Here is a 222,062-nt window from a genome sequence, read left to right on the forward strand (position 1 = left end):
CCGTCGCGTGCAGCCAGAGTGCAGCCAGATCGCGCGATTCGTCCCCGAAATGGACGGAGGCGTGAGCCCCTTCCTCGGGGCCCTCAGTTGTTCGGCGGTGCATCATCATGTCGACGGACGCCTGCCCCTTTTTTTCTATCAGCCGGTGCTGAGTCTGCACGCACACGCAAAGAGTTGTAAAGCGAAACAAGATGGCCGCGCTGCATGCAGCGCGGTGGGTGTTGCCGATCTGCTGTGCCCTCCGGCGTCAGGCAGCGTCGAGCCTGAATATCGCTGTTGAGCGGACATGCAGACCTGCTGGTGAGGAAAGCTCTGCCCCCATGAAGATCAGCGTGCGCGTCTGACGATCGGCCCGGCTTTCAACCGCCGCGCTGCCACCGTCGAACGAAGTGCCCGTTACATCATGGCTGATTGATACAAGCTTCGCGCTGGCAGCGCCCGCAAGGGTCGTGGCTGCAGCCTGCATTGCCCGGATCGACAGGGCACACAGCGCTGCCGCATCGAGCGCGTCTGCGGTGAAACTCGCCCGGCTGTCGGTCTCTACAGTCAATGGCGGGATGGTCTGGGTCTGGATACGGGTCGTCATGAAACGGGTGCTAAGCTGCATGCCTGCGATTGGGAAGCCCTCTCGCAGCGCCAGTGCCGCTCCCAGTCATGAGTTCATCAGTGTGCGGTCAGGCAACCGCGCTGCTGCGGCCATGGTCGTCTGCGGGGATCGCGGGCGTGCTGCCCTCAAAGAGGGCCGCAATAAGCGCCGTCTCTCCAAGCGAGAAGCGCGCCCCAAGGACGCGACTGATCGTGCTCATGAGAGACGCAATCTCTGAATGGCCAAGTCCTGCGCGCTGCAGGCGAAGGAACATGTCGAATGTGACGTGCTGACGTCCACCCGGGGTTTGCTCGATCAGCTGCGCAATCGCCCCAATTGGGGTGCCTTCAAGCTTTGCCGTGGAAGCCGAAAGCGTCCGCGCACCCGGCACCTGGGCGAAGATCCGCTCGATGAGGTCGCCGCCCTGTCGCTGCGCCGCGTTAAAGACAATACCGACCGCATGGCGCGCATTTGGCTCTTCGAGCCCAGATTCGATCGCTGCTACCGAGATTAGATCTTTAAGCATAAGGCTCTCCTTCAGGCGCCGCTTTCCACAGCCAGAATAGGAAAGAGGCCTTGCGCGAAGGTTACCGAGGCCGCGCCTACGACGGCTCGATCAGGCGATTTGCAGAAAAATCAGATCGGGACCGTTAATGAAGCGTTCGCTTTCATTAACCCGCGCTACATGCGCTCGGGCGCTTCGATGCCGAGAATGGAAAGCCCGGCCTCAAGCTGCTTGAGCACGGCTTCGCATAGCCCAAGGCGTGAGGCCCTGAGGTCCGCATCGTTTTCGTTCGCAATCGGATGCGCAGCGTAAAGGGCACTAAACGCCTGCGCGAGCGAATAGACATGCTCACACAGAATGTGCGGCTGGCGTTTAGCATGAGATTGCTCAAGCGCATTCGCAAACCCGTCGAGCGCAAGTACCAGTGCGCGTTCGGTATCGCTCTCAATGCGGATTTCACCTGGCGCGTGGCCGGCATCTTTCGCCCGGCGAAGCAGCGATTTGATGCGCACGGTCGCATAGAGAAGGTATGGGCCTGTCTTGCCTTCGAAGCTGGTAAACCGCTCAAGGTCGAAGACATAATTGGTCGTGCGCACATTCTGCAGGTCGGCAAAGCGCAGCGCAGCGCGGGCAACGAGCGCCGCGATCCTTGCGCGTTCGTCTTCCCCTATGTCACCCGAAAGGCCTGCCTCACCAATCCGCTTTTCAGCCTCTTCCAGCGCCATGCGGTTGAGATCTGCGAGGCGAAGCACGCCGCCCTCGCGTGTCTTGAATGGCTTGCCGTCCGTGCCGTTCACCGTGCCGAAGCCGATATGCTCCATCCGGTCTTCATCCATGAGCCCTGCCAGGTCGGCGGCGCGGAAGACCTGTTCGAAGTGGAGTGCCTGGCGCTGGTCGACGACATAGAGCATCCGGTCCGGATGCAGGGTCTCAACCCGGTCAACGACTGTCGCAAGGTCGGTCGCGTGATAGCCAGTGCCGCCGCGCGAATTGATGACCATGAAGGGCGGCATCTCTTTCTTGTCGCTCTCGCGAGCGACGTCGATGATCCATGCCCCGTCATCCATCTTGGCGAGTCCCTTCTCCTTAAGGTCCTCAACCATACCCGGAATGAGCTGGTCGACATCGCTCTCGCCTTTCCAGAGATCGAACTCGACCCCAAGGAATGCGTAATCGATCTTCAGCGCCTCGACAGAGACATTGATGAAGTGGCGCAGCAGGGCACGGTAGCCGGGGTGGCCTGCCTGCATCTCTGCCACGGCGAGCTGGCTCGCCTCATTGCGGAGAGGATCAGCCTTCGCCTTGGCCGAGGCCTGCGGATAGAGGCGGCCAAGATCCTCAATCGTGACCGGCGGCTCTTCGGGATAGGGTCCGGAAAAGTCAGGGCGGAAATAGATGAGATCGGGCTGTTCGGCGAGCAGCTCTGTAATGAGGTGGCCCATCTGGAGGCCCCAGTCGCCAAGATGCGCATCACCTGTCACATCGTCGCCCAGGAAACGGAAAAGGCGGCAGAGTGTGTCACCGATGACCGCAGAGCGTAGATGGCCGACATGCATCGGCTTTGCCACGTTAGGGCCGCCAAAATCGAAGATGACCTTCTCAGGAGACGCAACGGCGCCGCCGCCCGCCTTGTCGTCGGCGCGGACCGCTTCGGCCTGCCTGGACAGGGCAGCGGAGGTTACCTTGATGTTCAGGAAGCCGGGACCTGCAACATCGACGCGCTCAATCGCATCGTCAACTTGCACTTTCCCGGCAATGGTCGCGGCCAGATCGCGCGGCACGAGTCCCCTCGATTTTGCAGCGCCCATGCAGCCATTGCACTGGAAGTCGGCAAGCTCTGGCCGGTCCGAACGGCGCACAGCGCCCCAGCGGCTTTCAAAGCCCTCAGCTTCAAATGCCTGTTCGAAAACCTTCGACAGGTGCGTAACGAGATCCATCATGGCCGTTTCCGGAAAAATTTAGTGTCAGCTGCCGGCGTCGAGGCGGAAGCGGCGGCCTTCACGGTTGAAGGCGAGCTGCTCATCAGTGAGGTCGAAGCCAACGATGACCTCAAAGTTCGAGCCCGAGATGGTTTCATCAGCGCGCGGCACCAGAATGTCCTGAACGACTTCGCGGCGGCCGTCGATCGTGTTTCCGGCGAAGTTTGCGTCGACCGTGAAGTATTGCTTGGCCAGAACCTTGGAGCTGCGGCGCGTCACCGCGACCCAGTAACGATAGGTATGGCGGTTCGAGTCCGCCTGCGGGCCCTTGCCGAAAGCAAAGTCGATCTCGACCTCTGCGCGCATCGGCTGGTCGTCCAGATAGCGGCAGACGAGATCGACGCCGGTGATTTCACCCGTATAGGTGATTTCGTGGAAGGAGTTGGTGTCCCCGGAAAACTCAACAATGCGCGAGGCATCATAAAGCGCGGCGACAGGCGGGCACGGGCCCGCATTCTGACGCGAATCCAGCGCCCGCGTGAGAGGGTTGCTTCCGCAAGCCGCGAGCATAAGTCCGGCAGCAAGTACAGCTAGAACGCGCATAATCATGCCTTGTGGTCTTGGCCTCGCGGGCGAGGCTGTCCATGTAAGTGATGCAGTGTTACCGGGCACCAGCAAATGGCGCAACGCCCCATCTGCGTCGTGTGCAGGAGGATTTATATGGACCGCCAAAAACTGCAGATCAGACTCGCCGCCCCGCGCGGCTTCTGTGCAGGCGTCGACAGGGCCATCCAGATTGTCGAGGAAGCTCTCGGCAAATGGGGCGCGCCTGTCTATGTGCGCCATGAAATCGTGCACAATCAGCATGTCGTCTCGCGGCTCGAATCGCTCGGCGCTGTCTTTGTCGAAGAACTGGATGAATGCCCGCCCGACCGTCCGGTCGTATTTTCAGCGCATGGCGTGCCCAAGGCCGTGCCGGCCGAGGCAGAGCGGCGCAACATGGTGTATGTCGATGCAACATGCCCGCTGGTCTCCAAGGTTCACGTCGAGGCCGAACGTCACCACAGGGCTGGCAAGGAAATCGTGCTGATCGGCCATGCGGGACACCCCGAAGTCATCGGCACGATGGGACAGCTTCCAGACGGCGCCATCAGCCTGATCGAAACAGAAGAAGACGCGCAGACGTTTGAGCCCAAAGACCCTGCCAACACCGCCTTTGTCACCCAGACGACCCTGTCGGTCGATGACACGGCCAGCATTGTCGCCATTCTGCAGGACCGCTTCCCGGGCATCGCGACCCCCCACAAGGAAGACATCTGCTATGCCACGACCAACCGTCAGGAAGCAGTGAAGGCAATGGCAAAAGGATGTGACCTCTTCCTCGTTATCGGCGCTGAGACCTCCTCAAACTCCAAGCGGCTCGTTGAGGTTGCCCTGCGGGCCGGGGCGAAGGATTCGCGCCTTGTGGCCAGCGCAGCCGATGTTGACTGGGACTGGTTTGGAGGCGTCGGAACACTTGGCCTGACGGCGGGCGCGTCGGCGCCAGAGGACCTCGTCCAGGGCCTCATCGCCGCCTGCCGCGCCCGCTTCGATATCGAGGTCGAGCACGTCACGACAGCGAAAGAGACAGTGACCTTCAAACTCCCGCGCGTGCTGGCCGCCGAAGTCTAGGGCTTGCGACTCTCGCCCGCGCGCGTAGAACCCGCGCCATAAGCGCGAGAGAGGCCCCAAATGATTGAACGCTATGCCCGCCCCGAGATGACCGCGATCTGGTCGCCTGAAAGCAAGTACGGCATCTGGCTGGAGATCGAGACACTCGCCGCCGAAGCCATGGAAGAGCTGGGCCAGATCCCGGCAGGCACCTCAAAAGCTGTTCGCGACAAGGCAAACTTCGAAGTCGCCCGCATCGACGAGATCGAAGCAGAGGTAAAGCACGACGTCATCGCTTTCCTGACCAATGTCGCCGAACATGTCGGCGAACCGGCGCGTTTCCTTCACAAGGGCATGACATCATCCGACGTGCTCGACACCTGTCTCAATGTGCAGCTGGTACGCGCATCTGACCTGCTACTGACCGGCATGGACCGGGTTCTGGCGGCGCTGAAAAAGCGCGCCGAAGAGCACAAGTACACACCGAAGATTGGCCGCAGCCACGGCATCCACGCGGAGCCAACAACGTTCGGCGTCACGCTCGCCACCTTCTATGCAGAGTTCGCGCGTGGCCGGGAGCGCCTCGTCGCCGCGCGCAAGGAAGTCGCGACCTGCGCCATTTCCGGCGCTGTCGGCACGTTCGCCAATATCGACCCGCGCGTCGAGGAACATGTCGCAGAGAAGCTCGGCCTCGCCGCAGAGCCTGTCTCGACGCAGGTCATTCCGCGCGACCGCCATGCCGTGTTCTTCGCCACGCTTGGCGTGATCGCCTCATCGGTAGAGCGTCTTGCGACCGAGATCCGCCACCTGCAGCGCACTGAAGTCCTGGAAGCCGAGGAGTTCTTCTCCAAGGGCCAGAAAGGTTCGAGCGCCATGCCGCACAAGCGCAACCCGGTGCTAACAGAAAACCTGACGGGCCTCGCCCGCCTGATCCGCTCTGCGGTGACGCCTGCTCTCGAAAACGTCGCCCTCTGGCATGAGCGTGATATTTCCCACTCGTCGGTCGAGCGCGGCATTGGCCCGGATGCGACGATCCATATGGATTTCGCGCTGCACCGCCTTGCCGGCGTTGTCGAGAACCTGTTGATCTACCCAGACCGCATGATGTCCAACATGATGCGTCTCGGCGGCCTTCACAATTCACAACGCGTGCTGCTCGCCTTGGTCGAGGCCGGTGTCAGCCGTGAGGATTCCTACCGTCTCGTCCAGCGCAATGCGATGCGCACCTGGGCCGGTGAAGGGGCGTTCCTCGACTTTCTGAAAGCCGACGAAGAGGTCTCTTCGAAGCTGAGCGATGCTGAGCTCGAAGCGCTGTTCGATCTCGACTACCACTTCAAGCGCGTCGACCTGATCTTCGACCGGGTGTTCAACTAGGCCGCTAGCTTCACGCAACAGACAAAAAGCCCTCATCGGATGATGAGGGCTTTTTTTGGCTTACGTTTGTTCTGTATCCGCGGGCCCGCCGGGGCGCTCGGTCAGCTGCCAGGCCGACTTGTCGATATTGAGATCGCTAAACTTGTCCGGATCGAAGATCGGCACTTTCACACCGGCTTTCCGCTGAGCGTCAAAGTCTCTCATGATCCGCAAGCCGATCGGGAAGAGCAGAGCGACCGCGAACAGGTTCACCATCGCCAGAAGGCCCATGGTAACGTCGCTGAAGCTCAGAACGTCGGCAAGCTGGATCGTCGAACCAAGCAGCACAAAGCCGATTACCATGAAGCGGTAGACATAGACCGCGATCATGTTGTCCGGGATGTAATAGTCGACCGCGTTCTCACCGAGATAGTAGGAGTACATGATCGACGAGAAGGCGAAGAGAAACAGCGCGAAGGCGATGAAATACTCTGCCCAACCGCCAACGTGATCAGCGAGCGCGAGCTGGGTCAGCACGCCCTGAACATCGTCATCCACACCGATATAAGACTGGGCGGAAAGGATGATGATCAGCGCCGTCACCGTGCACATGATGATCGTGTCGATGAAGACGGAGAGCGACTGGACCATGCCTTGCTGGGCGGGGTGTTCGACATAAGCCGCCGCGGCCACATTTGGTGCAGAACCGAGGCCGGCTTCATTAGAGAAAAGCCCACGATTGACACCCATCATGATTGCCCCGCCAATGCCGCCCGCAACCGCTTCATTGAAGCCAAAGGCGCTCACCACGATGGTTGAGAGCGCGCCCGGGATCTGCGGAATGTGCGTCAGCAACACATAAAGGCCGATCAGCGCATAGAAGACAGCCATGACCGGCACAATGATTTCGGCAACGCTGGCGATCCGGCGCACGCCGCCAAAGATCACAAGACTGACCACGACGCCAAGACCGATACCCGACCAGAGACGCGGCGCGCCGAAAGCTGAATCAATCGAGCTTGTGGTTGCGAAACTCTGGAAGCAGATGAACGCAAAGCCGAAAGTGACGAGCAGAAGCAGCGAATAGACAAAGCCGAGAACAGGGCCCGCCTTGCCAAGCTTTTTGCTGAGACCGTGTTTGATGTAATAGGCCGGCCCACCCCGGAAATCGCCATTCGGTTCTTTCTGCTTGTAGACCTGCGCGAGCGTACATTCGAAATAGCTGGTCGCCATGCCAACAAGGCCGACAATCCACATCCAGAAGATGGCGCCCGGTCCGCCTAGCGCAAGCGCAGCGGCCACACCGGCGATATTACCGCCGCCGACACGGCCTGCGACTGACAATGCCAGAGCCTGAAAGGATGACGGTTGGTCCGTTTCGTGCTGGAAGCCTTGTCCAAGGACGGAAAACATGGACCCGAAAAGCCTGAACTGTACCCCTCTGGACCAGATGGTAAAAATGAGACCCAGTGGAATGAGAACGGCAATGAGAATCTTGCCATTGATGAGGTCGTTCAGAAAATCCAGCATGCTCGCCCTGTTATCGTTATTACAGTCTCGTCATAGACAGCTGCGTCGCTTGTTACAAATGGCCAGCCCAGCGAAATTTATCGCTGCGTTTTTGTTCATCCCGGTCTGCACAAGTGCCGGGCAGGCCCCTGTCAAAGTGGTCAATCTGACAGCCGACTGGTGCGTGTCCTGCCGTGTCTTTGAACCAAAGCTCAGCCGTGCCCTGGAAAGTGTCACCGGCGAGCAAGTGGAACTGGTCACGATTGACCTGACGCATCTCCGGTCCGGGGCCGACAGCCGCCAGGCCACGATTGATGCGTCGAAGGCCCTGCTTCGATTTCATAAAGCCGATTATATCTGGGACTGGTATGGTGGCTACACAGGTATGGCGATCATGATCGCGTCTGACACGGGCGAACCAATTAGCTGTGTCGACAAGCGTCACAGCGTCGAGATGATCGAGAACCGGCTCGCGCTTGCGGAGGTGCTGGCCACGCGCGCCGCCCCCGGCCGCCGGCGGCCTGATGGCGCAGACTGCCCCGCGCCGCTGCGCTGATTTTGCAACGTATTGCGGGTGTCCGCATTTCTGACATTCATTCCGCCTTCACCCTGCCTAATTTAAAGCCATGATGCGCTGGCAATCTCGCCCGCTACTTCGAGGGAAGGACCTACTTGGCCGGCAAATCGAACTTCGGATCGCCAGGGGATCGCCCGCCGACCTATGACGGTCGCGAGCGCAGTTCCGGACGCGGCTTTCTTGCAGGCCGCCCGATCCTGACATGGGGTCTGGTGATCGCCTTCGCCCTTATGGTCATCACCCTGCTGGCGGGCTGGATCTATGTACAGAGCCTCTATCGCGGGATACCAAGCCTACCCACAACAGAACAGCTCTGGGCAAAGGGACGCGAACAGGCCATCGAGTTTGTTGACCGCGACGGCGACACGATCGCCATTCGCGGCCCCCGCTATGGCCGTGCCGTACGCGTCGAGGAGTTGCCGCCGCACGTTGCACAAGCCTTCATCGCGGCCGAAGACAAACGTTTTTACGAACATAATGGCGCCGATACGCAGGCCATCATCCGGGCGGCCTGGGCAAACTTCACCTCTGGCGAAACCGTGTCCGGCGCGTCCACGATTACCCAACAGCTGATCAAGAACCTCGTCCTGACCCCGGAACAGACGCTTCGCAGGAAGGCGCAGGAAGTACGCCTCGCCCGCGAACTCGAAGAGCGTCTGTCCAAGGATGAGATCCTCGAGCTTTATCTCAACCGTATCTATTTCGGTGCTGGCTTCTACGGCCTTGGTGCCGCCTCCAGGTTCTATTTCGGCAAGGCACCTGAAGACCTGACCGTCGGCGAAGCATCGCTGCTCGCCACGCTGCCACAGGCCCCGTCGCGTCTCGCCCTGACAAACAACATGCCGGACGCAAAACAGCGTCAGGGCTATGTCCTGCGTGAAATGGTGGCCGGTGGCTTCCTGACAGAATCGCAAGCGGCCCGTGCTGGTAGCGAAGAGGTGGAACTAGCAGAGCCGCCCGCCCGCGACCCGCAGTTTGGCTATGCCCTCGACACCGCTACGGAACGGGTCAATGAGATCCTGCCCAGCCTTCCGGGCGACCTTGTCGTAACGCTTACCATTGATGCCAGCCTTCAGGCCCGGATCAATGACGCCTTCGACAAGCGCATGGAGGAAGAAGGCGCCAGCCAGAATGCTGGCCAGGCCGCTGGTATTCTCATGGACGAAAAAGGCCGCATCCTCGCCATGTATGGCGGGGTCGATTACACCGAGAACCAGTTCAACCGGGCCACGCAGGCACGCCGACAGCCGGGGTCTTCCTTCAAACCATTCGTGTTCGCCGCCGCCATCCGGCAAGGGCTGACGCCTTACGATGTGCGCCGCGACCAGCCGACCACGATCGATGGCTGGTCGCCGCAGAACTATTCGCGCAACTATGCCGGGCCGATGACGCTGACCGAAGCGCTTCAGGATTCAGTCAACACAATCGCCGCGCAGCTTGGCCAGGAAATCGGTGAGGAGAATATCATCTCTCTCATCAAATCGTTGGGCGTAAGCGGTGAATTCCAGCCCTTTCCATCGATCGCACTCGGCAGCCAGGGGATGAGCCTTCGCGACCTGGTGCGCGCCTATGGCGCCTTCATGACTGGTGGCACGCGCGTGGATCCCCACATTATCGAGCGCATTTCAAACTCGCGGGGCGATGTTCTTTATGAGCGTCCTGCCTATGATCCACAGCGGGTAATGAACCAACGTGATGCTGAAACCATGGTGGCCATGATGGAACGCGTCATCACCGATGGGACCGGCAAACGCGCCCAGCTCGACGGTTGGCAGACGGCGGGCAAGACCGGGACCAGTCAGGATTGGCGCGATGCGTGGTTTGTCGGTTTTTCGGCAGCAAGGCTCGGCGGTGTCTGGGTCGGTAATGACGACGACACACCGATGAGCCGTGTCACAGGCGGGGGCCTTCCGGCAACGCTCTGGCACGACATGATGGTGATCGCTCACGATGAGCTCGAACCCAAGCCGTTGGCAGGTGCGGGCTCGCTGGTGACGCTGTCGCCCCAGACGCGCCGGCGGATCGCTTTCTACCGCGATGTCGGCGCGGCCTTCTCGGCAACGCAGTAGCGTCTAGTCGATCTGCAGCGGCGCAAAACTGTCAGCCTGCGCCATGGCCCATTCACGCGCGAGATGTGTGTCCTCCGCGCCGGAGATCAGCACGCCGGGCTCCAGCAGATTGTAGGCGCGGTGGGCGGGCTGCGCGACGTCCTGGGTCACCCTGTGCATGATGTGGCGCGGCGTCAGTTCTCCTGGATGTTCGCAGCCGGCAGCGCCCACCACTTCCATCAGGGCCCTGATCGTATTGCGGTGAAAATTGTGGACGCGCTCGGCCTTGTCAGGAATGACGAGCCCGCGCTGGCGCCCGGCATCGGTTGTGGCGATGCCTGTCGGGCAGCTATTGTTGTGGCAGTTGAGCGACTGGATACACCCCAGCGAGAACATGAAGCCGCGCGCGGTATTGATCCAGTCGGCTCCGAGCGCCATCGAAGCCGCCATCGAAAACGCCGAAATCTGCTTGCCGCTCGCCGCGATGCAGACGTGCTGTTTGAGGTCACAACCCACCAGTGCATTGCGAACAAGCACGAGGCCTTGTCGCAGTGGCGCACCGATATGGTCCATGAATTCTGCTGGCGCAGCGCCGGTGCCACCTTCTGCGCCGTCGACCACGACGAAATCAGGCATGATGCCCGTCTGCCTCATCGCCTTGCACAGGGCGAGCACTTCCCAGCGATTGCCGACGCAGAGTTTGATCCCGACAGGCTTGCCGCCCGACAGCTCACGTAGCTGCGCGATGAAGTCCATCATCTGCTTCGGCGTCGAGAAAGCGGTATGCGCGGCAGGCGAATAACAGGTCTCGCCAATTGGGATACCGCGCGCCTCGGCGATTTCTGCGGTGACCTTGTTGCCCGGAAGCACGCCGCCATGCCCCGGTTTTGCACCCTGGCTGAGCTTGATCTCGATCATCTTGACCTGATCGCTCGCGGCGACGTCGGCGAATTTGGCAGGGTCGAAGCTTCCATCGCTTGCGCGGCAACCGAAATAGCCTGAACCAAGCTCCCAGACGAGGTCGCCGCCGCCAGCGCGGTGGTATTTCGAGACGCCGCCTTCGCCGGTATCGTGATAGAAACCGCCCTTCGCTGCGCCGCGATTAAGCGCTTCGATCGCATGCGAGCCGAGCGAACCAAAACTCATCGCAGAGATATTAAGAACGCTCGCCTCATAGGGTTTGGCGGTGCCCGGCGCGCCAACCTTTACACGTGGGTCACCGCCTTTGGGATGACGTGCTGCAATGGAATGGGAGAGCCATTCATAGGGAGGAGAGTCGATATCGAGCTGGCTACCAAATGGCTCGACCGAAGAGACATCCTTCGCGCGGCGATAGACCATGGCGCGTTCTTCATGATTGAACGGACGGCCTTCGGTGTCGCTCTCCACAATGTAGGAACGGAAGAAGGGGCGCAGCTCTTCAGCAATCCAGCGGATGCGCGCCACAATCGGAAAATTGCGCCACAGCGTGTGCCGGGTCTGGAAAAAATCGTAAAGGCCGAGCGCTGAAAGCCCGCCCATCAGGATAACGCCAACCCAGAAGAGCACATTGACCGGGATCATGGCGCTGAAAAGCGCCAGCATCGCAAGCGAAGCGATCAAGGGAAGAAAACGATACACGCTGGCGCTCCTGCATCTGCGACGCGCATGGAGCTAGCACGTCATGATTTGAGATCAATCTCCCGCGATCCTGCCCCTGCAAGCTGCGAAGACCGGCCAGAATACAGCTGTATGGGGAACCTCACCACGCCGATCTTGTTTCCTGAACTATAGATCGAACGTAATTCCATGCACGCGTATCCGGACCATTCACATGTGCATGGATGATGGGCCGGAGCCTTATGGCTCCGGTCCATTTCTTATCTGGTTAGCACGATGCCCCTAATAACCGTTGAGCTTTGCGTAGCGGTCGCGGTGAAAGCTTGCTGAACCGAGCAGGGCTTCCTGAACGCGGGCCCGTTTCATGTAGAAGCCGGAATCATGGTCGTCAGTCATGCCGATGCCGCCATGCAGCTGTACGGTTTCATTCGACACCAGATGCACGGTCTCGCTTGCGCGAGCCTTCGCCAGGCTTGCAAGCTCAGCAATGTCGTTGCGCTGGCTATCTACAGCAGAAAGAGCCGCCGTAATGCAGGACGTGGTCAGTTCCAGCTCGGTGAACATCTTCGCGGCGCGGTGCTGCAGCGCCTGGAATGAGCCAATCAGCTGACCAAACTGTTTGCGGGTCTGCATGTACTCATGCGTCATCTCAAAGGCGGCGAGCGATGAACCCAGCATTTCGGCCGCAAGCGCGATCCGACCGCGATCGAGAACCGGCTCGAGCACGTCCATGCCCTTGTCAGCTGCGCCGAGCACATGGCTATCATCAACATGAACGCCGTCCAGTGTCAGATGCGCGGCGCCGTGACTGTCGACCGTGTTGAGCGCCTGAACCGTCAGGCCCTTTGCATCACGCGGCACGAGGAAAAGCGTCAGACCATGGCTGTCGCCGGCCTCACCAAAGGTGCGCGCCACGACAATAAACACGTCAGCATGGTGACCATCCTGAACGTACTTTTTCGCGCCGTTCAGCGTGTAACCTTGCCCGTCGCGTTCTGCCTCGGTGGCAACGCCTGCCGGGTTGTGGTGGCTGGTTTCATCGAGGGCGAGCGCGGTAGTGACCTCACCGGCCGCGATCTTAGGCAGCCACTCTTTCTTCTGGGCTTCTGTCCCGCCCAGCAGGATGGCGCTGGCGCCAATGCAAGCGGTCTGCAGAAGCGGCGTCGAGGCAAGCGTGCGGCCCTGGGCCTCCATGACCTGACCGAAAGCGGTCATGCTCATCTCCACGCCGTCATACTCCTCCGGGATCAGGACCCCGAAAAAGCCAAGCTCTGCCAGCTTCTGACGGGCCTCTGGATCAACACCATTCTTGCCAGCATCGCGAAGCGCGCGCAGGTGTTTCACGGGCAGCTCGTCACGGGTGAAGTTTACTGCGGTGTCGCGCAGCATTTCCTGGTCTTCAGTTAGTACGAAAGTCATCGGTCTCTTATCCTATACAGTCGTGCTCGGTGCTTGGCGCAGCGGAGCCGCTTTCGCCTTCCGAGTCATACATTTCCAAGTGGCCATCGGCGCGGAAGACGACACCGTCGCCATCCCTGCCGCCTACGAGCGTGTACTCGTTCACGCCGACAGCGCTCAGATTGAAAGTGTTCTGGTTCTCCTCGGCGTCCGTGAAGATCAGTTTCACGGCGCCCGAATTCTCGCTGACGGTTGACGCAAAAATATTTGCGCGCACGTCTTCGCTGGGGTGCTCGAAGCACCAGCCCTGACTGGACTGTTCAGCGATAGCAACTGGCGCGGCGGCCAGCATCAAGCCTGCGATGAAGAAGTCACGCATTACTGGTGGTCCCGGAGGCCAAGCACGCGTTTTGACACCACGTTGAGGTTGATCTCACTCGTGCCGCCCTCAATCGAGTTGCCTTTCGAACGCAGCCAGCCACGGGTCACCATCTTGGCGCCGCGATCAAAGCCTTCGCCTTCCCAGCCAAGCCCCTCCGTGCCGAGCGCTTCGATCATGAGCTCGTGCTTGTCCTGGTTCATCTTCGCCGCCGCGTATTTGATGATCGATGCGGTATGACCGACTTCCTGTCCCGCCTTGGCCTGCTGCTGGCTGCGCTGGACAGTCAGGTTGAAGGCCTTGGTGTACATCTGGTGATCGGCGATGCGGCCGCGCAGGTCGCCGTCGAGCAGCTTGCCGTTACCGTCTGTGCCGACATGGATCTTCGCATACTCCTCAAGCTCCAACATGCCAGTGCCGCGGGCAGACCCGAAGCCGCTTGCTGAAATCGAAGAGCGCTCGTGCTGAAGCAGGCGTTTGGCTATTTTCCAGCCGCCATTCACTTCACCGACGAGCTGGTCTTTCGGGACTTTGACATCAGAGAAGAAGGTCTCGCAGAATGGCGAAGAGCCGGAGATCAACTTGATCGGACGCGTTTCGACGCCTTCGCTTTCCATGTCGAAAAGGATGAAGCTGATGCCTTCATGCTTGACCGTATTGTCGGTGCGCACGAGGCAGAAAATCCAATCGGCCTCATTCGCATAGGAGGTCCAGACCTTCTGGCCGTTGATGAGATAATGGTCGCCCTTGTCCTCACACTTGGTCTGCAGACCTGCAAGGTCAGAGCCGGCACCCGGCTCAGAATAACCCTGACACCAACGCGTCTTGCCGTGAACGATGTCTGGCAGGAAGCGTTTCTTTTGCTCTTCATTGCCAAACTCGATCAGCGCTGGGCCGAACATCCATAGACCGAATGAAAAGAGCGGCGTGCGAGCGCCAATACGTGCCATTTCCTGCTCAAGGACCTTGGCTTGCTCACGGGAAAGACCGCCGCCGCCATATTCCTTTGGCCAGGTCGGGGCCGTCCAGCCTTCATTGGCCATACGCTCAAGCCAGACCTTGGAGTCCGGGTTCTTGAACTTCTCACGGCGACCGCCCCAGACGACTTCGTCTTCAGGCATTGGCGTGCGCATGGATTCCGGGCAGTTCTCTTCGAGCCAGCCGCGGACTTTCTCGCGGAAGGCATCTGGATCGGATGGCGCATCAAATGGCATGGTTTCGGCTCCCTCAAGCTATCCTGTCGTATCTGATAGTGACATAGCCGTTGCCGCGCTCTGCGTCACGACCCGACGCTGCGACAAGGCCGATCTGACGCACGATCGGAAAGTCAGGTCATGTCCTGCCTAGTAGAAGAATTCCTCACGCACGATCTTTCCATTCTTCACGGTGTAGAGGGCAATTTCCTGCATCTTCACCCGCTCGCCAGAGGCCTTGTTGGTCACATCGATGCTGAAAACGACGCCGAAACGGTCTTCACCATGCAGATACGGACCGGCTGCGGCGGTATCGTGGACGTCGTGGTTGTCCTCCCACCAGGCCCACTTCCCCTTGATGGCCTCGACGCCGTGCGCCTCAGCGCTGCCGCCCGGCGGCGGTGCTGACTCAACCGACACACAGTCCGCGTCGTAAATCGTATCGATCAGTTTCTTGTAGCTGCCATCATTATTGGCGGCGACGAGCGTCTCGCCTACAGCTTTCAAAGTTTCTCGGCTCATTCTCACCTCCATTGTTCCGCATTTGTTCTAGGCCCGGGAAGAGATTTCGGCAAGGATGACCTGATCGCAAGCTAGAAGCGTCCGAGAAGGCTGTGTTCAGGCCCGGTCTCGAAACCGGCAAGATTGAACAGGTGCACCACCATCAGGAAGATGCCGAGCACGCAGAACACCATGATGAATCCCCATGGCAACTTGTTCGGGCGGCCATCGCGGCGCGGTTTTCCCAGTCTCAGGTTTGAATACACCATAACAATGGAGAACAGAGCGATGAGCCCGATAGGTATGATCCAGTCCAGCATGACTTTCCCTGGGTTTATGCCGAAGGGATATGGGGCGTCTTCGCCCAGTAGAAAGGTCGAAGAACAAGCCCGATCACGGCTTTGATGGCGGCGGCTGTCAGAAGAGGCCAGTAGAACGGCCGTGTAATGATCGCAATCACGCGCGACACCGTCCACTTTCCGGGCGCCAGACAGTCAGCGACTACACATCCCGTCATCCCCGCCATGAACAGTCCGAAGTCGACTGGCGTGTAGTTAAAGACCGACGGAAACAGCGTGCCAAGAAATATCATCAACACCATTGGCCCATAGAGAAACGCACTGACAATCGCGCCGCCAAGGGTCAACTGAAGACTGATCCAGCGGAGCGGTCCAAGCTCCAGCAGCAAGGTCACAGGCGTTCGCATGCAGACGAGCCAAGTCTGGACGAAGCCCTTGATCCAGCGGCTACGCTGACTGGTCCAGATGGGCAAGGATTCCGGCGCGGTTTCTCGCGTTTCCGCTCGAATGGTTGCGGTCCGCCCGCCCAGACGTGCGATCCGGATACCGAGGTCTGCATCTTCTGTCACATTCCATGCATCCCAGCCGCCAAAGGCGATGAGGTCATGGCGGCGGAAGTGATTGCTCGTCCCACCGAGCATGACAGGCAAGCTGAGGCTCGCCAGTGCAGGCACGTGCAGGCCGAACTGCACCGCATACTCGAGCGTCCACTGCGCCTGCAGCCATCCATCTGCGCCATTACTGGCAACCAGCGGCGCCTGAACGCAGCGCACGTCTTCGCCCTCCCGGCAAAAGGTCCCGTATGCTTCGCGCAGCTGGTCAGGGTGCGGGCGGTCCTCTGCATCAAGCACGGTCACATAATCGCCCAGGGCCGCTGCCAGCCCGTAGTTCAGCGCACGCGGCTTGGTCATCGGCTCACCCGGCGGGATGGTGATGCAGACCGTCCCTGGCGGGAAGTCCGCATTCATCGCCGCCTCATATGTCGCAACGTCGTCCTCTTCGATCAGAAGCAAAATATCGAGACGCTCGATCGGCCAGTTGATCGCACTCAGACTGGCCGCGAGCTGATCCATCATGTTCTGCTCATGACGAAGGGCAATCAGGACCGAATAGACCGGCAGTTCATGGCCCGGAATGGAAAGGGGCGGAGACTTGCGAGAGCCGGCCACCCGCTCCAGCGCGCCGACGATGGTCAGGGCAAGGCGCCAGACGACGGTCAATGAGAAAAGCAGCCAGAACACCACCTTCGCCGCCACGCCCAATAGAACCGGCGACAACAGAAGCGCGATGATGACGATACTCAGGAAAGCGCCGAAGACTTCCCATTGCCACTTGGTCAGGCGTTGCTCTGCGCTAAGGATCGGCGGCAAGGCTCTGGAAAAGGCAAGGGCTTCCAGAAGCCGCGGCGCGCCCGCCGCTGGCTTCGCATCGCCCGGCTCCAGCCAGACGACATTATCTTCCTGTCCCCCCACATGCATGGGGAGATAGAAACAGGAAGTTCCCTTAATTCAAGGTTGCGGCTGCTCAATCAATTAAAATGGCCGCAAGCGCGTGTCCACTTTGCCACGCTGCCTCTATGCGAGGCGCGATGCGCCAGTCACCGACGATGCCAATACGCTGCGCGTGATCCCAGCCATAGGGACTGTTGGCAGGGGTCTCCGTCTTCGCGTATAGCCAACGATGCGCCGCAGCGAGCGATGGAGCGCCTGCGCCCGTCATCTGACAGAAGACACCGCTCAGCTCTTCGGCGACCTTCTCTTTGTCCTTGTCGACATTCGCCCGCGTCCATTCTGGTGTCGCGTGTAGAACGAAGGTCTCGTCATTCCCTCTTCCGGGCTTGGAGCTGTTGCGCACCACAAGGCTCAACGGCGAGTTGGAAACCTCGGCCACATCCCATCCGGTCTTGATCGGCGCATCGAAGGCCAGCATCACCGCCCAGCACGGCGCTGTCACGGATGCGGCGGCCTCACTGGCGAGTACAGGACTGGTATCGGCAAGAAGTTCGCGCGTCTGTTCGGCAGGGATGGCAAGAATGACAGCATCAAACGGCCCCTGCCAGCCAGACGTGTCCAGCTGCACATAGCGGCCCTCGTCGCGAATGGAGAGCGCAATCGCACGCTCTCCCCAGCGCACATCGTGGCCTTCCGCCATCCCCTTTACGAGTGAGTTCATGGACGGCGCCCCGACAAACCAGTCGTCATCAGACCGAAGCGGCTCTGCTGACCATGTCCCGCCCGTATGGGCGAGAGAGACACGTGATGGCGTCCACTTTGCCACGTGACTGCGGGTTTCCAGGTCAGATACAAGAGCGCGAAAAACAGTGTCGCGCGCTGTGAAGAATTGCGCGCCGTGATCGAAACGCAAATCTCCTGCGGGCGTGGAAGCGCGCCGGGTCGACAACCTACCACCAGCGCCTCGCCCCTTATCAAAGAGCACAACCTCGTGGCCGGCTCCCTTCAGATCTGAGGCCGCGCTAAGACCCGCAACGCCTGCGCCAATGATTGCAATTGTCATCCGACTTCTCCTGCTCCCGACTGAGACCTAGTTTATCGGTGAAGAAGGCAAGGTTGATGGCAGACAGAAAACGCACCTCCAACAAAATGGTCCGCAAAAGCGATCTTCCGCAGAAGACATGCCCGGTCTGCCAGCGGCCGTTTTCATGGCGCAAGAAGTGGGAATCGGTCTGGGACGAGGTGATCTACTGCTCGAAAAGATGCCGCGGCGAAGCCAAAAAGAGCTGACGCAAGCCTATTTATCGAAAAACAGTAATTTTTATCTCTCTGAATCATATACAGATTTTAAGAAATAGTATTGTTTTTCGATAATCGCATATTGAAAAACAATAATTTCGTTGCTAGATCAATCTCGTCGGCGGCACAGAGACAAACCCGCCCCGGCAGACAACCAACCAACCGGCACAGAAGACCGGAAACTTGCAACGAAGGAGCAATATCAGATGCAACCGCTCGCCTCCCAGACCCGCCAACCCCGTCTGGAACAGACTGCGACCAAGACCGGCATGACGCCGGTGCTCGCGGGCACCGCCGGACGCGTGTCCGGAAAGGCCGCTAACGACAATACGGGGACCTGGAAGCCTACCCTTCTGGTCCAGCGTCGCCGCCGCCAGAACAGGCTTGCCGGACGCGTCTGATCAAGCTTCAGGCAACCCCGGCAGGGACTCTCACTCTCATCGCGCCCCAACCTGCCGGGGCCCTGAAAAAGGCCGCCCTGCCCCGCCCGGCAGGGCGGTTCTACATTTGGGTACGAAGCTTCTTTGGCCTGATCCAGCCCATCATCCTGAAATGCACGGGCGTGAAGGCTTCATCTTCCTCGGATTCAAACAGGACCGCTGTGCCCGTGGGCAGCTTCTCAACAAGTTTCCGCGCTGCCATCTCGTCCGTCGTACCTGCCTCGCGCAGGATGGACAGGGACGCTTCGTGCATGCCCGGATTGTGCCCGACGACAATAAGCGTCGAGGTACCAGGCGCCGCCAGTGTCACGTGGTCGAGAATGGTCGGCACGCTGGCAAGGTATAGCGTGTCCAATAGCGTTGGCTCGCAGCCCGGAAAGAAGTCCTGCAGGTGGCGCCACGTCTCTCGCGTGCGGCGCGCACTTGAAACAAGCGCCGCGTCCGGCACCCATCCCCGCGCTTTCAACTCATCGCCAATCGCTTCGGCATCCTTGTGCCCGCGGGCCACGAGCTTGCGGTCGCGGTCCGACACGCCCTCATTCCAGAGCTCGGTCTTGGCATGGCGAAGCAGGATCAGACGTTTCATGAGCGCTCGACGGCCAGCGTGGCCTTAGTAAAATTAAAGACCGAAATCAGCACCCTGAACTTGTCCTCTTGCCCGCCGACGCCAATCTGTGTGGCGAAGATATAGCAATCAACGGAGAATGCCATGAGCCTTCTGCTAGGTGATACAGCACCCGATTTCGACGCCGAAACGACCGAAGGCAATATCAGCTTCCACGACTGGATCGGGGATGACTGGGTTGTCTTCTTCTCCCACCCGGCGGACTTTACGCCTGTCTGCACGACGGAGATCGGCTACACCGCCAAACTGAAAGACAAACTCGCCGCGCGCGGCGCAAAGGCCATCGTGATTTCTGCAGACAGCCTTGAGGACCACAAGGAGTGGGTCAAGGACGTTGAAGAAACGCAAGGCGCGAAGGTGGAATTTCCACTCATCGCCGATCCGGACAAGAAGATCGCGACGCTTTACAACATGATCCATCCGAATGCGGATGCAAAAGTGACTGTTCGCGCCGTATATGTGATTGACCCGAAAAAGAAAATTCGCGCGTCGATCATCTATCCGCCGAGCGCCGGTCGTAATTTCGATGAGATCCTGCGTCTGATCGACTCGCTACAGCTGACGGACGGTTACAAGGTCGCCACACCGGTGAACTGGCAGGACGGCGAAGACGTCATCATCGTACCGAGCGTTTCCAATGAGGACGCCGACAAGATGTTTCCGAAAGGATACAAGACGATCAAGCCTTACCTGCGCACCACGGCGCAGCCGAACAAGTAGGCAGTTCATGAACTGACGGCGCGGCAGTCAGCCGAATGACCGACTTACCATTCGCAGCAATTTCTGACTCGGGCTGAGGCGGCGACGCTTCAGCCCGAATTTACGTCGTACGCGGTCAGGGGCATCATAGACGGCCCTGATCGTCTGCAGGCGCTTCAAGGCGCTCTTCGCACGCGGCTTTGACTTTGCTTTCTGTCCGATAGCAAACTCCATCTTTGCAACCGTATGGTAACACAGGCTGACGGCCCAACCAAAAAGTCGGCGTGCAGGCCGTGACAGAAAACCTTCACGTCACAGACGTAAATGTGTCTAAGAATCGCGCCATACGCGAATTATGCCGCCCCTCGATCTGATCCAGTCCCTGTCCCGTTCCAGCGGGACTTCACCAAATGATGATCGCGCCAATGGGGATGTCGGAACGTCGGCGGGGCACGCCTGGGTCATCGATGGCGCGACCGGTGTTACCGACAAAGCCTATGTTAGCAGGGAAGGCAGGGAAGGCAGGGAAGGCAGCGACGCCGCCTGGCTGGCCGAACAGCTCAATACCCGCTTTGCTGAACTTCCCCAGACATCGGAACCGATCCGCGTTGCTTTGCGGCGCATCATTGGCCGGGTGCGGGATGACTTTCTCCTGCAGACCTCAGCCTCAATAGTACCTGATTTTGCCATCCCTTCAGCCGCTGCGCTCTATTGCGGCTGGGAACAGAGCGGTCACCTGGTGCATATCCGCTTTTCGGGTCTCGGCGACTGTAGCGCCATTGTGCGTGAAGAGAGCGGCGCTGTTCACCTTATTGGCGAACTGTCGAGCAGCGGCGATGCGGAGCTGCTTGATCGGTTTGCCGCCTTTCATGGCGATGAAAGTGAAACCGCCCAGAATGAGCTTCGCGCCTTCCTGCAGGAGCAACGCAGCCGCATGAACACGCCCGACGGTTACTGGGTCTTCTCCATTGTGCCGGAGGCGGCCAGCCACATCGCCGAACGCACACTCTGCCTGCGCAGTCCTGCAAACCTTTTGATGATGACAGACGGATTTGCGCGGCTGATCGACCACTTCCATGCCTACACGCCAGAGACACTGCTCGATGCAGCGCTCCAGCAGGGGCTGAAGCCGCTCTATGAAGAACTGCGCAGCCTGGAGGCGAGCGACCCTGATGGCACGGCCGCACCGCGCCTCAAAAAGGAAGATGATGCGAGCGCCGTGCTGGTGCGTCTCGAAACCTCAGACGCACCGGCAGGCAAAACTGCCTAGGCAGGCATCTTGATCTTGCCGTTCACAAGATCTGAATAGTCGTTGACCAGACCTTCGGTCACGCTGCCGGGTTTGTAGTTTACGTCCCCGATCTGGCGAACCGGTGTGATTTCCGCTGCTGTGCCCGTGATAAAGCATTCCGAGAAGTTCTTCAGCTCGTCCGGCATGATCGTGCGCTCGACGATCTCGATCTGGCGCGCCTTGGCCAGCTTGATGGCTGTCTGACGCGTGATGCCGTTGAGAAAGCAGTCCGGGGTTGGCGTGTGGAGCGCACCGTCCTGCAGGAAGAAGATGTTTGCGCCTGTCGCCTCTGCCACATGGCCGCGATAATCGAGCATGAGCGCATCGGCAAAGCCGTCTTTCTCTGCGGCGTGCTTGGACAGGGTACAGATCATGTAGAGACCAGCCGCCTTCGCCTCGCACGGGGCGGTCATTGGGTCAGGACGACGCCACTGGGCATGCGTCATGGCAATGCCCTTCATCTTGTCAGCGAAATAATCACCCCAGTGCCAGACGGCGATCGCGACGTGGATCTTGTTGTTCTGCGCCGAGACGCCCATCATTTCCGAGCCCCGCCAGGCAAAGGCGCGCACATAAGCGTTTTCAAGACCGGATTTCGCCAGCGTCTCATGCTTGGCTTTCTCGATCTCATCGACCGTATAGGGCAGCTCGAAGCCAAGGATGTTCGCGGACCGGTGAAGACGTTCGGTGTGACGACGCGATTCGAAAATATGGCCGCCATAGGCACGCTCACCTTCAAACACGGACGACGCATAGTGCAAGCCATGGGTGAGGACGTGAATCGTCGTCTCGCGCCACGGTACGAATTCGCCGTCCATCCAGATGTATCCATCGCGGTCGTGATACGGTGTGGAGGCGTCGGCCATTATTTCTTGTCCTTGCTTGAACTTGTACTCGAAAGAGGCTCCATTCTCAGACTGTGGCATCTGAAGTCAACCAGAAGACAGGCGAAAGCGCTCGTGTCGATCCGCGGCTTTTTCTCAGGGAGGAAGAGCTCGATAATGGTATCGCGCTGCTGCTCGCCAGTGAACGCATTATTAGCGACATCACCCGCAAGGCTCAGCGTCAGACTGGCCTTAATGCGTCAGGGCTTCGGCTACTGATGACGATCCGCTTTGAACCTGGCCTGACGGTCAGTGAATTGCGTGACAAGATGGGAGCAACGACGCCAACTATTGCCCGGCTTCTCGGAGAGCTCGACAAGAAGAACCTGGTGGTAAAGACGCAAGGCGGGCGCGATGCCCGTCGGCGGCGCCTGACCCTGTCGGATGAAGGAGAACAGATGCTGCGCCCACTTGTGGACAAGTTACGCTCTGCCCTGCGCGATGCATATCGCGACGCTGGCGCACATGCCGTGTCTGGCACCCGCGCGGTCCTGGAGGCCCTTACCCAATGAGTGACGCACAACACATTCTGGTGGTCGATGACGACAATCGCATCCGCGACCTGCTCAAGAAATATCTCGTCCGCAACGGATTGAGGGTCACGGCTGCTGCTGACGCCGCCAGCGCGCGAAAGCTGATGACGACTTTCGATTTCGATCTCGCCATCCTCGACATCATGATGCCCGGTGAGACAGGGCTTGAACTGCTTGCGAGCCTCCGCAGCGCAGGAAAGCACGTTCCGGTTCTGCTTCTCACCGCAAAGGGAGAGACTGGCGACCGGATCGAAGGGCTGAAGGCAGGTGCCGACGACTATCTTTCCAAACCGTTCGAGCCGGAAGAACTGTTGCTTCGCATCAATGCCATTCTGCGGCGCACGCATGTCGAACCGCCGCCCGAAGAAATCGAGATGTCGGGCCTCGTTTTCAACGCCAAGCATCAGGAACTGACCTCTGGAGCACGTCGTGTCCGGCTGACTGAGGCAGAGCTTCATCTCCTATCAATGCTTGCCGCCAAGGCCGGAGAGGCCGTCAGCCGTGAGGAACTGGCCTCCAAGTCACCGAACAGCACAGAGCGCTCTATCGATGTCCAGGTGACGCGGCTGCGCCGCAAGATCGAACCAGATCCCCGCCAGCCGATTCATATCCAGACGGTGCGCGGTATTGGCTACCGTCTCATGCCCGACTGAAGCGCCGAAAACTGCCGCTTTGCTAAACCACCGCTTGCCACTAAGGCTTGCTGCTGATGTCCCGCCTCGTTCGCCTCCGTCTTAGAGATTTCACCCCGCGCGGGCTCTATCCGCGATCGGTGCTGATGGTGATACTTCCGGTGATCCTTCTGCTGAGCGCAGTGACCTACATCTTCTATGACAGTCACTGGCGCCACACTTCCCGCAAACTGAGCCAGACCATGGCCAGCGAGATCGAATTCATGGTCGGACTTCGGGGCCGGTATCCCGGCCAGTTCGACATGCTGCGCGATGACGCCCGCGAAGCCATGCAACTCGACGTCGTGGTGCTTGAAAATGAAGACCTCCCCACCGAACAGAAAGAGCTCTTCTTCTCGGCGCTGGACGATATTCTCTCGCGGGAGCTCGAAGTCTCTCTCGATCAGCCTTTCTGGTTCGACATATCCGGCTATGGCGAAACCGTCGAAATCCGTGTCCAGGACGGCGATGATGTGCTGCGCTTTCTGGCAGAACGTGACCGGACCTTTTCGACAACGGGGCACATATTTATTGTCTGGGTCATTGGTGCGACCGGTATCCTCATCGCGCTCGCCCTTGGTTTCCTGCGCAATCAGGTCCGCTCGATCCTGAAGCTGACCGAAGCGGCGAAAGCGTACGGGCGCGGCAGGGATGCGGGCAATTACCGCCCCTCCGGCGCGACCGAGATCCGCGACGCCGCCCGCGCCGTGATGGACATGCGCACAAGACTTACGACCTTTGCAGAGGAGCGTACGACAATGCTGGCCGGCATCAGCCATGACCTGCGCACGCCGCTGACAAGGCTGAAGCTCCAACTCGCCATGATGGACGACACGCCAGAGATACAAGACGCCCGCCAGGACCTTCAGGAAATGTCGGTCATGCTGGACGAATACCTCGCTTTCGCCAGCGGCAAGGAAGGCGAGCAGTCGACCACATTCCAGTTCGATGAACTGGTCGACGAAATCGTTTCGGCTCTTGGCGGACAAGCGCATATTCGCGCCAAAGCACCTGTCACTATTATTGCCCGCCAGGGCCTGATCCGCCGTGCCGTCTCCAACCTCATCTCAAACGCGCAGGGCTTCGCCGACAAAGTTGAAGTGGAAGTCATCGAAGGCCCACACATGGTCGAACTGATCGTCGATGATGACGGCCCCGGCATCGCCGAAGACAAGCGCGAGGAAGCCTTCAAGCCTTTCCATCGTCTCGATGACTCGCGAAACCAGAATGTGCCCGGCACGGGCCTCGGCCTCTCCATCGCACGGGACACGGCCCGCCAGCATGGCGGCGATATCCGACTGGAGGATAGCCCGCTTGGCGGGCTCCGGGTGCGCTTCCGGCTGCCTGCCTAGAAGCCTGCCGGTGGCGGCAGACCCGGCGCACTGAGACAGATCACCTTGAACCGGCCGCCAAGTTCGGCCGGATCGACGAGCCGCTTCACGCCTTCATAGATCTGTTCGGCACGGTCAGGATTGGCCTTGATAAGCGTCTGCATCCGAGCCTCTGCGCCCAGCGCCATCAGGAATGGCCCCTGCTCGACCGGACCAGACACTCCAAGGCCGCGTTTCTTCGCCAGCCGTGCAAGACGCGCAAAGTCCACATCGACGGTAAGGTCGCTTTCGCCTGGCATCGCTAGCGGGCTGACTTGCGCCCCATCCTTGAACGCGCGCAGCGTATCTCCCGGCGCATACCCGGCCGGCCCGTAATCGATCAGAAGGGCACGTCCGGGCGCGCGAGAGAACGCGGTCGCCAGTGTCTCGCAGAGCGTGTCGAGCGCAGGCTGTACCTCAATAGACGTCTGGCCATCTGCTGCCTCGCCGGACAGCGCCTCCACCTTGTCCGTCGCAAGCCCGAAAGTAAGCTCACCTTCCTCTGACAGGCCAACGACCCGCTCCAGCCAGCCTTCGTCGCCGCCCTTCACGAACTGGCGCGCTGGCAGGCAGTCCAGCCACTCATTAGCCACCAGCAGGAATGGCCGCTCACCCAGCGTCTCGAACGCGCCAAGAAAATCGGGATGAAACTCTGAGAGACGTGCTTTCTGGGCAGCTGCATAGACCGGGCTTGCCTCGCTGATGGAGAGACGAAAACGCTCACCTCCACCGACGCTAGAAATCGCCCGCATCATGTCGTTCATCATCGTGCCGCGGCCAGCGCCAACCTCGACAAGATCGAACGGATTTGGCGCACCAAGCGCCTGCCATTCATGCAAGATCCATAGGCCAAGCAGCTCACCGAAAACCTGGCTGATTTCCGGCCCCGTGATGAAGTCCCGGCCGATTCCAGGACGCGTGGCGTAATAGCCAAATTCGGGGTCATGCAGACAGGTGTTCATATAGGCAGACACGGGCAGCGGCCCGCCTGCCTCGATGAGCGTCTTCAGCTTGGCCTTCAGTCCCGTCATGCCCTCGCGGCGCCAGCCGGCGGTTTGCTGAGGCCATGCCAGACCAGATACGCCCCGCCGATCCACATCGGGAGCGACAGCAACTGACCCATCGTAATGAAGTCGGGCAGTACACCCATTGTGAAGCTATCGGGCTCCCGGAACTGTTCGGAGACCGTACGCCCAGCCGCGTAAAAGAGCAGGAAAATGCCCGCCGCAAGGCCGCGGCGCTTCAGCAGACCGAATTTCCAGATAAGGAACGAGATGACCGCGAAGGGCAGCAAGCCTTCAAGGAAAGCCTCATAAAGTTGGCTTGGATGGCGCGGCATTTCCGGCTCGCACAGGCGGAAAGCCGGGTTCTGGTCGCGGCAATAGATCCACTCATTGGACTGCCAATCATAGGCTGACGGCGTCCCGCCGGTATTGGCTTCAGGGAAAACCATGCCGACCGACGCATCGGTGTGGCGGCCATAAAGCTCTGCATTGATGAAATTGGCGCACCGCCCGAAGAAGATACCGATAGGCGCAACAGCACCCGCAATATCGGCCAGCGGCAGCAGCTTCACGCCGCGCATCCTTGCCGAAACCAGAATGGCAATCGCGACGCCAAGCAGGCCGCCGTGGAAGGACATACCGCCTTCCCATATGCGCAGGAGGCTCCACGGGTCGCGCTGGACCGTCTCGAACTGGAAAGGAAGCTGGTAAAAAAGGATATAGCCGATGCGTCCGCCCAGGATGACGCCCAGCGTCACATAGAACAGGATGTCATCGACATCGTCTGGCGTTGCCGGGCTCGTGCCGCCCCACAGGCGCTCACGCTTCACCAGCATCACGGCATAGCGCCAGCCGATGATGAGGCCGGCGATGTAGGCGAGGGCGTACCAGCGGATCGGGAAGCTGCCGATCTCGACAAGCGCCGGATTGAACTCCGGAAAACTTAGCGCTGCTGTATAGAGTGCGTGCATTGGCTGCCTTTTCCCATCGCGCGGCGTCGCCTATCTGTAGACCGATACCGGCTAGTCTCTCCCCTTAGTCGCGGCAAGGAGTAACCGCATGGCCAATACAAATCCACTGCTCGATGATCTTGCAGGCCTGATGACAGGCGCCATGGGCGCTGCCCGCTCAGCAGGTGAAGAAGCGCGTACTGCCATGCAGTCGCGCGTTCGCGAGTTCGTCGCTGACATGGACCTCGTCGAACGTGACGAAGTCGAAGCCCTTCGGGTGATCGCGATCAGCGCACTTGAAAAGGTCGAGGCGCTGGAAGCGCGCGTCGAAGCGCTCGAGAAAAAATAGGTCTCAGCGAAAATCACCGGCCAGTCGGACGCTCTTCATAAGAGCGAACACCTGCTGGCCGGTCTCAAGCTGCAGCTCTGAAAGGGCCTGACGTGTTATCTGCGCGCTGATCATCTCTCCGCCAAAAAAGAGGTCAACGAGCGCATCAGCGGCCGTATCGCTCGAAACGATCCGGCCGACCTGTGCAGGCAAGATGTTCCGGATCGACATCGGGCCCGGACGCTCTACAGCAATCGCCACATCGCGTGCGTCGATGAATAGCCGCAGCCGATCTCCCTCCTGCGTCCCGGGCGCAGCTGGCAGGCGCAGGACTTCACCGCCCGCATCCAGCGCCATCAGGCCGCCATCAGTGTCGATCCGGGTGACCTGCACCTCGATCAGGGAAGCAGGTCCAGCGCCCTCGGAAAGTGGGCCGAGATCCAGGCTTCTACCAACCTCGCCAATCGGACCGTTCGCCAGTACCTGCCCCTCTCTCATGACGACGATACGGGACGCCAATGCGGCGACCTCTTCCAGATCATGACTGACATAAAGGATCGGGCAGGCAGACTGTTCGGGCAGCCTTTTCAGGAAGGGCAGGATTTCCCGTCGGGCCGCCCGGTCGAGCCCCGTCAGTGGCTCATCAAGCAGCATCAGATCAGGACATGATAGAACCGCTCGCGCGAGCGCCACCCGCCGGCTTTCGCCCCCTGACAGAGAGTCTGCCCGCCGGTCCTGTAATCCTTGTATCCCGAAAGCCTCGACAGCCCCATCGACATTCGGCGCCCGTCCCGCTTTTCGCGCCCGCTTCGCCGCGAAGTCCAGATTTCCTCTCACATCGAGATGGCTGAACAGGCGGGCGTCCTGAAAGACGTAGGCGACAGCGCGCTGATGCGCCGGAACGAAATTTCCTTCGGCGCTGTCCCGCCAGACCGTCTCGGCGAAGCAAATGCTGCCTTCCGCGCCACTCTCCAGCCCGGCAATCGCTCTCAGCAACGTAGTCTTGCCGCTGCCACTCGGTCCAAACACCGCCGTAACACCATCCAGCACCAACGTCTCGCGCACGTTCAGGCTGAACGTCTTGCGGGCGAGCGCGATGTCGAGAGAAAGGCGATCAGCTGACACGGAGGCGATAGCTCCTGTTCAGGGCGTAGACGCCAATCAGGGTCACGAATGAAAAGATGAGCAGCCCTGCAGAGAGGATATGGGCCTCGGCGTATTCGACAGATTCCACATGCTCATAGATCGCGATTGAGATTACACGCGTGCGGTCAGGAATGTTGCCACCGACCATCAGCACCACACCAAACTCACCAATCGTATGCGCAAATGTGAGCACGCAGGCCGTCAGGATGCCCCGTGCAGACTGCGGCAGCAGCACGTTCCAGATGGCATCCAGCTTCGATGCGCCGAGTGTCGCCGCTACCTCCATAGGTCCGCGCCCAACTGCCTCGAATGCCGATTGTAGCGGCTGAACCATGAAGGGCAGCGAATAGATAACTGACGCAAAAACCAGCCCAGCAAAGGAAAAGCTGAGGCTCCCACCTGTCATGCTGACCCAGGCGCCGCCCATAGGCGCAGACGGGTTCATCAGGATGAGAAGGTAGAACCCGATCACGGTCGGCGGCAAGACCAGCGGCAGCGCGGTCACCGCCTCGACCACTGGCTTCAGACCGGTCTTCGTCGTTGCCAGCCAGTAGGCCAGCGGCACGCCAATCATGAGCAGGATGACTGTCGTCACGGCTGCCAGATGCAGACTAAGCAGGACCGGCCCCAAATCAGGCATCACGGGTCAACCTGCTTCATAGCCATACTCGCGCATGATGGAGAGCGCCTTATCGCTGCGAAGGAAGGTGATGAATTTTAGCGCCGCGTCATTTCCCGCTGCACGTTGCATAAGGACGAGGTCCTGACGGATCGGCGCATGAAGGTCGTCCGGCACAGCCCAGACCCCGCCCCTATCCGGTGCGACACGGCTGGCCAGTTGCGATGCCGCGACAAAGCCAAGTTCCGCATTGCCACTCGCCACGAGCGCGTAGGCCTGACCGATATTCTGGCCATAGACGACCCGGTCTGACACAAGATCCGCGAGTTCGAGAGAAGCCAGCGTTTCCTCTGCCGCCGCGCCATATGGCGCCAGCGCCGGGTTTGCCAGAGCAACCGCGCGGTAGGCGCCATCACGAAGTTCTTTCTCTCCATCGAACTGCGGTGTCTGTGAGGCTGGCATCCATAGGACCAAGCGGCCGGCCGCATAGGTGAACTGCGTGCCTTCCATGCCTCGCCCCGCCTCGATTAGCCTTCGCGGACGGTCCCTGTCCGCTGCGAGGAAAACATCAAACGGCGCACCATTCTCTATCTGCGAATAAAGCTGTCCCGTCGATCCTGACGACAGCGTAACTTCGAAGCCTGTCTCTGCTTCGAACTCCGCTTCGAGCACCTTCGCGGTATCCAGGAAATTCGTGGCGACCGCGACCATCACGTCGCCCTGATGCGCCTGTCCGCACCCCGCAATCAGGGCCAGAGGCAGTGTGACCGCTATCCCGGCACGTCTGATCCAGAGCAATCTCGACATTTCAACCGTCTACCACTCTGCATATTGGTCAGCAACGCATAGAGATCGAGCAGCCCACCGGCCATTCCGTATAGCTGTGCTCATCAATTGAAACGGCTCCTCAGGCGTGCGATTGATGGCGAAGGCTTCCACAAATGAAATTTGAAGTCAGGTTGCAGGGGCCCTGCCCCGTGTTACCGTTCGACCAGTGGCGGCCTGCCACGCTGATTCGGAGGAAATCGCCGATGAGCCTCAATCTCGAACAAAACTACAATATGGATGGCGACCCGCTCGACATGGTCGAAGCCTGCCTCGAACACGCAGGCTGGGAACACCAGCGCGAAGACGACGCCGCCATTCAGTGCATCGCCCAGACCCGCTGGGGCGAGATGGGCGCGCTCATCGCGTCGCGCCGCGAGCCGCCAGCGCTTCATTTCACCATCACGCTGGACCTGAAGCCGACCGCCGCCCGCACCAATGCCATCGCCAAGCTGGTGCTGATGGCGAATGAACGCCTCTGGCTCGGCCACTTCGACTATTGGGTCGAAGACAGCGTCCTCCTCTTCCGCCACACGCTGCCGCTGCTCGACCGCGTCGAACCGGAAGCTGGCGAGATCCGCGCCGTGATGGCAGCTGCCACCGATGCGGTGAACATGTTCGTTCCTGCTTTCAACTTTGTCATCTGGGCCGGCAAGACCCCAGAAGAGGCCATCGACGCAGCGATGTTCGAAACCGATGGCGAGGCCTGAGCCGGGCCTGACGCTTGTCGGCGGTGGTCGCATGGGCTCCGCTCTGGCGGGCGGCTGGATCAAATCCGGCTATGCAGGCCCGATCGCGATCCATGATCCTGCGCCATCCGACCTTCTGAAATCTTGGGAAGACGCAGGCAAGATCAGCCTCAACTCCGATCCGGCACCTGCCAGCACCCTCATCGTTGCGGTGAAACCGCAGGTCTTTCCCAAGATTCTCGATGATCTGCGCGCCTTTGTCGGCCCGGACACGCTGGTCCTGTCGATCATGGCGGGCATCACGCTTTCTTCGCTGGCTGAAAGCCTCGGCACGTCCCGCGTCGCGCGCGCCATGCCGAACACGCCCGGCCTCGTCGGCGAAGGCATGACGCTCCTTTGCATGCCAGACGGGGCGGCAGGCGATGACACCGCCTATCTTCAGGAATTGCTGACACCCCTCGGCGCCGTCGAAGGGCCGCTTGGCGAAGACCAGATTTCGGCCGCAACGGCCCTCTCTGGGTGCGGCCCGGCCTATGCGTTCCTGCTTGCCGAAATCATGGCCGCCGCTGGTATAGCCCACGGCCTCGATGAGGACCTCGCCCTCCGCCTTGCGCAGAAAACCGTGCAGGGTGCAGGCGCGCTGATGATGGACAGCGATGAGCCGCCATCCACCCTTCGCGAGAACGTTACTTCGCCCGGCGGTGTCACCAAGGCAGCGCTCGACGTCTTGATGCGCGACGGCGCCATGCCATCTCTGATGAAGGAGGCGGTCGCAGAAGCCATCCGGCGCGACCGCGAGCTTTCAGGAGACTGACACATGAGCGACGCGCGCAAGGACCTACTCAACAAGGGCGTTGAGGCCGCGCTCGAACTCGCAAAGACCATCGACTGGCGGGATCTGACGCTTAGTGCAATCGCAGAACGTGCAGGCCTTTCGCTGAAGGATTTTCACGGCGTCGCTGACAAAGCGAAGATCTCCGACGCTGTCGAAGCCTGGCTCGACGATGCGATGAGCGAAGGCTCCACCAGCGAGGACGAGACCCCGCGCACGCGGCTGTTCGACGTCATCATGATGCGTTTCGACAGGATGGAAGAGCACCGCGAAGCAATGCTGTCCCTGATGGAATGGCGCCAGACACAGCCTGCCCGGCTGCTGAACCTCATCGCCGCCCGCCAAACCACCGCCAGCTGGGCGCTGTCCTGCTCAGGCCTTGATGGCTCGGGGGACTTCCCGAAACCCATCCGTACCACGGTGATCGCCTGGGCGCTGGCGCAAGCAGAGATTGCATGGCGCAAGGAAGATAGCAGCGATCTCTCGCGCACCATGGCCAAGCTCGACGGTGAGCTTCGCAAGATGGAAGAGCGCGCCGGCTGGATCGCTGGCCGGTTCGGCAGGAAGTCACGTGACAAGGACGGCGAAGACCTGCAGACGTCCGCGCCAGACGAACCAACCACAGAACACCAGCCGAGCTAGGCCGACTCCTTGACCACCATCCCTCACGTCCTCGCGCCCCGTCTTGCCGGCATGAACGGCATCAAGCACGGCTTTTTCGGTCGTCAGGGCGGCATGTCCGAAGGCATCTATGACAGCCTGAACCTCGGCATCGGTTCTGATGACAAACCGAAAGCCGTGATGCGTAACAGGCGGCTGGTGTCAGACCTGATTGGCACACGCGAGGTTGATCACATGCTCTCCTGCTATCAGGTCCATTCTGACCGCGCGATCCTCGCCACGATGCCCTGGGGCCCGGACCGCCCGCAGGCCGATGGCATGGTCACGAACCTTCCAGGCATCGCGCTCTGTATCCTGACCGCCGACTGCGTGCCCGTCCTCTTTGCTGACCGAAAAGCAAGCGTCATCGGCGCATGTCACGCGGGCTGGAAAGGGGCGCTCGCAGGCATCTGCGAAGCGACCATCGCCAAGATGGAAGAGACCGGCGCGAACCGCAAAGACATCTACGCCGCGGTTGGCCCCTGCATCGGCCAGAAAAGCTATGAGGTCGGCCCCGAATTTCGCGATGAAATCCTCAGCGGCGCGCCTTGGGCCGGAAATCTGTTCCACCCGGGCGAAGGCGACCGCTACCACTTCAATATCGAGACCTTCGTGAAGAACCGCCTCGTGAAGGCGGGGCTCGCCTTCGTCGATGTGATTGGCCACGACACTTGCGAGCTGGAAGACATGTACTTCTCTAATCGACGCCGCAATCACTTCGGCGAACCTGACTATGGCCGTCAGGGCTCAGTCATCATGCTGGAGGGGTAGGACTGCCCCTCTGACAAGCCTCGTCCTTCGACAAGCTCAGGATGAGTCCTTCTGCCGCGCGGCGATCAAATTCAACCTCATCCTGAGCCTGTCGAAGGATGAAGTAGCTATTAATTGAGCGAAGCGAAGAGACAGGGCCAAAACCTGCACCCTTATTCTTGCGACTCTGCCTTTCGTGCGTCACAAGCACCCGAAACTGATCTCAAGGGAAGGCAGCCCCCGCGATGAAACTCATTACCTGTAATGCGAACCGTCCCCTGGCCGAGGCAATTGCCGACCATCTGGACTGCCCTCTCTCCAAGGCAGAGATCAAGAATTTCGCCGATGACGAGATCTTCGTCCGGATCAATGAGAATGTCCGCGGCGAAGACGTCTTTCTGATCCAGTCCACGTCGAAGCCGGCCAATGACAACCTCATGGAGCTGCTGATCGCCATCGACGCGCTGGCCCGCGCTTCGGCAGAGCGGATCACGGCCGTCATCCCCTATTTCGGCTATGCCCGTCAGGACCGCAAAACAGACGGCCGCACGCCCATCTCTGCCAAGCTGGTTGCAAATCTGATCTCAACCGCAGGCGCTGACCGCGTCCTGACAATGGACCTCCATGCTGGTCAGATCCAAGGCTTCTTCGATGTGCCGACTGACAACCTCGTCGCCATGCCGGTCATCGAGAACGATATCCGCATGACGCATAATGGCGCTGATCTTATGGTGGTTTCGCCTGACGTCGGCGGCGTGGTGCGCGCCCGTAACCTTGCCAACCGTCTCGGCTGCGACCTTGCAATCGTCGACAAGCGCCGCCCGGAAGCGGGCAAGTCGGAAGTCATGAACATCATCGGTGATGTGACGGGCCGCCGCTGTATCCTGGTCGATGACATCTGCGACTCCGGCGGCACGCTGGTGAACGCAGCCGCTGCGCTGAAAGACTCCGGCGCTGTGGGCGTCAGCGCTTATGTCACGCATGGCGTGCTGTCGAACAATGCCGTCAAGCGGATCGAAGGCTCCGTCATGGACGAGATCGTGATCTGCGACACGATCCGCCCGACGGAGGAAGACTTCCAGTCCGACAGCCTGCGCGTACTTTCCGTCGCCCCACTGCTTGGCGAAGCGATCCGCCGCATTGCGAACAATGAGAGCGTCTCGAAACTTTTCGACTGATCTCTAATGTCGCACCGCCTGCCTCTGCGGGAACACCAGTCTCTCCTTCGTGTTGGTTAGGTAACTTATCCAGCAAGCAAGAAGGGCCAAGAAATGGCTGACAGTCAGAGACTGGGCGACACGCTCACGACCATTAATCCAGCGACGGGCGAGGAGCTCGAGCGCTACCCCCTCATGACCGACCGCGAGTACGAAACCGCGATCGAACAGTGCCACGAAGCGTTCCTCAACTGGCGCCACGAAGCGCCAGAGACACGTGCCGAGATTATCAAGAAAATCGGCGAAGGCCTGAAGGCCAAAAAGTCCGAGCTCTCCAAGCTGATGACCGATGAGATGGGCAAACTCGTCCAACAGGGCGAGGCTGAGGTCGACCTTTGCGTCGGCATATGTGACTGGACCTCGGAAAACGGCCCGAAGGAACTGCAAAGCGAAGAACGCGAGCTGCCAAACGGCAACAAGGGCGTCATCGCCTATTCGCCGATCGGCGTCATCTACGGCATTCAGCCTTGGAACTTTCCCGCCTATCAGGTCATCCGCTACGCCATCGCAAACCTGATGGCCGGTAACGGCGTCCTCCTCAAGCACGCTGAATCGGTGACTGGCTCCGCCCTCATGTTACAGGAGATCTTTGAGGATGCTGGGCTGCCAAAGAACCTCTTCACAGTGCTCCGGATCAGCCACGACCAGTCAGACAAGGTGATCGAGAACAAGCTCGTGCGCGGTGTGACACTTACGGGCAGCTCTGGCGCCGGCAAGATCGTCGCAAAAAAAGCCGGTGAGCAGCTGAAGAAAACCGTTCTCGAGCTGGGCTCGAACGATGCCTACATCGTGCTCGAAGACGCCGACATGGAACAGGCCGTCAAACAATGCGTCACCGGACGCGTCTTCAACAATGGCGAAACGTGTGTCGCAGCCAAGCGCTTCATTGTGGTCGATGCCGTCTATGACAAATTCCGCGACGCCTTTGTCGAGGCCATGAAGAACGTCAAGATGGGCGATCCCTCGACGAATGAAGGTGATGTCGGCCCGATGGCCCGCGAAGACCTTCGCGATGACCTCCATGAGCAAGTCGAGAAGAGCGTGAAAAATGGCGCCAAGATCCTCTGCGGCGGTGAGAAGCCCGACCAGAAGGGCTGGTGGTATCCAGCGACGGTTCTCGATGACGTAAAGCCTGGCCAGCCAGCCTATGATGATGAGCTGTTCGGCCCTGTCGCCTCGCTTATCCGCGCCAAGGATGCAGACGATGCCATGCGCATCGCCAATGACAGCCGGTTTGGACTGGGTGGTGGCATCTTCACCACGGACCGAGAGAAAGGCATCGAACTTGCCGAGAAGCATTTCGATACCGGCATGATCTTCATCAATGGCTTCGGACTTGCTCAGCCAAACATGCCCTTTGGCGGTGTGAAGGACTCCGGCTATGGCCGCGAGCATGGCGGCTTCGGCATGAAGGAGTTCGTGAACGCCAAAGCCATCAATGTAATGGGCTAGACGTCCGCCACGCCAACCCGAAAATAAAAGGCCCTGCCAGTCCGGCAGGGCCTATTTTTGTTTACGATGCTCACGTCTAGTGCTTGTAGAGAACGAGCCCGTCAACAGAAGCCGGGTCGAAGCTTTTCATCTCAACCGTCCCGTCCGCGCCAGTCACAGGCCGCCAGTATTCGATGTGAAGATGAGGCCCGGTCGCCCTGCCGCTCGCGCCCAGCAGGCCAACTCTCTCACCGGCGTCGACCGTGTCGCCCGTCTCCAGCAGACGCTCCGACAGCTGGCAATAGATGAGCTTGGAGCCATCTTCGTAGATCACCTCAATCATTTCGCCATAGCCGTCCTTATAGCCAGAGAACCCGACCTCTCCAGCAGCAGGCGAGTAGATCGGCGTACCCATCGGCCCCTTGATATCGGTACCCTTATGCATGAGCTCCTTGCCGCTAATCGGGTGAGTGCGCAGGCCGTACTGGCTCGTCACCTTCGCGTTTGCTTCAATCAGCACCGGGTGGCTGTAGGTGATGCTGGAGGCAATCGCGCTCCCCTGCCCTACGGCGAACGGAGCAGCCGCAAGAGCAAGCAATGCGGCAGCTGAAGCGAGGACAGGCCTCTGACGTTTCTGTCGGCTATCGAGAATACGGGTCAGTCGCATGGGTAGGTTCCTTTTTGGGGGCAGTATGAAACTTGAAACGGGAAGGTTTCTGAGCGGCGCGCTGGAACGGGCCGCGCGGGTCAGTGTCCGGGCATAGCCAATCGGGTCGCCGCTTCGCTCAGCTGCAATCTCATCGCAGACCGCCTCGCGCCAGAAGTCGAGCTCACGCCGCATCGTCCACGCAAAGGGCGAGAACCAGAAGACATCAGCGATGAGCCGCTCGAAGGGACGCGTGATCAGGTCGCCGCGCTCTCGGTGAACACATTCATGGATGACGACGTGGCGCCGGTCCTCAGCCAACTTCAACGCTTCGGGAATATAAATGGCGGGTTTGAAGAAGCCGGCGATGAAGGGAGACCCGGCGGGAATGAGGCGAAGCGGCGGCGTCTCTCCCGCATCAGTGTCGGGGCTAAACTCCATCATGGTGGACGAAGCTTTCAGTCGGTGCAGCCGCATTTGACCGGCAAGCGAAAGACCCGCCCGCACACACCAGCCTGCGAGCAGCACGGCAAGCAGCGCGATCTCGGCGGTGTCCCAGTCCGGCCCCACAACGGCGGAGCGAAGTCCTGTGGACGCGCTCTCAACTGCCTCGGTGAGCGGATAGAAATAGGGGATCTCCGGCAAGCCCTCGGGAAACCGCTTCGGTAGAAGCGAAAGCACACCGAGGGCCAGCCAGGGTGCAAGCGAGAGACAGGCCGCGCCGCGCCAGACCAGTTGTGCATACCGGGCGCCGACACCCTGACCTGTCAGCAACCGGGCCAGGCCAGCCAGGCAACCTGTCCAGATCAGCGAAAGGGTGATGAACCAGACCGCACTCATGACTTGTCGCCTGCCTTGTCGTGGGCACGCTCTTCGGCGGCATTTATGATGGCGTCGAGTTCGTCGAGTTCTTCGGCCGAGAGGTGCGGGCTATCAGCGAAAAGGGAGGCAGGCAGAGGTCCTTTCAGGTCCAGCACCTGGCGCGCAAGTTGGCGCACCATTCCGCCGAGCGTTTCCACACGGTCCAGAACGGCTGCATAGAATGCTGCATTGGCGGGTGCTTCACCTTCGCGCTTTACCCAACCCTTGCCCTCCATCCGGTTGATCACGGTTCGCGTTGTCGAAAGCTGCCAGCCTTGCTCGGGTCCAACGGCTTCATGAATTTCCCGCGCCGTCTGGCGGCCTTTCGCCCAGAGGTGCTTCAGGATGACAAGTTCTGAGGAATTCGGTTTAGACATGGACAGGTCTCGCGTTACATTTGTAGCGTCGTTACAGTTGTAACACGGGCGCGTCAACCCCTGTCAGCTCGCTGGTTGCGAAGGCAGGCCCGCTAGTGTATTGGCCCCAGCTTCAGAAAGGACGGCGCGAGGCCGTACCTGTCAGGCTGTCACTGACCGGCAAGAGACCGGCGGCGGACTTCAGGACGAAAGGAAGCAAAAATGGCTGATACACTTAGTTTTAACGTCGAAATCCGTGAGCGCACCGGCAAGGGCGGCGCACGCGAAGCCCGCCGCAATGGCAAGGTTCCAGGCGTTCTTTATGGCGGCGGCGAAGATCCGGTCGCTGTGAACCTGAAGCTCAACGAAGTTATCAAGGGCATCAATTCCGGCCAATTCCTGACCTCGACCGCAAACCTTGTTCATGATGGCAAGAAGCAGCTCGTGATCCCGCAGGCGATCCAGCTTCACCCCGTCACCGACATGCCGGTTCACGTCGACCTCTACCGTGTGAACGCCAGCCAGGTCATCTCCGTGGAAGTACCAGTTCACTTCCTCAATGAAGAAGAGTCGCCTGGCCTGAAACGTGGCGGCTCACTCAACGTCGTCCGCTTTGCTGTCGAACTGAACGTGCGTGCCGACAGCATTCCGGACGCCCTGGAAGCCGACCTCACCGGCCTCGATGTCGGCGACAACGTCAAGATTTCCGACATCAAGCTGCCGGAAGGCGCAGAGCCGACCATCACCGACCGCGACTTCACCATCGCGACCATCGTCGGCAAGATGGCTGAAATCGTCGAAGAGACCGAGGAAGAAACCGAAGCTGGCGACGTCGAAGCCATCAACCAGTCCGATGAGGATGGTGAAGGCGACGCTGAAGGCGAAGGCGAAGAAGAATCCAAGGAATAATCCGCAGAATCGTGGGCTGGCTTTCGGGCCAGCCCGCCCCTGCGGGCACCGGTCCGACGGAGCCTGTCATGCATATTCTTGCCGGACAGGGTAATCCGGGTGCCAAATATGCTGGCAACCGGCACAATATCGGCTTCATGGTCCTCGACAGGATCGCCGCCGATCACGGGTTTGGTCCGTGGAAATCCCGTTTTCAGAGCGAAGCAGCTGAAGGGACCGTCCAGACCGCATCAGGTCGGATAAAGCTACTGCTCCTGAAGCCCCAGACATTCTACAATGAAAGCGGACGCGCTGCCGGCGAGGCGGCGCGCTTCTACAAGCTTGGTCCGGACGACGTCACCGTCTTCCATGACGAGATCGATCTTGCCCCCGGCCGTGTCCGCGTGAAACGCGGCGGCGGTCATTCGGGCAATAATGGCGTGCGTTCCATGCTCGCCCATTTGTCCCCGGAGGTGCGCCGTATTCGTCTCGGTGTCGGCCACCCCGGCGACAAATCTCTGGTCATGCCCTATGTGCTGAATGATTTCGCCAAGGCCGAGAAGGACTGGCTTGAAGCCACGCTGGACGCCTGCTCGCGCGCGCTCCCGCTCCTTTTCGAAGACAATGAAGAGCGCTTCCAGTCGGAAGTCATGCGCCTTGCCCCAGCCCCAAAGCGGGATCCGAAACAGACGGACTAGTTGCCGTCTGCTTCGCCGGGCGATTGCGCTGCGTCTACTGCGCCCTCATCCTGGTCAGACGGCAATAATGAGCTGTGCACCAGTGAGCGAGGCACCTGACCGGCAGGACAGCTCGCTACGATGTTGACGATACCGGTTCCGCCGCCTCCAGACAGCTCGGCGGGCGACGTGCGGAACATGAAGGCCATCACCATCATGCCAACGAGGAGAAGCCCCGTCGGCACCAGCATGAACAGCCCGCTCGCGCGGCCAGACCGGTCGCTCGCGAAATCCACTTCAGGCTTAGGCGGCTTAAGCTCCAGCCGGTTTCCCGCAGAAGCCCCGGCAAGCTGAGCGGTCGCAGCTGCGCTGGCCGCGGCAGCGGTTGTAACGCGCTCGTCCGCCTTTCTCGTCGGCTGGCTGGCAGGTTTCACTGTCTCCGGCGCTGGCGCAATGGTGGCTTGTCTCCTCCCGCCATTCTGTGCGAGCGGGTCGTTCGGATGCGCTGCCATCCATTCGGCCTTCCCTGCCTCATCGCCCGAAGAGAGCGAGAGCCAGTCAGCGACCCCCTCACGGCCATCCCTCTCGCCCAGCGTTTCGCAAAGCGCCTTGAACCCACCCGGCGTGGCCCGCGCGGTCAGTCCGGCCAGATCAAATCGCTCGTCCGTGTCGAACGGTTCGTCAGGCACTGTCTCATCGAGGTCTGCCTGAACCAGTGCGTCCGAACGTGAGCGGGCGAGATGGGCCATGGCATGCACCCAGTCGCTGTCGGCTTCATCGCTGTTGCACGCTTTCGCCGACCAGAGCACAAGCACGCTCGTCGCCTTGTTGCAGTCGCTAAGGTCGCGAGCACTCGGTGTCGTATGCGTCCGCTTGGCGTCGTAACGGACGCGGAACTTCAGCGCCCGCAGGCGCCTTGCCAGAACCGTTGCTTTTTTACTGTCCCCAATTGCAGAGACCAGCAGCACGTCGAATGCCATGAAAACCTCTTCTCGGCGAGCATCACGTCTAGGTCCATACTTGTAACAGACGCAACCGAATACCAGCCCGGCCCGACATTCCCCCCTGTTCTGACGGTAAAAATGCGCTATGCCGCGCGCCAGACCAGAGCGGTATACTATCCGGAAGAAGGAGCGCGCACATGGGTTTCAAATGCGGGATCGTCGGCCTGCCAAACGTTGGCAAGTCCACCCTTTTCAACGCCCTGACCCAGACGGCAGCTGCGCAGGCCGCCAACTATCCGTTCTGCACGATTGAGCCGAATGTCGGCGAAGTCGCCGTGCCCGAGCCGCGCCTTAACAAGCTGGCTGAAATTGCAGGCTCGAAAGAGATCATCCCCGCCCGGATGAACTTCGTGGACATCGCTGGCCTTGTCGAAGGTGCCTCCAAGGGCGAGGGCCTCGGCAACCAGTTCCTCGCCAACATCCGTGAAACCGACGCCATTCTCTACGTCCTTCGCTGTTTCGAAGATGATGACATCACCCATGTCGCCGGCCGCGTCGACCCGATTGCTGACCTCGACATCGTCGAGACCGAGCTGATGATCGCCGACATGGAAAGCCTCGAAAAGCGCCGCGCAGGCGTCGAGAAGAAAGCCAAGTCCGGCGAGAAGGAAGCGAAAGAAACACTCGCTCTCCTCGATCTTGCGCTCGCCGAGCTCAATGAAGGCCGCCCCGCGCGCATGGCCGATGTGCCAAAGGAAGAGATGAAGGCCTGGCGCATGCTACAGCTGCTGACCGCCAAGCCGGTCCTTCTCGTCGCAAATGTTGACGAAGACAGCGCCGCGACCGGCAACAAGTATTCTGAAATGGTGATGGAGCGCGCCGCCAGGGAAGGCGCCGAGGCCGTCGTCATCTCTGCCCAGATCGAGGCTGAAATGGCCGTGCTGGAACCAGCCGAACGGGCCGAATTCCTCGAAATGCAGGGGCTTGAAGAGCCGGGTCTCAACCGCCTCATACATTCGGGCTACCAGCTCCTCGGCCTGCAGACCTATTTCACCGTCGGCCCGAAGGAAGCGCGCGCCTGGACCATCCGCAAGGGCTGGACCGCGCCGCAGGCCGCTGGCGTTATCCATGGCGACTTCGAAAAAGGCTTCATCCGCGCCGAAACCATCGCCTATGACGATTTCGTGGCGAACAATGGCGAAGCGGGCGCCAAGGAAGCCGGCAAGATGCGCCAGGAAGGCAAGGAGTACATCGTCAAGGAAGGCGACGTCCTGCACTTCCGGTTCAACGTGTAAGTGCCGCTTGAATGACGTCGTCATCCCGGAAGTGCCGCAGGCGCTATCCGGGACCCATCTCCGGCGGTCTCATCTGGGTCCCGGCTCTCCGCTTCGCTCCGGCCGGGATGACGAACGTTGAGACTGACGATAGAAGTGGACTATGCCCCAGCTCCTCATCGTCTACTTCTCTCGCACCGGCGGCGCCGCGCAGATGGCGAAGGCCGCGCATGAGCCTGCGCAATCTGAAGACGGCTGTGAGACCATCCTGAAGTTCGCGACTGAGGCAGGTCCGGATGATCTGCTCGCCGCAGACGGCTACATCTTCTGCGTCCCGGAAAACCTTGCCGCCATCGCAGGCGGCATGAAGGAATTCTTCGACCGCTCCTATTACGACGTGCTCGGCAAGATCGAAGGGCGCCCCTATGCGCAGATGATCTGCGCTGGCTCAGACGGCGAAAACGCGATGCGCCAGACTGCCCGCATCGCCCAAGGCTGGCGGCTTAAGATCGCACAGGAACCCTTCATCATCTGCACGCACGCCCAGACCCGCGAAGACATCCTCGCGGAGAAGACGATCGGCGAGCAGGACCTCAAGAAATGCCGCGAACTTGGCGAAGCCATGGCCGCAGGGCTGGCGATGGGTGTATTCTAAGGTCTAAAATCGCCAGACAGGCCGACTGGAAAAGATCGTCGGCCTCATCGGGACGCCCGGCATATCGGCGCGCTACCGCGCCAAGCGTCGCCACCCAGCTCGCCGTCACGGCTTTTCCCCTCGCGCGCGCAATCCCATCTCCATCGCCCCACTGGACGCCTTATGACGTTCCCTTTATGTTCAGGCCTCTTCGAGAAAGGTCAAGCGCCGAATCGGCATAGGGGTCAGGTATGGAAGCTCTCGTCACGATTGGAACGGTCGGCCTCGACCTCATCCACCTGGTTCTGCTGCTGGCCGCGCTCGGTCTTGCAGCCGCGCTCTATGCCGTCCGCAGCAAGCTCACCGCGCGCAATGCAGAGATCGCCCGCGACCTCGAACATGCCGAAGATGCACTCGCAGATACGAAGGCCGAGCGCGATGACCTTCGCCAGCAGCTGAAGACGAAGGAAGCCGTCGCGCTGGAAGCCGAAAAGTCGCTCGCCCGCGCCGAGGCCCGCAGCGAGGAGGACGAGAAAAAGTTCGCAGACCTTGCCCAGCGTGTCCTCGACCAGTCTAGCCGACGCTTCCTGACCCAGGCTGATGAGCACTTTAAACGCCACAAGGAAGGCGCGCAGACAAACCTCAAAGAGCTGATGACCCCCATCAACAAGAACCTTGAGGACTTCGCCAAGAAAGTCTCAGAGCTTGAGAAAGTGCGCGCCGACGACAAATCCGTCCTGCAGGAACAGGTCAAGGCGATCGGCGAAAGCCTGAAAGTCCACACCAGCGAAACCAACAAGCTTGTCAGCGCGCTCTCAGCCCCGCGCGGCGGCGGGCGCTGGGGCGAGACGACGCTTCGAAACGTCATGGAGCATGCCGGCCTGTCGGCTCATTGCGACTTCTCCGAACAGGTTCACGGCGAAACCGAAAGCGGTCGCCAGCGCCCCGACGTCATCATCAAGCTGCCCGGCGGACGCGAGATCGTGGTCGACTCCAAGGTTACCCTCGAAGACTATCTCAAGGCCATCGACGAGACCGATCCGGCCCGGCGCGAAGCCTATATGCGCGCCCATGGCCGCAAGGTACGCGACCATATCAAGACGCTCGGCTCAAAGGACTATCAGAGCGCGTTTTCTCAGCGCGTCGATTTTGTCGCCCTCTTCATTCCGGGCGAGAGCTTCTATGTCGCCGCGCTGGAATTCGAGCCCGACCTTTTCGACTTTGCCGCCGCGCGTCAGGTGATCGTTGTGACGCCGTCCACGCTTCTCGCGCTCGCCAAGGCCGTTGCCTATGGCTGGCGCCAGGAACAGGCCACCGAGAACGCCAAGAAAGCCGCAGAACTTGGCCGCGAGCTTTATTCACGCCTCACCACGCTTGGCAGCCATGTCGAGAAGATGGGCAAATCGCTCAACTCGGCCGTCGATACCTATAACAAGATGGGCTCCAGCCTGACCTCCCGCGTCCTGCCAGCCGCGCGCAAGTTCGAGGATCTACAGATCGCCCCTCCGGAAAAGTCCGTGCCCGAGATCGAAAGCATCGAAAAACGCGCCACGCTGCCCGACCGCACCGGCGAGCTGGAGTTTGACAATTCGGAGGAGTAGGCATTTCTACAGGCGTGGAGGAACGCGCAAATGACTGTTCTTGAGCAGGTAGCCGGACGCATAAGAACTATAAAGCCGAATCCCATCTGCGACGATTGCTTAGCGGCCGAAATCCAACTCTCGGTCCGGCAGCACGCGAACCATAAAACGCGTGAATTGGCCGAAAATCCCGGCTTCAGGCGAGAACAGTCGCACTGTTCCCGTTGCGGCTCTTTAAAGAAATGCATTCGTGCCACAAATTGACCATGGCGGATGACAGCGCCCCGGCGTTGATTTCTCGGCCTCCTCCTCCTATTTTCCGCCCCATGGCTATTCGCGAAATTCTTACCGTCCCGGACCCGCGTCTGAAGGAAGTCTCCAAGCCCGTCGAAGGCGGCGTGACGGACGAGCTCCGCGCGCTCATGGATGACATGCTTGAAACCATGTACGACGCCCCCGGCATTGGCCTCGCGGCGATCCAGATCGGTGTGCCCAAGCGCGTCATCGTGATGGATCTTGCAGGCCCGGATGAAGAGCCGCAGCCGCGCTATTTCGTGAACCCGGAAATCCTGCCCCTGACAGAGGATCTCGCCCCCTACGAAGAGGGCTGCCTCTCTGTGCCGGACGTGTTCGACGAGGTCGAGCGCCCGACCCGCTGCCGGGTCAAATACCTCGATTACAATGGCAAGGAAGTCGATGAGATCGCCGAGGGCATGTACGCCGTCTGCATCCAGCACGAGATGGACCACCTCGAAGGCACGCTCTTCATCGACCACCTCTCGCGCCTGAAACGCCAGCGCGCCGTCGACAAGGTGAAGAAAGCCAAGCGCCTCACCGACAAGCTTTCCAAGTCCAAATCAAAAAGCGCGGCCTGATCGCTCGCCTGTTCGCTAGGGCCTGGGTCCGCTGGACGCTTGCGCTGTCGATTGCAGTGCTCATTGTAATTGTCTGTGCTGGCAATGGGCTTTCCGGAAACGGGATGGCCGGGGCGATGCGCTAGGCCGAAGTTTAGTCTTGCCCCCTCACCGCAGACCCCTGCGGCTCAAGAACCATTCTCAGCACTTCCCTAAACCTACCATCCGTCTCCTCAACGAAAGTTGGGGCCCATGGCGGTTGAGCGCCGTATTCATCACCCAGCCGCCATGGATCCCAGCATTCGCTAGGAGGTCGGCACTTCAAGGTCTACACACTGCAACATCTTGCACTTTCAGAGCCTCGCGATAGACCCCGCAGCATGACGAAACCCTTGCGCCTCGCCTTCATGGGAAGCCCGGATTTCTCCGTGCCCGTGCTCGCCGCCCTGATCGATGCGGGCCACGAGATCGCCTGCGTCTATTCCCAGCCGCCGCGCCCAGCCGGACGCGGCAAGAAGCTGACGCCCACCCCGGTCCATCGCTACGCCGAGGAACAGTGCATTGAGGTGCGCACGCCCAAATCCCTGAAAAGCGAGGACGAACAGGCCGCATTCTCTGCTCTGGGCCTCGATGCCGCCGTCGTCGTTGCCTATGGCCTGATCCTGCCACAGGCCATTCTCGATGCGCCGCGTCTTGGCTGCATGAATCTCCACGCCTCACTGCTGCCGCGCTGGCGAGGGGCCGCCCCGATCCAGCGCGCCATAATGGCGGGCGACAAGGTCACAGGCGTGCAAGCCATGATGATGGAAGCGGGTCTGGACACAGGGCCTGTCCTCGCAAGCGAGACGACTGAAATCGCTGCAGATGAAACCGGCGGCAGCCTTCATGACCGGCTTTCGCACCTTGGCGCACAACTCGCCCCCCGCGCCCTCGAAGGCTTTGCGGGCGGCATGCTGACGCCAGAACCCCAGAGCGAGGACGGCGTCACCTATGCCGCCAAGCTGACGGCTGCTGACCAGCGCATCGACTGGGTGGACCCTGCCCATGACATTGACCAGCAGATCCGCGGCCTTTCCCCTTTTCCCGGTGCCTGGTTTCACTGGACGCCAGCGGGGGCTGGCGAACCACTTCGGATCAAGGCCTTGATGAGCGAATATGTCGATCACGCCCATGACAAGGCGGCTGGCACGCTTCTCGACGACCAGCTTCTTGTCGCCTGCGGCGGCGGCAAGGCGGTTCGCCTGCTCCGTCTGCAAAAGCCCGGCTCGCGCGCCATGGACGCCAAAGATTTCCTGCGCGGAAATGAGATGAAGGCCGGGGCATGCTTCGCGTAAGCGCCACTATCCGCCCTTCCACCCCTGATGATCTGGACGGGGTCGCCGCGCTCAATTCGGCAGCGTTCGGCACACCTGACGAAGCCCACATTACGCGGCAGCTTCATGCAGACGGTGACAGCCTCATCTCTCTCGTCGCCGAACATGAGGACGGCTATCTCATCGGCCATATCGAGTTTTTCCGCATCCTCGTAAATGGCAAGGACGTCGCCGCTGGTCTCGGCCCGATGAGCGCGGCGCCCGGCCACCAGAAGCGAGGCGTCGGTTACGCCCTCATCAAGGCGGGCATGCCGCAGGTCGAACAGCTTGGCCGCCAGCTTGTCTTCGTGCTTGGCCATCCAGACTATTATCCGCGCTTCGGGTTTAATCCGGCTGTCGCCGCCCGCTATGACGCGCCCTGGTCCGGCCAAGCGTTCATGGCGATCGAGCTTTTTGAAACCGCGCCGCGCTCCGGCACCCTCACCTATCCCAGCGCCTTCACGGACAACGCATGAGCCAGCGCCTCCGCCTCCTCATCGAATATGATGGACGCCCCTATAGCGGCTGGCAGCGTCAGGATGGGCAGCCAACCGTTCAGGCGGCGCTGGAACGGGCTGCTGAAGCGCTCGACGGGCAGCCTGTCCTTGTCCAGGGCGCCGGGCGCACAGATACCGGCGTCCACGCCACAGGACAGGTCGCGCATCTTGAACTTCAGACACCGCGTCCCGTCCGCAAGCTCGCCGACGCGCTGAACCATCATTTGCGGCCGGACCCTGTCGCCGTGCTGAAAGTCGAGGAGGTTGATGAGAGCTTCCATGCCCGCTTCAGTGCTACGGGCCGCGCCTATCGCTACATCATCCAGACCCGCCGCGCGCACCTGACCTTTGACAGGGGCCTTATCTGGCGCACGCCCTTCAAGCTCGACGTCGACGCCATGCAGGAAGCGGCCAACCACCTTATCGGTGAGCATGACTTCACCACCTTCCGCGATACCGCTTGCCAGGCAAAAAGCCCCGTGAAGACTCTCGACACGCTGAACGTCGCCTGCCTTGCAGACCGGATCGAGATTACGACTACAGCGCGCAGCTTCCTGCACCGGCAAGTCCGCTCCATCACAGGCAGCCTGGTCGAGGTCGGACGCGGTCAGCAAAAGCCGGGCTGGATGAAGGAAATCCTCGAAGCCCGCGACCGCACCGCCTGCGGACCTGTTGCCCCGGCCGACGGGCTCTATCTTGAGCGCGTCATGTATGGCGACGGTGGCTGAGGTGGACCGGCGCCGGATCGTGATCTCCGGCTGCTCGTCGGGCGGCAAGTCAACGCTTTTGAATGAGCTCGCTGAGCGCGGCTATACTACCGTCGAAGAACCCGGCCGCCAGATCGTCCGCGAAGCGCTGGAGACCGGCTCGGACGCCCTGCCCTGGGTGAACCCCGAAACCTTCGTACGCCGGGCGATCGAGATCGCCGCCGCCAGCCTCGACGCTGTGCGACATATAGATGGTCCCGTCTTTTTCGACCGCTCCGCCATCGATGCCCTTGCTCATTTCGAGCGGCTGTCCATTCAGACGCCGACCAACCTCAAATCGCTTGGTGAGACGTGTCTCTACGACCGGACCGTCTTCTTTGCGCCGCCCTGGGCCGACCTCTACGTTCAGGATGATGAACGCCCACTGCCCTTCGAGGAAGCGGTTCAGGAATACAACTGGCTGCGCCTTGCCTATCCGGCACGCGGCTATCGCCTGATCGACCTGCCGAAAACAAGCGTTGAGGCGCGTGCCGACTTTGTTTTGAAGTCTCTGGGGCTGCCACACATACATCGGTGACCGTTCAGGACGTCGTTATCCCGGTTTTGGCGCAGCCAAAAACCGGGACCCAGAACGCTTTGGATCTATGGGTCCCGGCACTCCCTGCGGTCGGACGGGATGACGAAAATTTATCGGGCGAGTTCGGGCTTCAATAGCCGCGCGCGACGTCCACATCCGCCTCAATCGTCTCATCTTTGAGCCGCTTATCCAGCAACTCGACCAGCCTCGTCTGACCATCTCGCGGCAGTGTCAGCCCGGATACATGCGGCGTCACGGTGACCCGGTCGTCGCTCCAGAACCAGTGGCTTGGCTCAAGCGGTTCGTGACGGAAAACGTCGAGCACCGCATGGTCCACCCTGCCGCTCTCAAGTGCCGCCTTCAGCGCGCCTTCATCCAGCGTCGCCCCCCGCCCGACATTGATGAAGAGTGCCCCATTCAGCTTGTCGAAAACATGGGCGCCAATCGCGCTGTCTGTTTCTGATGTGAGAGGCAGCGCGCCGACCACGATCCTGGCGTCGGCTTCAGCCGAGAAATCCGCAAGCGGCATCACCTCATCAAAACCTTCCGCTGCCCGGCCTGTCCGCGAAAGGCCGAGCACAGGCGCGCCCAGCCCCTTGAACGCCGCCGCTACCCCCTGCCCGATGGAGCCGGTCCCGATAACCGCGACATGGGTCTCGAACAAATAGCCGGGCGCCGCACGCACCCTGTCCCAGTCGCGGCCTGCCTCAAGCGACCGTCGCAAGGCCATCTTCTGTAGCCAGGATAGCGCGTATGCGGCGCTATACTCGCCAATCTGCTGGCCCATTCGTCCGGTCGTGCGCGTGACGAGAGGCGGGGGCTCAATACCGGCGAACGCCTCGCAGATCGCGTCTACGCCTGCACCGACACAATGCACCCAGCCATATTTGGAAAGGTCTTCATCCTCCGGCGGATAGAAGGTCACGAGCAGTTTTTCGGGCCGGCCAGTGTCCATCGGCTCTCGAAACACCTCAATGCCGGGAAAGGCTTTTCGCAAAGCCTGCTCCAGCCCGTCTCCCTGGCTGGAATGGATGCGCACAGCGATGTCAGTCTCGGCCACAGGCATGCTCAAAGCAGCTTCTCCATCTTCCAGTTATGGAGCGCCACACCATCAATTTCGAGCCGGCGACGCAACAGCGCAATATAGCCTGCACGGGCAAAAACCGGCCGTGCCGTTTCGCTCGCTTCAGTGTGAAGCCGCGCCATACCCGTCTTGCGCGCCTCGGTCTCGATCGCTGCGAGCAACGCGCTGCCAATGCCTCTGCCCGCATGATCCGGATGGCAATAAAGCATGTCGACATGGCCATCGGCTTCTAGATCGCTGAACGCGATGGCGGTGTCCGTCTCGTCTACTGCGATAAAGGTTGTCCGCCCATCGCTATACTTTTCGTGAAGGCGTTCAGCCGTCACATACGGGCCTGCCCACGCTGCGACCTGTTCGGCTGAATAGTCCCGGCTTCCCAGCTCAAGGATCGCGGCGCGGAATATCTCCGCCAGACGCGCGGCATCGCCCGTCCGGTAAGCGCGTAATTTCACGGCACGTGCCGTTCCAGCCAGCTCAGGATGACGGCAAGCGCCCTGTCGCGTTCCGTGTCGTTGAGCAGTTCGTGATAGCCACCTTCGAACACATCCAGCGTCTTGTCGCTGACGCCAATCATCTCGAAGAAGCGCTGCGAGCCTTCGATCGGCGTCAGCCTGTCCGCGTCGCCATGGATGATCAGCACCGGCACCTGCCAGGCAGAAAACCGCTTCCATGCAGCCTCCAGCACGGACACAGCGGTCGCACCAAGACGTGCGGCTGGCGGCTTCGTGATTACGTCTGGATTGTTGCGGTATGCCTCCACCACAGATCGGTCTCGCGAGATTGCATCGGCCTCAAGCGGCGGCGTCAGGCGCGCGGCGGGCGCGATGGCCGCAATCAGTCCAGCGAGAGCTTTCAGCACGGGATTGAGCTCAATTTCGAGGGCTGGCGCGCTCAGGATAACCGCCTCCACCCCGTCCGGCTTGCCCGCGACACTCGCCGCAGTGATCAGCCCGCCCAGCGAATGGCCGAATAGCACAACTGGCGCTTTGCTCTCCAGCGTCAGTGCCTCGCGGGCCATCTGGTGATGGTGCACGGCCTGCTTTATGTCAGTCGCGCCGCGCGGCCCAGGCGAGGCCCCATGCCCGTTCGCATCAAAGGCGAAGACGCTGAAGCCAGCCTTGTTCAGCGCCGGAATCAGCTGGTTGTATTCGGCGACATAGCGCGTCGCATACTCGCCATAGCCATGCATGAGGAGGAGGTTCGCCTTGGCCTCCTCAACCCGCCAGGCATAGCCTGCCACCGGCGCCCCGAACCGCCAGGCCTCTGCTTTGATCACCATCACCAACTTCCTTTTTCAGTCGGCCGCTTAGCGAATATTCTCCAGCAGCAATTCAAGCGCCTCACGTGCGAACAATTCCATATTGGTGACCCTGTCACTCAGCCCGGTTTCAAGCGTGCGGGAAATCTCGACACCTTCGCCGATGAGCGCCGTGCAGGTATGCCCTGCCGCATCGCCATACCCATTTCCGTCCGGCCCGGCCGCGCCCGTCTCACACAGGCCCCAGTCTGCCCGCAGCCGCTCGCGGATGGTCGCCGCCGCAAAGCGCGCATAAGGCTCGCTAGAGGATCGCATGTCGCCAAGATCTTCTTTCGACAGACCGACCAGCCCGCGAAACGCGGCCGGTGCATAGATCACTCCGCCGCCGCGAAAATAGGCCGAAGCGCCTGACTGCGCCAGCAATGCAGCCGATACAAGCCCGCCCGACGAGGATTCCCAAACGCCAATCGTCTGACGACGCGCCTTGAGGATGGTGCCGATCTCTTCGGCAAGGGGAAGAAGGTCTCTCATTTCGCCATCAAGCCCGCGTCCGGCTGATTTGGCAACCTTCCCCTCCGCCAACTTGCGCGCCCCCGCCCATTCGCTCATCTATGCCTGGTAAAAAGAGGAAGACGAGCGCATGCGCTATTTCGAAGATATGGAACCGGGCACGATCACGCATTCGCCGCGATCCTACAAGGTCACGCGTGAAGAGGTGATCGACTTTGCCTCGAAGTACGACCCCCAGCCCTTCCACCTCGATGACGAAGCCGCCAAGCAGACTTTCTTCGGTCGCCTTTCCGCTTCTGGCTGGCACACCGCTGCCATGACAATGCGCCTCATGGTCGAGACCATGCAGCAGGGCGAACCGCAGGCAGGGCTCGGCTCTCCCGGCATCGATGAGCTTAAATGGATCAAGCCGGTCTATCCGGGCGATGAAATCCGTATCGAGATGGAAATGATCTCCAAGCGCCGCATGAAGAGCCGCCCCGACATGGGCCTCACCCGGTCAGAAAATCGCGTCTACAACCAGAATGATGAGCTGGTGATGAGGTTCATCGGCAATGGTCTCATCAAGGTTCGCGACCCCGAAGCCCCGATAGAAGACGAGACCACAGCATGAGCGACGCCAACGAAATCCGCGCCCAGCAGAAATCTCACTGGGACGGCGCAGGCGGCGAAATATGGGTAGACGCCCAATCGGTCATGGATGCCATGTTCGAGGTTATCGAAAGCCGCCTCGCGGCTAGCGCGGCACGAAGCGGCGCATCCCGCATACTCGACATTGGGTGCGGAACAGGCGCTGTCACGCTTGCCGCCGCCAGGGCAGCGTCATCGGCGCACCTCACCGGTATCGACATTTCAGGCCCGATGCTCGCCCTCGCCCGCCGCCGCGCGAGTGCCGCAGGCATGGACGCTGACTTCATCAAGGCTGACGCGGAAGCCCACGATTTTAGCGACAATCGCTTCGGCCTCATGATCTCCCGCTTCGGAGTCATGTTCTTTGCAGATCCGGTGAAGGCTTTCTCAAATCTCAGATCCGCCGCCGAAGGCGAGGCCGAACTGCACCTCTATGCGTGGCGCAGCCCCGCCGACAATCCTTTCATGAGTGCCGGCACACGCGCTGCTGCCCCCTTTCTCGATGAGATGCCAAAGCGCGAAAAGAACGCGCCCGGCCAGTTCGGCTTTGAAGATCGTGACTATGTTCACACCATCCTGAAAGATGCGGGATGGACCGGCATAGACATCAAGGCTGAGGATATCCCCTGCAGCTTCCCGGTCGGCGAACTTCCCCTGTTCCTCGACAGGCTGGGGCCCGTACCCCGCCTCCTCGATATGAACCCGCAAGCCGACCGGGACGCCGTCCGCGCAGCTGTGCGACAGGCGTATGAGGCTTTCATTGTAGATGATGAAGTGCGTTACACCGCCGGTTGCTGGGCCATCCGGGCCAAAGCACCTGCATGAAGCTCTGAACAGGAACCCGCCCCCCAGCGCACGCATTCATGATGGGTAATCACGCTGGGCTAAAGGGGCGCGCACTATCTCTACGCAGATTGCTATCATCGTATTTCTGGCGGCGACCCTCGTCGTCACGCTGGCGGGCATCCGCATCATCTCTACCGCAGACCGGCTGGCTGACCGTACCGGTCTTGGCGAAGCGGTCTTTGGCGGCGTGCTTCTGGGCGCCAGCACTTCTCTTTCAGGCATTGTGACATCCCTGACGGCAGCGTCCGCCGGTCTTGCATCGCTCGCTGTCTCCAATGCCGTGGGCGGGATCGCAGCCCAGACCACATTCCTCGTCATTGCGGACCTCATCTATAAGCGCGTCAATCTCGAGCACGCTGCAGCTGACGCCAACAATATGCTCATGGCCGCCATGCTCGTCCTTCTGATGAGCCTGCCACTCGCGGCCAATTACGCGCCCGAATATACCCTGTTCGGCATACACCCGGCATCCTTGCTGCTGTTTGCGGTCTACTTCTTCGGCACCCGCGCAGCCGTCCAGCTGCGCAACAAGCCGATGTGGCGCCCGCGAGAGACCGATGAGACCCGCGAAGACGCACCCGACGAGGAAGAGGCCCAGATTCACAGCCTGCCTGTGATGATCGCCATCTTCGTCGGCCTCAGCCTCGTTCTCGCTGCCTGCGGTTATGCCATTGCCCAGTCCGGCGCGGTCATCTCTTCCAATCTGGGCATTTCGCAGACCATTGTCGGCGCGCTGATGACGGCCATCGCGACCTCCCTGCCAGAACTTGTGACGACGCTCGCCGCTGTGCGCCGGGGTGCGCTTCAGCTGGCGGTCGGCGGCATCATTGGTGGCAACACCTTCGACGTCCTGTTCCTGTCGCTATCGGACATCGCCTATCGCGATGGCTCGATCTACCACGCGATGACGCAGGCCGACGGGCTGATGCTCATCGGTGCAACCGTGATCACCACCATCCTGCTGATGGGCCTCATCCTGAGGGAACGCCGTGGCATCGGCTTCGAAGGCCTCGGCATCCTCGTGACCTATTTCGGCCTGATGGCCCTGCAGCTCTCGATTAACTAACGCGAAGCGTAGAGGCCGGACCCCTGCCGTCCTTACGGTCGCAGCAGCTCGTTGATGCCGACCTTGCTGCGCGTGCGCTCGTCCACTGTCTTGATAATCACCGCACAGTAGAGGCCTGGACCCTTGCCATCAGCGGCTGGCATCGAACCCGGCACGATGACCGAATAAGGCGGCACTTCACCCATCACGACTTCGCCGGTCGTGCGGTGCACGATCTTGGTCGACTGGGACAGGAAGGTGCCCATGGCGAGCACAGAGCCTTCGCGCACGATCACGCCTTCGGCCACCTCGGCGCGCGCGCCAATGAAGCAATTGTCCTCGATGATGGTCGGGTTCGCCTGAAGCGGCTCAAGTACGCCGCCAATACCAGCGCCGCCCGACAGGTGCACATTCTTGCCGATCTGCGCGCAGGAGCCGACCGTCGCCCAGGTATCGACCATGGTGCCCTCATCGACATAGGCGCCGATGTTCACGAAAGACGGCATCAGCACGACGCCGGAGGCGATGTACGAACCACGGCGCGCAACAGCGTTCGGTACGGCGCGGAGGCCCGAGGACGCGAAATCATCGCTCGTCCAGCCATCGAACTTGCTCGGCACCTTGTCCCACCAGGTCGAGCCGTCCGGCCCGCCCTTGATCGGACCGTTCGCATTGAGGCGGAAAGACAGAAGCACCGCCTTCTTCAGCCATTGATGGACGACCCAGTCGCCATCTGCGCCCTTCTCGGCGACGCGCGCCTTACCGCTGTCAAGCATGGCAAGCGCCTCTTCGACGGCATCGCGAACCGCGCCTTTCGTGTCGGTCGAGACACCGGCGCGGTCTTCCCAGGCCTGTTCAATCGCGGTTTCGAGGGCTGCAGTCATGGCGGTCTCCGTCCTGTTCTTATAGCCCGCGTCTTCAAGCGCGATTGAGCCGGATGGGCAAGACCTTCCAGTGTCGCGCTGTCAGTACGATCAAGCCGCTAGCTATCCGCAGGCTCCAGCGGCTCCACCATGCGGAACGTATTGCGCAGATAGGTCACAAAGACGGGGCTGATGCCTTCAGCTTCCATATGAGCGACCGAGACAGGCGTTTGCGGTGACTTGTAATCCGCATCAGCCTTCACCCGTTTTGGCAGGTCATGGTGCAGGATCGCCGCCCGGCCGATCATCGCATAGTCGAGCCCAGCCTCCAGCACGTCGCGAATGTCTGCTCCGTCGCGGATCTTGCCGGCCCCGCCAAGGCGCGTGCCATGACGCGGCAGGTCCACGAAATAGTCGAGCAGGCTCTTGCCCTGCAGCGCCTCATCGTCTGGCAGCTTCTTGTAGTCCCAGAAAGAGATATCGACATAGTCGAGCTGTTCGCCCGCCATCAGTTCACGGACGAAATCGACATTCTCCGGCAGGCTTAGCCCGAACCGCTCTGGCGAGAGGCGGATACCGACCTGAAAGTCCGGCCCGCACGCCGCGCGGATACCATCCACGATCTCGCGCGTCAGGCGTGTGCGGTTTTCGACACTGCCGCCATGATCATCAGTGCGCTGATTGGTGTCGACTGACATGAATTGCGCAAGGATATAGCCATGCGCGCCGTGAATCTCCACGCCATCGAAACCAGCCGCTTCGGCGCGCTTTGCCGCCGCAATGAAGTCGTCGCGGACGCCATCCACCTCGGCGCGCGAAAGGGCCCGCGACCCGGTTTCGGCATGGTCCGAAGGCCCGACGGGCTCCGGCACGGCGGTCTTGTCGGCGCGAATACCCGCATGGTGCAGCTGCAGCGACGACACCGCCCCCTTTGCCCGGATGGCATCGGCGAGACGCGTCAGCCCCTCAACATGCTTGTCGTCCCAGCAGCCAAGCTGCCCTGGAAACCCCTGCCCGGCAGCCTGCACATGCGCTGCCGCCGTCATCACCATGGCAAAGCCGCCATCAGCCCGCATGGTCAGCCAGTGAAACTCTTCATCGGACAGAACGCCATCGGCATGGCTCTGCTGATTGGTCAGCGGCGCCAGCGTCAGCCTGTTCTTCCAGGCGGGTCCACGGGTAAACGTCAGCGGGGCGAACATGTCTTCTACAGCCAAATCAGGCCTCCTCTTCTCGGACGACATACACCCTGCAAGCCCCCTTCACGTCCAGCACTAACTTTGCGTCAGCTTGCCAAAACTGCGACTTCAGGCGAATGCTCAGCGCATGAAACTCTACACCGTCCCCGTCGCGCCCAATCCAACCAAGGTCATGCTCTATCTTGCAGAGCGCGCAGAGGCGGGGAACGCGCTGCCCATCGAGCAGAAAATCGTGAACACGCTCAAAGGTCGCCAGCGTGAGCCTGAACACCTCGCCCGCAACCCTTTCGGTACACTACCTGTCCTAGAGCTGGACGACGGGACATATCTGCGCGAGTCGCTCGCCATCATCGACTATCTGGAAAGCAAATATCCAGATGGCGCCCTCGCGCCATCAGACGCCGAAGCGCGCGCCAAGGCCCGCGACCTCGAACGCATCGTAGAGCTCAAGATCGCCAATCCGCTCGCAATCTATGTACACTACAAGAAGTCCCCGCTTGGTCTTCCGCCCGACCCTCAGCAGGCCACCGCCATTGAAGCGCAGATTCAGGCGCCACTCGACTTTGTTGAAGAGACACTCGGCGATGGACGTGAGCTGATTGCAGGCGACAGCGTCTCGACCGCAGACCTGACCCTCGCCTCACACCTGCAATTTGTCCGCTTTATCGACGTCGACGTAATAGGCGAGCGACCAAACCTCCGCGCCTGGGACACGCGCTACCGCGCCCGCCCGGCCGCGCAATCTGTCCTGAAATGGTGAACCCAGGCGCCCAAGATTTCGATACCGGGCTCCATGCCTTCATTGCCGAACATCTTCCCGGAACCCAGCTTGAGCGGGTCACCAGACTGACAGGCGGGGTCTCGGCCGATGTCTACAAGCTGGACCTCAACGTGGACGTCGGCCTGCCCGCCGCGGCCGTTCTGCGTATCCATGGCGCGACCCATTCGGGTCATGACGCAGCAGTTGAGTTCCAGCTTCTTCAATCTGCGCAGGCGGCCGGTCTTCCAGTCGCCGCGCCCATCGCTCATGACCCGGCGGGCACCACACTCGGCAGACCGTGTCTTCTGATTGCCTATGTCGACGGCTCGACCAGCATACCGCACGCTGAAATGCCGGGCAGGCTGGACCAGATGGCCGACCTGATTTCCAGCGTTCACGCCACACCAATCGATGGCTTCCCGCTGCTGCAAGAGCGCATCGACCCATTGCCTGACCTGTTCAGCCTCCTGCAGGACCCCGCACTCGAATCAGAATGGCGCCAGCGTCTTTCGCATCTAGGCAGCACTCGCTTCACTGGCACCCCGGTCCTGCTGCACGGCGACCTCTGGCCCGAAAACCTTATCTGGTCGCAGGGGCGCATCGCAGCCCTGCTCGACTGGGAAGACGCCGCCATCGGGGACCCCCTCTCAGACGTCGCCTGCACGTGTCTTGAACTTCGCTATGTCTTTGGCCGCGAAGGTCTGGAAGCGTTCAAGGCCGCTTATGCGCGCCGCAACAGGGTCGACGAAGCCCGCCTGACGCTCTGGCTTGCCTATGTGGCGGCGGGCGCCCTTCGCTTTATGGGCGACTGGAATTTGCCGGCAGCAAGGGAGGCCCGGATGCGGGCCGAGGCGACAGCGACACTGGACGAAGCAGCCGCAAGCCTCACCGCCTAATTATTCCACCAGGGCACGTTTTTGAACGGACGGATATCGACCTCATGGCTCCAGGCGGAGCGGTGCTGATGCGCGATATGCCAATAGGATTCGGCGAGCTCCCCTGGCAGGATCAGCTCATCCTTGCCGTCGCTCTTTTCAGCTTTCAGTTCGGCAAACCGTTCAGGTCCGAGCAGCTTGCCGAGCGTATCCGGCGCCTCAACCGGCCCGTCGATCAGGATATGCGCGACATGGATGCCCTTGGGCGCAAACTCCGCGTTCAGCGTCTGGCACAGCATGCGCCGTCCGCCCATCGCGGCCGCGTGTGAGTGCTGGCCCGCATTGCCGCGCACGGCCGCCGTCGCCGACGTCACCAGAAGCGTGCCGGACCCGCGCGCCTCCATCAGCTGAAAAAGCGCCTGTGCCAGCCGAAACAGTCCAAACGTCGCCATCCGCCAGCCAAGCTCGAACGTTTTAAGCGGCGTATCGCCAAGCGCCCGGTTGCCGATCTGCGCGCCCAGATTGAACAGCGCGACCTCGATCGGCCCGATGTCGCGCTCCACCCGGAACACGAGATCCTCAATCGCGCCCTCTTCGACCGCATTTAGCAGCATGCCGGTCGCTTCACCGCCGCTGTCTTGTATCTCTGATACAAGCCGGTCCAGCCCCGCCTCATCCGAGCGCCTGCAGAGCACGGCATGATACCCGCCCGCCGCAAAACGCTGCGCCACATGCCCGCCGATGCCCGCACCTGCCCCTAGGACCAGAATCACCGGTTTGCGTTCTGCCATCTTCGGCACCTCCTCCGCGTGCTGTAAGCAGGATAGCATCATCCCGCATGGCGGCGAACAGGCTCGCAAATACCGCGCGCCCTGCCTATCATCGCCCGATGGAAGAGAGAGCCGCCCTCATCGAAGATACGCTCCAGCGCCTCGCCGATGCCGTCGGCGACCCGCAGCCACTCATCTATGCCCACCTCTTCGATCTGCGCCCGGACTTTGAGCCCATGTTCGATATGGACAGCGATGGCGGTGTCCGCGCTGCGATGTTGGAAACCTGTTTCGATTGTATTCTCGGACAGGCCGCAGGCAGCCCGTCACCCCGCTTCCACCTCGAAGCCGCTCGCATACAACATGACGGCTATGGCCTCACCGCCGAAGATCTCGACCTGATCTTCGCGGCAATACGCGATGTCTGCCGCGATACGCTGGGCGAGGACTGGACCGAAAAAAGGGACGCCGCATGGACGTCCCTTCTCGATGAGCTCGCGAGGCTCACCCGCGAAACAGCCGACAGTTGAGGCTGGCAACGCTTTGAGCGGCCAGCGAAGTCCCTAAGCAGACACCGCTTCCAGCCGCTGTTTCGCCTTCGCTGTTTCAAAGCCGGAATAGCCGCTCGCGGCCACCTGGTCGCAGATGATGCGATAGACATCGACGCCCGCGACATATGCCATGAAGGTGCGCGGCTTGCCCGGCACATTTGCGCCAATGTACCAGCTATTTGCCTGCGGGAAGAGTGTCTGGTTGGCCATCGCCTCATTGTGCTCGGCCCACTCCTCTTCGGCAGCTTCCGTCGGCTCGATCGTCTCCAGACCGCGCTCGCGCATCCAGCCGATACAGTCGCTCACCCAGTCCACATGCTGCTCGATGGAAACCATCATGTTGGAGAGGACGGACGGGCTGGATGGTCCGGTAATGGTGAAGAGGTTCGGGAAACCGGCGATCGCGATGCCCAAATAGGTATGCGGCCCGTTCGCCCACTTGTCGCTGAGCGCCATGCCGCCCTTGCCGCGAATATCGACCTTGAGCAGCGCGCCGGTCATCGCATCGAAGCCGGTCGCGAAGACGATCACGTCGAAATCTTCCTCGCCCGCGCTCGTCTTGATGCCTTTCGGTGTGACCTTCTCCATCGGCGTCTTGCGAAGGTCCACAAGGGTCACATTATCGCGGTTGAACGTCTCATAGAAATTGGTGTCGAGACAGGGCCGCTTCGTGCCGAACGGATAGGAATACGGCGTCAGCGTTTCAGCCAGTTCGGGGTCCTTCACCCGCGCGTTGATCCGCTCGCGAATGAAGTCGGCGATGATCGCATTGGACTCCTCGTCCGCCAGCGCATCGGCGAACTTGGTCGTCAGGCCCGTCAGGCCCTGCGTCCAGCCTTCTTCGAGGCGCCGCTGGCGCTCCTCAGGCGGCACCATGGCCGCAGGCTCCAGCTCCCGTTCCGGTCTCGGGATACCGGCAAAATTATACTTCTGCTCCTCGCGGAAGTCGCGGTAACGTTCTTTCATCTCGGACACTTCCGAGTTTGTCAGCGGGCGGTTCCCCGCCGGGAGCGAATAGGCAGGCGTGCGTTGATAGACCGTCAGCTGGCTGGCCTGTTCTGCGATGTGCGGAATGGCCTGGATGGCAGAAGAGCCCGTGCCGATAACGGCGACTTTCTTGCCGGTAAAATCGACACCCTCATGCGGCCAGCGCCCGGTAATATAGGTCGGCCCCTCAAAGCTTTCGGCGCCCTCGATATCGGGCTCTTTCGGCACTGAAAGACAGCCCGTCGCCATGATTAAATACTTGGCAGAGATCGCCTCGCCCGTATCGGTATAGATCGTCCAGCGCGACGTATCCTCGTCATAAACGGCGCGCGTCACGCGCGTCTCGAAAGTGATGTCCTTGCGAAGGTCATAGCGTTTGGCGACATGCTCGGCATAAGACAGGATTTCCGGCTGCGTCGCATAGCGTTCGCTCCAGCTCCACTCCTGCTCCAGCTCCGGGTCAAAGCCATAGGAATAGCCTAGGCTCTCAATGTCGCAGCGCGCACCCGGATACCGGTTCCAGTACCAGGTCCCGCCAACACCATCACCCGCCTCAACGACACGTGTCTTCAGTCCCATCTCGCGCAGGCGTTTGAGCTGGTACATGCCCGCAAAGCCTGCGCCGACGATAACCGCATCGGCCTGCGAATAGCGGCCAAGATGCTGGTCGATCTGGTCGCCAACATAATCGATGGCCTTCGCCTGCGCCGGAAGAAGCCCCGGCATGGCGAAGAAATTGTGCATCTGCTTGTCGAACTGTTTGAAGGTGACAGGCACGCCCGCCTTGCGCAGGGCATCGGCATAGGCCTCGCTCTCCTCGCGCAGGATGTCGTATTCTGCCGTCACAACGACAGCTGGCGGCAGGCCGGACAGGTCACCTGCGTGCAGCGGCGACGCGTCGACATTCTTCCGGTCGGCCTCGTTCGGGGCGTAATGGTCCCAGAACCACTTCATCATCGGCGTGTTGAGCAGCAGCTGGTTGTCCATGTTCGCGTAAGACGGCCGCGTCATGTCGCAATCGGTCACCGGATAGACCAGCATTTGCAGCGCGATCTTCGGCGCGCCGGCGGCCTTCGCCTTCTGGCAGACGATCGCCGCCAGATTGCCGCCCGCACTGTCGCCGCCCACCATGATCGGCAGGTCATCCCCGCCCAGCGTTTTGAGGTTTGCCGCCGTCCAGTTCAGCGCATCCCAAGCATCATTCGCGGCGGTGGGATAGCGGTACTCTGGCGCCTTGCGATAATCGACCAGCAGCACGGTGCAAGCCGTGCGCTCGGCCAGCTGGCGACCGACACAGTCATACTGGTCGATATTCGACAGGACCCAGCCGCCACCATGATAGAAGACCATCACGCCTTTCGGCTTGTCGACCGGGCGATGGATGCGTGCGCGGATCTTGTGCCCGTCGCTCGCCGGGATCTCGATGTCGCGGGTCTCGGCCATTTCCGGCCCGTCAGGATAGGCGCCCGCCATGCCTTCGCCAATAAGACGCGCGTCCTGCGGGCTCATCTCATACATCGGTGGGCCTTCGGCAGATGCCAGCTGCGCGAGAAGAGCGGTGGTCGCAATATCCAGTTTCATGGCCTGTTTCTCCCTGATCTTTTGCGGCCATGCTCGCGCTTGGAACGCGTTATGGCAATCGCGAACGCAAGGGAAACCGGCAAGGAGAGTACAGGCCCTAGACCCGGTCGCGGCCCCAGCTTTCCACGATTTTCTGGCGGACCCCGTCGATTTCATCCCGAACGACCGGCGCTTTTTCCAGCTGCTGGTCGGCGTCAGTATGGAAAATATAGAGACGCGAGGCAAAATCACCGATCGGGACGGACGACTCGCCATAAAATTCGCCATTGCCCGCCGTCGAGACCAGAATCCCGTTGCCCCAGTCCTGCCCGCTGTCATTGTTCGGATTGAAGAAATAGACGCGGACGACACCGGACGGGTCACGCGCCACCCTGATAATCGCGATGGCGTGCCAGCCGACAAAGCGCGCGGCGCTGTCGGTCACCGCAATGCCGGCCGGGCTTGGATGGATCACCGGCTGGTTGCCATTATGGTCTGGATGGAAGGCGGCATAGAACCGGCGAATGAAGCCATTGGCATCGGTCAGTTTGCCGGTCGGCACATCGACAATGATGTTGAACGTGCGCGCGACCCACCAGCCATGCATCTCGGGATTGATCCACTCATGCGGATCACCGGCGCGCTTGGCGCACATCCGGCCCATTTCCATATAGATGCGGTCCAGATGCGGCACCAGGATCGCCGACACAGGGTCAACATCCAGAAGCTCGCCCTGCGCCAGTCCGGCAGCAAGACCACCCGAAGAGATCGACTTGCCTTCAAACGGCATGCGCACTTCATTGTCGCGCGCCGCCCATGTCACCAGCTGCAGCAGATAGTCCGGATCGGTATAGGCCCACATCGCGATGGCGCGCGCGGCCTGACAGGTCGGATTGTTGCCCTGCCCGACGCCGAGCGGTTGGCCAAGAACGCTGATCACCCCCGCCAGAAGCCGCGTCTCTACCGGGACATCCCCGCCATAGGTCGCGACAAGCCGCTGGCTGACAGCCGGGGCAAGCTCAAGACCGATCTGGCGCCAGAGCGCTGGCACCGTCGGCGGCAGGTGCAGGATGCCCCGCTCAAGCAACAGCGAAAGGCCATAGATCGCCTGCGCCGTGACGGGGCAGATCGCCTTTTCGATCAACGCATGCGTCAAGTCGGCATACATTCGGTAACCGAGACGCCCTGCGGCGGTCAGGCCAAGCACGTCCGGGATGAAATCGGGTCGGTTTTGCCAGATATGGCGCAGCAAGACCGCATGATAGGCAGAAACAAGCCCCGTATCGTGCATCGCCCGCGCCATACCGGCCGCTTCGTGTCCAAGCGACTGGTCATCGAGCGCCGAAAGCCTGCTTGCATAGTTCTCGAGGCCCGGGTCTTCGCGGGTTTCATTTGTTGGTGCGAACAGAGAACTGATCAGCCTGTCTGCGCCCCAACCTGATTGCGCCTGGTCGCCGCCCCCCTCATTCATCCAGAGCGACAGCTGCAGGATCATGGATCGGATACGCCCCGTCTCGATCGGTCGTTGCGCCAGGATGCGCCAGATTTCCGCGATGACGGAATCGAAGACCTGCCCATATCCAATGGTCTCGGCGACCCGTTTGAAGAGACTTTGCAAGGTCGCTGTCCAGTCAGGGTCGGCCATGCGTGAGGCTTCAGTCCCCGCGCCAAACAGAAAGTCCAGGTTGAGGCCGAGCACCCGCGCAAGAAAGTTTTTGGCTTCGTCCGCAGACACGGCCGGGTGCACCATCTGACCGCTGGCAATCGCGAGGAAGCGAAGCTCGCTCAGCGTCTCCAGAACCAGCGAGGTCGGGTGACCCGATTCCAGCGTATGACGCACCAGAACGGGCTTTAGTTGCGCCGGATTATCCCAGTCGGTCCCGGTAAAAATGCCGGCGTGCTCGAGCGCCTCGATGCGCTCGAAACACGCATCGATCCCGCCCGGCTGCTTCAGGACTTTCACACATTGATCGATGGCCGGGCTTTGTTGGCGCAGCTTCATCTTCGCGCTCATCTTGGCAAGCCTGGTAATGGCAGCATCCAGCCGCTTGAGATGTGCAGCATCGACGCCACCATCTGACTTGTTCGGATCGGCTCCGTTCACGGCGCACCCCTTTGATTCGCCTGTTTTCAAGGCGAGCCTAGTAAAGACTGAATTGCATGACTACCGGCGCGAACGCCTAGACGTAGAAGTCGACATCTTCCTGCGCGGCTAGAAGGTCACGCATCGTTTCGCCATCCTCGCCGTGGAAGTAGACAAGGCCCCAATGATTGCCGAAGGCAGAGCGTTTTGAAACCTTGGTTTCCATCGGTTCGCTGAGCTCATGCCAGTCGAAATAGGGGTGGTCTTCTGTCTCTTTCGGTATTTCGAGCCGTGAAACGACACGGTTGCGCGGATAAACGCCGAAACAGCCAGCATACCCATTGGCATCCTTGACCGGCGTCGGGAAGAACGCCTCGATCTCTTCCTCGGTGGTCTTCGGGTCGAACATCATGACCATGCCCTGATAGGCATTGAAGCCATAAACCCGCTCCAGAAGCTCGAAGACCTTGAAGCCTGGCGGACGGTACGCAACCTCGCCGAAGTACATCACATCGTCCGGCCCGATAAAGTATTCCGGGTGGATGAAGCCGAACTTGATGTCGAACGTCTTGATCAGCTTCTCGATCTCGGCCGTCACCTTGTCTCGCATGGCTTCAAGCTCGGGGCTCGCCGGCACGAAGACCGAATAGCCTAGCCGGACATATTCAGAGATGTTCAGGAAGCGGATCTTGCCATCATGGATCCAAGCCTCGGCGGCATATTCCCAGCCATCGAGATGGCTTTCCATCAACACGGGGAAATCGGATTCAGGGATAAGATCGACATCCTCGACATTCCTGACCACGCGGTGGCCCATGCAACCAGCAAGGTCGAACGCCTTGATGTGGATCGGGTCGTTGGCATCTCCTTCCTGCTTCAGGAGGGTCTGGTTCACACGTTTGAGGAACCGTTCGACGTCGCCCCGGTCGTGGGCTTCCTCAAAGATACCGACGCGGATACCGCCCAACTGGGCCCGGCGCTTCATCAGCGATTTGTCGCGAAACAGCATGGACTGGCCGAGCAGCCGCGGATTGTCGAGCAGGACAGCATTGACGGCGCCCGCCCATTCAACCGTTTCCTCATATAGCGGCACGGCAACGTCGACGCCTTCATCTTTCAGCATCTGCGCGATCTCGAAGGAATTTTCGTTCAGCCGTTCGAAATTCCAGGACATGAAAGGAATGTCGTTCTTCTCGGCATATTCCCGCGCCCAGTTCGGTGCCACCACGATATAGCGGCGATCAAACTTCTCCATCGCGTCGATCGCGTTGAGGCTCCAGCCGAGGAGCGCAATATAGCCTTTGTCGGGATTATAATCAGTCATTGGACCTCCACGGGGTCGTGTCGTCATTGAACGGTTAACTTGAAAATGAACTCAGTTCAGGCTGCTTGCTCCGGTCCGGCGCGCTTTGGCGCAGCCAGATACAGACAAATCGGTCCGGCACGTGTCTCGCGGCCGGGCAGCTCTGAATTCCTCGAATGCATGTAGCCTTCAAGCTAGGAGGGGAAGGCAGCAAGTCAAACGCCAGCCCACCCTGAAACCGGCCTGCAAGGGTGGCTCTTCGGAACCAATGGCCTGCCCTGCCGCTTACTCTTCAGCAATCACAGACAGTGGAGCCCTGACCATGATCAAACTCGCCTTCGTCTTTCTCATCATCGCCCTGATCGCAGGCCTGCTGGGCCTTACAGGCATTGCCGGCGTCGCCGTCGACATCGCCATGTTCCTCTTTATCGCCGCGCTGGTGATCTTTGCCGTCCTGCTCATCCTCGGCCTGACGGTCTTCAAGAAAGTGACCTGAACAGGGACTTCAGGCGCCTCGGAGAGGTTCGGGGCGCACCACGTCCAGCACGCCTTGCAGGAAGCCGGTGAGGTCATCGGTCAGATAGTCGACATGCGGGTGGTCAACATCGTCCGCCCCCGCAGGCCGCGCCTCGACCGGCTCATGGCTCCAGTCCTTCTTTGAGTGGACCAGCACCGTCGCAAAGCCCATCGCATGGGCAGGCTTCAGGTTGCGCTCAAGGTCTTCGAAGAAGACCGCCCGCGCCGGGTCGACATCATGGTGGCGGCAGAAAGCGTCATAGGCTGATTGCGTTGGCTTCGGCGTATAGTCGCTATCCTCGATGCCGAACAGGCCATCAAAACTCGCCCCGAGCCTCATATAGTCCGTCACGCGCTCAGCATGGCGGCGCGAGCCATTGGTATAGACTAGCTTGCGTCCCGGCAGCGCCGCAATGACCTCACACAAATCCGGCAGGTGTGGCAGCGGCGAGAGGTCGATCTCATGCACATGCGCGAGGAAGTCCTCCGGCGACATGCCATGCATCGTCATCATGCCGCGCAACGTCGTGCCATGCTCGGCATAGTACCGTTTCTGCAGCGCCCGCGCCTCGCCCCGCTCCATCCGCAGGAAGCGCGCAACGAAGTCGGTCATCCGCTGGTCGATCTCGGCGAAGAGGTCACACTCGGCCGGGTAGAGCGTATTGTCGAGGTCGAACACCCAGGTGTCGCGACCCGCCAGCGCCTCCAATACCATGTCAGACGCCATCAGCTCTCGGCCTCGTCAAAATCACGCTCGAAGAACTCATAGGTCAGCTTGCCCTCTGCCGCAGGCACCGTGCCCTTGAACTCCACCGTTCGATAGGCAGACGCCTCGCAGTCCTCGCGCCCCGTGATCGCAAACCGCCCGCGCGACACACAGAAGAGGTCGCTCGCGCCTTTCAGGTGCCTTGGCCCGTCGCTGGTCTCCATCTCGGCGAAGACGAAATGCGGCGCGTTCAGCAGCGCATCATCTATCGCCCGCGCGCAGCCACCAGACTCCAGCTGCCACCAGCCGCGGCTCTCCCAGCCTTCGCCCTTGCGCCGCGCAATCGCCGCCCAGATCCGCTCATGCGTGCGATTACAGAGGGTGAGGCCAACCTCCCGCCCCTTCTCGCGCGCAATCTGCTCCAGCACGTCGACCAGCTCGGCATCGCTCGTTTCGGCGCTCAGCTCATTCTCATTCAGGAATGTGCGGATCGCGCCGCGCGTATTGCGCCCGATATAGCCGTCGATCCGCCCCTCATAGACATCCGCCTCGTTCAGCAGGCGCTGCACACCGGCCGCCGCCGCCGTCTCGAGGTCATAGTCTTCAAGCTCGGTGAAACTCGTCGTCCAGGCGCCAGCCTCCTCGATCAGGATCGGCCTGAACTTGCGCGAGGAAAGTCCCATCAAAGCGCATTGCGACGGGCTCTCGACAGAGAAGCTCCCCGTCGTGTCAACGCAATAGGCATTGTCCCCGCCCCAGACCTTGCGGCCACCGCGATGCGCAGAGGATGACCGACCGAAAAGGTAATGCACGCCGGGCTCCAGCGGCCCGTCCAGTGCAACCTCGCAGGCGCCGGGCCGCAACCGCGTCCACCCCTCGACCGTCACGCCCTGCCCCTCGAACCGGCCGGTCGCCGCCTCGACCACATAGCTTGTCTGGTTACACAGCTGCCAGCCGCCGGGGCTCGCCGGCAGGCCCGCAGCGCCCTGCGCCACCGCAACACCGGGCAGCGACACGGCCAGCGTCGCGCCCGCGAACAGTCCGCTAACAAACCGCCTAAAGGACAATCGTCCCGGCCCCGTGTTCTGTGAATAGCTCCATGAGAAGCGCATGTTTCGCACGTCCGTCCAGAATGACCGCCCCGCCAACGCCATTCTTGACGGCGGACGCCGCCGTTTCAAGCTTCGGGATCATACCGCCGGACGCGACGCCCTCCCTCACCAGTGCGGGCACATCATCGGCCTGAAGCTCCCGGATCAGTTCCTTCTTCCCGTCCAGCACGCCCGCAACATCGGTCAGCAGCAAGAGCCGCATCGCCCCCAGCGCGCTCGCAATCGCCCCCGCTGCGGTATCAGCGTTTACATTATAGCGCTTGCCGTCCGCATCGACGCCAACCGGCGCGATCACCGGAATGAAATCATGATCATAATTGGTCAGCAGCTTCAGCACCGCCACATCGACCGCCTCAGGCTCGCCGACATAGCCAAGGTCGATGACCTGCTCGACATGGCTGTCAGGGTCGCGCGTCGTGCGCGTCGCCCGTGTCACCCGCATCATGTCGGCGTCAGAGCCAGAAAGCCCCACCGCCTTGCCGCCCGCCTTGTTGATCGCCCGCACGATGGATTTGTTGATCGGCCCGGAGAGGACCATCTCGACCACTTCCATCGTCGCATCATCGGTCACCCGCAGGCCGTCACGAAACTCAGACTTGATGGAGAGCCGGTCCAGAAGGCTCGCAATCTGCGGCCCCCCGCCATGCACGATGACCGGATTTACGCCGAGGTGCTTCAGCAGCACGACATCGCGCGCAAACGCCTCAGACAAGGCCTCATCCACCATGGCATGCCCGCCATATTTGATGACCACGGTCTGGCGGTCATAGCGCTGGATATAGGGCAGCGCCTCAGACAGGGTTTCAGCGGTGAACTGTGCGGGAATTTGGGGGGTGTCGCTCATGGCGCCGCGTTTAGCGGGTTTTGGGGGATGGGGGAATAGGCTGCTTCTTGGGCAACTAGTACGAAGTTGCTCACCCAGCACTCTATTTACGCTTTTGTGTCTGGGTGTTCGATTTCAAGCAAGTCGTGAACATGCGATCTGGCTAAGGCCATCGGCAAAGGATCGAATTTTCTCGCATTCTCGGAGAACGCAGCTTTCTCGCTGCTCGACCATTCTGATGGCAGATGAGCTTTGACCGGCCAACCGAGGCCGATATTCGAAAATCTACTTTGAACCAAACCCTTTGCCCTAAATATTGAAACTCTTCCAAAGATGGAAACATCTGCTTCAAGAGGCTTTTCGAATAGCACGTTCCCGATACGTAGCTCTTTGACCAAGGAAGCGATTATAGAAATTGCACCGCCTACCGTTCTGAAGCCCACAGATCTTGGTGGCGATGATATCTGCAAGCTGCCCAAGTCGCAGTTAGCAATCATAAGGTTTGATGCATTCTTCGCAAAGCGTATACTTGCGTCATTCTTGATGTTCTCGAATTTGCAATCAATTACATCGCCCAAGAAGGTGATTTTTTTTATTTGAGTCCCGGCAAACGACACTCTTTTTATATTAGAAGTCACGACTAGTGTTCCGATCCACGCGCCCCTGATATCGATTTCCCGAGTTCCATCGGCAAATTGTCCGAGCAGCGCCAAGAGCGCTGACCGAATGGCCTCATCCGGATTTTTTTCATCAGCAGGTGTCTCGGGGATATCAGACGAGCGTGCCCGTACAAAAGCGCATAACGTATCTGAAATTTGATCAACTACCTCTTCGGAGACAGATCGAGCCAGCAGTTGAAGAGAATGCACAGCGGCTATGCGCTGGTCTAACCTATTAGAACCAAGCAACTCAGATGCTTTAGCGAAGGCGTCAGACTCCAACCTTCGGCTATCATTTTGCTGCATTTTTCTAGCAATTTCTTCCTGCCGCTCCATCGTTGCGCTTCGACGAATAGCGTTACCTAAAGTCAGTGCAGCAATGGGCGTGGCAATCGCGCCCCCAAGCGTAAGGAAAAGGTTTCTGATTCCTTCGGGTGAATTCGTGCGCCGACCTTCACTATACTCAAACCAAGCGGATTCATTGAGCACATCGATGTTGAGTTCATGAAGTAAGAACAGAACGATAAGAAATAGCCCCGCCGTAATTATCGCAGGCCAAGCCAGATAGGGGGTTGAACTAATTTTATTTTGTTGACGCCCCCTAGATGAGAAAGGTCCCGGTGGAAGCCAAAGAAGCGTGATCACTCCAAAAGTCATCAACGTGACGCAGAGCGAAAACAAAAATCCCGTTATGAAGTCTGTAGTGAACATTTCTGACGTAGATCACACTCAAACAAAAATTAAAGCAGTGCATGCTAGGCTCTTGCAAGTGAGCACTTCCCACCAACCAATCCCGCTCTCACGCGTTACCCGCTCTCGACACCCAACTCCAAATCCGAGAGCTCCCATGCGCAAACTCTATTTCGCCCTTCCCCTTCTCGCGCTGATTCCGCTAGCGGCGGCCTGCGCGCTCAGCCAGCCTGATTACCGCGATGCAAGCGGAGAGCCCGCCACCGTCGATGAGGTGGACCTCACCCGCTATGCCGGCACCTGGTATGAGATTGCCCGCTATCCCAACAGCTTCGAGAAGAACTGTATCGACACCACGGCGACCTATGCCCTCAATGAGGACGGCACGGTCAGCGTCGTGAATGAGTGCACCAACAGCGAAACCGGGGAGACAAAGCGCGCCGAGGGCACGGCCCGCGTGGTCGACGGCTCGAACAATTCCAAACTCGAGGTCAAGTTCGCCCCTGACTGGGTGCCCTTTGCCTGGGGTGATTACTGGATCCTCGCGCTGGAGGGCGACTATTCGGCTGCTCTCGTCGGCTCCCCCGATGGCAAATACCTCTGGATCCTCGCCCGCGAGGAAGCGCCAGACCAGGCCGTCATCGACCGCATGCTGAATGCCGCCCGCGAAAAGGGCTTTGCGACAGAGCCGCTGGTGTTCAGGCAATAATCATACGTCCGAGGCCCGCGCCTTCCCCTCTCCCGGCTGCGGGAGAGGGTGCAGGGGGTGAGGGCGCCGACGTCAGAGAGTGGTGCCACCTGCCCGCCAACCAGCACCGTTGCAGCCCTCATCCCCGGCCCCTCATGGTGAGCGAAGTCGAACCACTCCCGCATTCGGGAGAAGGGAGACGTGGCGCATCTGCAGACCCCTGATCTGTCAATCTCGAAGCGCCGACTTTGCAATTTGCGTCACTCCCGATGAGCGTAGCTCATCTGGGAGCCCATCTCCTGCCATCGCCGCAGGCACTAAAGCCGGTGTTCCGAAGATGGCCCCTCAGACCGCTACGCGGTCGAGGGTGATGCTGACTTGAATACGCCCTTCAAGCCCAGCTCCACCCTTCCGAAGACCCTTGTGAAGACAGGGGTCCATGGTGTCTCCTTTCAGCGAAGCACCCGCTTGGACGAGGCTCGATGGATACCTGCCCTCATCCTGAGCCTGTCGAAGGACGAGGGCGCGCCGCCACCCCGAGGAAAACTCCAAAACATCCCCCTCCCCCGGCGCCGGCCCTACACTTCCCTGCATGCTGGACTGGCAAACCCTTGTGAAAGCGCATGCGCTCGTACCCGTCTGGTACTGGCCGGTCCTCTGGCATTATCTCGCCAGGCTAGAAGCCACCGCAGAGCTGGCACGCGCCGAAGGACGCGGCGGCTTTGGATGGGAGCTTCTGAAGACAGGCGTCATCCGCGTCACGCACTGGCCGGAGTCAGAGGCCGAGCGCGCGGCGCGCGGGGCCCTGCCGCGCAGCTTCGACTATGCGCCATGGACACGCCTCGACCCGGATCTTGCACCGGCCTGGCCGCTGCCAGACCCGTACACCGCAGAAACACCGCCACGACACCGTGGCTGCACCCTCCAGGCACCACCAGGGGTGCACCCGGCAGCCCGAGGCCCGCCACCAAGAAAACAGCTCATCCCGGACTTGATCCGGGATCTCTTCGAAGCAAGCTCAGACCAAGACTGGCCGAGATCCCGGCCTTCGCCGGGATGAGCGGATAAACAAGAATTGAAATCCATACCGCCCTGCCCGCCAGCAGCGCGGCCGCACGCGCTGCTTACGCTAGCGCCTTCACCATGAACACTGAATGGGGGTCTTCCTTATAGTCGCCGAACGGGCCGCAGGTGACGAAACCGTGGCTCTCATAAAGGCCGCGCGCGGGCTGGAAGGCAGGCTGGCTGCCCGTCTCCAGGTAGATCCGTGAGTAGTAACGCTCATTCGCCGCCGAGAGGATATGGCGCAGCATCGACTTGCCGAGCCCGCCCCGTCTGAACTGGGCGACCGTGTGCATCGCCTTGATTTCCCCTGACTTTCCGTCAGACAGGCTTTTCAGCGCGCCGCAGCCGACCAGCTTCTCGCCATCGCGCATTTCCCATACCGTCAGGTCCGGCGCGCGCATTGCGTCGATTTTCAGCGCGTGGGAGCTTTCGGGCGGGCTGGTTTCGAGCATAAGCGCCTTATGGGCGCCGATAAGGCCCCTGAAATCCTCTGCGTCGAGGTTGGCGGGCGCAATGGAAATACTCATCTCGGAGAGGAGAAATGCCGCGCGGCGCGGTGTCTTGCAAGCCATAATCCTGTGACATCTCCCATGAGTGGGGCGACTTGCAACGAAAGCGGAAAACCTCAATGCTGGCGGGTATGGCAACCCTATCCCGACCCGCGAAAACACTCGCCCTCCTCCTAACCGCCGCGGCCCTCGCCGCCTGTGTCGGTCCGCGAAAAGAAGCCGTCCCCTATATGTCGAGCGAAGGCGTCGCGAATGCCGCCTACACCGCGACCTATAATGGAAACGCCTCTGCCAGCGGCAAATCGCGCGCAAAGCCAGCCGCGGAAATCGAAGGGACCGGCAAGCCGGAAACGCCAGTCGATGACATCGCCGAGGTCAGCGAACGCTAGGTTTCCAGGGCTCCGCGACGGACCTGAATTTGCGTTCATGTCACAGTCAGGCGGGGCTTGTTAGTCTGAACCCAGACTGACTGAAACCGACACGTACTGGAGACATCATGTCCCGTTCCTTCCGCCGCGCTGGCTTGCTGCTTGGCCTTGTTTCTGCAGGCTTTCTGGCAACGGCCTGCACCACTTATGACGCCTATGGCTATTATGATGACGGCTATTACAGCGATGGCTCCTACGGCGATGGTTATTATGACAGCGGCTATGGAACGGGCTATCTGAATGATGGGCATTACGGCGCCGGCTATTATGGCGACGGCTACTATTATTCCGGCAATTCCGTCGTCTACTCGCAATACGTCTATTATCCGACCCGCACTGGCTGGCTGAACCGTCACAACAAGAATTACCGCCACCGCGACGCCCGGCCCTCTCAGCGCGGTTATCGCGGTCAGGATGGCCGGCGCGGTACGCCACCTCGCTATCGCGATCAGCGTTCGGATAATACCCGCAATCAGCGTCCGGACCGCCCGCGCTATAATCGCGACCGTGGACGGGATGGCGATCGTAGCCGGGACCGGGATAGAGACAGAAACCACGACCGCTCTAATAATCGCGATCAGCGCCGGGACGGCTGGACTGCAAACCGGGATCGCAACCGCGATAATCGAGCTAATCGCCGCGCCAATCGCGGCGAACAGTCCGGCACGCAGTATCAGCGCGGCTCCGGAAACCGCGATGTCAGGGACCGGGGAAACAGATCGCGCAGCAATCGCGGGCAGCAGGGCGCGAACGCGAACAATAACCGCCAACAGGCCCGGGAGGCTGCCCAGCAGGCGCGCCAGGAACGACGCGTATCGCGCCGGGAAGCCCTGCAGGAACGTGACCGCGCCCGGCGGGCGCGGAACAACAATAATCAGTCAGATGACCAGCTGCGCGGCGGCCGCCCCGAGCCAATCAGCCGGCGCGACCGCGATCGCGGCGTCGTCAGACAGTAAGCTGGTAGATCTCTGCGCGAAGCTCAGGCAGGCCTCCGCCCTTCTCGGCTGAGGTCAGCCGGATGACAGGGTGAGCTGCAGGGCGCTTCCTGAGCGCTTCGGCCACCTTGGCGCGAACTGCTTCGGCCTCGGTTTTCTTGACCTTGTCGCCCTTCGTCAGGACGATCTGATAGGTCACGGCCGCTGAATCCAGCATGTCCATGACCTCATGGTCGGTGTCCATCAGACCACGCCGTGAATCAACGAGTAGAAAGACCCGGCGAAGGTTCACCCGGCCGCGCAGATAGCGAAGCGTCAGGCGCTGCCATTCCTGTGCCTGCGTGCGGGAAACCCTTGCATAGCCGAAGCCCGGGAGGTCAACGAGCCAGAGACGGCCTTCGCCGAGATCGAAATAGTTCAGCTCTCGTGTGCGGCCGGGTTCTGACGAGGCGCGCGCGAGGTTCTTGCGCCAGAGCAGCGCATTGATCAGGCTGGACTTGCCGACATTGGAACGCCCGGCAAAGGCAATCTCTGGCCGGTCAGCCTCGGGCAGCTGAGTGAGCGCGGCTGCACCGAGCAGGAATGTGCACGGGCCCGAGCAAAGCACCCGCCCAGCTTCAATCGTCTCTTCGTCGAATTCTGGCGCGTCGCTCACACATCTTCCTTTTTACGGCCGAGCAGACGGCCAATCAGCTTGTCGAGCTCGGTTTCCACGCCGTTCCGGCGCATGATGAAGTATTGCTGGACGAGGGACAGGACGTTCGACCAGACCCAGTAGAGCACCAGACCGGCGGCAAAGCCCGCGAATACGAACATGAAGATGAGCGGCAGGAAGCGCATGATCATCTTCTGGGTCGGATCGGTTGGCGGCGGCGAAAGCGCCTGGATGCCCGACATGGTGACACCATAGAGGATCGGAAGGACACCAATGCCGATGACAAGGCCGATAATCGGAATGGCTTTTACGTCAGCCGCTGCCCATGGGAGCAGACCGAAAAGGTTACCGATTGCGGTCGGGTCAGGCGCTGAAAGGTCATTGATGTACAGGAAGGATGCGTGACGCATCTCAATGGTGACGAAGAGCACTTTATACAGCGCGAAGAAGACCGGGATTGTCAGGAGGATAGGGATACAGCCCGCAATCGGATTGGCTTTTTCACGCTGATAAAGCTTCATCACTTCCTGCTGGCGGCGCTGCGGATCCTCTTTGAAGCGCTCCTGGATTTCCTTCATCGGCTCGGCGAGCTTCTTCATCTTCGCCATCGACTTGTAGGACTGGTTATACAACGGCACGAGCGGAAGGCGGACGAGAACCGTCAGCGCCAGAATCGCCAGACCGAAAGTGCCGACCATGCCTTCAAGCCAGCGCAGCAGCGAGAAGAGCGGCTTCGTGATGTAGTAGAGGATGTTGCCCCAGTCGATCGCGTCATCGAAACGCGGCACGCCGCCCTCCTGATAGGCGTCCAGGACAGCGAGTTCCTTGGCGCCTGCGAAGATGCGGTTTTCAGAGGTGACCGTCTCGCCCGGCTCGATGACCCGCGCGGCGCTTGCAACGGTCAGCTGCATGACTGGGCCGCTTTCGCGGGACAGTCGCTCATAGCGGCCAGCAAATTCATATTCCTGCTGCGGAATGAGGGTCGTCATCCAGTATTTGTCGGTGAAGCCGAGCCAGCCACCTTCCGAAGCACGACGCACGCCGAGGTCATCGGAATCCTTCAGGCCCTTGCCCTTGTCCAAATTCTTGTAGTTGCGCCAGGTGAGGTTGTTATCGAACACGCCGATCAGGCCCATATGCGCCATGCCGCCCGTGTTGGAGCTGCCCGGGTCGGTGGTTTCGAGGAATTCCTTCCACTGTCCCTGACGGCGAATGGAGCCGAGGGGAGCCAGCGTGCGCGCTTCCGACCCGGTATTCGTCAGGCGGTCGCTATAGGTGAACATGTAATTCTCGTCGACGCTGATCGTGCGTTCGATTGAAACGCCGTTGCCTTCATAGGTCAGCGTGACCGGATTATCGGTGGAGAGGGTCGGATTGCCCTGAACCTGCCATTCGGTGGCAGGGCCGGTGACCGGCTGGTTGCCATCAAACCAGTACCAGCTGGCGAAATAGCCATGGTCGAAATTTGTCGGTCGCAGAAGGCGCAGTTCATTGACCCGCTCGACTGTCGTATAATGATCCTTCAGCTGCAGGTCATCGAGGATCGCGCCGCGCAGGCGGATCGAGCCATCGACGCGTGCGGCGTCCAGGGTCAGACGCGTATTCGCGCTGAGGGCGTCTTCGACGGACTCAGCTGCGGCGACCGGTTCGATTGTGTCGCCTGCCTGCGGAACACCGGTCTCACGTTCGGCTTCTGCCTGTTCCTGCGCTTCCAGCCGCGCTTCTTCCTGCGGCTGCAGGACGAAGGTCTGATAGCCAAAGACGAAAACCAGCATCAGCACGATCGCGATGATGAAATTGCGCTGGTCCTGCGGGTCCATACCCTGGTTCATGTCGTTAAAATCCGCCGGTATTCCATGATAACAAAGAGGGGTCAGGCCGGGCCCGACCCCGCATTCAAGGCTGCGCGGAGGCTTATCAGCGCGCTTTCCATATCGTCAAGCAAACGCTGCCAGCCAATCTCAGCGGTATCCATGCGCGCAATGAAGACATAGTCGGTACGTGGGACACCATGGCGCGGCAGAAGTTCGCGCGCGGCAGACCGAAGCCTTCGCTTGGCACGGTTTCGCACCACGGCATTCCCGATCTTCTTTGTCGCAGTGAAACCTTCGCCGACCGTGTCTTTTTCGGCCCGCGCGCCAGTGCGCTGGCGGGCCTGAATGACGAGGCTCTTGCGGCGCTCGCTTAGCCCTCCGCGCACAAACAGAAACTGAGGCCGAACGGTGAGCCGCTCGACCTCAGCAAATGTGTCTTCGACTGTCGTCATGGGCAGCGCTCCAGACGCCGGAGCGGCGCAGGCAGCCTTTAGGCTGACAGACGCTTGCGGCCCTTGGAGCGGCGGCGCGCAAGCACCTTGCGACCGTTCTTGGTGGCCATGCGTGACCGGAAACCGTGACGGCGGGCGCGCTTTAGACGCGAAGGCTGGAAAGTACGTTTCATGGGCGTCGAGCCTCAATCAAGTGTTGACCGAATTCGGAAACCGCGGCTGATACAGGCTGCATACGGGTAGGTCAAGGCTACCTACCCAGTCTTTCCAGCCCTTTTACTGCCGCGCGTGGCGGGCTTCTATCCTGTCGCCGGGACACTTCACGCCTGTGTGAAGCGTTGGGACTGGAGTGTGACGTGTCAGTCGCCAATAGGAACTCTATATGCCCGGTTATGAAACTTGCAGTCCATACATTTTCCCGCATAGCTGCGGTCCTGACAGGGGTGGCCGTCGCCATGACATCTTTTACCGCGTCCGCGCAGGACGCTATTTCCCATGAAAGCTGGGGTGACATCCTGAAAGTCTATGTTGCCCCCGGCCCTGGCGGGGTAAATCTGGTCGACTATGGCGCGCTCGAGGCCAATGCCGCAGACCGCGAAAAGCTGGATGCCTATATCGCCCAGTTCGATGGCGCCGATATCGCCGCAATGGAGCGCGATGCGCAATTTGCAGCCTGGTCCAACCTCTATAATGCGGTGACTGTCCGCTACATCGTCGAGAAATATCCGACGGACACGATCAAGCCCTGGTATTCGACCGGGCCATGGAAAAGCATCAAGGTCCGCGCAGGCGATGAGCTTATATCCCTCCACGGCATCGAGCATGATGTGCTGCGCAAGCAGTGGAGTGATGACCCGCGCCTGCACTATGCCATCAATTGCGCGTCCTATAGCTGCCCGGACCTTCGCACGAAGCCATGGGTCGCCGAGACGCTGGATGCAGACCTCGATGACGCCGCCCGCGCCTATGTGAACCATCCGCGCGGCGTGCGCGTGGATGGCGACAGCATCGATGTCTCATCCATCTATAAGTGGTTCGAGGACGATTTCGGCGGTTCTGAAGAGGCCGTCATCGACCATCTCCTCCAATATGCCGATGCCGATCTTGCAGAACAGATAGCCACGCGGCGGAAGATCGACGACTATAATTATGATTGGTCACTCAATGATACGGCGAAATAGAGCCACTTCCCTCCTACAGTTCAGCTGAAAGCCCACCGATATGTCTGAAGACACAGCCAAGACCGGGACGTCTATCTGGATCCGCCTTTGGCCGGTCTATGTGATCGCCGCCGGCCTGATCGCCGCATGGGCTTTTGGTCTGTTCGACTATCTCTCGATCGAGACGCTACAACGCCAAAACGCCGCCATGCAGGCTTTCGTGGACGAGAATATCGTGCTCGCCGTGGCGGCCTACATTGCGATTTATGCGCTGGCCACGGCATTCATGCTGCCGGGGGCGCTCTGGATCACGATTGCGGGCGGGCTGCTCTTCGGCCTGTTCGGCGGGAGCGCTGCCACGGTTGTTGGCGCGACACTGGGCGCGAGCGCGCTGTTCCTCGCTGCCAAGACATCGATCGGCAAAACCTTGCAGGAGAAAGCTGGCGGCTTTGTCAAACGGATGGAGAAGGGCTTTCAGGAGGACGCGCTCTCCTACATGTTTGCTTTGCGCCTTCTACCGCTTGTACCGTTTCCCGTCGCCAATATCGCCCCGGCCCTGCTGGGCGCGAAATTTAGGGACTATGTCCTCACCACGGCGCTCGGCATTGTCCCCGGCGTGATTGCATATACGTGGATCGGGGCGAGCCTTGGCGCGACGTTCGACAAAGGCGAGACCAATTCGCTGCTGGATGCGGTGGCTAATTTCGCACCAGCCTTCCTGGCGCTGGCCGTCGTTGCCCTGCTGCCAGTCGCATACAAGAAGATTTTCCGCCGCAAGGCGGCCCAGATTGAGGAAGCTGCCCAATGAATGATGACGCGACCGCAAAGCAGAATGCCCGCGCGCCGATTCCGGGCGAGCAGGATCCTGACAAGGTGAACACCGAACCGGCCCCCCATTCGGTTGGCGCTGCCCCCCATCGTAACCTGAAGGCCGACCTGGTCGTTATCGGTGCGGGTTCTGGCGGCCTGTCAGCGGCGGCAGGGGCCGCGATGCTCGGCCTGAAGGTCATCCTGTTCGAGAAGGGCGAGATGGGCGGGGACTGCCTCAACTCAGGCTGTGTGCCGTCAAAGGCGCTGATCTCTGCAGCCAAATATGCGGCGGCCGCGCGCGAAGGCATCGATTACGGCATCGTGACAGGTACACCGGTGACCGACTGGCCTAAAGTTCAGGCGCACATCCGCTCCGCCATCGATACGATTGCGCCCGTCGACAGTCAGGAGCGGTTCGAGGGCCTCGGTGTGACCGTCATCCGCGAACATGCCAAGTTTTCAGGTCCAAATACGATCAACTCGCCCAGCGCGACCGTGAAGGCGCGCCGGATCGTCATCGCCACCGGCTCCCGCGCCTTTATCCCGCCCGTGCCGGGCCTTGCGACCGTCAACTATCTCACCAATGAGTCCATCTTCGACATCGACAAACTCCCGCTCCACCTGATCATTCTTGGTGGCGGGCCGATCGGCATGGAAATGGCGCAGGCTTTCCGCCGCCTTGGCTCAGAGGTCACCGTGGTTGAAATGAGCCGTGTGCTTGCCTCATCCGATGAAGACCATGCCAAGGTCGCAGCTGATACACTGCGGGATGAAGGCGTGACGCTGCTCGAGGGTCATGAAGCCGCCAGCGTCAGCGAAAGCGACGGTACGATTGTGCTCGAGGCAGAAGGCCCGGACGGCAAGAAAATCCTGCGCGGCAGCCACCTTCTCGTTGCGGCGGGGCGCCAGCCTGTGCTCGACGGTCTCGATCTTGAAGCCGGCGATGTCGAGTATGACAAACGCGGCATCAAGGTCAGCCAGAAGCTGCGCTCGATCTCCAACAAGCGGGTCTGGGCGCTGGGGGATGTGGCCGGGTTCGGTCAGTTCACCCACCTCGCCGGCTGGCACGCGTCCGTGCTGGTACGCCGGGCCTTCTTCAAGCAGCGCTCTCGCGCTGACAGCCTGCCATTGCCAGCCGTCACCTATACCTCACCGGAAGTCGCACAGGTCGGGATGACCGAAGCGGCCGCGCGTGATGAATATGGCGAAAAGGTCGAAACGTCGGTGTTTGCCTTCAATGAGAATGACCGTGCTATCGCCGAGGGCAAGACCAAGGGCGAATGCAAGCTCGTCATCCACAAGGGCAAGCTCGTCGGCGCATCGATTGTGGGCGAAGGCGCGGGCGACATCATCCAGCTCTTTGGCTATGCGATGTCGAACGGCATGAAGCTCACGTCGCTGACCAATTTTATTTCGCCTTACCCGACACGGACAGAGGTGGTGAAGCGGGCGGCGAGCGCGCATTTCTCCGGCGCGGTGTTCGGGCGGCCAGCGCGCCTTCTTGTCAACTTGCTTCAACGCATCGCCTAGCTTACTTGCCTGCGCGTGCCGTTACGTAATCCTGATGAGATGCGGGCAAACCGCCGCGGGCTGTTCGACAGCCTGAGCGTACGGCTATTCCTGGTTACGATTGGCGTCATCCTGCTGATCGAATTCATCATCTTCCTGCCGAGCGCCGCCAATTATCGCGAAGGCTGGTTGAATGAGCGCGTGCAGGCAGCCCGGATTGCTGCGCTTTCGCTGGAAGCCGCGCCGAGCCGCATGGTGTCGGAAGAGCTATCGAACGACTTGTTGCGCCGCGCCGAAGTTTTGGCCGTGGCCGAACTGAGCGAGGATATGCGCGAGCAGATCCTGCCACCTTCCATGCCGCTGGAAGGGCCGATGAAAGAAATCGACATGATGGCCGAGAGCTATTTCGGCGAGATTGGAGAGACACTGGAGACCCTGGTTGCACCTGAGGGGCGGATGCTGGTTATCCGGGGCATGGGCTCTGGCGAGGGACGCGTGCTGGAAGTGATCCTGCCCGAAGCTCCGCTGAAACAGGGCCTGACCGCCTATGCGGGACGGATCCTGATCGTTTCACTTATCGTGTCGATTACCGCGGCAATGCTGATCTATTTCCTGCTCATCGCGCTCGTCGTCCGCCCGATCCAGCGCGTGACGCAGGCCGTCATCCAGTTCAGGCAAGACCCCGGCAGCTGGACGAGGCGGCTGGGGCCGACCTCCAGGCGCGATGAGATTGGCCGCGCGCAGAATGCGCTGGCAGACATGGAAGAGGCCGTTTCTGACAGCTTCCGCCAGCGTGAACGGCTTGCCCAGCTTGGGGAGGCAGTTGCCAAGATCAATCACGATTTGCGCAATACGCTGGCGACGGCGCAGCTGGCTTCCGACGCGCTGTCAGCTTCAGACGACCCACGGGTACAACGCGCCGTACCGCGCCTTGAACGCGCGCTGGAGCGCGCCATCGGCCTTGCGAGCGACACGCTGCGCTATGGGCGCTCATCAACGCCTGTGGCGCGGCTGCAGATGTTCAGGCTGGCTGAAACGGTGAGCGAGGCAGCGATGGAAGGTATTGGCGATACGGGCCATGTCAGCCTGATGAATGAGATCGGCCCCGGCGTGACCGGCTATGGTGATCCCGACCACCTCTACAGGATCGCAGCCAATCTCATCCGCAATGCGGCTGAAGCCATGGATGAAACCGGCGGGACCATCACCGTGTCCGGCGACCCGTCATATATCGAGTTCGCAGATACAGGCCCCGGCCTGCCCAAGCGCGCGCAGGAGAATTTGTTCAAGCCGTTTGCGGCCTCTTCCAGGCGCGATGGCACCGGGCTTGGCCTGTCACTCTCGCGCGATCTGGCCCGCGCCATGGGCGGGGAGCTGTCACTGGTCGAAACCAATGAGGCGGGCACGCGGTTCAGGCTGACCCTGCCGCCTATCCCGCCGTCCAAATAGGCTAATCTAGCGCGAGGGCGACGCCTTCGCGGCGCGGATCCGCACCGCCTTCAAGACCATTCCCTCGCACGATAATGACGTGCAGCCCCGAATTCTCGCCGGTCCGCTCTTCCACGGGGTAGCCGGCCGCTGAAAGCATGTCGGCCCAATCCTGACCGCGCTCCACATCGATCTCGACACCCACCGACGGACCGCGAGCGATCACGTTCGGAAGATTAATGGCTTCCTGTGCTGAGAGGCCCCAGTCGAGCACGCCGACAATAGTCTTAGAAACATAAGCCACGATGGAATTGCCGCCGGGCGACCCGGTGACCATGAAGAGGTCACCATCCTGATCGAACACCATGGTCGGGGACATGGACGAGCGCGGGCGTTTCCCGCCAGCCGGTGCATTGGCCACTGGCAGGCTGTTGATCGTCGGCTGGCGCGAAAAGTCCGTCAGCTCATTATTGAGCAGATAGCCATTCACCATGCGCGAATTGCCGAAGGCGGATTCGACGGTGGCGGTCATGGAAACCGCGTTACCCTGTTTGTCGATGATAGAGATGTGCGTGGTGCCCGGCGTCTCATCAGTGAGGTCCCTGCCCCACATCCCGATGATAGAACCGCGCCCGAGAACTTCACCCGGATCACCAGCCTGCGGGTTTCCATCCGGCGCAAAAACGTCAGCGACGCGAGCGTCGAGATAGCGCGGATCGATCAGGTCAGACGTTGGCACCTGAACGAAATCAGCATCTGCGACGTAATGGTCGCGATCTGCATAGGCAAGACGTTGAGCATCAACCCAAGCGGCCAGCTTTTCGTCACTGTAGCCGGGGCTGCTGCCTTCAGTGATCCGCTCATAGAGGCCCCAGATCATGTTCTGGGTGACGGCGCCGGAGCTTGGCGGCGGCGCAGAACAGATCCGCATCGTTTCATGATCACCGCAGACGGCCGGGCGAAGCTTCACAGAATAGGATGAGAGGTCGTCCAGTGTCATCGCACCGGGCAACGGCTCCTGTCCGAGCACATCAATAATGGCTTGGGCATTGTCACCTTCATAGAAGGCCGACGGACCACTCGCAGCTACAGACTGTAGCAGGTCAGCATAGGCCGGATTGTCGCGAACGGTGCCAACGGTCAGCGGCTCACCTTCCGGGAAGAAGTAGGCGCTTGCATTCTCATCTTCATCGAGGCGCACAGCGTCGCGCAGACGCTCATTAGCGAGCAGACCAGCAAGGCGCGGAGAGACTTCGAAACCCTCACGCGCGAGATCAATTGCTGGCTGGAAGAGCGAGCCCCATTCTGCTTGGCCTTCGGCCTCATGCGCTGCCTTGTAGAGCGCGATCATTCCCGGCACGCCAGCCGAGCGACCAGACTGCCAGGCCGTGACGTAATCGAGGACTTCACCGTCGATCACGAACAGGTTTTCGTCAGCAGCCTGAGGCGCGGTTTCGCGGCCGTCGAATACGGTGAGCGCATCATCCTCATGGTCGTAATAGACCATGAAAGCGCCGCCGCCGATGCCGGAACTCTGAGGCTCTACGAGGCCAAGGACGGTGTGAACAGCGATGGCGGCATCAATTGCAGTGCCTCCTTCGCGCAGGATCTTGAGGCCCGCTTCTACGGCGCGGGGGTCAGCCGCCGCCACCATGGCGCCCTTGTCCCAGATCCTGGGCGCGGGCGCCTGCTCTGTCTCTTCGAGTGTCGGTCGGTCAGGGACGCTGTTGCCAGACTGGGGCTGACACGCAGCAAGCGCGACCAGTACGAACGCTGGACAGAGCAAGGTGGAAGGTTTCATCAGGACTCCTCTTCGGTGTCCCCTTCAGCGGTTTCACCGGTCATGGCATCATTCATCCGATAAGGCGTTTCGTCCGGCGTATCCATAGTCACATCTGGCATCGCGGCGCGCACTTCGCCGAGATTTGAATTGATGCAGTTATCAAGCTCTTCCTGCGTGGCTTCTCCATCGGCGCCTGCGCGCTCGATGCACTGGCTGAGGTTCGGGACTTCCGTCGGATAGGTCTGGGCTTCCTGCGCGGCTGCCGAAAATCCAGCTGCTGCGAGGGCCGTGAATGCGATGGCGAATTTGAATTTCATGTCCTGCTCCCCTGACATGTTAAGACCTTACCCATTGGGGCGGTGGGCGCAAATAAAGCTTTTGTGCCCGACTGCCCCGGTCGCAAGCAGGTTTCGTGCCGCGGGCTGAGTGAGTGGCTGGCTTGTTGTGTCAGGGGTCTGCCAGCTCTAGGTATCAGGTTTAAGCAATCTCCTGTCCCAGCGCGGGACGGGCAAAACCTGGAGCAGCTTGCCATGTCCCGGCCCGGCCCGAAAAACCTCATCACCGACGTTCCAGGCATCGAGGTTGGCAACGCTGAAAACAGGGATGTGCTAACAGGTACAACTGTCATTGTTGCGGATGAACCCGCGACGGCCGCCTGTGCGGTCGCAGGGGGCGGGCCCGGTACGCGTGAGACGGATCTCCTGCGCGCCGATACGATGGTTGAGCAGGTGGATGCCATCGTCCTGTCAGGCGGCAGCGCCTATGGGCTGGCCTCTGCGGATGGTGTGACCGCCAAGCTTGGCGCGATGGGGCGCGGCTACGGGCTGAAGGATCTTCCGGGCGTGCCAAGGACACCCATTGTCCCTGCGGCCATTCTCTACGACCTCGCCAATGGCGGAGATAAGGGCTGGGGCGAGCAACCACCCTATCGCGTGCTCGGCGAGGAAGCTTTCGAAAACCGGGCGAAATCCTTCCCGCTCGGCAATGTTGGCTGCGGTCTTGGCGCCAATGCAGGCGCCCATGCAGGCGGACTCGGCTCCGCATCGCTTCGCACCGCCGATGGCATCACGATTGGCGCAGTTGCTGGTGTGAACTGCTTCGGGTCGGTCTTCATGCCGGGCACGAGCTGCTTCTGGGCCTGGCCGTACGAACAGGATGGGGAGTTCGGCAATCACCGTCCCGGCGAAGGCTACAACCCCGACCCCGAGGAATGGGGCGACGCGAAGATGAACCCGCAGCCCGGCCAGAACACGACGATCGCCTGTATCGCAACCGATGCGAGCCTCACCCCGGCGCAAGCGCACCGCGTCGCGCAGATGGCTCTATCCGGCTTCTCACGCGCGATCAGGCCGGTGTTCGCACCCTTCGATGGCGACGCATTATTTGTCCTGTCGACAGGCAGGATCCCGTTGGAAGAACCCTCCCCCATCTCCCTGACACGTATCGGAGAGCTGGCCGCATCCACGCTCGCAAGGGCGATTGCACGGGGTGTGTATGAGGCAGATCAGTAGACTGCAGCATAAGCGCTTGCATCGTGCGCGCGGCGCCGCTATGTGTCCGCCCTCTCAACGGAGCACCCGTAGCTCAGCTGGATAGAGCACCAGACTACGAATCTGGGGGTCAGAGGTTCGAATCCTCTCGGGTGTGCCATTTCTTCCTAAAAATCAGCTGCCGACGCCGAAATTTTCGCCGTGCGTCGAGCGCCTATACTTCGTCACCCGGCGTCACCTGACTGATGACGTGGCGTATGGTCATGAAAAGCCTGACGACTGTTGCTGTAAGTAGTGCGCACACGAACACGGTGAGGGCAAAGACCAGTTCATACATCAGGCGATACCAACCGTCTGGCATCTGGTCGAACTCCCCGACAGGAAGCACGAGCATGAGCAAAAGGATGACGGCGCCGACGAGACTGATCGTTGATAGCCAGGCGACCTGCGAAATGCTTCGGTACACGTCAGAATCGAAGTCCGTCTTCGTCTGGTTGGTAAGTCCCAGCAGCGTCAACATGAGAGCCAGCGTCGTGGCAGACGCGCCCGCGATAGCTGACCCAAGGTACAAACCCGTCTGCGTCAGCGACTGGATCAGATTGGTCGCCTCGGCCTCGCTATAGACGTTCCCGATCGCGAATCTTGCGCCTATCCCGATGAGAACGATCAGCCCTGTCGTCAGAATTACTGCGAGATGCTTCATGTCAGTCCAGTCCATCAGCCACTGGCAATCTTAATGCGGAAGCATTGAGGAGCGTTCCGCGAGGCAGGCAGGCGGGCAACCACGCGGCAGGCCTGCGCGTTCAATCAACCGTGACGACATGCCTTCTGACATTTGAAGATATCTGGCCGGACGGCCTTCCTGAAAGTGATGCGCTGATTGCGCAACTTCGAACGCGCGTGCATCGCGATGGTATTTGCGCGGAAGACTTCCGTCTGCTTGCCGGACGTGGTGATGAGGCATTCCAGCTGGTGTTCGGCGAAAACGTGCTGGTCAAGATCGAGTTCGACGTCGCCCGGATCGGCGAGCATTCGCATCTCGTGCACGTGGCCGAAGCGGGCCGCAAGCCAGAAGTCATTACCGCCTATCCCGAGGCCGGCGAGTTGCGCGTTCTTGGCCCCATGCCTTGGGGGGAAAGCCCGCATTCCCCAATGAGGCAACCGCGCGGAACGCAGCGTGTCGGTGTCATTGCACGGGATTTCGGCCAAGAGCGCTGGCGAAAGGTTACCGTGCTCGCGCGCGCGATTGATGAAGCGCGGTTGAACTACAACTTTCTGTTTCAGAATTCCAACTCTGTGGTAGCGACGCTCGCCAATGCTGCGGAGACAGGGTTCGTGGACCTTCCGGGCGGCGGTCTGAACCTCGGCCATGGCAACCTGCTCTATGATGAGCTGATGGGCGGGCGGCAGGTGTCCCGCTTTCTTGTCCAGGGCGGCACCTCCTACTCTGCCGGCTCTGAGAGCCCGGTCCCCGACGCGCTGCCGCAATCAGCCAATACAGAGGGTTAGCGGGAACGCCGCCTTCGCAAGTCCGTTGTTTTGCCAATAGACAAGCAAGGAGAAGACCATGTCAGAACAGACATCCCTCGACACTTTCAGGCAAGCATTCGCCGACTTTTCCGACAAGACGACGAGCGTTTACGTTCCGCGCCCAGCCGTGGAAGTTGGCGGAGAGAAATGGCGCATCCTGCGCAAGAATGTCATCGACGCCGTCGAAAAGCATGCCCCGGACGCAGCCTTCATCAAAGAGCGTCTCGAGAACTTTGAACTCGCCGATTTTCGCGCCAACGGTATCGCGCTTTTCGAGGACAAGCAGAACCGCAGGATGGCCCACCTCAATTCACGCCCGGTCGCATCAATCACGACAGGCGAGCACGCATTTATACTGCCGCTGCTGGCTGACTATCAAAGCCGCAAGACACATTGGGTCCTTTTCGTGACCAAGGATGAGCCGAAGCTGTTCCTTTATCAGGGTGGCAATGTCAAAGACATGACCGATCGTCTGGACGCGCCCAAGTACCGATCTGTCGAAGCGCGCCGCCACGTTCAGGATGATGTCTTCTTCCATTCAGGTTCGCGCGGGTCGGCCCGCAATAGCGACGGGCGCTCCGTCTACCATGCGCTGGGTGCCGGCCAGGATGAGGAAAGGGACAAGACTGACGGCGCGTTCTACGAAGAGATCGCGAATGCCGTCGACGATGCCCTGCCCCCGCAGACCGAAACGCTCCACATCATCGGTGAAGAGGGCACGGTCGGTCACTTTGCCAAGGTGATGGCACCCGGTCGTTTCGATATCGTCCAGCACCATGCAGGCGGCGCTGACGCGGTCGAACAGCACATCAAGGACGCTTTCAGCGATGAGCCCGTTGGTGACGGGAAGCTGCCAGAGGGCAAGAGCTTGCCTGACCTGCAGGATGCGGCCAGGGCTGGACAGCTCGGCACGCTCTATCTGCCGCTCGAAAGCGCCTTGCTGGAGGAGATGCATGACCAGGCGGATGAGCATCTGAAATTCCGCGAGTTCGGGCACGATAGCGAGGAAGCGCAGCAGAACCGGACAACTGTGCTCGCGCTCGAAAATGGTGCGGACATAAGCTGGTATGCTGCGCATGATCACAATGCCGTTGCGGAGATCCGTGCCGACCTGCGTTGGTAGGCAACGCTCTTATCTTCCAGTTGCGCCGCGTCAGCCCTTGGACAGAGGGCTGGCGCGCGCTAATGTGTTCGGAAGAGACTGGAGAGATAGCCGCCCATGTTCCTCAACTTCTTCAACGAACTTCGTTCCGCCAAGATTCCCGTCACGCTGAAGGAGTATCTCCTTTTGCTCGAAGCGATGGATAATGACGTGATCGAGATGGAGGTCGAGGACTTCTACTATCTCTCGCGTGCGGCTCTCGTGAAGGATGAGCGCAACCTCGACAAATTCGACCGCGTCTTCAGCCACGTCTTCAAGGGCCTCGACACGATGCAGGACGCCGTCGACGTGCAGGACCTGCCGGAAGAGTGGCTGCGCAAGATGTCGGAGAAATTCCTCACCAAGGAGGAGATGGACGAGATCGAGGCCATGGGCGGTTTCGAAAAGCTCATGGAGACGTTGAAAGAGCGCCTTGATGAGCAGAAGAAACGCCATGAAGGCGGTAATAAATGGATTGGCACAGGCGGCACATCACCTTTTGGCGCCAATGGCTACAACCCGGAAGGCGTCCGCATCGGGCAGGAAAAGTCCCGTCACCGCCGCGCGGTCAAGGTCTGGGACAAGCGCGAATTCAAGAATTACGACGACAGCGTCGAGATCGGCACGCGCAATATCAAAATCGCGATGAAGCGCCTGCGCAAATGGGCGCGTGACGGTGCCAATGAGGAACTCGACCTCGACAATACGATCCGCAAGACGGCCAAGCAGGGCTATCTCGATATCGAGATGCGCCCCGAAAAGCGCAATACGGTCTCGGTCCTGCTGCTGATGGATGTCGGCGGCTCCATGGACCCGCACGTCCGCGTCATGGAGGAGCTGTTCTCGGCGGCCCGCTCAGAGATCAAGAACCTCGAATACTACTACTTCCACAACTGCATCTATGAAGGTCTGTGGAAGGACAATCGCCGCCGTATGAATGAGCGCATCCCGACTTGGGACGTGCTCCATAAATACCCCTCCGACTACAAGGTCATCGTCGTTGGCGACGCCACGATGAGCCCGTACGAGATCACCTATGCAGGCGGCTCGGTCGAGCACTGGAACGAGGAGGCTGGCGGCCTCTGGATCCAGCGTTTCGTGGAGCAGTTCCCGAACTTTGTCTGGCTCAACCCGGTCAAGGCAGGCGCCTGGGACTATACCGGCTCCATCAAGCTGATTAACGAGCTGATCGGCCCGGGCCGCATGTTCGAGATGACCCTGCAGGGCCTCGAAGACGCGATGAAGGAACTCAGCCGATAGCTCTTTGTTGACTGGTGTAAATAGAAAAGCCCGCATGGTTCCACTGCGCTCACCATGCGGGCTTTTTTGTATCTTTTCGGAATTCTGTTTGGTGAGCGAAGTCGAACCATTAACGCTTGCCGCGCCTTTACAGCCCTAACGGCAACCCTTCTAAATCCCGGAAAACAAAATAGAGTGAGGAGACGCGCGCATGCCACGTATCAAGGTCAATGGCATTGAAATCGAATACCGCGAGATCGGCAATCCGGACGATCCGATGTTGCTTCTCGTATCTGGGTTCTCGACGCAGATGATCTCATGGCCGGAAAGCTATCTAGAAGGTCTGGCCGCCGCAGGGCGCCGTGTCGTCATCTTCGACAATCGCGATATCGGCCTGTCGACAGAGTTCACCAATGAAATCCCCCCCGCCCCCGGCGATATCATCCAGGGCCTTTCCGAAGGCAAGGACATGTCGAAGGAGGTGCCTTATCTTCTCGACGATATGGCCGCCGATGCAGCTGCTCTGATCACTGCGCTTGGCGCAGACAAGGCCGACGTCATGGGTAATTCGATGGGCGGCATGATTGTGCAGTTGATTGCGCTCAATCATCCCGAAAAAGTGCGCACGCTTATCCCTGTGATGACGACATCTGGTGAGCCGAGCCTGCCGCGCTCGACACCCGAAGCGCAAAAAGCCCTGACCGCCCAGCCGGAGATGCGGACTGCCGATGCGGTGGCAGAAATTTCCGTCGCATCGCGCCGTGTCATCGGATCTGCTGACGGTGTCCGCAATAGCGATGAAGAAACCGCAGAGAGTGCCCGCGCGAGTTTCAACCGGTCGGACCGGCCCATGGGCGTTGCCCGTCAATATGCCGCCATCCTCGCCCAGCCGCGCTGGCATGAGCGGCTATCCACGATCAACATGCCGACGCTGGTCCTGCATGGGGCGATCGACCCGCTCATCCTGCCAGCTTGTGGCGAAGACATCGCCAAGCGCGTGCCGGGCGCAAAGCTCGAAATCATCGACAAGTGGGGCCATGACATGCCGACGGCGATGGTCCAGCCGCTGCTGGACAAGATCGTCCCCTTCCTGAAAGCGAACGAACCGGGCTGAAGGCCGAAAACTCAGACGGCGTGTCTGAACAACTCATTCCGGCGAAGGCCGGGATCTGGTGCAGCATGGTGGGATTTAGCTTAGAGGAATCCCGGCTTTCGCCGGGATGGACGGTTTGTTATTCTCAGCTCTTACCAGCCGCCGACGCCGCCACCGCCCCCGCCGCCGCCGGAGAATCCTCCGCCACCGGAGCCGGAAGAGGATGAGCTTTGCGGCATGGAGGCCGCAACAGCCGCTGCCACATTCGCCGTGACCGCCTTGTTTAGGCTGGCCACAGAGCCGCGTCCCATATGGGCTGCGCTCCAGCCGGGATTATAATCGGCTGCTTCCTGAGGCAGGACGGACTCAAAATGCTTGGTCCAGGGCTTCTCCACGCCGAGCGCAATGGCGTAGGGCAGAAAGGTTTCGTACCTCTCCTTCGTCATAGGCGGAGGTTGGTCGCCGCCAACTTCAGCCGCGTTAAGCTGCAGCTTCTCAGCCGTCTCCATGTAGAGCCTGAAGCCCTTGATTTTCGTGCGGACGTCCTCGCCCTTCTGGGTGGCGGCGGGCATCAGATACATGAAAAGCCCGTTCATAGCCGCGATCGCGATGACGAGGCCCGTTAGCCAGTTATTCCAGTTGGTCGCGTGAACGATTGCAAAGATGATGGCGATAGCAGACAGCGCAATGGCGACCAGCGTGTAGCCAAGATTCCAGCGAAAGTAGTCAGAGCCGAACTTGTCCGACACCTTCTTGCGGAAGGCCTGATAGGCGGCGGTGAAGCCCTTGTCATAGCTCTTACCAAGAGTGACTGGATCGCTGCCAGAAAAAAGCTTGCGGTACAGCGTCCATTCTTCGGCAGGCAGGCGCGGGGCAGCAGAGACCTGCTTTGGTGTAAGCACAGTGTTCTTCTTGTCCTCGGCATCGATGTCGAGCCTGCCCTTGATGCCAAGGTTTACCAGTGTCGAAATCAGCGCATCATGGTCATCAAAGCCGCGAAGATAGATGTGGTGGCAAGCGGCAGGTGAATATCCTGCAGGCGGCTCATAAAGCGCGAAGACAGGCCCGCGCGCCGGATCGCGCCCGACGCGATTCCAGGAGCGGTAGAGGAAAACGAAAACCCCGATGAGCGAGGCGAGCAGGACAGCAAGCGAGCCATGCCGCTGCCACCAAAGTGCGCGCTTGTCACCCGCGGACGGCGGATCGATGACGCCTTTCTCGACCGCCATCGCAACGGTCAGCCCCTCATACGGCCCGAGCGGTGCGCTAGTTTCAAAAACGTGAGTGCTACCTTCTCGTGAGTAAGAGTAGTCGCTCGTGGTTGAACCCTGTGGCCCGGTATAGCCAGACTGGCGAAGAATACCGACTTCGCCGGGAAAGGTCACACGTGCTGAGGCCTGCCGGATTGGAAAGGGCGACTGCGTGCCCGTGACGTTCCAGTAGAACTCATCAGCGTCGTCGAGATAGCGGACCTGGTTCCTCACACGATAAGTGATTTCATAGGTGTGAGGGCCGCGCGCAATGCGAATGTCTGGGTCGCCTATTCGCAGCGTATAATCATTTCCGTCAGCGTCTGTCTCATAAGGCTCTTTGTTGCCATCGCGTCGGACTGAGATGATGTCATAATTGAAGCGAAGTCGCTCTCCATCGAGCAGGTAGTAACGCGGCAGCGTACGGAAAATACCGCGATTGATCTGGTCATGTTCTGCAACGATCTCGATCCTTTCCTCAACCTGCACATCGCCATTCTGCTGAACGTCGATGCCCACATCGAAACGGTTGATGACCTCTTCGGCGGCTGCCGGGATCACGGCCGCAACAAGCACACAGACAAGAGCGAGGACGCGGATCATCACGATTTTTCTCCGAAATCGACCTCCGGCAGGGCCCTGTCTGCGGTTTCGATCTCGAAGTACGCGGCCTGATGGAAGCCGAACGGACCTGCGATGAGGCTACCGGGGAACGTCTCTACGGCGGTGTTCAGCTCACGCACCGCGCCATTATAGAAGCGGCGGGCCATTTCGATCTTGTTTTCGGTGTCGGAGAGGTCGTCCTGCAAATCCTTGAAATTGGCGCTGGCCTTGAGCTCTGGATAGTCTTCGCCGAGCGCGAACAGCTTGCCGATCGGGCGTGAGAGCGCGCTCTCGGCGGCCCCGCGCGCGACAGCATCATCGCCGGCCTCGCGGGCCTGATTGCGCTTCTCCACGACCTCCTCGAACAGCTGACGCTCATGACTGGCATAGCCGCGCACGGTTGCAACAAGAGAGGGGATGAGGTCAGCGCGGCGCTTTAGCTGGACGTCGATATCAGCCCAGCCATTGTTCACCATCTGACGCCGGGCCACCAGATTATTGTAGAGGATGATCGCGGTTACAACGAGCAGGATCAGGACACCGATCAGGACGAAAAGCGCAGCCATGAAGGCTCCTCTTCTTTAAAAGCCAGATGTGACTATCGGCCATCGCAGCCCCCCTGTTAAGGCCTTTGTTGGCGGGGTGCGCCCAGGATAGATGCAGACTGACGTCCCTCCAGCATCCAGCCTCCCTCTCAGTTGACAGCACCACGCGTCAGGCGCACCCAAAGCGCAATCCACCGGAGGAATGGACATGAGAAACGCGCTGATCGCCCTTCTTGGCTCAACCATGCTCGCCCTGCCCGCAGTGGCGCAGGAGGCCGAGGCTGCCGCAGGCAACCCCGCTTCGGAAGCGTCCTTTGGCGGTCAGTCAGGCCCGGACATGTCGCTTGAGGCCATGACGCCTCAGAATGAAGCGGTGAATGTCGGTCTCGCGGGACAGGACCCGGCCAATATTGCGCGCTACCTCCTCGCAAACGGTGCAGGGAGCATTTCGATCTCGCCCGATGGTGAAACACTCGCGTTTCGCTGGGACGTAACCGGCGAACCGCAACTCTGGAGCCTTGCAGTCCGCGGGGGTCAGCCACAACAGCTCACTTTCGGAAATGGCATCACATTCTTCTCATGGTCGCCAGATAGCGAGACGCTGATCTATGGCGCCGACAATGACGGCAATGAGCAGGAGTCCTACTACCGCATCGCTGCCGACGGTTCGTCCGAAGCCCTTGTCCTTGCTGCAGTCGAAGGCGGCTTCCGCGCCTTCGGCGATTTCGGCGCGGACGGCGAAACGATTGCTTTCGCTTCGACTGAACGCAATGGTCAGAACTTCGACATCTACACGGCCGACCTTTCGACGGGAGAGACGAGCCGGCTTCATGAAGGGACGTTCGGCTTTTTCGCGCATGACATCTCGCCTGATGGCGACAAGCTGATCGTCAGCGAGACGGTGGGCGAGGATTCCGACAATCTCTACCTCCTGGACATTGAAAGCCGCGAAATGACGACGCTCGCCAGGCCAGACCCGCGCGCCAATCATACGAGCGGGGGGTTCGCCTGGCTGCCGGACTCTTCAGCCTTCTATTTTTCGTCAAATGAGGACCGCGAATTTTCAGCCATCACCCGCTATGACGTCGCCACGGGCGAGATGAGCGTCGTGAAGGAAGCCGACTATGATCTCGGCGGGATTGAGCTTTGCGGCGAAGGCGGCGAATACATGGTGTTCACCGAGAATGTCGACGGCTTCGATACGCTGCACATCAATCAGAATGGAGAGAGTGCGGGTCTCGATCTGAGCTTCCTGCCAGAAGGCCAGTATCAGACGAGCTGTTCAATGGAGAGCTCAAAGCTAGCCATTAGGGCCAGCGGTTGGCGTACGCCGGGCGACGTCTATGTGGTGGACCTCGAGACAGGTAACCACACCCAGGTCTTCGCTTCCAATTATGCGGGTCTGAACCCAGAGCGCCTCGTTCGCCCTGAAAGCGTTCGCATGATGGCGCGGGACGGGGTTGAGTTGCAGGGGCTGCTCTACCTGCCTGATGACAGCTCACGAACCGCGGAGGGGCCGCCGCCGGTCATCTTCTTCGTGCATGGCGGGCCGACCGGCCAGTCCGTCGCGAACTTTGATGCGGTGGTGCAATACCACCTCGACCGCGGCCTTGCGGTCTTCGAGCCGAATGTGCGCGGCTCTACCGGTTTCGGGCGCACCTATGTGACGCTGGATGACCAGAAGAAACGCCGCGACAGCGTGCGCGACCTGATCGACATGCTGGCGGCGCTCGAAGAAGACGGCCGCGTCGATACAAGCCGGGCGGCCGTGGTGGGCGGCTCCTATGGCGGCTATATGGTGAACGCGGTGCTGGCGCTCTATCCCGATGCGTTCGATGCAGGCGCTTCGCTGTTCGGTGTCGGCAACTGGGTGACCGCGCTTCAGGTCGCATCACCCGGTCTCAAGGCGTCGGATCGGATCGAATATGGCGATATCCGCGAGCAGGAATGGATCGACTATTATACCGAGAACTCGCCGGTCACTCTCGCAGACCAGATCAAGGTGCCAGTCCTCTACTCCCATGGCGTCCAGGATCCGCGCATCGACATCTACGAAACCGAGATCATGGTGAAGACATTGCGCGAGAATGGCATTGAGACGCCCTATGTACGCATTCCGGATGAGGGCCATGGCTGGCGCAAGCTGAAGAACCAGCTCTTCTATTTCCGCCGTCAGGCTAAATTCCTCGAAGAACAGCTCATGGGTGATGGCGCCGCCGAATAGGCGCGTCTTTTGTTTAACGCTCTGGTCACGCGTCCCGGTTTCAGGCATCGGGGCGCGTGATGGCTTTTCCCCTTCGCCTTTTTCTCGTGACGGCCCTCGCCATGTCGGCATTTGCCGCGAACTCCGTGCTCGCGCGCCTTGCGATGGCGACAGGTGAGGCAGGCCCGTGGAGCTTTACCCTCATTCGCCTTGTCGCGGGCGCGACCGTACTGGCGCTAATTGTCTCGCCCCGGCGCGCCTTAGGGTCTGGCAGCTGGGCGTCGGGCGCTGCCTTGCTTCTCTATGCCGCCGCTTTTTCCCTCGCCTATCTGACGCTTGCGACGGGGACTGGCGCGCTCATCCTCTTTGCCATGGTCCAGATGACCATGATCGGTTGGGGCATCCTGAAAGGGGTACGGCTACCAGCAACGCGGTGGGCCGGACTCGCGCTGGCCCTCGGCGGGCTTGCCTGGCTACTCCTGCCCGGCCTTGAAGCGCCGCCGCTTGCGGGTGCGCTTCTCATGGGTGCAGCAGGTGCAGGCTGGGGGATTTACTCCCTGAGAGGGCGCGGCGCTGATCAGCCGACGCAGCTGACGGCGGGCAATTTCGTGCGCGCCTCTGTGCTTGTTCTTCTGGTCGCGTTCCCCGCCCTCCTGTTCAGTGGCGAAACTGCTCCCAGCATCGAGGGCGTCAGCTATGCTCTTGCTTCGGGCGCTATTACGTCGGGGCTCGGCTATGCGATCTGGTATGCGGCGCTACGCGACCTCAGCTCCAGCCTTGCCGCCATCGCTCAATTGACCGTCCCGGCACTCGCAGCCATTGGCGGCATGATCTTCCTGGGCGAGCCGCTGACCCTGCGATTTGCCGTTGCTACCGGCCTTATCCTTGGCGGCGTCGCCCTTGCGAGTTTCGCGCGCCAGAAGCCGGCGGGCTGACAGGTTTCACCCCCGGTAGGGCAGAGACACAGTGACCCGAAAGCCGCAAGCTGCTGATGACCGGATTGACGCCCGCGCCGTTCCCGGCCATTGCCTTGCGCCATGAGTGAGGCCCCCGCCACCCGCAAGCATGGGAAGAATGCCTTCCTGTTCGTCATTGTCTGTGTGGCCATGGACATGATCGGCTTTGGCATCATCATCCCGGTCATGCCGTCGCTGCTTGAAGAGCTGACCGGCAATCCAGCCTCAGAGACGATCGTTATCGGCGGCTATCTGATGGCCACCTATGGCATCCTCAACTTTGTCGCCATGCCCACGATCGGCAATCTGTCTGACCGTTATGGCAGGCGACCGGTCATGCTGGTTTCCATCGCAACGCTTGGGATGGACTTCATCATCATGGGGTTCGCCGACTCGGTCTGGCTGCTCTTCATCGGCCGGGCGCTGACCGGTATTTCATCGGCCACTTTCTCGACAGCGAACGCCTATATCGCCGACGTGACCGAGCCTGAAGAGCGCGGCAAGGCGTTTGGCATGATTGGCGCAGCCTTTGGCATAGGCTTCATTCTCGGCCCCGCCATTGGGGGCCTTCTGGGGTCGATCGATACGCGGCTTCCCTTCTTCGGCGCTGCGGCTTTGTCCATCGCGAACTTCCTCTATGGGTTCTTTGTCCTGCCCGAGTCGCTCGCGAAGGAAGACCGCCGGGCTTTTGATGTGAAACGTGCAAACCCGTTCGGCGCGGTAAAGCACTTCTCGAAAATCCCGAAGGTCGGCTGGTTCATTGTCGCCTTTGGCATCTTCCAGTTTGCGCACAGCGTCTTCCCATCGACCTGGAACTTCTATTCCGACATCCGCTATGACTGGTCCGAGACTCAGATCGGCCTGTCGCTTGCCGCAGTCGGGCTGGGCTCAGCGGTAACCCAGGTCCTGCTGATAGGGCCTGCCATCAAGCGGTTCGGTCCCGTGCGCACCGCCCTTGGTGGTATAGCGGTCATAGTGCTCGCGCTCGGTCTCTTTGCCGGCGCGGTACAGGGCTGGATGATCTATGCGATCATTCCGCTCAGCGCGCTTGGCGGCGTATTCGGCCCATCGATCAACCAGATCATGTCAGGCCTGACACCGCGCAACGCCCAGGGAGAGCTGCAAGGGGCAACCGCCAGCCTAAATGCGTTTTCGATCATCTTCGCACCGCTTCTGATGACGCAGACGCTGCATGCTTTCTCGGCGCCCGATGCGCCCGTCTACTTCCCCGGCGCAGCTTTCCTCCTCGCGTCAATGCTCACGGCGCTCTGTCTTATTCCATTCATGCTTGGCGTGCGCGCGAACCGGCAGGCCGTGTCAGAGATTGGACAGGACGAAACCGTAAGCAGCTGAATGCAGCGCCCTGATCTGGTGCAGCCGCTGCGGTTGGCTTAGGAAACCATATGGCCGAACGACGCCCCGCCCTTTTCCTGGACCGCGACGGCGTCCTCAATGTCGACCGCGGTTATGTCAGCCGCGTCGAGGACTTTGAGTGGATAGAGGGCGCCAAGACCTGCATCGCGAATTTCAACAAGCGTGGCTGGTATGTCTTCGTGGTCACTAATCAGTCAGGCATCGCGCGCGGTTACTACACCGAAGCCGATATGCAGGCCCTGCATGACCATATGACGGAAGAGCTGAAAGAGGCCGGTGCCCATATCGACCGCTTCTATCATGCGCCCTGGCATGAAGACGGAGAGATCGCGCGCTATCGCAAGGCCAGCATCGACCGCAAGCCCGGCCCAGGCATGCTGCTGCAGGCCATGGCGGACTACAACGTCAACCGCGAACAGAGCTTCCTGATCGGCGATAAGGATACCGATATCGACGCGGCCCGCGCAGCTGGCGTCGGCGCCTTCCTGTTCAGGGGTGGCAATCTTGGCGTTTTCGCAGAATGGGCGCTCGCGAGTTTTGAGGATGGCGTGCGCGGATGAAGCGGATCGGCATCCTCGGCGGAATGAGTCCTGAGAGCACGGTCATTTATTATCGCGCGCTGAATGCTGGCGCGCGTGAGCGCCTCGGAGAGCTGGCGACAGCGGACTGCATCATCGCTTCGATGAACTTTGGTGAGATTCAGGCCATGCAGAAGGCCGGCGACTGGGCGGGGGCGGGCCGGCATCTCGCGCGCGCCGCAAAAGAACTGGAAGCGGCCGGGGTTGACCTCGTCCTGCTTGCGACGAACACAATGCACCGCTGCGCCGAAGCGATCGAAAGTGCGCTGGGCGTGCCGTTCCTTCATATTGCGGATGCGACCGCCATCAGGCTGAAGGCAGATGGACGCGCGCGCCCGCTGCTGCTTGGGACGGCGTACACGATGGAGCAGGACTTCTATAAAAGCCGACTCGCAGACCAGCATGGGCTAGGCGTGATCGTGCCCGGTGCCGCTGACCGCGCACGCATACATGCCATCATTTTCGAGGAACTCGTCAACGGCATCACGACCGAAGACAGCCGCAATGCGTTTCTGGAGATCGTTTCAAAATATGTAGAATCTGGCGCCGACAGCGTCATTCTCGGCTGCACCGAAATTGGTATGCTGCTCCATGCGGGCAATTCACCGCTGCCGGTCTACGACACAGCGCTCATACATTGTGAGGTCGCTCTGGACCTTGCTTGCGGCATATTGTGAAGCGCTAGGGATCCATCGGCATCAAGCCGCCATCAGCGCTGACCTCGTCGATGAAGCGGCGGCCTTCTTCCTCGGCCTGTTCGTCGATCTGAGCCCACTCGGCTGGCTCCATACAAACACGCCGGCCAAGCATCGTGCCCATTTCCTTGATGCGGCGGCATTCGACTTCGCGCCCGTCGGTCGCCATGACCATCTCGCTGTTGGTCGACGGGCCCTCAATTGCGGTGCAACCGGATAGCAAAGCTCCCATCGCGACAAACGCGCCTGTGAATCTGATCATTCGCTTTCCCCTTGTGCGTTTGTCCAGACGAACAAAAAACGCCCGAAGATCAAGTCTTCGGGCGTGAATAAATTGCTACAGTCCTGGGGAATCGGGCCCCTGACCGGCGCCGCGTGAACTCCCCATGAAGTCCTCGGCGCCTTCTTCTGCAGCGCGGTCGACCTGCTGCCACTCAGCGGGCTGCATGCAGACGCGCTTGCCCAGCATCGTGCCCATTTCCTTGATGCGACGGCACTCAACTTCTGTGCCGTCATCAGCCACCATCATTTCACTGTTGGCGGACGGGTCCTCAATAGCGGTACAGCCAGCCAGAACGAAGCCCATGGCGACCAGCGCACTTGCAATTTTAGTCATCAGTTACCTTTACATATGAATCTATGGAAAGGGGCGTAGCATCCTGATGACGACAATTAAAAGGACTAAAGTGGCTTCAGCGTCTTTCCGTTAAGTCCCCCCATACGGCAAACCTCGATCCACTCATCTTCCTTTACCGGCTGGACGGAAAGTCGGAAGCTGGTGACCAGTGCCATGTCTTCGAGTTTCTCGTTCGCCTTGACGTCTTTCAACGTGACCGATTTCGGCATGTCGCAAACCGCGCGGAGGTCAACACAATCCCAGCGTTCATCGTCCGTCGTCTCATCCTGCGCGCTTTCGGCAGAGACTTCGACGATGCCGACAACTTCAAGGCCCTTGTTGGAGTGGTAGAAAAAGCCTTTGTCGCCTACCTTCATATCGCGCATGAAATTGCGCGCCTGGTAATTGCGAATACCGGTCCACTGCGTGCCTTCTTCGCCGGCTTCCTTCTGGTCGTCCCAGCTCCACTTGAACGGCTCGGACTTGAACAGCCAGTATGCCATCGCTGTCTCCTCTCCATGGTTTCGAGAGCAGACATAAGACGGTTCGGCGCCATTGCGACAGCAAGGTGCAGGCAGCATCGCTCCAGGCTGACCGGTGTTTGAATTGCGAGCCGGTAAGGCAGCTTAGCCGGTCGCCGCCGACTGAAGGCAGGCTTCGCGCACCAGCAGCTCCAGCTCATTCCAGCCCTTATAGGCGCGGACCTTGTGGTCGGCGCCGATCCAGGCGTCCTCGAAACTTTCACGAAGATCATCGTCGACAAGGATTGGCAGGAGCGGGTCAAGACAGACCCGGATGGTGAAGCAGATCACGCCTGTTTCCGGCAATTTCCTGATGGTCTGGCGCTCGACGCGCAGGAAGAGGTCTTCTGGTTCCGCTGCCAGCGAAAGCGGGCGCTCCGGCGTGAAGCGCTGAGCCCCCGCCTGCACAGTCCAGTTAAACCGCTCGAGCACCTTACCCGGCGCAAGATTGGTGAAGATCCGGTCGATGCGCGTCGCGAGTTCCGGGCTGCCGCCTGGTACGGGTCCGTGCAGATCATGCAGCGTGCCGCCTATGACCTCTGGCAGCGACCAATAGGTTGGCGCGGTCACTGCACCGGCAATAAGGCGCCAGATGCCTTCGCTGTCACGTTCCAGCAAGCAAAGATCATCCGATACAAGCGTCGCGGCCCTTGCGAGCGCGTTCTCAAATGAGCTTTGCGAAGATATATTTACCGCCTCACCAATCATGGCAAGCAGCTCACGCGCCGCAGGACCGTTCAGGTCTCCGAGAAGAGTTTCGTCTGGCTGCTCCTCAAAAAGCATCAACCGGTCCAGCTCGCAGCCGTCCATTTCGGTGTCCGGCAGCAACCAGTCGCGCGGAGAGATCGGCTTCAACGCCGGAGCCACAGTGGGCGGCCCATGTAGAAAAGGCAGGTAAGGCGGCGACCTAAGCGGCACGTGCCTGCCCCCAGCTGACATAGCCGGCAATTTTGGGCGTGCTTGGCAAGTACATGGTGTGCACGTCTTCCATGACGAAACCCGCATCGGCCAGCATGGCTTTCGCGTCGCGCGTCAGGTGACAGCCGCCTGCAAGCGGTTTCCAAAAACGCTCGACCCGGCGCTGCCATTTGGCGACGCCCTGGTCAGGCGCCAGCCCATGTTCAGAGAAGAGAACCTTGCCGCCCGGCTTCAGGACCCGGCGAACCTCCGCCAGAGATCCTGCCCAGTCGGGAATGGTGCAGAGGACGAAGGTTATGACGACCGTGTCGATGCTGTTGTCTGGCAACGGCACATCCTCAGCGCCCGTTTCGAGAAATTCGATCCGGTCGGCCCATCCCAGTTCACTTGCCGCCTTGCGGGCGCGCACGATCATTTCCGGTGAGGGCTCCAGCGCGTAAAGCTTCTCAAGCTTCGACGCATCATAGAACCCGAAATTCGTCCCCGACCCGCAGCCAAGCTCAAGTACAGTGCCCGTGGCCAGTGGCACGACCTTTTCGCGCTGCTTCATGATTGGCTTGGTCGCGCAGGCACACGAGATAAGTGGTGGTACGACGAATTTGTCCCAAAGCCCCAAGATTTCAGCTCCCAGATTCGAGTTGCTGGCGCGCGGCCGCGTTGGCTGGCTCAAGTCGCAGCGCCTGCTGAGTGATCACAATGTCATAGGCGAGGCCATCTGCCATGGGGGCGTAAACAGCAGAGCCGAACTGGCTCCCTCTTACGCCGACCCGTTCGCCCTGCTCACGTGCGAGCGCAAAAACGTCGAGACCGGGGTTCTCCGACAGCGCCAGGCCATTGCTGGTCGCCTCGCTGACAGAGCTTGTATTGTAGCGCCGGTTCATCCGGCCTTCCATGTATTCAAGACGATAGACGCTGTCGTAACCCAGCATGTTGGCCATCGGCTCAAACGTGATCACGCGTGCGCCGAGAGAGAATTCATCACCCTGGAGGATGCAGGGCTCATTTTCCGAACCCGGATCGAAACAGGTGACGTCACCGCCACCCGCGAGATCGACATTCACGCGATACGCATTGTCTTCATTGCCAACCGCCGAAAATGTGACGCGCGCAACGGGCCGCTCATAGGTCAGGCGCTCATAGGTCTGCAGGTTAAGGCCGAGAAACGTGCCGATACCCGCAAGGCCCAGAAAGCCGATACCAAACAGGAAACGAAGCGCCCCGGCCATGACGCGAAGCTTGAACAGCCGCCCCAGCCCGGCAAACGTCAGCATCAGACCAACGACACCCGAAAGCGCGGGCAGTATCCACCAGATCAGGTCCATCTTTTCATCTCCATCGCCCCCCGAGGCAGCCTTTCCCACGAAATCCTATCTTATCGGGGCAGCATGTCACCAAAATAACGCGCGCTTAACCCTGTCATCGCGGAACGTGCATGCTACACATTCAGCCGATTTGAATGATGCGGGAGGATTTGAGATGAAAAATTGGGCATTTCTTGCGGGCGTCTGCCTGACCGGATTTTGTGCGATGGGCGCGGCAGCGCAGGTCACAAATGAAGACCAGGACAGTCGCCGTTTCACCGCCGAGCGCGTCTTCGATATCGAGTATGCCACCTCGCCGCAGATTTCGCCCGACGGCTCGAGGATCGTCTATGTCCGCCACTCCATGGACCAGCTGACCGACCGCGACCGCGGCGACCTCTGGATCATCGACGTTGCCTCTGGCGAGCAGCGCCCCCTCGTCACGGGCGGTGCCTCGGCGGGTGGCCCATCATGGTCACCCGATGGCACGAAACTGCTTTACTCTACAGCTTCAGCGGACGGAAAGCCGCAGCTTCGCCTTCACTATCTCGACACTGGCCAGAGCTTCTCCCTCGCCCAGCTTGAATACGGCGCTGGCGGTGCGAAATGGTCGCCCGACGGCTCCAAGATCGCTTTCTCGATGTTTGTGAAAGGCGAAAAGCCAAGCTTTGCCACCCCGCCAAGCCAGCGCGAAGGCGCCCAGTGGAGCGAGCCGGTCCGCGTCTTCGATGATCTGACCTTCCGCTTTGACGGCCAGGGTTATCTTGAGGAAGGCACCACGCACACGTTTGTGCTGTCGGCCGATGGCGGCTCACCGCGCCAGGTCACAAAAGGCGACGCTGATCTTGGCGGCCCTGTCTGGCTCGACAATGACACGCTGCTCATCACCGGCAACACGGCCGAAGACGCCGACCTCGACCCGATCGAGAGCGAAATCTACGCCGTAGAGCTCTCCGATCTTTCCATGCGCGCACTAACCAGCCGCGATGGCCCTGACTTTGGCCCGGTCGTCTCACCAGACGGTCGCACCATCGCGTTCCGCGGCCATGACGATAATCTTAAAGCCTATGAGCAGGCCAACCTCTACCTGATGAACGCCGACGGCTCGAACGTCCGCGAGATTGCCGCCGACTTCGACCGAGAGATCGGCGCCCCGCAATGGGCCCCTGATGGCCGCTCGCTCTACAGCGCCATTGAGAACGCGGGCAATATGGATCTCTTTCAGATCACGACGCGCGGTGACACCTCCATCGCTGTTTCGGGGCTCGGCGGCACGTCCATCGGCCGGCCCTATGCCGGTGCCGACTTCTCGATTTCCAAGACCCGTAACCCTATCATCGCCTACACAGCCGGCTCAGCTGACACGCCGGCTGAGGTCGCTGTCGCCGGGCGCGGCGTGAATGCTCGCACGCTTACCTCGCTGAATTCCGATGTCCTGCCCTATCTCGACATGGCACGCGTTGAGGAAGTGAAAGTCTCCTCGCGCGCCGATGGTCGCGAGATTGAGGCATGGGTTGCCCTGCCGCATGGCTTCGAGGCCGATGGTAGCTATCCGATGATCCTCGAAATCCATGGCGGACCATTCTCCATGTACGGGCCCTTCTTTGCCAGCGAGATCCAGCGCTATGCCGCTGAAGGCTATGTCACCGTCTGGGCCAACCCCCGTGGCTCGACCGGCTATGGCGAAGAGTTCGCCCAGCTGATCGACAAGAATTACCCATCTACCGACCATGATGACCTCATGACCGTCGTTGATGAGATGGTGGCCCGCAACTATGTCGATCCAGAGCGTCTCTTCATCACTGGCGGGTCCGGCGGCGGCGTGCTCACCGCATGGGCCGTTGGCAAAACGGACCGTTTTGCAGCAGCCGCGACCATCAAGCCGGTCATTAACTGGTTCACCATGGCGCTCGCTGGCGACATCGCGCCCTTCGTCTGGCGCCACTGGATCCGTGAGGACCCGTGGGAAAACCCGCAGGCCTATTTCGACCTCTCGCCAATCTCGCTCGTAGGCAATGTGACCACGCCGACGCTCGTCATGGTGGGCGAGGAAGACTGGCGCACGCCAACCTGGGAAGCTGAGCAGTTCTACACCGCTCTGAAACTCCAGGGCGTCGACACGGCCCTGATCCGCGTTCCAGGCTCCCCGCACTATATCGCTGGTCGCCCAAGCCGCCTCATCGCCAAGACCGACAACATTATGGGTTGGTTCGCGAAATATGATCCTGCAAAGCAGGACGAAGAAGGCGAGAAATAAGCGCCAACCAAACGGAGAATCCGATGGCCAAACTTGTTGAGTGCTTCCCAAGCTTCATCAAACCGCCAGGCGAAAAATTCGCCGAAGAGTTCGTGATCACAAGCGTTATCGATTTCGGCGAAGCGCTTGGCACGCGGCAGATGGACTTACGGTTTGTTTCGGCCAAGGCCGTTAACAACGGCAAATATGGCTTTCCGCGGATGCTGTCCCACATCATTCGTGAGCCGCAAGATCCCGAAGTTGTGGCACAGCGCCTCTCCAAAGAGCTGGAGAACCGCTTCATGTACGAATACGACGACTCCGTATTGTTCGAGAAACTTCGCGCTATCCTATGTGACGAAGACGACATGAATCGCGAGCGTAAATTCTTCGAAGCTCTGAATTTATAGAAGCGGGAAATGAAATGAGCGACCTTGATGCCCTGATCGACGCCCTGCCCAAGGCAGAGCTGCACCTTCACCTCGAAGGCAGCCTCGAGCCTGAGCAGCTCCTCGAATTTGCCGCCCGCAACAGGGTCGACATTCCCTTCAAGACGCTTGAGGAAGTCCGCGCCGCGTATGAGTTTTCCAACCTGCAGGACTTCCTCGACATCTATTATCAGGGCATGTCGGTCCTGCAGACAGAGGCCGACTTCCACGATCTGACAGACGCCTATCTGCAGCGCGTGGCCGCCGATAATGTGCGTCATGTCGAGGTCTTCTTTGACCCCCAGGGCCATACAGAGCGGGGCATCTCCTTCGATGTGCCGGTCAGCGGGATCCTCGAGGCGCTCGACGCGGCGAAGGCGAAGTATGGCATCACTTACCGCCTGATTATGTGCTTCCTGCGCCACCTCTCCGAAGAGGACGCGTTTGAGACTTGGGATCAGGCAAAACCATGGCTCTCAAGGATCCATGGCATCGGCCTCGACAGCTCAGAAAACGGTCATCCACCCTCCAAGTTTGCGCGCATCTATGAAGAGGCCCGCAAGGCCGGGCTGAAGCTCGTCGCCCATGCAGGCGAGGAAGGCCCGCCCTCCTACGTCTATGAGGCGCTGGACGAACTGAAGGTCGACCGGATCGACCACGGCAATCGCTCACTTGAAGACGAAGCGCTGGTCGCACGCCTTGCCGAGAGCGGGATGACGCTGACCGTCTGCCCGCTTTCAAACCTGTCGCTTTGCGTTGTTGATGATCTCAAACAACATCCCATGAAGAGAATGCTGGAGCTTGGCCTGAAAGCCACCATCAACTCTGACGATCCAGCCTATTTCGGCGGCTATGTGAACCAGAACTACCGCGACACGGCTGAAGCTGTTGGACTGACACGCGATCAGATCATCACGCTCGCAAGGAACAGCTTCACCGGGTCATTTCTGTCTGCCGAAGAACAGGCACCGCACTTGGAAGCGATTGATCGCATTGCGGCCGCACACTGACGGGAGGAATTGATGGGGACCGGTGCAGGTGCGCAGCTGGAATACATTCTGGAAACACTGTCCTACGGGATTGAGCTTGTTTCCGCGCTGATCCTCGTGGCCGGCTCGCTGGTCTTTCTCTGGACGCTCGGGTCCGGGCTTCTTGCCCCATCTGTCAGCGTGACGACCGCGCTACAGCGCGGACGGCTGAAGCTCGGCACTTATATTCTTGCCGCACTCGAATTCCTGATCGTTGCCGACATCCTTTTCACCATCGTTCACCGCACACTCGATGATGTGATCGTGCTCGCCATCGTTGCGGGCGTGCGCACCGTGGTCAGCTATTTCCTCGGCAAGGAGATCGAAGCGCTCAGCCAGGAGGAGAGCGAAGCGATCGGGGTGTCGCGGCGCTCGGACGCTGGCCAGTCCACCTCTTGAAGGCTCGTGAGAAGGCGCTCGGGTCGGAAAAACCGACCAGATAGGCAGTCTCGTTTACCGAGACTTTTTCGCCTTCAAGGTAGTCAATCGCCAAACGATGGCGCAACCGGTCCAGCAGCTCATCAAAGCTCGTACCTTCCTGCTTTAGCTGGCGGTACAGCGTCTGGCGGCTCATGCCCATCTGCAATGCAATCGTCTTCATACTAATATTGCCCGTATGCAGGTCCGCCATCATGCGTCGCTCTACCTCGGAAGCGACCGTATCTGCCGCTTCGAGCTGCTTGAGGAGAGCGTCGGCATGCGCATTCAGCGTGCTGAAGACATAGCCGGGCGAGTCCGATATTTTCATCGTGAAATAGGCCGGGTCGATTTCCATCGTGTTCCGGTCCTGGCCGAACTTTACCGGCACACCCAGCAACTCCTCATAGAGATCGCCATATTCGGGCCGTGCATGCGTAACCTCGGCAGACAGATAGAGCGGCACTTTCGGAAAGATGCGGGTAAACCCGCAGATGAAACGGCCAAGCGTCGATTCAGTCAGTTCGGAGAAACTGTTCGGATTGGCCCGCTTGTCGACGATATAAGTGCGCCCGCCATGCTCCTCGACGACAAAGCGGTCCTCGCGGCCCACGCCCTCTACCTCGATCACCAGCCGGCCATACCGGTTCATCTGGCGGAAGGCCTCGTCCATGGTTGGCGCCGCGAAACAGATCAGCCCGACAATCGACAGCACGTTGAACCTGACATCGGTGCCAAAGCGCAGCGCGAGGGCGGGGTCTCCGGAAAGCCGTTTGCCTTCGCGCATAAGATGTTTGAACCGCTCAAACGGAATACGCGCTTCACTTTGCTTTAGATCGCTTGCGTTCAGACCGGCCGCATCCAGCAATTGAGCGCGATCGGCGCCGCGACTGACGGCAAGATCAAGCAGAGCTTTCGTATAACCAGCTGATACTGTGGCCCCCGCCATTGTCCCCCCTCGGGCATCGCCCTGTCGCGTCCTCCCTATTGTTACCACAGGTCATGAAATTGGAACCCGCCGTCATGGGATCAGCCGCGCTGCGCCGGTAGTCTGCAGCAAAATCGCACTGAAAAGACCAAGAAAATGACAACGCTCACCTCCCGCCCCGCAATCCTCCCGCAACTCGATGCCTTGCGCGTCCTGAAACTATCAGGCGCGCTCTGGTTCGTCATCGCCGTGATCGGGCAGGCAGCCTTTGCCGCCTATATCCTAGGCTTCTACGGTGTCTCGACCGCCCAAGGTGATTTTGAGCGCATGGATGGCCGCGTATTTCACGGCTTCATCGACGGGGACCTGCTGGGTAACAGCCTGTTCCTGAGCCATGTTCTGCTGGCCTTCATCATCACGTTCGGCGCCCCGTTTCAGCTTGTCCCGCAGATCCGCAACCGCTTCCGCACATTCCATCGCTGGAATGGCCGCCTCTTCCTTCTCGTGGCCGTTGTGATCAGTGTCGGTGCACTTGTTCTCGTCTTTCATCGCGGCGTTGTCGGCGGCGCCTTTGTGGCGACCGGAAATACAATCAACGCGATCTGCATTCTTGTCTTTTCCGCCATGACGCTGAGATTTGCACTCAAGCGCCGGTTTGCGGATCACTATCGCTGGGCAATGCGGCTTTTCATTGCGGCGAGCGGCGTCTGGTTCTTCCGGCTCGGCTTTGGATTCTGGGCCGGCATCACGGGGGGCACAATGCCCGGTAGCGCCGTGGACCTGACCGGGCCGTTTGACCGGTTCCTCGGCATCGGACACGCCGTAATTCCCTTGCTCGTCCTGGAGCTCTACCTCCTCGCCCGCGACAGAGGCTCATCCACCGCGCGCTACGCCATGGCAGGTGGAATGGTTGGCGCCAGCGCGGCAACAGCACTCGGCATCTTCATGGCCGCTCAGATCTTCTGGCTACCGGCCTTACACTAGACTGTCGAAGGGACGGTGCGGCCAATCAGGCGCTCTACGGCCCTGTCAGCCGTCGCTGGCCGGGCCGGGTGGACGTGTCGACTTTCTCGGTCCAGCCCATTGCAAGGTAGGCCTTCATCGCCAGAGCGTTCTGGTCATCGACATCGAGCGATAGAGGCGCACGGGCCAGATCACGCGCGACTTCCAGCAGGCCTGACCCGACCCCGCAAAGGCGCCAGTCCTCTGCGACGAACAGATGCGGCACGTACGAACTTTTCCGCTTCAGAGTCAGAAAACCGATCACTCCGGCATGCGGCTCTTCGGCAACGATGCACCGCGATAGGCGAAGCGTCTGGCGAAGGCGGATGAGCTCATCGACAGGGCCACTGCGCCAGGGAAATGCATCAAGACAATCGAGAAAAAGCGTCTCCACGCTGACATTGTCAGCTCGTGCGTAAGGCCTGATCTTCCAGCCTGCACCCTGATGAAGCAAAAGTGCCATACGTATAGTCTTATCGAGGCAAGCTTCCCCGCAAAGGACTTTATGACGTTTCCGTAACGCGGCGTGCTGCTTTCGGGGCCCGCCGATGCAAACGTGCCACAACTTGCCAAATGGCCGATCACTGCGAATAGTCTGCGCCACATGATGGAGGGATTTATGAAATCAGCCTGTCTGATCGCCGCCGCAATTGTCTGCCTGCCCGCAAGTGCCGAAGTCGTCATGGCAACCGCTGACCATTACACGCTGCGCCATGAAGCTGTGTCGAAGCTGAGCGTCGAAGAGATATGGGAGCGCCTCATCCAGCCGGACACCTGGTGGCACCCGGACCACACCTATTCAGGCGATGCTGAACATCTCTGGCTCAACCCCAATGCGGGCGGACCGTGGATGGAGAGCTGGGAAGGCAATGTCGTGGAGCATGGCCGCGTTCTCTCAATTCTGGAAAACAGGATGCTCCGGCTGGATGCGCCCTTTGGTCCCTTGCAGGGATTGGGCGTGCAGGTCGTCTGGACGATTACACTCGAAGCGGATGTAGAAAGTGGGAATACGAAAATCGTTTTCGATGAGGTGGCAAATGGTTCAAGCCAGAGTGACCTCGCGCAAATCGCCCCGGCCGTTGACATAGTCAAGCAACAGGCGATTGAACGCCTCGCTGACCCCTCCCTAACTGACTAGGCGACCGCAACAAAACGCAGGCGCAGACGCCGCCCGCCTTCATCGGTGCGCAAGACAACGACGCCCGCCTGCCTCGCAAGCGTGTCAATCAGCTTATTGGTCTCAGCTGCATCGCCATCTACGGGAACATCCGCCCATTGGCCGTTGTCGGATAGCTGCAACCATGGTCCTTCCTCATCCTGCCCGACCAATAGTTCAATCCGTCCGTCGCCCGCCCCATCACTGGGGGCGAAGATACGAGTCATCGTTTCGTGAATAATGAGAGCCAGCGGCGTGACCTGCGGCACAGAAACAGCAAACCCTCCATCCAGTGACAGATCTATTTCGAGTTCAGTGGGAAGGGTCTCCGCTATCTGGCTCGCCAGTTTCTTCGCCAGATCCGCGATATCAACGCCGGTCTCACCGCTTTGATAAGTCAGGTCGAGACCTGCCGACATGGCACGAAGCCGCCCGATGGCATGCTCTACAAATCTTCTTACTTCGATATTTGACGTCAGCCGGGCGGCGCGGCGCAACAGGGATATCTGTAACTGGAGGTTATTGTTCACCCGGTGGTGAAGTTCCTTCGTCAGCAGCCGATTGATCTCCAGCGCCGCCTCCGCCGAGTGCTGGGCTGCACGGCGGGCACGCACTTCGCTATCCAGCTCAGCGACCTTGAGGCTCAATGCGGCAAAGTTGTTGCGGTCATCCGTTCTGAAGCGAAGTACGAAACAGACCCCATGATCTGAGCGGCGCAGGCGTTTCCCGACACCCCTCAGGCGAAGCCCTTCACCGGTCTCATCTTTGAGGAGCAGGTTAAAGGGCTGCGGATCGGCACTTCTGCGCAAATGGGTAAGGAGGACGCCGAGCGCGTTGTCCCCTTCTTTCAGAAGAGGGCTGAGGCGCTGGCCAGGCTTTGCCTGCTCTGTGATGCGGTGCATAGAGCGGTTGCTGGCGTGGATCTCTCCATCTTCGCCTATCAGCATCAGCGCTTCTTTGGAAACGTCGAAGATATCCATCCAGTTCGAGAAAGGCGAAGGATCAGCCACCAAAATATTCCCGCCCTTCAGGTGCTTCGTCAGGCTGCACGAGATTTACGACAACGCGGCACCCCTTGTCGCCGCGCGCGATGGCTTTCTCGATCACCACATTGGCATAGCCGAGATTATCAGCCGCAATTGTCCCGAACACGTTCGATGTCATCATGCAGAGAGAAGGACGTCCTTCCACATATTCGCCAAACGGGCAGGCATTATTGCCGAGGACAATCTTCGTGTCGTCCGCTTCGATAATGTAGAAATCGCCTTCGATACGGCGTTTGAGATCGACGAGGACCTCGCCAATTTCCTCGCGGCTAAGATTCTGAACGTTGATCTCTTTCTTGTAAGCCTGGTTGATCTGGCTTCCGATCGCGCCGCCGACAACAGAGATGTAGCCTGAGGCGTCGTCCAGACCAACCACAGCCTCTAGCGTTCCTGCCAGCTCACGCAGGAGCGAGCGCAGGAAGATGTCACGGTCGAGTCCGACCTCAGCCTTCTCAACAGAATTCTCAGTGTCCGCCATAGCCTCACCCCTTCGTCATGGTGAATAACCTATGTTAGCAGCATTTGGTTCTATGCCCACTGCAGTAATCTTTACGATTACTGCGCCTCAGCCAGCACCGTCATTCCTCACACACCAGTGCTTAATGAAGGAGCTGGTGAGCGTGTAATGAAAATTTTTCGGCCAAACCTCCTTGCGCAAATCAATTTTTCGTCACATCGCTCAAGTCCCACTGATGAAAGGGTCCGGAAATGAAAAAACTTTTTTATGTTGCAGCTGCTGGCGCGCTTGCCGCTGTCCTTGCTGGTTGCGAAGGCGACACAACCGAAGTCGAAATCGAAACCCCACCGGCTGAAGAAGAAGTCGTGGTCGAGGAAGACACGGTCGGCGAAGACCTCGAGGAAGCTGCAGACGAAGTTGCTGCCGAAGCCGAAGAGCTCGCTGAAGACACTGAAGCGGCTGTCGATGAAGCCATGACCGACACCGATGATGACGGTATCGCTGACGAAGTCGACACCGATGATGACGGCGACGGCGTCGCAGACAGCGAAGATCCAGACTTCGAAGACGACTAAGCTTGAAACTGCCCTGCACGTGCAAGGCACGGGGCAAACTCAATCCAGCATGAAAAACAAAACCGGGCGGAGTTATCCGCCCGGTTTTTTGTATTGTCCCATCCGGCTCAGCCTGGAACCCAGGTTTACGAGCAGGTGCCCGGGCTTTGAGAGATCAACCTGCGACTGCTGGCTGGTGCTGGCGCGGCTTATTCGTGCCGAAATAGGTTAGAATGGCCGCGCCTATACTCATGACAGACAGGGCGCGCTCCACCATTTTCAGCGTGAGGTCGAAATCAAACTTTTCTGCAACGCCAACGAAGGCTCCAGCGATTGACTGGCTCACGAATAGTTCGGCGCTTTCAAACAGGTTCAGCAATCTGGAGCTCCCGGCGAAATCCACACCCGGAATGAATGCATACAGCTTGTAGCCGAGGACCGGAGCATAGGCCGACAAAGCCATGAGAATTCCGGCAAAGGCGATACCAAGAGCAACCGCCCAATGTCGAGTGATCAACGCGCCGACAATGATGACCGCGTAAACGGCCAGGATTATTCCGATTACAGAGAAATAAATGGAGAGCTGGACATCAATGACGTCCGCCAGCGGCACCTTCCAGAGTGCATTCGCAAAAACCGCTGCAGATATCGCAATGAAGAAGTTGGAAACCCACAACCGAGCGAAAATTTTGAACAGCGCTCCTAACGGCTTCTCGGAATCCATCCCACACCCCCCCCAAGTTCAACCCTTCATGATCTTTAACACGTGGTTAAGATATGAAAAGCCGGACTGGGGATTAGAGAAGGGATTCAGGCCATCTTGCTGAATGCCTGAACGGTCTACGCGCCAGCCGCCTTGGCCGCTTTCTTGCGCTCGTGTGGATCAAGGTGGATCTTGCGCAGGCGGATGGACTGCGGCGTCACTTCGACCAGCTCATCGTCTGCGATATAGGCCAGCGACCGTTCCAACGTCATCTGAAGCGGCGGGGTCAAGCGAACCGCTTCGTCAGTGCCCGAAGCACGGACGTTGGTCAGCTTCTTGCCCTTCATGACATTGACCTCAAGGTCATTGTCGCGCGTGTGCTCACCGATGATCATGCCCTGATAGACCTTGTCGCCAGGGTGGATCATCATTGGTCCGCGATCTTCGAGGTTGAAGAGGGCGAATGCCACCGCTTCGCCCTGCTCCATCGAGACGAGAACGCCGGTGTGACGGCCTTTGATCGCGCCCTTGTACGGCGCGTATTCAAGGAAGACGCGGTTCATGATGGCGGTGCCGCGCGTGTCGGAGAGAAGTTCGCCCTGATAACCGATCAGGCCACGCGTCGGTGCGTGGAAGACAAGCCGCGTGCGCCCGGCGCCTGATGGTTTCATCTCCATCATGTCGGCTTTGCGCTCCTGCAGCTTCTGCACGATGATGCCAGTGTGCTCATCATCCACATCGATGACGACTTCTTCGATCGGCTCGAGCTTTTCGCCCGTGTCCGGATCTTCCTTCATCACGACTTTCGGACGCATCACGCCAAGTTCAAAGCCTTCCCGGCGCATCGTCTCGATCAGGACGGCCAGCTGGAGTTCGCCCCGGCCAGAAACGGTAAAGGCTTCGGCTTCGGTAGAGCGTTCCACCTGCAACGCCACGTTACCTTCAGCCTCTTTGACCAAGCGGTCCCAGATGAGGCGGGACGTCACTTTCTTGCCTTCCGTGCCAGCCAGCGGGCTGTCATTGACGCGGAAGGTCATGGACAGCGTTGGCGGGTCGATCGGCTGGGCCTGAATAGGCTCGCTAATCGACGGGTCGACAAAGGTATCAGCCACGTTCGCCTTGGTGAGGCCAGACAGCGAAACGATATCGCCGGCAACGCCTTCTTCAATCGGCTCCCGGCCCAGGCCGCGGAATGCGAGAACCTTGGAGACGCGGCCCTGCTCCACCAGCTCACCATCACGCGACAGGACCTTTACGGTCTGGTTCGGCTTGATGGTACCGGACGTGATACGGCCGGTCAGGATACGGCCAAGGAAGTTGTCGGACGAGATCGTCGTCGCAAGCATCCGGAACGGGCCTTCCTCAGTCCGCGGCTCTGGCACGTGTTTTGTGACGAGATCGAACAGCGCGGACATGTCGGTTGCCGGCTTTTCGTGGTCGAGGCTCATCCAGCCATTTTTCGCCGAACCATAGAGGATCGGGAAGTCGAGTTGATCGTCATCTGCGCCGAGGTCGGCGAAGAGGTCGAAGACTTCGTTGATGACATAGTCCGGACGGCTGTCTGGCTTGTCGATCTTGTTGACCGCGACGATCGGGCGAAGACCGACTTTCAGCGCCTTGGACACCACGAACTTGGTCTGCGGCATTGGGCCTTCAGCGGCGTCCACCAGCACGATTGCGCCGTCCACCATGTTCAGGATACGCTCGACTTCACCGCCGAAATCGGCGTGGCCGGGCGTGTCGACGATGTTGACGCGCGTATCGCCCCAGACGACCGACGTCGTCTTGGCGAGGATGGTGATGCCGCGCTCGCGCTCCAGGTCGTTGGAGTCCATCATCCGGTCGGCAGTCTCTTCATTCTCGCGGAAGGTGCCGGACTGTTTGAGAAGGCAGTCGACCAGCGTGGTCTTGCCGTGGTCAACGTGGGCGATGATCGCAATGTTGCGAAGCGAAGTAGGCTCGGTCATGGGAGGATAAGGCTTTCAAGTCTTGTATGGGGCGCGCTTTACACGCCTTGGCCCATAAAAGCGAGTGCCTGCCCACAGGCAGCGCGGTCTCAGAGCGCGGGCAGGCCCGGAAGCGCGCGAACGACCGCCAGTGCTGGAAGGTTGGTCATCCATTCGCCGCAGGAGATGGGTGCCAGCACATCGCCATTCAGCTGGCCGAGCACAATGGCTTCACCGGCGCTGCACGCGCGCCTTATTTCGGCGTAGGCCTCCCCGGGTGCGCCGATCAGGTCGACACCATTGAGATACCTCAGCTCCGGGTTTTCAGGCAGCTTTCCGCCGCAATGGGCGCTGATATTGGTCCAGTAATGGTCTTCGCGCTCATACAGGCTGATCTGGTTCTGGCAGATATCGCGCTGAAGCGCGCCAAGCGCTGCAGCCGCGAGGTAGCCCTCTTCCGTATGCTGGGCCGTCGGTTCCAGCAGATCCACGAAGATGCCGATCTCCGATAGGCCCTTCAGGAACGACGCCCATTCGCCTGCGTCCATCGCATTCTCGAAGATGTCCATCCTGTCCGCAAAGTCATCACCGCCTGCTGCGGTCGCGGCCGCCTTGAACCGGGCGGAATCGAACATACGGTCATCATCGGCGCGTTCAAACACGTCTTTCCAGATCGCGAGAATGTCGCCGTTCTCGTTTTTGAGCGAGGCAGCTTCGGCAATGAGCTGGACCAGAGTGCCGCAATCATACGGTGCGCGCCCTCGGCTGCCATATCGTGTCGCGATCAGCGGACGCCGCACCAGCGCCAGCTGGCACTGGTTTATCTTCTCTTCGAGATCCGCGCGTAGCTGGTCGGCATCCATTCCTGCTCGCTTGGAGATGTATTCTGCCGCCCCTTCATGCAGCCATGACTGTTCGGCATTCTCGCGCGAGCTGTAGAGTTGGCCGATCCAGACGTGCACCGCCTCATGCAGGGCGAGCGCCGTCATACGTCTCATGAAGTCCTCGTCCGAGCGGTCCACCTCGAAGCCGCGAACATGCAGCGTGATGAACCGGCCAAGCGCACTCCCCTTGAAGCTTGCGCGCTCATCTTCACGAAAACTCATGACCAGAACGGGAGGCGCCTCTGGCGGCATTTCAAAACGTTCGGTCAGGGTTTGGCTCATCGCGTCGATGTCAGTGGCGAATTTCGCGCGCATCCAGTCTGGAATATCCGGGCCTGCGATTATCGTCGCATGGTCTTCTGCAATAAGGTGTTTCGGGCCAAGATAGACGAAGCCGCCAGTCGTTGCGGAGACCGTTTCACCGCCCGGAACACGTTTATCATCGGCGAGGAACACCTCGCCTTCAAGATCTACAATGGCGGCGATGACCGTCTGATACCCTGCTAGGGAAAGCCCTTCTGTCAGGATAGTCCATCCCCTTTCACCAATCCGGAGAACGGCGACATGTCTGCGATCGTAGATTTTGTCGGACGGGCTCAAATGCAGCTCAAAACTGTCAAATGGCGCACCGTCCTCGCGGGCGAGGATATTGCCGTCAAAGAACCAGCCATTCCCTTGAGGTATCCAGAGCCGTTGGCGTTCGTCTGGCTCGACCCACCCTTCGAACCTCACGCTTTCGGTAGGGGCTGACAGTGTCCACCGCGCGGCCAAGGTATTCTCGTTTCGCGTCAGACCTACATCAGCACGAGCGCTTGCATCCTGACCCTCCGCGCCCCCGCCGCCTGTTCCGGACACGACGTAAACGGCAAACAATACGAGCAAGTATCTGAGCAGCGTCATCTCAAACTTCTGGCCGAGTCCTCTGTTCCTGCCAAGGCGCGGAACGTCTCTTTATACCCACCGTTGGTTTGACATCCCCTACCATCACCGGAAGATGTCGCCATGACTTATATCGAGAAGCACCTTGACGAGGGTGAGTCCATCGTTCGGGTCGGGCGGTTTCACTGGTTGTGGTATGCGCGCGCCTGGGCCGCCCTGATCCTCTTTGGCTGGCTGATCGTCGGCCTCATCTATTTCATCTATGAGATGATCCGACTGATAACGACTGAATTCGCCGTGACCGACAGGCGTCTCGTCAAGAAGACGGGGTTCATCGCCGCAAATGTTGATCAGATGTCGCTGGAAGCGATTGAGGGCGCCAGCATGAGACAGGGCATCATCGGCCGCATATTCGGTTTTGGCAATCTCGACATTGAAGGACGCGGCGAAGGCGAGGTCGACTTTCCGATCATGGCCGCGCCGGCGACATTCCTGAAAGCTGTCAACGAAGCAAGAAGTGCTGCGGACCGCGCCGCCGTTGACCGGCTCGCAGACGATCTCGGGCGCCGATAGGCCTGATCTGCCCCTGCGGCATTTAAACATGCCCAAACAGGGAACGACGGAATGCTCGCTTCGTTGTTGAGGCGCGCAGCCAAGAAAGCTGCAGAAATAGAATCAAGGAATTCAGGAGATAGAATATGTCCAAGAGAGCAGAAGGAAAAACGGTTGCCATCCTCGCCGCTGACGGCTTCGAGGAAGTGGAACTGACCTCCCCGAAAGAAGCGCTTGAAAATGCAGGCGCAAGCACCGTTATCGTTTCGCTTGAGAGCGGAGAAATCCAGGCGAACCAGCACCGCGACAAGGGTATCATGGTCGGCGTCGACAAGACGTTGGACGATGTGAAGGCCGACGACTTCGATGCCCTTCTGATCCCAGGCGGTCTGTTCAACCCGGACACGCTGCGTCAGAACCAGAAGGCACTCGACTTCACGTCGAAGTTCTTTGCGCAGGCCAAGCCAGTCTTTTCGATCTGTCATGGCCCACAAGTGCTCATTTCGGCAGGTCTCGTCGAAGGCCGTGAAATGACCGGCTTTGCCGCGATCCAACAGGATCTCAAGAATGCTGGCGCCGTCGTGCGTGACGAGAAAGTCGTTGTCGACAAGGGCCTCGTGACATCCCGCAACCCCGATGATCTTCCTGCGTTCAACGACAAGATCGTGGAAGAGCTTTGCGAAGTTAAGCACGAAGCTCAAAAGCAATCGGTCGAAGCGTAAACATCCCCTCGCATTTTGACCGGACTAAGCGCTCCCCGTTTCGGGGGGCGCTTTTTTTCACTTGTGATGCAGACATCTGACTTTGAGCTAGCTTTGCTTGGTCAAATCCTTCTTCACTGCATCCTGCCATACAGAATAGATGAAGGTCGCCGACCAGGTCAGGATCATGAACCCGCCCAAGGACTGCATCATCGAAATCAATCGGATCGCCCCCTCTGCCTTCATTTGCGTATATCCAAGTGTGACGAAATTAATGCCGGAAAAATAGATCAGGTCTTCCCAGCTGCCTGAGAAACTGCCGCTCAGGACGCCGAACCACCCCATATCGATGATCCAGGCATAAAAACCTGCACAGATGAGGATCTCGACCGTGTGGAGCACAAGCAGCCCTAGAAAGGCGATGAGTGCCCCCGAATGAGTCCGGTCATCCAGACGCGGGGTAATTGCGCGAACACCGAGAATACCGAAGTGGTGCGCTGTCCCTAAACAAGCGACCAGCAGAAACCCTGTAAGTAATGCCATTCACAAATCCACGAAATTTGAGGTGTCGAGCCCACTATCGGCATAAACTGGCCATTCGCCAAGAGAGATAATTAGCTTGACCGCTAATTAGCATTATTGTTAATTAGCATTTATGACAAATCATGTTTTCAGCGCTCTGGGGCATCCTCTTCGCCGACAGGTCATGGATCTGCTGCGCAAGGGCCCTCGGACGTCCGGTGAACTCGCCGAAGCGTTCGACGCGAGCTGGCCAACGGTCAGCCGGCATCTGGCTGTGCTGAAAGACGCCGATCTCATCACGGCCGAACGACACGGCACCAGCATCATCTACCGCGCCAATACCAGCGTGATCGAAGATGCTGCCGCGGCCCTGCTGGCGCTGATCGGAAAAGATAATGGCGACGACGACATGAAGGAGGCCGCAGAATGATCAAGACAGGTTTGATTTGGTCGGGGCTGGCGATCGCCGCCATGCTGGGAAGTCTGGCCTGGGCCTGGAGCACCCTTCCCGCAGGCGTAGATATCCCTGTTCACTGGGGACCGAACGGACAGGCTGACGGTTTCGCCACGCGCGACAAAGCCCTGCTGATCCTCGCTATCCTGCCCGCAAGCGCGCTCTTTACGTCCGTCCTGCTGGCAGCCGCGCCTTATCTCGACCCCTTCAAGGAAAATCTTCGCCGCAGCCGCCAAGCCTATACGGCGATCTGGGCCGGCAGCATGGTGCTCATGGCCGCCCTGACAGCAGGCATCGCGCTGATGATGATCCGCGGCGCCAGTGGCGCGACCGATTCCAATGAATTTGTGCGCTTCGTCATGGCCGGGTGCGGCGTGCTTTTCGTCATTATCGGCAATTACCTGCCAAAGACGCGCAAATCCTTCTTCCTTGGCATCCGCACGCCCTGGACGCTGACCAGCGACTATACCTGGGAGAAGACCCACCGCCTTGTCGGTCCGCTCTACATCGTCGCTGGCCTGATCGGTATCGTGATCGCCTTCGCCATGTCCGGCATCTGGCTCGTCTTCAGCTTTGTCGGGACAGTCCTGGCTGTCAGCCTATTCGGCGTTGCCTATTCCTGGTGGGTCTGGCGTAACGCCAATGACCGCGATGAAGGCGCCGACTACGTGGTCTGATCAACGGAAAAAAGCCCTCGCCGGTCACGACCTGCGAGGGCTTCTAAATTGGATCCAGGTCTAACCACCTAGTTGTCGCGATCTTTAACCTCGGCCTCATTGGCGACGGCGCGGTCCTCGGCGTCGAACTCGACGCTCGGTGCTGCACCACTTCCGTATGAGCGTGACTTCGCGGCCAGCCGGTTCATCGACTCTTCCATCGTGCCCTTGCCGACCGCCATGGTCTGTGCAGCCGACACGCCAACCGCTTCGGCATCGTCGAACTTGCCAAAATCAGCGCCGAGAAACACGACTTCCCAGCCCTTCGCCTCGACGCGATCCAGCGCAGCGCGCGCACCCTCCCGTGTGATCTCACGCGATGAGTTTTCCAGACCATCCGTCATGATCACGATGACGGCCTTTTCGGGATTGTCGCTTTCCGCCGTCGAGATGATACGGCCAATCGCATCGAAGAGCGGGGTCATCCCGCGCGGCGCGACCTCGTCAGATGTGACGGACTTCCAGTCAGCAGGCTCAATGCTCTCGCGAAGCACATCATACTGAAGCCCGTCCTGCGCATCAAAGACCGCCAGCGTCACCGAGGTTTCCAGCGTCGCGGTCTCTCCCTCGCCTACCTCACCGACAGCGGCGGCATAGGCGTTGACCGATGTCAGCGCCTCATCCCAGAGGTTCGACATCGAACCTGTCCGGTCGAGCAGGATGTAGGAATGGACAGCCTTCGGGGCTTCTGGTTCTGACGGTGTGTCAGGCGCGGGGGCTGGCCGGGCCGCGCACGCGGCGAATGCAAAACCTGCGACCAGGGCCGCGCTCAGGTACGCTTTTCTAAACATGGAATCTTCTCCTCCGGTGACTTTGGACCCCACCCCGGAGTCCGCGTATCAGAGAAGCTGGCCGCCAAATGCGGCCATGACACGGCGGCTTCGCGGTGATCAGGGGGTGATCTTCGGGCAGTGGCTAGGGAAGAATAAGTCCTGCACATCCGGAACCCGCCCCGGTTGAAGCGAGTTCTTCGTGAACAACTGGCAAGAAAGGATACGCAGAATGGATCCCGTAAGTATTATTATCTGGCTCGTCATCGGTGCCATCGCAGGTTGGCTGGCCGGACAGGTCATGCGCGGCGCAGGCTTTGGTCTCGTCGGCAACATCATCGTCGGTATTCTGGGCGCCGTCCTCGGCGCCGTAATCTTCAGCGCGCTCGGCTTCGGCTTCAGCGGCTTTATCGGCGACATCATCGGCTCCTTCCTCGGCGCCTGTATCCTGCTCTTCCTGATCAGCCTCGTAAAACGGGCCTGATCACAGGCAGACACCACCAAAAAGCCAAGCCCCGGCCCTGAATGCCGGGGCTTTTTTGTGGCATCAGTTCTATCCACTTGCTCCACGCACGCAGTTCAATATGTTGCGCGCCAGACCGACCCCCTGCCCCAACGGAGCAAACAGCCATGGCCACCAAGCACGCGCCGAAGAAAGTCGTCCTCGCCTATTCCGGCGGCCTCGACACCTCGATCATCCTCAAATGGCTTGAGACCGAGTTTGGCGCAGAAGTCGTGACGTTCACCGCTGACCTTGGCCAGGGCGAAGAGCTGGAACCAGCGCGCGAAAAGGCCCTCAAACTCGGCATCAAGCCGGAAAACATTTTCATTGAAGACCTGCGCGAGGATTTCGTGCGCGACTATGTCTTCCCGATGTTCCGCGCCAACGCCGTCTATGAAGGCGTCTACCTGCTCGGCACCTCCATCGCCCGCCCGCTTATTGCCAAGCGGCAGATCGAGATCGCAGACCAGACCGGCGCCGATGCCGTCTGTCATGGCGCGACCGGCAAGGGCAATGACCAGGTCCGCTTCGAGCTTGGCTATTACGGCCTCAACCCGGATATCAAGGTCATCGCCCCATGGCGCGACTGGGACTTCAAGTCCCGCTCCGACCTCATCGAGTTCGCTGAACAGCACGACATTCCGATCGCCAAGGACAAGCGCGGCGAAGCGCCGTTCTCGGTCGACGCGAACCTCCTGCACACCTCTTCCGAGGGCAAGGCCCTTGAGGATCCGGCCGTTGAGACACCGGACTCTGTCTATCAGCGCACTGTTTCCCCGGAAGACGCGCCAGACCAGCCAGAATACATCACCATTCAGTTCGAGAAGGGCGACCCCGTTGCTATCAATGGCGAAGCGATGAGCCCCGCCACGCTTCTCACCGCCCTCAACGAGTATGGCCGCAAGCACGGTATCGGCCGGCTCGACCTTCTGGAAAACCGCTTTGTCGGCATGAAGTCACGCGGCATGTACGAAACCCCGGGCGGCACCATCCTGCTGACGGCCCATCGCGGCATCGAACAGGCCTGCCTCGACAAAGGCTCTGCCCACCTCAAGGATGAGCTGATGCCGAAATATGCAGAGCTGATCTATAATGGCTTCTGGTGGAGCCCGGAGCGCGAAATGCTTCAGGCCGCCATCGACCATTCCCAGCGCTATGTCGAAGGCGAGGTCCGCCTCAAGCTCTACAAGGGCAATGTGATTCTCGTCGGCCGATCATCGCCCTACTCGCTCTACAGCGAAAAAATCGTGACGTTCGAGGATGATCACGGCGCCTATGACCAGAAAGACGCCGAAGGCTTCATCAAGCTGAACGCGCTGCGCCTGCGCCTCCTGGCTGGCCGCGACAAGAAGGCCGGGAAGAATTAGGAATGCTGGAGTTTATCGAAGAACACTCCCAGACCATTCTTATATTCCTCATTGCGGTCGTCGCGCTCTACGTCGCGTATCAGCAGCACTTGACGAGCCGGAAGAAACTCAAGCTCGCCATGTTCGACAGGCGACTGGTGATCTACGACGCGCTCAAGGATTTCCTCGTGTCGTTTCAGCGGGACCTTACAATCGATTTTGAGCAGTTGCAGGAGATGCGGCGGCAACTCGCCGGGGCAGAGTTCCTCTATGGTCCGAAAGTCATCGCGCTCAATCAGGAAATCATCGATTTTGCGGTCGAGTACCTGACCGTTCAGGATACGCTGAAAGAGGTTGAACACCTCTCTGACGACGAACGCCGACCCTCCCTGCAAAGGGAAAAGGCCCTGACCCTGCGCCTCGTCGCAGCCCTCGACCGGGTGCACGAGGCCTACAAGCCTTACCTCCACTTTACGCGCGTGAAGTAGGGGTGAGGCGCAGACACCGAGGCGACGGAGTTAGGGAATTTGGATAAGTTTCACTGCCTGCTGCGCACCCCAGGCAATGGCAAAAGCTAACGTGAAACTTAGCAGCGAACCAATCAATACGTATTCGCTCGTTTTCCGAGATCTCACCTGATTGAATCGAAGAAGCGATTTTGCCGCAAAGACGAACCCAACTCCACTTGGGTAACCTACCCAGAACAGAAATAGGACCAATAATCGCTCTAAATAGCCTATATACAAGCCGGCATTACGAAGAGATTTGCCAAAATCGTTGTATGGAAAGCGGGCCATAAAATGCCGCACTACAATCCCACTGAATTTAGTGACAAGTATCAGTGCTGATATTCCAATCAGCGCCTTCAAATATACCTGCACTGTCGCTTGCGAAAAATTCTTTGGGATTATGGAGTTCGGATCTAACCATATCCCGTGCTCGTACAATCGCGGAAACAACAGCGTAACCACTAACAGTACCGAGACATGAAGGATTTGATCGACAGAAAATGCGTTTAACGCCTCAAATTTTTCCTGATGCGCTTTCCACCAGTCTATAATATAATGCGTTACACCTATTATAGTTATAGCGAAAAAATTTAGTGTCCCAGACAAGATTATTACTGCCAACAACACTATCCCTGTATGCAGTAGAGATACACAAACTTTCTTTTTATTTTCGACCATAATGTCGGTTTGAACGACGAAATCCGCCATTAGATGTGCGGCAAACAAGACTATAAATGTCTGGTATCCAGCCTGCCCCAATCCCATAGAACACCCTTTAAAGGTTGTTTTTTAAGTTACACCCTTTAGAGGATGTGACAACCGGTTTAGTCAATCCATTCTTCAAAAGAATCAATGGCTTCTGAAATTGCAAAACCACCACTTGCTGCGATCTGCTTGCTCACAACCTGTTGAGATATTTCAAGAATATCACCAATTTTAGATTGATTTTTGTTATCCAAATTTAAAAAATGAACCATGATCTCTGACTGTTTCGATGTCCAACGATCACACAAACTATCGCAAAGATAGAAAATGGCAGCCGCTAAGTTTGCGTCGGCACCTTCTCGGCCAAAATGTCCGAATGCGAACTGCGTCTTCGATTTTCGCATCTTCTCCAGCTTTCGTCCTGAAACAATAAAAGCGCTACCTGTAGAAGCTGCTAAGTCATTGAAATTCAGATATTCTGAATGTCCGATGCCCACGCTGACCCGGGAATCGAATTTCGTATTGACGCTACGAAGCGTTGCACGCACGAGCAAAGCGGCCCGTAGACAGTGCTTAGGACGCGACAGCGCTACTTGCCAACCATCGCCTCTAAACCTTTCGACATCAGAAGCAGATTGATCACCCCATTCACCAACTTGAACAAAGGCTCGCTGGATCAGCTTAAACTGGTAGTCCACGTCCTCCCGATTATGAGAAGTGGAATTTATTAGGTCACCAGTAAGAACAGCGATCATGGTCTAATCAGACTAATAACGAACCAATTACTGCAAAGCTTAGTAGATCCAATAAAGCTAAGCCAAGCTTAATCTGAAGCACTTATATTCGCCAGCATACCTAAATGATTTTTCGTCCTAGATTGGACGGGACGCTTCATTAATGATACACATAACGCTTTAAAATGGCGCTTTAATAACGCCTCGTGCCCTGTAACTTCGTTCATTCTATATCGGCTAATAGGCACTCTTTCAACGCACTCAGAAAGCCTCGCAACCGCATTCAACGCGTCGATTTACTTCTGGCCCTACTTTGTTCGGTTTGCAACCGTCATACACTCAATCGTTACGGATACCGAGGCAGCAAGCCCGCCTCTAAGCAATCCCCCGTATAGCCCGCCCTGTGATGCGGTTGCATTCTGCCATTCAGCCAACAGCGCGGTGGGAGGCGCGAGATCCATGGGCAAATTGACAGTCGATCCGCTGGCTATTGCCGCACTTGCAGGCTTTGGCGCACTGATCGCCATCGTTCTTGGCATCACGATCTGGTTCATCCGCCAGTCGACAAAGAAACCGGGTGAGCTGTAGGCATCTCAATTCACCAATCGACAACTCCGGCCCAAAGCGCGCATAATTATGGACACCCCGACATCAGGAGCCCTCATGCGTCTCATTCCAGCATCTATCGCTTTCTTTGCCATGGCTCTGCCCGCCGCAGCAGAACCTGCAAACCACGACGTCTTTGGGACGTTCTACACTCAGGCTGGCACCTCACGCGTGACGATTGAGGATTGCGGTGACGGCAGCCCGTGCGGACGCGTCAGCGCGGTCAATCCGGATACGTTGCAGCCTGGCACCAACCCTGAAGACCTACGCACCAAGGCGGGAGATCCCATCATTGGTCTCCTCATCCTTGAAGGCTTTGAGCAAAAGCGCAGCGACTGGCGCGGCGGCACGATCTATGACCCTGAAAACGACAAGACCTATGCGGCCCGCATCAAACGTCTCGAAGACGGCGACCTTGAATTGAAGGGCTGCGTCGGGCCAATCTGCCAGACGCAGGTCTGGCCAGCGTATGCGGGCGAGTAGCTTGCTCTGACCGGACCACAAATGCGAACATCAGACGTATCGTTTTTTTGGATCGTCATCCCGGAATGGGCGTCAGCCCATATCCGGGACCCAGAACAAATTGGGCAATTGGGTCCCGGCTCGCCTTCGGCGTCCGGGATGACGATGAATTGAACGTCCTGCTGTTGAGTGGCCCGAAGGGTAAGCACCCCCTCCCCGCCCGGCGGGGAGGGTCAGGATGGGGCCCTTTACGGCAAAAGCCTGTGGCCACACACACACATTGACGCTCTCTGCCAAGCGGCGCATCTAGCCGTTCATGCAGATTCGCCCCTTCCAGCCCGAAGACCTTGCCGCGCTCTATGCCATCAATCAGGCCAGCGTGCCGGGTGTCGGAAATGCAGAAACAGAAGACGACCTCGGCGCTCTAATCTCGATGGGCACCTGTCTCGTGGCGATCAGCGGTGACGGCACGCCGATTGGCTTCATCAACCTCGTCGCGCCCGGCACCGCCGCTTACAACAGCGATAATCTGAGATGGATCGAAGACTGGATGACGCGCCAGCAGGTCAGCGCCCATTATGTCGACCGGATCGCCATTGGCGAAACTGCGCGCGGACGGGGCGTCGGCGAAGCGCTCTATCGCGCCGCTTTCGCGACCGCAAAGCCCCACGCCTTTCTCTGCTGTGAAGTAAATACCGACCCCGATAATCCGGGCTCACACCGCTTTCATCAGAGGCTGGGATTCAACCCGATAGGTGACCATCGCTATCGCGCCGACTATGCCGTCCGGTTTTACGCGCGCGCTCTGTAAATAAGGGCCTGAATGCGCGCCTCAGGCGGCGCTTTCAAAAAAATCGCCGTCCTCAATAGCGGCGAGAACCTTGTCCATTGCCGGGCTTAGATGCTTGTCACCGAGCTTTGCCAGTACCTCATCGAGGACCATGCGGAACTGGATGGTCGAACCATCGCTGCCCATGCTCTTGGCACCGATTGCGCCCATAAGCGCGCGGCCCTTCTTGTTCTCCCAGAGCACGTCGGCAATGAGTTCTTCGAAACCGGCCTTGCTGGATTCAGCCGAAAGCAGCGCGATCAGCAGACGTGCAAGCCCCTTGCTGTGCCAAGCATCAAGCAATCCGATCGAGAAATCGCCGCGCTTTTCATCTTGGCTGCTGCGCTGTGCATGGACGGCGCCGATGATCGGCTTGTTTTCCTTGTTCTCATCAATAGCAGCCCAGGCAATATGCTTGGTGCCGTCTACATCCGACAGGCGGCGAACCACATGATCAGGCAAGGTCGCTGCGCCATTAAAGAAGCGGAGATAGCGAGAATGGCTCGATAGCTGACTGATGGCGTGACGCAGAGCATCTTCGTCGCCGGGCACCATTGGACGTAAGCGCACAAGGTCGCCGTCCTTCGTCTCGATCAAGATATCTCGTGCCATTTGCTGCGCCTGCTCACTAAGTTATGCTGCACCTGCGAAATAAGATGTCTGGTAGAACTTTCCAAGGCCTTTATGGCCGCACCTGCCATGCATTTCGTCACAGCAGGTGGACGCTATCGAAACGGCCCTGACTTGACGCGGTTCCCGCGAACGCAATGATCCGCTCTTAAACGTGACCAGTGGGGGTGGCATGGACGGTCCAGTAAAGCTCAGCTTTCTTATCGTTGTCGCGTCCGGTGCATTTGCGATTGCGGTCCTTAGCTTCAGTGGCTCGGTCTAGTCTGCAGCGGACCTAGACGACGCACTCGTCGATGACGGCGCGGACAGCTTCATTTACCGGCAGGACCAGAAGTGGGCGCCCTTCTGCGGCGACGGCAAACCTCTCGGAATAGGCGATTTCTTCAAGGCCTGGCTCACTAGACGCCAGCCTCGCCATGGCGATCGGCATCACATCGTCTGCATCGCGCCAGTAACCGCTTGCCTGCGCCTCCTTTGTGAAGACGCCAAGCCGCACGCGCCCATCAGCCGTGACATCGATTGAGCGGGTCATGAAGATCTCACTTGCCTGCGGATCGCAGCCCATTGTGAAGATCGCCTCTGACTCAGGCGGGCCGAACATGGCTTCACCGCCATTCATGAACCAGTCGCCATCTGTGAGGTCGAGTTCTGAAAGCGCCTCGGCGGGGCGCAAATCGCTCGCGTCGACCAGCTCGACGCGCGCTTCTTCGGTGGCCTCACCCGTATCGGTTTCGCCAGCGGCGGAATCTACAGGACTGGTGTCAGTTCGGGTCGGCTCAGCGGGTTCGGCGCGTTCGGGGCTGCAGGCCGCCATCAAGGACAGCGCGGCCGCAATGATGATGCGCGAGAAGAAGCCTGATTTTGGCACGTTCGGTTTCATTGCGTATCCTTGTCTCTGGACCAGTTATCGTGACGGCTAACGCCCGTCTTCACGTTTTGATCCGCTTTCCCCACATCAGGCCAAGCTTGCGCCTATCGGCTATCTTCATTGCTGGGCCCATCCGGTCGGAAACTTTCTTTTCTGTGGAAGATCGCAGTAACACCGCCACTACACCGTCACTGCACCGCCAATCTCATGGAAATTCGCCAGCCTTCCCACATCGCCAGACCCACCGAGGTCTGCTAGGCAGGGCCGCGATGTCCAGCACCTATACTTATGACGGAAATGAGCCTGTCAGGCTCAATAAATGGATGGCCAGCCTCGGCATCTGCTCGCGCCGTGAGGCAGAAACGCTTATTTCTCAAGGCTCTGTGTCTGTAGACGGCGAGAAGGTCAGCGAACCCGGCCACAAGATAGAGCCCGGCCAGACCATGACGCTCGCTGGCAAGGCGACCAAGGCGCTCGACGACCAGCTCACCATCGTCTTGCACAAGCCTGTCGGCTATGTCTCTGCCCAGCCAGAAGGCGAGCAGGTCCCGGCAATCCGCCTGGCAAGCAAGGACAATCTGCTCGGAAAAGCGCCGAAAATTCCGGGGCGTAACCCAAATTTTGCGCCCTTGGGCCGTCTGGATATGGACTCGCGCGGGCTCTTGCTACTCTCTGAAGATGGCGTGCTTGCCAAGGCCGTGATCGGCCCGTCTTCCGCGCTCGACAAGGAATACCTGGTCACCGTTCAGGGCCAGATCACAGACCAGATCATCGGAAAGCTCCGGCACGGCCTCTCGCTAGATGGTCGACGACTAAAATCCGCCAAGGTCGACCAGCTCGGCCCCGGTCGGCTTCGCTTTGTCTTGCGTGAGGGAAGAAACCGACAGATCCGCCGGATGTGCGAGCTGATCGGCCTTGTTGTTATTGACCTTTTTCGCGCACGTATTGGTCCGCTTGAACTGGACAAATTGCCGGAAGGCAAGTGGCGCGCCCTTACCAGTGAAGAGCGCGCCGCCTTGATCAAGGCTTCGAAGCCTTTGATGGACGCTTCCGGCGGATCCAAGGCCAGAAAAGCTTCAGCCAGATCCAGAGGAAAATCCCGATCAGGACCAGCCAGGGCAGGCCAATCGCGAAAGCGGTGATGACTGCGGCTATGGCCTTGGAGAAGTTATAGAAAAAGTCGTTGATGGCCTCACCAAGCGGGTTCGATTGCGAGCTTGAGAAGGCCGGGACCTTTGTCTCATATCCAACATCCAGCGACGACATGGAGACACGCAGACGCAGCGCGCGAAGCTGGGCTTCGGTCGACTCGATCTCGCCGATCACGCGTGCCAGCTCACGCTCGATCTGCAAAAGGTCACCCAGTGAGCCATCCCGCCGCTCCAGCAGGCCTTCGAGCCGCGTTCTGAGCGTGCGCTGGGCATCAAGGCGGCTACCGGTGTCGATGATGGATCGAGTGAGGTCTTCGGCCCTCGTCGAGCGCGAGGTAATCTCCCCATCAGCGGCGTCAGTCTGGGCTTCGATATTGCCGAGAAATCCTTCAATCCAGTCCGGCGTCGCCCGTATCGAGACGTTGCCAGAGACATAGTCTTCATTCGAATTGTAAGTGTTGGAATTGACCACGATGCAGGTGTTGTTGCCAGCAGACTGGCAGGCTTCGACATGGTCTTGCAGCATCGGCTCGACCGCCCCTTTTGGCAGGCGTAGGCCGAGCGAATGGCTATAGGCGATATATTGCTGCGCGCCGGGTTCGACCTCTGGCGTCTCAGGCGTTGGCGCGGGCTCTGAATAGGCTGCGTCTCCAGCGCCTTTGCCAGCAATGGCATAGTCACTGGCCGCCTCTTCCATCATTGGCGCGGCCTGGGGCCGTTCATACTCGCTACTGCTTTCACCCGAGCCGCCGCAGCCGGCGACAAGGGCCAGCGCGATGAACGCCGGGCTGATTTTCCTGAACATTTGCGTCCCTCCACTGAATGAAAGGACAGTGTGGGGGTCCCCGATCGGCAAAATTAAGGCGGAATCAGGGCCTTGGTCCGAAGGTGGTCTTGCCTGGTTCCTGGCGGCGGCGCGCATGGTGAACGAAATCGACCAGAAGCGGCCGCGTATCGCGCGGGTCGATAATCTCTTCGGCGAAGAAGGCCTCAGCGGTGCGGAACGGATCCTCCATGGCCTTGAACTTCTTGTAGAGACTGGCGAGCAACGCCTCTCTGTCGTCGGTCTCGGACAGTTCTTTCCGGAACGCTGCTTCAATGCCGCCCGCCATTGGCAAGGAGCCCCAGTTTCCGGATGGCCAGCAATAACGCCATTTCGCCTTGGTCGGGTTCATCATCGCAGAGCCTGCAAGCCCATACGCCTTGCGGATGACCACCGCGCAGACCGGTACTGTAGCCTGATAGACCGCCGCCATGGCGCGCACCCCCTTGCGGGTCACGCCAGCCGTCTCGTGGCGCGTACCGACGGCAAAGCCTGCGCAGTCAACGAAATGCACGACCGGCAGATGAAAGGTCGAGCAGAGGTCCATGTGGCGGGTGACTTTCTCGCAGACATCGGCGGTCCACGCCCCGTCAAGGAAGAACGGATTGCCCGCCATGATGCCGACAGGATGACCATCGATGCGGGCGAGCCCGGTCACGATCCCCCGGCCCCACTGGCTGCCGATCTCGAAGAAGCTGCCCTTATCGACAGAAGCTTCGATGATCTTCTGCGGCTTGTAGGGGGTCTTGCCGTCCTCTGGCACAATAGAGATCAGGCTCTCCTCGCGGCGGTCCGGGTCGTCTGTCGGCTCCGTCAACGGTGGCAGTTCATGCACTGAAGATGGCAGGAAAGAGAGGAATTGCTTGGCCGCCTTGAAGGCATCGGCCTCTGTCTCGACGACATCATCGACCGTGCCGTTTTTGGCCTGGATTTCCCAGCCGCCCAGCTCCTCTTTCGAGACATCCTCACCAATCGCAATTGCCACTGGTGGACCGGCCACGAACACCTGTGAGAGCTCTTTTACCATCACTGAATAGTGGCTCGCGCCGACGCGCCCTGCCCCAAGGCCTGCACAAGGCCCGAGCGCGAGCGATACCATCGGGATTTCGCCCATGCCATCGACGATAAGCTCCCAGCTTGGCGTCTCCGGAATATAGGTGCGCGGATCCTTCAAGAACATCTTGATGGAGCCACCGCCGCCCGTGCCATCAATGAGCTGGACCAGCGGCATGCGGTACTCGACCGCCTGTTTCAGCGCGATCACCGTCTTGCCCCGGATCGAGGCATCTGCGGCGCCGCCGCGCACCGTGAAATCGTCGCCAAGCACCATGGCGGGCCGGCCGTCAAGCGTCGCCCGGCCAACCACCGAATTGGACGCCATGAAGCTCTCCAGCTTCTCATCCTTATCATAGGTTGCGACACCGGCGATCTTGCCAATCTCGTGGAAACTCCCCGGATCGACCAGGAAGGACACACGTTCGCGGACAGTAAGCTTGCCCCGGCCGCGTTGCCGCGAAACCGGCTCTTCGCCGCCCATCTTTTCCGCCAGGCGCTCACGCCGGCGAAGCTCTTCTATCGACTTCTCCCAAGACATGGGTACAGCTAGACGATGTGCCCCGGTGTCAGGTCAAGAGCCGATATCGAAAAGGGCGCTCGTGCTGGCTCGAATTTTGCAACCAGATGGTCATGATGATGATGAGATCCTTGCTTCGCAATTCGTTTCTTGCCGCAGCCTCTATGTCTGCTGTCTCATTCATGGCGTGTGCGCAGGATACCAGCACGCAGACCGGCCTTACCGGTCTCAAGTGCAATGCCCTTACAGGAGCGGAACAGGTCCTCTCTGAGAACGACGAGACCTATCTGATCTTTGGTGAGATCCACGGCACGCGCGAAGCCCCGCGCGCATTCGGAGAAATTATCTGTGAAGCGGCGAAACAGGGCCCGATAGTCGTCGGCATTGAGCGTCCCGCCAATCTGACGCGGGCCATGCAGACCTTTGTCGATAGTGATGGCAGCGATGATGCCCGCTTCAACCTGCTTCGGGGATTCTTCGACGGGACCGACTGGGGCCTCTCAAGTCAGGCTTTCCTCGACCTCTTTGTGCGAATGCAGGAGCTGAAAGCCCACGGCGCTGACATTCGCATGATCGGTTTCACCTCAACCCGAATTGTCGGCGAAGGTAGCCAGACGCCGTATGAAAAGGCGCTCGCAGGCGAACTTCAGCGAGCTAGCGCGCGCAACCCCGGCGCCCGCATTCTGGTACTTGTCGGCAATCTTCATGCGCGCCTGGAATCGTACCCCGAACTGGGAGACCGCCCGGGCTTCGACCCAATGGCGATGCATCTGCCGGAGGGCGAAGTGCTGAGCTTTAATATCGCCCATACGGGCGGCACTGCGCATATGTGCGGCGCTGAAGGGTGTGGTCCACTGCCTGTCGATGACAAGTCGCGCCCTTATGAGGACGGCCTGATGCTGACTGACCGGGATTCCCGATACAACGGCATCTGGAATATCGGCCCGGTGACGGCATCCCCGCCGGTTGGAAAACGCTACTAGAAAACTGCTCCTGCACGAGCACTTGGCCTGCACCGGATCAGGCTGCATTGCGACAAGCATGACACATACGTCATTCTTTCGCCTTTGCCTCTTGCCATTGCCGCGCTGGCACTGCTTTATCCCCTCGAGTCCAATTCGAGGAGGCTTTCATGGATCTCGCAACTCTCACTGCAAAAGCGAATGAAGCAGTGTCTGCTGGCGGCGATTTCACCAAAAAGGTGAAGTTCGACTTCGGCGATGCCGGCAAGCTGTTCATCGACGGCGCCAATGGCAATGCCGATAATTCCGATAGCGACGCAGACGCGACTGTGAAGGTCGACTGGGATGACTTCCAGAAGCTCGTTGCTGGTCAGCTCGATCCGACCATGGCCTTCATGCAGGGCAAACTGAAAGTGCTGGGCGACATGTCCGTTGCCATGCAGCTGCAAAGCCTGATGAAAAAGTTCAACTAGGCTTTTCCGGGCAGGCGGGCCGACATGGCTTGCCGCCGTATCGGTTCAAAGGCGCTGTGCGGCTATCAGCTGCCAGCGCCTTTCTTCTTTGCTAGGCAGGCGAATGGACCAGCAAGGCACAAACCGGCGAAGCAGCTTTGTTCTGCTGGATCGAAACCCGCCGCCAGAGGGCGCGGAGCTTGTCTGGTTTGACGGCATGGCAGGACGCAGCCTGCGGGCCTGCCTCGCCCCGTCAACGCAGAGCACGCCGCGCGGGACCGCGATTATCTGTCCCGGGCGTACCGAATTTATCGAGAAGTATTTCGAGACCGCCCGTGACCTGCAGGCCCGCGGTTTTGCCGTCGTCATTTTGGACTGGCCCGGTCAGGGTCTCTCAGACCGCCTGCTGGACGACCCGAAGAAAGGTCATATCGACCGGTTCGAAACCTTCATGAGCGCGCTTCGCAACGGGCTCGATGCTATGCCGTCCGAGCTGCCCCGTCCCTATGTCTGCGTCGCCCACTCCATGGGCGGCGCTATCGCATTGGGGGCAATGACACGCAAGCTGGTGCGGATGGATGCGGCCGCATTCTCCGCGCCGATGTGGGGGCTCCCGGTCAACCTGGCGGTTCGCTATATCATCTGGGCGATGCGCGCCGTCGGGCGCCATGGCGACTATGCGCGAAAGCCTGGCCCGCCTGAAACGTTTGAGAACAATATCGTCACGCATGACCGTGAACGCTGGCAGCTTCAACGCGACCTGATTGCGGCCGCACCCGAACTTCAGGTGGGCTCGATGACCTGGGGATGGCTCGGCGCTTCGCTGGATATTTTGAACGAAACACGCAAACCGGCCCTGCTGCACCGCGTGAATTGCCCCATTTACGTCGCCAGCGCCGGGGATGAGCAACTTGTCGATAACAAGGCGCATGCGAGGGTCGCAAAACATCTTCCGGACTGCACCCATGTAACAATCAAGGGCGCGCGGCATGAGCTTCTCATGGAGCAGGACGTGTATCGGGAACAGTTCTTGGACGGGTTCGACCAGTTGCTCTCCACATCAGGCCTTTAATTCAGGCCTTCGCGTGCCAGATCAATCCTACTGCACTGCGCATCCTGCGCAGCTGCCGGACGGCAGGGGGCCGCGCAATGATCAAGATTCATCACCTCGAAGACAGCCGGTCACAGCGTATCTTGTGGCTACTGGAAGAACTTGGTCTCGACTATGAGGTCATCCGCTATGAGCGTGACCCGCAGACGCGGCTCGCCCCGGACGCTCTGCGCGCGATCCATCCACTCGGCAAGTCACCCATTCTGGAAGAAGGCGGCGTAATCGTCGCCGAAACCGGTGCGATCATCGAATATGTCATCGATACGCATGGCGCAGGGCGTTTGAAACCCGCCGCTGGCACAGCCGAACAGCGCGCCTGGACCTACTGGATGCATTATGCCGAAGGGTCTGCCATGCCACCGCTTCTGATGAAGCTGGTCTTCCAGATGCTGCCGCAGAATGCGAACCCGCTGGTGCGACCTGTGGTCAAGGCGATTACGTCCAAGGCGGAAAATGGCTTTATCGACCCGCGCCTGAAAGAGCATATCGAGTTCTGGGAGAACTCGCTTGCCTCCACGGGTTGGTTTGCCGGCAGCGAATTCACCGCTGCCGACATTATCATGAGTTTTCCGCTTGAGGCCGCAGCCAGCCGAAGTGACGCCGGCCAATATCCGAACATCTCAGGCTTCCTGACCCGCATTCATGATCGCCCTGCCTACAAGCAGGCGCTGGAGCGAGGCGGGCCGTACGCCTACGCTTGAGGCTTATGGGGCCGCATCGAGCGTCTTGTTTGGTTCTGACTGGAGCTGGATGTAGTTCTGGATACCGATACGGTCGACGAGCTCCATCTGGGTTTCCAGATAGTCGATGTGCTCTTCTTCGCTCGCGAGGATCTTGAGGAAGAGATCGCGCGTGACATAGTCGCGGCAGCTCTCAGCGTGCTCCATACCATCGCGCAGGACGGGGCACGCTTCACGCTCAAGCTCGAGATCGCTGGCGAGGATTTCTTCGACCGTCTCGCCGATCTTCAGCTTGCCGAGATCCTGCAGGTTTGGCAGGCCGCCAAGGAAAAGGATGCGCTGGATCAGCCAGTCGGCATGCTCCATTTCCTCGATCGATTCCTTGTACTCATGCTCACCGAGAATGGAGACACCCCAGTCCATGAGCATGCGTGAATGAAGGAAGTACTGGTTGATCGCCGTCAGCTCATTCTTGAGACAGGCGTTCAGGAATTCGATGACTTTCGGGTCGCCCTTCATGGTGCACTCCTGAGGTCGAAGGTTTCTGCTACCGCCCGAAATACCACCGAAAAGCGCCATTTCAAGCGAAAAAGTTGTGTAAAATCAGATGCTTATGATAGTGAGAAGCAATTGCACTGATGCAATGGCCGAAGCGGCTGTTTTAATTCGGGTTTGTCATTGAGAAGCGCGGTAGTCGCGCGAAAATTATTCTGCAGCGGCTTGTAGCGGCTCGACCGCGGTCGCATCGACACGCTCTGAAATCATTTCGCCGATCGTTGTCCGACACTTTCCGCAATTGAAGGCACAACCGTGATGGGCCTGGACCGCTTCGGGGCTGCGTGCACCAGCATCAACCGCGTCGCGGATGCCGGAATCATTAATGCGTCTGCAAATGCAAATGATCATGGTTCTCAATTAGCCAGTTTGAGAATGAATGTCAATCAAAAGAAGTGTTTTCAGTGTCACCGCGTTACCCGGCTGATGGACGCGAAATTTGAAGCAAATTTTAGAAACGGTTTTCGCAGTATTTCCATCGCCTCAACGTAAGGAGGCAAGTCATGTCGGAACGCGTCCTCTCGGATATGGCGCCTGTCAGGGTAAACTACCTGCGGGCAGCTCTGGTCTCGGTCATATCCGTGATCGTGACCTGGGTCATGACAGGCGTCGCCTTCTGGATCGACCCGGCTCCACCAGCTGTTGCCGAGGAGATCCTGCTCTCGACCTGCGTGATCGCCACGCTCGTCCCCACTTTTGTGTCATTTCCGGTCGCCATCGTGTTGCAGCGCGAGCGGCTGAAGCTCGCGCGCGCACTCGCGCAGCTAGAGGATGCGCATGCTGAACTGGCCCGGTCGTCACGTACCGACGCGCTGACCCTGCTTCGTAATCGGGAAGCGTTCCTCTCTGATGTCGACGCTCTCAAAGCAGAGGGCGTTCACGGCTCAATGCTGATGATCGACGTCGACCACTTCAAATCGATCAACGACACCTGGGGTCATGCGACGGGCGACGAGGCTCTGAAGCTCATCTCCAACGCTATTCGCGACGCAGTCAGCGAGGGCGATATCACTGGCCGGCTGGGCGGCGAGGAGTTCGGCGTATTCGTTGCCTCTGACGGGCTGGATGCCGGCCGGCAGGTCGCGGACCGTATCTGCATGAACATTGCGCGCATTGCCTTCTATCCGCGCGGCGGTGTCGCGCGGCGCATTACAGCCAGCGTGGGCCTCGCTGCAGGTGACCTCGCCGATGATACAAGTTTGATGATGTCCCAGGCCGATCGCAGCCTCTATGAAGCCAAGGGATCAGGGCGCAACCAGGTAAAGGTCTACAAGGCCGCTTGACCTGCGCGTCCAAGCTGGCGCCAGCTTGACCGCACGCCCCTGCCCTTCTACCTCCGCCAGAGTTTAACCCCGACTGAGTGGAGACATCATGGGCACGCTTCCAGAGCTTGCAGGCACGGCGAAGGCATGGCCTTTCGAACAGGCACGTGCACTGCTGAAACGGCTCGAGAATATGGAGCGTGCTGGCAAACCCAAACAGGGCCCGGTCACGTTCGAGACCGGCTATGGTCCATCCGGCCTTCCTCATATCGGTACATTCGGTGAAGTCGTGCGCACGACGATGGTCCGCACCGCGTTCGAGACGCTGACCGATGGCAAGTATGAGACGCGCATGATCTGCGTCTCCGACGATATGGACGGCATGCGCAAGGTGCCGCCCACGGTCCCGAACCCGAAAGACCTTGAAGCCTATATGCAGATGCCGCTGACAGCGGTGCCAGACCCGTTTGGCACGCATGAAAGCTATGGTGCGCATATGGGTGCACGCCTCTGCGCCTTCCTCGACAGCTTTGGTTTTGACTATGAGTTCAAGTCGGCAACGACGCTCTACAAGACCGGCGTCTTCGACGAGGCGCTTCTACGCGCCCTCGAAAAGTTCGATGAGATCATGGCTGTCATGCTGCCGACCCTCGGCGCTGAGCGTCAGGCGACCTATTCGCCCTTCCTGCCGATCTCACCTTCGACAGGCAGGGTGCTCTACGTGCCCATGAAGGACACGAATGCCAAGGACGGCACGATTACCTTCGAGGATGAAGACGGCACCGATGTCACCATCCCCGTCACGGGCGGCACGACCAAGCTGCAATGGAAGCCGGACTTCGGCATGCGCTGGGCCGCGCTCGGTGTCGACTTCGAGATGTTCGGCAAGGACCACCAGGACAATGCGCCGATCTATTCAAAGATCTGCAAGATCCTCGGCAGCCAGCCACCACAGCAATATGTCTATGAGCTCTTCCTCGATGAGAAGGGCGAGAAAATTTCCAAAACCAAGGGTAATGGCATCTCCGTCGAAGACTGGCTGGCCTATGCGCCGCAGGAAAGCCTGTCGCTCTTCCAGTTCCAGAAGCCGCGCGTTGCTAAGAAGCTCTATTTCGACGTCATCCCGAAGGCGGTTGATGAGTATCTGACTTTCCTGTCGAAATACCCGGACGAAGAGCCCGCGCGCCAGATCGAGAACCCTGTCTGGCACATCCATTCCGGCAATCCACCAGAAGGCGATACGCCTTTGTCCTTCGCGCTTCTGCTCAATCTCGTCAGCGCTGCCAACACAGAGACCAAAGAACAGCTCTGGGATTTCGTCTCGCGCTATGCGCCGGAAGCGAGCCCTGAGAGCCACCCTTTCCTCGACAAGCTCGCAGGCTATGCGATCCGCTATTATGAGGACTTCGTGAAGCCGACGAAGGTCTACCGTGCGCCTGACGAGAAAGAGCGCGCGGCGATGGAAGACCTAGCAAACCGCCTGTCATCCCTTGAGGGTGAAGCCGATGCCGAGACGCTACAGAACCTGACCTTCGAAATCGGCAAGACGCACGAGTTCGAGAACCTGCGCGACTGGTTCAAGGCGCTTTACGAAGTGCTGCTTGGCCAGAGCCAAGGCCCGCGCTTTGGCGGCTTTGCGGCACTCTATGGCGTCCACGAGACGGCCCGCCTGATCAAGGGCACGCTGGCGCGCGACATAGAATCGGCTTGAGGCTGAGCGCATGAAAGCGCTCTTCCTTGCCCCGCTCGCTCTTTTTGCCGTGTCCGGCTGTCTGGCCGCCAGTGTCGCCGGTGCCACGGTTGGCGCGATTGGCTCTGGCGTCGAGCTGGCTGGAAAGACGGTCTATTATACCGGCAAGGGCGCTGTCGGGCTCGTCTCTGGCGGTAATGGCGTGCCTGTCACAGTTGCCGACGATATCGGCGACATTGAGCGCGGGCGTCTGAAACTGACGATCCGGTTCAGAGATCGCGGTGACATGTATGTCAGTGACCGGATCATCCCAGCGCGCGCCCTTGAGGATGAACTGGATACGCTGTCCGAGCGGGATGACGTTGTCGACGTCTATGTCGACCGCCCCTGACCATTGCCCGGTTAACCAAAAAATCCTGCCTATCTCCAAGGCCTGCCTTAAGACCTTCCTGCCAACTTCCTTGCGGGCAATGAGGGGGAGAGCGCATGAGGGCACTGATCGCGTCGGCATTGATTGGCGCAGGACTGACGTCCGGCTGCACTGTGGCCAAGGTGACAGGCGAGGCAGCCGCCCTGCCCTTCAAGGGCGCCTATCACGGGACGCGCGCGGCCGGCACAGGCCTCTACTATACGGGACGCGGCGCCTACGCCGTCGGTAAAGGCGCATACCACATCGGGAAGTTTCCCATCGAAGTCGCCGACGATGTTCTCGATACATCGGCGCGCGTGCTGACGCTTACCGTGATCACTCTGAACGCAGCCGGACAGGTCAGCGCCATCAGCAAGGATATCGCGGCTGCCTCCCTCTACGCCGAGTTAGCGGCGCTGGAGAGCAGCGCAAGCGTGATGGAAGTGATCGTGAGCGTCGCGAGTTGATGCAATGAAAAAGGCCGCCTCCGTCTGCCGGAAGCGGCCTTTTCGCAACGGTTTGGTTAGTCCGGCTTACTCAGCCGCAATCAGCGTCTTCTTCTGTTTCGGCATGCCGCCTTCCGGCCAGTTCTGCATCAGTTCAGCCTCATGGCCTTTGGCCGCTTCGACGGACGCTTCCTTGACGTGGCCATAGCCGCGGATCTCGTCCGGGATGGAGGCAATCGCGATGGCAAGCTCATGGTTCTTTCTGGTCAGCCTGCCTGACATTTCGGCGACGCGCTCAAGATAGGTATCGCGGAGGCCCCGCTCCATCTTGCGCTCTTCGGTATAGCCGAACGGGTCGAACGCGGTGCCACGAAGACCCTTGAAGCGGCGCATCATGCTGAAGACAGTCTTCATCCATGGGCCGAACGGCTTCTTCTTGAGATGACCGTTTGAGTCCTTTTTGGCGATAAGAGACGGTGCCATCAAATAGCTGATCTTGCCACCGTGGAACGTCTCGCGGAGCTTCTTCTCGAAGGAGCCATCGGTATAGAGACGCGCGACTTCATACTCATCCTTGTAGGCCATGAGCTTGAAGGCGAACTTCGCAACAGCCGTGGTGAAGCCTTCACCAAGACCTGCCGCTTCTTCATTCTTGCGGACCTTTGCGACGAGGTCGCGATACTTCTGCGCATAGGCTTCATTCTGATAAGCCGTGAGGCGTTCGGCACGGTTCTCGATGATCTCATCCAGCGTCATGGGGGCGACGTCGCCGCGTGGGTCCGAGGTCTGCTCAAGGCGGTCCGGGTCGACAGCTGCAATCCGTCCTACATCGAAGGCCTTCATGTTCTCTTCGATCTTCACGCCGTTAAGCTTGATCGCGCGGTAGAGGCCGCGAAGGGAGACGGGCACGAGGCCTTTCTGCCAGGCGTAACCAACCATGATCATGTTCGTATAGATCGCATCGTTGAGATAGCCGAGCGCAAGCGATTCCGCGTCGATCGAGCCAAAATCCTTGGCCTGACGCTTCACGCGGGCTGCGAGAAGCTGGCTTTCAAACGTCTTGGAACGGTCGCGAATAAACTCGCTGGTTGGCGTTACGTCGGCGTTTGCCGTGACGTGCGTGCGGCTGACATCCATGAGCGAGATGGCATCACCGCCAGCGGCCACGACAAGGTCACAGCCGATGATGGCATCACAGGAAGCAGGGGGCACCCGGCCGGTGGAGATCATCTCTGGCTCTTTGGCAAAGCGCAGGTGCGAGAGCACTGGCCCGCCTTTCTGGGCAAGACCGGTCATGTCCAGCGATGAGGCCGCATTGCCGTCCACATGGGCGGCCATGGCAAGCACAGCAGCGACCGTCGTGACGCCTGTCCCGCCAACGCCGGTAAACAGGACGTTCCACGGCTGGGCGACTGGCGGCAGGTCCGGCAGTGGCAGGTTGGAAGCATCGACTTCAAGAACCGGCGCATCGTCGGCCGCGAAATGTGCGTCCTTGACGGTCACAAAGCTCGGGCAGAATCCGCGCAGACAAGACAGGTCCGTATTGCAGGTCGACTGATTGATACGGCGTTTGCGGCCAAGTTCAGTCTCGACCGGCTCGACAGAGAGACAGTTCGACTTGATAGAGCAGTCGCCGCAGCCTTCGCAGACTTCCTGGTTGATCATTACGCGGACGCGGTCTGGCGCACGCAGGCCGCGCTTGGAGCGGCGGCGCTTCTCGGTGGCACAGACCTGATCATAGATCATGACGGAAACGCCCTTGGTGTCGCGCAGCATTTTCTGCACGTCATCAAGTTCTTCACGGTCATAGATACGGACTGCACGCGGCAGCCCTTTTACGCCAGCATAGCGGGTCGGGTCTTCGGTCACGATAACGATCTTCGTGACGCCCTCGGCTTCGACTTGCTGAGCGATGTTGACCGGGGTCTGGCCGGACTCGACCGTCTGGCCGCCGGTCATGGCAACCGCGTCATTGTACAGGATCTTATAGGTCATGTTCGCGCCGGAGGTCACAGCAGCGCGAATGGCGAGCGAACCTGAGTGCGAATAGGTGCCGTCACCGAGGTTGACGAACATGTGGTCTTCATCGGTCGCGAAATACTGGCCGATCCAGGCGACGCCTTCGCCACCCATCTGGCTGGTCATGTCGGTCTTACGGTCCGGCATGAAGTTCGCCATGTAGTGGCAGCCGATGCCTGCAAGCGCACGGGAGCCTTCCGGCACGGTGGTCGAGGTGTTGTGCGGACAGCCCGAACAATAGTGGGGCGTGCGAACGGTCGGCGACGCATTGGATTGTGCGGCCTGACCAGCGGCGCCAACACGCTGGAAGTAGCGGTCTGCGGCGCTCTTGTCCCAATCGCCCGGCACGGCCCCGACAAGGGCGTGCGCCATTTCAGGCACCGGAATAGACGAAACCTGACTAAGCAGCGGCTTGCCGAAACGGTCCTGCTTGCCCTCAATGAAAGGACGCTCATTGTCCGGCAGGCTGTATAGAACGGAGCGGAGCTGCTCCTCAATCAATGGGCGCTTGTGCTCGATCACCAAAACGCGCTCGAGGCCCTTACAGAATTCGCGAATGCGGGTCGGCTCTAGCGGCCAGGGCATGGCAACCTTGAAGACGCTGATACCGAGTTGGCCTGCCTGGTCCGGCGTAATGCCGATAGCAGCAAGCGCCTCGAAAATGTCGCGGGCGGCCTGACCAGTCGTGATAATGCCGACTCGCGGCTTCGGCGATGGAACGAGGACATGGTCAAGCTGGTTTGCGCGAACCCAGGCCTGGGCGGCTGGCAGCTTCACCTCGCGAAGGCGGCGCTCTTTCTCGATCGGATTGTCGCCGCGGCGCATGTGGACGCCGCTTTCGGGGAATTCGAAGTCCGGCTTGATGAGGTTGAGGCGGTTCAGCGTGACATCGACAACGGCGCCGGAATCCATCGTATCGGCCAGCGCGATCAGTGAGGACCAAGCACCGGAAAAGCGGCTCATCGCCCAGCCATGGATGCCGTAATCGAGAACATCCTGGATGGAGGCCGGGTTCAGGACCGGGATTTCAGCATCGCGCATCGCGTATTCAGATTGCGACGGAAGGGTCGAGGATTTGCAAGTGTGGTCATCGCCGCAAATGGCCAGAACGCCGCCAAGGCGTGAACTGCCTGCAGCATTCGCATGCTTGAACGTGTCGCCCGTGCGATCAACGCCGGGGGCCTTGCCGTACCATATGCCAAAGAGGCCGTCGCGCTTTGCGCCCGGAAAGAGACCCAGTTGCTGTGAGCCCCAGACTGCGGTTGCACCAAGATCTTCGTTGAGTCCTTCCCAGAACTCGATCTCATGCTTGTCGAGCCACTTGCCAGCAGCACGAAGCTGCTGGTCGTATCCGCCGAGCGGTGAGCCGCGATAGCCGGAGATGAAACCGGCTGTATTGTACCCGGCTTCGAGGTCGAGACGCTTCTGATCGAGCGGCAGGCGCACCAGCGCCTGGATGCCCGTCATGTAGGCATTGCCCTCGACAAGATCGTATTTATCGTTCAGCGTGACTTCGCGATGTTCCAAGGAACGGCTCCCATATATTTTTGAAGCTATATTATTTTCATTTTTTCCCGAAAATGCTTGCCCATATTGCCGCATATAGCGTAAGAACAGGCATGTTGTTCCACTTTGAAGCGCGCATAGGGAGAAAAATTGCCCCAATCACTTGACGCCATCGACGCGAAGATTCTGGACCTTATCCAGAAAGATGCCGCCCTATCCGTTGCCGAGATTGCAGACCGGGTGGGTCTATCGTCTTCACCTTGCTGGCGCCGGATCAAGCGCATGGAAGAAGCCGGCATCATCCGGGGCCGCGTGACCCTGCTTGAGCGTGACGCGCTGGGTCTGGGCTTCGAAGTGGTGGCAAGCGTGAAGCTGGCTCTGCCCAGCAAGGAAAACCTCGCCAAGTTCGAAGCACTCGTCCTGAAATGGGCCGAGGTCCTTGAATGCATGACCGTAACTGGCGCCGTCGATTATGTGATCCGCATTACGACCACTGACATGCACGCCTACGATACTTTCCTGCGCGAGAAACTGCTCGGTTCAGGCCTCGTTTCGGACGTTCAGTCCCGTATCGTGATCAACATAGCCAAGCGCACCACGGCGCTGCCACTTGGCCTCGTCAGCGATTACGTGCCGGCAAGCTGATGGCGGGGCGGTCATTGCCCTTTCAATTCGTGAAGGCCGCGGCCCTCTCTGCCGCCTTTTCTCTTTTTGCAAGCCCTGTCCTTGCCGCGCCCGTCGCTCCGGCATGGCTGGACGAACAGGTTGAGCAAATCCACGAAGAATATGGCCTCATCGCCCTGGGCGCAGGCGTCCTGAAAGTCGGCGGCGAGCCTGTTGTCGCTGCGGCGGGCACGGAGAGTTCAAACTCAAATACTCCAGTCGCGAAAGGTGCTTCGTGGCATATCGGCTCGAATACAAAGGCGCTGACGGCACTTCTCTATGGGCGGCTTGTCGAACAGGGTGTGGCCGAGTGGGGCACGTCCGTGGCGTCTCTATTCGACGATGAGGTGAACTCGATTGACCCGGCGTGGGACGAGGTGACGATCGAAGACCTGTTCGCCCACCGGTCGGGCGCAGGACAGATTGGCCCAGTCTGGCTGCTCTCACGCGCGAGCGACGAAAGCCCCCTGACGGAGCAGCGTCTTGCAACAGTGCGCGCAAGGCTGGCCGAACGCCCGCCCGGGGAAACCGGCGCCTTTGAGTACAGCAACCTCAATTACATCATTGCGGGGTCCGCCATTGAAGTGATCACGGGTCTGCGTTGGGAAGAGGCGATCCGCGAGCACATCTTCGAAACCGAAGGTGGCGACTGGGCGGACGGTTGGGGCTTCGGCGCTCCGCAATCTGGCCCAATCGGGCATAACACCGTGTTCGGCTTCAAGGTCGCCGCAGGGCGCGGCAGCGGCGCCGACAACCCGCCAGCGCTTGGACCTGCAGGTACAGCGCATGCGCCGATAAAGAGCCACCTCCGCCTTCTCGCTCAGTTTGTCGATGAACGCAGCACAATCATGACCGAAGCGACCCGGCAAAAACTTCTGGCACCCTGGCCGGACCAGCAAGCTGACTACGCCATGGGGTGGGGTGTCGGCACCCGAGAGGGGCTCGGCGGCATCTATGCCCACCGCGGCTCAAACACTATGTGGCTGTCGCATGTTGAGCTGGTACCGCAGGAAGACACGGTCCTGATCGTGAATACAAACCTGTATACGGACACCTCGATTGAGGCCGTTGGCGCGCTCGTATCCGCCATTGAAGCCCAATTGGCCGCCTCCGCCGATTGATCAGTCTGGCGGCTCGATCACCTGCGTGACGTGGCCATTTGAGCGATTAAGCCGTTTCGCCTCACCACCGGGCCAGACCTGCAGTCGCGTTTCCATCAGGGGTGTATCTGTTTTGCCGCCAAACAGGGCTTCGGACTCATAGGAAAGCCAGGCCAGTGGCGCCTCGGCTGTGGCGTGCCCGCCGTGAGCCGCCATCATGCTCATGATCTGCCCGATCACCTCGCGGGGCGGATAGATCAGGAAAACGGAATGAAAGACGACGGTCAGGCCTTTCGCCGGACGGGACTTCAGCTTTTGCGCAAGCCAGTCGGCTGCGTCCGCCTTTTCCACCGAAATGCCAGTCTCCTGCGCAAGACGCACCGCCTCATCAAGACGCGACAGGCGCTCTTCCTGATCAGGCCAAGTATAGCATTTGAGGCGCATTACCTGGTCGGGGTCGTTGAGATCGAAAGGGGAAAGGTCACAGGCGGCGCGACTCTCGACGTGCGGCTGGGCATCAAGATCGTCTGGCGGCGCAAGCTGCCAGTCGGTCGTGATCGTGACGCCGCTTTCGGGCCGCTGCAGGCGCTGCCAGTTGGCGGTCGAGTAGCTGTAGCGGTCCCAGTTCTGGTTGAGGCCCGCGCTCGCGCCAAGCTCAAGCAGGTGCATCGGCATGTCGAAGCGGTGCGCAAGCTCGAGAAAGCCCGGCAGGAGCGCGATGCAGCGCCGGGTCTCATTGGTCTGCGGTGGGCTTTCGAGAAAGGCCATGACCCAATCACGGTTTGACGACAGCCAGTCTCGGGCGACAGGCCAGACGCTGCTCATTTTCCAGCCAGGATCGGACGCTGGATAGGTATGCTGAAGCTCCGGTGCGCGTCCGGTCAGGACTGCGTGATGGAGGCAGCCGGCCAGTCGGAGCGCGAGTGCATCCTTTCGAGGATTGGTCGGCCAATCAGCAACAAGGCCGGCGACGATACCGCCGGCCTCGAAATTATCCGCAAAGGCGAGACAAAGCTCTGCCATGAATGGCGAGCCCAATGTCCGGCACCATTCCGCCTGTTCTCGGAAATGGGCCGGAATGATTGTCTCGCCAAGCAAGCCTTGCGCCTAGGCCCGCTCTACGCACATGGCTATGCCTTCGCCGCCGCCGATGCAAAGCGACGCGACGCCCTTCTTCACATCGCGGTCTTCCATAGCTGCGAGGAGCGTGACGAGAATACGTGCGCCGGATGCACCGATCGGGTGACCCATGGCACACGCACCGCCGTTCACATTGACGATGTCGTGAGACAGCCCGAGTTCCTTCATTGCGATCATGGGAACAACGGCGAACGCCTCATTGATCTCCCAGAGGCCGACATCGTCCTTGGACCAGCCAGCCTTCTCAAGCGCCTTCTTCATCGCCGGCACAGGGGCCGTGGTGAAGTATTGCGGCTCGTGGGCGTGACTCGATGAAGACACAATTTTCGCAATTGGCTTCAGGCCGCGCTTTTCGGCTTCGGATTGCTTCATCAGAACGAGCGCTGCCGCGCCGTCCGAAATGGCCGACGCGTTTGCAGCAGTGACAGTGCCGTCCTTGTTAAAGGCCGGGCGCAGCGACGGGATCTTGTCCGGACGGGCTGTGCGGGGAAGCTCATCGGTGTCCACGGTTACGTCACCCTTGCGGGTTTTCATCGTGACCGGCGCAATCTCGCGTGTGAACTTGCCGCCCTCGGTCGCCTTCTGGGCGCGGGCGAGCGTTTCGAGCGCATAGGCGTCCTGCTGCTCTCGCGTGAACTGGTATTCGCGCGCGATCATGTCGGCGAAGTTGCCCATTGGGCCACCCTCATAGGCGTCTTCGAGACCGTCAGTCGCCATGTGGTCCTTCATGCCTGCTGCGCCGTATTTGTGGCCCTTGCGGAAGTCGACCAAGTGCGGGGCGTTGGTCATCGACTCCATGCCGCCGGCGACGACGATATTCGCATTGCCTGCCGCGATTGCATTTGCGCCCATGACAGTCGCCTGGAGGCCGGAACCACACATCTTGTTAATCGTGGTGGCTTCGGTGCCCTTGTCGAGGCCCGCCTTGATGGCTGCCTGACGCGCGGGGGCCTGCCCCTGACCGGCAGGCAGGCAGTTGCCCATGATGATTTCATTGACGTCGGTCTCGGAAAGCTTCGCTTCCTCAGACGCAGCCTTCACGACAATCGCGCCGAGCTCATTAGCGGACATGCCGGCAAGGTCGCCAAGCAGGCCGCCCATGGGCGTGCGAGACATACCTACGATTACTACGGGATCATCAGCCATGTTTTCCTCCGGGCTATTCTATCGTCTTTTGCGTGTGCGAAGAGATGCGCCTCACTCGACGCAGCGTCAAGCCCCAATCCAGTTACAGCGGAGCCGCTTTGCGTGCAGTGCAGCATCACGCATTGGCCCGGAGACACCGGGTCTCGTTCGTGTTGCCGCGCTGGAATCTCCATTAGTTTTCGTCTTTTCCTTGCGTCCGGGTTCAGCTGCCTCCATGTCGGTGCGAACCAAAACAGGCCCGCAAGGAGGAACGCGAAATGGCTTCAGAACTTCCAGACACATTCAAACAGCTCCGCACGCTCGTCACGGAGAGCGGAAAGCTGGAGCTTTCGCTCGCCGACGTGAATATGCCAACGCCGGGCGACACCGATATCGTCATCCGCGTCGAGGCGACACCGATCAACCCGTCAGATCTCGGCCTGCTGGTTGGGGCGGGCGATCTCTCAACGCTTCGCAATGAAGGCAGCAAGGACAATCCAAAGCTGGTTGCGGACATTTCGGGCGCTGGCATGCGTGCCATGCAGGCCCGCCTTGGCCAGTCCCTTGCTGTTGGCAATGAAGGCGCAGGTACAGTTGTGGCCGCTGGTTCGTCCGACGCAGCTCAGGCGCTGATGGGCAAGACAGTGACCGGCCTTGGCGGCGAGTTCTACGGTGAATACCGTATGCTGAACGTCGCGCAGGTGATGGAATTGCCGGAAGACGCATCGGCTCGTGACGGCGCGTCCTGCTTCGTCAATCCGCTGACGGCCCTCTCTTTCCCGGAAACCATGCGCATGGAAGGCCACAAGGCCCTTATCCATACCGCTGCCGCGTCGAACCTCGGCCAGATGCTGAACAAGATCTGTATCGCTGACAGCGTGCCGCTGGTGAACATTGTTCGCAAGCCTGAGCAGGAGCAGATCCTGCGCGAACTTGGCGCCAAGCATGTGGTAAACTCATCCAGCGAAACCTTCATGGACGACCTGATCAAGGCAATTGCGGAAACGAAGGCGACGCTGGCCTTTGATGCCGTTGGTGGCGGCCCGCTTGCCGGCCAGCTCCTCACCGCGATGGAAGCGGCCGCCAATATCGGTGCCGAGTATAGCCGCTATGGTTCGGCTGATCCCAAGCACGTCTATATCTATGGGCGTCTCGACCTGTCGCCGACCATGATCCCGCCAGGTGTCGGCATGGCATGGAGCGCAGGCGGCTACCTGCTGACATACTTCCTGCAGAAAATCGGCGCCGAGGGCCGCGAGAAACTTCGCAAGCGCGTCATGGCGGAGCTGAAGACCACGTTCGCAAGCCACTATACGGATGAGATATCGCTGACAGAGGCGCTCGATCCGGAAACACTCCAGAACTATAATGCAAAGCGCACAGGCGAAAAATTCCTGATCAATCCGACGCTTTAGGCGGTCAGTTTTCCGCCTGCGCCGCAGCAGCTGCGGCGCGGTTCTCTTCGGGCGTGCGTATGTGAATGCGCACGCCCCCCAGAGCGGGACTCACTGCATCAAACGTGTCGCCTGACGTCATACCTTCCGGATAGGCGATGCAGGTTTCCGATGTTGCGAGGCTCGACATGGCACAAAGTCGTGCGCCATCCAGCCGGTAGGTGCCTTCGAAAGCTGAACCACGCAACTCGCCAATAAAGGTACCATCCTCATTGTAATCGATGACCATGGTATGGCCCTGCGTCGTCATCACGATGCCGTCCCGGACGACGAAATAAAGCGTGTCGATAGGTGGCGCAGCCTCGACTGGTGCCGTCTGTGCGTTTGCGGTTTGTGCTGCGAAAAGCGAGATAGCTGCGAAAGAAAAATATCGGCGCAATTGAGCGTTCCCTTGGGAGTGATGCTTGAAGGCTAGCATGCAAACGTGCAAAACCAACCGCGATATGCGGGCGAGAAACCGTCAGGCAGCATCCAGTGCAATTGCCCTGTCGATGATGTCCAGCAACTCATCGTCAATGTCGTCCAGCTTTCGAACCTTCACATGCCGCAGCGCCTTACCGCTGCCTTCGATCCGGCCATAAAAGCCAGACTCGAGCTGGGCGCCTTGCCAGAATTGAAGGTTGCAGTGTTTTGAGTGTGCGACGATAGAAACGACCCGGTCGTGTCCCGTCCAGCATGGCGATCCGTATGCCATCGTCGCGATCAGTGTCGACCCGCGTTGCGGAATGACATGTGAAAGCTCCAGCGCGATTGCCTGCACCGGCCCCGAAAGTTTATCGAAATAAGCGCTGACCGCCATTGGCAAAGGCATTCTACCCTCCATGCTCACCCGGCCTGCCCCTAAGGCAAGAAGGCAACCTAGAAGCCAGACCTGAAGCGGATTGGAAAGAGAAACATTGCACACAGGATCAATTCGATCACAGTGAGAATGAAAGAAGGGCAGACCTTTCGGCCTGCCCTTCGCGATTCGTAAGTTGGTCGCGCAGACGCTACCAGATGCGGATGCGCTCTTCTGGTGGCAGGTAGAGTTCATCGGTTTCTGCCACGTCGAACGCGTCATACCATTCGTCGAAATTACGGACGATACCGTTGACGCGATACTCTGGCGGGGAGTGCGGATCGGTCAGAAGCTGGTTGCGCTTTGCTTCGTCGCGATATTTCGCACGCCAGACCTGGGCCCACGCCATGAAGAAGCGCTGGTCGCCCGTATAACCGTCGATGACCGGAGCCTGCTCGTCTTCGCTGACAACACCATCGCCATTGGTATCGAGGCTGATCTGATAGGCGCGGTAAGCCAGTGACAGACCGCCGAGATCGCCGATATTTTCGCCAAGGGTCAGGCGGCCATTGACGCATGGGTCACCTTCACCGAGCGGGCAATACTGGTTGTACTGGGCAACCAGGGCCGATGTGAGTTCATCAAAGGCGCTACGGTCGCTCTCCGTCCACCAGTTCGCGAGAACGCCATCACCATTATACTTAGAGCCCTGGTCATCGAAGCCGTGGCCCATTTCGTGGCCGATCACACCGCCGATTGCGCCGTAATTGACGGCAGGGTCCGCGCTGATGTTGAAGAATGGCGGCTGCAGGATCGCAGCCGGGAAGACGATCTCGTTATAGCCCGGATTATAGTAGGCATTGACCGTCTGGGGCGTCATGAACCACTCATTGCGATCCGGCTCTTCGTTCAGACGTGAGAGGTTGTCTTCCATCTGCCAGACAGCCGCGTTCACAGCATTCTGGAAAGCATTGTCCGTGATCGCAAGCGTCTCATAGGTTTCGAACTCAACCGGATAGCCGATCTTCGGGTTGAACTTGTCGAGCTTCTCACGCGCACGCTCACGCGTCTCCTCGCCCATCCATTCAAGCTCTTCGAGGTTGGCGTGCATGGCTGTGCGCAGGTTGGCGACCAGCTCATCCATCCGCTCCTTGTTTTCAGCCGGGAAATGGCGGTCGACATAGACTTCGCCGATCGCTTCACCGAGTGTGCCTGAGACGGCAGATACGGCACGCTTCCAGCGCGGGCGCTGCTCTGGCTGACCGCTGAGAGTGGTGCCGTAAAAACCGAAGTTCGCGTCATCGATGTCCGATGGGAGGACAGACGAGAAGTTTGAGAGCATGTGGGCGGCGAGGTAGGCCTTCCATGTCTCGAGATCGGCGCTGTTGGCGAGCTCGAATGCCACCGGCATGCCGCCGCCGAGCTTGTCTACATCTTCCTGCGAGAGGCCCGCGGACGCGATTTCGTCTGCGGTCGGCGGGATTTCTGTCACGAGGAACTCTCCCTCACCGCTCACGCCCAGCGTCTGGAGCGCAGTCGCAAGCGGGAAATCACCTGCAATCGCGATCAACTCGTCGCGGGTCACCTTGTTGTAGGTGATTTCCGGGTTACGGCTGACGGCACGGTCCCAGTCGGCCTGCGCCAGCTGGGTTTCCAGAGCCAGAACATCAGCTGCCTTCGCTGCGGCGTCCTCATAACCAGCTTTGCTAAGCAAGAAGGTCAGAAGCTCTTCGTACTTTGTGCGGATCTCAACCGTTTTCTCGTCATCCTTGAGATAGTATTCGCGGTCAGGAAGACCGAGGCCGCCCATGGACATCTGGAAGATGTAGTCATCCGGATTCTTGTCATCGACCCAGACGAAGCCATTGATCGGCGAAGAAAAACCCGGCGACATAAAGACGTTCGCCAGCGACTCGCGGCTGTCGATGGCTGCGATCTTGTCGAGGTAAGGCTGAGCTGGTGTCATGCCTGCCGCTTCGATGGCGTCCGTGGCCATATAGGCATTGTAGAATGCCGCGACCTTGCCTTCAGCCTGGTCAATTGGCGGCTCTTCAGCGGCGAGGTCTTCGATAATGAAGCGGGTCTGCTGCTCTGACTTCTCGCGCAGCAGGTCGAACGCGCCGTAACGGGTCTTGTCGGCTGGCAGCTCGAACTCATCGAACCAGTCGCCGCTGACATGCATGAAGAAATTGTCGCCGGGGCGAACCTCGGCATCCATCAGACCGGTATCGATGCCCCAGCGTCCCCAATAGTCCGGCGAAGTCGTTTCGACGACGCGCTGCGAAGAAGCGGCAGTTTCGTTTGCTGGCGGGGTCGGTGCATCAGCAGTTTGTTCAGTTGTCGCACAAGCACCGAGAAGCGCCGCAGCTGCAACGCCAGACATCAGATATCTCATTTGAGGGATTCTCCATTCAATTTTGTTCTAGATAGCCCGGCAGATGGAGGTAAATCTACCCCTCACCCTGCCGGGCCATGGAAACTTATTCTGCAGGCTGGGGACGGGCACCGCGGCTCGTTCCGATCAGCTCTTCTTCGTCGATATTGGCTTCGCCTTCATAGGATTCCCCGATCTTGCGGTATGGGCGCCCGCCCCAGGTCCAGCGGAAAATCCGGCCCACTTCGCAACCAACCGCATAGAATGCAGGGACGAGCAGAAGCGAGACGAAAAGCGCGAACGCGACAGCCGATCCAAGCGAGACGACCATCGGTTTCAGGAACTGCGCCTGGACCGATTTCTGGGCGATCATCGGCAGGATACCGACGAAAGTGGTCACCGAGGTGAGAAGCACAGGACGGAAGCGCGAGACGCCAGCATCAACGATGGCCTGCAAGGCGCCTGCCCCTTCTTCTCGTCGCCGATTGATGTAGTCGACGAGTACGAGGTTATCATTGATGACCACGCCTGCTGCTGCCCCGATGCCGAACATGGAGAAAAGTGCCATCGGCGTGTTGAACCCCCAGTGCCCGAAGACGGCGCCGGCATAGCCGAAAGGAATGGCCAGCATCAGAAGTAACGGCTGGGAGTAGGACTGGAAGGCGATCGCCAGCAGGATGTACATCGACACAAAGGCGATGATGTAGAGCCTTGTAATATCCTGAACGAACTCCTGCTCGCTTTCGATATCGCCGACGGCGCCCCGTGTGACCGTCGGATACTTCTTCGCAAAGTCCGGCCAGAAATTCTGCTCCATATCGGCAAAGATCGTCGCCCGAGTGCTGTCGCCAACCAGGTCAGCGAAAACAGTCACTGAGCGCATGCGTTCACGGCGCTGGATGCGGTCGATACCTGGCGCGAAGGAAATCTCTGCAACCTGCTCCAGCGGGATCTCACGCCCGTCGCTAGTCCGGATACGAAGATCGCGGAGGCTGTCGACAGATTCGCGGGTTTCCTTCGGATAGCGGACCATGACGCGAACATCGTCCCCGTCACGTGGAAGGCGCTGGGCTTCGATACCATAATAAGCCGCGCGAACCTGCGACGTCACATCACCCAGAGTGATCCCAAGTGAGGTCGCCCCAGGCTTCAGGTCGATCCTGATCTCCTGCGCAGCTGATGACAGGTTATCGCCAATATCAAAGGCCTGCTCATAGGTGGCGATTTGCGCTTTCACATCGTCAGCCGCCTGCCTCAGGACGTCGAGATCATCATTGTTCAGCGCATAGCGGATGGAATTGTCCGCATTGTTGATCGTGAACTGGAAGTTCACTTCTTCAGCATCGGGCACTTCGCCGAAATTGGCGCGGATCTCGTCTGCGATCTCCTTTGTGGAGACGCCTTCCGGGCGGTCCTGTGGCGGGATCAGGCCGATCCATGACTGCACATTACCTTCAGTCGCCACGATAGAGATGTCGCGGATCATGTGATCGTCGCCAAGCTCGGGATAGCGCTCATCGAAAGTCAGGCGTGATTGCTCCACCGCCAGGCGCAACTGGTCACGGACCTGAAGCGAACGCGACTGCGGAGAGCCATCCGGCAAGTCGATACGCACCTGCACCAGGTCGTCTTCAATCTGCGGCATGAAGCGAAATGGCACGATGTTCGACTGGACCAGCATGATCGCGATGACGAAAAGCGACGTAAAGATCGCAACAGTTACATACCGGAACTTCACGGCATATTCGAGCAGCGGCTTGTACACCCTGTTCGCGAAGGTGATCAGGCTGTCCGCGATGCTTTGCTGGACCGACATCAGACGCCCTACGGGGCCGCCGAACTTTTGCGGCTTCATATGGCTGAGGTGCGAGGGCAGAATGAACATCGACTCGATCAGCGAGAAAGCCAGCGCAGCCACGACAACATAGGTAATCTGGGCGGTGAACTGGCGTTCCGGGCCGGGGATGAAAGCCCACGGCGCAAACATGATCATTGTCGTGAGAACCCCGAAAATAACCGGCTTCATAACAAGCTGCGTACCGACAGTTGCAGCCCCAAGCCCCTCTCGCCGACCACTCTCGACCTCCTTGTGGATGTTCTCCCCCACAACGATGGCGTCGTCGACGACCACACCGATCACGAGGAGGACCGCAAAGAGCGAGAGGAAGTTAAGCGATACGCCGAAGAGTGGCAGGATCATGATACCGCCAGCGAACGCCGTTCCGATACCAATCGTGACCCAGAACGCCACGATCGGGCGCAGGAACAGGATGAGGATGATAAGGACCAGCGCCATACCCTGAAGGGCCGCAGAGCTGATCGTGTCCATACGGCCTCTATAGACCTCGGACATATCGAACAGGAGATCGAGACGAAGTCCTTCAGGGAGGCCATCCTGACCGCGACCACTATTGGCGCGCTCGATAAAATCCTTGATGTTGTCGGAGTAGAGGACGATGTCCATTTTCTCTGGCTGGTTCACCATAATGAACGCAGTCGGTTCGCCATTATAGGTCGCGTCGAGTTCACCATCGACAAATCCATCGACCACATTTGCGACGTCGCGGATGCGGATCGTGCCGAACTCCGCGCTCTGGCGAATGACGATATTCTCGAAATCCTCACGCGTGTCAGCAAGCTGGCGTGCCTGGATCGCAACCGTGCCAGTGTCCGTGCGCACAGTGCCGCCAGAGGAGTTGATGGACGAGCCACGAACTGCGTTCGCGACCTCTGAGAAAGTCATATTGTAGCGGCGAAGTGCGGCTTCAGAGACTTCGATGGACACTTCTTCGCCCAGCGTGCCTTGAACCTGCGCGAGCTCACCACCTTCGAGCAGCGCGATCCTGTCGCGCATCTCATCTGCATAATAGTCGAGCGTGCCGGGATCGACATTGCCGTGCAGCGCAAGACCCATGAACTGATTGTTCGCACTCCAGCGACTGACCTGCGGCGGGAAAGACGATTGCGGCAGGTTCGAAATCGTATCGACGCGGCGCTTCACTTCATCGACGAACTCATCGACATCGACGTCTAGCTCGGTCTGGAGGTTCACATAACCGACGCCTTCCCGGGCAACACCCGTCAGGCGTTTGAGGCCGTCAATGTCAGCGACAACCTCTTCGAGGCGGACCACGATCTGGTCTTCGACGTCCTGAGGGGAGGCGCCAGGCCAGGCGATGGATACGCTCGCGCCGTTCCAGTCACCGGCCGGGAAGGCTTCCTTTTCGAGGCTGAGGAAGCCAAACGTCCCGCCGATAAAGGCGATGACCATGAGGAGGTTGGCAGCAATGCCATTTCTGGCCCACCAGGCGACGAGTCCACTCATTGGATTGCTCCTTCGGTTTCACCAGCAACCTGCGCCGCAGCCTCTTCTTCGGGGCCGTCAGAATTGGTTTTGCGAGGTGTACGGGGGACGAGTGAGCCGTCAGGCATGCGCTCGACGACCTGGATGCTCATACCATCGAAAGCAGCCTGGATCGGAGAGACCACTGCCAGTTCACCATCCTCAACACCCGTGGAGACAAATGCTCCATCATCGGTGCTGTAAACGACGTTCACGGTGCGAATTTCGAGTCTGCCTTCTGGCCCATCGCCAATGAACACCTGATCGACACCCCGCAGGGCGGAGCGAGGGATGCGCACGACATTCTCGATGCGCCGGCCATCAATCTCAGCATTGACGAAGAGGCCCGGCGCCATCGGCACACCATCGTCAGAACCGGTGCCGTATGGATCATCCAGCTCAGCGATAACATTGATAAGCCGGGTCTGCGGGTTGAGCGCAGCCGCCGTCCGCCTGACGCGGCCGACCCATTCACGCGGCTCACCAGCTACATTCGTCGAAAAGACAACTTGCGGCCCTGGCTTGTCCGCCGTCTCAGCGAACGCCAGCGGAAGGCCTGTGCGGCCCAGTTCTTCATCAGACAGCGGCAGGGAAACTTCGACCACATCGGTAGCGAAGATCGTGCCCAGAGCCTGACCGGGGCTTACGAATTGACCGAGATCGGCACTGCGTTCACGGACACGGCCCGAGAAGGGCGCAGTTACAGCGGTCCGGTTCAGTGCAAGCTGGGCATCGGCTAGCAGGGCTTTGGCCGAGTCGAGGTTTGCCTGTGCTTCAGCTAGCTGAGGTTCGCGGCGGGCGAGCGGGCTCGCATCCTCGATGCCGAGGTCTGCAAGATCCTGCTCAGCGAGGTCTGCCTCTGCTTGCTCGCGCGCGAGAGCTTGCTGCGCCGAGGCAACGCCGGACCGGGCCCGCGTCACCGCCAGTTCGTAATCCGCTGCCTCCAGGCGCACCAGCACCTGCCCCTGGCGGATGAAACCACCATCAAGAAAATCGGGGGACACGTAGGAAATCCGCCCGGCGATCTGGGGCGCAACGACGATCTGGCGCTTGGGGCGTACTTCGCCCTGTGCGCGGACCTTGAGGTCGAGGTCTGTCTCTTCGGCGGCTTCTGCAAAGACAGACAGACCACGGGGCTGTTCTTCGGCGCGCTCGACAGGCGGCGCGAAGATTTGTGTGAGCGCAAATCCGGTCCCGACGATGACGACGAGGACAATAACTGGAAGCAGAATTGTGATGATACGTTTCATGGGAGGTCTCTGTTCTCGACTTCTTCTTATATACCAGAATCCGGGGCCATCGCCCCCTCAGTGACCGCACCACCTATGGCGAGATGAAAGGAAATGCGGTTGGAAACGCGGGATGACCGGGCTGCGATCAGGTTACTCTCTGCGTTCAGTTTACGTGTCTGCGCATCGATCAGATTGAAAATCGAAACGAGGCCATTGGAATACTGGCGAGTCGCCAGGTCTTCGGCCTCAATGGCCTCCTCCAGTGCGCGGCGCTGCGCATCAACCTGAGCGGCGAGAAAATCATCGGCGGCCAGCGCATCTTCAACTTCGCGCCAGGCGACAAGCACGTCGCCCGCATAATTGGCCAAAGCGCTTTCAGCGAAGGCGATTGCCGCGTCGCGGTCTGCACGTAGCGCCCCGCCATTGAACACGGGCTGCGAGAGGCTCGCGATCGCATTTGCGGCGATACGGACCGGGTCGAACAGGTCCGCCAGATCGGTCTGGTTCGCACCCAGCGACCCGCTGAGATTGAGCGTCGGAAGCAGGGCAAGGCGGGCTTGCTCTGCGCGAAGTCCCGCCGCTGTCAGGCGCGCTTCAGATGCCGCAATGTCAGGGCGCCGCGCCAGAAGAAGCATCGGCGTACCAGCAGCCTCGATCGGCGCGAGCTCCGGGAGGAGGCCGGGCGCCTCGATTTCGTCAGCAGGGTAGCGGCCAAGCAGGATCTCAAGCCGGCGCGTGGCATTGCCCAGTGCCTGCTGGCGCGCTGCGATCGCGGCTTCAGCAGTTGCGCGCGCACTTCGCGCAAGGCGAACATCAAGTGCCGAGGAAAGGCCCCGCGAAAAGCGACGCTCCGTCAAAGTCACGATCCGGTCGCGAGCATCAAAGGTTGCGATGGCCAAGCGCTCCTGCGCAAGCGCTTCATTGAGATCGGTCCAGGCAATTGCGGTTTGAGCGGCCAGCGTAAGGCGAAGCGATGCAAGATCGGCTTCGCTCGCAACAAGGTCGGCTTCAGCCGCATCAACGGCCGCTTGCACCCGCCCCCATAGATCGGCGGTCCAGCTCGCATCGACGCCAAGGCCATAAGTCGGGTCCGTGAAGCGCTCGTCAAAAGCTGCGCTGTAAGTGGAAGTGACCCCAGCTGAACCAGATACCGAAACATTTGGAAGCGATCGGCCGTAAACTGATCGCGCCTGCGCCCGGCTTGCCCGAACGATGGCGAGCTGTGACTGAAGGTCGGGATTGGCGGCCAGTGCTTCGGAAACAAGAGCCCCCATGACGGGATCGCCAAACTGCGAGATCCAGTCACCCGTAGGAAGTTCCCCGGTAACACCGCTTTTCGCCCAGGTTTTCGGAGCATCTGGAGCCGCAGGAAAGATCGCAACCGACTCTCCAGCCAGACTTTGCGTATCCGGCAAAGTGCTGCAACCAGCTAGCACGGCGACAGCGATAATAAGGCCTTCGAACTTCATTCCACCCTCTCTTGATGTGATCGCAGCTCTAAGCAGCGATTACTCGACTGTCAACAAATAATTATCGAAAATCAATAATCACCAGCTGTCAGAGGGCAGACAGTTGTAATCAGCTGCCTTTTCAGCCGCTTTCGCGGTTTAACGGCTTGCAGCACACTCGTTTTCTTGGTTTGGAATAATATGGCAAGCGCTCGCAAGCACCCTCAACAGTCGGCTTTACGCCGCGCGGAGAGAATCCGCGACTTTGTCGTTCTCGGCACCGCCGCCAGCGGCCTGCTTGCTTTCATGATGATCTCTGGCGCCCTCGGCATATTCGAAGGCGTAACAGCAATCATCGTCCTGTCGCTCGGCGCCCTGGCGTACTTTGTCGGCTCCGCACCACCCGCCATCGACTTTGCTCCCGTGGACGACGCGCAGGCGAACGACAAGGCGATGAAATCCTCTGTGCGCTCACTTATCCATGCCTTGCCATTTCCCGCTTGCTACATTTCCGGCGAAGGGCGCATCGAATCGGCCAACAAGAAGATATCGGACCTCTTCCGTATCAAACATATCGAAGGGGCGCTGAAGTCTGTCATCATTCGCCAGCCCGATGTGCTTGCTGCCACTGACAGGGTTTCACGCAGCAGTGCCGGCGAGCGGGTCGAGTTCATGGCCATTGACGGTGATGAACTCTGGCTAGCCCACCTCACTCCGGGCCCTGAGCCGTCGAGCGTCTTCGTCGTTTTTGAGGACCGCACTGCGGTGCACCGCGCTGAACGGGCGCGCGCCGACTTTCTGGCCAATGCAAGCCATGAGCTACGCACACCCCTGACCGCCCTCGCCGGCTTCATCGAAACGATGCGCGGGCCTGCCCGCGATGACCGGGAGTCATGGGACGGCTTTCTCGAGATCATGCATAAGCAAACGGACCGGATGCGCCACCTCGTCTCCGATCTGCTCTCGCTGTCCCGGATCGAGTTCAGCGAACATCGTGCACCCGATACCGTTATCGACCTCAGCGATGTGCTCAGCCAGACCGTCCTGGCGCTGCAACCCCTTGCGGCAGAGCGGGCTATCGAGCTGTCCCTTGAGGGCCTCGGACGCGAAATCCAGGTCACGGCGAAGTGGGATGAACTTGCGCAGGTCGTGCAGAACCTGATCAGCAACGCCTTGAAATATTCGCCGAAAGGCGGGCGGGTCACTGTGCATATCGGAACTGCACGAAGCATGGCCGACGCCGCAATGCTCGCAACCGGGCCCACTGAGGACACAACGCGCGCAGTTCTTCTGCAGCCACGCGCGTCGTCCGAAGCCGCAGCAGCCTGGATCAGCGTCAGCGACAAGGGCGTCGGGATCGCACGTCAACATCTCTCCCGGCTGGGTGAACGTTTCTACCGCGCGGATGAAAGCCGCGGCGGCGACATTGAAGGCACTGGCCTGGGCCTCGCCATCGTGAAGCACATCATGGCCCGCCATAGAGGCGGGCTCGCTGTCGCGAGCGAGGAGGACAAAGGCACGTGCTTCGGTGTCTGGCTGCCTTGTCTTGAGGGCAGCGCGCCATCCAATCGCTAGAAGATGAGCGTCCCGCCAGAGCCAGAGTATTGCCCGCCTGCGCCAGAGGCTCTCGCGCTCGTTCACGCCGATGACGACTTGCTCGTTGCGAACAAACCCGCGGGGCTTCTTTCAGTCCCCGGCCGTGGCAACCATAAATCCGCAAGCGTGCTTAGCTACCTATCCGAGCGCTACGGCCCTGTTTTTGACGTCCATCGGCTCGATCTCGATACGTCAGGCCTGATTATCGTGGCCCGTAATCGATTTGTTCAGTCGAACCTGGCGCAGCAGTTCGCAGACCGAAAAGTTTCGAAAACCTATGAAGCCTTGGTGAGAGGCCAGATGGCAGGGGTGTCAGGCGCAATTGACCTCCCAATCGGACGCGATTGGAATGAACGCCCACTGCGACGCATCGATCACGATGCTGGCAAGTCATCGAAGACTCTCTGGTGGCTTGAGAAGCAGGGAGAATTAAACGCCCACCTCAGACTACGACCGGTCACTGGGCGCACCCATCAATTGAGGCTTCACCTCGCCTCCATCGGTCATCCGATTCTCGGGGATCGCCTGTATGACAACGTATACAGGTCGGGACGACTTCACCTGCATGCGGGCCGCCTCGATTTCACACACCCAGCAACCGGAAAACCCGTACAATTTCTGAGCGCTAAACCTTTCGATCTGCGGGGCGTCAAAGACAACACACGCTTGTGATCAGTATGTGTCACATATGTGTCAATCAGCGACGTTATGAGGCCCCAACGGCTTATATTGGGTGCGCAGCGGAATGCTGGAAACTTTCGGACATCTGCCCGTCGCTTGGCTGCTATTCGCAGTGCTCGCCGCGGCTGCTTTCATGGCCTTCTATGTTGGGCGCACGCAGGCCGTGGGTATCGCTCGTGGATATACGTCACAGCTGAACTCACAGCCAAATTATCACGGCTACTTCGTTGCGATGGCGACGATTGCACCGGCTGCCATCATTCTGTTTCTGTACATCCTGTTCGGCGAATCCCTCGTTCGCGCACAGATCGCTGGCGAACTGCCAGAGCGTATCCGAGCCCTTGGCGATCTTGAACTTGCCCAGTATATCGACCGGATCTCAGAGCATGCCACACGCCGGGACGCGCTGGCGACCGGCAACGCATTGTTCGACGCAGCTTCAGACCGCTACACGGACCTTGTGGGCCTGTCTCGCATCGCAGCCATCCTGCTCGCTGTACTGGCGGCCGCAGGCGGTTTCTTCTTCGGACGCAGCCGCCTCAGCGGGGACTTCCGTGCAAGGGCGCGTGTTGAGGACGGCATCAAATTTCTTCTGTTTCTCTGCGCCGCAATCGCCGTCCTGACTACGATCGGCATCGTCGCCAGCCTTCTCTTCGAAGCGCTTCGCTTCTTCTCGCGCGTCAATGTTTTCAGCTTTCTCTTCGGCACCGAGTGGAACGCGCAAACGGGTGCTGACTTCGGCGCCATTCCGCTCTTCTTCGGCACATTCCTGATCGCGTTTCTCGCGATGCTGGTCGCTGCGCCGATTGGCCTGTTCTCTGCGATCTACCTGTCTGAGTATGCCAGTCCGCGCGTGCGCAGCATCGTAAAACCGATTCTGGAACTGCTCGCTGGTATCCCGACCGTTGTTTATGGCTTCTTCGCACTTCAGTTCGTGGCGCCCATCGTGCGAGCAAGCGCAACCTGGATAAATGGCCTTCCCTTCATTCCGGATGGCTTCCTGGCCGCGCAGCCAACCAGCGCGCTCGCCGCTGGCCTCGTCATGGGCATCATGATCATTCCGTTTGTCTCGTCGCTGTCGGATGACGTTATTAACGCCGTCCCACAAACCCTACGCGATGGCGCCTACGCGATGGGCGCGACCAAGTCAGAGACGGTCAAGCAGGTCGTCATGCCCGCCGCCTTGCCAGGTGTCATTGCAGCCCTGCTGCTGGCCGTGTCGCGCGCGATTGGCGAGACAATGATCGTTGTGATGGCCGCGGGCCAACGCGCCCAGATCACGCCGGACCCGACCGCCGACCTGACAACGATCACGGTGCAGATCGTCGCCCTGCTGACGGGTGATACTGAATTCGATAGCGCCAAGACCCTGTCGGCCTTTGCGCTCGGTTTCGTACTTTTCATCGTTACGCTGATCTTCAATCTAATCGCGCTTCGCGTGGTCAAGAAGTACAGGGAAAAATATGAATAGCCCGTCTGAAGGCGCAGCGAACACCGGTTCGTTCGTTACCGAAGAAGCCCTGCGGCGACTGAAAAAGCGCCACGGCGCAGAAGCGCGCTTCAAGCTGTACGGACAGCTTGCGATCGGCATCGCCATTGTCGCGCTTGTGACCCTTCTCATATCGATCTTTGGACAGGCCAGCAGCGCGTTTTCGCGCCATGTGCTAAGCTATGACCTGAACATTGAGGCAAGCTATGTGGATCCGGAACGCACGCGCGACCCGGACACGATCGCCCGCAATGTCAGCGGGTTTAACCTTATGCTGCAGGACCAGCTCGCCGACGAATTCCTGTCAGAAGACGCCGACCGGAACATTCAGCGCGAACTCTATGGCATGTTCACTCGCCTGGCCGTTCTTCCCATCGCACGCGCCACCGCCGATTCACCCCAGACAATTGGGTCGGAGCAGACCTTCAACGTCGCGCTTGCTGACGATATAGACCTTTTCCTGAAGGGCGGCGTCAGCGCCCGTAAATCAGTAGCGGTTGGCGTTGTTGCAGCCGGAGAAGGCTCCGTCGAGGATGGCATCACGTTGACTCTTGCCTCGCTAGACGCGGTTGAAAAGCTGCGCGCCACGCTTACCGAACTTACACGTACGGATGTCGATAATGCGCCAGCGGTCGCGCTGATGAAGGCTGGCAATACCTGGTACAGACTGGAAGAATCAGAAGGCCGCAGCCTCTCGCTCACCTACCTGGCCGGGCCTCGCATGCTGCCGAGCAATGGAGCTGCAATTGAGGCCCTCGTGCTTGCGCAGAGCCAGGAAAATCGAACGGTCACCGACCGGCAAATCGCCTGGACGGAAATTCTCCGGGCGCAAGGCCGCATCAAGTCGAAACTGAATACCACCCTCTTCACCAATTCGGACAGCACCTATCCAGAACTTGCAGGGACCGCCGCCGCGATTGTCGGCTCGCTCCTCACCATGCTCGTGACAGCAATGCTGGCTATTCCGGTTGGTATCTTCGCAGCTGTTTATCTCGAAGAGTTCGCGCCGAAGAATAAGCTGACATCGCTGATCGAGGTTAACATCAACAATCTCGCTGCCGTACCGTCGATCGTTTTCGGCCTGCTTGGCGCGGCTGTGTTCATCAACTTCATGGGGCTGCCGCGCTCTGTACCGCTTGTTGGTGGACTTGTGCTCGGCCTGCTGGTTCTGCCGACCGTAATCATCGCGTCGCGAGCGGCGCTTACCGCTGTGCCTCCATCTATTCGCACGGCGGCGCTCGGTGTAGGCGCGTCGAAGACGCAGTCGGTCTTCCATCACGTTCTGCCGCTTGCCGCACCCGGTATCATGACCGGCGCGATCATTGGCATGGCCCGCGCACTTGGCGAGACAGCCCCACTTCTGTTGATCGGCATGGTTGCCTTTGTTGCAGAAGTCCCCGACGGTCCGATGGATGAGTCGACGGTATTGCCCGTTCTGATCTATAAGTGGTCAACGGGTGCAGAACGCGCATGGGAGCCGCAGACCGCAGCCGCGATTATCGTGCTACTCGTCTTCCTCGTTCTCATGAATTTGATCGCGATCATTCTCAGACGCCGCTTTGAAAGGAGATGGTAGTCACCATGGACGGAAATATGGAACACTTCACCCAGACCAAATCCTCCGCTCGTGCAGACACCGCCTCTGCGCCGATCAAGGTCGATTGCCAGAACATTGACGTCTACTACGGCGACAAGCAGGCTATTGAAGACATCTCGCTCCAGATCGAAGACCGGTCTGTGACGGCTTTCATCGGGCCGTCAGGCTGTGGCAAGTCCACCTTTCTGCGTTGCATCAACCGCATGAACGACACGATCGAGTCTGCCAAGGTGACCGGCAAGATCTTCATGGACGGCGCGAACATCAATGATCCGGCCATCGATCCGGTCCTTCTTCGCTCGCGTGTCGGCATGGTGTTCCAGAAACCGAACCCGTTCCCGAAATCGATCTATGACAACATCGCCTATGGACCGCGCATCCACGGTCTGGCCTCAGGCAAGGCAGAGATGGACGAAGTCGTCGAAAACTCACTTCGCAAGGCGGGTCTCTGGGAAGAGGTGAAGGACCGCCTTCTGGCGCCCGGCACTGGCCTTTCGGGCGGCCAGCAGCAACGTCTCTGTATCGCGCGCGCTATCGCTGTGAGCCCCGAAGTCATCCTGATGGACGAGCCGTGCTCAGCGCTCGATCCAATTGCGACCGCCAAGATTGAGGAGCTCATTGACGAGCTTCGCGAGCGCTACTGCATCGTGATCGTTACCCACTCCATGCAGCAGGCCGCGCGCGTGTCGCAGAAGACAGCCTTCTTCCACCTCGGCAAGCTTATTGAATACGGTGACACCGAACGGATCTTCACCAATCCAGAGCATGGCCGTACCCAAGACTATATTACTGGCCGCTTCGGTTAAGCGGCAGAGAGAACCTCCAAATGCCTGATCATATCGTTACAGCCTTTACCGATGAGCTTGAGCATCTGTCGGCAAACCTACTGCGCATGGGCGGACTCGCCGAGAGCATGATCATGGATGCCAGCCGCGCCGTCGCGACATTCGATCTCGAACTCGCACGCGACGTCATCAAGCGCGACCGTTCGATTGATGAGCTTGAAGTCGAAGCCGAGCGGGCAATCATCCGCCTGATCGCGCTACGCCATCCGATGGCCGGTGACCTTCGCGCCGTACTTGGCGCGATGAAACTTGCCGGGGACATCGAGCGTATTGGCGATCTCTGCAAGAATATCGCGAAGCGCTGCCTCGAGCTTAATGGCGATGAGAACCGTGCTGCCGTCAAAGGCATTGAACGGATGTCACGCGCCGTCTCCCATCAGCTCCAGATGGCATTGGACTGCTACCTGCGGCAGGATATCGAAGCGGCGAAGACTGTCCTCGATATGGATGACGATATCGACGACCATTACACCTCGCTCTTCCGCGAAACGCTGACTTATATGATGGAAGACCCACGCCAGATCGGTTCGAACACGCACCTGATCTTCATGGCCAAGAACCTAGAGCGCATTGGCGATCATGCGACAAACATCGCCAAGGCGGTCTATTATATGGTCACCGGCGAAGCGACGACAGGCGCCAAGGTGGAGTCCCGGCTCTCCGGTGATGAAGGAGAGCAGCGTTGAAGCCATTCGTTCTGATTGCTGAAGACGAGAAAGCAGTCGCCGAACTGCTCCGCTACAATCTGGAACGCGAAGGTTACGACACCGCCGTCGCCCCTGATGGGGACGAGGCAATGCTCCTGCTCGAAGAGCGCCTGCCCGATCTCGTCCTGCTGGACTGGATGCTGCCGAAAGTCCCCGGGATCGAAGTATGCCGACGCATCCGCTCTAAGTCAGATACTGCCAATCTGCCCGTGATCATGCTCACGGCCCGCTCCGAGGAAAGCGACCGTATTCGCGGCCTCGACACTGGTGCGGACGACTATGTCACGAAGCCGTTCTCGACGACCGAGCTCATGGCGCGCGTGCGCGCCGTTCTGCGCCGTATCCGGCCCGCGCTTGTCGATGACCAGGTTACCGTCGGCGACATATCTATAGACCGGACAACCCATACGGTCAGCCGCAATGGCGAGGAAATTCACCTTGGCCCGACCGAATTCCGCCTGCTCGATTATTTTATCCAGCATCCAGGCCGCGTTTTCTCTCGTGAGCAGTTGCTCGACGGTGTCTGGGGCTCGGATGTGTATGTCGAGGTCCGCACGGTGGATGTACATGTCGGGCGGCTTCGCAAGGCGCTGATGAGCAAGGGCGGCGAAGATCCTATCCGGACGGTTCGCGCTGCTGGTTATTCCCTGCGGTCGAACTAGGGTTCTTCCTGACCGGCCATGCCGGGAAAATTCTTTTCGCGAGGCGTTCCTGCGCCGATGTGAATTGGCAAGACTTACCACCGGCCAGCGCATACCGTCCGCGAAATCTTATGCAGGAGACTGAAGATGCGCATTGGTGTGCCGACTGAAATCAAGAAGCAGGAATCCCGTGTCGGCCTGACGCCGGAGAGCGTCGGCGACCTCGTTAACTCGGGCCACGAAGTCTTTGTTCAAGAGGGTGCAGGCCTCGGATCTGGCTTTGCCGATGAGGATTATACCGATGTCGGCGCGCAGATCGTTGCCGACGCTGATGCTGTTTTCAAATCTGCCGAACTGATCGTGAAGGTGAAGGAACCGCAGCCGGAAGAAACCGCGCGCCTTACCCCAGAGCACACGCTCTTCACCTATCTGCACCTCGCACCCGATCCGGTTCAGGCCAAGGGCCTGATCGAGTCTGGCTGCACGGCCATTGCCTATGAGACCGTCACCGAACCTGCAGGCGGCCTGCCGCTTCTACGTCCGATGAGCCAGGTTGCCGGACGTATGTCGATGCAGGTTGCGGCCTGGGCCCTGATGCGCACCAAGCGCGGCCGCGGCCTCCTGCTCGGCGGTGTTCCGGGCACCCAGCCTGCAAAGGTTATCATTGTCGGTGGCGGCGTATCGGGCACAAATGCCGCCGAAATCGCCGTAGGCATGCGCGCGGATGTGACTGTCTTTGATCGCAACAATAACCGCCTCGCCGAGCTCGACGCCCAGTTCAACGGCCTGGTCAAGACGATGTTCTCGACCAAGGCGGCCCTTGATGCGGCTGTAAAGGAAGCAGACCTTGTGATCGGCGCGGTTCTGATCCCGGGCGCGTCGGCACCAAAACTCATCTCCCGCGAGCAGCTGAAGACCATGAAGCCGGGCGCAGTCCTCGTCGACATCGCCATCGACCAGGGCGGCTGTTTCGAAACATCGAAGCCAACAACCCACGAAGACCCGATCTACGACGTTGACGGCATCCTGCATTACTGCGTCGCTAACATGCCAGGCGCTGTACCGCGCACCTCCACCTATGCGCTCAACAACGCCACCCTACCCTTCGTGCTGCAGATCGCGAACAAGGGCACCCGTGAGGCGCTGAACTCAAACCCGCATCTTGCGAATGGTCTCACGGTTGCCGAAGGCCACATCACGCATGAGCCGGTCGCCAAAGATCTGGGCATGACCTACAAGCTGCCGAACTGGTTCAAGCCGCAGGCCTAGTCCGCGTCAGATCTTCCGAAGCGCCGACAGCAATCCGTCCATATCAGGCGGTAGAGGCGCTTCGGCAAAGACCTCGTCTCCGGTCACAGGGTGAACGAAGCCGAGGCTCGCAGCATGCAGGGCCTGCCTGTCGAACTGGCGCGCCCGCGTCGTCGCATCAATGAACGCTTCCCCGGAACCATACGCCTTTATTCCACGCTGCCGACCGTAAGTCGGGTCGCCGATTAGCGGCGCGCCGATATGAGCCATGTGCACGCGTATCTGGTGCGTGCGGCCGGTTTCAAGCCGACATTCGATCAGCGCGGCCGCCGGCAGGCCTGCCCCCTTGTCGAGCTCGCCATAGCTCTCTTTTGCCTTGTAGTGCGTCACTGCGTGACGCCCATGCTCGCTTTCCTCGTCGCGGATAACCGCCATCTTCTTACGATCGCTCGTTGAACGGGCAATACGCATATCAACGCTCCCGACCAGCGGGCGCGGCGCACCGCGCGTGATGGCGAGATAGGTGCGGTCGATATCGTGCGTCTTGAAAAGCTTTGACAGGCCTGCATGGGCAGGCTCGGTCTTGGCAACGACGAGGACGCCTGTGGTGCCTTTGTCGATACGGTGCACGATACCCGGACGCTCCACGCCGCCAATGCCAGAAAGCTCGCCTGCGCAATGATGCAGCAAGGCGTTCACCAGCGTGCCCTGCCAGCTGCCAGGCGCGGGATGGACCGCCATGCCCGAAGGCTTGTTCACAAGGATAAGATGCTCATCCTCGAACAGGATATCGAGTGGTATGTCTTCAGGTTCGGGCGTAGCGGGTACTGGATCCGGCATCTCCAGCGTATAGGTCTCTCCTGGAGACACGCCGGCTTTCGGGTCGTCAGCCGGCCTGCCGCCAAGACTGACGGCGCCCTCCTTGATCAGCGCCTTGGCGCGCGACCGCGAAAGCTCTGGCAGGGCCTCTGACAGGAAACGGTCGAGCCGTGTTCCTTTATCCGTATCCGTCGCAGTAGCAGTCAGTCTGTTCATTGGCGCAGCTTATAGACCTTGTTTCGCGGAGTCGTCATGATCGCGCTGTAGACAGGCAAAAATCGATTCCTGAGGAGCGGGGCTACCATGAGCAAGATTTCCAGACGTAACTTTCTAGGGTTCAGCGCAGGCGCGGCGGGCCTCACCGCCTGCGTAACCGAAACCACCGGCAATAAACCACTCGTCGACGACCGTGCTGCATTCGCCGGCGAAGTGAGCTTCGACCATGGTGTGGCATCCGGCGACCCGCTCAGCGACAGTATCATCGTCTGGTCGCGAGTGACGCCGACCGATGAGAATTCGGAATTGTCCATTCCCGTTACGGTCCGCCTCTTTCGCGATGAAGCGATGAGCCTGCTTGCTGCCGAAGCCCAGCTGAATGCAAGCGCCGCGCGCGACTTCACACTCAAGGCGGACATTCAGGGCCTGCAACCGGACACCGAATATTTTTACCAGTTCACTGCGCGAACGTCGTCTGGTGACGTGGTCTCTCCCGTCGGCCGGACGAAGACCACCCCAGCCTCCGGCAAACCGCCGGTGACACTCGCCGTCGTGTCGTGCTCGAACTTCCCGTTCGGCTATTTTAACGTCTACGATGCCATCGCCAAGCGCACGGATCTCGATGCCGTCATCCATCTCGGCGACTATCTTTATGAGTACGGTGTCGATGGCTATGGCGGTCAGGCAGGTCAGGAGATTGACCGCAATCACGAACCTCCGATGGAGATCGTTTCACTCGGTGACTACCGGATGCGCCATGCCCAGTACAAACGCGACCCGATGCTGCAGGCTGCGCACGCCGTGGCACCCTGGATCTGCACCTGGGACGACCATGAAAGCACCAACAACTCCTACCGGACCGGCGCTGAAAACCATCAGGCGGAAACCGAAGGCAACTGGACCGATCGCAAACAGGTCGCCGTACAAGCCTATCTGGAGTGGATGCCCGTTCGTGACCCCGAAGCGGGCCGCGCCACGGGTGGCATCTACCGCGCCTTTGACTTTGGCGACACAGCCAGCGTCTTCTGCCTTGAATCCCGTCTCACTGGACGCTCCAACGAAATCTCGTGGGGCGCAGAGCTTGCGGGGGTCGCACCAGACGCCATTCCTGCGAAGGCACAGGAAGTCATGGGCCGCGTCAGCGATGAGAGCCGAACAATGCTCGGCCGGGTCCAGGAAGAATGGCTCGATAGCGAGTTGCAGTCCTCTGTTTCAAGCGGCAAGGCCTGGCAGGTCCTCGCCAACCAGGTCATCATGGCTCGCGTGCGCCCGCCAAACCTCATGGAAACGCTTACTGACGCGCAAAAAGCCGCTCAGAGTGGATATGTGGCGCAGATGATACCGTTCAGCCAGCTTGGCCTGCCCTTCAATCTGGATGCATGGGATGGTTTCCCGGCCGCACGTGAGCGGCTTTACGCATCAGCCACCACCTCAAATGCTCGGCTCGTAACGCTGACTGGCGACACACACACCGCATGGGCGAATACGCTGCATGACAGCGCCGGCGCGCTCCGCGGCGTCGAGTTCGGCTGCACGTCGGTCACCTCGCCCGGCCTCGGCACCTATATCAAGGATGTGCCGGACCTTGGCGACCAGTTTGCGGCCGCAAACGCGGATGTGAACTGGTACAAGGTGGACGGGCATGGCTACACGCTGGTGACCCTGACAGCCGATGACGTGACGTCGGAATATGTCGAAGTCTCGAGCATCAGGGATCAGTCCTACACGACCGAGCCGATCGCCCGTTTCCGCGCTGTACGTACCGAAGACGGGCTGAAGGCGCTGGAACGCGTCTAGCCGCGTCCGCGATAGGTCGGCACACCAGTATCTGGAACGATGAGATCTTCTGGCGGGCGTCCCGTCTGCCAGAAGACGTCGATTGGAATGCCGCCGCGCGGGTACCAGTAGCCACAGATCCGCATCCAGGTTGGCGCCAGCAAGTCCCTTAAACGCTTGCCGATCGCCACGGTGCAGTCCTCATGGAAGGCGCCGTGGTTGCGGAATGACGTCATGTAGAGCTTAAGGCTCTTGCTCTCGACCAGCCACTCACCCGGGGCATAGTCGATGAGAATATGTGCGAAGTCAGGCTGGCCTGTGACCGGGCAAAGCGAGGTAAATTCCGGCACGGTGAAGCGCGCCAGATAGAGCGTCCCGGCGTGCGGGTTTGGCACCCGCTCCAGATCTGCCTCTTCAGGCGATGCGGGGATGGCGCTTGTGCCGCCAAGCTGTTCCAGCCCGGTATAGATACTATCACTCATGGATCAGAAACCTCCGATGCGCGGCAGAATGCCGAAGCTGAGCGACATGTAGACCGCATAGGCGAGAAGCAAGACCGCGCCTTCCCAGCGCGCCAGCTTACGCCCGGTATAAGCGAAGAGAACAAGCAGGAAGACAGACAGGGCCAGCGCCCCCATGTCCTGCATCGTAACGAGGCTCGTCATCTCGCCATATTCCATCGCACCGACATCTACCGGCGTTCCGGCGGCGAGCTCGGGCGAGGCCATGAGGCTGAATGGAAAGACGGCCGCCGAAACGCCCATGATGCCCAGAATGTTGAAGATGTTGGAGCCGATGACATTGCCAAGGGCGACATCAGCCTTGCCTTTCAGGGCAGAGACAACCGAGGTCACAAGTTCTGGCAGACTCGTCCCGATAGCCACGATGGAAAGACCGATAACTGTTTCGGAGATGCCGAACATGCGGGCGAGGTCAGAACCACCCTGCACGAGAAAGCGGGCACCGAAGATAACGCCCGCAATCCCGCCAAGAGCAAGCAGCAAAGAGGTCAGCAGTGGCTCATTGGTCTCGACAACTTCCGCTTCGCCGGAATGGACCTCTCTAGCGGCAGATCCTTTGCGCCGGTCCAGAAGCACGGAAAGTACCAGATAAACCAACAAGACGCCGATGAATGCAAAACCCATTGGCCGGGTGAAGCCATCAATCCAGATAATCGCGGCGAATAGCGCCGTAACTGCGATCATGAACAGGCCATCGCGCGCCAGTGCGCGTGGATTGGTCACGATCGGAGAAATCACGCAGGCCGCGCCGATGACTAGCAGCACATTGGCGACGTTCGACCCAACGACATTGCCAATCGAAAGCCCCGTCGCCCCATCAGATAGCGCCTGAAGGCTCGTTACAAGCTCTGGCATCGACGTACCAAAACCAACAAGGGTGAGGCCGATGAGGAGCTCTGACATGCCCAGCCTGCGCGCGACGCCAACCGAGCCGCGCACGAGAAACTCACCGCCAGCGAAGAGCAGGACCAGCCCGGCGACGATAAGCGCAATCATCATTGTCATGTCGGTTTAACTCCCAGCCACACCGGCGTTTTGCTGATCCACCACGGACAATTTCCGCAGCGAATTCCCTTGCAGGATGAAACGGCTACACTGGTCGCGTGAATGGAAAGGAAAATCAATGCGTCTTGCATACCGCGTCCCACTTCTCGCAGCAGCCCTACTGCTATCGGCCTGCGCATCGCAGGGACCAGAGCCCATCCCCGCCCAATCGGCTGAACTGGAAATCGAGAGCATCGAAACGGTGATCCGTAATCAGGCTGAGGCCTGGAATCGCGGCGACATAGACGCGTTCATGGAAGGTTACCTTCGCTCCCCCGAACTCCGCTTCGCCTCAGGCGGAACCGTTACGCATGGTTTTGAGCCAACCCTTTCGCGCTACAAGGATCGGTACGATACTCGCACAGCGATGGGCACGCTGTCATTCACAGAGCTCGAGACAGTGCTTCTGTCCGAAGATGCCGCTGTTGTGCATGGTCGCTGGCAGCTTGCGCGGGACCTTGATGCGCCATCGGGACTGTTCACGCTCGTCTTCCGCAAGATATCTGGCGACTGGCAGATCATCAGCGACACAACGACGTCCGCGAACTGATTGCACATGGCGGACGCTTCGACATAGAGAAACAAGGACCGCAGCAGCGATCATGCATGGGGGACGCACAGGATGGCGCGCGCAACGCTTGATCTTGAGACACATACATCGCGGCTGGAAGCCGCCATCGAAAGTATCTGGTTTCGCAACCTGATCACGGCGCTGATCATCCTGAACGCCATTGTTCTAGGTGTGCTCACCTATCAGGAAGACTTGCCGCCTGCGCTGGTCGTTTCACTCAACGGCATCGACCGGGCGATCACCTATATCTTCGCCGTCGAGATTTTCCTGAAGCTGGTCGTCTACCGCCTTCTCTTCTTCCGATCTGGCTGGAACTGGTTCGACTTCATTGTCGTCGGCATATCTCTTGCTCCGGGCAGCGAGGCATTCTCGGTCCTGCGCGCGCTACGCGTGCTGCGGGTTCTGCGACTTCTTCATGTCGTGCCGATGATGAAACGTATCACTGAAGCGCTGCTCAAAGCCTTGCCCGGCATGGGTGCCATCGTCGCTGTGCTGGCCCTGCTGATCTACGTATACGCCGTGATGGCGACGAACATGTACGGCAACACCGACAATGAGGAGGTGCTGGAGCTGTTCGGTGACCTTCCAAGTTCTGCCTTTTCCCTGTTCCAGGTCATGACAATGGACGGGTGGCGTTTCGAAGTCGTGCAGAAGGTGATTGATGATGGTCACCCCTGGGCATGGCTGTTCTTCATCACCTTCATCTTCATCGCCAGCTTTGCTGTCCTGAACCTCTTTATCGCCCTGGTGGTAGAAGCGCTCGCTGCTGAACAGCGAGCCGCGACCGATGAACTTCTTGAAGATATCGAAGAAGACGTTGAGCACGCCGAAGAAGAGAGAGACGAGATGCTGAAGCTGCTCACGTCACTTCGAGAGGAAGTAGCAGGCCTGCGCGCCGACATCCATCAGACGGGTGGCAGCGGGAAGTCCCGGGAATAGCAGTGAATTCTCACGAACTCGTAATGGTTATTATCGCCATTTGTGAGTATAGGTCACTGTCCCCACGCCCCAATCCGATTATACTGACAGTCTCATGAGCCTTTGGCAGTTGCTCATCGATGGCGGAAAACGCCTCTTCGATCCCGATACACCGGAAGAACCGGTTGGGAGCGAACAGGCCTGCGCGCCTGATCCGAACGATGTCGGTTTCACCGCAGCCGTTATAGGCCTCAGCGCCAAGATGGCCGCCGCCGATGGCCGGGTCAGCGATGCCGAAGTGATGATGTTCTCTCGCATCTTCCGCGCATCGCCTGAGGACGCCGCCCAGGTGAGACGCGTGTTCCGCATCGCCCAGCAGACAGTTCGCGGCTATGAGGCTTATGCCCGCAAGATCGGCAAGAAATACTCTGCCCGTCCATGTCTGCTCGAAGGCGTGCTCGATGGGCTCTTCATGATTGCGGGCGCCGATGGTGCCGTGACCAGTGACGAAATGGATTACCTGCGCACCGTAGCAGAGGCGTTCGGCTTCGACGAAACGACGTTCCGGCGTATCCGGGCGAGCCATCTCGGCCCAGACCGCGATGACCCGTACCACATTCTGGGGGTCGCCCATGACGCGGCCTTTGACGATATTCGCCGCGCCTATCGCCGTCTCATGGCGGACAACCACCCAGACCGGCTCGTCGGAAATGGCGCCCCGCGTGAGTTTGAACTGGCTGCTCACGATAAGGCTGCCGCGATCACGGGAGCCTATGCGCGCATTCGGGCAGAAAGAGGCCTGATTGCGGCAAACTGAGGGATTCCGCCGCACAGAGATTGATTCCGGCGCTTTCAGCCTTCACATTCGTCTGCAGGAGACACGCACATGACCGCAGCCCGCACCCCGATTTCAGCAGACCTCGTCCTCAACCGGATCGGTTACGCCTTCAAGGAAGCCGCTCGCTGGACGCTGAAGGGCCTGCTTGCGATTGCAATCGTGTTCATGGCTGGCGTCATTGCAGTGATCACAGCCGCTGCCGGCCTGTTCATCGCAGCCGTTGCGGTCCTTCTCAAGCTCACGACAGGCAAGGCAGCGCCGCGCCGCGCGCAATATGCCGGCGGTGAGACAGACGAAAGCGGCATCACGCTGGAAGCCCACCGCACCGCACGCGGCTGGACTGTCGAACGCTAGGACGGCGCCAGAAGCAGGCCTTTGCGATTTTTAGGATCAGGTTCCGTAAACGCTCGACTGCGCCTTGAAAGCTTCAGCGTCGACTTCATGCCGTAGCGGCTTTCCCGCCAGAAAACTCGAGAGATTTTCAAGAAACTGCTCGTCATTGCGACGGTCGGTGCCCGCTGTCGTTGGCGCCGTATGGGCCGTCAGCGTGATGGCTGGATGACCCCATAGCGGGCTACCAGGCGGCAGCGGCTCCTGCCGGGTCACGTCCAGCGCGGCATGAGCGGGCCGCCCCCCATCCAGCGCCACCACCAGCGCGTCTTCATCCACGAGTGGCCCCCGCCCGACATTGAGGAACAGGCTACTGGGTGACATCGCCGAAAAGAAATTGGCATCCGCCAGATTTTCCGTTGCCGTAGTCAGGGGACAGCAGAGGAGCACTGCATCAGCGAGGCCGATCTCCTCTTCCGTCAGCTGATCGGGATGCAGCATGTGGTCGGCAAAGGGAGAGACCGCGCTGGATCTGCGCACTCCGGTGACGTGGGCACCGAGCGCTTTCAGGCGTCGGCCCACATTCTCACCGATATGACCAAACCCGTAGATCAACCATCTTGTCTCCCCAACTTCGCGGAAAGGCACCTTCTGCCACTTCCGATCCTGTTGAGACCTCCGGCGCGCGGCCCCTTCGCCAAAGAAATCGAACGCCGCCCAAAGCACCCATTCAGCAATAGCGTGGGCCTGCACATGACTGACCGTATAGATCTCGGCCTTCTGTCCAACTTTCTGCAGAAACTCGTTGTCGAGCCCCGCCGCTATGGATTGGAACCAGGCAAGGCGCGGCGTTGCGTAAACGGCTTTCACAAAATCACGCACGGCCGGGCTGAAGAAAGCGTCTGTGTTGCCATAGGCAATTACACCTTTGGAGCCTTCACTGCCCCAAGGCCGCCTGAATTCGGAGCTATCGTTTAAGGTGTAGGGCGCTATTTGTTCAGCGAGCGGCTTGAGACGGGCCTCGAGCCGGGAGAAGGTTCTTTCATGTATAAGAAGATCGTACAAATTGCGCTCCCGTGCCTGATTGGGCTGGCCTTTCTGCCAGTAGAGACCGCCCATGGCCAGTATCAGCCCGAGGGAGAGTTCGCAGATGTACGAAGCCAGGACTATCTACGGGATGTCGTGGCGCTCTCCTCCACGCTCGGATCTGCGCACGCTTTGCGCGTCCTCTGCAATGGTCGCAACGACCAGTACTGGCGCAGTTATATGCAGGAACTGTTGAGCCTTGAGGCGCCCTATCAGGGCCGTCTGCGCACCTCGATGGTCGACGCCTTTAATACTGCCTATTCGGCCGAAGCTGCTCGAAGAGATTCCTGCGACGATGGGGCAGTATCCGCTGAACGGGTCTACGCCTCGACAGGCGAGCGGCTTGCTAATGCATTGGTGCAGGCGAACCTTCCTGAGAGTGCACGCGGCGGCGACGACTAGTCCTCGCGCTTGATCCTTGCCTTGCCGCGGCCGATGGCAAGCGCCTTCACCGCGCCCCGGAATGTGCGCACTTCCTGACTGGTCCACTGGCCGCGAATGAACGCGTTACGCAGATTGCGGGTCATCAGCGGTGTCTTGTCGGGTGGATAGAAATAACCTGCCCGCTCCAGCTCATACTCAAAGTGCTCAAACATCCCGATAAGTTCGGCGCGGCTGGCGACATCGCTCACACCAGCGTCAGCGCCTTCAAAGCGGCCTTCCTGCCCAATCGCCTCGCCCCAGGCATGCGCAAAGACGATAACTGCCTGTGAGAGATTGAGAGATGCGAAGCCTTTATTGACCGGGTAAGTCATGATCGCATCACTGAGCGCGACATGGTCGTTGTGAAGCCCCTGGGCCTCATTGCCGAACATTACGCCCGTTTTAAGGGACTGCCGCTGGATGAGTTCGACAGTGCCACTCGCGTTCGTGACGGGCTTCTCCATGCCGCGTGGCCGGGCTGTGGCGGCAATAAGATAGCCAAGGTCGGCGCAAGCTTCTTTAACGCTGTCGAAAACCGACACTTCAACGCCCGCCTCAAATGCCCCTGCTGACATCGGCTCAGCGGCAGGATTTGGCCAACCATCGCGCGGGGCGGCGATGCGAAGCTCAGTCAGCCCGAAGTTCAACATGGCCCGCGCGGTAGAGCCGATGTTTTCGCCCAGCTGCGGCTCTGCAAGAATGATAATTGGCCTGTCAGTCATTCGCCTGAATAGTCCGGCCATTCCATGGAACGGAACTGGCCATTGGCAGTAAACTGTGGCTCAAGCCCCGCATCCTGCAGCAGTTCGCTAAGGGCGCGGCGCGGCTGGCTCAATTCGTCTTCGACAATAGCACGTATGCGTTCGCGCTGGCCCGGTGTCGCCCCCATAAGCTGAAGGGCTGTGAAGTAGACCTGCTTGTCGATCACATGATCCGAGCTTCGAGCCGCCCAGTCGCTGAGCCCATCCCAGAAATCAAAAAGGTTTCGCTGCTTTAGATAGCCGTCTGCGGCCAGGGCGATAAAATCCCCGCAGGCATAGGGGCCTGTCGTCGCGCCGCGCTCCAGCGCCGTTTCCAGCGGGCCACTCTCCAATGTCTGGATGCAATCTTCAAATGCGTTCTGATAAACCGATGACAGAAAGTTTTCAGGGGCATCCATGTTCGCCGCAATGAGCTGGTAGGCAATTGAGTTGGCGATGCCATCATGTATCCAGGCTGCCTCCGGCCCACCCAGAACGACACCATTCCGGGTCTGAAATAGACCGGCAAGTTCGCGAATGGTGTACCAGTGCAGGTACGCAAGCGCATCACTATTACGGTTGGCAAATCCCTGGCCGCCTAGTTCGAGCATGATCTGGCTGTCGAACCGGCTGCCCTCAAGCGCCAGCCCCGCAGCTTGCGCGCCCTTGTAGGCCACGATGATAGAGACCTGTTCTCCCAGCCCTTCGCCCCAGCGGCTTTCAAGTGTGCCGAGAAACTCTTCGACCGCATCTGGCACGTTCGAAGACAACCATTCGGGAAGATAGGGGTCTGCAAGAAGGGAAAAGCCCTCATGCGCCTCAAAATCGCCCTCACCAATATAGACGTACTGGTCCTGCACACACACGCTCAACGAACCTTCAGACATTTGAGCGCTGGTGAGCATGGGTCCGTCTGCTTCGACCGTAAGCCTCATTGGTAGCGTTGCGGACTCGACCGCACTGAGATCGCCATCCAAAGCTTCGACGCTGTCGATATCCTGAAATCCGATGAGTTCGAACTGCGCGTCGTGCACCGCAATGCCGCCACCGGCAAAGGTCACGAATGGCGTCGGGTCGTTCGGCAGCTGCCCGGTAAGCGGGATGATACTGAACTCAATCTCCTCAACTGGCTCATCCATGACGATCACGTCAATGCCGTTCAGCCGCCCAAGGCGCACACCTTTCGTCTGCGAGGACCAGGTTGCCGATCGATAGCCTGTCCGCGAGTGCGCGAGCGCATAGACTGGCTGCGGCGCATCGAAGCTGTACCTTACAAACCAGTTGCCATCATCTCTCGGGCCGACCGTGACGATGGCCTCCGTGGCACCGCCTTCAGACGGCCTGGACTGGGCATTTGAAGGCGCGAGGAGCATGCAGAAGCTCAGCGCGGCGGCAAGACTTGGACGGGTAAGTTTCATGGGGCCGCTCAATCAGCTGTTGCAGGCGCGATTACCGCTTTTGACCATTCGACCCCTTCTGCTATAGCCGCCCGGGATACAGTGCAACTGAAAGGACTTTCACACGATGGCAAAGATCAAGGTCAAGAATCCGGTCGTCGAGCTCGACGGCGATGAGATGACCCGCATCATCTGGCAGATGATCAAGGACCGACTCATCCACCCCTATCTCGATATCGATCTCAAATATTACGACCTCGGCATCGAAGCCCGCGACGCGACCGACGACCAGATCACGGTCGACGCGGCAAACGCCATCAAGGAATATGGCGTCGGCGTTAAATGTGCGACCATCACCCCGGACGAAGCCCGCGTTGAGGAATTTGGCCTCAAGAAGATGTGGCGCTCGCCAAACGGCACGATCCGTAACATCCTCGGCGGCGTTGTCTTCCGTGAGCCGATCGTGATTTCGAACGTGCCACGCCTGGTACCCGGCTGGACCCAGCCAATCGTCATCGGTCGTCACGCTTTCGGTGACCAGTACCGCGCGACCGACTTCCTCTTCCCTGGCAAGGGCAAGTTGACGATGAAGTTCGAAGGCTCGGACGGCACCGTCATCGAGCACGAAGTCTTCGATGCACCGTCCTCCGGTATCGCCATGGGCATGTACAACCTCGACGAGTCGATCCGCGACTTCGCACGCGCCTCGTTCAACTTTGGCCTGTCGCGCAAGTGGCCAGTCTACCTGTCGACCAAGAACACGATCCTGAAAGCCTATGACGGCCGCTTCAAGGACCTGTTCCAGGAAGTCTTCGACAACGAGTTCAAGGAAGCCTTCGCCGAGTTCGGCGGCACCTATGAGCACCGCCTCATCGACGATATGGTTGCGGCCGCCATGAAATGGTCCGGCGGCTATGTCTGGGCCTGTAAGAACTATGACGGCGACGTCCAGTCCGACACGGTTGCCCAGGGCTTCGGTTCGCTTGGCCTCATGACCTCCGTTCTCATGTCGCCAGACGGTAAGACGGTTGAAGCAGAAGCCGCACACGGCACTGTGACGCGTCACTACCGCAACCACCAGAAGGGCGAAGCGACCTCGACCAACTCGATCGCGTCGATCTATGCCTGGACCCGAGGCATCGCGCACCGTGGCCGTCTTGATAACACGCCGGAAGTGACCAAGTTCGCTGAAGACCTCGAGCAGGTCGTCATCGAGACCGTTGAAAGCGGCAAGATGACCAAGGACCTCGCGCTTCTCATTGGTCCGGATCAGGACTGGCTGACGACCGAAGGCTTCCTCGAAGCTGTGGCTGAGAACCTCGAAAAGAAGATGGCATAAGGCGCAAGCGCCCTATCACTGAATCGCGAAGCCCCGGTCAATCGGCCGGGGCTTTTCTTTTGCAGGAACAATTGTCTAAGTGGTTGCGGGGGGCGTGCATTGAAGAAGCTACTTACGAAAGTTCCAAACTGGCTGCGCGTCGTCCTGATCGTCGTGCTGGTCACGATTGGCGCCAACATGCTGTCGCGTTTTACCAATCCCTCCGCGTATGCGGTCGCCAATAACTGCCTTTCGCGTGACGGGAACATCGGGCCTTACACCAATGCCTGCGAGACGCCGATCAATGCGCGTTACTGCTTTCGGTCGGCCGGGCTGGAGAAAACTTGCGGCGTCGTTGAACTCGTCCCTGGCGAGACGATGAGCGGCCTTCGTGATGAGGCAGACGCTGCGCGTGATATCCACGACTTCAACCGCACGACCGTGCACGCCTGCGCTCTGCCCTATGTGCCGCAAGATGTGCCAAGCACCAATAATAGCACGCGTATGGTCGATGGCTGCCGGAAACCTGGCAACTGATCGCGATGATCAGGCGTGCCAGATCTAGCCGTTGATGATGATGGGATCGCCCGGCTTCGACATTGGCGCGGCCTCTTCGATCGCGATCGGCCCTTCGCAGATATCGGTCAGCCGACCGCGCTGGCGCTCGGACGCAGGCTGCGGAATGCGGTCTTCGTAACCGTCGGCGATGAGGTCGCAATCGCAGTCCACACCTTCGATCTTCTCGCCATCAACGAGGTGCTCGACAATCTTGCACCCAGCCTCATCAGCCTTGGTCCACATGCGCGTGTTGAAGCTCTGCCCGCTTTCAGTGTCCCAGCTCGTAGAGATGGAGCGGCAGATTTCCTCAGCCCCTGCGGGCAGGCACATGGCGATGGCGGCGATAACAACAAAACGCTGTTTCATACTGAAATCCAAAGCATGAACCGGGCCATGCTGAAGTCCCCTACCCAACGATCACATGCTCTTCATTGAACCAGAGAGGCGAGCGCGGCAAGTCGATAAACTTACGCTCATCCTCTAGCAAGGCCGCGCCCGCTTCGGCATTGCCTTCATTCTCGCCTGCCTCGAACAGGGCATCCCAACTCTCGAAGTAGATTTCCGCGATACCGTCATACATGTCTGGCGCGTCCCGGCTGTCGCGCATCACGCCGTTGAAGTCGTGCGTCAGCGCATGCACCTGCACATAGCGCGCGATGCCCAGCGTCTTGGCATGCTTTGCGACCAGCGGGGCGTGGTTCTCACGCCAATAGGTCTGGAACTCATCCCGGCTAAGATGCGGCAGCCTGTGCAGGCAGAATGTTAGCTTGATCATTGAAATCCTCCCTTATGTCTCGGGAAGACTAGCGCGGAAACGGCCTAATCGACCAGTTCGTAGCGATAGGATTCGATCACCGTGTTCGCCAGCAGCTTCTCGCACATTTCCTTGACGCGGGCGTCGGCTTTGTCCTTGGCAACGCCTTCCAGGTCGAGTTCGATCACCTTGCCGATGCGCGCACTGTGCACTTCATCGTAGCCCATACGGCCAAGCGTGTCGGCAACTGCCTTGCCTTGCGGGTCGAGAACACCGGGTTTCAGGCCGACATGGACAATGGCTTTCATGACACTCGTCTCCGCTCGCAATCGACGCTGCTGCGTCCTTGTGATCTGACGTCCTATTGAAAGGCGAGCGCCGCCGCAACTGCGCCCACCACAACAAGTGCACCAGCAATCCAGGGCGCGCGATTCAGCCAGGTGAAGGCAGCGACACGCTTCTTGAAGTCGGCCCGGTCATTCACGTTCGGAAATGGGGTATCGGGCACGGGCACACCCAGGAATGCGCACAGCGGCTCCCACCCTTCCTTCGGATGAAAAATGAGCAGGCGGTCCGCCGGAATCTCCGTCGTCACGGCCGCTTCATGCTGCTCGAAGATTTTGCGCGCATAGTCGCGATCCTCGAATTTCCCGTGAAAGACCCGGTCCCACACAGTGGCGTTGGTCATTTCCTTGATCTTCCGGATTTTCGGGATGACCGTCATCCAGTTCGGAATTTTCTTGCTGACCGGATAAATCGTTTCCAACGCGCTCTCATACCATGCGTCGAAACTACGCGTCGTAAGAATCACTTTGGCGTCGGGAAAATGCGCTGAGATTTCTCGCCAGTACGCAGATGATGGAAAGTCGACGCTGGCCTGGAAGCCGTGAAAAACCTCGTCCCAGTCAGGCTTTTCCCCGCGTCCTATGGCGTGCCAGCTGTTAAGCTGAAAGTCGCTCGGAAAGACTTCCATCATATGATGGCATTTGTCGAAACCGAGCCGCTCGAGCGCCATTTTCATGGAAAGCGTACCGGTGCGGCCGAACCCTGCACCGACAACCTTGAGTGCCATATCCTTGTCCCCCTGAAGGGAAGGCTACTTCATGCCACTCGTGAAGTCGATCACATCGCCGCCCTGGGCGCTTTCCTTGATGATGCCAAGACGCCGGGCAACTTCTGCATACGCTTCTGTGACCCCACCAAGATCGCGGCGGAACCGGTCCTTATCGAGCTTTTCATTCGTCTCATAATCCCAGAGACGGCAGCTATCAGGGCTGATTTCGTCGGCCAGGATTGTGCGGACCATTTCGCCTTCGAAGTGGCGACCAAACTCAAGCTTGAAGTCAATTAAACGGATGCCGACAGCCGAGAACAGGCCGCACATGAAGTCGTTGATCCGCAGCGCAAGCGATACGATGTCGTCCATCTCCTGCTGGCTGGCCCAGCCAAAAGCAGCAATGTGCTCTTCTGACACGAGTGGATCGCCCAGCTCGTCTTTCTTGTAGCAAAACTCGACGATGGCGCGCGGCAGCGTCTCGCCTTCCGGAATGCCAAGACGCTTTGACATCGTGCCCGCCGCGACGTTGCGCACGATCACTTCCAGCGGAATGATCTCCACCTTCTTGATCAGCTGCTCACGCATATTGAGGCGTTTGATGAAGTGGTTCGGGATGCCGACGGCTGACAGCCGGGTCATCAGGAACTCACTGATACGGTTGTTGAGAACGCCCTTGCCGTCAAGCACGGCTTTCTTTTCGGCGTTGAAGGCCGTCGCATCATCCTTGAAGTACTGAATAAGAGTGCCGGGCTCTGGACCTTCGTAAAGGATCTTAGCCTTGCCTTCATAAATCATGCGTCTGCGCGACATTGCTATCCCTCCGCCAAGGGGAGACGCACTGCAGGTGCAGCCGCTCCGCGCCCCCTAGAACAAGGCGGAGTGATAACGCGACTGCGCCTGCTAAACAAACGATGATTCAGCAGGCAAGACAGGGGGTACGGCGCCGGTGTACGGCTCTAGCGTCTTGCGCACACAGGCCATGGCAATCTATATCCCGGCAAAGCCAGTCATGCCCAATCAAGAGGAGGGCTTACCATGAGCACATTCGACGATCGCGAGCGCGCCGAGGAAGCAAAATACGCGCACGACAGCGCCCTGCAGTTCAAGATCATGAACCGCCGCAACAAGCTGCTTGGCCTCTGGGCTGCAGACCTGATGAACCTGTCCGGCAACGAGGCAGAGGCCTATGCCAAGTCCGTCGTCATGTCCGATCTTGAAGAACCGGGCGACGAAGACGTTTTCCGCAAGGTTCGCGGTGACTTCGATGCCAAGGGCGTCGACCGCTCGGATGCCCGCATCCGTGAGCATATGGCTGAACTGCTGGCCGTCGCGCGCGAGCAGGTCATGAAGGAAGTCAAGGACTAGGCAGGCACCTCGCTTGCGCCAGGCGGTCCTGCCTGCGCGCCGCCGCATGTGGACCACCGGCCTGTAACCCTTGAAGCGACTGCCTGTTGGCCACACATTCCGGGCAGATACCGGAAAGTTCCGATTGGAGACGAGAATGAGCGACGACGTCCAGCAAGCCATCGACAAGGCTGTTAAGAGCAATGATGTAGTGCTTTTCATGAAAGGCACGCCGACCTTCCCGCAATGCGGCTTCTCGTCGGTCGTTGTTCAGGTCCTCGACTATCTCGGCGTCGACTACGCCGCGACCAACGTGCTTGAAGACCAGGCCATCCGGGAAGGCATCAAGGTCTATTCCGACTGGCCGACCATTCCGCAACTTTACGTCAAAGGCGAATTCGTCGGCGGCTGCGACATCATCAAGGAGATGTTCGAAAGCGGTGAACTCAAAGAGTTCATGTCCGAAAAAGGCATCGAGATGGAAGCGGCTTAGGTCTTTTCGCAATCAAACAAACGGGATCGAGGCGCCGGAAACGGCGCCTCTTTTCGTTTATGTTGCCACGCCGCGCACGCCCGCTAGTTTCCTGCCAACGACATGCTGGCCAGCCGGGAGCGCCCCATGAAACTATTTTCCGCTATAACTCTCGCCGCCGCCTTGGTGGCCATGCCCGCCAACGCCGAAAACTGGACCGCGCAAGCGCAGAAGCACACCGCTCAACTTGAAGCCTTCGAGTTCGGCACCGGCGAAACCATGCCAATCACCATGACCTATTACACCCTCGGCGCACCGAAGCGCGACACCGACGGGAAGATCACCAATGCGGTCATGTTGCTTCACGGAACGGGCGGTAGTGGCACTTCCCTGCTGCGCCCGCTGTTCGGCGACGAGCTGTTCGGTCCGGGCCAGCCACTGGACCTTGCAGATACCTATATCATCTCGCCCGACAATCTCGGTCATGGCGACAGCTCCAAGCCGAGCGACGGCATGCGCCTCGATTTCCCGCGCTATGATTATGACGACATGGTCCGCGCTCAGTACCGCATGCTGACCGAACACGCAGATGTCGGAAGCCTCGACATGATCATCGGCACCTCGATGGGCTGCATGCACAGTTTTGTCTGGGGTCCGGAGTATCCAGGTTTTGTCGAGCGCTTCGTCCCGCTCGCCTGCAACGCCATCGAGATCGCCGGCCGCAACCGGATGTTCCGCCAGATGATCATCGATGGCTTCGAGGACGACCCCGACTATGACGAGGGCAACTATGGAGACGCAGCGGATCTGGAAACGGGCCAGCTCATCTATGCAAACACGCTCATTCTGGCAGGCGGAAACCCCTACCGTCTGCAGGCCGAAGCCCCGACGCGTGACGCCGCAATCGAAGCCCTGCACGCCTCGCAGGAAGGCCTGAAAGCTCGCGCGGTCGATCCGAACGACACGATCTACCAGTTCGATGCGTCCCGCACCTACAACCCCGCCCCGCGCCTGTCTGAAATCGAAGCACCCGTACTCTGGATCAATTCGGCCGACGACTTCATCAACCCGCCGGGCCTCGGCGACCCTGAAGCGCTCGCCGCCCGGATGCCAAACGCCCGCTTCGTCCTCATCCCCGCCAGCGAAGAAACCCGCGGACATGGCACGCATACGGCAGCGGCCATCTGGAAAGATGAGCTGATCGCATTTCTGGAGGCGCACCCGGAAGCGGGCGAATAGCCGATCATGCGCGCCTGCGTGCTGCGGGATAAGGCTGCGCTACCGCGCTATCATGCTTTTCATTGAGGCCCGCCGCTGGTACACGCGCGCCCCATGAGCACACTTGTGGAAAATCCGCCGATCGCGCCTGTGAAGACCCAGCCGAAAGTGGGAATCGTCTCGCTTGGCTGCCCGAAGGCGCTGGTTGATTCAGAGCGCATTATCACGCGCCTGCGCGCCGAAGGCTATGCGATCTCGCCAGATTACTCCGGCGCGGATCTTGTCCTCGTCAATACGTGCGGCTTCCTCGACAGTGCTCGCGATGAAAGCCTTGAGGCCATTGGCGAAGCCATCGAAGCGAATGGCAAGGTGATCGTGACCGGCTGTCTCGGTGCAGAACCGGACGTTATCCAGAAGGCTCATCCCAAGGTTCTCGCCGTCACGGGCCCCCATCAGTATGAGCAGGTGATGGAGGCGGTTCATACCCACCTCACGCCCCCGCCGGATGCGTTCACAGACCTCGTGCCTGAAACAGGGCTGAAGCTGACCCCGCGCCACTATTCCTATCTGAAGATCTCCGAGGGTTGTAACAATCGCTGCAGCTTCTGCATCATTCCGAAGCTGCGTGGTGACCTCGTCTCCCGCCCGATCCACCATGTGCTGACGGAGGCTGAACATCTCGTCCGCGCCGGCGTGAACGAACTCCTCGTCATTAGCCAGGACACGTCTGCCTACGGGCTCGACGTGAAATACGCGCCGCAGATGTGGAAGGGCGAAGAATATGAGACCCGCTTCCTTGATCTTGCGCGGGGCTTGGGCTCACTCGGGGCCTGGGTACGCATGCACTATGTTTACCCCTATCCGCATGTCGACAAGGTCATCCCGCTGATGGCGGACGGAACGATCCTCCCCTATCTCGACATCCCCTTCCAGCATGCTTCGGCCAATGTGCTGAAGGCGATGAAGCGCCCGGCCAAGCAAGACCGCGTCCTGGAGCGTATCCAGCAATGGCGCCGCGATGTGCCGGGCATGACGATCCGCTCCACCTTCATTGTCGGCTTTCCCGGAGAGACCGAGGAGGATTTCGAGATCCTGCTCGACTTCATTCGCGAGGCAAAGATCGACCGGGCTGGCTGTTTCAAATACGAGAACGTCCAGCACGCCGAGAGCCGCGACCTGCCTGGGCACGTGCCTGAAGAGGTCAAGGAAGAACGGTGGCACCGGTTCATGGCCGTGCAGGCGGCGATCTCCGCCGAGCGCGCTGAAGCGCAGGTTGGCACGGTTCAGGATGTTATCATCGATGGACCGGGCGAAGCAGACGGCGAGATGTTTGCCCGCACCAAGGCAGACGCACCAGAAGTCGACGGGATGGTGTATCTCGACAATGCCCGCCAACTTAAACCAGGCGATATCGTCAGCGCCCGTATCACGGACGCCGACGAATACGACCTGTACGGCGAGCCAGCCTAGGCAGGCATTGAAGCAAACGCCCTCGTCCCGAGCGAAGTCGAAGGACAAGGGCGGCTGTCGACTGACACGTTTTCAGACTAGTTGCTGATATCGTTACGGATCCGTACGGCAGCGCCCTGCGGAATACCAAGCTCTTCAAACGACCAGCTCAACTCAACACCTTCTGGTATGTAAGCTTCGCAATAGTCCTGGCGTTCACGATAGAAGCCGACGGAAAAACGGTTCTCGCCCGTCTTGTCGATGTCTGCACCGATGAAATCCTTGGTCGTGCAGCCATTCGACGTCACGCGCGCAGTAACAATCCCGTTAGTCACGTCAGCGCCCATCAGCTCGCCATAGGAGCGGTCGCTGCTCCAGTCAGCGCGGACATGCTCATCCGCGTCAACGATAACGCAGCCACCCAGAAAGAGGGCTGCAGTGGCGGCGCCGAGCGACAGGCGAATGGAGGTGTTGAGCTTCATATCGAAAATTCCTTATTGACTTACAATAATTATTCGTATTGATTTTCGATAAAGAGAAGTCAAGCAAATAGTTTGCCATTCAACACCGAAGCCAGACAGGAACACCTGATGACACGTCGCATTGCCCTCACCGCCTTCGCCTTCAGTGCCGCAACGGCCCTGCCTGCCCTCGCCGAAACGCGCACTTATGACGTCGGCAATTTCGAGGGCATCGACGTGTCTTCAGGCATCGAAGTCCTTTATGAGATCGGCACCACAAAGTCCGTAATCGTAGAGAACAAGGACGGTGATTTCAGCGATATTATCGTCGAGTCGAAGGGCGGAGACCTCGTCCTGAAGCGGCCACGCAAAATGGGCTGGGGCCGCCGCCGCGCGCCGTATACCGTGACGGTCGGCGCCTCATCGCTCAACTCGATTGAGGCCTCTTCCGGCTCAAGCGTATCAGGCGATGGCCTCTCCGGCCCCCGTGCCAGCGTCGAAGTATCGTCTGGGGCAGATGTCGAAATCAGCGGCATCGACGCGGAAACAGTCATCGCCGAGGCATCCAGCGGCGCGAGCATGGAAATTGCCGGCACGTGCACGACCATCGACGCTGACGCCTCCTCAGGCGCAAACCTCGATGCAGGCGACCTCATCTGCGAGCGCCTCGTGGCGGATGTCTCCTCCGGCGCATCGATTGACGCTCATGCCAGCCAGAGCGTGCGCGCTGACGCGTCCAGCGGCGGCAGCGTAAAAGCCTTTGGCGGCGCAGGCGACGTGTCCGTTGAAAAGTCGTCCGGAGGCTCGGTTCGCGTCGTCAGCTAGCGCGGATCACCCTTAAAACAGAAGAGGTCTTCCATTTTGGAAGGCCTCTGTCTTCTGGGTGGTACTCACATACCGTTCCTAGCTGAAATCATAGTCTTCGGCGCGCAGCTCGAGCTGCGGCCAGTCGAGGTTCATATCCTCGAGCGTGCCCCGCACAATCCGCGCGATAGCGGCGTTCCGGCGTGTACGGCTGTCGGAGGGAATTACGTACCAGGGCGCCCAGGGCGTTGAGCACCGGTTCACCATGGTTTCATAGGCGTCCATGAAATCCGGCCAGAGCTTACGGTCTTCAAGATCTCCGGGATTGAACTTCCAGCGCTTGTGCGGCTCAGTGACCCGTTCTTTCAGACGCTCGCCCTGCTTCTCATGTCCGATATGGAGCATGAACTTCAGAATGGTGACCCCATTCTCGCTTAGCAATTTTTCGAATTGATTGATCTGGTCATAGCGCTGCTCGACCATCTCAGCGGGTGCGAAGTCACGCACCTTTACCACCAGAACATCCTCATAATGGGAGCGGTCAAATATGCCGATAATGCCCTTGGGCGGAACGGCTTCGTGCACGCGCCACAGATAGTCGTGGGCAAGCTCTTCCTTGCTGGGGGCCTTGAACGCCTTCACCTTCATCCCCAGCGGAGAAGTCTGTGCGAACACGTTCCGGATCACCCCGCTCTTGCCGGATGTGTCCATACCCTGAAGCACGACCAGCAAGGCGCGCTGCCGACAGGCATAGAGAAGGTCCTGAAGCTCATCGATAGCGCCGGCATCGACCTGCAACTGCTTTCGCGCATGCTTCTTGTCGGGGAACAGTTCCCGATCTCCACTATCGCGCGAAGAGAGCTCGAATGACTGTCCGGGCGCAGCGATCATACGCTGGCGAACCTCCTCTATTTCAGGTGACGACATTGGGGGTCTCCTACATTCATCGCAAAGAAAAAGCCGCGCCCAGAGGAGCGCGGCTTGATCGTAACTTCAAGTGCCTGAAACGGCTTAGGACGAATAGAATTCGACCACCTGTGCAGGCTCCATTTTGACGGCGTAAGGCACGTCAACGAGCTCCGGCACGCGAACCAGCGTGGCTGTCATCGCCTTGGGGTCGACATCAATGTATTCCGGGATATCGCGTTCTGGCGAACCCAGTGCTTCGAGCACGAGCGCCATGTTGCGCGACTTTTCGCGGATTTCCACCACGTCGCCGGGCTTCAGGCGGTAGGAGCCGATATTCGTCTTCACACCGTTCACTTTAACGTGGCCGTGATTGACGAACTGACGCGCGGCAAAAATGGTCGGCACGAATTTCGCGCGGTAGACGAAAGCCTCGAGACGGGACTCGAGCAGGCCAATGAGGTTCTCTGCCGTGTTGCCCTTTTGACGGTTTGCTTCGTCATAGGTGCGGCGGAACTGCTTCTCGGTGATGTCGCCATAATGGAACTTCAGCTTCTGCTTGGCCATGAGCTGAAGACCATAGTCAGACGTCTTCTGACGGCGGCCCTGGCCGTGCTGGCCTGGCTTGGTCGGACGCTTGTTGACTGGCGATTTGGGGCGGCCCCAGATATTTTCACCGACGCGGCGGTCGATCTTGTACTTCGTCGAGTGACGACGTGACATGGTAGTCTTCCTTTTAAGACGTGGGCCGGTGAAGCGTCCCTAACGAGCTTCACGATTACAACGGCGGCACCACACCATCCCGTCTTGAAGGCGCGGGTTAAATGCGAAAAGCCCCGTCAGGTCAAGAGGACGCGCTGCTTTGCTTTTGTCTGCTCTGACTGGCATTTCCGCCATTGCCACGATTGCGGTTCTGGTTACGCGAACGCGGTTTACGATTTGATCGATTGCCGCCACGCGAGGGATCGAACTTTGCGCGCTCGCCGCCGCTGGACTTCTCGGTGAATTCCGGCACAGCGCCGTCAACTGGAAGCTTTGAACCAATCAGCTTTTCGATATCGCGAAGAAGCTTGCGCTCCTCTCCATCGCAAAGCGTGATCGCCGTGCCGCTCTCGCCAGCGCGGGCCGTGCGACCAATTCGGTGCACATAGGATTCAGGCACATTCGGCAGCTCATAGTTCACCACATGGCTCACCTGGTCGATATCGATACCGCGGGCCGCAATATCAGTGGCAACAAGCACAAGAAGCTTACGGCTCTTGAACGCGTCGAGCGCCTTGGTGCGCTGGTTCTGGCTCTTGTTGCCGTGGATGGCCGCTGATGCGAGCCCGGCCTGCTCCAGATGGCGTGCCACACGGTCTGCGCCGCGCTTGGTACGCGTAAAGACAATGGCGCTCTCGACTTTCTTGCCCCGGAGGATGTCGACGAGGATGTCGCGCTTCTGGGTGTGTGGCACAAAGCGGACCGTCTGATCGATCCGGTCAACGGGCTTCGACACCTGCGATACGGCAACATTCACCGGGTCTTTCAGGAACTGGTCTGCTAGCGCGCGGATATCTTTCGGCATGGTTGCAGAGAGGAGTGCGGTCTGGCGCTCCTTCGGCAGCTGCTGCAGGATCTTCTTGATCTGAGGCAGAAAGCCCATGTCCATCATGTGGTCAGCTTCATCCAGAATTACGGTCTGAAGGTCGTCGAAGCGCACAGCGTTCTGTGATTTCAGGTCCAGCAGCCGACCCGGCGTGGCAACGAGGATATCGACGCCCCGTTCAAGCGCGCGGATCTGCTTTGAGATCTTGAGCCCGCCAACAACCACCGTCGATGAGAGGTGACCGTGCTTGCCATAGATACGCACGCTGTCTGCAATCTGGGCTGCAAGTTCACGGGTCGGCGCCAGGATAAGCGCACGGCAGGTCTTCGGCGCCGGGCGGGTACCCATGCCAAGCAGGCGGTGCAGGATCGGAAGGGTAAAAGCCGCTGTCTTGCCGGTGCCGGTCTGCGCCGTGCCAAGCACGTCGCGACCCTCAATCATGGCCGGAACGACCTGCGCCTGAATCGGCGTTGGCTGGTCATAGCCTTCGGCGGTAAGTGCACGAAGGAGAGGCTCGGCCAGGCCGAGGTCAGTAAAATTGGTCAAACGAATATCTTTCAGTTGTGGCCTGACGCGGTCATTCTCCGCGAAGGCGCAATAGGCTTGCCCGCAGCAGACCAGTCTGCCGCGTTCGGGTTATGCGCTGATCAGGACTTGCTTTCGTCAAGGCAACGATCGGTAGGGAAAGTCGCTCGATCCGGGCTGTCTGGCTCTCGGATCACAAGATCGATGCCTGAGGCGTCTGGGGGTCGAGATAAGGCTTCTAACGCAAAGCGCAAGCCGAATTCGCCGCAGCGCAACAAAGACAGGGTCAGTCAGAAGGCTCCGGATCGAGATAGTCAGCCGTCTTTGACTTGTCCGCTTTCTCCGAAACCCACGCCCAGGCCGTAAGGGTTATGAAGAAGATCAGCAGGCAGGTGCCCAGTATAATGGCGAGCCAACCGGGGATCGCGCCAATATGGGCCCGCTCCAGCGCTTGCGCGATGGACGAGGCCTCAATCGGATGAATCCATATCTTTGCCAGATAGGCGGCGTACTGGATAATGAATATCCAGAGATAGTTGCGCCGCAGCCTCTGTCCCATCGCGCGAAAGGAAGATATGCGGTGGCGCGGGTGGATGTAATCATCTGATAGCGCACTGCCCCGGTCCTGTGGGATCACCGCGCCCTGCCCCCGAAGGATCGGCACCATCACGGCAAGTTCCAGCAAACGCGCGCGAAACTTCCAGACCATGAAGTAGCGATAACGGCGCGCTTCAAGGAACAGGAACATCACGGTCAACATGCCAACCAGCACGATCGGCAGAGGTGATGCAGTCGCGCTCGCAAAACTGACCGAGAGGGCAATACCGGTGGAGACAACCGCCCAGTTGGTCGTCATGTCGAGACGCTGGCGCCAGATCGTCGAACGGTAAACTTCCGCGCGATAGAGGTGGGCAAGTGCACCGATTTCCTTGGATCCGGCTACGGGGGCGCCTGATTTCTGAGTAGCTTCATCGTCTGACATGGTTGGACCATAGGCCGGTTCGCCCATGCCGTCACCATTCAGAAAACCCATTTCCGCCCGATTAGGACCCGACCTGGGCCCGGCAGGCTGCCTTGCAATTGTCACAACTTTCTTATTGACCACATCTGTAATCACAATTATCGATTACATTCGTAATCAAAAGAGGCCTGCCATGCAGATCGCGCCCGCCGAACTCGAAATCATGAATGTCCTGTGGGACCAGCCTGGAATCGGCGCAGCAGAGATCGCGGAAGTCTTGGCTTCCGACAAGAACTGGAACATCCGCACGATCAAGACAATGCTCGGACGCCTCGTCGAGAAGGGCGCGCTTGAGACCGAAGCCGAGGGCCGACGCTACCTTTACCGGCCTCTGGTGAAACGCGGTGACTATCGCCGCAAGGAAGCTCGCCAGTTTGTCGACCGCATGTTCGGGGGCCGCGCTGCCCCGCTCGTAGCTCATCTCGCCGACGGCAAAGGCCTCAGCGCCGACGACATTGCCGAACTAGAAGCGCTTCTCGGGGACCTGAAGAAATGACCTTTTTCAATGATCTTCATCCGCTGCTGCTGAATAGCATTCAGACCAGTCTTGCCGTGGGTGTCCTGTTCGGGCTTGTCCTCATTGTCAGACGTCCCTTCGCCCGCCAGTTCGGAGCGAAGGCCGCCTACGCACTCTGGCTTGTACCGCTCGCACGCCTCGTAATGCCGCCGCTGCCGGCCAATATCTCTCTTTTCGGATTTCTGGCCCCGACAGAGCCCCAGCCGACTGTCGCCAGTCCACAGGTCACTGAGCGCATCCACGCAATCGTCAACAATACCGCCACCACCTCACACGCCCCGGCGTTCGAGGCGCCTGCAATACCGGCTGCACCGCTCCCGGCTCCGGCGGAAGCCGCTGAGCCCGGTATGCTTGACGCGCTGATGCAGCTTGTCCCCCATCTCATCCTTCCGGTCTGGATTGCCGGCAGCGTCCTCGTGCTCGCTACCGCATGGCGCAAGCAAGCTGTTTTCCATGGTCTTATCCGGGACGATTCCGAACCGGCCACCGACCACGTCGCAGAGCTGACGGCCAGGATCGCGAAAGAACTCGGCGTGAAGCGCGACTATGATGTGCGCGTCAGCCTCCTGAATGGCAGCCCGCTGGTCACGGGCCTTGTCAAACCTGTCATCCTTCTTCCGGCCTGGTTCGAGGATGACTACTCTCCGCGCGAACAGCGCGATGCGCTGACGCACGAGCTGACGCACGTGAAGCGCAATGACCTCTTTGCCCTGCAGGCTGCCCAGCTCGTGCTGGCCCTGCAGTGGTTCAACCCACTGGCTCACCTTGCCATGCGGGCGTTCCGCGTGGACCAGGAGGCAGCCTGTGACGCCGATGTACTTCGGGCGGGAACATCGTCGGCGTTCTCCTATGGCCAGACCCTCGTCAAGGCGGCGCGCCTTTCAGGTCCGGCTGATGGTGCCTTTCGCGGCGCCAATCTCACCCTGACGCATCCCATAAAAGAAAGACTTATACTGATGCAGAACACCGCCCCGACACTTCGCCGCCGCCTGCTCGGTTCGACGCTCGCCCTGACCCTTGGCTCCGCCGCCATTGTCGCAACGGCCTCCTGCGCTGCGAATGCCTCGCCGCAGCAGGCCACCGACAACGAGCTGGCCGGCGGCACAGAAACCGTTGAGCGCCACGAAAAGGTCTACCGCTTCAGCTCGAACGGCAGCGACGGTGACCGTCAGTTCGTCCTTCTGAGCGACCCGTTCCAGAAGCTCGGCCCGCGCCTTGAAAAACTTGAAGAACTGGATCTGTCCGACCTCGAAGCGGAAATGGAAGTCCTCGCCCTCGAACTCGACGACCTTAGCGAACTCCACGAACTCGAAGACCTGGCCTCGATGGGCGATCTGTCGGAACTTAGCGGCCTTGCTGAACTAGGAAACCTGTCGTTCGACTTCGATCTCACCGTTTCGGACCTGGACGAGTTCGGCGTCGAGACCGTGGAAACCGAAAACGGTGTGAAGATCATCATTCCCGGCCGCGAACTTATGCTGTCACGGGACGGCGAAGGCGCCCTCTCGCTCGATGTCGAGGAGCTTGAGACTTTCATTGAGGAACATGCCGAGAGAATTGAACACATGGCTGAGCGTCATGCAGAGCGTGTAGAGCGCCGCGCCGAACGCCAGGCCGAACGAATTGCCCTTGTCATTGAGGAACGCGTCGAAGCGCGCGCCGACCGCATGGAAGAGCTTGGCGAACAGATGGAACTTCGTATTGAGCGCGCCTTCGAGAACGGTCTGGAGGATGACCTCGAAGAAGCCGGCGAAATTGTTGAGGAGATGGCCGAGACCTGCGAAGAGCGCGAAGAAGGCCTAAACACCCCGACCATTATCAGCTTCACCTCTGATGACGGCGAGACCTATCGCGCACTTTGCGTCAATGGCTCGAGCGAGCGCCTGCACGACGACGATGTCACCGCCTTCATTGCCAACAACGCAGAGCTGACAGACGCAGAACGCGCCCGCTTCGGTGAGGACCGCTCTTATTCCTACAGCTATTCCTGGTCAGAGAACTGATCTTTCTTCTCACACGGCGAGATGTTCTCGACAGGATCGAGATGTTCTCGACAGGATAAAGGCCCCTGCTCCGACCCGGCAGGGGCCTTCTTCATTTCAGTAGAAGTCTTGCGGTCTCATCTGGCAGGCCGCCCCGTCTCGCCCGCTCCAGCGCCGCGAAGACCATCAGATGCGTGAAGGCGTCGCTAATCTCCCCATCAAGGCACATGCTTACGAGATCGGGGAACAATACCCGTTTCAATGTCAGCGCTTCGGACGGCTCAGGTTGCGCCTCCCCCTCGGTTAGCCCCCAAGCGAGGTAGCCTACCGCCTTCTCGTCGCTCACGGAGTTTGAGACGTCCCAGCGACCAAGTACCTGCCAGTTACCGGCGCGGAGCCCCGTCTCTTCTGCAAGTTCGCGCCTTGCAGCATCGAGCGGGTCTTCCGCTTTCGGGCCGCCGCCCTCCGGCAGTTCCCAGCTATAGGCGTCGAAAGGGAATCTGTGCTGGCCAACCAGCCATGTGTGCCCGCTTTCATCGATAGGCAGAACACCTATGGCAAGGTTCACATATCTCACAACGCCATAGATGCCCGGGCTTCCGTCTGGATGAGCAACCGTGCTGGTCTCCACACGGATCCAGGGGTTTTCGTAGGACAGTTCGGTCGTGTGAACCGTCCAGGGGCCATTCTTGCTCGGGCGCACATCATCAGACATGGCGAAGCGATTAGGGCCTCACCTGGCAAATGCAAAGCGAATGTGCCCCAATTCGGACGCTGGCGCGAGGAAGCCAATCGGCTTATCCGACAACGCCATGAGCCCTCTCAGCGCTGCCATCATCCTCATCGCGACACTCGTGACAGCCTTCATTTCCGGCATATTCGGCATGGCGGGCGGGCTGATCCTGATGGGGGTGCTTACGGCGCTCCTGCCAGTCGCAACCGCAATGATCGTTCACGGCGCGATCCAGATGGTGTCCAATGGCTGGCGGGCCTGGCTCCTTCGCAAACAGATCAACTGGGTGATCTTCGCTCGCTACGCGGCCGGCTCGGTCGGTGCGGTGCTTCTGCTGATCCTGCTCGCCTGGCGCCCGGACAAGACAATTGTATTTCTGTTGCTTGGATGTACGCCGCTCATGGTGTGGGTGCCGCGCAACATCATTGACCTCGATATTCAGAAGCGCGGACAGGCGGAAGTCGCTGGTTTCATCGTTCAAGCCCTCAACACGCTGGCAGGCGTCGCAGGGCCACTCCTGGACCTCTTTTTCGTTCGTACAGACATGACGCGGCAGGCCATCGTTGCAACCAAATCGGCGACGCAGGTTCTGGCGCATCTGGTCAAGATCGCTTTCTGGAGCCTGCCCATCCTCGCCGCAGCTGGTGAGATACACATCCCGCCGCTCTGGCTCTTTGCTTTTGCCATCCCGCTTTCCATGACAGGCACGTGGCTTGGCGGCCTCGTGCTGGCGAGAATGAGTGATGTCGATTTCAAGAGATGGATGCGCTGGCTCGTGACGGTGATCGGCGTCGTCTATCTCGCACGGGCGGCGGGATTTCTCTGATTGCTTGCAAAAAAACGCCGGCACCCACAGGCACCGGCGTTTCTCTTCGTTCAGAGTCTCGAAAGACTAGAACTTGTAACCCGCTGAAACCATCGCAGCATGGGTGTCGGTGTTGCCGAAGCCATACCACGTATACTCACCGCGCAGATTCCAGTCCTCGGTCAGCGCATAGTCCAGGCCACCGCCGAGAGCTGCACCGTCTTCGGAGTCCTCGATCGTGGTGATCGTGGTACCACCCGGCGTCTGAATATCAGCATCAAGGTCGACGAATGCGTAACCGGCACGGCCAAAGGCGTCGAGACGCTCTGTGACCGGTACTTCTGCCTTACCATAGAGGCCGACGAGGTAATTAAGACCGATATCCCCGGAGCCTGCGATCAGATCATTGAAGTCGCCGTCATTATTGTCGTCGAGATCGAACTCGTCCTCGTCGACATTATAGTCGAACTCGCCATCGTCGATGCCGGTGGTGATGTCTGATTCAAGGCTGAACCAATCATTGAATTGATAGCCTGCACGGGCCGTAATTGCGTTCGTGTCGACACCGCTATCGGCACCATCCGGCTGGATGTCGAGATAGCTATAGCCACCTTGCAGATAGAAGCCCTGTTCGTCCGAATAGGATTGCGCCGAAGCCGAACCGGCAGCGACGATCATTGCACCTGCTGCGGCGGTGCCAATAAGCATGGTCTTCAACATGGGAGGTATCCTTTTTACGTTCTGTAACTCTACCGCTCCGGATCACGTCCGGAACGGGAAGGGAAACGACGCGAAAGGCACCCTGTTCCTGCACAGCATGCACCCGAAAACATGTGTGGTAATCAGGCATCACTTTCTGTAATTTAATTTAATAATTCCAGAGTGTTAACCCGCATCGTCCGCCTTATTTGGAACATATTCGAGAAGCTCTCCCGGCGTACAGGTCAGCGCGTCGCAAAGACGGATTAGCGTGTCAAACCTGACGCCTTTTACCTTGCCGGACTTGAGCAAGGAAAGGTTCGCCTCCGTCATGCCAATTTCGGCGGCTACCGCCTTGGCACGTCGCTTCCTGAGCGCGAGCATGACGTCCAGCCGGACAATGATTTCACCTGGCAGGCCACTGTCTTCAGACGAACTGGTCATTGTCGTCCTTGAGCGCGATCGCATCCTCAAAGACGCTGGCGAGCCCATGCAGGGCGAACCCCATCAGGCCAACGCCAAGCGCGAGATCCGTAAAGCTGAATATGTTGCGGCTCGTCTCATCATCCATCCAGCCGAGTACGGCCGGTATGATGATGGCACTCGTCACCGCCGCCCAGATCAGGCTGTCGGCGCCCTGACGTAGGGTCTTGAGATTGCGGGCGGTGAAGACGTCGCCCTTGCCGCATCGCCCGAAAAAGGACGCGAAGTCAGCCAGCGCAAACGCAATGAAGATTGTGGGCCCGGCTTTCAGAAACCCAATCGTGAACGCACTCAGAAGCGGCAGGACATCTGCACCGCTCTCAAAATACTCGCCGCCGACTTCCTCGCCTACGAGGTAGGACACGTTCACTGCCAGTATGCCGACGGCAACCCATGCCAGAATTGAAAGCGTGTCATAGGACACTGCTTTCCCATTATCATTCGACCGATTATCCGAAACCATATTCGCCTCCACCCCAAAAGAGTTAAAAAGACTATAGCAAATTATTATTGTCTGGCGATAATTATTTTTCGTTTGGGGAGATGTCGTCGATACATTCAGCCTCGCCAACCTGGAGATCGTACTGCCTCGGCCCGACCCAGCCTTCGGGCATCCGCTCACCAGTGCCAACGATTTCGACGATCACCGTGCACTCTCCGGCCCGCACGATGTAGGTGTCGGACCCGTCTGTCTCGATGGCATCGATTGGCCGACCATCCATTGCTTCAGAAACGTCACCGCTCTGGATAATGCTGACCAGTTCGCGCTGGCGCTGGTATTGCGGCGGCAGGGCCGCGCTCGCGATGAGTGGCAGGGCAACAAGCGCCGTCAGGGTCAGTGCTGGTTTCATGGTGTGGTCCCCTTCCATTTGCGATGCTGCCCCGAAAGCTGCCAGCCAATCAAGGCAGGATCATGCCCGTCGCGCGCGAAAAAAGTCGCGTAGCAATTTCCCTGCTTCTTCAGCGTGTCCGAGATCCTGGTAGGTTTCAGGCCGCCAGTGGCAGGTCGGCTGATCGAAGAAGCGTGGGCCATGCACAACCCCTCCCCCCTTCGGATCCTCGGCGGCATAGATAAGCTTTCCGATCCGCGCGAAGGAAATCGCCCCGGCACACATGGCGCACGGCTCAAGCGTCACATAAAGCCAGAGGCCCGTGAGGCGGTAATTGCTCCGATTCAGGCCGGCCTGACGGATCGCGGCGATCTCGGCGTGCGCTGTCGGGTCGTGGATTCCGATCGGGCCGTTGCGCCCTTCGGCGACCACTTCATCGGTACCCGGATCCACGATCACCGCGCCGACCGGGACCTCGCCAGCGGCTGCGGCCTCGCGTGCAAGCTCAAGGGCACGCGTCATATGTCTGGAGTCCGGCACCATCCTTTCGCTCATACAGCCGCGCGCGCTTTTCGCCACCCCTGCATGATGCTAAGCGCCTCGGCAATGCGGATCATATCTGGAAAATTCAAAGGTCAGGCGATCAATGCGCCTGCGGGCCGCGATACGCGGCCAACGTCCGACAGGGCGCGCGAGAGCCTGTTCAACGTACTATCGCATGCATCATGGGCGCCGGAACTCGAAGGCGCGCGCGTCATCGACCTGTTTGCGGGCTCTGGCGCGCTCGGCTTCGAAGCGATCTCGCGTGGCGCCGCCTTCTGTCTTTTCGTTGAAACAGAAAGCGCGGCCCGCGGCGCGATTCGCAACAATATCGAGAGTTTCCAGCTTTTCGGCAATACGCGCATCCATCGCCGCAGCGCCACTGATCTCGGTCCCAAGCCTGCAGGCGTCGGTGAGCCATTCACCCTCGCCTTCATGGACCCGCCCTATAATAAGTGCCTTGTCGAGCCGTCTCTTGCGACGCTCAGGACCGGCAATTGGCTTACGCCGGACGCGCTGGTCGTCGTGGAAACAGAGGCGCGCGAGACGTTCGACCATCCTGGCTTCACTGAAGTCGATACACGCGAAGCCGGCAAGGCGAAGATCACGATGCTGCGCTTTGGCGCCTAGTCCTTGAAGAAGGCGTCTTCGATGTCGACGGTGGAGGCGTAACCCACCTTGTCCCCGCACTTCTTCAACCAGTCAGCCGCCGCCTTGCGTCCCTTGTCCCGCAGCCCGGTTAGGAACTGCCAGCTCGTATCAAACTTTGTATCGAGGCTCAGGAAGGACAATACATCATCGCCCTGAATGGCGTGCATCAGCGGACGATCGGAACTGCCCCCACCAAACGGCCATCTTCTTGGAGGCTTCGCCTCTTGGACGTTATGCTTGCGAAGCTGGTTCAGAAGCGACGTGTTGAAAATGATTTCGTTCAGCCGGTCCTGGATCTCTGCCGCACTTCGCGGCGTCGTCGTCCGCTTGATCGGGTTCAGCGTCACCAGCAGGATGTCGCGTGTACCCTTCCTGTCCAGCAGCGGCTTCAGATTGGGATTGCCGACATATCCGCCATCCCAATAGGCCACACCGTCAATTTCAACCGCCTGAAAGACCTGCGGCAGGCAGGCCGAGGCCAGAACTGCGTCGCAGGTCAGCTCTGTGCCGGTGAAGTCCTTCAACCGCCCCGTCTGCACATTGGTGGCAGCGACATGAAGGTCTACGCCGCTGGACCTGACCGCATCGAAATCGATTGTTTTCAGAATATCGCGCAGTGGATTTATATTCGCCGGATTGAGGTCGTACGGACTGAAGAAGGTCGTCATCACCTTGGCGACATTTGTCGTCCAGAAGCCGAAGGGACTGCCGATCAGTTCCTGCGCCATCGGATTGGACGGCGCCGCCCGATAAAGCGCCCCCTTCTTGGAAATGTCGCTCCAGAAGTTTTCCAGCGCGACACGTGCGCCCTTCCGTCCATTATTCCGCAGACCTGAGAGGTAAGCCACCGCGTTCATGGCACCGGCCGACGTCGCCGAGATCGCACTGATCTCCAGCTTGTCCTCTTCGGCCAACCGGTCCAGTACACCCCAGGTGAAGGCACCATGCGACCCGCCGCCCTGCAGGGCGAGACTGATCCGCTTTTTGCCCGACGAGCGCGCCATGCTGTGTCCCCCAAGGCGTTCTGAATTAAATTGCACTTCAGGTTTACTCAATGCCATTCGTAGAAAATTCACCAAAACTTGCCGACGGGGTCCGCCCGCAGCCCGCGGCCGGCGTGGTGTGTCTGCGCGAAGATCAGGTCCTGCTGATCCGCAGGGGCACCCCGCCAATGACGGGGGAATGGTCATTGCCGGGCGGACGTATCGAGCCGGGTGAAACGGCAAAAGACGCAGCTTTGCGCGAACTGAAGGAAGAGACCGGTGTCGATGCTTACATCGCAGGCCTTCTCGATGTTGTGGACGCCATCATAAAAAATCGCGAAGGCTCCCTGATTACACGCCACTACGTGCTCTGCGACTACCTCGCCATCTGGACATCGGGCGAACCCCTTGCAGGCGACGATGCTGCCGAAGCCGGGTTCTTCGATCTCTCGGACGTCCCGGACCTGAAACTCTGGGACGAGACGCGCCGGATCATCGATGCCGGCGTGGCCCTTGCCGCATCGCTTCCTGAAAACAGCAAATGATGGCATACTCCCATAATTGAAGCGATCCACGAAGAGATCGCGGAAGGGAGACATGAGGTGAAACACGCCTCGATCATCGCAGCTATCCTGATAGCTCTATTATTGGCTCCGCTCACCGCACGCGCCGCCATCAGCGACGACATCCCGTTCGAGATCACCGAGTCCGGTCACATGGTAGTCACCCTGCGTCTTGGCGGGCGTGAAGATGTCAAAGCGATTGTCGATACCGGCGCGACCTTCCCGATCATCGACAGCCAGTCTGCGGCATTGATCGGTGTAGCGCCCCCGGCCAGCCCTGCCATGGTCGATATTGTCGGTCTTGGAGACGTGCGCACCTTCCCCGTCATTGATGTAGACGACCTGACCGTCGGCCCGGTCCGCTTGGATGCGCCGCGGGCCGCCTATAATGACAAAGTGCGCTTTCCCTCGACCGGGAACGTCATCCCGGCAAGCAGCTTGCCGCACAGGACACTCGACTTCGATTTTGAGAGGAGCCGCTTGCGGGTTTCTGATCGCCGGCCAGCTCACATCAGCCGGTCGATCATGACCCGGCTTGAGATTACGCGCATCGGCGGGCTGCCCTTCGTAGAGGTTAGTGTGAACGGAAAATCCGGCCTGGCCCTCATCGATACTGGCGCAAGCATATCGGTAATCAATTCAGCCTTCGCTGAAGGGGCCAGTCGCTCCCGTCATGCAATCCGCGATGTCGAACTGATAGGCGCGACGGGTAACGTCACTCCGCTGAAAGTGCTGTTCAGTCGTCGCTTTGAGATTGGTGACTTTGAGGTCAACCGCTTCAACGTCATCGTTTCGGACCCTGAGTTCCTGGAACGCTTTGGGCTGGCCGAGACGCCTGTGATGATCCTTGGCCTCGACGTCCTGAGAGCCTTCCGACTTCAGATCGACCGTGAGGAAGAGCTCGTGCGCCTTGCTATCCCGGACCGCGGCCGCAGGCCCGGCGCGGGTGTCTCGATGCGGGCGCGATAGCGTGTCGCCTGCCAGACCTGACAACTTTCCCCCTCGTCATTATTGCATCCGGCAGGCCCTTGCAGCTTTATGCCGGTCAAACATTCAGGGAGAAAAACGATGGCCTACGCACCTTTTGATCTGACCGGTAAGGTCGCACTCGTCACGGGCGGCAATCGCGGTATCGGCTACGGTATGGCAGAGGCGCTGGCCGCCTCTAACGCGCACGTCGCAATCTGGGGCCGCAAGGATGCGGCAAACAAGGAAGCGGTCGAGGCCTTGTCAAAACTTGGTGCAGGCGATGTGAAAGCCTGGAGCGTCGACGTCTCGGATGAGACCGCTGTCGTGGATGCAATGAAGGCGACAATTGACGCGTTTGGCCGCGTCGATACCTGCATTGCAAACGCGGGTGTCGGCTTCGGCGCGTCCAGTTTCGCCGAGATGGATACTGAAACCTGGAACAAGAACATGGCCGTCAATCTCGATGGCGCGTTCTGGACCTTGCGCGAAGCGACCAAGCATATCACCGAGCGCGCAAAAGCCGGTGATCCGGGTGGCTCACTGGTTGGTGTAGCATCACTTGCGGCCATTGAAGGCGCCGCCCGCAACCAGGCCTATGCGGCCACCAAGGGCGGTCTCATTTCCATGCTGAAAGCGATAGCTGTCGAAACGGCCCGTTATGGCATTCGCGCCAACGCGATTCTGCCGGGCTGGATTGCAACTGACATGACAGAAAGCGCGCAAAACACCGAAGCTTTCCAGACCAAGGTGATCTCACGCGTTCCGGCCCGCCGCTGGGGCGAGCCGAAGGATTTTGGCGGTGTTGCTGTGTATCTGGCCTCGGATGCATCGACCTACCATTCAGGCGATACATTCCTGATCGATGGTGGTTACGCGATCTTCTAGGTCCTATTGCGGGGTGGTTTCGTCCATCGTTTCGGGCGAACCATCCTGCTCTCGTACCATCTCACCAGTTTCGATATCGTCTTCTGACATCATTCCGCCCTCGACTTCCATATTGGCGGGGCCGGTATCAACGCGGGTGCCGACGACGGTATTATCATTGGCGACTTCCGAGCCGTCGCCTTCTATCAGGTCCGGCGTCTCCGTGGTCGCCTCCTCGCCGTAAACATACTCAGGTGAAGAGGCCTGATCGCCAACCTGGTCGTTGACGTCTTGCTCAGTATCGCCGCAAGCACCCATGAGGAGCGCGGACGCTGCGAGAATTACGATCTTGAAGTTCATTCTAAACTCCTGTGGCGGTAGGCCACGGCTGCTCGGGTTAATCTGTGTGAATAATCGGTGAAGCAGCGATTGGTTCCGCCCGCCTGCGTTAACACTCTCGTCCTGCCGTCGCGGGACGACTTCACAAATCAGGCTGACGACGCATTGATGTGCCCAAAGACACTTTGGGAGAAAGCATCATGAGCCTGCATACACCGCTTTGCGATTTTCTGGGCGTTAAATACCCGATCATGCTCGCTGGCATGGGCGGCGTTTCCTACGCAGAGCTTGCCGCTGCCATGTCGAATGCTGGCGGTTACGGCGTTCTTGGCATGGCCGGTACCACACCCGACTTCATCGCCGACCAGATGAAAAAGGTCCGCCAGCTCACAGACCAACCCTTCGGCGTCGACCTTCTGGCCGCGTCCCCGGAAAGCCTCGAGGAATCCGTCGATGTCATCATCAATGGCGGCGCAGACAGCTTCGTTGCCGGTCTGGGCGTGCCGATGCCCATCATGGAAAAGCTGAAGAAGGCAGGCCTCAAGGTCATGGTCGTCGGGGGCGCCGTGAAGCACGCGATCAAGGCAGAGCAGGCCGGCTGCGATGCCGTCATCCTGCAGGGCGGTGAAGGCGGTGGCCATACCGGTCTTGTCGGCACCATGCCGCTGGTCGCGCAGGCCGTCGAGGCTGTCGATATTCCCGTCATTGCCGCTGGCGGCATCTATGACGGGCGCGGCCTTGCTGCCTCTCTCGCACTTGGCGCCGTTGGTGTCTGGATGGGCACCCGCTTCATCGCTTCCGAAGAAGCGCACGCGGCCAACCTCTACAAGCAGACCGTCGTCGGTGCAGGCGATACCGACACCACCCGCACCCGCTGCTATTCCGGCAAGCCGATGCGGTGCCGGACGAATGAATATATTCAGGATTGGGAAAGCCGCCCGGAAGACATCCAGCCTTTCCCGCATCAGGCCATTCACTCCAACAAGACGGGCGTCATTGGCGGCATTGGCGGCATCACCGACGAGGCCAAGCTAAATGCCGACACGTCCTGCTTCGCCATGGGCCAGTCTGCTGGCGGTGTGAAAGACGTTCTCCCCGTCAAGGACATCGTAGAGCGCATCATCGCCGAAGCTGACGCGAGCATCGCAAAGGTCGCTGGCTACCGCGCCTCGCAGAGTGCGGCCGGATAGGCGGGTCTTCAGTAATAATATTGCCGCTGTAGTGTGACCCTTTCTACCCACAGCGGCGATAGGTCTCCCTCTATCGACTTGCCAAGTTTTGCCTGAGGGTGTTGGAACGCAACTAACCCTTTTGAACAAAGCGATTGAGGAGGAAATTCATGGGCGTACTCGACGGAAAAGTGATCCTGGTCACAGGTGGCGGCAACGGCATCGGCAAGGAATGCGCGCTGCTCGCCGCCAAGGAAGGCGCCAAAGTCGTCGTCAACGATCTAGGCGGCACGCTGTCTGGCGATGACGCAGGCGATGCGGGCCCGGCAGAAAAAGTGGCTCAGGAAATCCGTGCCGCCGGCGGCGAAGCTGTCTCGAACTCGGACAGCGTTACCGACTACAAAGCCGTCGAAGGCATGATCGAACAGGCCAAGGATGAGTTTGGCGGCCTGCACGGCATCATGAACCCGGCTGGCATTCTGCGTGACGGCATGTTCCACAAGATGTCCGAGGACGACTGGAAGGCCGTCATCGACGTGCACCTCAACGGCTCTTTCAACGTGACCCGTGCGTCGGTGAACCATTTTCGGGACCAGGAAGACGGTTCATACGTGCTCTTCACGTCGACAACCGGCCTCATCGGCAATATCGGTCAGGCCAACTATGGCGCCGCCAAGCTTGGTATCGCCAGCCTCTCGCGCATCATCGCCATGGAAGGCGAGCGCAAGAATGTGCGCTCGAACGTCATCGCGCCATTCGCCTGGACGCGCATGATTGCGTCCATCCCGGTCAAGGATGAGGCCGGCAAGGAACGTGTCGAGCGGATGAAAAACGGCATGCGCGCCGATCAGGTCGCCCAGCTTGCTGTGGCGCTCTGCGCCGACAAGTCCAAGGACGTTTCTGGCCAGATCTTCTCGGTCCGCGGCAATGAGGTCGTCCTGTTCGACCAGCCTCGTCCGGTCAAATCTGTCGCCCGCCTCGAAGGCTGGACACCGGAAACCCTGCTCGAACAGGGCCTGCCGAGCATGAAGGGCAGCTTCATGGATATGGGCGCGACCACCTCGGTCTTCCCATACGAACCAATCTAGATTTGGCAGCTTCCCTGTAACGCCCATTCATTCGGGCGCTGCATAAGTCATCTGTTCAACATCCCATTGGCGCGGCAGCGATGCCGCGCCATTTCTTTTCCGGAAGTAGAAAACCGGAGAAAACCCATGATCGATATCAGACCGTTCAAAGGGCTCGGTACATTCAGGAATGAGTGGCTCGACGCCCATTATCATTTCTCGTTCTCTCAGTATTACGACCCGTCCCGCATGGGCCACGGCAAGCTCCGCGTCTGGAATGACGACAAGATCCGGCCACAGACCGGCTTTCCACCGCATGGGCACCGCGACATGGAAATCATCACCTATGTCCGCTCTGGCGCGATCACGCACCAGGACTCGATGGGCAACAAGGGCCGGACCGAAGCAGGCGACGTCCAGGTCATGAGTGCCGGGCGCGGTGTGCAGCATTCTGAATGGAATGCTGAAGACCAGGAAACCACGCTCTTCCAGATCTGGATCGAACCAGCTGTTGCAGGCGGCGAACCGGGCTGGGGCGCACAGAAGTTCCCGAAGTCGGACCGTTCAGGCGCCTGGGCGACCCTCGCAAGCGGCGACGAAGCTGATGAGGCCCTTCCCATCCGCCAGGATGCCAAGGTCCTCGGCGCGACCGTGAAGGCTGGCGAAACGCTGGAATACAGCGTCGGCGCGGACCGTCATGGCTATCTCGTCCTTGCAGACGGGTCAGTCGACCTGAACGGCAAGGACCGCCTCAACGCACGTGACGGCGTTGCAATCACCGGCCCGGAAAAGATCACTATCAATGGTGTGTCTGATGCAGAGATTGTATTCGTCGACACTGTCTGAAGATCGCCGCGAAGCTGCTGCCTGCGAGAACAGGCGGCAGCTTCCACGGCAACCCCTTCTTCGCCGGGTGCGTTAATCTGCTATAATTCGCGCACACCCCTCAGGAGGAGGTCAGCCCATGAAATCTGCATTTATAGCCCTTTCAGCGATAGCACTCGCCCCGCTCGCTTCGGCGACCGACATAGAGATCACCTATTCGCCAGAGTTTCAGGAGAAGCTCGAAGACGATTATGGCATCAAGGAAGGCGACAAGCTCAGCGAAGACATCCGCAGCGATCTTGAACGCGAATTTGGCAAGGCGAACCTCGACCCGGCCCGCGTCACCGTGACCATCGTCGACGCCAAACCCAACCGACCGACGATGGAGCAGATGAGCCGCCGACCCGGCCTCGACATGCTGCGTTCCAAATCGCTCGGCGGCATGGATCTCCATGGCGTGGCCTATGACGCATCCGGTACACCTGTTGGCCAGATCGAATATGACTGGTTCGAAAACGACATTACCCAGGTGATGGCCGCAGGCGTGTGGAGCGATGCCAAACGCGCGTCCCGCCGCTTTGCCCGGGAGTTTGCCGAAGAACTCTCCAGCTCGACGGACTAGGCGCTACTGTCCAAGGTCCAGCGTGCAGCTTTCGTTCAGGCTTGGCCGCGACAGCGTGATACGGCTGAGCCTCGGAAGCTCCGACTTTATCTCACGCGCAGCCCACAGGCAGATGCGTTCCAGCGTCGGCACGGACAGGCCATCGATCTCATTTAGAAGTGAGTGATCGAGCTTCTCGGCAGTCGCCTTGAGAGCTTCGGTCAGCTTGCTGAAATCCTCGACCCATTCCTCGCCCGGCTTGACACGGCCCTTGATGGCCGCCTCGAGGCGGAAGGAATGCCCGTGCAGGTTTCTATAGGGATGGCCTTCGGGCTTGCCGCCCATGAAATGCGCAGCCTCGAAGGTTACCGCCTTCGAGATTTCGAACACTTCGCCTGAAGGGCTCAGGGCAGCCCGATCAGTTTGTGGGTTTGTAAGCTCAGTCGCCATTTCGGATGCTTCATACAGTAATCGGCCGCAGCCGCGATGTTTTCGGCCTGCCTGTTATCATCTTTGGGCTGCAGGAAGAAGTGTTCGAACTGCAGCGCAGCATAGCGCTCCGGCTGGGCCTCTTCTTCGCTCTGCGGGTAGACAAGTTTGAGTTCACTGCCCTTGAGCTGAACGATTTCAGAATTTGCCTTGGGTGAGACGCAGACCCAGTCGAGACTCGATGGTGCAGGCAACGTCCCGTTCGTTTCGACACCCACCTCAAACCCGCGGTTATGCAGCGCATCGATCGCTGCCTCATCTAGCTGCAGCAGGGGCTCCCCACCCGTACAGACGACATAGCCTTTCGCGCCGGTTTCGCCGGTTTTCTCGCGCCAGACGGAAACGACATGGTCAGCTAGTGCTTCAGCGCCTTTGAATTTGCCGCCATTCTCGCCGTCCGTGCCGACGAAGTCCGTATCGCAGAACTTGCAGACAGCGCTGTCGCGGTCGCGTTCCAGCCCACTCCACAGATTGCAGCCTGCAAAACGCAGAAACACAGCCGTACGCCCGGTCTGTGCGCCCTCGCCCTGCAAGGTCACATAGGCTTCCTTCACCGAATAGGTTTTCACTTCTGGCGCTCCCGCCACTGGCGATAGCCCTTTGCGCGCAGGTGGCAGGCCGGGCAGTTACCGCAGCCATAGCCCCAGTCATGACGCGTGCGATGGTCACCCATATAACAGCTATGGGTCTTTTCGACGATGAGATCGACGAGCGCCTGTCCACCAATATCGAAAGCGAGCTGCCAGGTTTCTGACTTGTCGAGCCACATCAGCGGCGTCTTCAGCGTGAACTGCCGGTCCATACCCAGTGAGAGCGCCTTCTGCTGGGCGTCGATCGTGTCGCGGCGGCAGTCGGGATAGCCGGAATAGTCTGTCTCACACATTCCGCCAATGATCACATCAATGCCCCGGCGCCATGCCAGCGCGGCGGATAGGGTCAGGAAGATGAGATTGCGTCCCGGCACGAAGGTCGACGGCAGGCCGTCCTCATTCTCGGTGATTTCGGTCTCACGGGTCAGAGAGGTTTCGCTGATCTGGCCGAGGACGCCAAGATCGATCAGATGGTCCTCGCCCAGGCGATCCGCCCATTGCGGGAAGTCCTGGCGAATCGCAGTCAGCACGTGCTCGCGGGCATCCAGCTCCACCCTGTGGCGCTGGCCATAATCGAATCCCACAGTTTCTACGTGGCGATAGCGCTTTAGCGCCGACGCGAGGCACGTCGTGGAATCCTGGCCACCGGAAAACAGGACAAGTGCTGATGATGACTGGCTCATAGTCCGGGCAGATAGCAGAGCCACCATGCTGGTCCAAGCTAAACCTTCCTTAACGTCAGCTGCCAGTTACCTAAAAAACACGGCAAATATTGAAGTTCCCGTACGTCGAGTAAGTTGTTGACAAATTGTCACATCTCCCGATGAACTAGCCAGTGGGGCACGGCCAAATACAGAAAAGTCGGCCCATGAGGAAACGCAATTGATGAGACGGTCAGCCAGGATGGCCGCCCGTCTGGGAGGAGTTGAGATGACTAAAAAGACACCCGAAAAGTATCTGATACTGGCGGGCGCTTCGGCGATCGCATTGAGCTTGTTTGCGCCCGTCGCAACCGCACAGGAAGGCGGCGAACAGGAAGTCCGACGTACGCTCGGTACGGTTCTTGTGACCACACAGAAAACCGAAGAATCGATTCAGGACGTTCCAATCGCCGTTTCGGCCTTCGATGAAGAAGCGCTGGAAAAGCTTCAGCTGACTGGCGGCCCTGACCTCGTCCGCTCCATTCCGAACGTTTCCTTCTCCAAGGCCAACTTCGGCGGCTCATACAACTTCAAGATCCGCGGCATTGGCGCTGATCTTGTCGCTCAGTCAGGTGATGCCGGCGTCGGCGTCCACCAGAACGATGTGCCGCTGACCGCGAACCGCCTGTTCGAAGCGGAATTCTTTGACGTGGAACGCGTTGAAACGCTGCGCGGCCCACAAGGCACGCTGTACGGCCGGAACGCAACCGGCGGCGTGATCAACGTGATCACCGCCAAGCCGGTGTTCGAGGAATTCCAGGCCGATCTCAACCTGACCTATGGCAACTACAACACGTTCAAGGCCAAGGGCATGGTCAACGTGCCGCTTGGCGATCGCGCCGCCCTTCGCGTTGCCGGTTCGCTGCTCCAGCGTGATGGTTACGTGGACAATATAATCACCGGAAACGACATCGATGACCGGGACCTCTATGGCATCCGCGCGACGCTGGCGGTTGAGCCGACAGACCGGCTTCGTGGCTGGGTCTCCTATGACTATTTCAAAGAAGACGATTCGCGTCTTCGCTCTGGCAAACAGTTTTGTGACAAGGATCCGTTCCTCTCGACCTTCGCCGGCATACCCATCGGCGGCGCCGATCAGATCTATACCAGCCTTGGCTGCCAGGAAGCACCGCTTGATCAGTCCGACGACCGCGTGAACTCAGCTGGCACGCTGGGCGGCGGACTCGGTATTGCAGCGGGCCTTCTCAACGGCGATGCCTTCACCGCCCCGGTGATTCGGGATCTGCGTACAATCGAGTCGGCCTTCGATCCTTCCTACGAAGCCGACCAGGAGCTCTTTACCTGGAAAGCCGAATTCGACCTCACCGACTCGCTCCTGCTGACCTATCTCGGCAGCTATAACGAGACGTCGACGGCCTCGGTTGAGGATTATAACAAGGTCGCGCCGAATATTACGTTCAACGATCTCTCCGGCGTCCCACCAGGCATCAGCCCGGCCGCTGACCTCTACAACGCCATCTTCCCGGGCGGCGTGGTCAACGATCCACAGCTCGGCGCATCTAATGTGTTCCGGACCTTCGACATCTCCGGCGGGGCCAGTGAGCAGACATCGCACGAACTTCGTCTCCAGTCGGATTTCGATGGCCGGTTCAACTTCAACCTTGGTGCCATCAGCGTTGATTTTGAAGCGATTGATCCCAACAACCCCTTTGCCGGTTATTATGTGCTGTCCAACACGCTCACCGGTTTGACTCAGTTCAACAACGCAACCGGTGGCGCCGTCTTTGGTGGTCCGGTGCCAGTCGATAATGGCAGCGGGAGTGTTGGTCCAATTTCCAATTTGAGCGGTTTCGGTGGCAACTATTTCCGCTCGCTTTCCCCTTACAAGCTCGAATCCTTCGCTGTTTTCGGCGAGGGCTATTTCGACATCACCCAGGACCTCCAGCTTACTGTCGGCCTGCGCTACACGGACGACAAGAAAGAGCAGGAGAATACTCCGACCGCTCTGTTTGTACCGACGACCGCCGCGCAGGCAGACTTCTCGCCACAGGCAATCCCCGGCAATGCCCCGGATGATGCGGGCGACGGCACCTATAATGTCGCCTTCGAGGAAACCACGGGCCGCATCGGTCTGGACTGGCAGCCTGATCTCAGCTTCACCGACGAGTCGCTGATCTACGGCTTCTACTCACGTGGCTATAAGGGTGGCGGCATCAACCCGCCACAACCGGCCGGTGCCAACAACTTCCCGCAGACTTTCGATCCGGAGTTCATCGACTCCTACGAAATCGGGACGAAGAATACGCTCGCCTCAGGTGCCCTGCAGCTGAACGCGACCGGCTTCTACTACAACTATGAAGGCTACCAGATCACGCAGATCGTGAACCGCTCGTCTGCGAACTTCAACATCGATGCAAAGCTGCAAGGCTTTGAACTCGAGACGATCTGGAACCCGGCATCGACCTTCGTCATCAACGCCAATCTCGGCCTTCTCGACACCGAGATCCAGGACACCTACGCGATCGACGTGCTTGACCGCACCAATGGCCGCGCAGACCTGATCGCACTGAAGAATGCACAGACCTATTCAAACTGTGTGGTCTCTGCGCAGGGCTACGCCACCATCCTTGGCGCGATCCAGGCCGGTGCTCTCGCACCTGGTTCGACAGCGGGTCTCTGTGTCGGCGCATTTGCAGGAGCCGAAGGCGCGTTCGGTGTGCCAACGGTCACCTACACCGACTCCAATGGTGTGACGCGGACCATCGGTGGCCTCACGCCATTCGACGGCGATGCGAAGGACATTGATGGCAATTCCATCCCGGGTGCGCCGGAAACGACGCTCAGCCTTGGTGCCGAATACACCTTCGAAGGCGTCTTCGGTGGTGCGTGGGATGCCCGCATCCGCGGTGACTACTACTATCAGGGTGACAGCTTCAGCCGCGTCTGGAACACCACTGGCGATGAGCTTGAAAGCTGGAACAACCTCAACCTCGCAGTTGTCTTCTTCAATGACGAAAAGGGCCTCGAGTTTGAGATCTTCGGCAAGAACGTCACCGATGAGGAGGTCATCACTGGCCGCTACCTCACCGATGACAGCTCCGGCCTGTTCTCCAACATCTTCCTGACCGAGCCGCGTCTCTACGGCGTGCGGGTTCGCAAGAGCTGGTAATCAGGTCTGGTATGAAACCAGGAAGGGCGGCCCTCGAGGGGGCCGCCCTTTTTCTTTTGTGGCGCTCATTTGCGTTGCCACGCCGAGGCCCTAGATAAAGGCAAGACAGTCATCGGAGAGATCATGAAATTCCTGGCACTGACCGCGAGCGCCCTCATTCTTGCAGCCGCCTGTTCGCAGCCTGACGGTGAACCTGCAGCCCCGATCGAGGACGTCGACAACACCACGGATGAAACCGGAGCCGATTCCGGCAACGCCTCAATCGAAGCCCTTACCAGCGAAGATGGGTTCCGCCTGACGCCCGTGGCCGAAGGGCTCGAATTTCCGTGGGACATGCTCTTCCTGCCAGATGGAACGATGCTCATCACAGAAAGAAGCGGCACGATCCGGCTCGTTCGCGATGGTGAGCTTCTGCCAGAACCTGTCGCCGGAACGCCCGAAGCCCATGTGAACGCGCAAGGCGGCTATTTCGCGATGGCGCTCGACCCAGACTTCGCCAGCAATCGCAAACTCTATCTCGCCTTCGCAAAAGGTACCGCTGAGGAGAACACAACAGCCGTCGTCTCTGGCGTCCTGTCGGACGATGCGAGCGAACTTACCGATGTGCAGGAAATCTTCACCGGCGCCCCGCGCGAAACTTCCCACCACTATGGCGGCCGCCTCGCCTTCCTGCCTGATGGAACCCTCATTACCACCCTCGGCGAGGGCTTCCGCTATATGGAAGAATCACAGAACCCGCAGAACTATCACGGAACAATCGTCCGGCTGAATGCGGATGGTTCCTTCCCGGAAGACAACCCCTTCATTGACGGGGAAGATGGCCTCCCCGGCGTCTGGAGCTATGGCCACCGCAATGTTCAGGGGCTGGTCTGGGATGAAGCTCGTCAAACGCTCTGGTCACATGAGCATGGACCGAAGGGCGGTGATGAACTCAACCGCATTGAAGCAGGCAACAATTATGGCTGGCCCGCGATCACCTATGGCGTGAACTATGACGGCACTATCATTACAGAAGACACCGAAGCCCCCGGTATGGAACAGCCCGTTGTCAAATGGGTGCCATCCATCGCCCCATCAGGCATGGCGCTTGTCAGCGGTGATGTCTGGGCTGAATGGGAAGGCGACCTCATCATCGGCGCCATGAATGGCCCGCGCGGCCAGAAGCTTGTCCACGTCATGCTGGACGAAGACGGCAATGTGACCGGTCAGGCCGACCTCATGGCAGACCTCGAAGTTCCCTTCCGCGATGTCGCCATCGGTCCGGACGGCAATCTCTATGCGGCGACCGCCAATATGGACGGCACAGTCTACCGCATCGACCGCAACGAATAGGCCAAGGAAGCCAGTTTCATGATTACTCTCCACCATTTGCGCATCGGGCGCTCGATCTTCACTGTCTGGCTGCTCGAAGAGCTTGGCCTCGACTATAAGCTGAAGGTCTACCATCGCCATCCGCAGACATTCCGCTCGCAGGAAGACCTGAAAGAAGCGACCCCGCTCGGCAAGTCGCCGACGCTCGAAATCGATGGCGTCATGCTGACCGAGTCCGGCGCGATCGCGGCCTATCTGGTCGATCATTATGATCCTGAGGGCAAACTCGCCCCGCCGCGCAGCGACAAGCAGGCATGGGCTGAATTCCAGCGCTGGCTGCATTATCCGGAAGGCTCGGCTTTCCTGCCGCTCTTCATGCGTATGTTGCAGGCCCGCGAGGGCGACAACCCTTCCCCGGTGCACAAGGCGTTCGCCGATGGCGAAGTACCGCTCCACCTTGGTCTGCTCGACAAGCAACTTGCAGACCGCGACTACATTCTCGGCGACACCTTCCAGGCGCCGGACATCGGCGTGACCTATATCTGCAACATGGCAGAGCGGCTTGGTGAACTTGGTCCCTACAAGAATCTCCAGGCTTATTACCAGCGCAACATGGAGCGTCCCGCCTGGAAGCGCGCCAAGGAACGCGCTGTCGAGTAGCGCGCTCAGTTCCCCACGCCGACCCTCCCTGCTCGCGGGGAGGGGGCGATGCTCATAATGGGAAACGAAAGTTCAAAGCCCTGAGAAACGGTATCCCCTCTCCTCTGGGGAGGGTTAGGGTGGGGCCTTGCTAGCGCCGCGAGCGCATTGCGGCCGCCAGCGTACCTTCATCGAGATGATCGAGTTCACCGCCATGCGGGACGCCCTGGGCGAGCCGCGTGGTGGTCACATCCAGACCTTCGAGCTGGTCGCGCACATAGTCGACGGTGATCTGCCCATCGAGCGTGGCGCTTAGCGCGAAGATGACTTCCTTCACCTCACCGCCTTTAATCCGGTCCACCAGCATGCCGATGGTCAGGTCTTCAGGCTCGACGCCGTCAAGCGGAGAGAGCACGCCGCCAAGGACATGATAGCGCCCGCGAAAGGCGCTCGCGCGCTCCAGTGCCCATAGATCTGGTACATCTTCGACCACGCAAATGACGCTGTCGTCGCGGCCTGTATTCTGACAGACGGCGCAAGGCTGCAGCGTGTCATAATTTCCGCACGTCCTGCACTGCTCGATCCGGTTTCCCGCGTCTGCCAGTGCATCGGCCAGCGGCATGAGCAGCTGATCCTTGCGTTTGAGCAGATGAAGCGCCGCACGCCGGGCCGAACGCGGCCCAAGACCGGGAAGCTTCCCGATCAGCTCAATCATTTTCAGGATTTCAGGTCCGGCGCTCTTCTGGCTCATTGAAGCTTAGAACGGCATCTTGAAGCCGGGCATCATGCCGCCGAAGCCGGATGTTGCTTCCTTCATGGCTTTTTCCATTTCCTCGTCGAGGCGCTTGCGCGCATCGCCGTGGGCCGCCTTGACCAGGTCTTCGATAATCTCGGCTTCGTCTTCCAGGAGGGACGGGTCGATGCTGAGGCTGACCATTTCGCCCTTGCCCCGCAGGCGGACTTTCACGAGGCCTGCGCCGGCAATACCTTCGGCTTCGATCTGTTCGATCTTCTGCTGGGCTTCCTGCATCTTGGCCTGCATCTCCTGGGCCTGCTGCATGATCTTTGAGAGGTCTTTCATTCCCACGACCTACCCTTTCCTTTGATTGGCGACGCGCAAGGGGACGACATTGTCCTCCACGGGTGGCTGTTCAAGTGTATCGCTGCCACGCACGTCGAGAATTGTAAGGCCCGGAATAGCGTTGATCGCGGCGGCGACATCCGTGTCGGACTTGACGGCGTCGATCCGCTCACGCTTCAGCCGGTCCTCGCGCTCGCTGATCGTTTCGCCGGGCGTCTCGCCACGCTTGGTGCTGACGTCCCACTCATGGCCGGTGGCAATTTCGAGGAAGTCTGTCAGCCTGCGGAGCAGATCGACCGGGGCGCCATCTTTCAGGTCACAACTGATCGTGCCATCGGCAAAAACGGATGGGCGGATATAGGCTTTTGCCTCGCCCCAGAGGACGGGCTCGCGCTCTTTCTCCAGAAGGTCGAGCACGTCTTCGAATTTTGACAGGCGTGCGCCCGGGCTGCCGCCAACTGGCACAACGTTCGGGTCTTCCTTGCCGCCGCGGCCGCGCCCGCTCGCACCGTTATCGCTGCTCCCGCCGCCGCCTTGAGAGATGAGCCTTGCGGCGTCTTCCGGCGATGGCAGGCTGGCGGAGGTCACGAGGCGCAGGATGACCATGCGAAGGGCGACATCGGCTTCTGGCGCGCTCTGGGTGTCGCGATAGCCTGATAGCAGAATCTGCCAGTTACGCTGGGCCTGCGCCGGGGTGACGCTGTCGGCGATCTGGCGGGTCCGCGTCGTCCAGTCTGACGGGCCGGGCAGGACGTAATTGTCGCCCATCGCCTGTACCGTGGCGACGTCTGCGGCGATCTCCAGCAGATCCTTCATCAGGATAAGCGGATCTGCGCCGATCTGGATCTGGTCCGTAATCTCGCCCACCGCTTCGCTCGCCTTGCCGGTGACGGCGTATTCGAAGGCATCGAGCAGGCGCAGCCGGTCGCCGAGGCCGAGCATGTCGCGCACAGCCGCGCCGCTAATCTCCCCGCCATCAAGCCCCTGCACGACGGCCTGATCGAGGATGGAGAGCCCGTCCCGGACGGAGCCTTCGGCGGCCCGGGCGATTAGGGTGATGCCCTCTTCGGAAATCTTTGCGCCTTCGCGGCCAGCAATCTTGCCAAGATGGGCCGCCAGTTCGCCGGTATCGAGGCGCTTCAGGTCAAACCGCTGGCAGCGCGACAGCACCGTGACCGGCACTTTGCGAATTTCGGTCGTCGCGAAGATGAACTTCACATGTGGCGGTGGTTCTTCCAGCGTCTTCAGGAGCGCATTGAAGGACGCGGTCGACAGCATGTGAACTTCGTCGATGATGTAGACCTTGTAGCGCGCCGACTGGGGCGAGTAGCGCACGCCGTCCAGAAGGTCACGCATATCGGCGACACCGGTACGGGAGGCGGCATCGAGCTCCAGCACATCGGGATGGCGGCTCTCCATGATCGCCTTGCAATGCTCACCTGGCGGGTCGAGCTTGAGGCTGGGACCTGGATGATCCTCGCCTTCATAATTGAAAGCGCGCGCCAGAAGCCGGGCCGTTGTCGTCTTGCCGACACCGCGAACGCCCGTCAGCATGAAGGCGTGGGCGATGCGATTAAGCTCGAAGGCGTTTCGCATCGTGCGGACCATCGCTTCCTGACCGATCAGGTCAGAGAAAAGCTTCGGGCGGTATTTGCGCGCCAGCACTTGATAGGACGGCCCGCCGGAGCCGGGGGCAGCTTCTTCCTCCGCAAACATGGAGAAAGTCGCGTCGTCGCGTTCATCGTCGCCGGAAAGATCGTTTTCATCGCTCATGCCGCTCTACTAATGGCAGGGACTCGGGGGTCTCGGCAATGGCGCGCGGGCGGTTTTGCAGCCTTTGCCTGTGAAGCGATCGACCTAACTCTAGGCCGCGATGACCAAGGCACTCCTGATCTTTCCGCACCAGCTTTTCAACAACCATCCGGGCCTCAACAAGCGCCCCGACCGGATCTGCCTTGTCGAGGACACGCTGTTCTTCGGCGACCGGCAATATCCCATGCGCTTTCACAAGCAGAAACTCTGGCTGCACCGGGCCTCCATGGCGCGCTATGCCAAACGGCTCGAAGGCCTGAAACCGGAGTTCGAATATGTCCGCTACGAGGCCGGCAAACCGCTGTTGAAGCCGCTGATCGAACGCCTCGCCAAGGCTGGCATCACCGACATTCTTACATGCGACCCGGCAGATTTCATTCTGGAGAAACGCCTCAAATCTTATTGCGAGGCGGAAGGCCTAGAACTGACGCTGATCAGCACTCCGCTTTTCCTGAACACGCCGGGGGAAAACCGCGCCTGGCGGGAGGATCACAAATCCTGGTTCCAGGCCGAGTTCTACAAGCGCCAGCGCCGCCATTTCGAGGTCCTGATGGACGGCGACAAGCCGAAGGGCGAGCAGTGGAGCTTTGATGATGAGAACCGCAAGAAAGTCCCGAAGAAGCTGAGAGACAGCGTTCCCCAACTGCCACCGAGGGAGCCGGACGAGATCGAGGGAGAGGCGCGCCAGTCCGTCGAGAAGGACTTCCCGGACAATTACGGCTCGCTCGACACCCTCTACTGGCCGACCAGCCATGAGGATGCCGAGAGCTGGCTTGGGCAATTCCTCAATGAGCGGTTCGAGCTGTTCGGCCCCTATGAGGACGCCATTCTGGAGGGCGAGACCCTGCTCTGGCATTCGGCCATCACGCCGATGCTGAATATCGGCCTACTGACGCCGCGACTGGTTCTGGATGCGGCAAAAGCGTTCATTGAGACCAAAGACATCCCGATGAATTCGGCCGAAGGCTTTATCCGCCAGATCATTGGCTGGCGCGAGTTCATGCGCGCGACCTATGAGGATATCGGCGTGCCGATGCGCACCACGAACCATTGGGGCCATACGCGCAGATTGCCGGAAAGCTTCTGGACCGGCGAGACGGGGATTGACCCCATCGATGACGTCATCAAACGCGTCCTGAAAACCGGCTACTGCCACCATATCGAGCGGCTGATGGTGCTCGGCGGGTTCATGTTCATCTGCGAGATCGACCCGGACGATATCTACAAATGGTTCATGGAAATGTTCGCGGACAGCTATGACTGGGTCATGGTGCCGAACGCCTATGCGATGAGCCAGAACGCCGATGGCGGGCGCATCACGACGAAGCCCTATTTCTCTGGCTCAGCCTATATTCGCAAGATGGGCAACCATGAGAAAGGCGAGTGGTGCGATGTCTGGGATGGCCTTTACTGGCGCTGGATCTGGCGCAACCGCGAGGCACTGGCCGGCAATCCCCGCTGGGCGATGATGGTCTCGATGGCTGAGAAGATGGATGAGGAAAAGCGCGACGGGCATCTGAAACGGGCTGCGAATTTTTTGCGGGGGTTTGGCTAAGCCAGCACCAGCGGCCGCAGGCCCAGTTGGGTGCGGCTGAATGGCTTGATTGGATGCATACCTGCCTTCGCAGGTATCTTCGGGAGGGTGGGTACGCACCCGCTAAGGCGGCACCATCACCTGCGGCAGGCCGGCGATTGCATCGCCCTGCCCGGCCATAGCGGCCCCCGCACCCGCGATCAGCACGAACAGCGCAAACCCTTCGCCTGCACGCGCCATCAGAGCTTGCGCGCGGGCCTCGGGGTCGAGCTTTTCCCATGGCGTGCGGGCGGCAAAGGCCGTCCAGTCGCACGGGTCCTTGCGGTCCCCGCGCACGTCCAGCGTGATATAGATCCGCCCATTGCGGGCCACGCCATAGCCGACAAGGCCAGAGCCGCCCTCGGCGCGGCGCGCCTTCAGATAGGCGTCCAGCCTGTAAAGGTCCCAGAAGAAGACGGGCCAGAGCCAGACTTCCAGGAGGGCAAGCGTTCGCAAGATGAAGGCCCGGTCGATCATGGGGGCGACCATAGTCGGGGCGCCGAAGGGGCGGATATTTTTGGGTCATCAGTGGTGTTTCAGACGGTGTACTGGCGGTGCAGCCACGGTGTTTTTGAGGGACGTTTGCGCAGGCACTGGACTTTCACCCCTGCGGGCGGACAATCGCGCCTCTGTTCTCAAGACTTTTTGTGGCGGGAGGTCGCTTCATGTTCAGACGCTGCATCCTATGCCTGACCACTGGCGTCTGGCTCGCCGTCTGGCTGGCCGCCTGCGCAACGTCTCCCACCGCGCCAGCGGCAAGCGCGGCGGAGAAGGCCGCGAGAGACTTGGTCGCGCGCCTTGGTGCCCAGCAGGCCTTTGCGATGCTCGGCTGGCAGCAGAATGCCGACTACAAACCGTCGGAAGCCTGTTTCGAGGCGTGGCGTGCTACCCCGGTTCTCACCGCGCCGGAGCGGCCAGATTGCGACGCCCACGCCGAAGACCTCGCGCGGCTCTATGCCTCCTATGGCCAGGCGGTTGAGCCGGTTGTGTTCAAGTCGCAAGCTTACTGGGCCGCGTGGGAGGCTTTCAGCCTGACCTATCCGGGTCTGGTCGCGGACTGGGAGGCCGCTGGCGGCAGCGAGGATGATGCGAGTTTCCTCACCCATCCGGTTTGCGCCGCGCCGTTGCAGACTGGCTGGGACGGCTCGGCCTATTTCTATGATGGCGCTGAGCATCCGCTGTGCCGGCTCTACAAGATCGACCCGGTTGCGGCGGCGCAGTAGGGGGCGTTTCTCTCTTCTCCAGAATGCGGGAGAAAGGAATAACTCCACCTCTTGAACGTCATCCCGGAATTTTCGCCAGCAAATATCAGGGACCCAGAGCACTTTGAGACACTGGGTCCCGGATCGCCTGCGGCGTCCGGGATGACGATTTTTGAGACGTGGGCCGTATGACCGGCCTTTTTCAGGCCCGAAATCAACGCGCCCACCTCCGAAGATACCTGCAAAGGCAGGTATCCCTTCGAAGCGCCCGGAAATCAGTCCGGTGGACTGATTTCAGCGAAGGAGGCCACGGTAGTGGCGTGCATTACCAGCACCGGAGCACCCCGTCTTAACCGGCCCACCATGGACCCCTGCCTTCGCAGGGGTCTTCGGGCTGTTGGCTTTTGTTTTGAGATGTAGGGTGACCGCCCTGTTTCAGGCCCTCAAGGCCGGGCGGCTTGCAGCCGTGCCTTCGGCAGCCTTGACCGCCCGAAACCGGACGGTCCTTGGCTGGCCGTGGCCGAATGGCGGGGTCCGCCATATCGGCGGCTAAAATTGGCACGAGGATTGCTGACAATCTCTACCTATGCGATAGTTTTGATGGCTGGAGGGGGTTGGGATGGAAACTGGCAATGAAAAACGAGTTCAGCGAATTTGGAATCAAGGCCAAATTCCCGTCCTTCTCCGTCGTAGTGGCAAGGGAGAAAAGCCACGACTTCGACTTCCATATGAAAAGCCTCCAAACAACAGAAACTGGCTTCAGAACGGACGACGCAGCAGCCCTTCTTGGAACCAGTCAGAAAAATACTGGGAAATTCCCAAGGCGTGGTTCAATGACACCGTTGAACGGGCGTTACTGAAGTTCAATTCGATCTACGTTATTCAGCCTTATCGCGAATTAGAAATTTGCGCGCCAGCTTGCAGAAATGCAAAGGGCCACGAGTGCCAATGCTCTTGTATGGGCGCAAACCATGGGCAAGGTGAAGACGGCACTTGGTTTGATATTTCAGATGCATTTTCAGTCCGCTGGAACAACAGCGAAATCGCCTGCAGATTGATGACGAAGAAATGAAAACACCATCACTGACAGAGAACGAAAAACGTATCGTAAAACGACTGATTGCGGACGGAGAACGCAATCAGGACGTCCATCACTTAATCAATATCGGTCGTACGCCTACAGTGAACTTCGGCCGTCTTTCGAAATCACAAGAGTGGGATATTGAACCTGCCTCTGATGATGAGATAGCGCGGTTTAGATACGAAAAGTCGCTAGTGGACCTCAAAACCGGTCTTTCGCCGATGGATGACGAGAGGCTTGTAAGATCTCGCGAAGCAATGATTTCGGCCGTTCAAGTCTTCAACAGTCCCCGCGTTCTTTTCAAGGTCGAAACATTTCCTGTTTTAAGCCAGATTGCCTGGACGTATTTGCTTCACGAATACTACGACCGAAAAGATGAAGTAATTGAAGACGCCAATGGAAATACATGGCTGCTCAACCAGATGATCAAACGGGATGACTGCCCCCTGTCAGCGGATGTTCGTAAAAACTTGCTAGCAGTTAAGGAATTACGGGACCGAGTTGAGCACAAAACACTCAACTCTCTCGGGAAAAACTTCTGGCCTCTATTCCAAGCTAATTGTCTAAACTTCGATCAAGCGCTTCGCAGCTTATTCGGCGAAAGCGTCGGATTAAATGATGAACTGTCTGTTGCAATTCAGTTTGCAAAAATGAACGTAGAAGAACTCAGCCAGCTACAAAAGTACGATATCACTCCTGAAATTGAGGCTATCGATAGTCAGATATCTGAAGCCGTAGAGGAGACCGGCAAAGAAAGCGCTGCTTACAAATTCAAGGTCAATTACTCCTTTGAGAAGGCAACGAAAGGCGATGCACATATCGTCTTCACTGAGAACAATAAAAATGCATCCAAGACCCACCAAATTCTAACAAAACCGGTGGTAAGCGATGAACTCTGGCCGTTCAAACCTGGACGAGTGGTTGAACGTGTTCGCGAAGAAACTGGGAGTAACTTTAATTCTCATCACCACACCTTAGCGTGGAAGAGATATGGCGCGAGGCCGCGCTCTGGAGCAAAGAAACCTTCAGACACAAAGAAGGACTTCTGCCAATATCATCCCGCACACGGAGACTATACCTACTCCGAAAAGTGGGTGCAGCTACTGATCGAAATTGTTTCCGATGAGGATGATTTCACAGCACTGAAGACGTTCAGGCCTAAAAGCTAAACTTTCTTCAAAAAGCGGAGACTGGACAGTGACCCGAAGCGAAACTCGTTAGGGCTGCTTCGTTCCCGATCTGACCCGGTTGGCGAGGACTTCGTCCACCGCCAGCCTCCTGTCCCCCATATCGCGTTTTGAAAGCGGGGTGGCAAGGGGGCGGATGCTTCCTGTCTGGTCTTCCGGAATTTTTTGACAGTCGAGCGCCTTGTTGAGAATGGCCACAGCTTGCCGCGAGGGTACGCCCCGCAAGGCACGGTCTTTTGCCTGCCAGCATCGTTGCAGTCACTTGAAAGGGCCTGCCCTTCCTGCGTAACTGCGCCTCGCTGACCAGCAAAACTCCGCACCCTGCGGGGCGAAAATTCCAGAAGACCAGACGGGGTCTGTGCATGGCTAATACGACAAATTCCGAATTCATATCGCTGGGCGCGCGCCCGATTGACCGGGCGGGCCATCACCGCACCGATGCTGACTGGCTGGCGTCTGCCTATGCGCGCGACGATGTGCTTGTCCTTTTGATGCAGGGGGGGCTGCCGCTGCTGGCCAAGGATGGCGGTCTTGTCTGGCTGGGGCCGGAGGCGGCAAAGCTCGCGCCAGACAGTGAGCCGCTTTTCCTCGGCCTCGACAAGAATGGAACGCCTGTCTTCGCGGTGGAGATGCCGGGGGACTTTGACGTCGAAGCCTCGCTGATCGCCGGGACGGGGGAGTTTACCGATTTTCGCCAGGCGATGGCGCTGATGAGCGAGATGGAAGCGAACCTCGCCTCTACGGCGCGGTCGCTGTTTGAGTGGCACCGCTCTCACCGTTTCTGTTCGCGCTGTGGGGCAGAGAGCGCGCGGTCTGAAGCTGGCTGGAAGCGGGCCTGCACCGAATGCACCGCCGAGCATTTCCCGCGCACCGACCCGGTCGCCATCATGCTGGCCGTGAAGGGCAACAAATGCCTGCTGGGCCGCCAGAAGATGTGGCCGAAGGGGATGTGGAGCTGTCTGGCGGGCTTTATCGAGCCGGGCGAGACGCTGGAACAAGGGGCCGCGCGCGAGGTGCATGAGGAAGCGGGCATCCACTGCGACCCGGCAAAGACCGAATACCTGTTCTGCCAGCCCTGGCCATTCCCATCCTCGCTGATGATCGGGCTGATCCTGCCAGCCGAGAGCGAGGAGATCGCCGTCGACAAGAATGAGCTGGAAACCGCGCGCTGGTTCTCGCGCGAGGAGATCCGCCGCGTGCTGGCGGGCCAGCATGACGAGATGTTCGCGCCCCCGCCCTTTGCGGTGGCGCACCACATCATGAAGGAATGGGCCGAGCGGGAGGATTAAGTCTGTCTTGGACCGCTCATCCCCGCGCAGGCGGGGATCTCGTGAAGCAGTCGTTGCGCCCTGACCGGCTGAGACCCCCGCCTGCGCGCGGGTGAGCGGCTTGAAGGTATGCAGCGGAACGAGATACCTGAGCTGGCGTTTGTGTGTTTTTAGACGAGGGACCCTGTCATGGACGTAATCCGTATTCTTCTGGCCATCCTGATCCCGCCGCTGGGCGTGTTCCTGCAGGTGGGTCTTGGCCTGCACTTCTGGCTGAACATCCTGCTGACCCTGCTCGGCTATGTGCCGGGCATCATCCACGCGGTCTGGGTTATCCTGCGCAAATAGCATGGGGTGCCAGAGCAGCGACTGACAGAGCGGTCAGGCCTTCGGGTCTGGCCGTTTCTTTTTGTGGCCAGGGAGCGGCGCGAAAAACCGGGCGCTGAAACGAGGAAGACCCCGCACTGAGGGGGAGGTGCGGGGTCTTCGAGCCGGAAGTGACAAGGCTGGGGTGAGGGGAGGAGGGAATTTTGCCTTGTTACTTCAGAACCTCCGGCCAGTTCGTATTCGCTCTAACAATGTGCATTTCGCGGTCTTGTTCCCAGCGGTTCTGAATTTTTTTGTTGTAGTTCAGATAGAGCTTTCCATCGACGATGGCCCAGTGGTCTGCGTCGCCTTTTGCGGTGTAGCCTTCGGACACGGCCCAGGCGCAATACCCCCCGAATTGTGGGGCATATTTTTCCGGATCGGCGAGGAATGTGTCGAGGTTTTCCTGGCTCGCGAAGCGGAATTCTGCGCCTTGATAGTCGGTCCGGAAATCGCGGCTGCCTTTGACGGGGTGGCCTTCGGTAAAATAGGCGACCGGGTCGTGACCCTCGACGGCCGTGTTGGAGAAGGTGCCGGTATAGACCGGCGCCTTGTCGGCGTGGGCAGGTGCCGCGAAAGCAAAACCAGCAGAGGCGAGGATGAGCGCGGCGGCGGCGTGTCTGATCATCGGGTCGGGCCTTTCGGGGTGGTGTGGCAAAAAGATAGGCGGGACGACGCCCAACTGCGAACCACGCCTGCGTGACGGGGCGTCACGAAAGGGTGAAGCGGTTCGTGAGCAGGCGGCCGGTTGGCTGTCGCCCCTCGCGCAGCGAAAGCCTTGTGCCTATATGGTGGGACGCACGGGCAAGACGGAGACGAGCGGCAATGGACAGGCTGGACGCGATGCGGCTCTTCATACGGGTGGCCGATACCGGGAGTTTCTCCAAGGCGGCGGCTGACCTGGAGATCGGCCAGCCCACCGTCTCCCGGCGGATACAGGACCTTGAGGCCCAGCTTGGCGCGGACCTGTTCCTGCGCACGACCCGCGCGCTCAGTCTCACCGAAGCTGGCCAGACATTCTATGCGCGGGCGAAGTCCATACTGGACGCGTTTGAGGCGGCCGAGGCGGAAGTGCGCGGGCTCGACAATGAGCCGGTCGGCCAGCTGCGCATCAGCGTGCCGCACTCGCTGTCGCGTGTGGTGATCGCACCCGCGCTGGCGAGCTTCATGCGGCGCTATCCTGACCTCTCGCTGGACGTAATGTCGGACGATTCCTATACCGATATCGTGCAGGAGGGTGTCGACCTTGCCTTTCGGCTTGGCCAGCTTGCCGATTCAAGCCTGATGGCGAAGCGCATCGCGCTTACCCCTCTCAAGCTCTGGGCATCGCCGATCTATATCGCGCAGCAGAAATCCGTAACCCGCCCCGGCGAGCTGAACCCCGATGAGGCGCTGTCGCTTCGACAGCGGGCCGGCGCCGCCGTGTGGGAGCTGGCGAACAGCAAGACGGGGGCGCTGGATAGTCTGCGGGCCGCCGGCCGCTTTCGCGCGTCTTCTGGCGACATGCTGATCCAGTGCGCGCAGGATGCGCTCGGCTATATCCTCGCGCCGGACTGGCTGGTCTGTGAGAAAGTCCGCGAAGGCCAGCTGGCACGTCTGTTGCCGGACTGGGAGGCTGAAGCCCTGCCGCTGAACGTGGTCTGGTCAGGCGGCAAACTGAAAGGCAAGGCACGGCTTCTGGCAGATCACATCACCGAAGCGATGAAGGCCAAGGAGCTGCAGGAGCCGGACGCCGCCCATCAATAGATCTCGGGGCGATCACAAATTGGCTCTTGTATTGTTATACGGTCAGGAGATGGCCCCTCAGACCGCTTTGCGGTCGAGGGTGACGCGGTACGTGATGGCTCGTCCGAGTGTTGGTGTACGCAACACCAAGGATAAAAGCCCCGCAGCCGTAGACTGCGGGGCTTTTGCTTTGTGCATCTCTTCCTCGTCCTTCGACTTTGTTCAGGATGAGGGGGAGAAGGCTTGAGCCTACTCCTGCAATTCCATCGTTTCGGCTTCAGCTTCGGACCCGGTCGGCTCAACCGCAGGGGCCTCGCCTGCCTTCACGTCTTCGATCCAGGTGTTGACGCGGCGCTCGAGCAGTTCGAGCGGAAGCGCGCCGCCACCGAGGATGGTGTCGTGGAAACCGCGAATGTCGAAATCATCGCCGAGTTCCTCCCGCGCCATTTCGCGCAGTTCGAGGATCTTGATCATGCCGATCTTGTAGGCCGTCGCCTGGCCCGGCATCACGATGTAACGCTGGATTTCGGAACGGGCCTGGGCGTCTGTGACGGCAGCGTTTTCGGTGAAGTATTCGAACGCTTCCTGCTCGGTCCAGCCCTTGGAGTGAAGACCGGTATCGACGACGAGCCGGATGGCGCGCCAGATTTCAGACCCGAGGCGGCCAAATTCCGATTGCGGGGTTTCAAACGTGCCCGGCATTTCGCTGGCGAGACGTTCTGAATAAAGGCCCCAGCCTTCGGAGTAGGCGGTGAAGCCCGCCTGCGTGCGGAATTGCGGGATGTCCTGCAGTTCCTGCGCGATCGAAATCTGCATGTGGTGGCCCGGTAGGCCCTCATGGTAAGCGATCACTTCAAGCTCACGCTTCGGCATGGCGCTCATGTCGGAGAGGTGAGCATAGTAGGTGCCAGGGCGGGAGCCATCTGGCGTGCCCGGATAGTAGTGCTGTGCAGCGCCATCCTGCTCACGGAAGGATTCGACACGCTTCACGATGAGGTCGGCTTGCGGGAGGATGCCGAAATATTCCGGCAGCTGGCCTTCGATATTGTCGATGGCGGCGGTCGCATCCGCGATGTACTGGTCTGCGCCTTCGTCATTGTTCTCGTAATAGAGCTCACGGTCGTCGGTGTTCTCACGCAGGTAGACGAAGAACTCCTGCAGCGTGCCATCGAAGCCGAACTCTTCCTTCACCGCTTCCATCTCGCCCTGCAGGCGCTCAACCTCGTCGAGGCCGATCTGGTGAATCTCGTCAGCGGTCAGGTCTGTCGTGGTCGAGACTTTGAGGCGGTAGTTATAGTATTCCGCGCCGCCCGGCTGTGAGGTGAGGCCGGTCGGGTTTTCCGGCGCGTCCTCGAGCTCTGCCTCGGCCCATTCGATGAGGTTTTCATAGGCCGGCTGGAAGTCTTCGGTAAGCGCGGTTTCGGCCGCGGTCATCAGCTCTTCAGCACGTGCTTCGTCGATCTCGCCAGCTTCCTGAAGATTGGAGATTTCCATCTGGACGTCGGCCCAGAGGTCAGAAGGCTCTCCGTCAGTGAAAGGGGCGCCAGTGATGACGTTGCGGGCCTGTTCGATCACGCCTTCGAGCGCGAAATCAGGAGTTTCGACGCCGCGGCTGGCGCTTTCCTTAGCGATGGCGAGAAGCTGGTCGCCTGCACGGGCGCCTTCGCTGATCCGCGAGATATAGGCTTCCATATCGGCTTCATTCTCGACGCGGTGAAACTGGATGAGGACCGTTGGCAGGAAGCTCTGCGCACCGTTCATCTGGTCGAAGGTGAAGCCGTTATAGAAGTACTCGATGCCTTCTTCGGCTTGCTCTGCCTGGTACTTCCAGATGTCCCAGGAGTTCTTGGCCTCTGGCGTCAGCTTGTCATAGTCGAAATTGGCTTCCATTTCGGCGAGCGTGTCGAGGCGCCACTGCAGCTGCTCCTGCGCGGCCTCATATGACATGTCGTCAATCTCGTCATTGCGTTCCTTGCGCCCCAGGAAAGTGAGCTGGATCGGGCTCATCATGACCTGTTCTTCGTACTTTTCGTCGAACCATGCATTCAGGCGGGCCGTTTCAGCCTCGATCTCTGCATCGGTTGCGGCGGCCGTTTCCGTCGTTTCGGCGCCTGCCTCCGGATTTGTGCCTTGCTGAGGCGCTGAGGTTTCACCACAGGCAGCAAGGATGAGGGCAAGGGCGGTGGCAGTCGCTGACAGCTTGACGCGCATGAAGAAAACTCCTGTTCTTATCGAATTTCGCTAAGAAGCAGGAATTTTGCACTTATGCAAGGCAGGAGGGCGCGTTCACCCCCCTGCCCCGCCAATTCAGGCATAACGTGTGCGTAGCATTGCCCAGACCGCGCGAAGACCACAGGCGGCGGCGCCCTCGGGGCGGCCGAATTTCGACTGACGCCAGCCCCAGACATCCAGGTGCACCCAGCGGCGCGCCTCAACGAACTGTTTGAGGAAAATTGCTGCGGTAATAGAGCCCGCAAAGCGTCCGCCCGAATTCTGAATGTCGGCAACGGAGCTTTTCAGCATGGATTTGTAGGGGTCCCAGAGCGGCATGCGCCAGACTGGATCGCCGGAGACCGCGCCAGCGGCAGTGATCGCGTCGGCCAGATCGCCGTCATCTGTATAGAAGGGCGCAAGGTCCGGGCCGAGGGCGACACGGGCCGCACCCGTGAGCGTGGCAAAATCAACGAGGAGGTCCGGGTCACTTTCGCAGGCGCGAGTCAGCGCATCACCAAGAATGAGGCGGCCTTCAGCATCTGTATTGTCGATCTCGACCGTGAGCCCCTTGCGGGTCTGCAGGATATCGCTTGGGCGGAAGGCATCGCGGCCGATCGCATTTTCCACGGCCGGAACGTAGAGCTTCAGCCGGACCGGCAGGTTCGAGCTCATCACCAGCTTGGCAAGCGCGATGACATGAGCCGAGCCGCCCATATCCTTTTTCATCAGCTTCATGCCAGCGCCGGGCTTCAGGTTCAGCCCGCCCGTATCGAACGCCACGCCTTTGCCGACGAGGGCCAGTTCCGGATGGTCCGGATTGCCCCAGGACAGTTCCATGAAACGAGGGGCCTCAGGCGCCGCGCGGCCAACCGCATGCACCATGGGGTAGTTTTCTTTCAGGAGATCATCGCCTGTGATGACCGAGAGGTCAGCGCTGTATTGTTCGGCCAGCACGCGGATCGCAGCCTCAATGCCCGCCGGGCCCATATCCTGGGCTGGCGTGTTGATCAGGTCTCTCAAGAGCGCAATCGCATCAGCTTCGCGGTCGAGCGC

General features: G+C 59.6%; 239 protein-coding genes, 1 tRNA gene, 1 other RNA gene and 1 pseudogene (2 of these 242 running past the window's edge). 125 read left to right on the forward strand and 117 right to left on the reverse strand.

Annotated elements, in window-relative coordinates; genetic code table 11:
- From D1224_RS03920 to D1224_RS03940, 5 genes are all read right to left on the reverse strand, one after another.
- Nucleotides 1-109 carry the beginning of an alpha/beta fold hydrolase gene (locus D1224_RS03920; protein ID WP_119378611.1) on the reverse strand. It extends 863 nt beyond the left edge of the window, so 109 of the gene's 972 nt are visible here — the first part of the coding sequence; the start codon lies at nt 107-109; its stop codon lies beyond the left edge, outside the window.
- A 138-nt stretch (nt 110-247) separates the two neighbouring features.
- A complete protein-coding gene (locus D1224_RS03925) occupies nt 248-586 on the reverse strand; it encodes a hypothetical protein (RefSeq protein WP_147372317.1) in 339 nt (112 codons plus the stop codon).
- Nucleotides 587-674: 88 nt separating this feature from the next.
- On the reverse strand, nt 675-1,112 hold the full coding sequence (locus D1224_RS03930; RefSeq protein WP_119378613.1) for a hypothetical protein: 438 nt from the start codon (nt 1,110-1,112) through the stop codon (nt 675-677).
- Nucleotides 1,113-1,267: 155 nt separating this feature from the next.
- Nucleotides 1,268-3,031: an arginine--tRNA ligase gene (argS, locus tag D1224_RS03935; RefSeq protein WP_119378614.1), complete on the reverse strand. Its 1,764-nt coding sequence runs from the start codon at nt 3,029-3,031 to the stop codon at nt 1,268-1,270.
- 24 nt (nt 3,032-3,055) lie between these two features.
- A complete protein-coding gene (locus D1224_RS03940; RefSeq protein ID WP_233350387.1) occupies nt 3,056-3,619 on the reverse strand; it encodes a hypothetical protein in 564 nt (187 codons plus the stop codon).
- Between the two features lie 111 nt (nt 3,620-3,730).
- Between D1224_RS03940 and ispH the strand changes: the two genes are divergently transcribed.
- Nucleotides 3,731-4,681, forward strand: a complete 951-nt coding sequence (ispH, locus tag D1224_RS03945) for a 4-hydroxy-3-methylbut-2-enyl diphosphate reductase (protein WP_119378615.1) — start codon at nt 3,731-3,733, stop codon at nt 4,679-4,681.
- Nucleotides 4,682-4,741: 60 nt separating this feature from the next.
- Nucleotides 4,742-6,034, forward strand: a complete 1,293-nt coding sequence (gene purB / locus D1224_RS03950) for an adenylosuccinate lyase (RefSeq protein ID WP_119378616.1) — start codon at nt 4,742-4,744, stop codon at nt 6,032-6,034.
- A 60-nt stretch (nt 6,035-6,094) separates the two neighbouring features.
- Here purB and D1224_RS03955 read toward each other — a convergent pair whose 3' ends face one another.
- On the reverse strand, nt 6,095-7,543 hold the full coding sequence (locus D1224_RS03955; RefSeq protein WP_119378617.1) for an alanine/glycine:cation symporter family protein: 1,449 nt from the start codon (nt 7,541-7,543) through the stop codon (nt 6,095-6,097).
- A 136-nt stretch (nt 7,544-7,679) separates the two neighbouring features.
- On the opposite strand from D1224_RS03955, the gene D1224_RS16435 reads away from it, so the two are divergent.
- Together D1224_RS16435 and D1224_RS03965 are read left to right on the forward strand one after the other, a co-directional pair.
- Nucleotides 7,680-8,078, forward strand: coding sequence for a thioredoxin domain-containing protein (locus D1224_RS16435; protein ID WP_182482160.1), 399 nt, complete (start codon nt 7,680-7,682; stop codon nt 8,076-8,078).
- Between the two features lie 116 nt (nt 8,079-8,194).
- Nucleotides 8,195-10,168: a transglycosylase domain-containing protein gene (locus D1224_RS03965; protein ID WP_119378618.1), complete on the forward strand. Its 1,974-nt coding sequence runs from the start codon at nt 8,195-8,197 to the stop codon at nt 10,166-10,168.
- Nucleotides 10,169-10,171: 3 nt separating this feature from the next.
- On the opposite strand, the gene D1224_RS03970 is transcribed toward D1224_RS03965, so the two are convergent.
- The 8 genes from D1224_RS03970 to D1224_RS04005 form a co-directional block, all read right to left on the reverse strand.
- Complete coding sequence (locus D1224_RS03970) at nt 10,172-11,731, reverse strand: FMN-binding glutamate synthase family protein (RefSeq protein ID WP_182482248.1); 1,560 nt, start codon at nt 11,729-11,731, stop codon at nt 10,172-10,174.
- Nucleotides 11,732-12,028: 297 nt separating this feature from the next.
- Complete coding sequence (locus tag D1224_RS03975; RefSeq protein ID WP_119378620.1) at nt 12,029-13,165, reverse strand: acyl-CoA dehydrogenase family protein; 1,137 nt, start codon at nt 13,163-13,165, stop codon at nt 12,029-12,031.
- Nucleotides 13,166-13,172: 7 nt separating this feature from the next.
- Entirely contained in the window at nt 13,173-13,523 is a 351-nt protein-coding gene (locus D1224_RS03980; RefSeq protein WP_119378621.1) for a hypothetical protein, read from the reverse strand.
- Nucleotides 13,523-14,737, reverse strand: coding sequence for an acyl-CoA dehydrogenase family protein (locus tag D1224_RS03985; protein ID WP_119378622.1), 1,215 nt, complete (start codon nt 14,735-14,737; stop codon nt 13,523-13,525). The genes D1224_RS03980 and D1224_RS03985 overlap by 1 nt, the downstream gene beginning before the upstream one ends.
- A gap of 129 nt (nt 14,738-14,866) precedes the next feature.
- Nucleotides 14,867-15,238: a nuclear transport factor 2 family protein gene (locus D1224_RS03990; RefSeq protein ID WP_119378623.1), complete on the reverse strand. Its 372-nt coding sequence runs from the start codon at nt 15,236-15,238 to the stop codon at nt 14,867-14,869.
- 71 nt (nt 15,239-15,309) lie between these two features.
- Nucleotides 15,310-15,537 (reverse strand): hypothetical protein, encoded by a 228-nt coding sequence (locus D1224_RS03995; protein ID WP_119378624.1) that lies wholly within the window; start codon nt 15,535-15,537, stop codon nt 15,310-15,312.
- 14 nt (nt 15,538-15,551) lie between these two features.
- A complete protein-coding gene (locus D1224_RS04000; RefSeq protein WP_119378625.1) occupies nt 15,552-16,994 on the reverse strand; it encodes a glycosyltransferase in 1,443 nt (480 codons plus the stop codon).
- A gap of 46 nt (nt 16,995-17,040) precedes the next feature.
- Nucleotides 17,041-18,030, reverse strand: a complete 990-nt coding sequence (locus D1224_RS04005) for an NAD(P)/FAD-dependent oxidoreductase (RefSeq protein WP_119378626.1) — start codon at nt 18,028-18,030, stop codon at nt 17,041-17,043.
- 86 nt (nt 18,031-18,116) lie between these two features.
- On the opposite strand from D1224_RS04005, the gene D1224_RS04010 reads away from it, so the two are divergent.
- Complete coding sequence (locus D1224_RS04010; RefSeq protein WP_119379889.1) at nt 18,117-18,257, forward strand: DUF2256 domain-containing protein; 141 nt, start codon at nt 18,117-18,119, stop codon at nt 18,255-18,257.
- A gap of 215 nt (nt 18,258-18,472) precedes the next feature.
- Nucleotides 18,473-18,667 carry a hypothetical protein gene (locus D1224_RS04015; RefSeq protein ID WP_119378627.1) on the forward strand — a complete coding sequence of 65 codons (195 nt, stop codon included), beginning with the start codon at nt 18,473-18,475 and terminating at the stop codon, nt 18,665-18,667.
- A gap of 100 nt (nt 18,668-18,767) precedes the next feature.
- Here D1224_RS04015 and D1224_RS04020 read toward each other — a convergent pair whose 3' ends face one another.
- Nucleotides 18,768-19,292: a SixA phosphatase family protein gene (locus D1224_RS04020; protein WP_119378628.1), complete on the reverse strand. Its 525-nt coding sequence runs from the start codon at nt 19,290-19,292 to the stop codon at nt 18,768-18,770.
- Nucleotides 19,289-19,417: a hypothetical protein gene (locus D1224_RS16725; RefSeq protein WP_267897072.1), complete on the reverse strand. Its 129-nt coding sequence runs from the start codon at nt 19,415-19,417 to the stop codon at nt 19,289-19,291. The genes D1224_RS04020 and D1224_RS16725 overlap by 4 nt, the downstream gene beginning before the upstream one ends.
- Between D1224_RS16725 and D1224_RS04025 the strand changes: the two genes are divergently transcribed.
- Nucleotides 19,416-20,051, forward strand: a complete 636-nt coding sequence (locus tag D1224_RS04025; protein ID WP_119378629.1) for a peroxiredoxin — start codon at nt 19,416-19,418, stop codon at nt 20,049-20,051. The two genes, D1224_RS16725 and D1224_RS04025, sit on opposite strands and share 2 nt — an antisense overlap.
- Nucleotides 20,052-20,385: 334 nt before the next feature.
- Entirely contained in the window at nt 20,386-21,300 is a 915-nt protein-coding gene (locus D1224_RS04035; protein WP_119378631.1) for a protein phosphatase 2C domain-containing protein, read from the forward strand.
- On the opposite strand, the gene D1224_RS04040 is transcribed toward D1224_RS04035, so the two are convergent.
- Entirely contained in the window at nt 21,297-22,187 is an 891-nt protein-coding gene (locus D1224_RS04040; protein ID WP_119378632.1) for a branched-chain amino acid aminotransferase, read from the reverse strand. The genes D1224_RS04035 and D1224_RS04040 overlap by 4 nt on opposite strands.
- 53 nt (nt 22,188-22,240) lie before the next feature.
- Between D1224_RS04040 and D1224_RS04045 the strand changes: the two genes are divergently transcribed.
- From D1224_RS04045 to D1224_RS04055, 3 genes are read left to right on the forward strand one after another with little or no spacing between them, the layout of a single operon-like run.
- On the forward strand, nt 22,241-22,717 hold the full coding sequence (locus D1224_RS04045) for a MarR family winged helix-turn-helix transcriptional regulator (protein ID WP_119378633.1): 477 nt from the start codon (nt 22,241-22,243) through the stop codon (nt 22,715-22,717).
- Nucleotides 22,714-23,391: a response regulator gene (locus tag D1224_RS04050; protein WP_119378634.1), complete on the forward strand. Its 678-nt coding sequence runs from the start codon at nt 22,714-22,716 to the stop codon at nt 23,389-23,391. Before D1224_RS04045 ends, D1224_RS04050 begins: the two co-directional genes overlap by 4 nt.
- Nucleotides 23,392-23,447: 56 nt before the next feature.
- Complete coding sequence (locus D1224_RS04055; RefSeq protein WP_119378635.1) at nt 23,448-24,761, forward strand: sensor histidine kinase; 1,314 nt, start codon at nt 23,448-23,450, stop codon at nt 24,759-24,761.
- Here the strand turns inward: D1224_RS04055 and D1224_RS04060 are convergent.
- On the reverse strand, nt 24,758-25,810 hold the full coding sequence (locus D1224_RS04060; RefSeq protein WP_119378636.1) for a class I SAM-dependent methyltransferase: 1,053 nt from the start codon (nt 25,808-25,810) through the stop codon (nt 24,758-24,760). The genes D1224_RS04055 and D1224_RS04060 overlap by 4 nt on opposite strands.
- The gene (gene lgt / locus D1224_RS04065) at nt 25,807-26,754 is read right to left on the reverse strand and encodes a prolipoprotein diacylglyceryl transferase (RefSeq protein ID WP_119378637.1); all 948 of its coding nucleotides are present in this window, start codon (nt 26,752-26,754) and stop codon (nt 25,807-25,809) included. Before lgt ends, D1224_RS04060 begins: the two co-directional genes overlap by 4 nt.
- Nucleotides 26,755-26,842: 88 nt before the next feature.
- Between lgt and D1224_RS04070 the strand changes: the two genes are divergently transcribed.
- A complete protein-coding gene (locus D1224_RS04070; RefSeq protein WP_119378638.1) occupies nt 26,843-27,082 on the forward strand; it encodes an accessory factor UbiK family protein in 240 nt (79 codons plus the stop codon).
- Nucleotides 27,083-27,085: 3 nt separating this feature from the next.
- On the opposite strand, the gene modC is transcribed toward D1224_RS04070, so the two are convergent.
- Genes modC through modA form a run of 3 tightly spaced genes read right to left on the reverse strand, consistent with a single transcriptional unit; the run spans nt 27,086 to nt 29,633 of the window.
- Nucleotides 27,086-28,186 carry a molybdenum ABC transporter ATP-binding protein gene (gene modC / locus D1224_RS04075; RefSeq protein WP_182482161.1) on the reverse strand — a complete coding sequence of 367 codons (1,101 nt, stop codon included), beginning with the start codon at nt 28,184-28,186 and terminating at the stop codon, nt 27,086-27,088.
- Complete coding sequence (modB, locus tag D1224_RS04080) at nt 28,176-28,847, reverse strand: molybdate ABC transporter permease subunit (RefSeq protein ID WP_119378640.1); 672 nt, start codon at nt 28,845-28,847, stop codon at nt 28,176-28,178. Before modB ends, modC begins: the two co-directional genes overlap by 11 nt.
- Before the next feature lie 6 nt (nt 28,848-28,853).
- Nucleotides 28,854-29,633 carry a molybdate ABC transporter substrate-binding protein gene (gene modA / locus D1224_RS04085; RefSeq protein ID WP_119378641.1) on the reverse strand — a complete coding sequence of 260 codons (780 nt, stop codon included), beginning with the start codon at nt 29,631-29,633 and terminating at the stop codon, nt 28,854-28,856.
- Nucleotides 29,634-29,857: 224 nt separating this feature from the next.
- On the opposite strand from modA, the gene D1224_RS04090 reads away from it, so the two are divergent.
- The 6 genes from D1224_RS04090 to D1224_RS04115 all read left to right on the forward strand — a co-directional run bounded on the left by D1224_RS04090 (nt 29,858) and on the right by D1224_RS04115 (nt 35,251).
- Nucleotides 29,858-30,361, forward strand: a complete 504-nt coding sequence (locus D1224_RS04090; RefSeq protein WP_119378642.1) for a type III secretion system chaperone family protein — start codon at nt 29,858-29,860, stop codon at nt 30,359-30,361.
- Entirely contained in the window at nt 30,348-31,154 is an 807-nt protein-coding gene (gene proC, locus D1224_RS04095) for a pyrroline-5-carboxylate reductase (RefSeq protein ID WP_119378643.1), read from the forward strand. Before D1224_RS04090 ends, proC begins: the two co-directional genes overlap by 14 nt.
- Before the next feature lie 3 nt (nt 31,155-31,157).
- Entirely contained in the window at nt 31,158-31,814 is a 657-nt protein-coding gene (locus D1224_RS04100; RefSeq protein WP_119378644.1) for a TetR/AcrR family transcriptional regulator, read from the forward strand.
- A 9-nt stretch (nt 31,815-31,823) separates the two neighbouring features.
- On the forward strand, nt 31,824-32,603 hold the full coding sequence (gene pgeF, locus D1224_RS04105; RefSeq protein ID WP_233350388.1) for a peptidoglycan editing factor PgeF: 780 nt from the start codon (nt 31,824-31,826) through the stop codon (nt 32,601-32,603).
- A 224-nt stretch (nt 32,604-32,827) separates the two neighbouring features.
- The gene (locus D1224_RS04110) at nt 32,828-33,760 is read left to right on the forward strand and encodes a ribose-phosphate pyrophosphokinase (protein ID WP_119378646.1); all 933 of its coding nucleotides are present in this window, start codon (nt 32,828-32,830) and stop codon (nt 33,758-33,760) included.
- Between the two features lie 93 nt (nt 33,761-33,853).
- Nucleotides 33,854-35,251 carry an NAD-dependent succinate-semialdehyde dehydrogenase gene (locus tag D1224_RS04115; protein WP_119378647.1) on the forward strand — a complete coding sequence of 466 codons (1,398 nt, stop codon included), beginning with the start codon at nt 33,854-33,856 and terminating at the stop codon, nt 35,249-35,251.
- A 76-nt stretch (nt 35,252-35,327) separates the two neighbouring features.
- On the opposite strand, the gene D1224_RS04120 is transcribed toward D1224_RS04115, so the two are convergent.
- Both D1224_RS04120 and D1224_RS04125 read right to left on the reverse strand, forming a co-directional pair.
- Nucleotides 35,328-36,716, reverse strand: a complete 1,389-nt coding sequence (locus tag D1224_RS04120) for a M23/M56 family metallopeptidase (RefSeq protein WP_119378648.1) — start codon at nt 36,714-36,716, stop codon at nt 35,328-35,330.
- A complete protein-coding gene (locus D1224_RS04125) occupies nt 36,713-37,114 on the reverse strand; it encodes a BlaI/MecI/CopY family transcriptional regulator (RefSeq protein ID WP_119378649.1) in 402 nt (133 codons plus the stop codon). Before D1224_RS04125 ends, D1224_RS04120 begins: the two co-directional genes overlap by 4 nt.
- Before the next feature lie 201 nt (nt 37,115-37,315).
- On the opposite strand from D1224_RS04125, the gene D1224_RS04130 reads away from it, so the two are divergent.
- Together D1224_RS04130 and pth are read left to right on the forward strand one after the other, a co-directional pair.
- Nucleotides 37,316-38,002, forward strand: coding sequence for a 50S ribosomal protein L25/general stress protein Ctc (locus tag D1224_RS04130; RefSeq protein ID WP_119378650.1), 687 nt, complete (start codon nt 37,316-37,318; stop codon nt 38,000-38,002).
- Nucleotides 38,003-38,070: 68 nt separating this feature from the next.
- On the forward strand, nt 38,071-38,679 hold the full coding sequence (gene pth / locus D1224_RS04135) for an aminoacyl-tRNA hydrolase (protein ID WP_119379890.1): 609 nt from the start codon (nt 38,071-38,073) through the stop codon (nt 38,677-38,679).
- Here the strand turns inward: pth and D1224_RS04140 are convergent.
- Complete coding sequence (locus D1224_RS04140; RefSeq protein ID WP_119378651.1) at nt 38,676-39,638, reverse strand: hypothetical protein; 963 nt, start codon at nt 39,636-39,638, stop codon at nt 38,676-38,678. The two genes, pth and D1224_RS04140, sit on opposite strands and share 4 nt — an antisense overlap.
- A gap of 161 nt (nt 39,639-39,799) precedes the next feature.
- On the opposite strand from D1224_RS04140, the gene ychF reads away from it, so the two are divergent.
- Both ychF and D1224_RS04150 read left to right on the forward strand, forming a co-directional pair.
- Entirely contained in the window at nt 39,800-40,897 is a 1,098-nt protein-coding gene (gene ychF / locus D1224_RS04145; RefSeq protein WP_119378652.1) for a redox-regulated ATPase YchF, read from the forward strand.
- A gap of 142 nt (nt 40,898-41,039) precedes the next feature.
- A complete protein-coding gene (locus tag D1224_RS04150; protein WP_119378653.1) occupies nt 41,040-41,531 on the forward strand; it encodes a flavodoxin family protein in 492 nt (163 codons plus the stop codon).
- Here D1224_RS04150 and D1224_RS16835 read toward each other — a convergent pair.
- On the reverse strand, nt 41,470-41,640 hold the full coding sequence (locus tag D1224_RS16835; protein WP_182482162.1) for a sigma-70 family RNA polymerase sigma factor: 171 nt from the start codon (nt 41,638-41,640) through the stop codon (nt 41,470-41,472). The two genes, D1224_RS04150 and D1224_RS16835, sit on opposite strands and share 62 nt — an antisense overlap.
- 121 nt (nt 41,641-41,761) lie before the next feature.
- Here D1224_RS16835 and rmuC point away from each other — a divergent pair, with 121 nt between their 5' ends.
- The 6 genes from rmuC (at nt 41,762) to D1224_RS04190 (ending at nt 47,077) form a co-directional block, all read left to right on the forward strand.
- Nucleotides 41,762-43,111 carry a DNA recombination protein RmuC gene (rmuC, locus tag D1224_RS04160; RefSeq protein ID WP_119378655.1) on the forward strand — a complete coding sequence of 450 codons (1,350 nt, stop codon included), beginning with the start codon at nt 41,762-41,764 and terminating at the stop codon, nt 43,109-43,111.
- 305 nt (nt 43,112-43,416) lie between these two features.
- The gene (gene def, locus D1224_RS04170; protein WP_119378657.1) at nt 43,417-43,965 is read left to right on the forward strand and encodes a peptide deformylase; all 549 of its coding nucleotides are present in this window, start codon (nt 43,417-43,419) and stop codon (nt 43,963-43,965) included.
- Between the two features lie 359 nt (nt 43,966-44,324).
- Nucleotides 44,325-45,278, forward strand: a complete 954-nt coding sequence (gene fmt, locus D1224_RS04175; RefSeq protein WP_182482163.1) for a methionyl-tRNA formyltransferase — start codon at nt 44,325-44,327, stop codon at nt 45,276-45,278.
- Complete coding sequence (locus D1224_RS04180; protein WP_119378658.1) at nt 45,266-45,772, forward strand: GNAT family N-acetyltransferase; 507 nt, start codon at nt 45,266-45,268, stop codon at nt 45,770-45,772. Before fmt ends, D1224_RS04180 begins: the two co-directional genes overlap by 13 nt.
- Nucleotides 45,769-46,521, forward strand: coding sequence for a tRNA pseudouridine(38-40) synthase TruA (gene truA, locus D1224_RS04185; RefSeq protein WP_119378659.1), 753 nt, complete (start codon nt 45,769-45,771; stop codon nt 46,519-46,521). Before D1224_RS04180 ends, truA begins: the two co-directional genes overlap by 4 nt.
- On the forward strand, nt 46,505-47,077 hold the full coding sequence (locus D1224_RS04190; RefSeq protein WP_119378660.1) for an AAA family ATPase: 573 nt from the start codon (nt 46,505-46,507) through the stop codon (nt 47,075-47,077). Before truA ends, D1224_RS04190 begins: the two co-directional genes overlap by 17 nt.
- A gap of 130 nt (nt 47,078-47,207) precedes the next feature.
- On the opposite strand, the gene D1224_RS04195 is transcribed toward D1224_RS04190, so the two are convergent.
- The 4 genes from D1224_RS04195 to D1224_RS04210 are packed head-to-tail and all read right to left on the reverse strand — an operon-like array spanning nt 47,208 to nt 49,950.
- Entirely contained in the window at nt 47,208-48,143 is a 936-nt protein-coding gene (locus D1224_RS04195) for an NAD(P)-dependent oxidoreductase (RefSeq protein WP_119378661.1), read from the reverse strand.
- Nucleotides 48,144-48,145: 2 nt separating this feature from the next.
- Nucleotides 48,146-48,613 (reverse strand): GNAT family N-acetyltransferase, encoded by a 468-nt coding sequence (locus D1224_RS04200; protein WP_119378662.1) that lies wholly within the window; start codon nt 48,611-48,613, stop codon nt 48,146-48,148.
- Complete coding sequence (locus D1224_RS04205; protein WP_119378663.1) at nt 48,610-49,440, reverse strand: alpha/beta hydrolase; 831 nt, start codon at nt 49,438-49,440, stop codon at nt 48,610-48,612. Before D1224_RS04205 ends, D1224_RS04200 begins: the two co-directional genes overlap by 4 nt.
- Before the next feature lie 27 nt (nt 49,441-49,467).
- The gene (locus D1224_RS04210) at nt 49,468-49,950 is read right to left on the reverse strand and encodes a CinA family protein (RefSeq protein ID WP_119379892.1); all 483 of its coding nucleotides are present in this window, start codon (nt 49,948-49,950) and stop codon (nt 49,468-49,470) included.
- 109 nt (nt 49,951-50,059) lie between these two features.
- On the opposite strand from D1224_RS04210, the gene D1224_RS04215 reads away from it, so the two are divergent.
- The 3 genes from D1224_RS04215 (at nt 50,060) to D1224_RS04225 (ending at nt 52,471) form a co-directional block, all read left to right on the forward strand.
- Nucleotides 50,060-50,542, forward strand: a complete 483-nt coding sequence (locus D1224_RS04215; RefSeq protein ID WP_119378664.1) for a MaoC family dehydratase — start codon at nt 50,060-50,062, stop codon at nt 50,540-50,542.
- Nucleotides 50,539-51,384: a class I SAM-dependent methyltransferase gene (locus tag D1224_RS04220; protein WP_119378665.1), complete on the forward strand. Its 846-nt coding sequence runs from the start codon at nt 50,539-50,541 to the stop codon at nt 51,382-51,384. Before D1224_RS04215 ends, D1224_RS04220 begins: the two co-directional genes overlap by 4 nt.
- Nucleotides 51,385-51,481: 97 nt before the next feature.
- Nucleotides 51,482-52,471, forward strand: coding sequence for a sodium:calcium antiporter (locus D1224_RS04225; RefSeq protein ID WP_267897088.1), 990 nt, complete (start codon nt 51,482-51,484; stop codon nt 52,469-52,471).
- Nucleotides 52,472-52,503: 32 nt separating this feature from the next.
- Here the strand turns inward: D1224_RS04225 and dapD are convergent, their stop codons facing one another.
- Entirely contained in the window at nt 52,504-53,334 is an 831-nt protein-coding gene (gene dapD / locus D1224_RS04230; protein ID WP_119378667.1) for a 2,3,4,5-tetrahydropyridine-2,6-dicarboxylate N-succinyltransferase, read from the reverse strand.
- A gap of 98 nt (nt 53,335-53,432) precedes the next feature.
- Nucleotides 53,433-54,515, reverse strand: a complete 1,083-nt coding sequence (locus D1224_RS04235; RefSeq protein WP_119378668.1) for an NADH:flavin oxidoreductase — start codon at nt 54,513-54,515, stop codon at nt 53,433-53,435.
- 124 nt (nt 54,516-54,639) lie between these two features.
- Here D1224_RS04235 and D1224_RS04240 point away from each other — a divergent pair, with 124 nt between their 5' ends.
- Together D1224_RS04240 and D1224_RS04245 are read left to right on the forward strand one after the other, a co-directional pair.
- Nucleotides 54,640-55,272: a glutathione S-transferase family protein gene (locus D1224_RS04240; protein WP_119378669.1), complete on the forward strand. Its 633-nt coding sequence runs from the start codon at nt 54,640-54,642 to the stop codon at nt 55,270-55,272.
- The gene (locus tag D1224_RS04245) at nt 55,266-56,168 is read left to right on the forward strand and encodes a phosphotransferase family protein (protein WP_119378670.1); all 903 of its coding nucleotides are present in this window, start codon (nt 55,266-55,268) and stop codon (nt 56,166-56,168) included. Before D1224_RS04240 ends, D1224_RS04245 begins: the two co-directional genes overlap by 7 nt.
- Here the strand turns inward: D1224_RS04245 and D1224_RS04250 are convergent.
- Nucleotides 56,165-56,938, reverse strand: a complete 774-nt coding sequence (locus D1224_RS04250; protein WP_119378671.1) for an SDR family NAD(P)-dependent oxidoreductase — start codon at nt 56,936-56,938, stop codon at nt 56,165-56,167. The genes D1224_RS04245 and D1224_RS04250 overlap by 4 nt on opposite strands.
- 47 nt (nt 56,939-56,985) lie before the next feature.
- On the opposite strand from D1224_RS04250, the gene D1224_RS04255 reads away from it, so the two are divergent.
- Nucleotides 56,986-57,447 (forward strand): globin, encoded by a 462-nt coding sequence (locus tag D1224_RS04255; protein ID WP_119378672.1) that lies wholly within the window; start codon nt 56,986-56,988, stop codon nt 57,445-57,447.
- Between the two features lie 33 nt (nt 57,448-57,480).
- Here D1224_RS04255 and D1224_RS04260 read toward each other — a convergent pair whose 3' ends face one another.
- From D1224_RS04260 to D1224_RS04270, 3 genes are all read right to left on the reverse strand, one after another.
- Nucleotides 57,481-60,036: an alpha/beta hydrolase fold domain-containing protein gene (locus D1224_RS04260; protein WP_119378673.1), complete on the reverse strand. Its 2,556-nt coding sequence runs from the start codon at nt 60,034-60,036 to the stop codon at nt 57,481-57,483.
- 97 nt (nt 60,037-60,133) lie between these two features.
- On the reverse strand, nt 60,134-62,119 hold the full coding sequence (locus D1224_RS04265; RefSeq protein WP_119378674.1) for a hypothetical protein: 1,986 nt from the start codon (nt 62,117-62,119) through the stop codon (nt 60,134-60,136).
- A gap of 76 nt (nt 62,120-62,195) precedes the next feature.
- A complete protein-coding gene (locus D1224_RS04270) occupies nt 62,196-63,422 on the reverse strand; it encodes an ATP-grasp domain-containing protein (protein ID WP_119378675.1) in 1,227 nt (408 codons plus the stop codon).
- Between the two features lie 301 nt (nt 63,423-63,723).
- Between D1224_RS04270 and D1224_RS04275 the strand changes: the two genes are divergently transcribed.
- On the forward strand, nt 63,724-63,897 hold the full coding sequence (locus tag D1224_RS04275) for a DUF1328 domain-containing protein (RefSeq protein ID WP_018148113.1): 174 nt from the start codon (nt 63,724-63,726) through the stop codon (nt 63,895-63,897).
- 9 nt (nt 63,898-63,906) lie between these two features.
- Here the strand turns inward: D1224_RS04275 and D1224_RS04280 are convergent, their stop codons facing one another.
- The 4 genes from D1224_RS04280 to D1224_RS04295 form a co-directional block, all read right to left on the reverse strand.
- Nucleotides 63,907-64,644: a pyrimidine 5'-nucleotidase gene (locus D1224_RS04280; protein WP_119378676.1), complete on the reverse strand. Its 738-nt coding sequence runs from the start codon at nt 64,642-64,644 to the stop codon at nt 63,907-63,909.
- Complete coding sequence (locus D1224_RS04285) at nt 64,644-65,735, reverse strand: DUF1036 domain-containing protein (RefSeq protein ID WP_119378677.1); 1,092 nt, start codon at nt 65,733-65,735, stop codon at nt 64,644-64,646. The genes D1224_RS04280 and D1224_RS04285 overlap by 1 nt, the downstream gene beginning before the upstream one ends.
- The gene (gene argB, locus D1224_RS04290) at nt 65,680-66,579 is read right to left on the reverse strand and encodes an acetylglutamate kinase (protein WP_119378678.1); all 900 of its coding nucleotides are present in this window, start codon (nt 66,577-66,579) and stop codon (nt 65,680-65,682) included. The genes D1224_RS04285 and argB overlap by 56 nt, the downstream gene beginning before the upstream one ends.
- Before the next feature lie 86 nt (nt 66,580-66,665).
- Nucleotides 66,666-67,928 (reverse strand): hypothetical protein, encoded by a 1,263-nt coding sequence (locus D1224_RS04295; RefSeq protein WP_119378679.1) that lies wholly within the window; start codon nt 67,926-67,928, stop codon nt 66,666-66,668.
- A gap of 136 nt (nt 67,929-68,064) precedes the next feature.
- Here D1224_RS04295 and D1224_RS04300 point away from each other — a divergent pair, with 136 nt between their 5' ends.
- Entirely contained in the window at nt 68,065-68,616 is a 552-nt protein-coding gene (locus D1224_RS04300) for a lipocalin family protein (RefSeq protein WP_119378680.1), read from the forward strand.
- Between the two features lie 571 nt (nt 68,617-69,187).
- The gene (locus D1224_RS04310) at nt 69,188-69,655 is read left to right on the forward strand and encodes a hypothetical protein (RefSeq protein ID WP_119378682.1); all 468 of its coding nucleotides are present in this window, start codon (nt 69,188-69,190) and stop codon (nt 69,653-69,655) included.
- A 64-nt stretch (nt 69,656-69,719) separates the two neighbouring features.
- Here D1224_RS04310 and D1224_RS04315 read toward each other — a convergent pair whose 3' ends face one another.
- Nucleotides 69,720-70,232 (reverse strand): GNAT family N-acetyltransferase, encoded by a 513-nt coding sequence (locus D1224_RS04315; protein ID WP_233350390.1) that lies wholly within the window; start codon nt 70,230-70,232, stop codon nt 69,720-69,722.
- A gap of 68 nt (nt 70,233-70,300) precedes the next feature.
- Here D1224_RS04315 and D1224_RS04320 point away from each other — a divergent pair, with 68 nt between their 5' ends.
- Together D1224_RS04320 and D1224_RS04325 are read left to right on the forward strand one after the other, a co-directional pair.
- The gene (locus D1224_RS04320; RefSeq protein ID WP_147372319.1) at nt 70,301-70,558 is read left to right on the forward strand and encodes a hypothetical protein; all 258 of its coding nucleotides are present in this window, start codon (nt 70,301-70,303) and stop codon (nt 70,556-70,558) included.
- A gap of 107 nt (nt 70,559-70,665) precedes the next feature.
- On the forward strand, nt 70,666-71,553 hold the full coding sequence (locus tag D1224_RS04325; protein WP_119378684.1) for a hypothetical protein: 888 nt from the start codon (nt 70,666-70,668) through the stop codon (nt 71,551-71,553).
- On the opposite strand, the gene yihA is transcribed toward D1224_RS04325, so the two are convergent.
- The 4 genes from yihA to rpmH are packed head-to-tail and all read right to left on the reverse strand — an operon-like array spanning nt 71,543 to nt 74,626.
- Complete coding sequence (yihA, locus tag D1224_RS04330; protein ID WP_119378685.1) at nt 71,543-72,187, reverse strand: ribosome biogenesis GTP-binding protein YihA/YsxC; 645 nt, start codon at nt 72,185-72,187, stop codon at nt 71,543-71,545. The genes D1224_RS04325 and yihA overlap by 11 nt on opposite strands.
- The gene (gene yidC / locus D1224_RS04335; RefSeq protein ID WP_233350391.1) at nt 72,184-74,019 is read right to left on the reverse strand and encodes a membrane protein insertase YidC; all 1,836 of its coding nucleotides are present in this window, start codon (nt 74,017-74,019) and stop codon (nt 72,184-72,186) included. Before yidC ends, yihA begins: the two co-directional genes overlap by 4 nt.
- Nucleotides 74,020-74,060: 41 nt before the next feature.
- On the reverse strand, nt 74,061-74,453 hold the full coding sequence (gene rnpA / locus D1224_RS04340) for a ribonuclease P protein component (protein WP_119378687.1): 393 nt from the start codon (nt 74,451-74,453) through the stop codon (nt 74,061-74,063).
- 38 nt (nt 74,454-74,491) lie between these two features.
- Entirely contained in the window at nt 74,492-74,626 is a 135-nt protein-coding gene (gene rpmH / locus D1224_RS04345; protein WP_119378688.1) for a 50S ribosomal protein L34, read from the reverse strand.
- A gap of 282 nt (nt 74,627-74,908) precedes the next feature.
- Here rpmH and D1224_RS04350 point away from each other — a divergent pair, with 282 nt between their 5' ends.
- From D1224_RS04350 to D1224_RS04365, 4 genes are read left to right on the forward strand one after another with little or no spacing between them, the layout of a single operon-like run.
- The gene (locus tag D1224_RS04350; RefSeq protein ID WP_233350392.1) at nt 74,909-75,634 is read left to right on the forward strand and encodes a DUF547 domain-containing protein; all 726 of its coding nucleotides are present in this window, start codon (nt 74,909-74,911) and stop codon (nt 75,632-75,634) included.
- 40 nt (nt 75,635-75,674) lie between these two features.
- On the forward strand, nt 75,675-76,421 hold the full coding sequence (locus D1224_RS04355) for a TVP38/TMEM64 family protein (RefSeq protein ID WP_119378690.1): 747 nt from the start codon (nt 75,675-75,677) through the stop codon (nt 76,419-76,421).
- Entirely contained in the window at nt 76,418-77,953 is a 1,536-nt protein-coding gene (locus tag D1224_RS04360) for a dihydrolipoyl dehydrogenase family protein (protein WP_119378691.1), read from the forward strand. The genes D1224_RS04355 and D1224_RS04360 overlap by 4 nt, the downstream gene beginning before the upstream one ends.
- A 15-nt stretch (nt 77,954-77,968) precedes the next feature.
- Nucleotides 77,969-79,381, forward strand: a complete 1,413-nt coding sequence (locus tag D1224_RS04365; RefSeq protein WP_233350393.1) for a sensor histidine kinase — start codon at nt 77,969-77,971, stop codon at nt 79,379-79,381.
- Between the two features lies 1 nt (nt 79,382).
- Here D1224_RS04365 and ggt read toward each other — a convergent pair whose 3' ends face one another.
- Both ggt and D1224_RS04375 read right to left on the reverse strand, forming a co-directional pair.
- A complete protein-coding gene (gene ggt / locus D1224_RS04370; protein WP_119378693.1) occupies nt 79,383-81,161 on the reverse strand; it encodes a gamma-glutamyltransferase in 1,779 nt (592 codons plus the stop codon).
- Entirely contained in the window at nt 81,161-81,460 is a 300-nt protein-coding gene (locus D1224_RS04375) for a hypothetical protein (protein WP_119378694.1), read from the reverse strand. The genes ggt and D1224_RS04375 overlap by 1 nt, the downstream gene beginning before the upstream one ends.
- Nucleotides 81,461-81,673: 213 nt before the next feature.
- Between D1224_RS04375 and D1224_RS04380 the strand changes: the two genes are divergently transcribed.
- Nucleotides 81,674-82,654, forward strand: a complete 981-nt coding sequence (locus D1224_RS04380) for a P1 family peptidase (RefSeq protein ID WP_119378695.1) — start codon at nt 81,674-81,676, stop codon at nt 82,652-82,654.
- Between the two features lie 62 nt (nt 82,655-82,716).
- A tRNA-Arg gene (locus D1224_RS04385) sits at nt 82,717-82,793 on the forward strand.
- Nucleotides 82,794-82,847: 54 nt separating this feature from the next.
- Here D1224_RS04385 and D1224_RS04390 read toward each other — a convergent pair.
- Nucleotides 82,848-83,351: a hypothetical protein gene (locus tag D1224_RS04390; RefSeq protein ID WP_233350394.1), complete on the reverse strand. Its 504-nt coding sequence runs from the start codon at nt 83,349-83,351 to the stop codon at nt 82,848-82,850.
- 95 nt (nt 83,352-83,446) lie between these two features.
- On the opposite strand from D1224_RS04390, the gene D1224_RS04395 reads away from it, so the two are divergent.
- The 4 genes from D1224_RS04395 (at nt 83,447) to D1224_RS04410 (ending at nt 87,657) form a co-directional block, all read left to right on the forward strand.
- A complete protein-coding gene (locus tag D1224_RS04395) occupies nt 83,447-84,142 on the forward strand; it encodes a hypothetical protein (RefSeq protein WP_147372320.1) in 696 nt (231 codons plus the stop codon).
- Nucleotides 84,143-84,200: 58 nt separating this feature from the next.
- Nucleotides 84,201-85,286: a hypothetical protein gene (locus D1224_RS04400; protein WP_119378697.1), complete on the forward strand. Its 1,086-nt coding sequence runs from the start codon at nt 84,201-84,203 to the stop codon at nt 85,284-85,286.
- Between the two features lie 96 nt (nt 85,287-85,382).
- Nucleotides 85,383-86,564 (forward strand): vWA domain-containing protein, encoded by a 1,182-nt coding sequence (locus tag D1224_RS04405; RefSeq protein WP_119378698.1) that lies wholly within the window; start codon nt 85,383-85,385, stop codon nt 86,562-86,564.
- Between the two features lie 190 nt (nt 86,565-86,754).
- Nucleotides 86,755-87,657 carry an alpha/beta fold hydrolase gene (locus tag D1224_RS04410; RefSeq protein WP_119378699.1) on the forward strand — a complete coding sequence of 301 codons (903 nt, stop codon included), beginning with the start codon at nt 86,755-86,757 and terminating at the stop codon, nt 87,655-87,657.
- Between the two features lie 131 nt (nt 87,658-87,788).
- On the opposite strand, the gene D1224_RS04415 is transcribed toward D1224_RS04410, so the two are convergent.
- Together D1224_RS04415 and D1224_RS04420 are read right to left on the reverse strand one after the other, a co-directional pair.
- Nucleotides 87,789-89,489 (reverse strand): DUF2207 domain-containing protein, encoded by a 1,701-nt coding sequence (locus tag D1224_RS04415; RefSeq protein ID WP_119378700.1) that lies wholly within the window; start codon nt 89,487-89,489, stop codon nt 87,789-87,791.
- Complete coding sequence (locus D1224_RS04420) at nt 89,489-90,055, reverse strand: LemA family protein (protein ID WP_119378701.1); 567 nt, start codon at nt 90,053-90,055, stop codon at nt 89,489-89,491. Before D1224_RS04420 ends, D1224_RS04415 begins: the two co-directional genes overlap by 1 nt.
- A 187-nt stretch (nt 90,056-90,242) precedes the next feature.
- On the opposite strand from D1224_RS04420, the gene D1224_RS04425 reads away from it, so the two are divergent.
- The 5 genes from D1224_RS04425 (at nt 90,243) to D1224_RS04445 (ending at nt 95,822) form a co-directional block, all read left to right on the forward strand.
- Complete coding sequence (locus tag D1224_RS04425) at nt 90,243-92,258, forward strand: S9 family peptidase (RefSeq protein ID WP_233350395.1); 2,016 nt, start codon at nt 90,243-90,245, stop codon at nt 92,256-92,258.
- Nucleotides 92,259-92,317: 59 nt separating this feature from the next.
- Entirely contained in the window at nt 92,318-93,172 is an 855-nt protein-coding gene (locus D1224_RS04430) for a DMT family transporter (RefSeq protein WP_119378703.1), read from the forward strand.
- Between the two features lie 102 nt (nt 93,173-93,274).
- A complete protein-coding gene (locus D1224_RS04435; RefSeq protein ID WP_119378704.1) occupies nt 93,275-94,546 on the forward strand; it encodes a TCR/Tet family MFS transporter in 1,272 nt (423 codons plus the stop codon).
- Nucleotides 94,547-94,596: 50 nt separating this feature from the next.
- Entirely contained in the window at nt 94,597-95,127 is a 531-nt protein-coding gene (locus D1224_RS04440) for a D-glycero-alpha-D-manno-heptose-1,7-bisphosphate 7-phosphatase (protein ID WP_119378705.1), read from the forward strand.
- On the forward strand, nt 95,124-95,822 hold the full coding sequence (locus D1224_RS04445) for an aspartate/glutamate racemase family protein (RefSeq protein WP_119378706.1): 699 nt from the start codon (nt 95,124-95,126) through the stop codon (nt 95,820-95,822). The genes D1224_RS04440 and D1224_RS04445 overlap by 4 nt, the downstream gene beginning before the upstream one ends.
- 4 nt (nt 95,823-95,826) lie before the next feature.
- On the opposite strand, the gene D1224_RS04450 is transcribed toward D1224_RS04445, so the two are convergent.
- From D1224_RS04450 to D1224_RS04475, 6 genes are all read right to left on the reverse strand, one after another.
- A complete protein-coding gene (locus D1224_RS04450) occupies nt 95,827-96,102 on the reverse strand; it encodes a hypothetical protein (RefSeq protein WP_147372322.1) in 276 nt (91 codons plus the stop codon).
- A 75-nt stretch (nt 96,103-96,177) separates the two neighbouring features.
- Entirely contained in the window at nt 96,178-96,456 is a 279-nt protein-coding gene (locus D1224_RS04455; protein ID WP_147372323.1) for a hypothetical protein, read from the reverse strand.
- A gap of 65 nt (nt 96,457-96,521) precedes the next feature.
- Complete coding sequence (locus tag D1224_RS04460; protein ID WP_119378709.1) at nt 96,522-96,959, reverse strand: EVE domain-containing protein; 438 nt, start codon at nt 96,957-96,959, stop codon at nt 96,522-96,524.
- A gap of 123 nt (nt 96,960-97,082) precedes the next feature.
- Nucleotides 97,083-97,844 (reverse strand): heme-dependent oxidative N-demethylase subunit alpha family protein, encoded by a 762-nt coding sequence (locus D1224_RS04465; RefSeq protein ID WP_182482164.1) that lies wholly within the window; start codon nt 97,842-97,844, stop codon nt 97,083-97,085.
- A 40-nt stretch (nt 97,845-97,884) separates the two neighbouring features.
- Nucleotides 97,885-98,445 carry a class I SAM-dependent methyltransferase gene (locus tag D1224_RS04470; RefSeq protein ID WP_233350396.1) on the reverse strand — a complete coding sequence of 187 codons (561 nt, stop codon included), beginning with the start codon at nt 98,443-98,445 and terminating at the stop codon, nt 97,885-97,887.
- Between the two features lie 70 nt (nt 98,446-98,515).
- Nucleotides 98,516-99,217: a hypothetical protein gene (locus D1224_RS04475; protein WP_119378712.1), complete on the reverse strand. Its 702-nt coding sequence runs from the start codon at nt 99,215-99,217 to the stop codon at nt 98,516-98,518.
- A gap of 154 nt (nt 99,218-99,371) precedes the next feature.
- Between D1224_RS04475 and D1224_RS04480 the strand changes: the two genes are divergently transcribed.
- The 4 genes from D1224_RS04480 to D1224_RS04495 are packed head-to-tail and all read left to right on the forward strand — an operon-like array spanning nt 99,372 to nt 103,287.
- A complete protein-coding gene (locus tag D1224_RS04480; RefSeq protein ID WP_119378713.1) occupies nt 99,372-101,453 on the forward strand; it encodes an alpha/beta hydrolase family protein in 2,082 nt (693 codons plus the stop codon).
- Nucleotides 101,454-101,476: 23 nt separating this feature from the next.
- Nucleotides 101,477-101,842, forward strand: coding sequence for a hypothetical protein (locus D1224_RS04485; protein ID WP_119378714.1), 366 nt, complete (start codon nt 101,477-101,479; stop codon nt 101,840-101,842).
- Between the two features lie 14 nt (nt 101,843-101,856).
- Complete coding sequence (locus D1224_RS04490) at nt 101,857-102,870, forward strand: adenosine deaminase (RefSeq protein ID WP_119378715.1); 1,014 nt, start codon at nt 101,857-101,859, stop codon at nt 102,868-102,870.
- Between the two features lie 12 nt (nt 102,871-102,882).
- Nucleotides 102,883-103,287: a DUF1622 domain-containing protein gene (locus D1224_RS04495; protein ID WP_119378716.1), complete on the forward strand. Its 405-nt coding sequence runs from the start codon at nt 102,883-102,885 to the stop codon at nt 103,285-103,287.
- Here D1224_RS04495 and D1224_RS04500 read toward each other — a convergent pair.
- Nucleotides 103,220-104,254: an AraC family transcriptional regulator gene (locus tag D1224_RS04500; RefSeq protein WP_119378717.1), complete on the reverse strand. Its 1,035-nt coding sequence runs from the start codon at nt 104,252-104,254 to the stop codon at nt 103,220-103,222. The genes D1224_RS04495 and D1224_RS04500 overlap by 68 nt on opposite strands.
- 135 nt (nt 104,255-104,389) lie before the next feature.
- On the opposite strand from D1224_RS04500, the gene D1224_RS04505 reads away from it, so the two are divergent.
- Entirely contained in the window at nt 104,390-105,217 is an 828-nt protein-coding gene (locus D1224_RS04505; RefSeq protein WP_119378718.1) for a DUF2306 domain-containing protein, read from the forward strand.
- A gap of 34 nt (nt 105,218-105,251) precedes the next feature.
- Here D1224_RS04505 and D1224_RS04510 read toward each other — a convergent pair whose 3' ends face one another.
- Nucleotides 105,252-105,698, reverse strand: a complete 447-nt coding sequence (locus D1224_RS04510; protein ID WP_119378719.1) for a GNAT family N-acetyltransferase — start codon at nt 105,696-105,698, stop codon at nt 105,252-105,254.
- Between the two features lie 156 nt (nt 105,699-105,854).
- Between D1224_RS04510 and D1224_RS04515 the strand changes: the two genes are divergently transcribed.
- The gene (locus D1224_RS04515) at nt 105,855-106,373 is read left to right on the forward strand and encodes an SRPBCC family protein (protein ID WP_119378720.1); all 519 of its coding nucleotides are present in this window, start codon (nt 105,855-105,857) and stop codon (nt 106,371-106,373) included.
- Here the strand turns inward: D1224_RS04515 and D1224_RS04520 are convergent.
- Nucleotides 106,370-107,401, reverse strand: a complete 1,032-nt coding sequence (locus D1224_RS04520; protein ID WP_147372324.1) for a sensor histidine kinase — start codon at nt 107,399-107,401, stop codon at nt 106,370-106,372. The genes D1224_RS04515 and D1224_RS04520 overlap by 4 nt on opposite strands.
- Entirely contained in the window at nt 107,394-107,915 is a 522-nt protein-coding gene (locus tag D1224_RS04525; protein WP_119378722.1) for a methanogen output domain 1-containing protein, read from the reverse strand. Before D1224_RS04525 ends, D1224_RS04520 begins: the two co-directional genes overlap by 8 nt.
- Before the next feature lie 230 nt (nt 107,916-108,145).
- On the opposite strand from D1224_RS04525, the gene D1224_RS04530 reads away from it, so the two are divergent.
- Nucleotides 108,146-108,469, forward strand: coding sequence for a hypothetical protein (locus D1224_RS04530; protein ID WP_119378723.1), 324 nt, complete (start codon nt 108,146-108,148; stop codon nt 108,467-108,469).
- 154 nt (nt 108,470-108,623) lie between these two features.
- Here D1224_RS04530 and D1224_RS04535 read toward each other — a convergent pair whose 3' ends face one another.
- The 3 genes from D1224_RS04535 to D1224_RS04545 all read right to left on the reverse strand — a co-directional run bounded on the left by D1224_RS04535 (nt 108,624) and on the right by D1224_RS04545 (nt 112,881).
- Nucleotides 108,624-109,172 (reverse strand): hypothetical protein, encoded by a 549-nt coding sequence (locus tag D1224_RS04535; RefSeq protein ID WP_119378724.1) that lies wholly within the window; start codon nt 109,170-109,172, stop codon nt 108,624-108,626.
- Between the two features lie 116 nt (nt 109,173-109,288).
- Nucleotides 109,289-111,118 carry a translational GTPase TypA gene (gene typA, locus D1224_RS04540; protein WP_119378725.1) on the reverse strand — a complete coding sequence of 610 codons (1,830 nt, stop codon included), beginning with the start codon at nt 111,116-111,118 and terminating at the stop codon, nt 109,289-109,291.
- Nucleotides 111,119-111,207: 89 nt separating this feature from the next.
- Complete coding sequence (locus tag D1224_RS04545) at nt 111,208-112,881, reverse strand: hypothetical protein (protein ID WP_147372325.1); 1,674 nt, start codon at nt 112,879-112,881, stop codon at nt 111,208-111,210.
- 102 nt (nt 112,882-112,983) lie between these two features.
- Between D1224_RS04545 and D1224_RS04550 the strand changes: the two genes are divergently transcribed.
- Nucleotides 112,984-113,433, forward strand: a complete 450-nt coding sequence (locus D1224_RS04550) for a PH domain-containing protein (RefSeq protein WP_119378727.1) — start codon at nt 112,984-112,986, stop codon at nt 113,431-113,433.
- 125 nt (nt 113,434-113,558) lie between these two features.
- Nucleotides 113,559-114,134, forward strand: a complete 576-nt coding sequence (locus D1224_RS04555; protein WP_119378728.1) for a type 1 glutamine amidotransferase domain-containing protein — start codon at nt 113,559-113,561, stop codon at nt 114,132-114,134.
- Nucleotides 114,135-114,221: 87 nt separating this feature from the next.
- Here the strand turns inward: D1224_RS04555 and D1224_RS04560 are convergent, their stop codons facing one another.
- Nucleotides 114,222-114,656: an ion channel gene (locus D1224_RS04560; RefSeq protein ID WP_119378729.1), complete on the reverse strand. Its 435-nt coding sequence runs from the start codon at nt 114,654-114,656 to the stop codon at nt 114,222-114,224.
- Nucleotides 114,657-114,768: 112 nt separating this feature from the next.
- On the opposite strand from D1224_RS04560, the gene D1224_RS04565 reads away from it, so the two are divergent.
- Both D1224_RS04565 and D1224_RS04570 read left to right on the forward strand, forming a co-directional pair.
- A complete protein-coding gene (locus tag D1224_RS04565; protein WP_119378730.1) occupies nt 114,769-115,065 on the forward strand; it encodes a metalloregulator ArsR/SmtB family transcription factor in 297 nt (98 codons plus the stop codon).
- On the forward strand, nt 115,062-115,766 hold the full coding sequence (locus D1224_RS04570) for an SdpI family protein (RefSeq protein ID WP_119378731.1): 705 nt from the start codon (nt 115,062-115,064) through the stop codon (nt 115,764-115,766). Before D1224_RS04565 ends, D1224_RS04570 begins: the two co-directional genes overlap by 4 nt.
- A gap of 68 nt (nt 115,767-115,834) precedes the next feature.
- Here the strand turns inward: D1224_RS04570 and D1224_RS04575 are convergent, their stop codons facing one another.
- Nucleotides 115,835-116,596, reverse strand: a complete 762-nt coding sequence (locus D1224_RS04575; RefSeq protein ID WP_119378732.1) for a vWA domain-containing protein — start codon at nt 116,594-116,596, stop codon at nt 115,835-115,837.
- A gap of 211 nt (nt 116,597-116,807) precedes the next feature.
- Here D1224_RS04575 and D1224_RS04580 point away from each other — a divergent pair, with 211 nt between their 5' ends.
- From D1224_RS04580 to D1224_RS04590, 3 genes are all read left to right on the forward strand, one after another.
- Entirely contained in the window at nt 116,808-117,059 is a 252-nt protein-coding gene (locus D1224_RS04580) for a GlsB/YeaQ/YmgE family stress response membrane protein (protein ID WP_119378733.1), read from the forward strand.
- A gap of 146 nt (nt 117,060-117,205) precedes the next feature.
- Complete coding sequence (locus tag D1224_RS04585) at nt 117,206-118,444, forward strand: argininosuccinate synthase (RefSeq protein WP_119378734.1); 1,239 nt, start codon at nt 117,206-117,208, stop codon at nt 118,442-118,444.
- 2 nt (nt 118,445-118,446) lie between these two features.
- A complete protein-coding gene (locus D1224_RS04590) occupies nt 118,447-118,911 on the forward strand; it encodes a hypothetical protein (protein ID WP_119378735.1) in 465 nt (154 codons plus the stop codon).
- 30 nt (nt 118,912-118,941) lie between these two features.
- On the opposite strand, the gene D1224_RS04595 is transcribed toward D1224_RS04590, so the two are convergent.
- Both D1224_RS04595 and D1224_RS04600 read right to left on the reverse strand, forming a co-directional pair.
- Complete coding sequence (locus D1224_RS04595) at nt 118,942-119,697, reverse strand: DUF3307 domain-containing protein (protein ID WP_119378736.1); 756 nt, start codon at nt 119,695-119,697, stop codon at nt 118,942-118,944.
- A gap of 59 nt (nt 119,698-119,756) precedes the next feature.
- Nucleotides 119,757-120,392, reverse strand: a complete 636-nt coding sequence (locus D1224_RS04600; protein ID WP_119378737.1) for a hypothetical protein — start codon at nt 120,390-120,392, stop codon at nt 119,757-119,759.
- A gap of 438 nt (nt 120,393-120,830) precedes the next feature.
- On the opposite strand from D1224_RS04600, the gene D1224_RS16730 reads away from it, so the two are divergent.
- From D1224_RS16730 to D1224_RS04610, 3 genes are all read left to right on the forward strand, one after another.
- Complete coding sequence (locus D1224_RS16730) at nt 120,831-120,959, forward strand: hypothetical protein (protein ID WP_267897074.1); 129 nt, start codon at nt 120,831-120,833, stop codon at nt 120,957-120,959.
- A 75-nt stretch (nt 120,960-121,034) separates the two neighbouring features.
- Nucleotides 121,035-121,460, forward strand: coding sequence for a DUF2147 domain-containing protein (locus D1224_RS04605; RefSeq protein WP_182482166.1), 426 nt, complete (start codon nt 121,035-121,037; stop codon nt 121,458-121,460).
- Nucleotides 121,461-121,755: 295 nt separating this feature from the next.
- Nucleotides 121,756-122,250, forward strand: coding sequence for a GNAT family N-acetyltransferase (locus D1224_RS04610; protein WP_119378739.1), 495 nt, complete (start codon nt 121,756-121,758; stop codon nt 122,248-122,250).
- Between the two features lie 21 nt (nt 122,251-122,271).
- Here D1224_RS04610 and D1224_RS04615 read toward each other — a convergent pair whose 3' ends face one another.
- Both D1224_RS04615 and D1224_RS04620 read right to left on the reverse strand, forming a co-directional pair.
- The gene (locus D1224_RS04615) at nt 122,272-122,880 is read right to left on the reverse strand and encodes a GNAT family N-acetyltransferase (protein ID WP_119378740.1); all 609 of its coding nucleotides are present in this window, start codon (nt 122,878-122,880) and stop codon (nt 122,272-122,274) included.
- 292 nt (nt 122,881-123,172) lie between these two features.
- Nucleotides 123,173-123,778, reverse strand: a complete 606-nt coding sequence (locus D1224_RS04620; protein WP_147372326.1) for a hypothetical protein — start codon at nt 123,776-123,778, stop codon at nt 123,173-123,175.
- Between the two features lie 257 nt (nt 123,779-124,035).
- On the opposite strand from D1224_RS04620, the gene D1224_RS04625 reads away from it, so the two are divergent.
- Nucleotides 124,036-124,908 (forward strand): pseudouridine synthase, encoded by an 873-nt coding sequence (locus D1224_RS04625; RefSeq protein ID WP_119378742.1) that lies wholly within the window; start codon nt 124,036-124,038, stop codon nt 124,906-124,908.
- Here D1224_RS04625 and D1224_RS16575 read toward each other — a convergent pair.
- Nucleotides 124,907-125,839 (reverse strand): annotated as a pseudogene (locus tag D1224_RS16575) (DUF4349 domain-containing protein); the annotation flags it as partial. The gene D1224_RS04625 and the pseudogene D1224_RS16575 overlap by 2 nt on opposite strands.
- Nucleotides 125,787-127,334 (reverse strand): acyl-CoA carboxylase subunit beta, encoded by a 1,548-nt coding sequence (locus D1224_RS04635; protein WP_119378744.1) that lies wholly within the window; start codon nt 127,332-127,334, stop codon nt 125,787-125,789. The gene D1224_RS04635 and the pseudogene D1224_RS16575, both read right to left, overlap by 53 nt.
- 143 nt (nt 127,335-127,477) lie before the next feature.
- Between D1224_RS04635 and D1224_RS04640 the strand changes: the two genes are divergently transcribed.
- From D1224_RS04640 to D1224_RS04655, 4 genes are all read left to right on the forward strand, one after another.
- Entirely contained in the window at nt 127,478-128,296 is an 819-nt protein-coding gene (locus D1224_RS04640) for a hypothetical protein (protein WP_147372327.1), read from the forward strand.
- Between the two features lie 149 nt (nt 128,297-128,445).
- Nucleotides 128,446-128,748, forward strand: coding sequence for an SCP2 sterol-binding domain-containing protein (locus tag D1224_RS04645; RefSeq protein WP_119378746.1), 303 nt, complete (start codon nt 128,446-128,448; stop codon nt 128,746-128,748).
- 103 nt (nt 128,749-128,851) lie between these two features.
- Entirely contained in the window at nt 128,852-129,799 is a 948-nt protein-coding gene (locus tag D1224_RS04650) for an alpha/beta fold hydrolase (protein WP_119378747.1), read from the forward strand.
- A 77-nt stretch (nt 129,800-129,876) separates the two neighbouring features.
- On the forward strand, nt 129,877-130,539 hold the full coding sequence (locus D1224_RS04655; protein ID WP_119378748.1) for a glutathione S-transferase: 663 nt from the start codon (nt 129,877-129,879) through the stop codon (nt 130,537-130,539).
- 3 nt (nt 130,540-130,542) lie between these two features.
- Here D1224_RS04655 and bfr read toward each other — a convergent pair whose 3' ends face one another.
- Both bfr and D1224_RS04665 read right to left on the reverse strand, forming a co-directional pair.
- Complete coding sequence (gene bfr / locus D1224_RS04660) at nt 130,543-131,037, reverse strand: bacterioferritin (protein WP_119378749.1); 495 nt, start codon at nt 131,035-131,037, stop codon at nt 130,543-130,545.
- Between the two features lie 186 nt (nt 131,038-131,223).
- Nucleotides 131,224-131,424, reverse strand: a complete 201-nt coding sequence (locus tag D1224_RS04665; protein ID WP_119378750.1) for a (2Fe-2S)-binding protein — start codon at nt 131,422-131,424, stop codon at nt 131,224-131,226.
- 152 nt (nt 131,425-131,576) lie between these two features.
- On the opposite strand from D1224_RS04665, the gene D1224_RS04670 reads away from it, so the two are divergent.
- The 4 genes from D1224_RS04670 to D1224_RS04685 all read left to right on the forward strand — a co-directional run bounded on the left by D1224_RS04670 (nt 131,577) and on the right by D1224_RS04685 (nt 134,901).
- A complete protein-coding gene (locus D1224_RS04670) occupies nt 131,577-132,356 on the forward strand; it encodes a GGDEF domain-containing protein (protein ID WP_119378751.1) in 780 nt (259 codons plus the stop codon).
- 88 nt (nt 132,357-132,444) lie between these two features.
- Entirely contained in the window at nt 132,445-134,046 is a 1,602-nt protein-coding gene (locus D1224_RS04675) for a lysine--tRNA ligase (RefSeq protein ID WP_119378752.1), read from the forward strand.
- Nucleotides 134,047-134,056: 10 nt separating this feature from the next.
- The gene (locus D1224_RS04680) at nt 134,057-134,416 is read left to right on the forward strand and encodes a hypothetical protein (RefSeq protein WP_119378753.1); all 360 of its coding nucleotides are present in this window, start codon (nt 134,057-134,059) and stop codon (nt 134,414-134,416) included.
- Between the two features lie 95 nt (nt 134,417-134,511).
- On the forward strand, nt 134,512-134,901 hold the full coding sequence (locus D1224_RS04685) for a hypothetical protein (RefSeq protein WP_119378754.1): 390 nt from the start codon (nt 134,512-134,514) through the stop codon (nt 134,899-134,901).
- Between the two features lie 66 nt (nt 134,902-134,967).
- Here D1224_RS04685 and D1224_RS04690 read toward each other — a convergent pair whose 3' ends face one another.
- On the reverse strand, nt 134,968-138,426 hold the full coding sequence (locus tag D1224_RS04690) for an indolepyruvate ferredoxin oxidoreductase family protein (RefSeq protein ID WP_119378755.1): 3,459 nt from the start codon (nt 138,424-138,426) through the stop codon (nt 134,968-134,970).
- Between the two features lie 129 nt (nt 138,427-138,555).
- Here D1224_RS04690 and D1224_RS04695 point away from each other — a divergent pair, with 129 nt between their 5' ends.
- On the forward strand, nt 138,556-139,050 hold the full coding sequence (locus tag D1224_RS04695) for an Lrp/AsnC family transcriptional regulator (protein WP_119378756.1): 495 nt from the start codon (nt 138,556-138,558) through the stop codon (nt 139,048-139,050).
- Nucleotides 139,051-139,079: 29 nt separating this feature from the next.
- Nucleotides 139,080-140,189, forward strand: a complete 1,110-nt coding sequence (locus D1224_RS04700; protein ID WP_182482167.1) for a serine hydrolase domain-containing protein — start codon at nt 139,080-139,082, stop codon at nt 140,187-140,189.
- Here D1224_RS04700 and D1224_RS04705 read toward each other — a convergent pair whose 3' ends face one another.
- Together D1224_RS04705 and D1224_RS04710 are read right to left on the reverse strand one after the other, a co-directional pair.
- On the reverse strand, nt 140,190-141,266 hold the full coding sequence (locus tag D1224_RS04705; RefSeq protein WP_119378758.1) for a DUF2332 domain-containing protein: 1,077 nt from the start codon (nt 141,264-141,266) through the stop codon (nt 140,190-140,192).
- Between the two features lie 9 nt (nt 141,267-141,275).
- A complete protein-coding gene (locus tag D1224_RS04710) occupies nt 141,276-142,454 on the reverse strand; it encodes a thiolase family protein (RefSeq protein ID WP_119378759.1) in 1,179 nt (392 codons plus the stop codon).
- A gap of 257 nt (nt 142,455-142,711) precedes the next feature.
- Here D1224_RS04710 and D1224_RS04715 point away from each other — a divergent pair, with 257 nt between their 5' ends.
- Complete coding sequence (locus D1224_RS04715) at nt 142,712-143,848, forward strand: zinc-binding dehydrogenase (RefSeq protein WP_119378760.1); 1,137 nt, start codon at nt 142,712-142,714, stop codon at nt 143,846-143,848.
- Nucleotides 143,849-143,852: 4 nt separating this feature from the next.
- Here D1224_RS04715 and D1224_RS04720 read toward each other — a convergent pair whose 3' ends face one another.
- The 6 genes from D1224_RS04720 to D1224_RS04745 all read right to left on the reverse strand — a co-directional run bounded on the left by D1224_RS04720 (nt 143,853) and on the right by D1224_RS04745 (nt 153,083).
- The gene (locus D1224_RS04720) at nt 143,853-144,266 is read right to left on the reverse strand and encodes a hypothetical protein (protein ID WP_119378761.1); all 414 of its coding nucleotides are present in this window, start codon (nt 144,264-144,266) and stop codon (nt 143,853-143,855) included.
- 81 nt (nt 144,267-144,347) lie between these two features.
- On the reverse strand, nt 144,348-144,698 hold the full coding sequence (locus tag D1224_RS16440) for a DUF1801 domain-containing protein (RefSeq protein ID WP_182482168.1): 351 nt from the start codon (nt 144,696-144,698) through the stop codon (nt 144,348-144,350).
- A gap of 178 nt (nt 144,699-144,876) precedes the next feature.
- The gene (locus D1224_RS04730; protein ID WP_119378763.1) at nt 144,877-147,060 is read right to left on the reverse strand and encodes a M13 family metallopeptidase; all 2,184 of its coding nucleotides are present in this window, start codon (nt 147,058-147,060) and stop codon (nt 144,877-144,879) included.
- Between the two features lie 85 nt (nt 147,061-147,145).
- Entirely contained in the window at nt 147,146-150,364 is a 3,219-nt protein-coding gene (locus tag D1224_RS04735; RefSeq protein WP_119378764.1) for an efflux RND transporter permease subunit, read from the reverse strand.
- Nucleotides 150,361-151,632 carry an efflux RND transporter periplasmic adaptor subunit gene (locus D1224_RS04740; RefSeq protein WP_119378765.1) on the reverse strand — a complete coding sequence of 424 codons (1,272 nt, stop codon included), beginning with the start codon at nt 151,630-151,632 and terminating at the stop codon, nt 150,361-150,363. Before D1224_RS04740 ends, D1224_RS04735 begins: the two co-directional genes overlap by 4 nt.
- 26 nt (nt 151,633-151,658) lie before the next feature.
- Nucleotides 151,659-153,083 (reverse strand): efflux transporter outer membrane subunit, encoded by a 1,425-nt coding sequence (locus tag D1224_RS04745; protein WP_119378766.1) that lies wholly within the window; start codon nt 153,081-153,083, stop codon nt 151,659-151,661.
- Nucleotides 153,084-153,263: 180 nt separating this feature from the next.
- Here D1224_RS04745 and D1224_RS04750 point away from each other — a divergent pair, with 180 nt between their 5' ends.
- The 8 genes from D1224_RS04750 to ald all read left to right on the forward strand — a co-directional run bounded on the left by D1224_RS04750 (nt 153,264) and on the right by ald (nt 161,887).
- Nucleotides 153,264-154,637 carry a sensor histidine kinase gene (locus tag D1224_RS04750; RefSeq protein WP_119378767.1) on the forward strand — a complete coding sequence of 458 codons (1,374 nt, stop codon included), beginning with the start codon at nt 153,264-153,266 and terminating at the stop codon, nt 154,635-154,637.
- Nucleotides 154,638-154,640: 3 nt separating this feature from the next.
- Nucleotides 154,641-155,330 (forward strand): RluA family pseudouridine synthase, encoded by a 690-nt coding sequence (locus D1224_RS04755; RefSeq protein WP_119378768.1) that lies wholly within the window; start codon nt 154,641-154,643, stop codon nt 155,328-155,330.
- Nucleotides 155,331-155,403: 73 nt separating this feature from the next.
- On the forward strand, nt 155,404-156,810 hold the full coding sequence (pstC, locus tag D1224_RS04760) for a phosphate ABC transporter permease subunit PstC (RefSeq protein WP_119378769.1): 1,407 nt from the start codon (nt 155,404-155,406) through the stop codon (nt 156,808-156,810).
- Nucleotides 156,803-158,404 carry a phosphate ABC transporter permease PstA gene (gene pstA, locus D1224_RS04765; RefSeq protein WP_119378770.1) on the forward strand — a complete coding sequence of 534 codons (1,602 nt, stop codon included), beginning with the start codon at nt 156,803-156,805 and terminating at the stop codon, nt 158,402-158,404. Before pstC ends, pstA begins: the two co-directional genes overlap by 8 nt.
- A gap of 5 nt (nt 158,405-158,409) precedes the next feature.
- Nucleotides 158,410-159,231 carry a phosphate ABC transporter ATP-binding protein PstB gene (gene pstB / locus D1224_RS04770; RefSeq protein WP_119379895.1) on the forward strand — a complete coding sequence of 274 codons (822 nt, stop codon included), beginning with the start codon at nt 158,410-158,412 and terminating at the stop codon, nt 159,229-159,231.
- 20 nt (nt 159,232-159,251) lie between these two features.
- Nucleotides 159,252-159,956 (forward strand): phosphate signaling complex protein PhoU, encoded by a 705-nt coding sequence (phoU, locus tag D1224_RS04775; protein WP_119378771.1) that lies wholly within the window; start codon nt 159,252-159,254, stop codon nt 159,954-159,956.
- Complete coding sequence (gene phoB / locus D1224_RS04780) at nt 159,953-160,639, forward strand: phosphate regulon transcriptional regulator PhoB (protein ID WP_119378772.1); 687 nt, start codon at nt 159,953-159,955, stop codon at nt 160,637-160,639. Before phoU ends, phoB begins: the two co-directional genes overlap by 4 nt.
- A 126-nt stretch (nt 160,640-160,765) precedes the next feature.
- Nucleotides 160,766-161,887 (forward strand): alanine dehydrogenase, encoded by a 1,122-nt coding sequence (ald, locus tag D1224_RS04785; protein WP_119378773.1) that lies wholly within the window; start codon nt 160,766-160,768, stop codon nt 161,885-161,887.
- Nucleotides 161,888-161,893: 6 nt separating this feature from the next.
- Here the strand turns inward: ald and D1224_RS04790 are convergent, their stop codons facing one another.
- Nucleotides 161,894-162,901 (reverse strand): RluA family pseudouridine synthase, encoded by a 1,008-nt coding sequence (locus D1224_RS04790; protein WP_119378774.1) that lies wholly within the window; start codon nt 162,899-162,901, stop codon nt 161,894-161,896.
- Between the two features lie 87 nt (nt 162,902-162,988).
- Here D1224_RS04790 and D1224_RS04795 point away from each other — a divergent pair, with 87 nt between their 5' ends.
- Nucleotides 162,989-164,698 carry an alkaline phosphatase D family protein gene (locus D1224_RS04795; protein WP_119378775.1) on the forward strand — a complete coding sequence of 570 codons (1,710 nt, stop codon included), beginning with the start codon at nt 162,989-162,991 and terminating at the stop codon, nt 164,696-164,698.
- Here D1224_RS04795 and queF read toward each other — a convergent pair.
- Together queF and D1224_RS04805 are read right to left on the reverse strand one after the other, a co-directional pair.
- A complete protein-coding gene (queF, locus tag D1224_RS04800; protein WP_119378776.1) occupies nt 164,695-165,159 on the reverse strand; it encodes a preQ(1) synthase in 465 nt (154 codons plus the stop codon). The genes D1224_RS04795 and queF overlap by 4 nt on opposite strands.
- Nucleotides 165,160-165,162: 3 nt before the next feature.
- Entirely contained in the window at nt 165,163-166,203 is a 1,041-nt protein-coding gene (locus D1224_RS04805) for a calcium/sodium antiporter (RefSeq protein ID WP_119378777.1), read from the reverse strand.
- A gap of 118 nt (nt 166,204-166,321) precedes the next feature.
- On the opposite strand from D1224_RS04805, the gene D1224_RS04810 reads away from it, so the two are divergent.
- The 4 genes from D1224_RS04810 (at nt 166,322) to D1224_RS04825 (ending at nt 168,923) form a co-directional block, all read left to right on the forward strand.
- Entirely contained in the window at nt 166,322-166,792 is a 471-nt protein-coding gene (locus D1224_RS04810) for a YybH family protein (RefSeq protein WP_119378778.1), read from the forward strand.
- 72 nt (nt 166,793-166,864) lie between these two features.
- On the forward strand, nt 166,865-167,752 hold the full coding sequence (locus tag D1224_RS04815; RefSeq protein ID WP_119378779.1) for an ion transporter: 888 nt from the start codon (nt 166,865-166,867) through the stop codon (nt 167,750-167,752).
- 94 nt (nt 167,753-167,846) lie between these two features.
- The gene (locus D1224_RS04820; RefSeq protein WP_233350398.1) at nt 167,847-168,548 is read left to right on the forward strand and encodes a molecular chaperone DjiA; all 702 of its coding nucleotides are present in this window, start codon (nt 167,847-167,849) and stop codon (nt 168,546-168,548) included.
- Nucleotides 168,549-168,617: 69 nt separating this feature from the next.
- Nucleotides 168,618-168,923: a hypothetical protein gene (locus tag D1224_RS04825; RefSeq protein ID WP_119378780.1), complete on the forward strand. Its 306-nt coding sequence runs from the start codon at nt 168,618-168,620 to the stop codon at nt 168,921-168,923.
- Nucleotides 168,924-168,959: 36 nt separating this feature from the next.
- Here D1224_RS04825 and D1224_RS04830 read toward each other — a convergent pair whose 3' ends face one another.
- Entirely contained in the window at nt 168,960-169,964 is a 1,005-nt protein-coding gene (locus tag D1224_RS04830) for a D-2-hydroxyacid dehydrogenase (protein ID WP_182482169.1), read from the reverse strand.
- Here D1224_RS04830 and D1224_RS04835 point away from each other — a divergent pair.
- Nucleotides 169,944-170,387: a TIGR02301 family protein gene (locus D1224_RS04835; protein WP_119378782.1), complete on the forward strand. Its 444-nt coding sequence runs from the start codon at nt 169,944-169,946 to the stop codon at nt 170,385-170,387. The genes D1224_RS04830 and D1224_RS04835 overlap by 21 nt on opposite strands.
- Here the strand turns inward: D1224_RS04835 and D1224_RS04840 are convergent.
- On the reverse strand, nt 170,384-171,130 hold the full coding sequence (locus D1224_RS04840; protein ID WP_119378783.1) for an RNA methyltransferase: 747 nt from the start codon (nt 171,128-171,130) through the stop codon (nt 170,384-170,386). The two genes, D1224_RS04835 and D1224_RS04840, sit on opposite strands and share 4 nt — an antisense overlap.
- Nucleotides 171,127-172,566 (reverse strand): hypothetical protein, encoded by a 1,440-nt coding sequence (locus D1224_RS04845; protein ID WP_119378784.1) that lies wholly within the window; start codon nt 172,564-172,566, stop codon nt 171,127-171,129. The genes D1224_RS04840 and D1224_RS04845 overlap by 4 nt, the downstream gene beginning before the upstream one ends.
- A gap of 106 nt (nt 172,567-172,672) precedes the next feature.
- On the opposite strand from D1224_RS04845, the gene D1224_RS04850 reads away from it, so the two are divergent.
- Together D1224_RS04850 and D1224_RS04855 are read left to right on the forward strand one after the other, a co-directional pair.
- The gene (locus D1224_RS04850; protein WP_119378785.1) at nt 172,673-173,884 is read left to right on the forward strand and encodes an NADP-dependent isocitrate dehydrogenase; all 1,212 of its coding nucleotides are present in this window, start codon (nt 172,673-172,675) and stop codon (nt 173,882-173,884) included.
- Between the two features lie 99 nt (nt 173,885-173,983).
- Nucleotides 173,984-174,400: a hypothetical protein gene (locus D1224_RS04855; protein WP_119378786.1), complete on the forward strand. Its 417-nt coding sequence runs from the start codon at nt 173,984-173,986 to the stop codon at nt 174,398-174,400.
- Between the two features lie 24 nt (nt 174,401-174,424).
- On the opposite strand, the gene D1224_RS04860 is transcribed toward D1224_RS04855, so the two are convergent.
- Genes D1224_RS04860 through purC form a run of 5 tightly spaced genes read right to left on the reverse strand, consistent with a single transcriptional unit; the run spans nt 174,425 to nt 177,042 of the window.
- A complete protein-coding gene (locus D1224_RS04860; protein WP_119378787.1) occupies nt 174,425-174,787 on the reverse strand; it encodes a hypothetical protein in 363 nt (120 codons plus the stop codon).
- Nucleotides 174,788-174,827: 40 nt separating this feature from the next.
- Nucleotides 174,828-175,196: an EthD domain-containing protein gene (locus D1224_RS04865; RefSeq protein ID WP_119378788.1), complete on the reverse strand. Its 369-nt coding sequence runs from the start codon at nt 175,194-175,196 to the stop codon at nt 174,828-174,830.
- A 44-nt stretch (nt 175,197-175,240) separates the two neighbouring features.
- On the reverse strand, nt 175,241-175,483 hold the full coding sequence (gene purS, locus D1224_RS04870) for a phosphoribosylformylglycinamidine synthase subunit PurS (protein WP_119378789.1): 243 nt from the start codon (nt 175,481-175,483) through the stop codon (nt 175,241-175,243).
- Between the two features lie 53 nt (nt 175,484-175,536).
- The gene (locus D1224_RS04875) at nt 175,537-176,247 is read right to left on the reverse strand and encodes a sulfotransferase family protein (RefSeq protein WP_119378790.1); all 711 of its coding nucleotides are present in this window, start codon (nt 176,245-176,247) and stop codon (nt 175,537-175,539) included.
- Between the two features lie 24 nt (nt 176,248-176,271).
- Nucleotides 176,272-177,042: a phosphoribosylaminoimidazolesuccinocarboxamide synthase gene (purC, locus tag D1224_RS04880; RefSeq protein ID WP_119378791.1), complete on the reverse strand. Its 771-nt coding sequence runs from the start codon at nt 177,040-177,042 to the stop codon at nt 176,272-176,274.
- A 225-nt stretch (nt 177,043-177,267) separates the two neighbouring features.
- On the opposite strand from purC, the gene D1224_RS04885 reads away from it, so the two are divergent.
- The 4 genes from D1224_RS04885 (at nt 177,268) to rimO (ending at nt 180,736) form a co-directional block, all read left to right on the forward strand.
- The gene (locus tag D1224_RS04885) at nt 177,268-177,597 is read left to right on the forward strand and encodes a DUF1476 domain-containing protein (protein ID WP_119378792.1); all 330 of its coding nucleotides are present in this window, start codon (nt 177,268-177,270) and stop codon (nt 177,595-177,597) included.
- Nucleotides 177,598-177,733: 136 nt separating this feature from the next.
- Nucleotides 177,734-178,069, forward strand: coding sequence for a Grx4 family monothiol glutaredoxin (gene grxD / locus D1224_RS04890; protein ID WP_119378793.1), 336 nt, complete (start codon nt 177,734-177,736; stop codon nt 178,067-178,069).
- 126 nt (nt 178,070-178,195) lie between these two features.
- The gene (locus tag D1224_RS04895; RefSeq protein ID WP_119379897.1) at nt 178,196-179,287 is read left to right on the forward strand and encodes an alpha/beta fold hydrolase; all 1,092 of its coding nucleotides are present in this window, start codon (nt 178,196-178,198) and stop codon (nt 179,285-179,287) included.
- Nucleotides 179,288-179,380: 93 nt separating this feature from the next.
- Nucleotides 179,381-180,736 (forward strand): 30S ribosomal protein S12 methylthiotransferase RimO, encoded by a 1,356-nt coding sequence (rimO, locus tag D1224_RS04900; RefSeq protein WP_119378794.1) that lies wholly within the window; start codon nt 179,381-179,383, stop codon nt 180,734-180,736.
- Between the two features lie 77 nt (nt 180,737-180,813).
- On the opposite strand, the gene D1224_RS04905 is transcribed toward rimO, so the two are convergent.
- Nucleotides 180,814-181,197, reverse strand: a complete 384-nt coding sequence (locus D1224_RS04905; RefSeq protein WP_119378795.1) for a hypothetical protein — start codon at nt 181,195-181,197, stop codon at nt 180,814-180,816.
- Nucleotides 181,198-181,305: 108 nt separating this feature from the next.
- Between D1224_RS04905 and D1224_RS04910 the strand changes: the two genes are divergently transcribed.
- Nucleotides 181,306-182,001, forward strand: a complete 696-nt coding sequence (locus D1224_RS04910; protein WP_147372328.1) for a head GIN domain-containing protein — start codon at nt 181,306-181,308, stop codon at nt 181,999-182,001.
- Nucleotides 182,002-182,079: 78 nt separating this feature from the next.
- Here the strand turns inward: D1224_RS04910 and D1224_RS04915 are convergent, their stop codons facing one another.
- The 4 genes from D1224_RS04915 to D1224_RS04930 all read right to left on the reverse strand — a co-directional run bounded on the left by D1224_RS04915 (nt 182,080) and on the right by D1224_RS04930 (nt 186,032).
- A complete protein-coding gene (locus D1224_RS04915) occupies nt 182,080-182,907 on the reverse strand; it encodes a PPK2 family polyphosphate kinase (RefSeq protein WP_119378797.1) in 828 nt (275 codons plus the stop codon).
- Between the two features lie 84 nt (nt 182,908-182,991).
- Complete coding sequence (rpsD, locus tag D1224_RS04920; protein ID WP_119378798.1) at nt 182,992-183,609, reverse strand: 30S ribosomal protein S4; 618 nt, start codon at nt 183,607-183,609, stop codon at nt 182,992-182,994.
- A gap of 121 nt (nt 183,610-183,730) precedes the next feature.
- Nucleotides 183,731-185,020: a DEAD/DEAH box helicase gene (locus D1224_RS04925; protein WP_119378799.1), complete on the reverse strand. Its 1,290-nt coding sequence runs from the start codon at nt 185,018-185,020 to the stop codon at nt 183,731-183,733.
- A gap of 265 nt (nt 185,021-185,285) precedes the next feature.
- Nucleotides 185,286-186,032, reverse strand: a complete 747-nt coding sequence (locus tag D1224_RS04930; RefSeq protein ID WP_233350399.1) for a DUF2270 domain-containing protein — start codon at nt 186,030-186,032, stop codon at nt 185,286-185,288.
- A 121-nt stretch (nt 186,033-186,153) separates the two neighbouring features.
- Between D1224_RS04930 and D1224_RS04935 the strand changes: the two genes are divergently transcribed.
- Both D1224_RS04935 and D1224_RS04940 read left to right on the forward strand, forming a co-directional pair.
- The gene (locus D1224_RS04935) at nt 186,154-186,516 is read left to right on the forward strand and encodes a BlaI/MecI/CopY family transcriptional regulator (protein ID WP_119378800.1); all 363 of its coding nucleotides are present in this window, start codon (nt 186,154-186,156) and stop codon (nt 186,514-186,516) included.
- Complete coding sequence (locus D1224_RS04940; protein ID WP_119378801.1) at nt 186,513-188,540, forward strand: M56 family metallopeptidase; 2,028 nt, start codon at nt 186,513-186,515, stop codon at nt 188,538-188,540. The genes D1224_RS04935 and D1224_RS04940 overlap by 4 nt, the downstream gene beginning before the upstream one ends.
- A 91-nt stretch (nt 188,541-188,631) precedes the next feature.
- On the opposite strand, the gene D1224_RS04945 is transcribed toward D1224_RS04940, so the two are convergent.
- Complete coding sequence (locus D1224_RS04945) at nt 188,632-189,234, reverse strand: NUDIX domain-containing protein (RefSeq protein ID WP_119378802.1); 603 nt, start codon at nt 189,232-189,234, stop codon at nt 188,632-188,634.
- 97 nt (nt 189,235-189,331) lie between these two features.
- On the opposite strand from D1224_RS04945, the gene D1224_RS04950 reads away from it, so the two are divergent.
- Complete coding sequence (locus D1224_RS04950) at nt 189,332-190,078, forward strand: sulfite exporter TauE/SafE family protein (RefSeq protein ID WP_119378803.1); 747 nt, start codon at nt 189,332-189,334, stop codon at nt 190,076-190,078.
- A gap of 66 nt (nt 190,079-190,144) precedes the next feature.
- Here D1224_RS04950 and D1224_RS04955 read toward each other — a convergent pair whose 3' ends face one another.
- The 5 genes from D1224_RS04955 to D1224_RS04975 all read right to left on the reverse strand — a co-directional run bounded on the left by D1224_RS04955 (nt 190,145) and on the right by D1224_RS04975 (nt 192,624).
- Nucleotides 190,145-190,777 (reverse strand): porin family protein, encoded by a 633-nt coding sequence (locus D1224_RS04955; protein WP_119378804.1) that lies wholly within the window; start codon nt 190,775-190,777, stop codon nt 190,145-190,147.
- A gap of 165 nt (nt 190,778-190,942) precedes the next feature.
- On the reverse strand, nt 190,943-191,200 hold the full coding sequence (locus D1224_RS04960; RefSeq protein ID WP_119378805.1) for a helix-turn-helix domain-containing protein: 258 nt from the start codon (nt 191,198-191,200) through the stop codon (nt 190,943-190,945).
- The gene (locus D1224_RS04965) at nt 191,184-191,702 is read right to left on the reverse strand and encodes a DUF2975 domain-containing protein (RefSeq protein ID WP_119378806.1); all 519 of its coding nucleotides are present in this window, start codon (nt 191,700-191,702) and stop codon (nt 191,184-191,186) included. Before D1224_RS04965 ends, D1224_RS04960 begins: the two co-directional genes overlap by 17 nt.
- Nucleotides 191,703-191,763: 61 nt before the next feature.
- Complete coding sequence (locus D1224_RS04970) at nt 191,764-192,090, reverse strand: hypothetical protein (protein ID WP_119378807.1); 327 nt, start codon at nt 192,088-192,090, stop codon at nt 191,764-191,766.
- Nucleotides 192,091-192,150: 60 nt separating this feature from the next.
- A complete protein-coding gene (locus D1224_RS04975; protein ID WP_233350400.1) occupies nt 192,151-192,624 on the reverse strand; it encodes a nucleoside deaminase in 474 nt (157 codons plus the stop codon).
- Between the two features lie 51 nt (nt 192,625-192,675).
- Here D1224_RS04975 and rsmD point away from each other — a divergent pair, with 51 nt between their 5' ends.
- On the forward strand, nt 192,676-193,239 hold the full coding sequence (gene rsmD, locus D1224_RS04980) for a 16S rRNA (guanine(966)-N(2))-methyltransferase RsmD (RefSeq protein WP_119379899.1): 564 nt from the start codon (nt 192,676-192,678) through the stop codon (nt 193,237-193,239).
- On the opposite strand, the gene D1224_RS04985 is transcribed toward rsmD, so the two are convergent.
- Nucleotides 193,236-194,264, reverse strand: a complete 1,029-nt coding sequence (locus D1224_RS04985) for a patatin-like phospholipase family protein (RefSeq protein ID WP_119378809.1) — start codon at nt 194,262-194,264, stop codon at nt 193,236-193,238. The two genes, rsmD and D1224_RS04985, sit on opposite strands and share 4 nt — an antisense overlap.
- Before the next feature lie 50 nt (nt 194,265-194,314).
- Here D1224_RS04985 and D1224_RS04990 point away from each other — a divergent pair, with 50 nt between their 5' ends.
- The 3 genes from D1224_RS04990 (at nt 194,315) to D1224_RS05000 (ending at nt 196,660) form a co-directional block, all read left to right on the forward strand.
- Nucleotides 194,315-194,788, forward strand: coding sequence for an NUDIX hydrolase (locus D1224_RS04990; RefSeq protein WP_119378810.1), 474 nt, complete (start codon nt 194,315-194,317; stop codon nt 194,786-194,788).
- Nucleotides 194,789-194,845: 57 nt separating this feature from the next.
- Nucleotides 194,846-195,775 carry an aspartyl protease family protein gene (locus tag D1224_RS04995; RefSeq protein WP_147372329.1) on the forward strand — a complete coding sequence of 310 codons (930 nt, stop codon included), beginning with the start codon at nt 194,846-194,848 and terminating at the stop codon, nt 195,773-195,775.
- A gap of 99 nt (nt 195,776-195,874) precedes the next feature.
- Nucleotides 195,875-196,660 carry an SDR family NAD(P)-dependent oxidoreductase gene (locus D1224_RS05000; protein WP_119378812.1) on the forward strand — a complete coding sequence of 262 codons (786 nt, stop codon included), beginning with the start codon at nt 195,875-195,877 and terminating at the stop codon, nt 196,658-196,660.
- Nucleotides 196,661-196,663: 3 nt separating this feature from the next.
- Here the strand turns inward: D1224_RS05000 and D1224_RS05005 are convergent, their stop codons facing one another.
- On the reverse strand, nt 196,664-196,999 hold the full coding sequence (locus D1224_RS05005; RefSeq protein WP_119378813.1) for a hypothetical protein: 336 nt from the start codon (nt 196,997-196,999) through the stop codon (nt 196,664-196,666).
- Between the two features lie 179 nt (nt 197,000-197,178).
- Here D1224_RS05005 and D1224_RS05010 point away from each other — a divergent pair, with 179 nt between their 5' ends.
- The 4 genes from D1224_RS05010 (at nt 197,179) to D1224_RS05025 (ending at nt 200,661) form a co-directional block, all read left to right on the forward strand.
- A complete protein-coding gene (locus D1224_RS05010; RefSeq protein ID WP_119378814.1) occupies nt 197,179-198,168 on the forward strand; it encodes an NAD(P)H-dependent flavin oxidoreductase in 990 nt (329 codons plus the stop codon).
- A gap of 149 nt (nt 198,169-198,317) precedes the next feature.
- The gene (locus D1224_RS05015) at nt 198,318-199,235 is read left to right on the forward strand and encodes an SDR family NAD(P)-dependent oxidoreductase (RefSeq protein ID WP_119378815.1); all 918 of its coding nucleotides are present in this window, start codon (nt 198,318-198,320) and stop codon (nt 199,233-199,235) included.
- A 126-nt stretch (nt 199,236-199,361) separates the two neighbouring features.
- Nucleotides 199,362-200,060 carry a pirin family protein gene (locus tag D1224_RS05020; RefSeq protein WP_119378816.1) on the forward strand — a complete coding sequence of 233 codons (699 nt, stop codon included), beginning with the start codon at nt 199,362-199,364 and terminating at the stop codon, nt 200,058-200,060.
- A gap of 118 nt (nt 200,061-200,178) precedes the next feature.
- Nucleotides 200,179-200,661, forward strand: a complete 483-nt coding sequence (locus tag D1224_RS05025; RefSeq protein WP_119378817.1) for a hypothetical protein — start codon at nt 200,179-200,181, stop codon at nt 200,659-200,661.
- Nucleotides 200,662-200,664: 3 nt separating this feature from the next.
- Here D1224_RS05025 and D1224_RS05030 read toward each other — a convergent pair whose 3' ends face one another.
- The 3 genes from D1224_RS05030 to queC are packed head-to-tail and all read right to left on the reverse strand — an operon-like array spanning nt 200,665 to nt 202,402.
- Entirely contained in the window at nt 200,665-201,090 is a 426-nt protein-coding gene (locus tag D1224_RS05030; protein ID WP_182482170.1) for a 6-carboxytetrahydropterin synthase, read from the reverse strand.
- The gene (gene queE, locus D1224_RS05035) at nt 201,045-201,698 is read right to left on the reverse strand and encodes a 7-carboxy-7-deazaguanine synthase (protein WP_119378819.1); all 654 of its coding nucleotides are present in this window, start codon (nt 201,696-201,698) and stop codon (nt 201,045-201,047) included. Before queE ends, D1224_RS05030 begins: the two co-directional genes overlap by 46 nt.
- Nucleotides 201,695-202,402, reverse strand: coding sequence for a 7-cyano-7-deazaguanine synthase QueC (gene queC, locus D1224_RS05040; RefSeq protein WP_119379900.1), 708 nt, complete (start codon nt 202,400-202,402; stop codon nt 201,695-201,697). Before queC ends, queE begins: the two co-directional genes overlap by 4 nt.
- Before the next feature lie 247 nt (nt 202,403-202,649).
- On the opposite strand from queC, the gene D1224_RS05045 reads away from it, so the two are divergent.
- The 3 genes from D1224_RS05045 (at nt 202,650) to D1224_RS05055 (ending at nt 207,521) form a co-directional block, all read left to right on the forward strand.
- The gene (locus tag D1224_RS05045) at nt 202,650-205,550 is read left to right on the forward strand and encodes a TonB-dependent receptor (RefSeq protein ID WP_182482171.1); all 2,901 of its coding nucleotides are present in this window, start codon (nt 202,650-202,652) and stop codon (nt 205,548-205,550) included.
- 123 nt (nt 205,551-205,673) lie between these two features.
- Nucleotides 205,674-206,882 (forward strand): PQQ-dependent sugar dehydrogenase, encoded by a 1,209-nt coding sequence (locus D1224_RS05050; protein WP_119378820.1) that lies wholly within the window; start codon nt 205,674-205,676, stop codon nt 206,880-206,882.
- A gap of 18 nt (nt 206,883-206,900) precedes the next feature.
- A complete protein-coding gene (locus tag D1224_RS05055; RefSeq protein WP_119378821.1) occupies nt 206,901-207,521 on the forward strand; it encodes a glutathione S-transferase family protein in 621 nt (206 codons plus the stop codon).
- Between the two features lie 130 nt (nt 207,522-207,651).
- Here the strand turns inward: D1224_RS05055 and recR are convergent, their stop codons facing one another.
- Genes recR through D1224_RS05070 form a run of 3 tightly spaced genes read right to left on the reverse strand, consistent with a single transcriptional unit; the run spans nt 207,652 to nt 210,354 of the window.
- Nucleotides 207,652-208,251, reverse strand: coding sequence for a recombination mediator RecR (gene recR / locus D1224_RS05060; RefSeq protein ID WP_119378822.1), 600 nt, complete (start codon nt 208,249-208,251; stop codon nt 207,652-207,654).
- Between the two features lie 6 nt (nt 208,252-208,257).
- Nucleotides 208,258-208,581: a YbaB/EbfC family nucleoid-associated protein gene (locus D1224_RS05065; RefSeq protein WP_119378823.1), complete on the reverse strand. Its 324-nt coding sequence runs from the start codon at nt 208,579-208,581 to the stop codon at nt 208,258-208,260.
- Between the two features lie 9 nt (nt 208,582-208,590).
- Entirely contained in the window at nt 208,591-210,354 is a 1,764-nt protein-coding gene (locus D1224_RS05070; protein ID WP_119378824.1) for a DNA polymerase III subunit gamma/tau, read from the reverse strand.
- Between the two features lie 100 nt (nt 210,355-210,454).
- Between D1224_RS05070 and D1224_RS05075 the strand changes: the two genes are divergently transcribed.
- Nucleotides 210,455-211,948, forward strand: a complete 1,494-nt coding sequence (locus tag D1224_RS05075; protein ID WP_119378825.1) for a cryptochrome/photolyase family protein — start codon at nt 210,455-210,457, stop codon at nt 211,946-211,948.
- 102 nt (nt 211,949-212,050) lie between these two features.
- Here the strand turns inward: D1224_RS05075 and D1224_RS05080 are convergent, their stop codons facing one another.
- Nucleotides 212,051-212,443, reverse strand: a complete 393-nt coding sequence (locus D1224_RS05080) for a hypothetical protein (protein ID WP_147372330.1) — start codon at nt 212,441-212,443, stop codon at nt 212,051-212,053.
- A 188-nt stretch (nt 212,444-212,631) separates the two neighbouring features.
- Between D1224_RS05080 and D1224_RS05085 the strand changes: the two genes are divergently transcribed.
- From D1224_RS05085 to D1224_RS05095, 3 genes are all read left to right on the forward strand, one after another.
- On the forward strand, nt 212,632-213,189 hold the full coding sequence (locus D1224_RS05085; RefSeq protein ID WP_119378827.1) for a hypothetical protein: 558 nt from the start codon (nt 212,632-212,634) through the stop codon (nt 213,187-213,189).
- Between the two features lie 598 nt (nt 213,190-213,787).
- Complete coding sequence (locus D1224_RS05090) at nt 213,788-214,240, forward strand: hypothetical protein (RefSeq protein ID WP_119378828.1); 453 nt, start codon at nt 213,788-213,790, stop codon at nt 214,238-214,240.
- Nucleotides 214,237-215,418 (forward strand): DUF3644 domain-containing protein, encoded by a 1,182-nt coding sequence (locus tag D1224_RS05095; protein WP_119378829.1) that lies wholly within the window; start codon nt 214,237-214,239, stop codon nt 215,416-215,418. Before D1224_RS05090 ends, D1224_RS05095 begins: the two co-directional genes overlap by 4 nt.
- 13 nt (nt 215,419-215,431) lie before the next feature.
- Here D1224_RS05095 and ffs read toward each other — a convergent pair.
- Nucleotides 215,432-215,528, reverse strand: an RNA gene (gene ffs, locus D1224_RS05100) — signal recognition particle sRNA small type.
- A gap of 270 nt (nt 215,529-215,798) precedes the next feature.
- On the opposite strand from ffs, the gene nudC reads away from it, so the two are divergent.
- Both nudC and D1224_RS05110 read left to right on the forward strand, forming a co-directional pair.
- The gene (gene nudC, locus D1224_RS05105) at nt 215,799-216,725 is read left to right on the forward strand and encodes an NAD(+) diphosphatase (protein ID WP_119378830.1); all 927 of its coding nucleotides are present in this window, start codon (nt 215,799-215,801) and stop codon (nt 216,723-216,725) included.
- Between the two features lie 168 nt (nt 216,726-216,893).
- The gene (locus D1224_RS05110; RefSeq protein ID WP_119378831.1) at nt 216,894-217,052 is read left to right on the forward strand and encodes a YqaE/Pmp3 family membrane protein; all 159 of its coding nucleotides are present in this window, start codon (nt 216,894-216,896) and stop codon (nt 217,050-217,052) included.
- A gap of 190 nt (nt 217,053-217,242) precedes the next feature.
- Here the strand turns inward: D1224_RS05110 and D1224_RS05115 are convergent, their stop codons facing one another.
- Nucleotides 217,243-217,698 carry a YHS domain-containing (seleno)protein gene (locus tag D1224_RS05115; RefSeq protein ID WP_119378832.1) on the reverse strand — a complete coding sequence of 152 codons (456 nt, stop codon included), beginning with the start codon at nt 217,696-217,698 and terminating at the stop codon, nt 217,243-217,245.
- A 197-nt stretch (nt 217,699-217,895) separates the two neighbouring features.
- Here D1224_RS05115 and D1224_RS05120 point away from each other — a divergent pair, with 197 nt between their 5' ends.
- Nucleotides 217,896-218,816 (forward strand): LysR family transcriptional regulator, encoded by a 921-nt coding sequence (locus D1224_RS05120; RefSeq protein WP_119378833.1) that lies wholly within the window; start codon nt 217,896-217,898, stop codon nt 218,814-218,816.
- 228 nt (nt 218,817-219,044) lie between these two features.
- On the opposite strand, the gene D1224_RS05125 is transcribed toward D1224_RS05120, so the two are convergent.
- Both D1224_RS05125 and D1224_RS05130 read right to left on the reverse strand, forming a co-directional pair.
- Complete coding sequence (locus D1224_RS05125) at nt 219,045-221,006, reverse strand: DUF885 domain-containing protein (RefSeq protein ID WP_119378834.1); 1,962 nt, start codon at nt 221,004-221,006, stop codon at nt 219,045-219,047.
- 96 nt (nt 221,007-221,102) lie between these two features.
- On the reverse strand, nt 221,103-222,062 hold the 3' portion of the coding sequence (locus D1224_RS05130; protein WP_119378835.1) for a leucyl aminopeptidase family protein. It continues 402 nt past the right edge of the window; 960 of the gene's 1,362 nt are visible here — the last part of the coding sequence; its start codon lies beyond the right edge, outside the window; it ends in the stop codon at nt 221,103-221,105.

The sequence above is a fragment of the Henriciella barbarensis genome, assembly GCF_003576345.1.
Taxonomy (GTDB): Bacteria; Pseudomonadota; Alphaproteobacteria; order Caulobacterales; family Hyphomonadaceae; genus Henriciella; species Henriciella barbarensis.

Coding starts and splice junctions, on each gene's coding strand:
- D1224_RS03925 (WP_147372317.1), bottom strand. CDS start 586: ATGACGACCCGTATCCAGACCCAGACCATCCCGCCATTGACTGTAGAG.
- D1224_RS03930 (WP_119378613.1), bottom strand. CDS start 1,112: ATGCTTAAAGATCTAATCTCGGTAGCAGCGATCGAATCTGGGCTCGAA.
- argS (WP_119378614.1), bottom strand. CDS start 3,031: ATGATGGATCTCGTTACGCACCTGTCGAAGGTTTTCGAACAGGCATTT.
- D1224_RS03940 (WP_233350387.1), bottom strand. CDS start 3,619: ATGATTATGCGCGTTCTAGCTGTACTTGCTGCCGGACTTATGCTCGCG.
- ispH (WP_119378615.1), top strand. CDS start 3,731: ATGGACCGCCAAAAACTGCAGATCAGACTCGCCGCCCCGCGCGGCTTC.
- purB (WP_119378616.1), top strand. CDS start 4,742: ATGATTGAACGCTATGCCCGCCCCGAGATGACCGCGATCTGGTCGCCT.
- D1224_RS03955 (WP_119378617.1), bottom strand. CDS start 7,543: ATGCTGGATTTTCTGAACGACCTCATCAATGGCAAGATTCTCATTGCC.
- D1224_RS03970 (WP_182482248.1), bottom strand. CDS start 11,731: ATGCTGGCGCTTTTCAGCGCCATGATCCCGGTCAATGTGCTCTTCTGG.
- D1224_RS03975 (WP_119378620.1), bottom strand. CDS start 13,165: ATGACTTTCGTACTAACTGAAGACCAGGAAATGCTGCGCGACACCGCA.
- D1224_RS03980 (WP_119378621.1), bottom strand. CDS start 13,523: ATGCGTGACTTCTTCATCGCAGGCTTGATGCTGGCCGCCGCGCCAGTT.
- D1224_RS03985 (WP_119378622.1), bottom strand. CDS start 14,737: ATGCCATTTGATGCGCCATCCGATCCAGATGCCTTCCGCGAGAAAGTC.
- D1224_RS03990 (WP_119378623.1), bottom strand. CDS start 15,238: ATGAGCCGAGAAACTTTGAAAGCTGTAGGCGAGACGCTCGTCGCCGCC.
- D1224_RS03995 (WP_119378624.1), bottom strand. CDS start 15,537: ATGCTGGACTGGATCATACCTATCGGGCTCATCGCTCTGTTCTCCATT.
- D1224_RS04000 (WP_119378625.1), bottom strand. CDS start 16,994: ATGCATGTGGGGGGACAGGAAGATAATGTCGTCTGGCTGGAGCCGGGC.
- D1224_RS04005 (WP_119378626.1), bottom strand. CDS start 18,030: ATGACAATTGCAATCATTGGCGCAGGCGTTGCGGGTCTTAGCGCGGCC.
- D1224_RS04010 (WP_119379889.1), top strand. CDS start 18,117: ATGGTCCGCAAAAGCGATCTTCCGCAGAAGACATGCCCGGTCTGCCAG.
- D1224_RS04015 (WP_119378627.1), top strand. CDS start 18,473: ATGCAACCGCTCGCCTCCCAGACCCGCCAACCCCGTCTGGAACAGACT.
- D1224_RS04020 (WP_119378628.1), bottom strand. CDS start 19,292: ATGAAACGTCTGATCCTGCTTCGCCATGCCAAGACCGAGCTCTGGAAT.
- D1224_RS04025 (WP_119378629.1), top strand. CDS start 19,416: ATGAGCCTTCTGCTAGGTGATACAGCACCCGATTTCGACGCCGAAACG.
- D1224_RS16725 (WP_267897072.1), bottom strand. CDS start 19,417: ATGGCATTCTCCGTTGATTGCTATATCTTCGCCACACAGATTGGCGTC.
- D1224_RS04035 (WP_119378631.1), top strand. CDS start 20,386: ATGCCGCCCCTCGATCTGATCCAGTCCCTGTCCCGTTCCAGCGGGACT.
- D1224_RS04040 (WP_119378632.1), bottom strand. CDS start 22,187: ATGGCCGACGCCTCCACACCGTATCACGACCGCGATGGATACATCTGG.
- D1224_RS04050 (WP_119378634.1), top strand. CDS start 22,714: ATGAGTGACGCACAACACATTCTGGTGGTCGATGACGACAATCGCATC.
- D1224_RS04055 (WP_119378635.1), top strand. CDS start 23,448: ATGTCCCGCCTCGTTCGCCTCCGTCTTAGAGATTTCACCCCGCGCGGG.
- D1224_RS04060 (WP_119378636.1), bottom strand. CDS start 25,810: ATGACGGGACTGAAGGCCAAGCTGAAGACGCTCATCGAGGCAGGCGGG.
- lgt (WP_119378637.1), bottom strand. CDS start 26,754: ATGCACGCACTCTATACAGCAGCGCTAAGTTTTCCGGAGTTCAATCCG.
- D1224_RS04070 (WP_119378638.1), top strand. CDS start 26,843: ATGGCCAATACAAATCCACTGCTCGATGATCTTGCAGGCCTGATGACA.
- modB (WP_119378640.1), bottom strand. CDS start 28,847: ATGCCTGATTTGGGGCCGGTCCTGCTTAGTCTGCATCTGGCAGCCGTG.
- modA (WP_119378641.1), bottom strand. CDS start 29,633: ATGTCGAGATTGCTCTGGATCAGACGTGCCGGGATAGCGGTCACACTG.
- D1224_RS04090 (WP_119378642.1), top strand. CDS start 29,858: ATGAGCCTCAATCTCGAACAAAACTACAATATGGATGGCGACCCGCTC.
- proC (WP_119378643.1), top strand. CDS start 30,348: ATGGCGAGGCCTGAGCCGGGCCTGACGCTTGTCGGCGGTGGTCGCATG.
- D1224_RS04100 (WP_119378644.1), top strand. CDS start 31,158: ATGAGCGACGCGCGCAAGGACCTACTCAACAAGGGCGTTGAGGCCGCG.
- D1224_RS04110 (WP_119378646.1), top strand. CDS start 32,828: ATGAAACTCATTACCTGTAATGCGAACCGTCCCCTGGCCGAGGCAATT.
- D1224_RS04115 (WP_119378647.1), top strand. CDS start 33,854: ATGGCTGACAGTCAGAGACTGGGCGACACGCTCACGACCATTAATCCA.
- D1224_RS04120 (WP_119378648.1), bottom strand. CDS start 36,716: ATGAGTGCGGTCTGGTTCATCACCCTTTCGCTGATCTGGACAGGTTGC.
- D1224_RS04125 (WP_119378649.1), bottom strand. CDS start 37,114: ATGTCTAAACCGAATTCCTCAGAACTTGTCATCCTGAAGCACCTCTGG.
- D1224_RS04130 (WP_119378650.1), top strand. CDS start 37,316: ATGGCTGATACACTTAGTTTTAACGTCGAAATCCGTGAGCGCACCGGC.
- pth (WP_119379890.1), top strand. CDS start 38,071: ATGCATATTCTTGCCGGACAGGGTAATCCGGGTGCCAAATATGCTGGC.
- D1224_RS04140 (WP_119378651.1), bottom strand. CDS start 39,638: ATGGCATTCGACGTGCTGCTGGTCTCTGCAATTGGGGACAGTAAAAAA.
- ychF (WP_119378652.1), top strand. CDS start 39,800: ATGGGTTTCAAATGCGGGATCGTCGGCCTGCCAAACGTTGGCAAGTCC.
- D1224_RS04150 (WP_119378653.1), top strand. CDS start 41,040: ATGCCCCAGCTCCTCATCGTCTACTTCTCTCGCACCGGCGGCGCCGCG.
- rmuC (WP_119378655.1), top strand. CDS start 41,762: ATGGAAGCTCTCGTCACGATTGGAACGGTCGGCCTCGACCTCATCCAC.
- def (WP_119378657.1), top strand. CDS start 43,417: ATGGCTATTCGCGAAATTCTTACCGTCCCGGACCCGCGTCTGAAGGAA.
- fmt (WP_182482163.1), top strand. CDS start 44,325: ATGACGAAACCCTTGCGCCTCGCCTTCATGGGAAGCCCGGATTTCTCC.
- D1224_RS04180 (WP_119378658.1), top strand. CDS start 45,266: ATGCTTCGCGTAAGCGCCACTATCCGCCCTTCCACCCCTGATGATCTG.
- truA (WP_119378659.1), top strand. CDS start 45,769: ATGAGCCAGCGCCTCCGCCTCCTCATCGAATATGATGGACGCCCCTAT.
- D1224_RS04190 (WP_119378660.1), top strand. CDS start 46,505: ATGGCGACGGTGGCTGAGGTGGACCGGCGCCGGATCGTGATCTCCGGC.
- D1224_RS04195 (WP_119378661.1), bottom strand. CDS start 48,143: ATGCCTGTGGCCGAGACTGACATCGCTGTGCGCATCCATTCCAGCCAG.
- D1224_RS04205 (WP_119378663.1), bottom strand. CDS start 49,440: ATGGTGATCAAAGCAGAGGCCTGGCGGTTCGGGGCGCCGGTGGCAGGC.
- D1224_RS04210 (WP_119379892.1), bottom strand. CDS start 49,950: ATGAGAGACCTTCTTCCCCTTGCCGAAGAGATCGGCACCATCCTCAAG.
- D1224_RS04215 (WP_119378664.1), top strand. CDS start 50,060: ATGCGCTATTTCGAAGATATGGAACCGGGCACGATCACGCATTCGCCG.
- D1224_RS04220 (WP_119378665.1), top strand. CDS start 50,539: ATGAGCGACGCCAACGAAATCCGCGCCCAGCAGAAATCTCACTGGGAC.
- dapD (WP_119378667.1), bottom strand. CDS start 53,334: ATGACTGCAGCCCTCGAAACCGCGATTGAACAGGCCTGGGAAGACCGC.
- D1224_RS04235 (WP_119378668.1), bottom strand. CDS start 54,515: ATGTTCGCCCCGCTGACGTTTACCCGTGGACCCGCCTGGAAGAACAGG.
- D1224_RS04240 (WP_119378669.1), top strand. CDS start 54,640: ATGAAACTCTACACCGTCCCCGTCGCGCCCAATCCAACCAAGGTCATG.
- D1224_RS04245 (WP_119378670.1), top strand. CDS start 55,266: ATGGTGAACCCAGGCGCCCAAGATTTCGATACCGGGCTCCATGCCTTC.
- D1224_RS04250 (WP_119378671.1), bottom strand. CDS start 56,938: ATGGCAGAACGCAAACCGGTGATTCTGGTCCTAGGGGCAGGTGCGGGC.
- D1224_RS04255 (WP_119378672.1), top strand. CDS start 56,986: ATGGCGGCGAACAGGCTCGCAAATACCGCGCGCCCTGCCTATCATCGC.
- D1224_RS04260 (WP_119378673.1), bottom strand. CDS start 60,036: ATGAAACTGGATATTGCGACCACCGCTCTTCTCGCGCAGCTGGCATCT.
- D1224_RS04270 (WP_119378675.1), bottom strand. CDS start 63,422: ATGACTGATTATAATCCCGACAAAGGCTATATTGCGCTCCTCGGCTGG.
- D1224_RS04275 (WP_018148113.1), top strand. CDS start 63,724: ATGATCAAACTCGCCTTCGTCTTTCTCATCATCGCCCTGATCGCAGGC.
- D1224_RS04280 (WP_119378676.1), bottom strand. CDS start 64,644: ATGGCGTCTGACATGGTATTGGAGGCGCTGGCGGGTCGCGACACCTGG.
- D1224_RS04285 (WP_119378677.1), bottom strand. CDS start 65,735: ATGCGCTTCTCATGGAGCTATTCACAGAACACGGGGCCGGGACGATTG.
- argB (WP_119378678.1), bottom strand. CDS start 66,579: ATGAGCGACACCCCCCAAATTCCCGCACAGTTCACCGCTGAAACCCTG.
- D1224_RS04295 (WP_119378679.1), bottom strand. CDS start 67,928: ATGTTCACTACAGACTTCATAACGGGATTTTTGTTTTCGCTCTGCGTC.
- D1224_RS04300 (WP_119378680.1), top strand. CDS start 68,065: ATGCGCAAACTCTATTTCGCCCTTCCCCTTCTCGCGCTGATTCCGCTA.
- D1224_RS04310 (WP_119378682.1), top strand. CDS start 69,188: ATGCTGGACTGGCAAACCCTTGTGAAAGCGCATGCGCTCGTACCCGTC.
- D1224_RS04315 (WP_233350390.1), bottom strand. CDS start 70,232: ATGGCTTGCAAGACACCGCGCCGCGCGGCATTTCTCCTCTCCGAGATG.
- D1224_RS04320 (WP_147372319.1), top strand. CDS start 70,301: ATGGCAACCCTATCCCGACCCGCGAAAACACTCGCCCTCCTCCTAACC.
- D1224_RS04325 (WP_119378684.1), top strand. CDS start 70,666: ATGTCCCGTTCCTTCCGCCGCGCTGGCTTGCTGCTTGGCCTTGTTTCT.
- yidC (WP_233350391.1), bottom strand. CDS start 74,019: ATGAACCAGGGTATGGACCCGCAGGACCAGCGCAATTTCATCATCGCG.
- rnpA (WP_119378687.1), bottom strand. CDS start 74,453: ATGACGACAGTCGAAGACACATTTGCTGAGGTCGAGCGGCTCACCGTT.
- rpmH (WP_119378688.1), bottom strand. CDS start 74,626: ATGAAACGTACTTTCCAGCCTTCGCGTCTAAAGCGCGCCCGCCGTCAC.
- D1224_RS04350 (WP_233350392.1), top strand. CDS start 74,909: ATGACATCTTTTACCGCGTCCGCGCAGGACGCTATTTCCCATGAAAGC.
- D1224_RS04355 (WP_119378690.1), top strand. CDS start 75,675: ATGTCTGAAGACACAGCCAAGACCGGGACGTCTATCTGGATCCGCCTT.
- D1224_RS04360 (WP_119378691.1), top strand. CDS start 76,418: ATGAATGATGACGCGACCGCAAAGCAGAATGCCCGCGCGCCGATTCCG.
- ggt (WP_119378693.1), bottom strand. CDS start 81,161: ATGAAACCTTCCACCTTGCTCTGTCCAGCGTTCGTACTGGTCGCGCTT.
- D1224_RS04375 (WP_119378694.1), bottom strand. CDS start 81,460: ATGAAATTCAAATTCGCCATCGCATTCACGGCCCTCGCAGCAGCTGGA.
- D1224_RS04380 (WP_119378695.1), top strand. CDS start 81,674: ATGTCCCGGCCCGGCCCGAAAAACCTCATCACCGACGTTCCAGGCATC.
- D1224_RS04390 (WP_233350394.1), bottom strand. CDS start 83,351: ATGGACTGGACTGACATGAAGCATCTCGCAGTAATTCTGACGACAGGG.
- D1224_RS04400 (WP_119378697.1), top strand. CDS start 84,201: ATGTCAGAACAGACATCCCTCGACACTTTCAGGCAAGCATTCGCCGAC.
- D1224_RS04405 (WP_119378698.1), top strand. CDS start 85,383: ATGTTCCTCAACTTCTTCAACGAACTTCGTTCCGCCAAGATTCCCGTC.
- D1224_RS04410 (WP_119378699.1), top strand. CDS start 86,755: ATGCCACGTATCAAGGTCAATGGCATTGAAATCGAATACCGCGAGATC.
- D1224_RS04415 (WP_119378700.1), bottom strand. CDS start 89,489: ATGATCCGCGTCCTCGCTCTTGTCTGTGTGCTTGTTGCGGCCGTGATC.
- D1224_RS04420 (WP_119378701.1), bottom strand. CDS start 90,055: ATGGCTGCGCTTTTCGTCCTGATCGGTGTCCTGATCCTGCTCGTTGTA.
- D1224_RS04425 (WP_233350395.1), top strand. CDS start 90,243: ATGAGAAACGCGCTGATCGCCCTTCTTGGCTCAACCATGCTCGCCCTG.
- D1224_RS04430 (WP_119378703.1), top strand. CDS start 92,318: ATGGCTTTTCCCCTTCGCCTTTTTCTCGTGACGGCCCTCGCCATGTCG.
- D1224_RS04435 (WP_119378704.1), top strand. CDS start 93,275: ATGAGTGAGGCCCCCGCCACCCGCAAGCATGGGAAGAATGCCTTCCTG.
- D1224_RS04440 (WP_119378705.1), top strand. CDS start 94,597: ATGGCCGAACGACGCCCCGCCCTTTTCCTGGACCGCGACGGCGTCCTC.
- D1224_RS04445 (WP_119378706.1), top strand. CDS start 95,124: ATGAAGCGGATCGGCATCCTCGGCGGAATGAGTCCTGAGAGCACGGTC.
- D1224_RS04450 (WP_147372322.1), bottom strand. CDS start 96,102: ATGATCAGATTCACAGGCGCGTTTGTCGCGATGGGAGCTTTGCTATCC.
- D1224_RS04455 (WP_147372323.1), bottom strand. CDS start 96,456: ATGACTAAAATTGCAAGTGCGCTGGTCGCCATGGGCTTCGTTCTGGCT.
- D1224_RS04460 (WP_119378709.1), bottom strand. CDS start 96,959: ATGGCATACTGGCTGTTCAAGTCCGAGCCGTTCAAGTGGAGCTGGGAC.
- D1224_RS04470 (WP_233350396.1), bottom strand. CDS start 98,445: ATGAAGCAGCGCGAAAAGGTCGTGCCACTGGCCACGGGCACTGTACTT.
- D1224_RS04475 (WP_119378712.1), bottom strand. CDS start 99,217: ATGGACCTGATCTGGTGGATACTGCCCGCGCTTTCGGGTGTCGTTGGT.
- D1224_RS04480 (WP_119378713.1), top strand. CDS start 99,372: ATGAAAAATTGGGCATTTCTTGCGGGCGTCTGCCTGACCGGATTTTGT.
- D1224_RS04485 (WP_119378714.1), top strand. CDS start 101,477: ATGGCCAAACTTGTTGAGTGCTTCCCAAGCTTCATCAAACCGCCAGGC.
- D1224_RS04490 (WP_119378715.1), top strand. CDS start 101,857: ATGAGCGACCTTGATGCCCTGATCGACGCCCTGCCCAAGGCAGAGCTG.
- D1224_RS04495 (WP_119378716.1), top strand. CDS start 102,883: ATGGGGACCGGTGCAGGTGCGCAGCTGGAATACATTCTGGAAACACTG.
- D1224_RS04500 (WP_119378717.1), bottom strand. CDS start 104,254: ATGGCGGGGGCCACAGTATCAGCTGGTTATACGAAAGCTCTGCTTGAT.
- D1224_RS04505 (WP_119378718.1), top strand. CDS start 104,390: ATGACAACGCTCACCTCCCGCCCCGCAATCCTCCCGCAACTCGATGCC.
- D1224_RS04510 (WP_119378719.1), bottom strand. CDS start 105,698: ATGGCACTTTTGCTTCATCAGGGTGCAGGCTGGAAGATCAGGCCTTAC.
- D1224_RS04515 (WP_119378720.1), top strand. CDS start 105,855: ATGAAATCAGCCTGTCTGATCGCCGCCGCAATTGTCTGCCTGCCCGCA.
- D1224_RS04525 (WP_119378722.1), bottom strand. CDS start 107,915: ATGGCGGACACTGAGAATTCTGTTGAGAAGGCTGAGGTCGGACTCGAC.
- D1224_RS04530 (WP_119378723.1), top strand. CDS start 108,146: ATGAAAAAACTTTTTTATGTTGCAGCTGCTGGCGCGCTTGCCGCTGTC.
- D1224_RS04535 (WP_119378724.1), bottom strand. CDS start 109,172: ATGGATTCCGAGAAGCCGTTAGGAGCGCTGTTCAAAATTTTCGCTCGG.
- typA (WP_119378725.1), bottom strand. CDS start 111,118: ATGACCGAGCCTACTTCGCTTCGCAACATTGCGATCATCGCCCACGTT.
- D1224_RS04545 (WP_147372325.1), bottom strand. CDS start 112,881: ATGACGCTGCTCAGATACTTGCTCGTATTGTTTGCCGTTTACGTCGTG.
- D1224_RS04550 (WP_119378727.1), top strand. CDS start 112,984: ATGACTTATATCGAGAAGCACCTTGACGAGGGTGAGTCCATCGTTCGG.
- D1224_RS04555 (WP_119378728.1), top strand. CDS start 113,559: ATGTCCAAGAGAGCAGAAGGAAAAACGGTTGCCATCCTCGCCGCTGAC.
- D1224_RS04560 (WP_119378729.1), bottom strand. CDS start 114,656: ATGGCATTACTTACAGGGTTTCTGCTGGTCGCTTGTTTAGGGACAGCG.
- D1224_RS04565 (WP_119378730.1), top strand. CDS start 114,769: ATGACAAATCATGTTTTCAGCGCTCTGGGGCATCCTCTTCGCCGACAG.
- D1224_RS04570 (WP_119378731.1), top strand. CDS start 115,062: ATGATCAAGACAGGTTTGATTTGGTCGGGGCTGGCGATCGCCGCCATG.
- D1224_RS04575 (WP_119378732.1), bottom strand. CDS start 116,596: ATGTTTAGAAAAGCGTACCTGAGCGCGGCCCTGGTCGCAGGTTTTGCA.
- D1224_RS04580 (WP_119378733.1), top strand. CDS start 116,808: ATGGATCCCGTAAGTATTATTATCTGGCTCGTCATCGGTGCCATCGCA.
- D1224_RS04585 (WP_119378734.1), top strand. CDS start 117,206: ATGGCCACCAAGCACGCGCCGAAGAAAGTCGTCCTCGCCTATTCCGGC.
- D1224_RS04590 (WP_119378735.1), top strand. CDS start 118,447: ATGCTGGAGTTTATCGAAGAACACTCCCAGACCATTCTTATATTCCTC.
- D1224_RS04595 (WP_119378736.1), bottom strand. CDS start 119,697: ATGGGATTGGGGCAGGCTGGATACCAGACATTTATAGTCTTGTTTGCC.
- D1224_RS04600 (WP_119378737.1), bottom strand. CDS start 120,392: ATGATCGCTGTTCTTACTGGTGACCTAATAAATTCCACTTCTCATAAT.
- D1224_RS16730 (WP_267897074.1), top strand. CDS start 120,831: ATGGGCAAATTGACAGTCGATCCGCTGGCTATTGCCGCACTTGCAGGC.
- D1224_RS04605 (WP_182482166.1), top strand. CDS start 121,035: ATGCGTCTCATTCCAGCATCTATCGCTTTCTTTGCCATGGCTCTGCCC.
- D1224_RS04610 (WP_119378739.1), top strand. CDS start 121,756: ATGCAGATTCGCCCCTTCCAGCCCGAAGACCTTGCCGCGCTCTATGCC.
- D1224_RS04615 (WP_119378740.1), bottom strand. CDS start 122,880: ATGGCACGAGATATCTTGATCGAGACGAAGGACGGCGACCTTGTGCGC.
- D1224_RS04620 (WP_147372326.1), bottom strand. CDS start 123,778: ATGAAACCGAACGTGCCAAAATCAGGCTTCTTCTCGCGCATCATCATT.
- D1224_RS04625 (WP_119378742.1), top strand. CDS start 124,036: ATGTCCAGCACCTATACTTATGACGGAAATGAGCCTGTCAGGCTCAAT.
- D1224_RS04635 (WP_119378744.1), bottom strand. CDS start 127,334: ATGTCTTGGGAGAAGTCGATAGAAGAGCTTCGCCGGCGTGAGCGCCTG.
- D1224_RS04640 (WP_147372327.1), top strand. CDS start 127,478: ATGTCTGCTGTCTCATTCATGGCGTGTGCGCAGGATACCAGCACGCAG.
- D1224_RS04645 (WP_119378746.1), top strand. CDS start 128,446: ATGGATCTCGCAACTCTCACTGCAAAAGCGAATGAAGCAGTGTCTGCT.
- D1224_RS04650 (WP_119378747.1), top strand. CDS start 128,852: ATGGACCAGCAAGGCACAAACCGGCGAAGCAGCTTTGTTCTGCTGGAT.
- D1224_RS04655 (WP_119378748.1), top strand. CDS start 129,877: ATGATCAAGATTCATCACCTCGAAGACAGCCGGTCACAGCGTATCTTG.
- bfr (WP_119378749.1), bottom strand. CDS start 131,037: ATGAAGGGCGACCCGAAAGTCATCGAATTCCTGAACGCCTGTCTCAAG.
- D1224_RS04665 (WP_119378750.1), bottom strand. CDS start 131,424: ATGATCATTTGCATTTGCAGACGCATTAATGATTCCGGCATCCGCGAC.
- D1224_RS04670 (WP_119378751.1), top strand. CDS start 131,577: ATGTCGGAACGCGTCCTCTCGGATATGGCGCCTGTCAGGGTAAACTAC.
- D1224_RS04675 (WP_119378752.1), top strand. CDS start 132,445: ATGGGCACGCTTCCAGAGCTTGCAGGCACGGCGAAGGCATGGCCTTTC.
- D1224_RS04680 (WP_119378753.1), top strand. CDS start 134,057: ATGAAAGCGCTCTTCCTTGCCCCGCTCGCTCTTTTTGCCGTGTCCGGC.
- D1224_RS04685 (WP_119378754.1), top strand. CDS start 134,512: ATGAGGGCACTGATCGCGTCGGCATTGATTGGCGCAGGACTGACGTCC.
- D1224_RS04710 (WP_119378759.1), bottom strand. CDS start 142,454: ATGGCTGATGATCCCGTAGTAATCGTAGGTATGTCTCGCACGCCCATG.
- D1224_RS04715 (WP_119378760.1), top strand. CDS start 142,712: ATGGCTTCAGAACTTCCAGACACATTCAAACAGCTCCGCACGCTCGTC.
- D1224_RS16440 (WP_182482168.1), bottom strand. CDS start 144,698: ATGCCTTTGCCAATGGCGGTCAGCGCTTATTTCGATAAACTTTCGGGG.
- D1224_RS04730 (WP_119378763.1), bottom strand. CDS start 147,060: ATGAGATATCTGATGTCTGGCGTTGCAGCTGCGGCGCTTCTCGGTGCT.
- D1224_RS04735 (WP_119378764.1), bottom strand. CDS start 150,364: ATGAGTGGACTCGTCGCCTGGTGGGCCAGAAATGGCATTGCTGCCAAC.
- D1224_RS04740 (WP_119378765.1), bottom strand. CDS start 151,632: ATGAAACGTATCATCACAATTCTGCTTCCAGTTATTGTCCTCGTCGTC.
- D1224_RS04745 (WP_119378766.1), bottom strand. CDS start 153,083: ATGAAGTTCGAAGGCCTTATTATCGCTGTCGCCGTGCTAGCTGGTTGC.
- D1224_RS04750 (WP_119378767.1), top strand. CDS start 153,264: ATGGCAAGCGCTCGCAAGCACCCTCAACAGTCGGCTTTACGCCGCGCG.
- D1224_RS04755 (WP_119378768.1), top strand. CDS start 154,641: ATGAGCGTCCCGCCAGAGCCAGAGTATTGCCCGCCTGCGCCAGAGGCT.
- pstC (WP_119378769.1), top strand. CDS start 155,404: ATGCTGGAAACTTTCGGACATCTGCCCGTCGCTTGGCTGCTATTCGCA.
- pstA (WP_119378770.1), top strand. CDS start 156,803: ATGAATAGCCCGTCTGAAGGCGCAGCGAACACCGGTTCGTTCGTTACC.
- pstB (WP_119379895.1), top strand. CDS start 158,410: ATGGACGGAAATATGGAACACTTCACCCAGACCAAATCCTCCGCTCGT.
- phoU (WP_119378771.1), top strand. CDS start 159,252: ATGCCTGATCATATCGTTACAGCCTTTACCGATGAGCTTGAGCATCTG.
- ald (WP_119378773.1), top strand. CDS start 160,766: ATGCGCATTGGTGTGCCGACTGAAATCAAGAAGCAGGAATCCCGTGTC.
- D1224_RS04790 (WP_119378774.1), bottom strand. CDS start 162,901: ATGAACAGACTGACTGCTACTGCGACGGATACGGATAAAGGAACACGG.
- D1224_RS04795 (WP_119378775.1), top strand. CDS start 162,989: ATGAGCAAGATTTCCAGACGTAACTTTCTAGGGTTCAGCGCAGGCGCG.
- queF (WP_119378776.1), bottom strand. CDS start 165,159: ATGAGTGATAGTATCTATACCGGGCTGGAACAGCTTGGCGGCACAAGC.
- D1224_RS04805 (WP_119378777.1), bottom strand. CDS start 166,203: ATGACAATGATGATTGCGCTTATCGTCGCCGGGCTGGTCCTGCTCTTC.
- D1224_RS04810 (WP_119378778.1), top strand. CDS start 166,322: ATGCGTCTTGCATACCGCGTCCCACTTCTCGCAGCAGCCCTACTGCTA.
- D1224_RS04815 (WP_119378779.1), top strand. CDS start 166,865: ATGGCGCGCGCAACGCTTGATCTTGAGACACATACATCGCGGCTGGAA.
- D1224_RS04820 (WP_233350398.1), top strand. CDS start 167,847: ATGAGCCTTTGGCAGTTGCTCATCGATGGCGGAAAACGCCTCTTCGAT.
- D1224_RS04825 (WP_119378780.1), top strand. CDS start 168,618: ATGACCGCAGCCCGCACCCCGATTTCAGCAGACCTCGTCCTCAACCGG.
- D1224_RS04835 (WP_119378782.1), top strand. CDS start 169,944: ATGTATAAGAAGATCGTACAAATTGCGCTCCCGTGCCTGATTGGGCTG.
- D1224_RS04840 (WP_119378783.1), bottom strand. CDS start 171,130: ATGACTGACAGGCCAATTATCATTCTTGCAGAGCCGCAGCTGGGCGAA.
- D1224_RS04845 (WP_119378784.1), bottom strand. CDS start 172,566: ATGAAACTTACCCGTCCAAGTCTTGCCGCCGCGCTGAGCTTCTGCATG.
- D1224_RS04850 (WP_119378785.1), top strand. CDS start 172,673: ATGGCAAAGATCAAGGTCAAGAATCCGGTCGTCGAGCTCGACGGCGAT.
- D1224_RS04860 (WP_119378787.1), bottom strand. CDS start 174,787: ATGAAACAGCGTTTTGTTGTTATCGCCGCCATCGCCATGTGCCTGCCC.
- D1224_RS04865 (WP_119378788.1), bottom strand. CDS start 175,196: ATGATCAAGCTAACATTCTGCCTGCACAGGCTGCCGCATCTTAGCCGG.
- purS (WP_119378789.1), bottom strand. CDS start 175,483: ATGAAAGCCATTGTCCATGTCGGCCTGAAACCCGGTGTTCTCGACCCG.
- D1224_RS04875 (WP_119378790.1), bottom strand. CDS start 176,247: ATGGCACTCAAGGTTGTCGGTGCAGGGTTCGGCCGCACCGGTACGCTT.
- purC (WP_119378791.1), bottom strand. CDS start 177,042: ATGTCGCGCAGACGCATGATTTATGAAGGCAAGGCTAAGATCCTTTAC.
- D1224_RS04885 (WP_119378792.1), top strand. CDS start 177,268: ATGAGCACATTCGACGATCGCGAGCGCGCCGAGGAAGCAAAATACGCG.
- grxD (WP_119378793.1), top strand. CDS start 177,734: ATGAGCGACGACGTCCAGCAAGCCATCGACAAGGCTGTTAAGAGCAAT.
- D1224_RS04895 (WP_119379897.1), top strand. CDS start 178,196: ATGAAACTATTTTCCGCTATAACTCTCGCCGCCGCCTTGGTGGCCATG.
- rimO (WP_119378794.1), top strand. CDS start 179,381: ATGAGCACACTTGTGGAAAATCCGCCGATCGCGCCTGTGAAGACCCAG.
- D1224_RS04905 (WP_119378795.1), bottom strand. CDS start 181,197: ATGAAGCTCAACACCTCCATTCGCCTGTCGCTCGGCGCCGCCACTGCA.
- D1224_RS04910 (WP_147372328.1), top strand. CDS start 181,306: ATGACACGTCGCATTGCCCTCACCGCCTTCGCCTTCAGTGCCGCAACG.
- D1224_RS04915 (WP_119378797.1), bottom strand. CDS start 182,907: ATGTCGTCACCTGAAATAGAGGAGGTTCGCCAGCGTATGATCGCTGCG.
- rpsD (WP_119378798.1), bottom strand. CDS start 183,609: ATGTCACGTCGTCACTCGACGAAGTACAAGATCGACCGCCGCGTCGGT.
- D1224_RS04930 (WP_233350399.1), bottom strand. CDS start 186,032: ATGGGTTTTCTGAATGGTGACGGCATGGGCGAACCGGCCTATGGTCCA.
- D1224_RS04935 (WP_119378800.1), top strand. CDS start 186,154: ATGCAGATCGCGCCCGCCGAACTCGAAATCATGAATGTCCTGTGGGAC.
- D1224_RS04940 (WP_119378801.1), top strand. CDS start 186,513: ATGACCTTTTTCAATGATCTTCATCCGCTGCTGCTGAATAGCATTCAG.
- D1224_RS04945 (WP_119378802.1), bottom strand. CDS start 189,234: ATGTCTGATGATGTGCGCCCGAGCAAGAATGGCCCCTGGACGGTTCAC.
- D1224_RS04950 (WP_119378803.1), top strand. CDS start 189,332: ATGAGCCCTCTCAGCGCTGCCATCATCCTCATCGCGACACTCGTGACA.
- D1224_RS04955 (WP_119378804.1), bottom strand. CDS start 190,777: ATGTTGAAGACCATGCTTATTGGCACCGCCGCAGCAGGTGCAATGATC.
- D1224_RS04960 (WP_119378805.1), bottom strand. CDS start 191,200: ATGACCAGTTCGTCTGAAGACAGTGGCCTGCCAGGTGAAATCATTGTC.
- D1224_RS04965 (WP_119378806.1), bottom strand. CDS start 191,702: ATGGTTTCGGATAATCGGTCGAATGATAATGGGAAAGCAGTGTCCTAT.
- D1224_RS04970 (WP_119378807.1), bottom strand. CDS start 192,090: ATGAAACCAGCACTGACCCTGACGGCGCTTGTTGCCCTGCCACTCATC.
- D1224_RS04975 (WP_233350400.1), bottom strand. CDS start 192,624: ATGAGCGAAAGGATGGTGCCGGACTCCAGACATATGACGCGTGCCCTT.
- rsmD (WP_119379899.1), top strand. CDS start 192,676: ATGCGGATCATATCTGGAAAATTCAAAGGTCAGGCGATCAATGCGCCT.
- D1224_RS04985 (WP_119378809.1), bottom strand. CDS start 194,264: ATGGCGCGCTCGTCGGGCAAAAAGCGGATCAGTCTCGCCCTGCAGGGC.
- D1224_RS04990 (WP_119378810.1), top strand. CDS start 194,315: ATGCCATTCGTAGAAAATTCACCAAAACTTGCCGACGGGGTCCGCCCG.
- D1224_RS05000 (WP_119378812.1), top strand. CDS start 195,875: ATGGCCTACGCACCTTTTGATCTGACCGGTAAGGTCGCACTCGTCACG.
- D1224_RS05005 (WP_119378813.1), bottom strand. CDS start 196,999: ATGAACTTCAAGATCGTAATTCTCGCAGCGTCCGCGCTCCTCATGGGT.
- D1224_RS05010 (WP_119378814.1), top strand. CDS start 197,179: ATGAGCCTGCATACACCGCTTTGCGATTTTCTGGGCGTTAAATACCCG.
- D1224_RS05015 (WP_119378815.1), top strand. CDS start 198,318: ATGGGCGTACTCGACGGAAAAGTGATCCTGGTCACAGGTGGCGGCAAC.
- D1224_RS05020 (WP_119378816.1), top strand. CDS start 199,362: ATGATCGATATCAGACCGTTCAAAGGGCTCGGTACATTCAGGAATGAG.
- D1224_RS05025 (WP_119378817.1), top strand. CDS start 200,179: ATGAAATCTGCATTTATAGCCCTTTCAGCGATAGCACTCGCCCCGCTC.
- D1224_RS05030 (WP_182482170.1), bottom strand. CDS start 201,090: ATGGCGACTGAGCTTACAAACCCACAAACTGATCGGGCTGCCCTGAGC.
- queC (WP_119379900.1), bottom strand. CDS start 202,402: ATGAGCCAGTCATCATCAGCACTTGTCCTGTTTTCCGGTGGCCAGGAT.
- D1224_RS05045 (WP_182482171.1), top strand. CDS start 202,650: ATGACTAAAAAGACACCCGAAAAGTATCTGATACTGGCGGGCGCTTCG.
- D1224_RS05050 (WP_119378820.1), top strand. CDS start 205,674: ATGAAATTCCTGGCACTGACCGCGAGCGCCCTCATTCTTGCAGCCGCC.
- D1224_RS05055 (WP_119378821.1), top strand. CDS start 206,901: ATGATTACTCTCCACCATTTGCGCATCGGGCGCTCGATCTTCACTGTC.
- recR (WP_119378822.1), bottom strand. CDS start 208,251: ATGAGCCAGAAGAGCGCCGGACCTGAAATCCTGAAAATGATTGAGCTG.
- D1224_RS05065 (WP_119378823.1), bottom strand. CDS start 208,581: ATGAAAGACCTCTCAAAGATCATGCAGCAGGCCCAGGAGATGCAGGCC.
- D1224_RS05070 (WP_119378824.1), bottom strand. CDS start 210,354: ATGAGCGATGAAAACGATCTTTCCGGCGACGATGAACGCGACGACGCG.
- D1224_RS05075 (WP_119378825.1), top strand. CDS start 210,455: ATGACCAAGGCACTCCTGATCTTTCCGCACCAGCTTTTCAACAACCAT.
- D1224_RS05080 (WP_147372330.1), bottom strand. CDS start 212,443: ATGATCGACCGGGCCTTCATCTTGCGAACGCTTGCCCTCCTGGAAGTC.
- D1224_RS05085 (WP_119378827.1), top strand. CDS start 212,632: ATGTTCAGACGCTGCATCCTATGCCTGACCACTGGCGTCTGGCTCGCC.
- D1224_RS05090 (WP_119378828.1), top strand. CDS start 213,788: ATGGAAACTGGCAATGAAAAACGAGTTCAGCGAATTTGGAATCAAGGC.
- D1224_RS05095 (WP_119378829.1), top strand. CDS start 214,237: ATGAAAACACCATCACTGACAGAGAACGAAAAACGTATCGTAAAACGA.
- nudC (WP_119378830.1), top strand. CDS start 215,799: ATGGCTAATACGACAAATTCCGAATTCATATCGCTGGGCGCGCGCCCG.
- D1224_RS05110 (WP_119378831.1), top strand. CDS start 216,894: ATGGACGTAATCCGTATTCTTCTGGCCATCCTGATCCCGCCGCTGGGC.
- D1224_RS05115 (WP_119378832.1), bottom strand. CDS start 217,698: ATGATCAGACACGCCGCCGCCGCGCTCATCCTCGCCTCTGCTGGTTTT.
- D1224_RS05120 (WP_119378833.1), top strand. CDS start 217,896: ATGGACAGGCTGGACGCGATGCGGCTCTTCATACGGGTGGCCGATACC.
- D1224_RS05125 (WP_119378834.1), bottom strand. CDS start 221,006: ATGCGCGTCAAGCTGTCAGCGACTGCCACCGCCCTTGCCCTCATCCTT.